This window comes from Streptomyces sp. NPDC034037 (genome assembly GCF_055575715.1).
In genome coordinates, this window is the sequence record NZ_JBVISC010000009.1 from 57,672 (window position 1) to 248,179 (window position 190,508).

At 72.3% G+C, this 190,508-nt stretch carries 129 protein-coding genes and 3 pseudogenes (1 of these 132 only partly in view); 66 read left to right on the forward strand and 66 right to left on the reverse strand.

Annotation, left to right across the window (positions count from 1 at the left end; genetic code table 11):
- Nucleotides 1–1,116, reverse strand: the 5' portion of a protein-coding gene (locus ACZ516_RS28350; RefSeq protein ID WP_469012247.1) for an ROK family protein. 93 nt of this gene lie to the left of the window's left edge; 1,116 of the gene's 1,209 nt are visible here — the first part of the coding sequence; it begins with the start codon at nucleotides 1,114–1,116; the stop codon falls past the left edge of the window.
- Nucleotides 1,117–1,221: 105 nt separating this feature from the next.
- On the opposite strand from ACZ516_RS28350, the gene ACZ516_RS28355 reads away from it, so the two are divergent.
- A complete protein-coding gene (locus ACZ516_RS28355; protein WP_469012249.1) occupies nucleotides 1,222–3,360 on the forward strand; it encodes an alpha-galactosidase in 2,139 nt (712 codons plus the stop codon).
- A 257-nt stretch (nucleotides 3,361–3,617) separates the two neighbouring features.
- Nucleotides 3,618–5,846, forward strand: a complete 2,229-nt coding sequence (yicI, locus tag ACZ516_RS28360; protein ID WP_469012252.1) for an alpha-xylosidase — start codon at nucleotides 3,618–3,620, stop codon at nucleotides 5,844–5,846.
- 71 nt (nucleotides 5,847–5,917) lie between these two features.
- Here yicI and ACZ516_RS28365 read toward each other — a convergent pair whose 3' ends face one another.
- The 3 genes from ACZ516_RS28365 to ACZ516_RS28375 are packed head-to-tail and all read right to left on the reverse strand — an operon-like array spanning nucleotide 5,918 to nucleotide 7,973.
- A complete protein-coding gene (locus ACZ516_RS28365) occupies nucleotides 5,918–6,232 on the reverse strand; it encodes a hypothetical protein (RefSeq protein ID WP_469012255.1) in 315 nt (104 codons plus the stop codon).
- Nucleotides 6,229–7,086 (reverse strand): phytanoyl-CoA dioxygenase family protein, encoded by an 858-nt coding sequence (locus ACZ516_RS28370; protein ID WP_469012257.1) that lies wholly within the window; start codon nucleotides 7,084–7,086, stop codon nucleotides 6,229–6,231. The genes ACZ516_RS28365 and ACZ516_RS28370 overlap by 4 nt, the downstream gene beginning before the upstream one ends.
- A 53-nt stretch (nucleotides 7,087–7,139) precedes the next feature.
- Nucleotides 7,140–7,973, reverse strand: a complete 834-nt coding sequence (locus ACZ516_RS28375; RefSeq protein ID WP_469012260.1) for a helix-turn-helix domain-containing protein — start codon at nucleotides 7,971–7,973, stop codon at nucleotides 7,140–7,142.
- A 364-nt stretch (nucleotides 7,974–8,337) separates the two neighbouring features.
- Between ACZ516_RS28375 and ACZ516_RS28380 the strand changes: the two genes are divergently transcribed.
- The 3 genes from ACZ516_RS28380 to ACZ516_RS28390 all read left to right on the forward strand — a co-directional run bounded on the left by ACZ516_RS28380 (nucleotide 8,338) and on the right by ACZ516_RS28390 (nucleotide 13,073).
- The gene (locus ACZ516_RS28380) at nucleotides 8,338–10,323 is read left to right on the forward strand and encodes a beta-galactosidase (RefSeq protein WP_469012262.1); all 1,986 of its coding nucleotides are present in this window, start codon (nucleotides 8,338–8,340) and stop codon (nucleotides 10,321–10,323) included.
- A gap of 158 nt (nucleotides 10,324–10,481) precedes the next feature.
- Nucleotides 10,482–11,996 (forward strand): glycoside hydrolase family 43 protein, encoded by a 1,515-nt coding sequence (locus ACZ516_RS28385; protein ID WP_469012265.1) that lies wholly within the window; start codon nucleotides 10,482–10,484, stop codon nucleotides 11,994–11,996.
- Nucleotides 11,997–12,086: 90 nt separating this feature from the next.
- A complete protein-coding gene (locus ACZ516_RS28390) occupies nucleotides 12,087–13,073 on the forward strand; it encodes an acetylxylan esterase (RefSeq protein WP_469012268.1) in 987 nt (328 codons plus the stop codon).
- A gap of 32 nt (nucleotides 13,074–13,105) precedes the next feature.
- On the opposite strand, the gene ACZ516_RS28395 is transcribed toward ACZ516_RS28390, so the two are convergent.
- Genes ACZ516_RS28395 through ACZ516_RS28405 form a run of 3 tightly spaced genes read right to left on the reverse strand, consistent with a single transcriptional unit; the run spans nucleotide 13,106 to nucleotide 16,817 of the window.
- Entirely contained in the window at nucleotides 13,106–14,032 is a 927-nt protein-coding gene (locus ACZ516_RS28395; protein ID WP_358581572.1) for a carbohydrate ABC transporter permease, read from the reverse strand.
- Complete coding sequence (locus ACZ516_RS28400) at nucleotides 14,029–15,141, reverse strand: ABC transporter permease (RefSeq protein WP_469012271.1); 1,113 nt, start codon at nucleotides 15,139–15,141, stop codon at nucleotides 14,029–14,031. The genes ACZ516_RS28395 and ACZ516_RS28400 overlap by 4 nt, the downstream gene beginning before the upstream one ends.
- Nucleotides 15,141–16,817: an extracellular solute-binding protein gene (locus ACZ516_RS28405; RefSeq protein WP_469012273.1), complete on the reverse strand. Its 1,677-nt coding sequence runs from the start codon at nucleotides 16,815–16,817 to the stop codon at nucleotides 15,141–15,143. Before ACZ516_RS28405 ends, ACZ516_RS28400 begins: the two co-directional genes overlap by 1 nt.
- A gap of 255 nt (nucleotides 16,818–17,072) precedes the next feature.
- Between ACZ516_RS28405 and ACZ516_RS28410 the strand changes: the two genes are divergently transcribed.
- Nucleotides 17,073–19,943, forward strand: coding sequence for a glycoside hydrolase family 3 C-terminal domain-containing protein (locus ACZ516_RS28410; protein WP_469012276.1), 2,871 nt, complete (start codon nucleotides 17,073–17,075; stop codon nucleotides 19,941–19,943).
- A gap of 28 nt (nucleotides 19,944–19,971) precedes the next feature.
- Here ACZ516_RS28410 and ACZ516_RS28415 read toward each other — a convergent pair whose 3' ends face one another.
- Nucleotides 19,972–20,985, reverse strand: a complete 1,014-nt coding sequence (locus ACZ516_RS28415) for a LacI family DNA-binding transcriptional regulator (RefSeq protein ID WP_361086214.1) — start codon at nucleotides 20,983–20,985, stop codon at nucleotides 19,972–19,974.
- Nucleotides 20,986–21,174: 189 nt separating this feature from the next.
- Entirely contained in the window at nucleotides 21,175–22,143 is a 969-nt protein-coding gene (locus ACZ516_RS28420; protein WP_358913743.1) for a phytanoyl-CoA dioxygenase family protein, read from the reverse strand.
- 678 nt (nucleotides 22,144–22,821) lie between these two features.
- On the opposite strand from ACZ516_RS28420, the gene ACZ516_RS28425 reads away from it, so the two are divergent.
- The 9 genes from ACZ516_RS28425 to ACZ516_RS28465 all read left to right on the forward strand — a co-directional run bounded on the left by ACZ516_RS28425 (nucleotide 22,822) and on the right by ACZ516_RS28465 (nucleotide 35,822).
- Nucleotides 22,822–24,066, forward strand: a complete 1,245-nt coding sequence (locus ACZ516_RS28425; protein ID WP_469012424.1) for an ABC transporter substrate-binding protein — start codon at nucleotides 22,822–22,824, stop codon at nucleotides 24,064–24,066.
- A 97-nt stretch (nucleotides 24,067–24,163) separates the two neighbouring features.
- Nucleotides 24,164–26,068, forward strand: coding sequence for a B12-binding domain-containing radical SAM protein (locus ACZ516_RS28430; protein WP_469012280.1), 1,905 nt, complete (start codon nucleotides 24,164–24,166; stop codon nucleotides 26,066–26,068).
- Nucleotides 26,061–27,152, forward strand: a complete 1,092-nt coding sequence (locus ACZ516_RS28435) for a ThiF family adenylyltransferase (protein WP_469012282.1) — start codon at nucleotides 26,061–26,063, stop codon at nucleotides 27,150–27,152. The genes ACZ516_RS28430 and ACZ516_RS28435 overlap by 8 nt, the downstream gene beginning before the upstream one ends.
- Nucleotides 27,149–28,906: a carbamoyltransferase family protein gene (locus tag ACZ516_RS28440; RefSeq protein WP_361086067.1), complete on the forward strand. Its 1,758-nt coding sequence runs from the start codon at nucleotides 27,149–27,151 to the stop codon at nucleotides 28,904–28,906. Before ACZ516_RS28435 ends, ACZ516_RS28440 begins: the two co-directional genes overlap by 4 nt.
- 19 nt (nucleotides 28,907–28,925) lie before the next feature.
- Nucleotides 28,926–30,953 (forward strand): hypothetical protein, encoded by a 2,028-nt coding sequence (locus ACZ516_RS28445; protein ID WP_469012285.1) that lies wholly within the window; start codon nucleotides 28,926–28,928, stop codon nucleotides 30,951–30,953.
- 66 nt (nucleotides 30,954–31,019) lie between these two features.
- Nucleotides 31,020–32,318 carry an MFS transporter gene (locus tag ACZ516_RS28450; RefSeq protein ID WP_467494037.1) on the forward strand — a complete coding sequence of 433 codons (1,299 nt, stop codon included), beginning with the start codon at nucleotides 31,020–31,022 and terminating at the stop codon, nucleotides 32,316–32,318.
- Between the two features lies 1 nt (nucleotide 32,319).
- On the forward strand, nucleotides 32,320–33,954 hold the full coding sequence (locus ACZ516_RS28455; protein WP_361086058.1) for an ABC-F family ATP-binding cassette domain-containing protein: 1,635 nt from the start codon (nucleotides 32,320–32,322) through the stop codon (nucleotides 33,952–33,954).
- 62 nt (nucleotides 33,955–34,016) lie between these two features.
- A complete protein-coding gene (locus ACZ516_RS28460) occupies nucleotides 34,017–34,742 on the forward strand; it encodes a 2OG-Fe(II) oxygenase (protein WP_469012289.1) in 726 nt (241 codons plus the stop codon).
- A 90-nt stretch (nucleotides 34,743–34,832) separates the two neighbouring features.
- Entirely contained in the window at nucleotides 34,833–35,822 is a 990-nt protein-coding gene (locus tag ACZ516_RS28465; protein ID WP_469012291.1) for an aldo/keto reductase, read from the forward strand.
- Between the two features lie 33 nt (nucleotides 35,823–35,855).
- On the opposite strand, the gene ACZ516_RS28470 is transcribed toward ACZ516_RS28465, so the two are convergent.
- The 3 genes from ACZ516_RS28470 to ACZ516_RS28480 all read right to left on the reverse strand — a co-directional run bounded on the left by ACZ516_RS28470 (nucleotide 35,856) and on the right by ACZ516_RS28480 (nucleotide 39,101).
- Nucleotides 35,856–38,111 (reverse strand): SpoIIE family protein phosphatase, encoded by a 2,256-nt coding sequence (locus ACZ516_RS28470; RefSeq protein ID WP_469012293.1) that lies wholly within the window; start codon nucleotides 38,109–38,111, stop codon nucleotides 35,856–35,858.
- Nucleotides 38,108–38,518 carry an STAS domain-containing protein gene (locus ACZ516_RS28475; RefSeq protein ID WP_469012295.1) on the reverse strand — a complete coding sequence of 137 codons (411 nt, stop codon included), beginning with the start codon at nucleotides 38,516–38,518 and terminating at the stop codon, nucleotides 38,108–38,110. Before ACZ516_RS28475 ends, ACZ516_RS28470 begins: the two co-directional genes overlap by 4 nt.
- Before the next feature lie 427 nt (nucleotides 38,519–38,945).
- Nucleotides 38,946–39,101 (reverse strand): hypothetical protein, encoded by a 156-nt coding sequence (locus ACZ516_RS28480; protein WP_358587022.1) that lies wholly within the window; start codon nucleotides 39,099–39,101, stop codon nucleotides 38,946–38,948.
- Between the two features lie 342 nt (nucleotides 39,102–39,443).
- On the opposite strand from ACZ516_RS28480, the gene ACZ516_RS28485 reads away from it, so the two are divergent.
- Complete coding sequence (locus ACZ516_RS28485; protein ID WP_361086042.1) at nucleotides 39,444–40,610, forward strand: serine hydrolase domain-containing protein; 1,167 nt, start codon at nucleotides 39,444–39,446, stop codon at nucleotides 40,608–40,610.
- 156 nt (nucleotides 40,611–40,766) lie between these two features.
- On the opposite strand, the gene ACZ516_RS28490 is transcribed toward ACZ516_RS28485, so the two are convergent.
- The gene (locus ACZ516_RS28490) at nucleotides 40,767–41,276 is read right to left on the reverse strand and encodes a hypothetical protein (RefSeq protein ID WP_469012299.1); all 510 of its coding nucleotides are present in this window, start codon (nucleotides 41,274–41,276) and stop codon (nucleotides 40,767–40,769) included.
- Between the two features lie 1,066 nt (nucleotides 41,277–42,342).
- Here ACZ516_RS28490 and ACZ516_RS28495 point away from each other — a divergent pair.
- Both ACZ516_RS28495 and ACZ516_RS28500 read left to right on the forward strand, forming a co-directional pair.
- Nucleotides 42,343–42,780 (forward strand): hypothetical protein, encoded by a 438-nt coding sequence (locus ACZ516_RS28495; protein ID WP_469012302.1) that lies wholly within the window; start codon nucleotides 42,343–42,345, stop codon nucleotides 42,778–42,780.
- A complete protein-coding gene (locus ACZ516_RS28500) occupies nucleotides 42,777–43,631 on the forward strand; it encodes a helix-turn-helix domain-containing protein (RefSeq protein WP_361086036.1) in 855 nt (284 codons plus the stop codon). The genes ACZ516_RS28495 and ACZ516_RS28500 overlap by 4 nt, the downstream gene beginning before the upstream one ends.
- Before the next feature lie 29 nt (nucleotides 43,632–43,660).
- On the opposite strand, the gene ACZ516_RS28505 is transcribed toward ACZ516_RS28500, so the two are convergent.
- On the reverse strand, nucleotides 43,661–44,224 hold the full coding sequence (locus ACZ516_RS28505; RefSeq protein WP_469012305.1) for an AAA family ATPase: 564 nt from the start codon (nucleotides 44,222–44,224) through the stop codon (nucleotides 43,661–43,663).
- 148 nt (nucleotides 44,225–44,372) lie between these two features.
- On the opposite strand from ACZ516_RS28505, the gene ACZ516_RS28510 reads away from it, so the two are divergent.
- The gene (locus tag ACZ516_RS28510; protein ID WP_469012308.1) at nucleotides 44,373–45,326 is read left to right on the forward strand and encodes an ornithine cyclodeaminase family protein; all 954 of its coding nucleotides are present in this window, start codon (nucleotides 44,373–44,375) and stop codon (nucleotides 45,324–45,326) included.
- A 45-nt stretch (nucleotides 45,327–45,371) separates the two neighbouring features.
- On the opposite strand, the gene ACZ516_RS28515 is transcribed toward ACZ516_RS28510, so the two are convergent.
- The 6 genes from ACZ516_RS28515 to ACZ516_RS28540 form a co-directional block, all read right to left on the reverse strand.
- A complete protein-coding gene (locus tag ACZ516_RS28515) occupies nucleotides 45,372–45,971 on the reverse strand; it encodes a sugar kinase (protein WP_358587008.1) in 600 nt (199 codons plus the stop codon).
- Nucleotides 45,972–47,129: an ROK family glucokinase gene (locus tag ACZ516_RS28520; RefSeq protein ID WP_358587006.1), complete on the reverse strand. Its 1,158-nt coding sequence runs from the start codon at nucleotides 47,127–47,129 to the stop codon at nucleotides 45,972–45,974.
- Between the two features lie 210 nt (nucleotides 47,130–47,339).
- On the reverse strand, nucleotides 47,340–48,158 hold the full coding sequence (locus ACZ516_RS28525; RefSeq protein WP_358587003.1) for an ATP-binding cassette domain-containing protein: 819 nt from the start codon (nucleotides 48,156–48,158) through the stop codon (nucleotides 47,340–47,342).
- The gene (locus ACZ516_RS28530) at nucleotides 48,155–49,210 is read right to left on the reverse strand and encodes an ABC transporter permease (RefSeq protein ID WP_358914172.1); all 1,056 of its coding nucleotides are present in this window, start codon (nucleotides 49,208–49,210) and stop codon (nucleotides 48,155–48,157) included. Before ACZ516_RS28530 ends, ACZ516_RS28525 begins: the two co-directional genes overlap by 4 nt.
- Nucleotides 49,207–50,220 (reverse strand): sugar ABC transporter substrate-binding protein, encoded by a 1,014-nt coding sequence (locus ACZ516_RS28535; protein WP_467466277.1) that lies wholly within the window; start codon nucleotides 50,218–50,220, stop codon nucleotides 49,207–49,209. The genes ACZ516_RS28530 and ACZ516_RS28535 overlap by 4 nt, the downstream gene beginning before the upstream one ends.
- A gap of 220 nt (nucleotides 50,221–50,440) precedes the next feature.
- Complete coding sequence (locus ACZ516_RS28540) at nucleotides 50,441–51,178, reverse strand: GntR family transcriptional regulator (protein ID WP_361086211.1); 738 nt, start codon at nucleotides 51,176–51,178, stop codon at nucleotides 50,441–50,443.
- Between the two features lie 171 nt (nucleotides 51,179–51,349).
- On the opposite strand from ACZ516_RS28540, the gene ACZ516_RS28545 reads away from it, so the two are divergent.
- Nucleotides 51,350–52,354: a Gfo/Idh/MocA family protein gene (locus ACZ516_RS28545; protein ID WP_361086023.1), complete on the forward strand. Its 1,005-nt coding sequence runs from the start codon at nucleotides 51,350–51,352 to the stop codon at nucleotides 52,352–52,354.
- 17 nt (nucleotides 52,355–52,371) lie between these two features.
- Here ACZ516_RS28545 and ACZ516_RS28550 read toward each other — a convergent pair whose 3' ends face one another.
- Together ACZ516_RS28550 and ACZ516_RS28555 are read right to left on the reverse strand one after the other, a co-directional pair.
- Nucleotides 52,372–53,064, reverse strand: coding sequence for a response regulator transcription factor (locus ACZ516_RS28550; protein ID WP_358586994.1), 693 nt, complete (start codon nucleotides 53,062–53,064; stop codon nucleotides 52,372–52,374).
- A complete protein-coding gene (locus tag ACZ516_RS28555; protein WP_469012313.1) occupies nucleotides 53,061–54,380 on the reverse strand; it encodes a sensor histidine kinase in 1,320 nt (439 codons plus the stop codon). Before ACZ516_RS28555 ends, ACZ516_RS28550 begins: the two co-directional genes overlap by 4 nt.
- Before the next feature lie 158 nt (nucleotides 54,381–54,538).
- Between ACZ516_RS28555 and ACZ516_RS28560 the strand changes: the two genes are divergently transcribed.
- Nucleotides 54,539–54,745 (forward strand): hypothetical protein, encoded by a 207-nt coding sequence (locus ACZ516_RS28560; protein WP_361086014.1) that lies wholly within the window; start codon nucleotides 54,539–54,541, stop codon nucleotides 54,743–54,745.
- A gap of 39 nt (nucleotides 54,746–54,784) precedes the next feature.
- On the opposite strand, the gene ACZ516_RS28565 is transcribed toward ACZ516_RS28560, so the two are convergent.
- Entirely contained in the window at nucleotides 54,785–55,393 is a 609-nt protein-coding gene (locus ACZ516_RS28565) for a dihydrofolate reductase family protein (protein WP_361086011.1), read from the reverse strand.
- A 242-nt stretch (nucleotides 55,394–55,635) separates the two neighbouring features.
- On the opposite strand from ACZ516_RS28565, the gene ACZ516_RS28570 reads away from it, so the two are divergent.
- Entirely contained in the window at nucleotides 55,636–56,412 is a 777-nt protein-coding gene (locus tag ACZ516_RS28570; RefSeq protein WP_469012316.1) for an SDR family oxidoreductase, read from the forward strand.
- Nucleotides 56,413–56,482: 70 nt separating this feature from the next.
- On the opposite strand, the gene alc is transcribed toward ACZ516_RS28570, so the two are convergent.
- Both alc and allB read right to left on the reverse strand, forming a co-directional pair.
- Nucleotides 56,483–57,598, reverse strand: coding sequence for an allantoicase (gene alc / locus ACZ516_RS28575; protein WP_469012318.1), 1,116 nt, complete (start codon nucleotides 57,596–57,598; stop codon nucleotides 56,483–56,485).
- A 4-nt stretch (nucleotides 57,599–57,602) separates the two neighbouring features.
- Nucleotides 57,603–58,976, reverse strand: a complete 1,374-nt coding sequence (allB, locus tag ACZ516_RS28580; protein WP_469012320.1) for an allantoinase AllB — start codon at nucleotides 58,974–58,976, stop codon at nucleotides 57,603–57,605.
- Nucleotides 58,977–59,325: 349 nt separating this feature from the next.
- Here allB and ACZ516_RS28585 point away from each other — a divergent pair, with 349 nt between their 5' ends.
- On the forward strand, nucleotides 59,326–60,141 hold the full coding sequence (locus ACZ516_RS28585; RefSeq protein ID WP_358586982.1) for an IclR family transcriptional regulator: 816 nt from the start codon (nucleotides 59,326–59,328) through the stop codon (nucleotides 60,139–60,141).
- A 157-nt stretch (nucleotides 60,142–60,298) separates the two neighbouring features.
- On the opposite strand, the pseudogene ACZ516_RS28590 reads toward ACZ516_RS28585, so the two are convergent.
- Nucleotides 60,299–60,961, reverse strand: a pseudogene (locus ACZ516_RS28590) (ABC transporter ATP-binding protein); the annotation flags it as partial.
- A gap of 2 nt (nucleotides 60,962–60,963) precedes the next feature.
- Nucleotides 60,964–62,058 carry an ABC transporter permease gene (locus ACZ516_RS28595; RefSeq protein WP_361085999.1) on the reverse strand — a complete coding sequence of 365 codons (1,095 nt, stop codon included), beginning with the start codon at nucleotides 62,056–62,058 and terminating at the stop codon, nucleotides 60,964–60,966.
- Between the two features lie 208 nt (nucleotides 62,059–62,266).
- On the opposite strand from ACZ516_RS28595, the gene ACZ516_RS28600 reads away from it, so the two are divergent.
- Both ACZ516_RS28600 and ACZ516_RS28605 read left to right on the forward strand, forming a co-directional pair.
- On the forward strand, nucleotides 62,267–63,511 hold the full coding sequence (locus ACZ516_RS28600) for a sensor histidine kinase (RefSeq protein ID WP_469012322.1): 1,245 nt from the start codon (nucleotides 62,267–62,269) through the stop codon (nucleotides 63,509–63,511).
- Nucleotides 63,508–64,167, forward strand: coding sequence for a response regulator (locus ACZ516_RS28605; protein ID WP_469012325.1), 660 nt, complete (start codon nucleotides 63,508–63,510; stop codon nucleotides 64,165–64,167). The genes ACZ516_RS28600 and ACZ516_RS28605 overlap by 4 nt, the downstream gene beginning before the upstream one ends.
- Nucleotides 64,168–64,190: 23 nt before the next feature.
- Here ACZ516_RS28605 and ACZ516_RS28610 read toward each other — a convergent pair whose 3' ends face one another.
- Nucleotides 64,191–64,709 carry a universal stress protein gene (locus ACZ516_RS28610; RefSeq protein ID WP_361085990.1) on the reverse strand — a complete coding sequence of 173 codons (519 nt, stop codon included), beginning with the start codon at nucleotides 64,707–64,709 and terminating at the stop codon, nucleotides 64,191–64,193.
- Nucleotides 64,710–64,809: 100 nt separating this feature from the next.
- Here ACZ516_RS28610 and yczR point away from each other — a divergent pair, with 100 nt between their 5' ends.
- Nucleotides 64,810–66,279 carry a MocR-like transcription factor YczR gene (gene yczR / locus ACZ516_RS28615; protein WP_361085987.1) on the forward strand — a complete coding sequence of 490 codons (1,470 nt, stop codon included), beginning with the start codon at nucleotides 64,810–64,812 and terminating at the stop codon, nucleotides 66,277–66,279.
- Between the two features lie 330 nt (nucleotides 66,280–66,609).
- On the opposite strand, the gene ACZ516_RS28620 is transcribed toward yczR, so the two are convergent.
- Nucleotides 66,610–66,924, reverse strand: a complete 315-nt coding sequence (locus tag ACZ516_RS28620) for a DUF5955 family protein (RefSeq protein WP_361085984.1) — start codon at nucleotides 66,922–66,924, stop codon at nucleotides 66,610–66,612.
- Between the two features lie 165 nt (nucleotides 66,925–67,089).
- Here ACZ516_RS28620 and ACZ516_RS28625 point away from each other — a divergent pair, with 165 nt between their 5' ends.
- The 6 genes from ACZ516_RS28625 (at nucleotide 67,090) to ACZ516_RS28650 (ending at nucleotide 73,532) form a co-directional block, all read left to right on the forward strand.
- Entirely contained in the window at nucleotides 67,090–67,713 is a 624-nt protein-coding gene (locus ACZ516_RS28625) for a nucleotidyltransferase family protein (RefSeq protein ID WP_361085981.1), read from the forward strand.
- A gap of 226 nt (nucleotides 67,714–67,939) precedes the next feature.
- Nucleotides 67,940–69,559 carry a malate synthase A gene (gene aceB, locus ACZ516_RS28630; protein ID WP_469012328.1) on the forward strand — a complete coding sequence of 540 codons (1,620 nt, stop codon included), beginning with the start codon at nucleotides 67,940–67,942 and terminating at the stop codon, nucleotides 69,557–69,559.
- 155 nt (nucleotides 69,560–69,714) lie between these two features.
- Nucleotides 69,715–70,299: a sigma-70 family RNA polymerase sigma factor gene (locus ACZ516_RS28635; protein WP_358584313.1), complete on the forward strand. Its 585-nt coding sequence runs from the start codon at nucleotides 69,715–69,717 to the stop codon at nucleotides 70,297–70,299.
- Nucleotides 70,296–71,114, forward strand: a complete 819-nt coding sequence (locus ACZ516_RS28640; protein WP_469012331.1) for an anti-sigma factor — start codon at nucleotides 70,296–70,298, stop codon at nucleotides 71,112–71,114. Before ACZ516_RS28635 ends, ACZ516_RS28640 begins: the two co-directional genes overlap by 4 nt.
- Before the next feature lie 66 nt (nucleotides 71,115–71,180).
- Nucleotides 71,181–72,785, forward strand: a complete 1,605-nt coding sequence (locus tag ACZ516_RS28645) for a molybdopterin-dependent oxidoreductase (RefSeq protein ID WP_469012332.1) — start codon at nucleotides 71,181–71,183, stop codon at nucleotides 72,783–72,785.
- An 87-nt stretch (nucleotides 72,786–72,872) separates the two neighbouring features.
- A complete protein-coding gene (locus ACZ516_RS28650; protein ID WP_469012333.1) occupies nucleotides 72,873–73,532 on the forward strand; it encodes a fasciclin domain-containing protein in 660 nt (219 codons plus the stop codon).
- Between the two features lie 64 nt (nucleotides 73,533–73,596).
- Here ACZ516_RS28650 and ACZ516_RS28655 read toward each other — a convergent pair whose 3' ends face one another.
- The gene (locus ACZ516_RS28655; RefSeq protein ID WP_469012427.1) at nucleotides 73,597–74,502 is read right to left on the reverse strand and encodes a HipA family kinase; all 906 of its coding nucleotides are present in this window, start codon (nucleotides 74,500–74,502) and stop codon (nucleotides 73,597–73,599) included.
- Nucleotides 74,503–74,736: 234 nt separating this feature from the next.
- Here ACZ516_RS28655 and ACZ516_RS28660 point away from each other — a divergent pair, with 234 nt between their 5' ends.
- A complete protein-coding gene (locus ACZ516_RS28660) occupies nucleotides 74,737–74,970 on the forward strand; it encodes a hypothetical protein (protein WP_358584317.1) in 234 nt (77 codons plus the stop codon).
- Between the two features lie 74 nt (nucleotides 74,971–75,044).
- Here the strand turns inward: ACZ516_RS28660 and ACZ516_RS28665 are convergent, their stop codons facing one another.
- The 5 genes from ACZ516_RS28665 to ACZ516_RS28685 all read right to left on the reverse strand — a co-directional run bounded on the left by ACZ516_RS28665 (nucleotide 75,045) and on the right by ACZ516_RS28685 (nucleotide 86,677).
- Entirely contained in the window at nucleotides 75,045–76,148 is a 1,104-nt protein-coding gene (locus ACZ516_RS28665) for an SIS domain-containing protein (RefSeq protein ID WP_469012336.1), read from the reverse strand.
- A 50-nt stretch (nucleotides 76,149–76,198) separates the two neighbouring features.
- Nucleotides 76,199–76,939 carry an SDR family NAD(P)-dependent oxidoreductase gene (locus tag ACZ516_RS28670; protein WP_361085959.1) on the reverse strand — a complete coding sequence of 247 codons (741 nt, stop codon included), beginning with the start codon at nucleotides 76,937–76,939 and terminating at the stop codon, nucleotides 76,199–76,201.
- Nucleotides 76,940–77,081: 142 nt separating this feature from the next.
- Nucleotides 77,082–78,275: an FAD-dependent monooxygenase gene (locus ACZ516_RS28675; RefSeq protein WP_358914092.1), complete on the reverse strand. Its 1,194-nt coding sequence runs from the start codon at nucleotides 78,273–78,275 to the stop codon at nucleotides 77,082–77,084.
- Complete coding sequence (locus tag ACZ516_RS28680; protein WP_469012337.1) at nucleotides 78,272–85,489, reverse strand: amino acid adenylation domain-containing protein; 7,218 nt, start codon at nucleotides 85,487–85,489, stop codon at nucleotides 78,272–78,274. Before ACZ516_RS28680 ends, ACZ516_RS28675 begins: the two co-directional genes overlap by 4 nt.
- Nucleotides 85,490–85,621: 132 nt before the next feature.
- Nucleotides 85,622–86,677 (reverse strand): methyltransferase, encoded by a 1,056-nt coding sequence (locus tag ACZ516_RS28685; RefSeq protein WP_361085953.1) that lies wholly within the window; start codon nucleotides 86,675–86,677, stop codon nucleotides 85,622–85,624.
- A 617-nt stretch (nucleotides 86,678–87,294) separates the two neighbouring features.
- Between ACZ516_RS28685 and ACZ516_RS28690 the strand changes: the two genes are divergently transcribed.
- Nucleotides 87,295–87,945 (forward strand): ATP-dependent Clp protease proteolytic subunit, encoded by a 651-nt coding sequence (locus ACZ516_RS28690; RefSeq protein ID WP_358698149.1) that lies wholly within the window; start codon nucleotides 87,295–87,297, stop codon nucleotides 87,943–87,945.
- Between the two features lie 31 nt (nucleotides 87,946–87,976).
- The gene (locus ACZ516_RS28695; protein ID WP_358584324.1) at nucleotides 87,977–88,654 is read left to right on the forward strand and encodes an ATP-dependent Clp protease proteolytic subunit; all 678 of its coding nucleotides are present in this window, start codon (nucleotides 87,977–87,979) and stop codon (nucleotides 88,652–88,654) included.
- Nucleotides 88,655–88,659: 5 nt separating this feature from the next.
- Here the strand turns inward: ACZ516_RS28695 and ACZ516_RS28700 are convergent, their stop codons facing one another.
- Nucleotides 88,660–90,153, reverse strand: coding sequence for a SpoIIE family protein phosphatase (locus tag ACZ516_RS28700; RefSeq protein ID WP_361086208.1), 1,494 nt, complete (start codon nucleotides 90,151–90,153; stop codon nucleotides 88,660–88,662).
- 399 nt (nucleotides 90,154–90,552) lie between these two features.
- On the opposite strand from ACZ516_RS28700, the gene ACZ516_RS28705 reads away from it, so the two are divergent.
- On the forward strand, nucleotides 90,553–90,888 hold the full coding sequence (locus tag ACZ516_RS28705) for a hypothetical protein (RefSeq protein ID WP_361085950.1): 336 nt from the start codon (nucleotides 90,553–90,555) through the stop codon (nucleotides 90,886–90,888).
- 64 nt (nucleotides 90,889–90,952) lie between these two features.
- Here the strand turns inward: ACZ516_RS28705 and ACZ516_RS28710 are convergent, their stop codons facing one another.
- On the reverse strand, nucleotides 90,953–91,585 hold the full coding sequence (locus tag ACZ516_RS28710; RefSeq protein ID WP_358914096.1) for a winged helix-turn-helix transcriptional regulator: 633 nt from the start codon (nucleotides 91,583–91,585) through the stop codon (nucleotides 90,953–90,955).
- Between the two features lie 84 nt (nucleotides 91,586–91,669).
- On the opposite strand from ACZ516_RS28710, the gene ACZ516_RS28715 reads away from it, so the two are divergent.
- From ACZ516_RS28715 to ACZ516_RS28745, 7 genes are all read left to right on the forward strand, one after another.
- Complete coding sequence (locus tag ACZ516_RS28715; protein WP_361085944.1) at nucleotides 91,670–92,881, forward strand: pyridoxal phosphate-dependent aminotransferase; 1,212 nt, start codon at nucleotides 91,670–91,672, stop codon at nucleotides 92,879–92,881.
- 427 nt (nucleotides 92,882–93,308) lie between these two features.
- Complete coding sequence (locus ACZ516_RS28720; protein ID WP_358914098.1) at nucleotides 93,309–94,610, forward strand: VWA domain-containing protein; 1,302 nt, start codon at nucleotides 93,309–93,311, stop codon at nucleotides 94,608–94,610.
- A complete protein-coding gene (locus tag ACZ516_RS28725) occupies nucleotides 94,610–95,392 on the forward strand; it encodes a hypothetical protein (RefSeq protein ID WP_469012343.1) in 783 nt (260 codons plus the stop codon). The genes ACZ516_RS28720 and ACZ516_RS28725 overlap by 1 nt, the downstream gene beginning before the upstream one ends.
- Nucleotides 95,393–95,503: 111 nt before the next feature.
- Nucleotides 95,504–96,097 (forward strand): histidine phosphatase family protein, encoded by a 594-nt coding sequence (locus ACZ516_RS28730; protein WP_358580186.1) that lies wholly within the window; start codon nucleotides 95,504–95,506, stop codon nucleotides 96,095–96,097.
- 96 nt (nucleotides 96,098–96,193) lie between these two features.
- Nucleotides 96,194–97,096 carry a TIGR03619 family F420-dependent LLM class oxidoreductase gene (locus ACZ516_RS28735; protein WP_469012345.1) on the forward strand — a complete coding sequence of 301 codons (903 nt, stop codon included), beginning with the start codon at nucleotides 96,194–96,196 and terminating at the stop codon, nucleotides 97,094–97,096.
- Between the two features lie 32 nt (nucleotides 97,097–97,128).
- On the forward strand, nucleotides 97,129–97,764 hold the full coding sequence (locus tag ACZ516_RS28740; RefSeq protein WP_469012348.1) for a hypothetical protein: 636 nt from the start codon (nucleotides 97,129–97,131) through the stop codon (nucleotides 97,762–97,764).
- A gap of 261 nt (nucleotides 97,765–98,025) precedes the next feature.
- Nucleotides 98,026–98,856, forward strand: coding sequence for an endonuclease I family protein (locus ACZ516_RS28745; RefSeq protein ID WP_469012350.1), 831 nt, complete (start codon nucleotides 98,026–98,028; stop codon nucleotides 98,854–98,856).
- A 23-nt stretch (nucleotides 98,857–98,879) separates the two neighbouring features.
- On the opposite strand, the gene ACZ516_RS28750 is transcribed toward ACZ516_RS28745, so the two are convergent.
- The gene (locus tag ACZ516_RS28750; protein WP_469012352.1) at nucleotides 98,880–99,848 is read right to left on the reverse strand and encodes an aldo/keto reductase; all 969 of its coding nucleotides are present in this window, start codon (nucleotides 99,846–99,848) and stop codon (nucleotides 98,880–98,882) included.
- 139 nt (nucleotides 99,849–99,987) lie between these two features.
- Between ACZ516_RS28750 and ACZ516_RS28755 the strand changes: the two genes are divergently transcribed.
- Nucleotides 99,988–100,800 carry an SAM-dependent methyltransferase gene (locus tag ACZ516_RS28755; RefSeq protein WP_361086971.1) on the forward strand — a complete coding sequence of 271 codons (813 nt, stop codon included), beginning with the start codon at nucleotides 99,988–99,990 and terminating at the stop codon, nucleotides 100,798–100,800.
- 301 nt (nucleotides 100,801–101,101) lie between these two features.
- Nucleotides 101,102–101,781, forward strand: a pseudogene (locus ACZ516_RS28760) (MFS transporter); the annotation flags it as partial.
- Here ACZ516_RS28760 and ACZ516_RS28765 read toward each other — a convergent pair.
- Complete coding sequence (locus ACZ516_RS28765) at nucleotides 101,682–102,191, reverse strand: ATP-binding protein (RefSeq protein ID WP_361086974.1); 510 nt, start codon at nucleotides 102,189–102,191, stop codon at nucleotides 101,682–101,684. The pseudogene ACZ516_RS28760 and the gene ACZ516_RS28765 sit on opposite strands and share 100 nt — an antisense overlap.
- Before the next feature lie 157 nt (nucleotides 102,192–102,348).
- On the opposite strand from ACZ516_RS28765, the gene ACZ516_RS28770 reads away from it, so the two are divergent.
- Nucleotides 102,349–103,170, forward strand: coding sequence for a helix-turn-helix domain-containing protein (locus tag ACZ516_RS28770; RefSeq protein WP_469012354.1), 822 nt, complete (start codon nucleotides 102,349–102,351; stop codon nucleotides 103,168–103,170).
- Nucleotides 103,167–103,415, forward strand: a complete 249-nt coding sequence (locus ACZ516_RS28775; protein WP_469012357.1) for a DUF397 domain-containing protein — start codon at nucleotides 103,167–103,169, stop codon at nucleotides 103,413–103,415. The genes ACZ516_RS28770 and ACZ516_RS28775 overlap by 4 nt, the downstream gene beginning before the upstream one ends.
- Here the strand turns inward: ACZ516_RS28775 and proP are convergent.
- A complete protein-coding gene (gene proP / locus ACZ516_RS28780; protein WP_469012359.1) occupies nucleotides 103,397–104,878 on the reverse strand; it encodes a glycine betaine/L-proline transporter ProP in 1,482 nt (493 codons plus the stop codon). The two genes, ACZ516_RS28775 and proP, sit on opposite strands and share 19 nt — an antisense overlap.
- 152 nt (nucleotides 104,879–105,030) lie before the next feature.
- On the opposite strand from proP, the gene ACZ516_RS28785 reads away from it, so the two are divergent.
- The 6 genes from ACZ516_RS28785 (at nucleotide 105,031) to ACZ516_RS28810 (ending at nucleotide 109,630) form a co-directional block, all read left to right on the forward strand.
- A complete protein-coding gene (locus ACZ516_RS28785; protein ID WP_361086986.1) occupies nucleotides 105,031–105,591 on the forward strand; it encodes a nitroreductase family protein in 561 nt (186 codons plus the stop codon).
- A 241-nt stretch (nucleotides 105,592–105,832) separates the two neighbouring features.
- Nucleotides 105,833–105,967, forward strand: a complete 135-nt coding sequence (locus ACZ516_RS28790; protein WP_469012363.1) for a hypothetical protein — start codon at nucleotides 105,833–105,835, stop codon at nucleotides 105,965–105,967.
- Nucleotides 105,968–106,194: 227 nt separating this feature from the next.
- The gene (locus ACZ516_RS28795) at nucleotides 106,195–107,028 is read left to right on the forward strand and encodes a hypothetical protein (RefSeq protein WP_469012364.1); all 834 of its coding nucleotides are present in this window, start codon (nucleotides 106,195–106,197) and stop codon (nucleotides 107,026–107,028) included.
- Nucleotides 107,029–107,081: 53 nt separating this feature from the next.
- Nucleotides 107,082–107,324 (forward strand): hypothetical protein, encoded by a 243-nt coding sequence (locus tag ACZ516_RS28800; RefSeq protein WP_469012367.1) that lies wholly within the window; start codon nucleotides 107,082–107,084, stop codon nucleotides 107,322–107,324.
- Nucleotides 107,325–107,542: 218 nt separating this feature from the next.
- Nucleotides 107,543–108,418, forward strand: coding sequence for a 3-hydroxyacyl-CoA dehydrogenase family protein (locus ACZ516_RS28805; protein WP_469012368.1), 876 nt, complete (start codon nucleotides 107,543–107,545; stop codon nucleotides 108,416–108,418).
- 579 nt (nucleotides 108,419–108,997) lie between these two features.
- Nucleotides 108,998–109,630, forward strand: coding sequence for a TetR/AcrR family transcriptional regulator (locus ACZ516_RS28810; RefSeq protein WP_469012369.1), 633 nt, complete (start codon nucleotides 108,998–109,000; stop codon nucleotides 109,628–109,630).
- On the opposite strand, the gene ACZ516_RS28815 is transcribed toward ACZ516_RS28810, so the two are convergent.
- Together ACZ516_RS28815 and ACZ516_RS28820 are read right to left on the reverse strand one after the other, a co-directional pair.
- The gene (locus tag ACZ516_RS28815; protein WP_469012372.1) at nucleotides 109,611–109,814 is read right to left on the reverse strand and encodes a hypothetical protein; all 204 of its coding nucleotides are present in this window, start codon (nucleotides 109,812–109,814) and stop codon (nucleotides 109,611–109,613) included. The genes ACZ516_RS28810 and ACZ516_RS28815 overlap by 20 nt on opposite strands.
- A gap of 97 nt (nucleotides 109,815–109,911) precedes the next feature.
- Nucleotides 109,912–110,754 (reverse strand): LysR family transcriptional regulator, encoded by an 843-nt coding sequence (locus ACZ516_RS28820; RefSeq protein WP_361086998.1) that lies wholly within the window; start codon nucleotides 110,752–110,754, stop codon nucleotides 109,912–109,914.
- 72 nt (nucleotides 110,755–110,826) lie between these two features.
- Here ACZ516_RS28820 and ACZ516_RS28825 point away from each other — a divergent pair, with 72 nt between their 5' ends.
- On the forward strand, nucleotides 110,827–112,044 hold the full coding sequence (locus ACZ516_RS28825; protein ID WP_469012375.1) for an MFS transporter: 1,218 nt from the start codon (nucleotides 110,827–110,829) through the stop codon (nucleotides 112,042–112,044).
- On the opposite strand, the gene ACZ516_RS28830 is transcribed toward ACZ516_RS28825, so the two are convergent.
- Nucleotides 112,022–113,764, reverse strand: coding sequence for an endo-1,4-beta-xylanase (locus ACZ516_RS28830; protein WP_469012377.1), 1,743 nt, complete (start codon nucleotides 113,762–113,764; stop codon nucleotides 112,022–112,024). The genes ACZ516_RS28825 and ACZ516_RS28830 overlap by 23 nt on opposite strands.
- A 437-nt stretch (nucleotides 113,765–114,201) precedes the next feature.
- On the opposite strand from ACZ516_RS28830, the gene ACZ516_RS28835 reads away from it, so the two are divergent.
- The 3 genes from ACZ516_RS28835 to ACZ516_RS28845 all read left to right on the forward strand — a co-directional run bounded on the left by ACZ516_RS28835 (nucleotide 114,202) and on the right by ACZ516_RS28845 (nucleotide 116,430).
- Entirely contained in the window at nucleotides 114,202–114,996 is a 795-nt protein-coding gene (locus ACZ516_RS28835; RefSeq protein WP_358697148.1) for a chitosanase, read from the forward strand.
- A 112-nt stretch (nucleotides 114,997–115,108) separates the two neighbouring features.
- Nucleotides 115,109–115,588, forward strand: coding sequence for a DUF2243 domain-containing protein (locus ACZ516_RS28840; protein WP_469012379.1), 480 nt, complete (start codon nucleotides 115,109–115,111; stop codon nucleotides 115,586–115,588).
- Complete coding sequence (locus ACZ516_RS28845; protein ID WP_469012381.1) at nucleotides 115,585–116,430, forward strand: cytochrome c oxidase assembly protein; 846 nt, start codon at nucleotides 115,585–115,587, stop codon at nucleotides 116,428–116,430. The genes ACZ516_RS28840 and ACZ516_RS28845 overlap by 4 nt, the downstream gene beginning before the upstream one ends.
- Here ACZ516_RS28845 and ACZ516_RS28850 read toward each other — a convergent pair.
- Complete coding sequence (locus ACZ516_RS28850; protein ID WP_469012383.1) at nucleotides 116,372–116,803, reverse strand: hypothetical protein; 432 nt, start codon at nucleotides 116,801–116,803, stop codon at nucleotides 116,372–116,374. The genes ACZ516_RS28845 and ACZ516_RS28850 overlap by 59 nt on opposite strands.
- 246 nt (nucleotides 116,804–117,049) lie before the next feature.
- Here ACZ516_RS28850 and ACZ516_RS28855 point away from each other — a divergent pair, with 246 nt between their 5' ends.
- Nucleotides 117,050–120,871: an nSTAND1 domain-containing NTPase gene (locus ACZ516_RS28855; RefSeq protein WP_469012386.1), complete on the forward strand. Its 3,822-nt coding sequence runs from the start codon at nucleotides 117,050–117,052 to the stop codon at nucleotides 120,869–120,871.
- Between the two features lie 155 nt (nucleotides 120,872–121,026).
- Complete coding sequence (locus ACZ516_RS28860) at nucleotides 121,027–122,073, forward strand: extracellular catalytic domain type 2 short-chain-length polyhydroxyalkanoate depolymerase (protein ID WP_469012387.1); 1,047 nt, start codon at nucleotides 121,027–121,029, stop codon at nucleotides 122,071–122,073.
- A gap of 44 nt (nucleotides 122,074–122,117) precedes the next feature.
- Here the strand turns inward: ACZ516_RS28860 and ACZ516_RS28865 are convergent, their stop codons facing one another.
- From ACZ516_RS28865 to ACZ516_RS28900, 8 genes are all read right to left on the reverse strand, one after another.
- Nucleotides 122,118–123,578, reverse strand: coding sequence for a nucleobase:cation symporter-2 family protein (locus tag ACZ516_RS28865; RefSeq protein WP_467466250.1), 1,461 nt, complete (start codon nucleotides 123,576–123,578; stop codon nucleotides 122,118–122,120).
- Between the two features lie 233 nt (nucleotides 123,579–123,811).
- Nucleotides 123,812–125,194: an 8-oxoguanine deaminase gene (locus tag ACZ516_RS28870; RefSeq protein WP_469012389.1), complete on the reverse strand. Its 1,383-nt coding sequence runs from the start codon at nucleotides 125,192–125,194 to the stop codon at nucleotides 123,812–123,814.
- Nucleotides 125,195–125,236: 42 nt separating this feature from the next.
- Nucleotides 125,237–126,655 (reverse strand): nucleobase:cation symporter-2 family protein, encoded by a 1,419-nt coding sequence (locus tag ACZ516_RS28875; RefSeq protein ID WP_469012391.1) that lies wholly within the window; start codon nucleotides 126,653–126,655, stop codon nucleotides 125,237–125,239.
- A 64-nt stretch (nucleotides 126,656–126,719) separates the two neighbouring features.
- Nucleotides 126,720–127,643, reverse strand: coding sequence for a factor-independent urate hydroxylase (gene pucL, locus ACZ516_RS28880; protein ID WP_358580249.1), 924 nt, complete (start codon nucleotides 127,641–127,643; stop codon nucleotides 126,720–126,722).
- A 5-nt stretch (nucleotides 127,644–127,648) separates the two neighbouring features.
- Nucleotides 127,649–128,068 carry a hydroxyisourate hydrolase gene (gene uraH / locus ACZ516_RS28885; protein ID WP_358580251.1) on the reverse strand — a complete coding sequence of 140 codons (420 nt, stop codon included), beginning with the start codon at nucleotides 128,066–128,068 and terminating at the stop codon, nucleotides 127,649–127,651.
- Nucleotides 128,065–128,577: a 2-oxo-4-hydroxy-4-carboxy-5-ureidoimidazoline decarboxylase gene (gene uraD, locus ACZ516_RS28890; protein ID WP_358696661.1), complete on the reverse strand. Its 513-nt coding sequence runs from the start codon at nucleotides 128,575–128,577 to the stop codon at nucleotides 128,065–128,067. Before uraD ends, uraH begins: the two co-directional genes overlap by 4 nt.
- A 179-nt stretch (nucleotides 128,578–128,756) precedes the next feature.
- Nucleotides 128,757–129,134: a helix-turn-helix domain-containing protein gene (locus ACZ516_RS28895; protein ID WP_358696662.1), complete on the reverse strand. Its 378-nt coding sequence runs from the start codon at nucleotides 129,132–129,134 to the stop codon at nucleotides 128,757–128,759.
- Complete coding sequence (locus ACZ516_RS28900) at nucleotides 129,131–129,427, reverse strand: YkoF family thiamine-binding protein (protein WP_361087030.1); 297 nt, start codon at nucleotides 129,425–129,427, stop codon at nucleotides 129,131–129,133. The genes ACZ516_RS28895 and ACZ516_RS28900 overlap by 4 nt, the downstream gene beginning before the upstream one ends.
- 125 nt (nucleotides 129,428–129,552) lie before the next feature.
- Between ACZ516_RS28900 and ACZ516_RS28905 the strand changes: the two genes are divergently transcribed.
- The 3 genes from ACZ516_RS28905 to ACZ516_RS28915 all read left to right on the forward strand — a co-directional run bounded on the left by ACZ516_RS28905 (nucleotide 129,553) and on the right by ACZ516_RS28915 (nucleotide 132,993).
- The gene (locus ACZ516_RS28905) at nucleotides 129,553–130,380 is read left to right on the forward strand and encodes a TIM barrel protein (RefSeq protein ID WP_358580259.1); all 828 of its coding nucleotides are present in this window, start codon (nucleotides 129,553–129,555) and stop codon (nucleotides 130,378–130,380) included.
- A gap of 90 nt (nucleotides 130,381–130,470) precedes the next feature.
- Nucleotides 130,471–131,361, forward strand: a complete 891-nt coding sequence (locus ACZ516_RS28910) for a 2-hydroxy-3-oxopropionate reductase (protein WP_361087033.1) — start codon at nucleotides 130,471–130,473, stop codon at nucleotides 131,359–131,361.
- 174 nt (nucleotides 131,362–131,535) lie between these two features.
- Nucleotides 131,536–132,993, forward strand: coding sequence for a catalase (locus ACZ516_RS28915; RefSeq protein WP_358580263.1), 1,458 nt, complete (start codon nucleotides 131,536–131,538; stop codon nucleotides 132,991–132,993).
- A 609-nt stretch (nucleotides 132,994–133,602) separates the two neighbouring features.
- Here ACZ516_RS28915 and gcl read toward each other — a convergent pair.
- Nucleotides 133,603–135,390, reverse strand: a complete 1,788-nt coding sequence (gene gcl / locus ACZ516_RS28920; protein WP_361087036.1) for a glyoxylate carboligase — start codon at nucleotides 135,388–135,390, stop codon at nucleotides 133,603–133,605.
- A gap of 273 nt (nucleotides 135,391–135,663) precedes the next feature.
- Between gcl and ACZ516_RS28925 the strand changes: the two genes are divergently transcribed.
- Together ACZ516_RS28925 and ACZ516_RS28930 are read left to right on the forward strand one after the other, a co-directional pair.
- The gene (locus ACZ516_RS28925) at nucleotides 135,664–136,293 is read left to right on the forward strand and encodes an alpha-ketoglutarate-dependent dioxygenase AlkB (RefSeq protein WP_469012395.1); all 630 of its coding nucleotides are present in this window, start codon (nucleotides 135,664–135,666) and stop codon (nucleotides 136,291–136,293) included.
- A gap of 106 nt (nucleotides 136,294–136,399) precedes the next feature.
- Nucleotides 136,400–136,945 (forward strand): GNAT family N-acetyltransferase, encoded by a 546-nt coding sequence (locus ACZ516_RS28930; protein ID WP_469012397.1) that lies wholly within the window; start codon nucleotides 136,400–136,402, stop codon nucleotides 136,943–136,945.
- Nucleotides 136,946–136,954: 9 nt separating this feature from the next.
- Here the strand turns inward: ACZ516_RS28930 and ACZ516_RS28935 are convergent, their stop codons facing one another.
- Entirely contained in the window at nucleotides 136,955–138,592 is a 1,638-nt protein-coding gene (locus ACZ516_RS28935) for an AMP-binding protein (protein WP_469012399.1), read from the reverse strand.
- 167 nt (nucleotides 138,593–138,759) lie between these two features.
- Here ACZ516_RS28935 and ACZ516_RS28940 point away from each other — a divergent pair, with 167 nt between their 5' ends.
- Nucleotides 138,760–139,779, forward strand: coding sequence for a DUF5954 family protein (locus ACZ516_RS28940; RefSeq protein WP_361087048.1), 1,020 nt, complete (start codon nucleotides 138,760–138,762; stop codon nucleotides 139,777–139,779).
- A 45-nt stretch (nucleotides 139,780–139,824) separates the two neighbouring features.
- On the opposite strand, the gene ACZ516_RS28945 is transcribed toward ACZ516_RS28940, so the two are convergent.
- The 6 genes from ACZ516_RS28945 to ACZ516_RS28970 form a co-directional block, all read right to left on the reverse strand.
- The gene (locus ACZ516_RS28945; RefSeq protein ID WP_469012401.1) at nucleotides 139,825–142,680 is read right to left on the reverse strand and encodes an NHLP bacteriocin export ABC transporter permease/ATPase subunit; all 2,856 of its coding nucleotides are present in this window, start codon (nucleotides 142,678–142,680) and stop codon (nucleotides 139,825–139,827) included.
- A gap of 1 nt (nucleotide 142,681) precedes the next feature.
- Nucleotides 142,682–144,967 (reverse strand): NHLP family bacteriocin export ABC transporter peptidase/permease/ATPase subunit, encoded by a 2,286-nt coding sequence (locus tag ACZ516_RS28950; RefSeq protein ID WP_469012403.1) that lies wholly within the window; start codon nucleotides 144,965–144,967, stop codon nucleotides 142,682–142,684.
- Nucleotides 144,964–145,770: a hypothetical protein gene (locus ACZ516_RS28955; RefSeq protein ID WP_469012405.1), complete on the reverse strand. Its 807-nt coding sequence runs from the start codon at nucleotides 145,768–145,770 to the stop codon at nucleotides 144,964–144,966. The genes ACZ516_RS28950 and ACZ516_RS28955 overlap by 4 nt, the downstream gene beginning before the upstream one ends.
- A gap of 92 nt (nucleotides 145,771–145,862) precedes the next feature.
- Nucleotides 145,863–146,090 (reverse strand): type A2 lantipeptide, encoded by a 228-nt coding sequence (locus ACZ516_RS28960; protein ID WP_358580284.1) that lies wholly within the window; start codon nucleotides 146,088–146,090, stop codon nucleotides 145,863–145,865.
- Nucleotides 146,091–146,492: 402 nt separating this feature from the next.
- Nucleotides 146,493–148,034 (reverse strand): AMP-binding protein, encoded by a 1,542-nt coding sequence (locus ACZ516_RS28965; RefSeq protein WP_358580286.1) that lies wholly within the window; start codon nucleotides 148,032–148,034, stop codon nucleotides 146,493–146,495.
- Nucleotides 148,035–148,243: 209 nt separating this feature from the next.
- The gene (locus ACZ516_RS28970; protein ID WP_361087060.1) at nucleotides 148,244–149,494 is read right to left on the reverse strand and encodes a winged helix DNA-binding domain-containing protein; all 1,251 of its coding nucleotides are present in this window, start codon (nucleotides 149,492–149,494) and stop codon (nucleotides 148,244–148,246) included.
- A 177-nt stretch (nucleotides 149,495–149,671) separates the two neighbouring features.
- Here ACZ516_RS28970 and ACZ516_RS28975 point away from each other — a divergent pair, with 177 nt between their 5' ends.
- The gene (locus ACZ516_RS28975) at nucleotides 149,672–150,832 is read left to right on the forward strand and encodes a magnesium and cobalt transport protein CorA (RefSeq protein ID WP_358580290.1); all 1,161 of its coding nucleotides are present in this window, start codon (nucleotides 149,672–149,674) and stop codon (nucleotides 150,830–150,832) included.
- 48 nt (nucleotides 150,833–150,880) lie between these two features.
- Here ACZ516_RS28975 and ACZ516_RS28980 read toward each other — a convergent pair whose 3' ends face one another.
- The 6 genes and pseudogenes from ACZ516_RS28980 to ACZ516_RS29005 form a co-directional block, all read right to left on the reverse strand.
- Nucleotides 150,881–152,089, reverse strand: a complete 1,209-nt coding sequence (locus ACZ516_RS28980; RefSeq protein ID WP_361087065.1) for a cytochrome P450 — start codon at nucleotides 152,087–152,089, stop codon at nucleotides 150,881–150,883.
- A 42-nt stretch (nucleotides 152,090–152,131) separates the two neighbouring features.
- On the reverse strand, nucleotides 152,132–153,355 hold the full coding sequence (locus tag ACZ516_RS28985; protein WP_361087068.1) for a cytochrome P450: 1,224 nt from the start codon (nucleotides 153,353–153,355) through the stop codon (nucleotides 152,132–152,134).
- 171 nt (nucleotides 153,356–153,526) lie between these two features.
- Entirely contained in the window at nucleotides 153,527–156,751 is a 3,225-nt protein-coding gene (gene fabD / locus ACZ516_RS28990; RefSeq protein WP_469012410.1) for an ACP S-malonyltransferase, read from the reverse strand.
- A pseudogene (locus tag ACZ516_RS28995) lies at nucleotides 156,748–178,560 on the reverse strand (amino acid adenylation domain-containing protein); the annotation flags it as partial. The gene fabD and the pseudogene ACZ516_RS28995, both read right to left, overlap by 4 nt.
- 33 nt (nucleotides 178,561–178,593) lie before the next feature.
- Complete coding sequence (locus tag ACZ516_RS29000) at nucleotides 178,594–186,909, reverse strand: type I polyketide synthase (RefSeq protein ID WP_469012413.1); 8,316 nt, start codon at nucleotides 186,907–186,909, stop codon at nucleotides 178,594–178,596.
- Nucleotides 186,910–186,959: 50 nt separating this feature from the next.
- Nucleotides 186,960–190,487, reverse strand: coding sequence for a condensation domain-containing protein (locus ACZ516_RS29005; protein ID WP_469012414.1), 3,528 nt, complete (start codon nucleotides 190,485–190,487; stop codon nucleotides 186,960–186,962).
- Nucleotides 190,488–190,508: the final 21 nt, after the last annotated feature.

The following is a 190,508-nucleotide window of genomic DNA, read 5'->3' on the forward strand; positions in this document are numbered from 1 at the left end:
GATGAGGACCGTGGCCTGAGCGGCGGCTCCGAAGGCGTGTGCCGCGAACGAGGCCCAGATGCGTTCCTCGAACAGGTCGTAGGTGTCCAGCCCTTCGCCGGACACCACGATCCGTTCGGGGCCGCAGACGTTGACCATCGCCGCGACCGCGAGGCCCATCGCCGTTCCGGCCCTGGCGAAGACCTCCTTCACCCGCTCGTCGCCCGCGCGCGCCCGCTCCACGGCGCGGGTGAAGTCCAGGTCTGGGTCGTCGGACGCGTCCCGGGCCGCCGCCAGAATCGCCCCGGTGGCGGCGACGGTCTCGACGCAGCCCCGGGCGCCGCAGCGGCAGCGCGCGCCGTTCGGGTCGATGCACAGGTGCCCGATCTCTCCGGCCACGCCGTGGGCGCCGGTGAGCAGGCGGCCGTCGACGACGATGCCGCAGCCGATGCCGGACCCCACGGTGACGAGGGCGAACGAGTCGGTTCCCGCGCCCTCGCCGAACCAGTGCTCCGCGACGGTGAGCGCCTTGACGTCGTTCTCGACGGTGACGTCGAGCCCGGTCGCGTCGGCCGCGAGCTGTGCGAGGGGGATGTTCCGCCAGCCGAGGCCGGCCGACCGCCGGACCAGCCCTCGGGATCTGTCGATGTCACCGGCGACGGCGATGCCGAGATGGTGGGTGCGGGCACGGAAGTCCGCCTCGGTGTCGAGGAGTTGATCGACGAGCGCGGCCAGTTCCAGGACGACGGCCTCGGGGCCGTGGTCCGGGAGGGGCCGCCGCAGGGAGGCGCGGACCTGGGCCCGCAGGTCGCAGAGGACGCCGACGATCTCGCCGTGGGGGCCGTCGGCCGCGCCGTCGGCGATGACCTTCACCCCGGCGAAGAACTCGCGTTGCGTGGTGACGGCCAGCGGGCTGACCGGGCGTCCGGCTCCCGGTGCGGTCCGCTGGGCGGCGAGTTCGTGCAGGTACCCGGCGTCGAGGAAGGGCCGCGCGGCCTTGGTGACGGCTGCCGACGACAGACCGAGACGGCGGGCCGTCTCCACCCGGCTCAGTGGGCCTTCGGTCAGCAGGAGGGCCAGGACGGCGGACGCCGCAGGTGTCGCCGCCAGTGTCTTGGCGCTCTGTTCAGGAAGCACGGGGGGAACCTAGAGGTCATTAAATAACTTCGTCAAGTATTGAATCCCAGGGCTTCGCGACCTACCGTCGGGCACCAACTGCCGCTGCCCATAAGGGGATTCACCTTGACCCACCCGCCCGTCTCCTTCGACCCGACGACCGGTCTCGGTCTGCTGCGGACCGCCCACAGCCTGTACGCGCTGCGCGTCGGCCAGGACGGAAGCCCTCGGCACGTCTACTGGGGCGCTCCCCTGACGGCCTCCGAGGTGGCCGCGCTGCCCGAGGCCCAGCCGCCCACGGGCAGCAGCTTCGACGCGGACGCCGCACCCGATGAGCTGGGCATCCAGACCGGTGCCCGGTTCGGCCCCGCCGGGCTCCAAGTGCGCTTCTCCGACGGGGTGCGAGGGGCCCAGTGGCGGTTCGACGGACACAGCGTCGAGGACGAGGGAACGCTACGGATCCACCTCGTGGACCGCGTCTACCCCCTCGCCGCGGCCCTCTGCTACCGCGTGCGCGGCGACACCGACGTCATCGAGCGCTGGACCGAAGTCACCCACACCGGGACCGACGCGGCGGACGACCACGAGGGCGGACCAGGCCGCGGGCCCCTCACCGTCGAGCGCTGCGACTCCGCCTCCTGGACGCTCCCCCACCGCGCCGACTACCGGCTCAGCCACCTGGTGGGCGGCTGGAGCAGCGAGTTCCAGCTGCGCCGCGACCGGCTCCCTGTAGCCGAGACCGTTCTGACGAGCCGCCGCGGCGTCACCAGCCACCAGGCGAACCCATGGCTGGCCCTGGACGACGGAACCGCCGACGAGGAACGGGGCGAGGTCTGGAGCACCGCCCTTGCCTGGAGCGGCAGTTGGCGCATCACCTTGTCCCGGGACCCGGTGGGCCGTACCACCTGGAGCGGCGGTTTCGGGCACGAAGGCGTCAGCTGGACACTGGAGCCGGGCCAGCGCCTGTGCACGCCGGTCTTCGCCGGGCTCTACAGCCCTTCGGGGTTCGGCGCGGCCAGCCGCTCCTGGCACCGTCACATCCGCTCCCACGTCCTGCCCCGACCCGACGAGGACCGGCCGGTCCTCTACAACTCCTGGGAGGCCACCGCCTTCGACGTCTCGGAGAGCGGGCAGCGGGAACTCGCCACGATCGCCGCCGACCTCGGCGCCGAACTCTTCGTACTGGACGACGGCTGGTTCGGCGCGCGCCGCAACGACCGGGCGGGACTCGGCGACTGGACGCCGAGCCCCGACGTCTTCCCCCGCGGTCTGCGCCCATTGGCCGACGAGGTGCGCCGGCTGGGCATGAGGTTCGGGCTGTGGGTCGAACCGGAGATGGTCAACGCGGACAGCGACCTGTACCGCGAGCACCCGGAGTGGGTCGTGCACGCCCCGACCCGGCAGGCCACCGAGCTGCGCAACCAGCTCATGCTGAACCTCGGGCGGCCGGACGCGGCGGAGTGGGTCCTGCGGACACTGGACGGCCTGGTCCGGGAGTACGGCGTCGACTACCTGAAGTGGGATGCCAACCGCGTCGTCACCGAGGCCGGCTGGAGCGGTCACCGGGACCCGGACCGGCTGTGGATCGACCACACCCGCGCGGTGTACGCGATCATGGACCGGTTGCGCGGCGACCACCCGGGCCTGCGCATCGAGGCGTGCGCGGGCGGTGGCGGGCGCGCCGACCTCGGTGTCCTGGCCCGTACCGACGAGATCTGGACCTCGGACAACACCGATCCCGTGGACCGGCTCGGCATCCAGCACGGGTTCAGCCAGCTCTTCCCGGCGCAGGCGATGTCGGCGTGGGTCACCGACAGCCCGAACGCGATCACCGGACGCGCGACACCGCTGCGTTTCCGGTTCCACGTGGCGATGGCGGGGGCGCTCGGCCTCGGCGGCGACCTGACCGCGCTGACCGCCCAGGAGAAGGCGGAGACCGCCGCGCTGGTGGCCGAGTACAAGGAGATCCGCGGCCTGGTCCAGCACGGGGACCAGTACCGGCTCACCGGGGAGGGCGGCGTCCGGGGCGTGCACTACGCGGCCCGGGACGGCTCGGAGCACGTCGTCATCGCGTGCCGTCCCACGTCCCGCTTCGGCCGGCCGCCCGTCCCGCTGGTCCTGCCCGGTCTGCGCGCCGACGCCCGGTACGAGGAGCCGGCCGGCGAGATGGTCCACGACGGTGCGCTCCTGACCACCCGGGGTCTGGACCTGGGTCTGCCGGGCGGGGATTACGCGAGCCGGGTGATCCGCCTGCGGCGCCTGTGACCCCAGCCCGGCGCCGGCCCCCGGGGGATCTCGGGCCGGGGCAGAGCCGCACCCGCACCGTCGAAGCGCTGGACCTCCTTTCCGGTACCACGCGGGCAAGAGCCCTCAACTCCCTCATAAAAGCACCGTCGAAGCGCTTCAACAAATTGCCCCTTCGACCCTTGCCCTTTCGATTTGCGTGCGCTCAAATGGCGGGGGCGGCAGCTCTGCCGAGCTGTTCTGCCGCCCCGTCCCGCCCCTGCTTCCCTGGGAAGAACATGAAGTTCACCGACGGCTTCTGGTTGATGCGCGACGGGGTTCAGGCCTCGTACGCCACCGAGGTCCGCGACATCCGTACGAGCACCGACCGGTTCACCGCGTACGCCGCCGTCAAGCGCGTACGGCACCGCGGTGACACCCTCAACACCCCCCTGCTGACCACCGACTGCTTCTCCCCCGCCGAGGGAGTCATCGGCGTACGCCTGACGCATCACACGGGCAAGCGGAACCCCGGCCCTGACTTCGCGCTGCCCGGCGCACAGGCTTCCGCGGGGCGGGTGCGGACGGAAGGCAACGTTGTCGCGCTGGAGAGCGGCGCCCTGTCCGTCCGGCTGGACGCCGCCGCCCCGTGGTCGCTGTCCTTCCGCGACGCGGACGGGCGCGAGGTGACCCGGGCGGGCCGCAAGGGCACGGCGTTCCTCACCACCGGCGACGGCTCCCACCACATGGCCGCGCAGCTCGCCCTCGGCGTCGGCGAGCAGGTCTACGGGCTCGGCGAGCGCTTCACCCCGTTCGTCAAGAACGGCCAGGTCGTGGACATGTGGCAGGCCGATGGCGGCACCAGCAGCGAACAGGCGTACAAGAACGTGCCGTTCAGCCTCCACCTGACCTCCGACGGCGCGTTCGGGGTGTTCGTCGACCATCCGGGGCGGGTGGGCTACGAGGTGGGGTCCGAGTCGGTCGGGCAGATGCAGTTCAGCGTCGAGGACCAGTCCCTGACGTACTACGTCGTCGCGGGGCCCACCCCCAAGGACGTGCTGCGCCGTTACACCGCGCTCACCGGACGGCCCGCGCTGCCGCCCGCCTGGTCGTTCGGGCTGTGGCTGACGACGTCGTTCACCACCGAGTACGACGAGGCGACGGTGGCCTCCTTCGTGGACGGGATGGCGGAGCGGGAGATTCCGCTGTCCGTCTTCCACTTCGACTGCTTCTGGATGCGCGAGTACCAGTGGTCGGACCTCACCTGGGACCCGGACGTCTTCCCGGACCCGGGGGGCATGCTGGCCCGGCTCAAGGACCGGGGCCTGCGGGTCTCCGTGTGGATCAACCCGTACATCGCCCAGAAGTCCGCCCTGTTCGAGGAGGCCGCGCGACTCGGGCACCTGGTGCGGCGGACGAACGGCGACATCTGGCAGTGGGACCTGTGGCAGGCCGGCATGGCCCTGGTCGACTTCACGGACCCGCGGGCCTGCGCCTGGTTCCAGGGGAAACTGAAGGTCCTCCTCGACCAGGGTGTCGACTGCTTCAAGACGGACTTCGGCGAACGCGTCCCCACCGATGTCCGCTGGCACGACGGCTCCGACCCGGAGCGCATGCACAACTACTACACGCACCTCTACAACCAGGTCGTCTTCGAGCTGCTGGAAAAGGAGCGCGGGGCCGGTGAGGCGGTGCTCTTCGCCCGGTCGGCCACGGCGGGCGGCCAGCAGTTCCCCGTGCACTGGGGCGGAGACTGCTGGGCGTCGTTCGGAGCCATGGCGGAGTCGCTGCGCGGCGGGCTGTCCCTGTCGCTGTCCGGCTTCGGCTTCTGGTCGCACGACATCGGCGGCTTCGAGGGCACGCCCGATCCGGCCGTCTTCAAGCGCTGGCTGGCCTTCGGCCTGCTGTCCTCGCACAGCCGGCTGCACGGTTCGGATTCGTACCGCGTGCCGTGGGAGTTCGGGGAGGAGGCGGTCGAGGTGACGCGGAGGTTCACCCTGCTCAAGCACCGTCTGATGCCGTATTTGTACGGTGCCGCCACCGAGGCGCACCGCGAGGGTGTGCCCCTGATGCGGCCCATGCTGCTGGAGTTCCCCGGGGACCCCACGTGCCGGGCGCTCGACCGGCAGTACATGCTGGGGCCGGACCTGCTGGTGGCCCCTGTGTTCACCGAGGACGGTGACGTCGAGTTCTACCTCCCGGAAGGCACCTGGACCCATCTGCTCACCGGTGAGCAGGTGCAGGGGCCGTGCTGGCGGCGGGAGCGGCACGGCTTCGACAGCCTGCCGCTGTACGTCCGGCCGGGCGCGGTGATCGCGTTCGGTGCCGACGACCAACGCCCGGACGGCGACTGGGCGGACGGCCTCACCCTGCTGGTGGCGCCCGGGACGGGGGAGACGACTGTCGTCCTGCCGGACCGCGAGGGGCGCACGGCGGCGACGTACCGGGTGAGGCGGGACGCCGGGAACGGGGCGGTGACGGTATCGACTCCGGAGGGGGGACCGCTGCCCCGGGTCACGGAGCTGTGAGGACCGCTCCGGCGGGGCGGGCGTGGGACGTGCGGGGGTGCGCCGCGGAATCGGTCCCGGGCGCGCGGCCGTCAGCCGCGCACGTCCACGATCTGCTCGAAGATGAACTCGTGCTTGAGGAAGGACACGTCGTACTCGCTGCCCCGCCCCGGCGGGATGAGCGGCGAGGCCTGGATCAGGCGCCAGCCGTCGCGCAGGGCCGCCACGCCCGTCTCGTACGGTGCTTCGTCGCTGTCGCCGGACGTCGGGGAGGTCTGCCCGGTGCCGTCGTAGCGGGACCAGCCGATGACCGGGGCGTCCAGCGCGGAGGTGGAGAGGTAGAGGACCAGCAGGCGCTGGCGCGGCAGCGGGGCGTCGGTGGTGTGCTGGGGTGTGGTGCTGGTCATGCGGAGGGCACCTCGGGGCGGTTGGTGACCCTGGTGACCCAGTGGTCGAGGTCGAACGTGGGGTCCGCGGTCAGCTCGCGCCACAGCAGGACGCGGTTGTAGCGCTCCAGGCGGCCGGTGGCCTGCTCGTACCAGGGGAAGTGCGCGTCGAGTTCGGCACGCACCCGCGGGTCGTGCAGGTCGGAGTGGTCCCACAGGAGGCGCTGGCGCTGCGTCGGGTTGAAGCGGATCTTGTACATGTAGCGCCGGATGTCGCTGTCGTTGCGCCGGCCCCCGTGCCAGAGTCCGTGGTGCAGGAACACCACCGTCCCGGCCGGGCAGACGAGCCGGTCCTGGCCGCGGAGGTTCTGGTAGCGGCCGGTGTCGGACTCGTTGGTGCGGCGCAGATGGCTGCCGGGCACGCTGAGGGTGCCGCCCATCTCCAGCGTCACCTGCTGCGGGTAGTACATCAGCTGGACGTCGAAGGCGTCCGGGCGTACGTCGATGATGGCGTCCGCGTGCAGGGGCTGGGCCTCGCCGTTGTGCGGCTCGCGGATGTGCACGGCGTGGTGGTCCACCGTCGGCTCGACGCCGACCAGGCTGTGCAACGCGCCTGCCACCTTCGGGAGTTCGAGCAGACGGCGGGGGAAAGAGCCTGGTGCGTACGCCTGAGGGAGCGGGGTTCCGTAGGCGACCGACGGGAGACCCGCCTCCAGCTCGCTCAGCGCTTCCGCGTTCATCTCGGCCGGGACCACCGCGTCCAGGCGCAGTGATCCGCTCGCCACGAAGCGCGCCATCTGCACGGAGGTCAGGAGCGTGCCGCCCCGGTCGGCCGACCCGTCGATGGGGGTGCGGTGCTCGGTCTGTGTCGTCATGGCGTTCACGCTAGGAGCGGTCGGCCACTGGGTGGGTGGGCCGTGTTCACCGTCTAGTGGTCGATTTTCACCCTGGGCTGCTCCGTGGGGACGCCGGTCCAGGAGGCCCGGACGGTGCGGGGGCAGGCGCCGAGTTCGCGGCGGCAGGCCTTGTTGAACGCCTGGAGGTCGGGGATGCCGACGGCGGCCGCGACCCGCGAGATGGACAGGGTGCTGGCCCGCAGGAGGTGCTGGGCGCGCTCCATCCGGCGGGTGCGGATGTAGCCGACGACGGTGTCGCCCAGGGCGGTGCCGAAGAGGCGGGTGAGGTGGTTGTGGGAGACGCCGGCCGCCTTGGCGATGTCGGGCACGGAGAGGGGTTCGGCGAGCCGTGCCTCGATCAGGGCCACCGCCGTGGCCACGGCGGGGTGCGGGACCTGCGGTTTCCCGTCCTGGGGCGGGGCCAGTTCGGCCGTGCCCCACAGGGCCGCCCACACCTCGGCGGCGGCCCGGCCGGGGGTGTGCGGCCAGGCGGCCAGCGCCTGGCGCAGTTGCCGGTCGAGTACGGGGACCTGCGCCCCGGCGTGCTGAACGGTCGGCACCTCGCGGGCCGTGCCCGTCGTGCCGAGGCGCAGGTGGACGTAGAGGTGTTCGGAGCGGCCCCGGTAGCGAAAGCGCACGGAAGTGCCGGGCGGCACCAGGCTGACGGTGCCGGGGCGCAGGCGGTGCTCGACGTCGTCCACGGTCAAGTCGGCTTCGTAGCCGTAGAGATGGAACTGCCACATGTCGGGCAGCTGGAACTCGTCCACGTGCCCGGCCGGACCGTGGACGCCGATGCCGATGGCCGCGGGCTCGGGCGGGGCGTCAAGGCGGACAAGGGTCGTCTGCGCGCGCGGGTGGTCGCTCATGGCACCTCGGGAGCGGGGGTGGGGTGGGGTGCGGGTGAGCGTACTGCGCCGGGCGGGGTCCACCGCGGTTGCCGGAGAGGACGATGATATCGATGCGCTTCCCTGGAGGCTGCGGGCCGGATGCCTCGCCCGCCGGGCCGGGCGACTTCGCCTGATGGGTGGGGCGCGACTTCGCCCGATGGGTGGTCACGGTGACGTCCATGCGGCAGTAACTCTTGTTTTGCGTGAGGCCGTTCCGTTACCTTGCATGCGCGGTTGAAGCGCTTCGACTCCTCCTCTGAGCCGCCCCCTCCCCCGTGACGTTCCCCTTGCCCCTGCCGGAAGTCACCCCCCGCAGGCTCCTCCCCCGACCCGAGGAACCCCCATGACCACTCGCAGCATCACCGACCGCCTGGGCGGCCTGGCCTTCGGCGGGGACTACAACCCCGAGCAGTGGGACGAGGCCGTGTGGAAAGAGGACGACGAGCTCATGCGGCGGGCCAGGGTCAACCTGGCCACCGTGGGCGTCTTCTCCTGGGCCCTGCTCGAACCGGAAGAGGGGCGTTACGAGTTCGGGTGGCTCGACGCCCACATCGAGCGCCTGCACGCCAACGGCGTGGCCCTCGACCTCGCCACCCCGACCGCCTCTCCCCCGCCGTGGTTCACCCTCGCCCACCCCGACGCGCTGCCCGTCACCCCCGAGGGCACCCGTCTGGTCCACGGCAGCCGCGACACCTACTGCCTGGCCGCGCCGGCCTACCGCCGCGCGGCCCGCCGGATCGCCGCCGCCCTGGCCGAGCGGTACGGGGACCACCCCGCGCTCGCGATGTGGCATGTCCACAACGAGTACGCCACGCTGTGCCACTGCGACCACACCGCCGCCGGTTTCCGGGTGTGGCTGCGGGCGCGGCACGGCTCACTGGACGCCCTCAACGAGGCCTGGGGAACGGCGTTCTGGAGCCAGCGCTACAGCTCCTGGGAGCAGGTGCTGCCGCCGCGCGCCACGCAGTGGCACAAGAACCCGGGCCAGGCGGTGGACTTCCGCCGCTACTGGTCGGACGAGGTGATCGCCTCCTGCTGCGAGCAGCGCGACGCGATCCGGGCGTACAGCGACCGCCCGGTGACGACCAACCTGATGCTCCCCGCGTACCAGCACGTGGACCTGTGGGCCCTCGCCCGCGAACTCGACGTCGTCAGCTCCGACCAGTACCCGACCTCCCCCGGCCTGGGCGCCGCCGCCGACGTGGCCGTGCACGCGGACCGCACGCGCTCGCTCGCGGGCGGGCGGCCGTGGCTCTTGATGGAGCAGGGCACCAACACCGTGTACGCCGGCGACCGCGTCCTGGGCAAGGAGCCCGGCGAGATGCTGCGCCACAGCCTCGGGCACATCGCCCGGGGTTCGGAGGGCGCGTTGTTCTTCCAGTGGCGGCAGTCCCGGGCGGGTGCGGAGACCTGGCACTCGGCGATGGTCCCGCATGCGGGCCCCGAGAGCAGGATCTTCCGCGAGGTGACGCAACTGGGCGATGCGGTGGGGCGGTTGGGTGAGCTGGCCGGGTCGACGGTCAGCGCCTCAGTGGCCGTACTGGATGACCCGGACGCCTGGTGGGCGCTGGGCGTGGACGGGTTGCCCTCCGCGCGGCTCGACTACCACGGGGCGCTCCTCAGGGCGCACCGCACGCTGTGGGAGGCGGGGGTGGGCGTCGACTTCGCCCATCCGGAGCAGGAGTTGGGGAGCTACTCGCTCGTCGTGGCGCCGGCCTTGTTCCTGCTGACGGACAAAGGGGCACAGAACCTGCGCCGGTACGTGGCGGGGGGCGGCACCCTTCTCGTCCAGCACGCGACCGGGCTGGTGGACGAGCGGCTGCAGGCCCGGCCGGGCGGCTGGCCGGCCAAGCCGCTGCGCGAGGCGCTGGGGGTTCGCGGGGAGGAGTACCGGCCCCTGGCACAGGGGGAGTTGGTCACGCTGTCGGATGGCTCACACGGTACGGACTGGAGCGAGCGCGTGCACACCGAGGGGGCGCAGGCGGTCGTGACGTACACCCACGGGATGCTCGCGGGGGGGCCCGCCCTCACCCGGCACCGGTCGGGCGACGGTCAGGGGTGGTACCTCTCGACCCGGCTGGACGATACGGCTTACGCGGCGCTGATGGCACGGCTGCTCGCGGAGGCCGGGGTGGAACCGGAGGTCCCGGGGCTTCCGGCGGGGGTGGAGGGCGTGGTACGGCGTGCGGCCGACGGGCGCCGCTGGACGTTTGTGCTGAACCACACGGACGGGGCCGTACCGCTGCCCGACCCCGGCCACGACCTGCTCACGGACGCCGTGGCGCACGAACTGCCGCCGGGCGGCTGCGTGGTGCTGCGCGGGCACTGAGCGGGGCGCCGGGCGCAACGGCCGCACGGGCGGGCCCCATCCCGGCTCACGCAAGCGCCCGGCACCCGCACCCCGCACCCCGCGCGAACAGGCCCCGGGCCCGCCCCCGTCCCGCGCCTTCCCGCGAACCCCGCCGCACGCCCGACGAAAGGACCCTCGTGTCGCCCCTTCCGGACCGGACCGACGCACGGCCCGCCAACCCGGTGCTGCCCGGCTTCCACCCCGATCCCAGCGTCTGCCGGGTCGGTGAGGACTACTACCTGGCGTGTTCCAGCTTCGAGTACTTCCCCGGGATCCCGCTCTTCCACAGCCGCGACCTGGTCCACTGGACGCAGATCGGCAACGTCCTCGACCGTCCCGGGCAGCTTCCGCTCGCCACCGCGGCGTCGTCCGGCGGCATCTACGCCCCCACCCTGCGCCACCACGGCGGGCGGTTTTGGCTGATGGTCACGAATTGCAGCAAGGACGGCGGCAATCTGATCGTCACGGCCACCGACCCCGCAGGCCCCTGGTCGGACCCGATCCGGGCGCCCGACGTGCCCGGCATCGACCCCGACCTGGCCTGGGAGGAGGACGGCACCTGCTGGTGCACGGTCGCCGGGGGGTGGCAGGTCCGCATCGACCCGGCCACCGGGAAGACGTACGGCGATCCGCACCGGGTCTGGGCGGGCGGGCCGGGCGCCAAGGCACCGGAAGCGCCGCACCTGTACCGGATCGGCGCGTACTGGTACCTCCTCATCGCCGAGGGCGGCACCGAGCGCGGCCACGGCGTGTCGATCGCCCGGGGCACGTCGCCCACCGGGCCCTTCGAGCCCTGCCCGGACAATCCGGTCCTCACCCACCGGGGCACCGACCGGCCCGTCCAGAACACCGGGCACGCCGACCTGGTCCAGGGCCCGGACGGCTCGTGGTGGATGGTGCTGCTCGGGGTCCGGCCGGGCGGCGGCACGCCGGGCTGGCACGTGCTCGGGCGGGAGACCTTTCTGACGCCGGTGACCTGGGTGGACGGCTGGCCGGTCGTCGGGGAGGTCGACCTGGAGCTGCCGGAGGTGCCGTGGCCGCTGCGCCCCGGGCCGGTCGAGGCCCTCCGGGACGACTTCGACGACGCCGCGCTGCGGCCGGGCTGGATCTCCGTACGGGAGCGGTCCGACGCGCACTGCTCCACCGAGGAGCGCCCCGGCTGGCTGACCCTGCGTGCGCGCGGTACGTCTCTCGACGCGCCGGACGTGATGTTCACCGGGCGCCGGCAGCAGCACGCGGCGTTCCGGGCCCGTGCCCTCATGGACCCCGGTCAGGGACGCGGCGGCCTCGGCGTACGCCTGGACGAACAGCACCATTACGCGATCGAGGCGTCCGCCGAAGAGATCCGCGTGGTGGCGCGCATCGGCTCGCTGCGTACGGTGGTGGCCACGCGGCCCGCGCCGCGGGGCCCCGTGACCCTCACCGTCTCCGCCGTCGACCCGCCGCTCCCGCACGGTCCGTGCACCGGGCCCGACGTCCTGTCGCTGGGCGTCGAGGAGGCCGACGGCACGGTCACCGAGCTGGCCGTTCTCGACGGCCGTCACCTCTCGACCGAGGTCGCGGGCGGTTTCACCGGGCGGGTCCTCGGCATGTACGCCGCCGACGGCACCGTCCACTTCGACTGGTTCGACTACGAACCCCTCGACGACTGAGCCGTCCCGGCCGCCCGCCTCCCCCGGGCCGCCGGGACGGCCAGTGCCCTTCCCTGTCATCCCTCACCTTTCCGGCCCCCAAGGATCGCCATGTCCGAGACCGTCTTCGCTTCCGACGCACTCCGCGACCACCGTCCGGAGCTGTCCCTCCCCTCCGACTTCGACGCCTTTTGGCAGAAGACCCTCGCCGAGGCCCGCTCCCACGGCGGGGCCGTGCGCACCGAACGCGTCACCGGGCAGCACCTGCTGCACACCGTCGAGGTGGACGACGTGCGCTTCCCCGGCTGGAACGGCGAGCCGGTGGCCGCCTGGCTGCTGCGCCCGCGCGGCGCCGCCGAGGGGCCGCTGCCGGTGGTCGTCAGCTACGCCGGGTACTCCGGGGGGCGCGGGCTGCCCACCGATCATCTGCTGTGGTCGGCGGCCGGTTACGCCCAGCTCGTCGTGGACAGCCGGGGGCAGGGGCACGACACCCCCGACCGCGGGGAGGGCGACGCTCCCCAGTGGGTCGGGGGTGTGATGACCCGGGGCATCGACTCCCCCCACCACCACTACTACCGGCGTCTCATGACGGACTGCGTGCGCGCCGTCGACGCCGTCGCCGAACTGCCGGGCCTGGACAGCAGCCGCATCGTCGCGGCCGGTGGCAGCCAGGGCGGCGGCCTGACCCTCGCGGTGGCCGCGCTGGCGTCGGAGAAGGTGGCGGCGGCGCTGGTGGACGTGCCGTTCCTGTGCCACTACCGGGAGGCGACGCGGACCAGCGAGGGCGGCCCCTACCTGGAGATCGTCGAGTACCTGCGCCGGCACAGCCCGCACCTCGTCGAGGAGACGTTCGCGACGCTCGACCACTTCGACGGCGTCCACTTCGCCACCCGGGCGACTGCTCCGGCCCTGTTCAGCGTCGCGCTCATGGACCCGATCTGCCCGCCCGCCACGGTGTACGCCGCGTTCAACCACTACGCCGGGCAGGACCGCACCATGTCCGTCTGGCCCTTCGGCGACCACGGCGGCGGGTACGGCCGCAACGCCGCGCGCCAAGTGCGGTGGCTGCACGAGCAGGGGCTCTCCCCGCAGCAGTAGCAGTCCCGCACTGACCGAGCGGCCGAGGGACCTCAGCCCTTGATCGCGCCGGTCAGCATGCCCTTCTTGAAGTGGCGCTGGACGAACGGCGAGGCGACCGCGACGGGGATCAGGGCCAGGACCATGACCGCCATCTGGAGGCCAAGGGCCGACAGTTGGCCGGTGCGCACGGCTTGCTGGAGGCCCGTGGGCATCTCCGTGTTCTTCTGGACCAGTTGGATCAGGATGTTCTGGAGCGGCAGCATCTCGTGGTCGTTGAGGTAGAGGGAGGCGTTGAACCAGGCGCTCCAGTAGCCGACCGCGTAGAACAGCGAAATGACGGCCACCACCGCTCGCGACAGCGGCAGGACGATGGTCAGCAGGATGCGCAGGTCTCCTGCCCCGTCGATGCGGGCCGACTCGCCCAGTTCGGGGGAGATGCCCATGAAGAAGGCGCGCAGGACGAGGATGTTGAAGACGCTGACCGCGCTCGGCAGGACCAGCGACAGGTAGTTGTCGGTGAGGCCGAGCGTCTGCACCAGCAGGTACGTGGGGATGAGGCCGGCCCCGAAGAACATCGTGGCCATGATGATCATCAGGAAGGAGCGGTGGCCCAGGCTCCCGGGCCGGGACAGGCCGTAGGCCGCCAGAACCGACACCGTCATCGAGAACAGGGTGCCGAAGAGGGTGACGCCCACCGAGACCGTGATGGCCCGGCTGACCTGTCCGCCGCTGAGCAGTTCGGTGTAGTTGACGAAGGTGATGCCCCGGGGGATCACCACCAGCCCGCCGACCTCGTCGATGACCCGCTTGGGCGAGAGACTGGTGACGATCACGATCCACAGGGGGGCCAGCACGCCCAGGCAGCAGAGCACGAGGAAACCGCTCTTGGCGGTGAGTCCCACCTTGCTCGGGGGCTCCTCCCACACGGGCCGGGGCGGTGCCTTGAGGCTGCGGATCAGTTGCGTGTTGAGGCTCACTTCTTGTACACCCCCTGCTCGCCCAGCAGGTGGGCGAACTTGTTCGCGCCCAGGACGAGGGCGACTCCGATGAGACCCTTGGCCAGGCCGACCGCCGCCGCGTAGCTGAAGTCGCCGTTCTGGATGCCGACGTTCCACACATACGTGTCCAGGACTTCGCTGGCTCCGGCACCGACCGCGTCCCGCTGGAGGAGGTACTGCTCGAAGCCGACGCTCAGTGCGTCGCCGACCCGCAGGACCAGCAGCAGGGCGATCACCGGGCGCAGCGCGGGCAGTGTCACGTGCCACATGCGCCGCCACCGGCCCGCGCCGTCCATGGCGGCGGCCTCGTAGAGGTCGGTGCTGACGGCGGACAGTGCGGCGAGGAAGACGATGATGCCCCAGCCCGCGTCCTTCCAGACGGCCTGTGCGGTGACCAGGTACTTGAAGAGGTCCGCGTCGGTCATCAGGTCGAAGCCGTCCCAGCCATGGGCCTGGAGGGTCTGGGCGACGATGCCCGCGCCGCCGAAGACCTGCTGGAAGACGGTGATGACCAGCACCCAGGAGAAGAAGTGCGGGAGGTACATGATCGCCTGCGCGACGGCTCGCACGCGGGGGCGGATCACGGAGTTGATGAGCAGCGCGAGGGCGATGGGGATCGGGAAGAACAGCACCAGTTGGAGCCCGAACAGCAGAAGCGTGTTCTGGGTGGCGTCCCAGAAGAGAGGGTCCTCGACCATCCGCGTGAACTGCTCGACGCCGACCCAGGGGCTCTCGAAGATCGCCGCGAGGCCGTTGCTGCCGACGTACGGGTCGTAGTCCTGGAAGGCGGTGACGTTGCCCAGCAGCGGGACGTAGTGGAAGACCAGGAGCAGGAGGATGACGGGCATGGTCATGAGGATGAGCGTGCGGTCGCGGCGCAGGCGCAGCCGCCAGGGCACCTTGCCCGGCACGCTCTTCCGCTTGCCGCCCTTGCCACCCTTGCCACCCTTGCCGTCCGCGCCCGGGGCGCGCGGGGCGCGCGCGGCCCCTTCGTGGGGTGTCGCGTCCGCGGGGGCGCCGGAGGGCGGCTCTCCGGCGGCCGCGGGAGCGGGGGCCCGGCCCGGTCTGCTTCTGGCGGTGAGTGCCATCAGTTGCCGCTGCCGTTCTTGTCGAAGAGCTCCTTGTACCAGTCGCGCAGCTTGTCGCCGCCGGAGGACCGCCAGGTGGAGATCGCGGACTGCACGTCGGCCAGGCTCTTGTTGCCGCGCACGAAGTCGAGCTGCAACTGCTCGTGCTGGGAGGCGATGTTGGCGTACCGGCTGGGCTCGATGATGTTCATGCCGTACGTCGACGTCTTCTTCATGAAGGCGCCCATCCGCTGCTGCCACTCGACCTGCTTGCGGGCGATCTCGGGGAGGTCCGGATGGGCGATGAAGGGGGCCGGGCCGCCGAGCATCGGCCAGGCGTTGATCAACTCGCTGTTGCCGCGGGCGGTCTTGACGGGGGTGCCGTCCTTGACCGTGTAGTGGGTGCCTTCGACGCCGTAGTCGACGAGCATCCGCTCCTTGGTGCCGTACGGCGCGGCGGCGAAGTTCGCGGCGGCCAGGGCGTTCTCCACGACCTCCTTGGGGGCGTCCTTGCGGATCATCGACCAGATGCTCGCGGGCGAGGACGCCCACAGCCTCGGGTTGCCGCCGTCGGCGCCGAAGATGTCCATGCCCTCGATCCTGAAGTCGGACTTGCCGGCGCCCTGTTCGGCGGACAGCGTGTACCAGTGGGAGGTGTCGCTGTTGAAGACCAGGATCTGTCCGGCGGTGAAGCGCTGGATGGGGTCACCGGAGCGCGCCTTGTCGTCGGGGTGGACCACGCCGGCGGCGAACAGCTTGCGGGTCCACTCCAGGGACTCCAGGTACTCGGGCCGCTCGATCTGGAACCGCACCTTGCCGTCGTCGTCGATGTTCCACCCCGGGCAGAGGCCGAAGATGCTCTGCGAGATCCAGCTCATGTCCCCGCAGGCCCACACCTTGGCCCTGCTGCTGGTGGCCTCTTTCGCCCAGCTGAGGAACTCGTCGGCCGACGTGGGGGCGGTCCAGCCCTTCTTGTCGAAGATGTCCTTGCGGTAGTACGGAACGATGCGGTTCGCGGGGGCCAGCGGCATCGGGATGCCGCGCAGCGCACCGCCGAAGATGCTCATGCGCCAGGCGTCGCTCGGGATCGCGGCCAGGTTCGGGTACTTCTTGACCTTGTCGCCCGCCAGGTAGGGGCCGAGATCCAGGAACTTCGAGGCGATGGCCTGCCGGATCTTGCCGCCCATGTGGTAGTCGGCCAGGACCATCACGTCGGGCAGGGAGCTGGAGGCGAGGACGGCGCCCACCTTGTCGGCGTAGGTCATGCCGTCCTGGTTCTGCCAGGTGACCTTGGTGCCCGCCGCCGCGTCGACCGCCTTGTAGTAGGCGCAGTCGGGCTTCGGCGGTGTGCCCCACAGCGGGGACATGATCTTGAAGGGGGCGCCGGTGCCGAGCTTGTGGGGGACGGAGACGACGAGGGCCGCGAGGTCGACCTTGTCGGTGTACCCGGCCGCCGAGCCGTTCTTCGCCGGGATGTCCGGCCGGGCGACCGTGCTGGGGACGTGGGCGGGGAGCAGCTTGGCGGCGTCCTTGCCCGAGGTGGCGCCCTCGCGCTTCTTGTCGCCCCCCGATCCGCCGCACGCGGCGAGCAGCGGCATTCCTCCGGTGACCGCAGCGGTGGCGATCGCCGTGGAGGCGAGGAAGCTTCTCCGGCTGGGTCCGGTGCTGGTCCCGGGGGAGGAGGAATTCGGCGTCATGGCGTCAACCCTTCGTGGCACACCGGGGCACCCGTCGGCGGAGCGGCGAATCGAAGCGCTTCAATGTTGCTGCGAGATTAAGTGAACACCCATAGGCGCACAAGAGTCGCTCCGAACTTTCCGCAACGGGACGGGGCCCTCATCTTTGGGCTCCCACGGACGCGTTGGCGGTTGTCCCTTGACAGTCACCTCGGTCTGTACGGAGCATCGAAGCGCTTCGCATCCGTTGCCTGCTCCAGCTCAAGGGGACCCCACGTGTCTACCCGAACGACGCTCGCTTCGCTGCCCTTCCGCGATCCGCGACTGCCCGTGGCGAAGCGCGTCGACGACCTTCTGTCGCGGCTCACCCGCGAGGAGAAGATCGGCTTCCTGCACCAGTTCGCGCCCGCCGTGGAGCGGCTCGGCGTCGCCGCGTTCCGCACCGGTCAGGAGGCGCTGCACGGCGTGGCCTGGATGGGTGCCGCGACCGTCTTCCCGCAGGCGGTGGGCCTGGGCGCGACGTGGAACACCGATCTCGTACGACGGGTGGGCGACGCGGTGTCCAAGGAGGTCCGCGCGATGGCCGCCCGCGACGACCGGGTGGGCCTCAACGTCTGGGCCCCGACCGTCAACCTGCTGCGCCACCCCCTGTGGGGCCGGAACGAGGAGGGCTACTCGGAGGACCCGAAACTCACCTCCGCCATCGCCACCGCCTACACCCGCGGCCTGCGCGGCGACGACCCCGCGCGCTGGCGCACCGCGCCCGTCCTCAAGCACTGGCTCGCCCACAACAACGAGACGGACCGCGCCGTCATGTCCGTCTCCGTCCGTCCGCGCGTGCTGCACGAGTACGACCTGCGCGCCTTCCGCGAGACGGTCGAGGCGGGGGCCGTCGCCGGTGTGATGCCGGCGTACAACCTGGTCAACGGCCGCCCCAACCACGTCTCGCCGTACCTGCGCGAGCACTTGCGCACCTGGACCGAGCAGGACCTGCTGGTCTGCTCGGACGCGGGCGCCCCCTCCAACCTGGTCGACGCCGAGCACTACTTCGACACCCACGAGGAGGCGACCGCCGCCGCCCTGCTGGCCGGCGTCGACAGCTTCACCGACCACGGCACCGACGGCTCGCGGATCGCCGCCCGCGTGCAAGGCGCCCTGGAACGCGGCCTGCTCACGGAGGCCGACCTCGACTCGGCGGTGCGCCGTCAGCTCTCGGTGCGGGTGCGCCTGGGTGAGTTCGACCCGGAGGGCGGCACGCACGCGGCGGCCTTCGACACCCCGGCCCACCGGGCGCTCGCCCAGGAGGCGGCCGAGCAGGCGATCGTCCTGCTCAGGAACAGCGACAACTTGCTGCCCCTGCCCCCCGGCGCGCGGGTCGCCGTGGCCGGTCCGCTCGCCGACGAGTGCAAGCTCGATTGGTACAGCGGCACCCTCCTGCACCGCAGCACCCCGCTGTCGGGGCTGCGCGAGCGGTTCGGCGCGGACCGGGTGGAGTACGCCGAGGGCGTGGACCGCGTCCTGCTGAAGACCTCCGACGGCCGTTTCGTGCACGTCCCCGAGGCGGCCGCCGACGGCGCGGTGCGCGGCGCGGAAGGCGCCCTCGACCCGGCACTGCTGACGGGACGGACGGACCTGCCCGCGCTGACCGTCTCCGCGCGGGGCACCGAACTGTCCCTCGTGGACTGGGGTGAGGGCGTGCTGACCCTGCGCGCTCCCGACGGACGCTACCTCTCCGTCGCCGAGGACCGCCGGGTCCGGGCCTCCGCCGACCAGCCGGGCGGCTGGGTCGTGCAGGAGACGTTCCGCCTGGAACCTCACGCGCGCGGACACCTCCTCCGGCACCTGGGAACGGGTCATCTCCTCCATGTGGCCGCCGACGGGCTGAAGGTTGCCGCCGACGGCGAGGAGATTTCCGGGACTTGTGGGGAGGACGCCGGGGAAGTCTTCGAGGTCGTGGTCGTGGAGCGCGGCGAGGACGCCGTGCGGCGCGCCGCCGCGCGGGCCGACGTGGTCGTGGTGGTCGCGGGCAACGACCCGCACATCAACGGACGCGAGACCGAGGACCGTACGACCCTCGCCCTGCCCGCCCACCAGGAACGCCTGCTGCGGGCCGCCCGCGCCGCCAACCCGGACACGGTCCTGGCGCTGGTCTCCTCGTACCCCTACGCGCTCGACCACGCGGAGATCCCCGCCCTGCTGTGGACGGCCCACGGCGGCCAGGCGGCGGGCACGGCTCTGGCCCGGGTACTGGCCGGTGACGTCTCCCCCGCCGGACGGCTCCCGCAGACCTGGTACGCCGGGGACTTCGACCTGCCCGCCCTCAGCGATTACGACATCATCGGCAGCCGGCAGACCTACCTCTACTTCGAGGGCACGCCGCTGTTCCCGTTCGGGCACGGCCTGTCGTACGCGTCCTTCTCCTACGACGGCCTCCGCACGCGCGTCGAGGACGGCACCGTGCACGTGTCCTGCACCGTCGCCAACACCGGCGGGGCCACCGCGGACGAGGTGGTCCAGCTCTACGGACGGGCCGTCGGGTCACCGCTGCCCCGACCGCGCCGGGAACTCCTGGCACACCGGCGGCTGTCCCTCGCGCCCGGCGAAGTGGCGCAGGTCGCCTTCGAGGTCCCGGTGCCGACGTTCGCGTTCTGGGACGTGGCGCTGGGCCGCGAGCGGGTGGCACCGGGGGCGTACGAGATCCTGCTCGGCGCGTCGAGCGAGGACGTCCGGCTCACCACGACCCTCCACCTCGACGGCGAACCGGCCGCGCCCCGGCCGGTGACGACCGGCGGCCTGGAGGCGGCGGACTACGACGCGCAGCGCGGTACGCGGCTGGTGGACCGCACGAAGACCTCGGGGGACGCCGTGACCCCGGTGGACGGCGGAACGGGCCACCTCACCTTCTGGGACTGCGACTTCGGGCCGGGGGCCACCGGCATCACGGTGGAGGCCGCGGGCGAGGGCAGGGTCGAATGCGCACTGGGCGACGGCCCGGTGCTGGCGGCGCTCGACCTGTCTCCGGGGACGGCGGGACCGTACGCCTACACGACCGTGAGCGCGCCGGTCGCCGTGCCCGCCGGAGTGCACGAGGTACGGCTCACGCTGCGCGGCGGGATACGGCTGGCGCGGGTCGGGTTCGCCGGCTGAGGGCCGCAGGAGGGTCGGGGTCCGGCGGTCAGGCCCCGGCGGGGGCCGGGCCACTGCTGGCGCGGACGACGAGTTCGGGGGCGAGGAGGAGGACCTCGTCCTCGGTGTCGCCCTCGATCTTGGCGACAAGGCGCTCCACGGCGTGGCGGGCCATCTCCCGGGCCGGGACGGTGACCGAGGACAGCCGGACCGAGGCCTGGAGGGCCACCTGTTCCGGGCAGACGGCGACGACGGAGATGTCCTCGGGGACGGCGCGCCTGTCCTGGCGCAGCAGACCGAGGAGGGGTTCCAGCGCCTGCTCGTTCTGTACGACGAAGCCCGTGACACCGGGGCGTTCGGTGAAGATCTGGCCGAGGGTGCCCGCCATCGTGGCGTACCCGCCCTCGCTGGGCCGGTACAGCACGCCGAGCCCCAGCTCGCGGGCGCGGGTGCGCAGGCCGTCGATGGTCCGCTCGGCGAAGCCGGTCTTGCGCTCGTACACGGCCGGCGCCTCGCCGATCACGGCGATCTGCCGGTGCCCCAGGTCCGCCAGGTGCTGCGCGCACTGGGCCCCGGCTTCGGCGAAGTCAAGGTCGACGCAGGTGAGGCCGGTCGTGTCGGCGGGGAGACCGATGAGCACGGCGGGCCGCCCGCTCTCGCGCAGCAGGGGCACGCGGGCGTCCTCCAGCTCGACGTCCATGAGGATGATGGCGTCGGCGAGACCGCTGCCGACCACCCGCTCCACGGCGGCGGGCCCTTCCTCGCCGGTGAGCATCAGGACGTCGAACCCGTGCTCCCGCGCGTGGGTGGCGACGGCGATGGCGATCTCCATCATCACGGGCACGTACATGTCGGTGCGCAGCGGCATCATCAACGCGAGGATGTTGGACCGGCTGCTCGCCAACGCCCTTGCCCCCGCGTTGGGGTGGTAGCCGAGTTCCTGGATACTGCGCTCCACTCGTTGCTTCGTCACCGCGGAGATGGTCCGCTTGCCGCTGAGGACGTAGCTCACGGTGCTGGCCGAGACTCCGGCATGCTGGGCTACTTCGGCGAGGGTGACCATCGGACTCCAGGTGAAGAAGCGCTTCGACAGCGCATCATGCGACGACAATTGTGGCTGAACCCGCACAATAGTCGGGCCGGATGACACCTGTCCAGAAAGTCATCGAAGCGCTTCGACCGCCGGCGTGAAGCGTGAAGCGGCGGGCCCGGGTGCCGCCCGGGCCGCTCGGGGCCCGGCGTGGGGCCCGTTTCACCCGGACCGGGTAGGTGACGTACCGAGGCCGACCCGAGCGACCGGGTCGCGCCTCTCGGGCGGTGTGCGCACGCCCTCGGCCCAGAGTTCGGGGTGGGCGACCGGGAAGAACCGCGACCGTGCCACGCTCCCGCCGTCGCGCACGTCGTCCGCCTGGAAGCGCAAGGTGGCGGGCACCGGCTCCCACCACGGCTGCGCGCCCAGGAGCCGGTGCATGGCTTCGCCGTCGCGCTCGGCCTTCGAACCGTAGATCATCCGCGCGGGGGCGGGTTGGTGCGCCGACTGCCAGCGGCAGTCCTGCGACAGGCGCAGCCGGTCGCTGCGGTTGGGCAACGCGGCGTGCGAGGTCAGGCAGTGGAACAGCAGCACGTCGCCGATCGAGAACTCGGTGCTCGCCCAGCCTTCGGCCTCGGCCCGCTCGATGTCCAGCACCTGGGCCGGCAGCGGGGCGCCGAGGTGGCTGCCGGGCAGCACGGCGAGTCCTCCGAGCTGCCACGGGATCGGCATCAGGGGGATCCAACTGGTCAGCATGTCCTCGACCACCAGGCCCATGTAGTCCTGGTGCACGTACCGGCCCTGCGGTACCCGGTCGCCCTCGGGGTGGACGGCGCGCAGCACCTTGACGGGATAGGAGAACGCGTCCTCCCCCAGCAGGCTCCGCACGAGCGAGCGCAGGGGCCTGAGGTACGGCAGCCGATTGAGCTCCGCCGAACCCGCGGCGCGCCGATAGGCCAGCTCCCCGACTGTCTCGCGTGCGTCGACCGCCCCCGGTGTGCCGCCGGCGGGGCCTGTCCCGGTGTCGGCCCAGCCGCGGGCCACCAGCACCGCGCGCGCCATGTCCGCGGCCGCGGCGACCGGGGCCGGGGGCAACAGACCGCGAAAGTACAGGTAGCCGTCCGCCGCCAGCCTCGCTCGAAGGGTGTCCGGATCTTCGACGTGAGCGACAGAATCCGCCAGAATCCTCATGCTCCCAAAATACGCCTCCGAGCGCATGGCACACCGGAAGTCATGCCAGGGCGTGGATAAACTTCCGGAATGGAAAAACTTTCGAAAACGATTCAGCCGGAGCTTGTTGCAATCATTGCAAAATCAGGGCATACCGAACAAAAAGGATATGGCGGTATGGCAGAAAGTTAATCCATTGACAGCCCTCGGACGAGGTGGAACGCTCTCGATGGGCAACGGGGTTGCGAGAGTATGCAAACATCTGCACCTTCTCATTACTTGGTGCCGGTGTTCCATGTCTTTTCCACTCCGTCCGCTCACGACCATTCCGCGCGAGAAACGGAGTTCGTAATGGCTGAGGACACCACCGTGGAAGAGACCACCGAGGTGCAGGACCTGTCGGAGGAGCTCGACTTCGATCTGGTCAACCTCAACGAGGAGCTTGTGACCGTCAACCGCTGTTAATCCTCGTGCCGCGACCCCGGTTCCGCCGCGACGGCGCCGGGGTCGCAGTGATGGGCAATGAAATCCATGGAGCAAACGATCACTACGGCCAGAATATCCCTCGACGCCATGCCGCTGCACCGAGATGTTCGTCTTCCTGTGGATTACAGCGGTCGCCTGATAGCGGAATCCGTACTGCGCCGCCTTTTCACCGAGGACGACGTGCCCGCTCAGGGGTGCGCGGTGGGTGCGGAAATGTTGGACGACGGACGCCGCTGGCGTATTGCCCTCGACTCGGACCTTCGATGGTCCGACGGAAATCCTTTACGGGCAGAGGATGTCGTCGAAGCCGCTGACCATGCGCTGACCAGCCGTTCCAACAGCGCGGCGCTTTTCCTCGGCGATACCGCCGCAGGTAATAAGGAGCCCGTGCGGGCTCTGCGCGCCGACACCGTGGAATTCCGCTTCGGCCGACCGGTCGCATTCGCTCCCGCGCTGCTCTCCCTTCCCGCTTTCGCCCCCTTGCGGCGCGGCCCTGACGGAGTAGGCGCCCCCGCTCTCGGCGACTACACCGTCGCCGACTGGGACACGGACGCGGTGGTGTTGGACCGCCGCCCGGAACTCCGGCACGCGGACGCGCTCGACTCGGTCCGGTTCGAGCATGTGCCGTTGGCCGCCGAGGCGGTGCGCCTCTTCCGTTCCGGGGAACTGGATGCCACCTCTCCCACGGGATTCGGCGTCGCCGAGGTGACGGAGCTGACCGCGCACCCCGGCGCGGTGCGACAGCCGGTGGACATCTTCGGCAGTCTCGACCTCGGCCGACGGGCTCCGCGTCCCTGGCTCAGGTCGGCCGCCGCCCGGCGGGGGGTCTCGGCCGTGCTGGACCGCGCCCGTCTGGAGACCGTGACGGCCGGCCTCGCGGAACCCTGGCGGTGGCCGAGCATCGAGGCCCTGGGGGAAGGTGCCCCGGACGCCATCCCCTCCGAAGAAGGCGCTCAACCCGAAGAAGGCGCTCAACGCCCCGCCGGGGAAGCCGGCCCGATCGAGATCGCCTACTCCGCCTTCGACCCGAACGCCGAGATCGCGGAGGAGGTCGCCGCCCAGCTCCGTGCGGCACTCGGGGCCGAGGTCGTCACGCGCCAACTGTCCTTCGACGCATACGTGAAGGCGTCGGCCACCCGGGATTTCTGCCTGTTGTACTCGCTGACCACTCCGGCCTTCTCGCACCCGGCCGGCTCGCTCTCCGACTGGCGGTCCACCGGCCGCGCGGCCCGGCGCTCGGGCCTGGCCGACCCGGTGCTGGATGCCGCCCTGGACGCCGCCGAGAGCTGCCCGGAGCCCGGGGAGGCGGCCCGGCTGTGGGCCCGCGCATCGGACCGCTGGTGCGCGCTCCTGCCGAAGATCCCCCTGGTCCGGGTGCGCGCCTGGTACCTGCGCGGTCGACGCCTCAGCGGACTCACCGTCTCCCGGGCGGGCCTGATGTGCCTGGGGGCCGGCTGATCGGCCGGAGCCCGGGCTGCGGTCCGCCGTATCGCGTGCAACGCAGCACAGCACACCAGTGGAGCTCGCCGTGCGAGCTGGAGTGAAGGGAACATGAGTGACTCCCGAGGACACAGACGTGTGGCTGCTCTTCCCTCCGTTGGTCGAGTCGAACTTCGGCAGCTTCTTCCCCTCGACGGCGGTTCTCGCCGCTTACCTGGAGCAGCAGGGGATCGGCACGGTCCAGACCGATCTGAACGAGGAGTTCGCCCTCTGGCTCCTGCACTCCCGGGAGTCCGATCGGAGCACCGTCGGTCCGCGCCCCGCCCCTGAGTCCTCCGCGGCGGCCGCGGGACGCTGGCTGGCCAGGTCGCGGGACCGGATGGTCGGACCTGACGGCCGTCATCGTTTCGGCCCCGACTCCCCCTATGGCCATGTCCTGCAGCTCATGGCCCAGCAGTACCTCGTCGACCCGGGCGAGGACGTGCTGGAGCGGAGGGAGCCGGCCCTGCGGGCCGCCGTGCCGTACCAGGACTTCTACGACCAGGCGGAGCTGGCCGAGCGGGTCCCGGACGGCGTGGCCCTGTTCGGGGTCTCGGTGCCGATGGGCCCCCAACTCCTGCCGGCCCTGGTGCTGGCCGAGTGCCTCAAACGCCTGCGTCCGGACACTCCCGTCGTCTTCGGCGGTCCGGCGCTGAGTCTGATGCACCCGAGCGAGCTGGAGAGGCTGCTCGCGGCCTGGCCCGCGGTGGACGCCGTCGTCCGCTTCGACGGCGAGTTCCCGCTCCACGAGCTGGCCCTGCAGGCCCGCGACGGCACATGGGACCCCGGCTCTGTCCGCGGCGTCTCCTGCCTGACCCCCGAGGGGGTACGGCACAACGAGCCCGGGGCCGGGCCGGCCGTCAACGCGCTGCCCGCGCCGATGTATCCGCCCGAGGCGCTGGCCAGGCTCGCTGACCCGGTCATCGGTATCACCCAGGCCCGCGGTTGCTACTGGGGCAAGTGCGACTACTGCGACTTCATCGAACTGTACGACGGCAGCCCGCCGTTTCGCGGGCGGCGGCCGGATCGGTTCGTGGCGGAGCTGCGGCATCTCTCCCGGTCCCACGGTGTCTCGCGGTTCAGCTTCATCACCGAGTCCATCCCGCCCGCCTTCGCCCGCCGGGTCTGCACTGCTCTCGTCGAGGAGGAAGTCGGCCTGCGCTGGACCTCCTTCGCCATGGTCGACCGCCGCTTCGACCAGGAGTTGCTGGCGCTGATGGTGGAGTCCGGATGCGAGTTCCTGGTCGTCGGTCTGGAGACCACCATCACCCGCGTCCTGAAACTGGTGCACAAATCCGCCGACCGGGAGGAGAACCTGCGCTTCCTTCGGGACGCCCGGGACGTGGGACTGCCGCTGGTCGTCAACCTCATCCCCGACCTTCCCACCACCACGTACGAGGAGGCGATGACCGCCTTGTCCGACCTGGAGGAATTCGCCGACGGGATGCGGTCCGTGTCGGTGTTCCCCTTCGAGCCCACCCGTTCCTCCAACGTCGGCCGGGCCCCGGAGCAGTTCGGGCTGGACGTCAGCATCCCCTCGACCACCACCGGGCAGGCGCAGTACGCCCTCAACCACCTGGTCAGCAACGACCCGGCCATGACACAGGAGCAGCGCGCCGAGGTACACGCCCGCTACCGCGCGTTCGCCGACCATGTGCACGCGTTGAACAGCCGGGGCCACACCCGTGACGCCGGCCGCGCCTACGCGCCCGACGAGGCGCTGCGGGTGCCGGTGGAGGACCTCGACCTGTTCGAGGCGGAGTCCGGCCTGGTGTGCACCAACATGCGCACGCGCGGACGGGCCGTCGTCCCGGCCCGGGCCGCCCGCCTCCTCCGGCCCTTCCTCGACGGCACCCCTTTCACTCCGCGTACGCTCACCGAGGCCCTCACCGAAGAGGTGGGTAACCGGCTGCTGGCCAACCTCGACCGAGCCGCCATGCTCACCGCCGTCCCCGCATCCGGGCAGGTCACCTGTGGCTGACCTGGTCCGATTGCTCGACACCGTCACCGTCGTCGCCCCGACGGCTCCGGACGAACCCACGCTCGTCGCCCGCGGCCCCCGCATGCTGCGCATCCGCGGCCGGGAGCAGGCTGTGGAGGACGCCCTCGCCCGGCTTCGCGAGGGCGCCGAAGAGCACGTCCTGCGGGGGGACGACGCCGAGCCCTCGGTGCGGCGCCTGCTGACGGCACTGGACGAACTGGGGTGGCTCACCCGCGAGTCGGCCCACGTCCCCTCCGAAGACATCTGGGACCGGCAGGTGGGCTGGTGGTCCACGGTGACCACGGAGCCCACGGCCGCTCAGCGACGACTGGCGGCTGCCGGGGTCGCCGTGCTCGGCGTCGGAGGAGTGGGCGCTCTGGTCGCCCAGCATCTCGTCGCCGGCGGGGTGCGACGGCTGGACCTCGTGGACCACGACACGGTCGCCCCGCACAACCTCAATCGCCAGTACCTGTTCCGCCGCTCCGACGTGGGGCGCCCCAAGGCCGCGGCCGCCGCCGCGTCCCTGTCCGGCTTCGCCGACGACCTCGATCTGCGGCCGGTGCGATGCCGTGTGGAGCGCCCTGCCGACCTCGACGTGCTGAGCCGGCCGCTGGACCTGCTCGTCGTCGCTGCCGACACCCCGCCGGACCTGATGGACACCGTCTGGACCTGGGCCCGCGAGCGCGAGGTGGCGGTGCTGGGCGCGGGCGTCGGCCTGGAGAGCGGCTACTGGGGACCGCTGCTCGACCCCCGCCGCGGGCACTGCTGGTTCTGCTTCGAGGAGGAGCGGCGCTCCCGGCTGACCGCCGACGAATGTCGCCTGGAGACGGAAACCGGCCCCACGCCTTACTCGTTCGGCCCCACCAACGCCCTCATCGCCGACTTGACCGCTCGCGACGCGATGCTCTGGCTGGCCGTGGGCCGATGCGCGAGTCTGGGCCGCCGACAGGTCCTCGAGGTGATCGGGATCCCCCCGGCGGCCGGCCCGACGCCAGGGTCGCGGCACGCCACGGACGGTCCGGCCGCCGAGGACCCGAGCACACCACCGGAAAGCTGTCCGCTACACGCAGGAGGACTCTCGTGATCGTTCTGGGCCTTTCTGCGCTGTACCACGACTCGGCGTGCGCACTGATGGTGGACGGTGAACTGGTCACCGCGGCGCAGGAGGAGCGGTTCACCCGGACCCGTTTCGACTCCGCGATGCCCGTCCGCGCGGTCCGGGCCTGCCTGCGCGAAGCGGGGGTGCGCATCCAGGACATCGACCACGTCGCCTACTACGAGGACCCGGTGCGCAAGCTCGGACGCCAGCTGTGGATGGGGCTTCCCGATCTGCCCACCGCGACCCCCCGGGCGCTGTACCGTCTCGACGCGGAGCGCCCGCTCCATCAGATCCGTGAACTTCTCGGCCACGAAGGTGAGATCACCTGCGTCTCGCACCATGAGGCCCACGCCGCGAGCGCCTTCTACCAGTCCGGGTTCCGCGAGGCGGCGCTGTTCACCGCGGACGCGGTCGGTGAGTGGACCACGACCAGTTACGGCCGCGGCGGAGAACACGGGATCGACCTGTTCGAGGAGGTCTCCTTCCCCCACTCGCTCGGCATCCTCTACAGCGCCCTCACGTCGTTCCTCGGCTTCGCGGTCAACAGTGACGAGTACAAGGTGATGGGGTTGGCGCCCTACGGCACCCCGCGCCGGCTCGACCTGCTGCGCCGACTCGTGACCGATCTGCCGGGCGGGCAGTTCCAGCTGGATCTCACCTACTTCGACGTCAGCGGCGCCTCCCCGATGTACACCCCGGCCCTCGCCGAACTCCTGGGCATGGAGCCGCGGGAGCCCGAGTCCGAGATCTCCGGCCACCACTGCGACCTGGCGGCCGGCGTCCAGGCGCTGCTGGAGGAGCTGCTGCTCGCCAAGCTGACCCACTTGCGGGAGGCCACCGGCAGCGACCAGCTGTGCTACGCCGGCGGGGTCGCCCTCAACTGTGTGGCCAACCGGCGCATCCGTGAGCTGGGCCCGTTCCGCGACATGTTCGTACAGCCCGCCGCGGGTGACGCCGGCGGCGCCATCGGGGCGGCCGCCCTGGTCGGGCACCGCCTCACCGGCACGTACACCCCCCGGCGGGTGCGGGACATGCGGATCGGCCCGCGCCCGCAGACCACCGACCCTCGTGGCTGGCTGGACTCCGCGGGCGTGCCGTACCACGACCACGGAGGGGACGAGGCGGGCCTGCTGGAGCAGGCTGCCGAGTGGCTCGACAGGGGCCTGGTTCTCGGCTGGTACCAGGGGCGCATGGAGTTCGGTCCGCGTGCCCTGGGCGCCCGGTCGATCCTCGCCGACCCGCGCCGCGCGGACATGCGCGACCACATCAACGCCCTGGTGAAGAAGCGGGAAGCGTTCCGCCCGTTCGCCCCCGCCGTCGTCGCCGAGCGGTGCGGCGACTTCTTCGACCTGCCGGTCGCCTCGCCGTTCATGCTCGACACCGCGACGGTCCGGGAACCCGCCGCCCTCCCTGCCATCACCCACGTCGACGGCAGCGCACGGGTGCAGACCGTCGACCGCGCCGACGACGCGCGCTTCCACGGCCTGCTCACCGCGTTCGGCCGGCGCACCGGCTACCCGATCCTGCTCAACACCTCGTTCAACATGCGAGGTGAGCCCATCGTGTGCGGTCCGGCGGACGCGCTCGCGTGCTTCGTCCGGTCGCGGCTCGACGTGCTCGTCCTGGACGACGTCACGGTCCGCTCCGCCGACCTGCCCGACCGCTTCTTCACCGAGGTCGACCGCCAGCAGCCGTTCCGCCGCCCCGCCATCAGCCGCGATGTCTACACCTTCCTCTGAGACAGGCGAGGAGCCGACCATGCCCAAGGACTCCCTGCGACACCGCGCCGACAACCTGGCTCGCCTGCTCGCGGACGGACGAGGCGCCGAAATCCTCGCCGAACTCCAGAAACTCGGCCTGGAGACCGCTGGTGTCAGGTCCACCGCCGCGACCACCTCGACACCCGAGGCCGCTGTGGCCGCATCACCCGACGGCGGGGTGCTGGGCGCCTGGCGGGTGGCGCCCACCCCGGACGGCCCGGCACTGCACCGCCGGGATCTCCCACCGGAAGAACTGCGGAGCTGGGCGGATGTCGAGCACGTCCCGGCCGCCGGCGACGCCACCCGGGTGGTGCTGCTCGGCGAGTCCAGCGCCCGGGGCTTCCTGCTCGATCCGCTCCTCACGCCCGCTGTCGCCCTCCAGCGGCAACTGGACGCCGCCGGCGCTCGCCACCAGGTCGTGGATCTCGCGCACACGGGCGCCGACCTGCGCGATCTGGCACAGACCCTGCACCAGCTCCCGCAGGCGGAACCAGAGGTCATCGTCGTCTACGCCGGGAACAACTGGGTCCGTTCCCGTCATACCCCGGCCCACTTGGACCTGCTGGCCGAAGCGCTGCGCGTCGGCGACTACCTCGCGATGCGCCGCGCCTACCTGGACCGGGTCGTCGCGCCCGGCATCGAACAGCTCCTCGACCGCCTGTCCCGAACGGCCCGGGCGTGTGGCAGTGAAGTGGTCGTCGTCATCCCCGAGTTCAATCTCCGGGACTGGGTCCACGATCCCGAGCTCGAACTGCCCCCGCTGCCGGCGAAGGACCTCCTCACCTGGTCCGAGCTGCGGTCCGAGGCAGAGGCGGCCTTCGACGCGGGGGACGACGAGCGGGTCCTGACCGTCACCGCGGCGATGGCCCGGCTCGACGCCGGCACCAGTCCCGTCACCGGATACCTGCGGGCCCGTGCCGCGGGCCGCGCCGACGACCCGCGAGGTGCGCGTGCCGCCCTGCTCGACGCCCGTGACGCCGTCTGCGGCCTCCTCGCCACCCACACCCCGCGGATCACCTCGGGCGTGCGTACCGCCCTCGTCGAGGGCGCCGCGCGACGCGGCTTTCGCACCGTGGACCTCGCCGAACTGCTGCGCGCGGACGACGGGTTGCCCGACACGGCCCAGTTCCTCGACTACTGCCACCTCAGCTCGACCGGCATCGAGACGACGGCGGCCGCGGTCGCCGACGTCATCGCCGGACACGCCCCGGGGCGCACCGCGCCGCAGGAGACCCTGTCGGCCCCCGACCGCGCGATCGGCGACCTCCTCGCGGCGATCCACAACAGCTACTACGCCCAGCGGTACGACCGAGTCGTGTCGCTGGTCGCCAGCGCCGTCACGGTGCCCGAGGGCCGGATCTTCGCCACGTCCCTGCTCCGACTGCTGGAGAGCACCGGGCCGGTGTGGGCCTCGGCGGCCGTGCCGGAGCTGACCGCCCGCCCGCACGCCGCCCGCTACCTCGCCCCGATGCTGTCCCGGTCCGCCGAGACACTCGGTATGTGGAGCCTTCAGCAGGCGTTGCGCGAGGTGGTCGGCCGCCAGGACACCCTCGTACCGCGGGGCCGCGCCGTCGGCGGCACCGTCGACGTGCTGCGCACAGCGGAGCAGGGCCTGATCGACGGCGCCTTCCAGTCCGTGGACCACCGTCCGGAGCGAGCCTTCTTCCAGGGGTTCGGCCCGGTCACGCACCTCGGATTCCGCGCGGCGGCCGGCACGGCGACCGTGCGCCTGACGTATCGGGTCCCCGCGGCGATCCGCCAAGGTGACCCGGTGGCGGTGGTCGTCAACGGACATCCCCTCGGTGATCTTCCGTCCGTCGCCTCCTGGACCTCCGCCGACCTGTCGGTGGGCCCGGGGGTGCTGCAGGACGGCGTCAACCGCTTCGAGCTGCGATGGCCCTGCGGCGGGGACGACTGGCCGGAACGGCGACTCGCGGACGCGAGCCGGCTGGCTCGCGGCGACTATCCTTTCGTGCGGGCTGTGCAGGGTGAACTCTTCGACCTGACAGTCGAGATGCACGACTGAGGACTACTGCTGGACGGTCGGGGCAGCGTCGGTGGCGTTGCGCACATGAACTCAAAGGAACTATTTATGCGCCGGTCCTCCCTAGCGGGTACGGGCTTCCACCGGATCTGGGCCGGTGAGTCGATTTCCCTGGTGGGAACTCAGATCACTTTCTTCGCTCTGCCCCTGGTGGCCGTGATCTCCCTGGACGCGGACGCCTTCGACATGGGGTTGCTCAACGCCTGTGGCTCGCTGGCCGTGCTCCTGCTCGGGCCGTCGATCGGCGTGTGGGCCGACCGCTGGGAACAACGCGGCACGATGATCGTCGCGAATCTCCTGCGCTGCCTCCTGCTGGCCGCGGTACCGCTCGCCTGGCTCCTGGGCGGACTGAACCTGCCGTTGCTGCTGGTGGTGGCCTTTGGCGCGGGTGCCCTCTCGCTGCTCTTCGACAGCGCGATGGCGTCCTACATTCCGGCGCTCGTCGGCAAGGACCGCCTGATTCCGGCCAACTCCTGGATGCAGAGCAGTGTTTCGGTGGCCGAGACCGCCGGTCCCGGCGTCGCCGGGCTGCTCATCCAGCTGCTCGGCGCGCCCCTGGCCGTGGCCGTGGACGCGCTCAGCTACCTCGCCAGCACCCTCGCGTTGACCGGCGCGCCCCGCAGCGTCAGCAAGACCCACGAGCACGAACATGAAGAGGACAACCACTGGCAGGCGATCCGGCACGGACTGCGGACCGTCCTGCGCGACCGGGTACAGCGTCCGCTGGTTCTCGCCGCGGCCCACTTCAACTTCTTCACGGCCATGTTCTTCGCCCTCTACATCCTGTTCCTGGTTCGCTCGCTCGGCTTCAGTCCCCTCCTGATCGGTCTGCTCAGCGTGGCCAGCGGGGTGGCCGGGCTGGCCGGCGCCGCCATCAGTGCGCGGCTCGCGCATCGCTTCGGCTACGGCCCTGTTCTCGCCGTCGCCTACGCTCTGCCCGGTGGCGCCGCGGTCCTGGTGCCGTTGGCCGGGCAAGTGGGTACGGTGCCCGGCGCCGTCCTCGTCGCCCTGTCCGGAGCCGTGTGGTCGGGGGCGGTGGTGGTCAACCTCATCCTCAGCGAGTCGGTCAAGCAGGCCCTCGTGCCGCACGCCTACCTGGGTCGCGCCACCTCCATCATCAAGTTCGTCAGTTTCGGCGTGGAGCCGATCGGCGCGCTGCTCGCCCCCGGGCTGGTCGCACTGGGTCTCGGCCTCGGCGGCACCATGCTCCTCGCCTCGGTCGGCGTGGGCACCAGCTGCCTGTGGCTCGTCTTCACCGGAGTGCACCGGCTGCGCCAAGTGGCCGCCCCCGCGGAGCCCGACCGGCCCGCCCCCGCCCCGATCACAACCGTCGGTGAGGAACTCTGACATGGCATTCATCGATGTACGCGATGTGAGCTGCACGCTGTCCGACGGCAGGGTGCTCTTCCACGACGTCTCTTTCCGCGTCGGCGAGGGCAGCAAAACCGCCCTCATCGGTGCGAACGGCACCGGTAAGACCACCTTGTTGCGCATGATTGCCGGCGACCTCAAGCCCGCCGAGGGCACCGTCACGAGCGCGGGCGGCCTCGGTGTCATGCGACAGTTCATCGGGTCGGTGCGGGACGAGACGGAGCTCCGCGACCTGCTGTTGGACCTCTCCGCTCCGGACGTCCGCACCGCGGGCCGGGCGGTCGCCCGAGCCGAACTGGCGATGATGGAGCGCGACGACGAACCCACGCAGATGGCGTACGCCCAGGCCCTGGCCGATTGGGGGGACGTCGGCGGCTACGAGGCCGAGACGCTGTGGGACGTGTGCACCACGCAAGCGCTCGGCATCCCTTTCGAACGCTGCCAGTACCGGAAGGTGGCCGAGCTGTCCGGCGGCGAACAGAAGCGCCTGGCACTGGAGGTGCTGCTGCGCGGCCCGCACGGTGTGCTGCTGCTCGACGAGCCGGACAACTACCTCGATGTGCCGGGCAAACGGTGGCTGGAGTCCGAACTGGCGAGCACGTCCAAGACGGTGCTGCTCATCAGTCACGACCGGGAGCTGATCGCCAACACGGCCACCCGTCTGATCACTCTCGAGGCACATGGCGCCTGGGTGCACGGCGGCCCGGACAGCGCCACCACCTGGTCGACGTACCCGGAGGCGCGCCGGGGCCGGCTGGAGCGCATCGCCGAGCTGCACCGACGTTGGGACGAGGAGCACGAACGCCTGCGGCAACTCGTCTTCACCCTGCGCGAGCAGACCAAGTCCAGCCCGGCCATGGCCTCGAAGCTCGCGGCGACCGAGACCCGGCTGGCCCGCTTCGAGAAAGGGCCGCGCCCCCCGGAACTGGTCGTCGAGCAGAAAGTCCGTATGCGGCTTCGTGGCGGCCGCACCGGAGTGCGCGCGCTGATCTGTGAGGGGCTGGAGCTGACCGGCTTGATGAAACCCTTCGACCTGGCCGTGGACTACGGCGAGCGAGTCGCCGTCCTCGGTTCGAACGGATCGGGCAAGTCGCACTTCCTGCGTCTGCTCGCAGGTCAGCAGGTGGACCACACCGGGGTCGTCCGGCTCGGCGCCCGCGTCGTGCCGGGCTGGTTCGCGCAGACGAATGAGCAGCCCGAACTCCTCGGACGTACCTTGGTCGAGTTCCTGCACCGGGGTGAGGGCGGTCGCCAGGGCATGGACCGCGGGTCCGCCATCGGGGCGCTGCGCCAGTACGAGCTGGACGGCGCCGCGGACCAGCGCTTCGAGTCGCTCTCCGGAGGCCAGCAGGCTCGCTTCCAGATTCTGCTGCTGGAGCTCTCGGGCTGCACCTTGCTGCTGCTGGACGAGCCGACCGACAACCTGGACCTGGTGTCCGCGGAGGCGCTGGAAGCGGGCCTGCGCGCATTCGACGGCACCGTTCTGGCCATCACCCACGACCGCTGGTTCGCGCGACAGTTCGACAAGTTCGTGGTGTTCGGGTCCGACGGTCGCCTCTACGAGTCCGCCGAGCCCATGTGGGACGAGGGGCGGGTCGTCAGGCCCCGATGAACCGCGCGTGACACCGCGTCCTCGCTCCCTCCCCCCCGACCTGCCTAGAGGAAGGACCCGAGATGTCCACCACCGTGCAGCACACCACCGACCCCCTGAAGGCGGAGGCCGTGGCGTATCGCCGGCGGGTCGTCGACCTGCTGACGGGCGACGCCATGCGTGGGGCCGTCGAGGAGCTGCGGCCCGGCGGCCCGGCCGTGCTCACCACCCTCCCGCTGCTGTCACCGGAAGAGGCCGCCTACTTCCATCGCGGCATGCAGCAGCAGGAAGCATGGACGCTGGAGAAGTGGCTGATCCTGCCCGACGAGTCGGTGCGCATGTGCAGCGACGAGGAGTTCGCGGCGGCACCGCCGGAGCAGCACTTCTCCCACAACGACTGCCTGCGCAGACTGCCGGCGGACGCCTACGCGGTGCGCGCGTTGATCTCGGCCATGGAGAGCCCCGAGGTGGCTTCCGCGCTGAGTGACGCCTACGGCGCCCCGCTCACCGTCAAGGGCGTCGACATGGCTCGCTACACCGAGGGCCACTACCTGCGACGGCACACGGACACTTTCGACGACCGCCACTTCGCCGTGATCTTCTTCCTGGCCGACGGCTGGACGCCGGGCGACGGCGGGGAACTCGTGGTGGAGTCACAGAGCGGCGCCGCCGAGGTCGCCTACCCGCTCCAGGGACACGTGGCGCTGCTGCGCATCAGCCCCGGCCATCACCACCAGGTATGCCGCAACAAGTCGGACACCTGGGTCCGTTGCGGACTGTCGGTGCACTTCGGTACCCCCACCGCCTGAACGTCGCGCGGCGCCGCGCCAGGAGTGCGGCGCCGCGAGGCCAAGGCCACGACGGAGCGCGATGACACGAATGTGCGGGGAAGGGGAGAGGTGCGATACAGCACGCTGGGCAGGTCGGGGCTGAAGGTGTCCCCCCTCACGCTGGGCACGATGAACTTCGGGGCGTCGGGCGGGACGATGATCTGCTCGCCGGACGAGGCGGACCGGATGGTCGGGGCCTTCCTCGACGCGGGCCACAACGTGATCGACACTGCGGACAAGTACAACGACGGCCAGGCCGAGGAGATCCTCGGCTCGGTGCTCAAGCGACGCCGTGATGCGGTGGTGCTGGCGACCAAGGCCGGCCAGCCCCAGGGAGCGGGCCCGAACGACCGCGGACTGTCCCGGGCCCACCTCACCCGGGCGCTGGAGGCGAGTCTGCGCCGGCTGGACACCGAATACGTGGACCTCTACCAGTGTCACCTGCCGGACCCGGACACTCCGCACGAGGAGATCATGGCGACGCTGGACATGTTCGTCCGCTCCGGGAAGGTTCGCTACATAGGCTGTTCCAACTACAGCGCCGCGCAGCTCGTCGAGGCGCAGTGGGCCGCCGAGCGAGTCGGCGGCACCCCCTTCATCAGCCACCAGCTCCAGTACTCACTTGCCGCCAGAGAGCCTGAATCGGAAGTCCTGCCCGTCGGCGCGCGCTACGGCACGGGCACACTGACCTGGAGCCCGCTGGGGGCAGGCGTCCTGGTGGGGCGATATCAGCGGGGCGTCGGGGCGACAGGGGCCGCGCAGGACAGCCGTCTGGGTCGAGTGACGGCGCGGTCCGAGCGGCTGGGGCGGTATTGGGCCACTACTCTCCTGACGGAACGCAAGTTCGACATCGCCCAGGTGGTCTCGGACGTCGCAGCCGACCTCGGGACGCCTCCGGCGGCGGTCGCCGTCGCCTGGCTGCTGCAACGCGAACACGTCACCTCCGTCGTCATCGGCCCTCGCACCCTGGGGCACCTGACCGACATCCTGGGCTCCGACGATCTCCGCCTGTCCCCCGAAGCGATGGCACGGCTGGAAAAAGTGTCCGCCCCGGCTTGACCACGCCATCCGTTCGACGAGAGCGCTGCCCCGCTAACTCCCGACGTTCGCGGGAGGCCGCTCGGGCCGGCCGGGTCCGATGGCGGTCAGGACCAGGATGGCCTGGTCGTCGTCGATGTCCTGGCCGCCGGTGAAGGCGTGCACGGTCCGGGTGACGGCATCGATCAGGTGCTGGGCCGCGGGCCGGGCCGGTGCGCCGGCCACCGCTTCGGTGAGGCGCTCCTCGCCGAACAGTTCGTCGCCGCGGCAGCGTGCCTCGGTGATGCCGTCGGTGTAGAGCACCAGGCTCTCGTGGGGGCGCAACCGCAGGTGATGGGGCGTGAGGTGGGTGTGGGGGCCGACGCCGAGCAAGAGGCCGGGCGCGTCGACGGGGTGGACGGCGCGGTCGGCGTCCACATGGAGGGGGAAGGTGTGGCCGGCGCGGACGAGTTCGACGTCCAGGCCCTCGGGGGTGGGGGTGAGCTGGCCGTAGACAAGGGTGACGAAGCCGGTGCCGTGCCCGGCGGGCCGGTTGACCAGGGCGCGGTTGACGGCCTCGACGACGGCCTTGGGCCCGGACAGCAGGGGCGCGACGGCGCGGGCGGTGTGGCGGACCAGCGCGGTGGTCGTGGCGGCGATGGCGCCGCGCCCGCAGACGTCGCCGAGCAGGAACGCCCAGCGGCCGTCGTCCAGGGGGAAGACGTCGTAGAAGTCGCCGCCGATGTCGAGACCCTCGCCTGCGGGGCGGTAGTAGGTGGCCACTTCGGCGCCGGGCACCTGGGGCAGGTCGGGCAGGAGGAGGCCGGCCTGCAGATCGCGGGCGAGGGTGGCCCGGTGGGTGTACTGGCGGGCGTTGCGTGCGGCCAGGGCGGCGCGGGAGGCTAGTTCCTCGGCCAGGGCGACGGTGTGCCCGTCGAAGGTGTGCTCGCCGGTGGACAGCAGGGTCACGGCGCCGAACGCGCTGCCCCGGTCCAGGAGGGGGACGCACAGATAGCCGGTGACACCCAGGTCGTGCCAGGGCCCGGGCCCGGTGGGCGTGCGGCGGGCGACTTCGCTGGCACCGGAGGCCAGGACGCGGGCGACGGCGTCGTCGGCGGCATCGTAGACGGGAATGTGCGAGGCCAGCAGGGCCTGCTCGTCCGGCGTGGGGGCGGCGGTGGCGACGCGGCGCACTCTCCCCGCCTCGATGACGTCCACGGCGCACACCGGGGCCAGGCGCGGCACGCAGGAGGCGGCCAGGCGCTGGAAGGTCTGGGCGGCGTCCAGGCCGTAGGACAGGGCGGTGCTGGCGTTCAGCAGGAAGGCGAGATCGCCGCGGGCGGCCTTCTCACGGGCCTCGGCCTGCATGCGTGCCTGTTCGGCCTGATGGCGTTCGACCGCCAGGGCGGCGGTTCCGGCGAAGACCCGGGCGAGTGCCAGGTCGGCCTCCTGCGGGGCGCGCGGGACGCGGTGGTACATCGCGAAGGTCCCCAGCAGCGAGCCGTCACGGGCCAGGATCGGGGTGGACCAGCAGGCGGCCACGTCGGCCTTGTCCGCCAGGTCGCGGAAGTCGTCCCAGAACGGGTCCGTGGCGATGTCGGCGACGATCACCGGTTTTCGGCGGTGGGCGGCGGTGCCGCACGAGCCCACTCCCTCGCCGGTGGCGATGCCGTCGATGGCCTCGTTGTAGAAGTCGGGCAGGCTCGGGGCGGCGCCGTGGCGGAGGTGGCGGCCGTCGGGGTCGGCGAGCAGGACCGAGACCAGCACTTCCTCGGGCGCCAGGTCCTCGATGGCACGCGCCATGCCCTCCAGCACCTCGGGCAGGGGTGCCTGGCGGGCGATCTGCTCCAGCAGCACCCGGTGCTCGGCCGTCAGCCGCTGTGCCTGCATGACCTGGGTGGTCTCCACCCCGATCACGCGTACGCCCAGGACGTTGCCGCCGACGTCCACGCGGGGCTCGTAGCTGAAGTCGAAGAACGCCTCGCGCGCCTTCGCGCCCACGCCCAGCACCACCCGGGCCTCCCGCCGGGTGCAGAGCGCGCCGGTGCGGTAGACCCGGTCCAGGAGCCCGATGAAGCCCTGCTCGACGAGTTCCGGCATCAGCTGTGCCAGCGGCACTCCGGTACGGGTGCGCTCGGGGCCGCCGATCGCCGCGAAGAAGGCCTCGTTCGCGCTCTCCAGCATGTGCGCGGGCCCGGCCAGGGAGGCGAACACGGCCGAGGAGTGCCCGAACAGCGCCCGCAGATCGTGGTCCGCGTCCGTGGGGGCCGCGGCGCGCGCTTCTGCCGTCGCGGCAGAGGGTGAGGCGTGCTGCCCCGGTACGCGCGTCATATGTTCTGCCTCTCCTTCGGCCGTGCCGGACCGTCCGGGCCGGCATCCGCGAGGTCACCTCGGGCGTTGTCCACGGCCAGGGCCTGCTCGACGTCGGCGTACACGCCGAAGACCTGGTCCAGCCCCGTCAAGGACAGCAGCCGGGCCACCGGGCCGGGCACGGCGGCCACGCGCAGCACCCGCTGCTGCGCCGCCAGGCCCTGGAAGAGCCGCAGCAGAGCGCCGATGCCGGAGGAGTCGCAGAACGTCAGATGGGTGCAGTCGGCCACCACCGGTCCCGTGTCCCGGCTCCCGGCCAGCTCCTGGGCACTGGCCTCCTGGAGCTGCACCACGCTTTCGAAGTCGAGCTCTCCGCGCAGCACGAACACCGCACCCCGCGCCTCATGCGTGACCTGCACCGAGAACACCCGCGACTTCCTCCGTATGGCGCTTTCAGGGTCCGCGTCGACGCATCAGTGGACCATGATCCTTGCTGCTGGGGGGTACCCCCCTCCTGACTCCTCACACCTGTGGACACCGGCGGCGGATCTCACGCGGTCACCGGGCGATCCGGCCGCAGTTCGTGCCGCTCCTGCCCGCCGACTCGGTAGCCGTCGACATCGGCATGGTCCCGGGTACCGTCCCGCTGGACCCAGGCGTACATGTGGACGGCCGCCCCAGGGCCCTGTGCACCTCGGCACTCCGCGTCCCGGGCACCGGTACGGAACAGGTCAGAGACAGGTGGGCACCCCGTGGACGGATCCACGGGGTGCCCACCTGTCTCTGACCGGGCTCTCATCCTCGTGCCAGAAGAAGCCCTCGCCCTAAGGCCCGCGCTCTAGCAGGGCCCTCGCTCTAGAAGAAATGCTTGCGTCCACCGACCGCGCGACCGGTCGCGCCCAGGATCCACAGAATGGCGCCCACCAGGATCAGGATGCTGCCGATGGTGGTCAGCAGCCCCATACCGACAAGCAGGCCGATGATCAGCAGAATAAGTCCAAGAATGATCATTTCGAGTTCCCATCGTCAAGTCCGACTCGGACGCGGTACAACGGCCTGAGTGTTGCTCCTCGGCCGGAAGGTCCCGGCCGACTCAGAAGTCCAGCAGGACCTCGGTGCGATAGCTCTTGTGCCCGGCGATACGGACTCCACGCATCCCATCGAAAATTCGTTCCCGAAGTGGCCGCTGGGGCGGAACCTGCCCGTCCGCCCGCGGTCTCGGGCCGGGTCCGACCCCGTCCGTCTCAACCCCTTTGGCCCCGCGCGTGGTCTTGGTACCCACACGGCCCTTTCGCGACGAGTTCTGCGGGCGGGCCGGACCCAGACGGCGTACAGGACCGCAAGGAGCACGCAATGGCTTTACGCAGGAGCACGAAGGTCTTCGGAGCGGGCATGGCGGCGGCCGCTCTGGCGGTGACCGCCTTCGCGGCGCCCGTCCAGGCGGCGGACCCGGGGCCCGCGGCGGGGACCGGGCATCGGGCCACGCAGCGTGCCATGGACGACGCCGTGGCGTCGGGCATCCCCGGCATCACGACGCAGGCACGTGACGGCCGCGGCGCGTGGAAGGCCGCGTCGGGCGTGGGCGACAGGACGACGGGCGCGCCGCGCGGCAAGAACGACAAGTTCCGCGTGGGCAGCATCACCAAGTCGTTCGTGGCGACGGTCCTGCTCCAGATGGAGGCGGAGGGCAGACTCGACCTCGACGACAAGGTGGAGCGGCATCTGCCCGGCGTGGTGCGGGGCAACGGCAACGACGGCCGCCGGATCCGCGTCCGGCAGCTGCTCAACCACACCAGCGGCCTGTTCGACTACCTCGCCGATGCGGAGTACCAGCGGACGTACCTGCTGGAGGGCTACCTGGAGCACCGCTACGACACCCTGCCGCCCAGGAAGCACGTACGGGTGGCGCTCGCCCACCAGCCCCTCTTCGAGCCGGGCGCCAAGCACTCGTACTCCAACACCAATTACGTCCTGGCCGGACTGATCATCGAGAAGGTGGGCGGGCGGACGTACGAGGAAGAGGTCCGCGACCGCATCATCGGGCCGCTGGGGCTGAAGAACACCTCGAACCCCGGCAACAGCATTCGCCTGCCCCGGCCCAGCAGCCGCGGCTACGCGAAGCTGTTCGCGTCGGCGCCCGACCGGATCGACGACATCACCGAGATGAACGGGTCGCAGGGCTGGGCCGACGGCGACATCATCTCCACGGCGGGCGACCTGAACCGCTTCTACCGCGCCCTGCTGGGTGGCGAGTTGCTGCCGCCGAAGCAGCTGAAGGCGATGAAGACCACCGTGTCCGCGCCGGAGTCCCCCGGCGTGTCCTACGGCCTCGGGCTCACCCGGCTCCAGACCAGCTGCGGTACGACGCTGTGGGGGCACGGCGGAGGCATGGTGGGGTGGCTCTCCATGGCGCTGTCCACCGAGGACGGCCGCCACCAGCTGGCCTTCAACTACAACTCGGGCTGGGACACGGGGTTCAGGCGCAAGATCGTCGACGCCGAGTTCTGCGGCACGCCGTAGCGACCGGCCCCTCCGGCCGACTCGACGGGCCGCCCCTCCGGCCGGCCTGGGCGCAGCAGGCCGGCCGGGTTCTGGGGCGGGGCGCGCCGTCACGCCCCTTACGCGCGCGGGTCAGCGTCCCCCCGCGTGCGGGTCAGTCGTCTCCCCGCATGCGGGTCAGTCGTCCAGCATGATGCGGTACCGGGTGACGCCGGGGTGAAGGGTGATCTCCGCCTGGCCCTCGGCCTCGCGGTACTTGCCCGTGCCGCCGGTGACCGCCGAGAGGCCGCTGTACGGCGTGGGGCCGGAGTGGTCGATGGTGTCGCTCAGGCTGATGCCGCCGTCGTCGGTCCGCAGCACCCGGTGGCAGAGGGAGACATAGCCGCGGTGGTCCGTGGCGACCACACTGCAGTGGGACGAGGCGTCGCCGATCTTCTTGCCGAGGTGCCCCTTGCGGTTGGTGTAGAGGTGGGAGTGGATGACCCAGTCGGTGCCGACGCGCAGGTGGTGAGGCCTGGTGTCCGACTGCTTGACGGACAGCCAGTCGAGCACCTTCACCTTCTCCTTGGGCTTGGCCACGGGGGCCGCCTGCGCGGTGGTGGTCAGCGCGGTGCCGGTGAGCATCGCGCAAGCGGCGGTGAGGACACCGGCGCGGAACAGCCGGGTGCGGGCAGGGGTGCGCGGCAAGGGAACCTCCAGGTGGCGAGGGAGCGGAACGAGCCCACATCAACGCCCCCGGGCCGCCCCGGGCAATGACCCGGCCGCACACCTCACCCGCGTGGCCGTGCGCCGTCACCCGTCGGCAGGCATCCGGCCGCGCCTTTCGAAGTCGACCGGCAGGGGTGGCTCCGTGGCCCATCGCCCACCGCGACGCGCTCGGCAACGCGCTCGGTATCGACAGAGCGTGGTTTCGCCTCAAAGACGACATACGGGCCCACAAGATCCCCTAAACCGGCGTTTCACCTGCTCATTCGATTACTGGCGAGTACGCGACGATCGCGTCGGGTGATGAAGGGCGCGGCATCTTACAGCCTGTAGCCGATTCCGCAATCTCGGAGCAGGGCCCCTTTTGGTCCGCTTCGTCCGTACATTCGATCCGCGTGAGGAGTCATGATCGAAAGTAGTCGGAAGATCCCGTTCCGGTGCACGGCGGGGGGCGGACCCGGGCGAGGGGGCACGGTTCTCCTGGCGGGCCCGCCCGGCATGAACTGGGAAAACACCGATGGCCCCGCCGTCGGCGGGGCCATCGGTGACGAGGAACATCGGGCACCCGAAGGGGGCCAACCCTCCGGGCAAATGCCCGATGATGCTGAGCGAAGGCCAGTCCAGGGCCCGTGTCCAGCACTGGATATGTAACCGAACTTGGTGGCTCCTTTTGCCGTATCCGGAGGGGTTCCGGGGGCGGACGCGCCCAAAGCCCTCCGCATACGGGTTTCCCGGCGGCGAACTAACCCTGCGAAAAGCCGACAATTGGCCGTTTGGCGGTTTCCGTCCCACTTCGGTGATTGATCTTCAAATCCCTCTCGGGGGGCCTTAGTTGGGCACGTTGTCGGACTTCGGTATCGTCAGCGATTAACCGGTCGATGGAGCCTGTCACGGGTGCCGAAGCCCGGCCACCGCATGTAGAGCGAAGAACAGTCCAGCGGCATCCGGCACCCGTGCCGGGCTCGTCCTCCCTCCGGCATCAGCCACCGGAGGGAAGCCGGGCAGCAGCCGCAGTCCCCGTCCGTCCCAGTACCCGGGAGAACTGCTCGTGTCCGCCACGGCTCCGTTGGTCGCCCTCCTGGCGATCTTCCTGATCGTCTTCGCGACGATCGCCTTCGTCGTCCACCGCTTCCAGTCCCGGCCCGTCCGGGTCGCCGCCCTCGTCACCGCGCTCGCCACCCTGGTCGGGGCGCTGGTCCCGGTTACTCGCATCCTGCTGGAGCCCCCGCCCGAGCCCGAGACCGACCTGGTCCGGCTCGTCGTCCTGGTGGCGATCTTCCTGATCGTGTTCGCCACGATCGCCTTCGCCGTCGACCGGCTCAAGTCGACGCCGGCCCGCGTCGTCGCCGTCATCGTCGGCATCGGCACCCTCGTCGGGTCGATGGTGCCCATCACCAGGCTCCTGACCGAGCCTGTCACGCCGCCCGTGGCCGTGCACGCCACGGCCGCCGCCGCGCGGACCGACCTCGGGGCGGGGCAGCCGTGAGCGACGCCCGCACCAGGAACGACGGGACCGGCGAGCGCACCACGGCCCGCTCGCCGCACCCCGCACCGGCCTCGCTCGCCCTGCCCCGCCCGGCCCCGGCGTTCGAGGCGCCCGGCGCCGGCACGGTCGAGCCCCGCACCGCGCGTGCCCAACGCGTCCTGCAGCACTACTACTTGCAGCAGGGCCTCCCCCACGACGTGGCCGACGAGGTCGCCCGCTTCAGCACGCTCTACCGGCACCAGCGATCCGCCGAGCCCGAGCCGCTGAACCCGCAGTACATCGAGTTCGTGCTGTTCGGCACGGTGCTCGTCAACGGGCGCATCTGGGGCGGCAATTACGTCCTCGGCAATCTCGACCTGTTCACCGACGTGCCGTCCGTCAGCAGGCTCGAACAGGTCCAGTTCCTGTCCGCCGCCCGCACGGTGCGCATCCCGCGCGGAGCGCTGCGCTCCATCGCGGTGCGCAATCTGCCGGTCGTCCGCATGATCCACCAGCGCCTGATGACCTACGTCCTGGAGGTGGAGGACATCTACGGCACGGACGCCTGCAAGCCGCTCCACCGCGTGGCCCGGCTCCTGTCCCACCTCGCCTACCAGCAGGACCTCGGTGCCGAGATCCTCTCGGGCGCCCTGGATCCCAACACCGTGACCGGCCCCACCCAGCGCGACTTCGCCAACGCCCTCGGCCTCGGCGTCTCCACCGTGGAGAAATCCCTCAAGGAGCTGCGCGAGCACAAGATCCTCGCCGACTCCTCGTCCGGGCGGACGAACCGCACCTACCGCATCCTCGACCCCGCCAAGCTCCGCGCGGTCGGCCTGGGCGCGAGCCTCCCGGGCATCGGGGGCGAGTAGGGGTCAACGGGCATGCGGCGGGTCGGAGTTCACCGACTCCGGCCCGTTGTGTGCTCCGGTCGGTCCTGGACCCGGCCCAGTACCTGGTCGGCCAGCTCACGCGGTGTCAGCCGGCCGTCCAGGAACACGGTGTCGCGGGGCAGGGTGGCGGTCGCGGCCGTGCACGCCCGGATCCTGTCCTTGCTCCAGCGCCGGACCTCTTCCTCCCGACCGGGGTCGTCGGGGAAGAAGACGCGCCCCTCGATCCGCTTCTCCAGCAGGTCCCGGGGGACGTCGAGGAAGAAGTGGTGGAGGTCGACGCCGGCGTCCTCCAGCGCGCCGAAGACCTCCTCGACGTAACGGGGGTCGACCAGCGTCATGGGGACCAGGAGCGGGCGGCGGTACTCCTCGACCAGCCCGACCGCCATGGCGGCCACCTGCCGCCGCCACAGCCGGAGGTCCTGGAAGTCGCCCGTCGGCACCTCCACGATCCTGCGCAGCACGAAGCCGATCATCTCCGGGTCGAAGACCAGCGTCTCGGGCCAGCGCGGCCGCAACTCCTCCACCAGGGTGGTCTTCCCGCTGCCGAATGCTCCGTTCACCCAGACGATCAACGCCGCTCTCCCCCCGCCGGTGCACACCGGTTCGCCTGCCGCAAGCGTCAGAGCGTAGCCCCCGGCCCCCTGGCCGGCGTACTCCGGGTGCGTGCGCGGCCGGGTGGAGCCGGCGGTGAGTGGGCAGATGGGGGGTGTGGAAGATCGTATGAATGACCGGACGCCCGCCGCGGACTTGCCCCGTTTCGACGCCTCGGACCTGGCGCGCCTCGTCCCGATGCCCGCCGCGATCGACGCCCTGGAGGCGGTCCTCCTCGCCGGGCTCGACCCGGAGGCGGAGCCCGCGCGCGGGGTCGTGGACGTGCCCGGCGGCCAGCTGCTCCTGATGCCGTCGTCCACCGCCTCGTACACCGGCGTGAAGCTGGCCACCGTCACGCCCGCCAACCCCGGCCGGGGCCTGCCCCGCGTCCAGGGGCTGTACGTCCTCCTGGACGGCGCGACCCACGCCCCCGCGGCGCTGCTGGACGGCATCGCGCTGACCTCGCTGCGCACGCCCGCCGTGTCCGGCCTTGCGGTCCGGCATCTGGCGGCCCCCGACAGCCGACGGCTCCTTGTCTTCGGTACGGGGCCGCAGGCGTGGGGCCATGTGACGGCGGTACGGGCGGTGCGGCCCTCGCTGGAGCACGTCGACGTGGTGGCCCGGAACCCCGAGCGGATGGCCGCCTTCGTGGCGCGCTGCCGGGCGGCGGGCCTCTCGGCGGCACCGGCGGACCCCGGGGCCGTGGCCCACGCGGACGTGGTCTGCTGCTGCACCACCGCGCGCGAACCCCTCTTCGACAGCGCCCTCCTGCCCGGCCACGCCACGGTCGTCGCGGTGGGCTCCCACGAGCCGGACGCCCGCGAGGTCGACGCCCGTCTGGTGGCCCGCGCCACGGTCGTCGCGGAATCCCACGAGGTGGCCCGCCGGGAGTGCGGCGACCTGGTGCTCGCGGCCGCGGAGGGCGCCTTCGACCTCGCGCACGTGCACACGCTGGCCGCCCTGGTGCGCGGCGAGGTACGGCCCGCCGACGGCCGGCCCCGGCTGTTCAAGTCGGCGGGGATGGCCTGGGAGGACCTGGCCGTGGCGGCGGCGGTGTACGAGGGGCGGGGCGGCCGGGGCTGAGAGGGCGGGGCCGGGACGACCGGCGGCTCGCACGCCCGAGCGGGGTCAGGGGGTCGTCATCGACACCACGTAGACCATCGGGTGCTCGGGGTTGGCGCGGTCCACCACCACGTCGTGCGACGGTGCCGGGTCCTTCTGCTCGTGGGTGAGGCCCGACCACGGGCCCGGGCCGGTGAACTCCCAGCCGACGACGTTGCGGTCGCGCTTGCCGATGGTGAAGTCCTTCGGCTTGAGCTTGGTCTCGCTCGTGCCGATCTCCTTGAGGAACGTGGCCAGGCCCTCGTTGCTCGTGAGGAACTGGACGTACAGCCGGCTGGTGCGCCAGTTGTTCGTCTCGTAGTAGGCGACCTCCGCCGAGTACGGCGGGACCGGCACGTCGTACAGGCGGCGCTGGACCTTGGAGGGCCAGCCCTCGGTGAGGCCGGTCGCGGAGTACTTGTCCTCCTTGTCGCGGCCGCTGTTGCGGCTCTGGTTCGCGGAGATCACCAGATACCCGGCGGGGATGCCGATCAGCAGCACGATGATCGTCGCCGTCAGCCAGCGGCGGCGGATCATGTGGCGGCGGTCCTCGGCCCTGCCCGCGTCGCGGCCCGGCTCGGGCGCGCCGGGGAGGTCCGGGGGCGAGGGCTGGCGGGGCACGGTCATCTACGGGGTTCCCTGCGAAGTGCGGTCGTCGGTGCGGCGGGCCTCGGCGTAGCGCTCATAGCGTTCGTAGCGCTCGACGCGGCGGCGGTTGGCGCGGCGGAAGCGGCGGGCGACCAGGCGGGCCAGGTCGGCGGCGCCCACCATGCCGGCCTCGGGGCCGAGCTGGGCGCGGGCGATGCGGGCCTCGGGGCGGTAGCCGCGGCCCGTCAGATGGCGGCGGAAGGCGTCGCGGGCCGGGCCGATCAGCAGGTCGTCGGCGGCGCTGACACCGCCGCCGATCACGAAGCAGGAGGGATCGAGGGCGGCGGCGAGGTTCGCGATGCCGACGCCGAGCCACTGGCCGATGTCCTGGAGCAGCTCGACGCACATCGCGTCGCCCTCGCGGGCCAGCTCGGTGATGAGGGGGCCCGTGATGTCCGGGACGTTGCCCTTGACGCGGTCGATGATGCCGTACGCCACCGGGGAGTCGGCGGCGGCCATCTCGCGGGCCTCGCGGACGAGCGCGTTGCCGGAGCTGTACTGCTCCCAGCAGCCGCGGTTGCCGCACGGGCAGCGGTGGCCGCCGGGGACGACCTGCATGTGCCCGAACTCGCCGGCGACACCGAACTTGCCGCGCTTGACCTGGCCGTCCTCCAGGATCGCGCCGCCGATGCCCGTACCGAGCGTGATCATGACGAGGTGGTCCTCGCCGCGGCCCGCGCCGAAGCGCCACTCCGCCCAGGCGGCGGTGTTGGCGTCGTTGTCGACCATCACGGGCACGGCGAGGCGGCCCGAGATCCGGTCGCGCAGCGGTTCGTTGCGCCAGGACAGGTGCGGGGCGAACAGGACGCGGTTGCGGTCCGCGTCGACCCAGCCGGCCGCGCCGATGCCGACCGCGTGCACGTCGTGCCGGTCGGAGAGGTCGAGGACCAGCTCGATGATGGTGTCCTCGACGACGCGGGGGCTCTTGGACTTGTCCGGGGTCTCCGTGCGGAGCGTCTCCAGGATGTTGCCGTCGGGGTCGACGACGCCCGCCATCACCTTCGTGCCGCCGATGTCGATGCCGACGGTGTTGACGCGGGGCGCCGTCAGATGGGATCGGCGCTCACGCGTGCCCACGGTCCGCAGGACGGTGGCTCGGGCGGAGCCGCGGTGCGCGAGGTCGCGGTAGGTGCTCATTGCGGCGATTCTGCCTCACGCCCGCGGGGGCGCGCACAACGGGCACCCCGGGTACGCCGGAGTGCCCGGCAGGGGCGCGGGGAACCGCGCGACCAGCCACGGCTGTGCCGCGGACGCGTCTGCGTGGTCACCCCGCGGGGCGACTGCGGCTTTTCGTGGGCTGAGCGCGCAGTTCCCCGCGCCCCTTGCGGGGCGCTTCCCCGGAGGGGCCTAGCCGCGTTCCAGTTCGTGGCGGAGGTCGTCCAGTTCGTTGCCGCCCGCCATCTGGCGGGTCAGTTCGTCCAGGGTGATCTCGTCGCGGGTGTAGGAGCCGGACATCGCGCCGCGCTTGAGGAGGACGAAGCGGTCGCCGACCAGGTAGGCGTGGTGCGGGTTGTGCGTGATCAGGACCACGCCGAGGCCCTGGTCCCGCGCCGCGGCCACGTATTTGAGGACGACGCCCGACTGCTTGACACCGAGCGCCGCCGTCGGCTCGTCCAGGACGAGGACCTTCGCGCCGAAGTGGACGGCGCGGGCGATCGCCACGCACTGGCGCTCGCCGCCCGACAGCGTGCCGATGGGCTGGTCGACGTCGCGCAGGTCGATGCCCATGCGCAGCAGCTCCGCGCGCGTCGTGCGGCGCATGAGGTCCACGTCCATGCGCCGGAAGGGGCCGACGCCCTTCGTCGGCTCGGAGCCGAGGAAGAAGTTGCGCCAGACCGGCATCAGCGGGACCACGGCGAGGTCCTGGTAGACCGTGGCGATGCCCCGGTCCAGGGCCTCGCGCGGCGAGCCGAGGCGGGTGTCCTCGCCCTCGACGCGGAAGTCGCCCGCGTCGTGCTGGTGCAGCCCCGCGATGATCTTGATGAGGGTGGACTTGCCGGCGCCGTTGTCGCCGAGCACGCAGGAGATCTCCCCCGCGTGGACTTCGAGGGAGACGCCTTCGAGGGCGCGGATGTTGCCGTAGTACTTGCTGACGTCGTCGAGCTCGACGAGCGGGGTCCGCTCCGCCGTCGGCGCCGCGTCCGCCGTGGTCGTGTCCGTGGTCACTTCGTCGCCTCCGCGCGCTTGCGGACCCAGTGGTTGAGCAGCGTGGCCAGGAGCAGCATCACGCCGAGGAAGAACTTGAACCAGTCGGGGTTCCACTCGGCGAAGACGATGCCCTTGCTGACCATGCCGAAGATCAGCGCGCCGACGGCGGCGCCGACCGCGGAGCCGTATCCGCCGGTGATCAGGCACCCGCCGATGACGGCCGCGATGATGTAGATCAGCTCGTTGCCGACGCCCTCGCCGGACTGGACCACGTCGTAGCTGAACAGCAGGTGCTGGCCGGAGATCCAGGCCCCGAAGGCGACGCCCATGTAGAGGCCGATCTTGGTGGCCGCGACCGGGACGCCGACCGCGCGGGCCGCGTCCTCGCCGCCGCCCACCGCGAAGATCCAGTTGCCGACGCGGGTCCGCAGCAGGATCCAGGTGGCGAGGCCGATCAGGGCGAGCCACCACACGATGGTGATCTTGAAGTCGACGCCGCCGACGGAGATCGTGGAGGCGAAGACCTTCTTGGCGGAGGAGAAGCCCTCCATGTCCGCGATCGACTTGGTGGAGACCGTGCCGCTGATCAGCTTGGTGAACCCGAGGTTCATGCCGGTCAGCATCAGGAACGTGCCGAGGGTGATGATGAAGCTCGGCGGGTCGGTGCGGGTCAGCATGACGCCGTTGAAGACCCCGACGGCGAGGGTGGCGACGAGCGAGACGAGGACGCCGACCCAGATGTTGGCCGTCATCTGGTAGCTGAACATCGAGGAGATCAGCGCGGAGGTCGTCACCAGGACGCCCGCCGACAGGTCGAACTCGCCGCCGATCATCAGCAGCGCCACCGGCACCGCCATGATGCCGAGGGTCGAGGCGGCGTACAGGACCGTGGCGAGGCTGTTGGTCTGCAGGAAGCTGTCCGCGACGATCGCGAAGAAGACGAAGACGGCGACGGCGCCGACGACCGAGCCGAGCTCGGGGCGGCCCAGCAGCTTCTTCAGCGGCGAGGTCTTCAGGAGGCGCTCGTCGCTCTTGGTGTCCGGGGCCGGTGCCGGGGCGGTGGCGGTCATCGGGTGCCCCGCTTCGCGTAGTCCTCGAGCTCGTCGGCCTGGTTCTTGGTGACGATCTGCGGGCCGGTCAGGACGGGCTTGCCGCCGCCGAGCACGTCGGCGTTGTACTTGTACAGCCACAGCAGGTCGACGGCCTGGTAGCCCTGGAGGTAGGGCTGCTGGTCGACGGCGAAGCCGAGGGAGCCGGACTTCAGGCCGGCGGCGACCTTCTCGTTCAGGTCGAAGGTGTCGACCTCGGCCTTGCTGCCCGCACCGTCCGCGGCCTGCACGGCGGCGTCCGCGAAGGGCGCGCCGAGCGTGACGACCGCGTCGATCGACTTGTCGGTCTGCAGGCGGGCCTCGATGGAGGACTGCACGTCGGGCATGTTGGTGCCGGTCACGTACAGGTTCTGCATCTTGCCCTCGAAGGTCTTCTTGGCACCCTCGCAGCGCTGCTCGTGGCCGACGTTGCCCTGCTCGTGCAGGATGCACAGCGCCTTCTTGCGGCCGCGCTTGTTCAGCTCCTCGCCGACGGCCTCGCCCGCGATCGTCTCGTCCTGGCCGATGTGGGTGAGCGCGCCGAACTTCTTGGACTCCGCGGAGCCGGAGTTCACGGTGATCACCGGGATGCCGGCCTTCTCCGCGCGGGCCAGGGCGCCCTTCATCGCGTCGGGCTTGGCCAGCGAGACGATGATCCCGTCGACCTTCTTGTCGATGTAGGAGTCCACCAGCTGGGCCTGCTGCTGGGCCTCGTCGTCATGGGCGTACAGGAACTTGATGTTGTCCTTGACGGCGGCCTGCTCGGCGCCGCTCTGGACGATGTCCCAGAACGTGTCGCCGTCACCCGAGTGGGTCACCATGCCGAAGGTCCAGCGCGGTGTGTCCACCGCGGCCCTCCCGCCCGCCGCCGCTGCCTTGCGGGCGTCCTCGGCGCGCTTGCCGCCGGTGCTGCTGCACCCCGCGAGGGACACTCCGAGCGCCGCCACCAGCACGGCGCCCACCGCGCGTACCCCTGTCCGAACCCTTGTCACGACGCCGTGCCCTTCTTGTTTCTGCTTCCTCGGTGCGGCCGGTGGGGATACCCGACCCCGGCCGCCCAAGTATCGACCACACGGCTCGCGCGTGCGTTCATCGGGTACCGCGGGCGGTGTGCTTGGGGGAGTTCTAGCGGCGGCCGCTCGGCAGCGTCAATGGCTTTGTCAGAACATTCTGTCGAACGTGGACGACAGGGGACGGGACGACGTGCGGACCCTACGGCCGTACGAGGAGCTGGAACTCGAAGGAGTACCGCGAGGCCCGGTAGACGTGCGCGCCGAACTCGACCGCGCGCCCCGTGTCGTCGTACGTCGTGCGCCGCATGGTGAGCAGCGGGGCGCCGACGGGCTCGGCGAGGCGCTCGGCCTCCTCGGCGGTGGCGGCGCGGGCGCCGACGGACTGGCGGGCGCTGTGCAGGGTCAGGCCGGCGGCGCGCATCAGGCGGTAGAGGCCGGTGGCCTCCAGGCGCTCGCTGCCGAGGTCGAGGAGACCGGACGGGAGGTGGTTGGTGAGATACGCCATGGGCTCGCCGTGGGCCAGGCGCAGCCGCTCGACGCGGTGCACCTCCTCGCCCTCGCCGACGCCGAGCGCGGCCGCGACCTCGGCGGAGGCGGGCTCGACGGTGTTGCGCAGGACGCGGGTCCCGGGGCGCTGGCCCGCCGCCTCCAGGTCGTCGTAGAGGCTGCTCAGCTCCAGGGGGCGCTTCACCTGGCTGTGCACGACCTGCGTGCCGACGCCCCGGCGCCGCACCAGCAGGCCCTTGTCCACGAGGGACTGGATGGCCTGGCGGACGGTGGGCCGGGACAGGCCGAGCCGCCCGGCCAGCTCGATCTCGTTGCCGAGCAGGCTGCCGGGGGTGAGGGCGCCGCGTTCGATCGCCGCCTCCAGCTGCTGGGCGAGCTGGAAGTAGAGCGGTACCGGGCTGCTGCGGTCGACGCCGAGCCTGAGGGTCAGGGCGGGGTCGGTGACCCGCTTGTCCTGAGCTGGTTTGGCGACTGGTTTGGACACGGGCCGAGCGTAGTCCCGGTGGATGATGACGGGAAGTTCGGACGTTCTGTTGTCCGGACGATGTATTTGTCAGGACAAGGGATTGACAGGGCGGGCGGCCGTGGCGAGGGTGTGGCCATGCGTATCGGACTGGTCGGAACGGGCCGCATCGGCACATTTCACTCCGCGGCCCTGAGCCGGCATCCCGAGGTGACCTCGCTCGTCGTCGCCGACGCGGACCCCGTGCGCGCGGCCGGCCTCGCGGCGCGGACCGGTGCGGTGGCCGCCCCCTCCGTGGCGGACGTCTTCGCCGTCGGCGTGGACGCCGTGGTGATCACGGCGGCGACATCGGCGCACGCCGAGCTGATCGGCAGGGCGGCGCGCGCCGGGCTCCCGGTGTTCTGCGAGAAGCCCATCGCGCTCGGCCTGCCGGGCACGCTGGCCGCGCTCGCCGAGGTCGAGGCGGCGGGCACGGTGTTGCAGCTCGGCTTCCAGCGGCGCTTCGACGCGGGGTACGCGGCGGCGCGCGAGGCCGTGCGCTCGGGCCGGCTCGGGCGGCTGCACACCGTGCGGGCCGTGACCTCGGACCCGGCGCCGCCCCCGGCCGCGTATCTGCCGCTGTCCGGCGGGCTCTTCCGCGACTGCCTGGTCCACGACTTCGACGTCCTGCGGTGGGTGACGGGGCGCGAGGTCACCGAGGTGTACGCGACCGGTTCCGACGCGGGGCCCGCGATGTTCCGGGCGGCGGGCGACGTCGGCACCGCGGCGGCGGTCCTCACCCTCGACGACGGCACCCTCGCCACGGCGACGGCGACCCGGCTGAACGGCGCGGGTTACGACGTACGCATGGAACTGGCCGGGGAGAGCGACCAGTTGGCGGTCGGCCTGGACGACCGCACGCCCCTGACCTCGGCGGAGCCGACGGGCCCGGCCGCGCCGCTCAAGCCCTGGCCCGGCTTCCTGGAGCGCTTCGCCCCCGCCTACGAGGCGGAACTGGCCGCCTTCATCGAGGTCGTGCGCGGTCAGCGGGCGAACCCTTGCGACGGCCGCGAGGCGTTGCAGGCGCTGCGGATCGCCGAGGCGTGCGAACTGTCGCGGCGGGAGCGGCGGTTGGTGGACCTGGCCGAGGTTTCCGGGGGCTGAGACGCCCTGCGGGCCCCTCAGCCGTCCTGGTCCGGCAGACCCGCGTCCTGGTCCAGCAGACCGGCGTCATGCGCCAACAGGGCTATCTGCACCCGGTTGTTGAGGTCCAGTTTCGTCAGGATGCGGGACACGTGGGCCTTCACGGTGGCCACGCTCAGGAACAGCTGTGCCGCGATGTCCGCGTTGGAGCCGCCCCGGCCGACGGCGACGGCGACCTCCCGCTCGCGTTCGCCGAGCGCGTCGAGCCGGGCCAGCGCGCGGCGCCCGCGGTCGAGCCGGGGGTCGGCGTCCGTCACCCGCGCGATCAGCTGCCGGGCCACCGCCGGGGACAGGACCGGCTCGCCCGCGGCGACCGCGCGCACCGCGCCGACGATCTCCGCGGGCGGTGTGTCCTTCAGGACGAAGCCGGCGGCGCCCGCCCGCAGGGCCCGCAGGACCTGTTCGTCGGCGTGGAAGGTGGTGAGGACGATGACCTCGGGGGCGTCGGGGCGTCCGCGCAGCGCCTCCGTGGCGGCGAGGCCGTCCATCGTGGGCATGCGGATGTCCATCAGGACGACGTCGGGCCGCACCTGGCCGACCAGCGGGGCGACTTCGGTGCCGTCGCCCGCCTCGCCGACGATCTCGATGTCGTCGGCGCCGCCGAGCATGAAGGAGAGTCCGGCGCGCACCAGCGGGTCGTCGTCGACGAGCAGCAGCCTGATCGGTTTCATGGCGCCCACGGTAGCCAGGCCTCCAGGTGGAATCCGCCGTCGGGCCCGGGTCCGTGGACGAGGCGGCCGCCCGCGAGCTGGGCCCGTTCGGTGAGCCCGATCAGGCCCTGTCCGGAGCCCGGCACCCCGGGCACGTCGCCGGGCGGCGCCGGGTTGCGCACGGTCAGCGTCAGGCCTTCGCCGGGCGCGCCCGCGACGGTGACGGTGACCTCGGCGCCGGGGGCGTGCTTGCGGGCGTTGGTCAGGGCCTCCTGCGCGATGCGGTACGCGGTGCGGCCGAGGGCGCCGGGCACGCCCGCGGGGTCCCCGACGCGGCTGTCGAGGACGACCTTCATGCCCGCCTCGCGGGATTCGGCGACCAGCGCGTCCAGGGCGGCGAGCGTGGGCTGCGGGCGGCCCGGGGCGTCCGTGCCGCCGCCGCGCAGGACGCCGATCACCTGGCGCAGGTCCTGCAGCGCCTCGTGGGCGCTCTCCCGGATGACGCCCGCCGCGCGCGCGATCTCGGGGCGGGGCGCGTCGGGGCGGAACTCCAGGGCGCCGGCGTGGACGCTGAGCAGGGTGAGGCGGTGGGCGAGGACGTCGTGCATCTCGCGGGCGATGGCCTCGCGGGCGTGCCGTTGGGCCTGTTCGGCGCGCAGGGCGGCCTCGTTCTCGGCGCGGACGGCGCGCTCGCGCAGGCTGAGCAGCAGTTCGCGGCGGGAGCGCACGAACATGCCCCAGCCGATGACCGTCAGGGTGACGAGCACCCCGAAGGCGACCGCCACGGCGTACGGCAGCTCGACGTCGGGCCGTATCCAGCACGCGACGGGGATCACCGCGATCGAGGCCCCGCCGATCCACACGACGTGGCGGAGGGGCCGGTGCACGGCGAGGGTGAAGAGGGCGACGGCCGTCGCGCCGCCCGCCGTCTCGGAGGCCATGCCGACCGGCACCATCACGAGGGCCAGGCCCACCGGCCAGCGCCTGCGCAGCCAGACCGCGGCGCAGGCGAGCGCCCCGAGGACCTGGTCGAGGTCCGCGACACCCTGGGAGACGTGGGGATTGGTGGTGATGGTGTCGGCGCCGAACATCCCGATGAGGACGGCCGCGCCGAAGCAGCCGAAGTCGGTGAACCAGTCGCGTACGGTCCGTCGCGGCCTGCGCGCCGACCGCCCCGCCCGTCCCGACCGCCCCGCCCGTCCCGGCCGCTCGGCCCGGTCCGGGTGGAGCTTCTGGGCGAGGGCGGAGGGCAGCGCCCAGGCGCTTGTGGCCAGGAGCCCGGGCACGGCACGGGGTTCGGCGGGCTCGGGGCGCGCTGTGGGTTCGGTACCGCTCATGGTCGGCAAATCTACGCACGGGCGAGGCCCCGGGGCGCGCTCCGTAAGCGGTCGTCGACCGAAGTAGCAGGGGTCGCAGACTTTCGGACCGTACGCGGGCCGGATCCTCGCCCGGTGGCGGATGTGCGCGGCCAAGGTGCGGGGCGAGGATCTCCGGCATGAAACGGCTACTGGAATTGTTCGGTTTCCTCCTGCTGGTCCAGGGCGTCGGCGGCGCGGTCCACGACCTCACCGACGAGCGGTACGGCTGGGGCCTGCTGCGGCGCCTCGGCTTCCTGGAGGGCTACGAGCTGTACGCGAGCATCGCGATGGTCGTGCTGGCGATCGCGCTGTTCGCCGCCGCGGAGAGCCAGAAGGAGGGCTGACCCCGCGCATACACGCTCGTATCCGCTCGCCGCCGCTTGCTAGTAGCTGCCGTACTCCGGCCGCCCCGCGCGCTCGTACGTGCTGATGACGACGCCCTTGGACGTCGTGCGCGAGCGGGTGAGCCGGAAGGCGGCGGGCGGGAAGCCCTCGGTGAAGAGCCGCTTGCCGGTGCCGAGGACGACGGGGAACGTCAGCAGGTGCAGGGTGTCGATGAGGTCGTGGGCCAGCAGGGAGCGGGCGAGGTCGCCGCTGCCGTGCATCTGGAGTTCGCGGCCCGGCTGCTCCTTGAGCGCGGTGACGTCCTTGGCGAGGTCGTCGCGGCCGATGATCCGGGTGTGGGGCCAGTCGGCGCCGGTCAGCGTGGTGCTCGCGACGTACTTGGGCAGGGTGTTGAGCTTGGTCGCCACCACGTTGCCGGGGTCGGTCACGGCGGGCCAGTACCCGGCGAAGATGTCGTACGTCCCGCGTCCGAGGAGGAACCCGTCGGCCTGGGCGAAGACCTCCTCCACGAACGCGCCGAAGTCCTCGTCGCCGTAGGGCACCGACCAGCCGCCGTGCTCGAAGCCGCCGCTGCGGTCCTCGTCCGGGCCGCCGGGGGCCTGGAAGACCCCGTCCAGGGTGAGGAACTGGGTGAAGGTGAGCTTCATGGCGGACGCCTCTCCTTGGATGTGCGGTGCTGTCCTCTACTCAGACCGTGCCACCGGCCCGAACTCATCGCCGCCCGACGAACGCCGCAAAGATCGGCGTCCGTTTCCCGCCAGCCCCGGCCCACCCCACCGCGTTTCATTGAACCCGCAAGCACTTACCGCCCTGATCGGCGGAAAACCCTGACGCACACGGTGGCTCCCCCGCGGACCACGTGGGGCGCATACGCGGAAGAGGTACGGACATGTCCACTCCCACCCGGTTCACCGACCCCACCGGCACCGCCGCTCTCACCGGCAGGACGGCGCTGGTCACCGGCGGCAGCCGCGGCATGGGCGCGGCGATCGCGCTGCGCCTGGCGCGGGAAGGCGCGGACGTGGCGCTCACCTACGTCCACGGCGAGGCGGCGGCACACGAGGTCGTAGCAAAGATCGAGGCCATGGGGCGCCGCGGCTTCGCCATCCGGGCCGACGCGGCCGAGGCCGGGGACGCCGCCGGCGCCGTGGAGCGCGCGGCCGACGACCTGGGCCACCTGGACATCCTGGTCAACAACGCCGGCATCGGTGTCCTCGGCCCCATCGGCGACCTGACGCTCGCCGACGTGGACCGGGTCCTCGCGATCAACGTCCGCGGGGTGTTCCTCGCCTCGCAGGCCGCGGCCGGACGGCTGCGCGACGGCGGCCGGATCATCACCATCGGCAGCTGCATCGCCCAGCGCGTGCCCGGCCCCGGCGCCACGCTGTACGCGACGAGCAAGGCGGCGCTGATCGGCCTCAACAAGGCGCTGGCACGGGAGCTCGGCGGGCGCCGGATCACGGCGAACCTGGTGCAGCCCGGCCCGATCGACACGGACATGAACCCGGCGGGCGGCCCCTTCGCCGAGGGCCAGAGCGCCATGACGGCGCTCGGCCGCTTCGGCTCCACCGACGAGGTGGCGTCCCTGGTCGCCTACCTCGCGGGGGACGACGCCGCGTACGTCACCGGCACCGAGCTGTCGGTCGACGGCGGGCACGCCGCCTGACGCACGCCGGACATGAGTACGGGGCACACCGGGGCTGTCCTCCCGGTGCGCCCCGCGTCGCGGGGCGGGGTCAGCCGCCCAGCTCCTGGTGGCGGGCGGCCAGCCGGGCCGCGCCGTCCTCGGTCAGCGAACCGAACAGGCGCAGGCGGGAGATGCCGCCGTCGGGGAAGATGTCGACGCGTACGTGCGTGCCGACGACCGGGGTGTCCAGGACGAAGCGGTGGTTGGTGTCGGGCTGCAGGCGGGTGCGGGGCAGCGCCTCGGCCCACTCGCCGTCCTCCCCGTCGCGCACGGAGAGGGAGGCCCAGCCGGCCGAGTTGCCCTTGAGGTAGGCGGTGTCGATCTCGACGGCGCGGATCTCGGACTGCTGCACGAGCCGGTAGCGGATCCAGTCGTTGCCGCGGTCGCGGCGGCGGCGGGTCTCCCAGCCGTCGTCCATCTTGCGGGAGCGGCCCGGCTGGATGGTGTTGGTGGCCGGGGAGTAGAAGCGGTCGGAGGCGTCCTCGACCTGGCCGCCGTTCTCCAGGGCGACGACGTCGAAGGTGCCGAGCGCGGTGAGCCACTTCGGGTCGGCGGCGACCTCGCCGTAGACGCGCAGGCGGGCGATGCCGCCGTCCGGGTGCTGGTTGACGCGCAGGTGCGTGAAGCGCTGCTCGACGTCGACGGCGAAGCCGTTGGCGGCGTGTCCGCCGACGGGCGTACGCGGGACGAGCGTCGTCCACTTCACGTCGTCGCCGCACAGCTCCTCGGGCGTCGGGGAGCCCTCGACGCTGGTGGCCTCGACGGACACGGCCTGCGGGTAGTTGCCGCGGAAGTGGGCGGTGTCGACGACGATGCCGCGGATGACGCCGGGGGCGCCGAGGCGTACGAGCGCCCAGTCGTGGTCCTCGTCGGTGGGCCAGGGGTGCTCGCCGGAGACCCCGCGCCGGCGGCGGGTCTCCCAGCCGTCCATGACCTTGCCCTTGTGTCCGAAGTGCTCGGGGTCGAACACGGCGGGGTGCGCGAGCAGCAGGTTCTCGCGCATCGCGAAGAACTCGTCGTTGGCGGCGATCACACCGGCGCCGAGCTGCCGGTCGGCGAGGTTGGCGTACTGGGTGAAGGGGAAGTCGGCCGTGCGGTAGTCGGCGTAGGGCTCGCCGCCGCCGTAGGGGCTCGCGTCGCCGGTGTAGGAGGGTATCGCCGTCACTGTTTCAGTTGTTCCTTTCCAGAAGTCGGCCCGCGGGTTCGCTGAACTCGCCGCCGTGCAGGATGCGTTCGCCGCGCAGCCAGGTGGACTTCACGACGCCGCTGAGGGTCTTGCCCGCGTACGCCGTGACCCGGTTCCTGTGGTGCAGCTCCGCGGGGTCCACGGTGAAGGTCTCGTCGGGCGCGAGGACCGCGAAGTCGGCGTCGCGGCCGGCCTCGATGGCGCCCTTCTGGCCGAGTCCGGCCAGCTGTGCGGTGCGCGTGGACATCCAGCGCACCACGTCGTCGAGGGTGTGCCCCCGCTCGCGCGCCTCGGTCCAGACCGCGGACAGGCTCAGCTGGAGTCCGGAGATGCCGCCCCACGCGGTGGCGAAGTCCTCGGTCTTCAGGTCGGCGGTGGAGGGCGAGTGGTCGGTGACGACGCAGTCGATGGTGCCGTCGGCCAGCGCCGCCCACAGCAGGTCCCGGTTGCCGGCCTCCCGGATGGGCGGGCAGCACTTGAACTCGCTGGCGCCGTCGGGGACTTCCTCGGCGGTCAGGGTCAGGTAGTGCGGGCAGGTCTCCACGGTCAGCCGGACGCCCTCGCGCTTGGCGGCGGCGATCAGCGGCAGCGCGTCCGAGGAGGACAGGTGCAGGACGTGCACGCGGGCGCCGATCCGCTGGGCGAGGGCGATGAGGCCCTCGATCGCGGTGTCCTCCGAGACCCGGGGCCGGGTCCGGAGGAAGTCGGCGTACTTGGGGCCGCTCGTGTGCGGGGCGGCGTCCAGCTCGTGCGGGTCCTCGGCGTGGACGATGAGGAGCCCGTCGAAGCCGGCGATCTCGGCCATGGAGGCGGCGAGCTGGTCCTGGTTCAGCTCGGGGAACTCCTCGACGCCCGAGGGCGACAGGAAGCACTTGAAGCCGTACACGCCGGCGTCGTGCAGGGGCTTGAGGTCCGCGACGTTGTCGGGCAGGGCGCCGCCCCAGAAGCCGACGTCGATGTGCGCCTTGGCCCGGGCGACGTCCTGCTTGGTCCGCAGGTTGTCGACCGTGGTGGTCGGCGGCAGGGAGTTGAGGGGCATGTCCACGAGGGTGGTGATGCCGCCCGCCGCCGCGGCGCGGGTGGCGGTCCAAAAGCCCTCCCACTCCGTGCGGCCGGGGTCGTTCACATGGACGTGGGTGTCGACCAGGCCGGGCAGCAGGACGTCGTCGCCGAAGTCTTCGAGCCGGGCCCCGCGCGGCACCGCGTCGTCGTACCGGCCGACGGACACGATCTTCCCGCCACGGACGGCGACCGAGGCGGCGCGCGTCCCTTCCGGGGTCACGACGCGGGTGGAGCGCAGCACCAGCTCCGCACCCGCATCGACGCCCGCGTCCACGTCCACGCCCTGTTCGGACACCCGTGTCCCCTCTCTTCTGTTCCGCTTCACAGACCTTTTGTTTCCGCTTAACGGAATTCAACGTTCTGTTGAAGGAGTTTTCACGCTCGACCGGGTGGCGTCAAGAGTGGACCCCGGGCAGCCGTCCGCCATGGGGCCGCGACTGGACGTTTCCACAAGGTGGAATTAGAATTCCACCTGCCAGAACGTAGCTCCACACAGCCGCAGGTCGAGGCGCCCTGGGACAACCCCGCGAAGAACCGGGCAAAGTCCCCCCTGACCGGCGACGACGCCGCCACGCGCGAGAACCCCCGCGAAGAACTGCCCGGTAGGCTGCTTCCTTGCCCGCCAGCACCGAAAGGAACGCGCCGTGCCGACGTCAAGCGCCAACGACGCCCCTGCTGAAGTCGCCGCCCCGAAGACCCCCGCCGCGAGCGGCGGCGTCCAGTCGCTCGAGCGCGCCTTCGATCTGCTCGAACGGATGGCGGACGCCGGGGGCGAGGTCGGTCTCAGCGAGCTCTCCGCCAGCAGCGGCCTGCCCCTTCCCACGATCCACCGCCTGATGCGCACGCTGGTCGCCTGCGGGTACGTACGCCAGCAGGCCAACCGCCGCTACTCCCTCGGCCCGCGCCTGATCCGCCTCGGCGAATCGGCCTCGCGGCTGCTCGGCACGTGGGCCCGGCCCTACCTCGCCCGGCTCGTCGAGGAGACCGGCGAGACGGCCAACATGGCCCTGCTCGACGGCGACGAGATCGTGTACGTCGCACAGGTGCCGTCCAAGCACTCCATGCGCATGTTCACCGAGGTCGGCCGGCGGGTCCTGCCGCACTCCACGGGCGTCGGCAAGGCGCTGCTCGCGCACACGCCGCCGGAGGAGGTCCGGGCGCTGCTCGCCCGCACCGGGATGCCCGCGGCCACCGAGAAGACGATCACCACGCCCGAGGGGTTCCTCGCCGCGCTCGAAGAGGTCCGCCGGGCCGGGTACGCCGTCGACGACAACGAACAGGAGATCGGCGTCCGGTGCCTGGCCGTGCCGGTGCCCAACTCGCCCACGGCGGCGGCGATCTCCATCTCCGGGCCCGCCGGGCGGGTCACGGAGGCGGCCACGGAGCGGATCGTGCCGGTGTTGCAGCAGGTGGCGGTGGAGCTTTCGTCGGCGTTGGTCAGTGCGGGGGCTGGCTCCTGAGCCTTGAGCTGGCTCCTGAGCCTGGGGCGGGGGCTGGGGGGCCTGCCTTGTCCGCTTCGCGGTGGGTGGGTTGCGGGTTTTCCCCGCCCTTGCGGTCGCAGTGAGCCGCCGCTTCGCGGCGGTCGTCTCCCACCCACCCACCCGTTGCTCCGTGGTGGAGGTGGCCGTCTCTCAGTTCCGTCACTCGGTCCGCGTGGGTCAGGCCCGCTCTGTCGTGGGTGACCAGGACCGTCGCCGTGCCGCGTTCCTTCGTCAGGGTCGCGAGGAGCGACAGCACCGCGGCCCCGCGCTTATGGTCCAGCGCGCTGGTCGGCTCGTCGACCAGCAGCACCGCGGGGCCGTTCATCAGCGCCCGCGCGATCCCCACCCGCTGGCGCTGGCCTCCCGAGAGCTGGTGCGGGCGGCGCCCTGCCTGGTCCGCGAGGCCGACCGCCGCCAGCAGTCCCCGCGCCCGCTCGCGGACCCGGCCACCGGGGCGCCGCCCGTCCACATGCGCCATCAGCTCCAGCTGCTCCAGCGCCGTCAGCGAGCCCAGCAGGTGCGGCTGCTGGAAGACGATGCCGAGGCGTCGCCGTCGTAGTTCCGCCTTCTCGGCCCGGCTCAGCGTCGCCGTGTCGACGCCGTCCACCACGACCCGCCCCCGCTCGGGCGTGACCAGCGTCGCCGCGACGGCGAGCAGGCTGGACTTGCCGGAACCGGAGGGGCCCACCACCGCGGTCATCGTGCCCGCCGGCACCTCCAGTCCCACGCCGTCCAGCGCGGTCAGCCGCCCCGACCCGTCGGGGTACGTGAGCGTGACGTCCTTCAGCAGCAAAGAGATGTTCATCGGGCACTCCCCAACGCGACCAACGGATCGACGGCGGTGATCCGCCGCACGGAGAGACCGGCCCCGACCGCACCGAGCGCGATCATGACCCCGGCGGGCCCCAGCACGGTCGCCGGTTCCAGCACGAACGGGACGTCGCCGCCGCTGATGACCCCGCCGGCCGCCGCCGCGATCCCGGACCCCACCGCCGTACCGACGACGAGCATCGCCACGGCCTGGCCCAGCGCGTCCCGCAGCAGATAGGGCGTGGAGGCGCCCAGCGCCTTCAGGACGGCGATGTCGGCGCCCCGCTGGATCGTCCACACGGTGAAGAACGCCCCTATGACCAGCGCGGAGATCACGAACAGAAAGCCCCGCATCAACTGGAGGGAGCCGTTCTCGGCCTGGTAGGAGCCGATGGCCGACAGCGCTCCGTCGCGCGACTTCGTCGCGGTCCCCGCGGCCTGGTCCCCGGCGGCCAGATCGACCCCGTCGCCGGTCCGCAGCGCGATCACCGTCGCCTGCTGCTCCCCGGACGGGCCCCGGCCGCCCCCGCGCCCGAGCCGCTGCCAGTCGTCGAGGGAGATCCACACCACGGGTGTATGGCTGTACGAGGCGTCGGACGCGACGCGCGCCACCCGCTCCCCCACCGCGCCGCCGCCGAGCCGGACGCGGTCGCCGACCCGGACCCCGAGGTCCTCGGCCGCCTGCTCGGAGAGCACCGCGTCGCCCGGCGCGACACCGTCCGGCGCGATGCCGGCGTCCGGCGGGACGCCGAAGGCGGAGACCGCCGCCGAACGCTTGCCCGCGGTGGCACCGAGGGTGCTGATGCCGATGGGCTGCGCGGAGAGCACGCCGGGCCGTGCGGCCCACTTCTCCCAGGCCCGCCGCTCCACCAGCGAGTTCGTGAAGGAGACCGACCGGCCGTCGGGCGGCGCGGCGAACGCCAGGTGGTCGGCCGGCAGCCCGGTGACGGCCGAGGTGTTCTCCCTGGCGAGCCCGGCGGTCAGCCCGGACAGCAGACCGACGAGCAGGGTGATCAGTACGACGACGGCCCCCATCAGGGCGAACCGCCCCTTGGCGAACCGCAGGTCTCTCCATGCGACGAACATGGCCCCACCCTGCGGCCGGCAGCACGGGCGGGGCATCGCGCCCCAGCACGGTTCACCCGGATCGAAGGGCGGCGCCGCACTTCAACCTTTCGGTTGACGGGGCCGGGGGGCTCCGCCCGTACGGTGGAAGGGGCACGCGTACGCCCCAGCCGGCCCCCAGCCCCCGTCCCCGCCCCGCACTCATCGAGCCCCGGACCTCCGAGACCCCATGTCCCGCACCCTCGTCCCCACGCCCACGCACCCGGCCGCCCGCACACCCGTGGCCCTCGCCCTGCGCCTGTGCCTGCACGCCCTCCTCGCGGGGCTGCTGGCGCTCGCCGCGGTGAAGGCGCTGGCACAAGACGGCTCGGCCCACTCGCCGGGAGCGGCGCGGCCCGCGGCCGTCGTCGCGGCGGTGCTCCTCGTGGCCGCCGTCTACGCGGCCGGCACGCTGAGCCCCGCCGTGGCCCGCTCGCGGCGCGCGGCGGCCTGGTGGCTGGCGGCGCTGGGCGCGGCCTGGCTGGTGCTGCTGGCACTGTCCCCGGACGGGCTGTGGGTCGCCTTCCCGCTGTACTTCCTCCAGCTGTGGCTGCTGCCGGTCCGCTGGGCGCTGCCCGCGGTCCTCGCCACGGCGGCCGCCGCCATCGGCGGCTTCCTGCTGCACGGCGCGCCGGTGACCCCCGGCGGCTTCATCGGGCCGCTGCTCGGCGCGGCCGTCGCCGTGGCCACGGTCCTCGGGTACGCGGCGCTGTACCGGGAGAGCGAGCACCGCCGCCGGCTCATCGACGAACTGGTGGCCACGCGGGCCGAACTCGCCGCCGCCGAGCGCACCGCGGGCACCCTGGCGGAGCGGGAGCGACTGGCCCGGGAGATCCACGACACCCTCGCGCAGGGCCTGTCCTCCATCCAGTTGCTGCTGCGGGCCGCCCAGCGCGCGCTGCCGGACGGCTCCCCGGCGGCCCCGCACATCGAGCGGGCGCGGGCGGCCGCCCAGGACAACCTGGCCGAGGCCCGCCGCTTCGTGCGCGCGCTCTCCCCGCCCGGTCTGGAGGCCGGCTCGCTCGCCGGGGCCCTGGAGCGGCTGTGCGCGTCGAGCGCGGGCCCCCGTGTGCGGTTCTCCGTCAGCGGTACGCCGGTGGAGCTGCCCACGCCGTACGAGGTGGCGCTGCTGCGCGTCGCGCAGTCCGCCCTCGCGAACGCGGTGCGGCACGCGGGGGCGGCCCGCGCCGAGATCACGCTGACGTTCATGGACGGGTCGGTCACGCTGGACGTAGTCGACGACGGCAGGGGTTTCGATCCGGCGGCCGGCGAGCCGCCGCAGGGGGCGGGGGACGGCGGTTTCGGGCTGCCCGCGATGCGCGCGCGGGCCCGGGCGCTGGGCGGCACCTTCACGGTCGAGTCCGCACCGGGCCAGGGCACCGCGGTGGCGATCGCGCTGCCGCTGCCCGCCCGTCCGGCGGGGGCGGCGGCGTGACGCGGGCGCCCGGGGCGACGGTGCGTCTGCTGCTCGCCGACGACCATCCCGTCGTACGCGCGGGTCTGCGCGCGGTGCTCGCCGCGGAGCCGGACTTCGAGATCGTCGCGGAGGCGGCGACGGCGGAGGCGGCGGTGGAACGGGCCGCGGCGGCGGGACCGGACGGTGTCGACGTGGTTCTGATGGACCTTCAGTTCGGAGCCGGGATGCACGGCGCGGCGGCGACGGCCGCGATCACCGCGCGCGAGGGTGCGCCCCGGGTCCTGGTCCTGACCACGTACGACACGGAGGCGGACATCCTCGCGGCGGTGGAGGCGGGCGCGGCGGGCTATCTCCTCAAGGACGCGCCGCCCGAGGAGCTGGCCGCGGCGGTCCGCACGGCGGCGTCGGGGCGCTCCGCCCTCGCGCCCGCCGTCGCGCACCGTTTGATGGACCGCATGCGGACCCCGGCGCAGGCCCTGAGCCGCCGGGAGCTCGAGGTGCTGCGCCTGGTGAAGGACGGCCTGTCCAACCAGCGGATCAGCAGGGAACTCTTCCTGAGCCAGGCCACGGTGAAGTCCCATCTGGTGCACATCTACGCCAAGCTCGGCGTGGACTCCCGCACCGCGGCGGTGGCGGCCGCGACGGCCCGCGGCCTGATCCGCAGCCGCCCCTGACACCCCCGCCCCGGAGGCCCGCCTCACTCCCCCACCAGGGCGAAGTCCGCCGCCCGCATGCCGCGCAGCGCCCTGCGCAGGCCCTTCGGCGGTCGCGGGGACGGGACGGTCAGGACCGGGCAGGCGGTGCGGGCGCGGGCCCGGCGGTGGACGCGGCTCGGGCGGCGCCTGCCGGGGCGGGTGCCGAGGACGAGGAGGTCGTCGGGGTGGGCGGCGAGCGCGCTCAGGGCGCGGGCCGGGCTGTCCCTGATCACCCGGCGTTCGACCGCGACGCCGGGCGGCGCGCCTCCGAAGACCTCGTCGAAGGCGCGGTTGAGGCGGGCGCGCGCCTCTGCCTCCCAGTGCCGGGCCCATCGCGGGTCCGGGCGGCGCAGATACAGGGCCTCGCCCTCCGGCGGCTCCCAGGCGATCACCGCGACGAGGACGCGGCGCCCGCGCCGGGCCTCCTTCGCGGCTACCCGCAGCGCCGCCAGGCTCGCGAGCGATCCGCTCACTCCCACGACGACGCGTCCCGCGTGCTCCATCCCTGTCCCCGGTGCCATCGATGTCCCTCCCTGGCCGAAACGAGCTGTTCGAAGCCGGCTGAAGGGGAGTCTGTACGCTGATTGGCCTGGAGAGCAGGGCCAATCAGCGGGAGTTGGCATGGCAGAGGCACGAGTGGTCCACCGCCTGGACAGGAGCCTGGGCAGCGGCCGGCTGGCCGGTCTGCTGACCGGGATCGCCGGTGAGCGCCCCGGTTACCGCGCGCTCGCCCAGGGGGTGCGCACCTTGCTGCTGGACGGCCGCGTCCCGCTGCACACCCGGCTGCCCGCCGAGCGTGAGCTGGCCTCGGCGCTCGCGGTGAGCCGGGCCACGGTCACGGCGGCGTACGACGTGCTGCGCGAGGGCGGTTATGCCCGCAGCCGCCGGGGCGCGGGCACCTGGACCGAGCTGCCGGCGGGGCGGCGGCCCTCCAGCGTGGCCGTGTTCCCGGCCGGCGACGACGTGCTGGACCTGGCGATCGCGGCGCCCGGCGCCCCGGAGGCGGAGCTGACCGAGGCGCTCGGCGCGGCGGCCGCGATGCTGGCCGAGCACGCGCCGACGCCCGGCTACCACCCGTACGGGATACCGGCGTTGCGGGCGGCCGTCGCCGAGCGTTTCACCCGGCGGGGCCTGCCGACACTCCCCGACCAGATCCTGATCACCACCGGCGCCCAGCACGCGCTGTCCCTGACGTTGGCGCTCCTCGGGCGGCCGGGCGACCGGGTGCTGGTGGAGAACCCCTCGTACCCCAACGCGCTGGACGCGATCCGCAGGGCAGGTCTGCGGGCGGTGCCCGTGCCGGTCACGGAGGACGGCTGGGACAGCGGGCTCATCGAGTCGTCGCTGCGGCAGGCGGCGCCCCGCCTCGCGTATCTCGTGCCGGACTTCCAGAATCCGACCGGCGCCCTGATGCCGCGTGAGCAGCGCGTACGCATCCTGGAGACGGCCCGCGCCACGGGCACCTGGCTGCTGATCGACGAGACCATCGCCGACATCGCGCTGGACGTGCCGCCGCCCGCGCCGTTCGCCTCGCTGGCGCCGCACGGCGCGGGCGAACAGGTCGTGACGGTCGGGTCGTTGAGCAAGTCGCACTGGGGCGGGCTGCGCATCGGCTGGGTGCGGGCGGGCTCGAAGCTGATCACGGAGCTGGCGATGGCCCGTGTTCCGGTCGACATGTCGACGCCGGTCATCGAGCAGCTGGTGGCGTTGCGTCTGCTGCGCGGCGTGGACGACGTGCTGCGCGCGCGGCTGCCGAGGCTGCGGGCGCAGCGGGACGCCCTCGCGGCGTCGCTGGCCCGCCATGTGCCCGAGTGGCGCTGGCGGGTGCCGCCGGGCGGGCTCTCGCTCTGGGTGGACCTGGGCCGGCCGATCGCGTCCTCGCTGGCCCGCGCGGCGCTCGCGCACGGCGTACGGATCGAGGGCGGCTCACGCTTCGGCGCGGATCCCGGAACGCACGAGCACCGCCTGCGCGTCCCGTACACGCTGCCGCCCGCCCAGGCGGAACAAGCGGCGATCCGCCTGGCGGCGACGCTGACCGAAGACCTGCGAACCCCTGACGCCACCCCGGACCGCCGCCCCTGGGTGGCGTGACATCCCGGACCGCAGCCGGGGCGCTGGGCGCACGGCGCCACCCCAGACCGCAGCCCGCCCCTGGGTGGCGTGGCACCCGGACCACAGCCCCCGCTGGGCGGCGAGACACCCCGGACTGCCACCCCAGCGCTGGGCGCGGCGACACCCCCGACCACAGGTCGCCCCTGAGCGACACGACACCCCCCCAATCCGCCACCCCCGAGCTGCGTGACGCGATCCGCCACCTCTGCCCCTGGGCGGGATGAGACCCCCGCTCCCCACCGCCGCCCACCGGGGTGGCAAACCCCGGCCCCCGCCACCACCGCCCCCGCGATGCCGCAACCCCCCGTATCAGCGCCCCCGCGGCGCGCCGAACGTCTCCACCGCGTCCCGTACCTCCGCGAGCGCCGTCGTGAGGGCGCTGACCGAGCCGAGCGCGCCCGCGACGAGCAGCAGGGAGCGCCGCAGGCGGCGCAGTTCGGGGGTGCCGGCGGCGGCCATCGCGGCGAGGGCGGCCAGCTCGTCCTCGGCTATGGCCCGGTCGGTGAACTCGACCGGGTGCGCCGCCAGCTCGCGGCGCAGCCGGGCCACGGCGGCGCACAGCTTCGCCACCCGCGGGTCCCCGTCGTCGCCCGTCGTCCGCCTCTGCTCCATGCCCCGCAACACAGCTCTCCCCCGCGCACGCCCACGTGCGCTGTTCTGTTCTCGTGCGTCGTTCCCGGCCTTCGGTGCTGGTCAGGCACCAGGGCCGCAGGTCAGTAAAGCGCCCCCGGGTCGGCACGCGCCACTTTCGGGCGGCGGCGCCCCCGCGGCGCGGGGTATGCAGGAGTCATGACGACAGAAGCGGTGCAGGGACCGCCCGCCGGGGCGGGCGAGGTCGCCGGGCTGCTGCTCGCCGCCGGCGGCGGCCGGCGTCTGGGCGGCCGCCCGAAGGCGCTCCTGGAGCATCGGGGCCGCCCGCTGGTGGAGCACGCGGCGCGGGTGCTGCGCGAGGCGGGCTGCGCGCCGGTGCACGTGGTGCTCGGCGCCTCCCGCGAGGCCGTACGCGCGCGTGCCTCGCTCCCGGGCTGCGTGCTGGTGGACAACCCGGACTGGGCGCACGGCATGGGCTCCTCCCTCCGGGCCGGTCTCGCCTCGCTCCGGGACTCGGGAGCGCGGGCCGTGCTGGTGTCGCTGGTCGACCAGCCGGGGATCGGCGCGGTGGCCGCGGCACGGGTGCGGGACGCCTACCGGTCGCCGGCGACGCTCGCGGCGGCCGCGTATCAGGGGCGGCGCGGGCACCCGGTGCTGTTCGGCCGCGACCACTGGGCGGGCATCGCGGAGACGGCGGCCGGCGACCGCGGGGCCCGGGATTATCTGCGGGCGCACGCCGGAGCGGTCACGCTGACCGAGTGCGGCGAGGTGGCCGACGCGTACGACATCGACACGGCGGAGGACCTGATCCACTTGGAGTGACCGGGGTGGCACTCAGCGACACGTTCTGTCGATGAAGAGAATCTCGACATCAACAAACGATTGAACTTCCACCATGAGGAAACTAGTATCCACTGACCAGAAGGCCCGTTCCCTCGGACGGGGCCCCGCAGCCGTACCTCGGCTCCTGTGGCACTCAGTGCCATCGCGTCTGCCCGGCGGCTCGCCCGGCACCGTCCGTGCAGCTCTCTGAAGGAAGTGACAGCTCATGTCCGCACTAGCGCCGTCGCCGCTGGCCATCGTCGACGCAGAGCCCCTGCCCCGGCAGGAAGAGGTGCTCACCGACGCGGCCCTCGCCTTTGTGGCCGAGCTGCACCGGCTGTTCACGCCCCGGCGTGACGAGCTCCTCGCCCGGCGCGCCGAGCGCCGTGCCGAGATCGCCACCACCTCCACCCTGGACTTCCTCCCGGAGACCGCCGCGATCCGCGAGGACGACTCCTGGCGGGTCGCCCCGGCCCCGGCCGCGCTGAACGACCGGCGCGTGGAGATCACGGGCCCCACCGACCGCAAGATGACCATCAACGCCCTGAACTCGGGCGCGAAGGTCTGGCTCGCCGACTTCGAGGACGCCTCCGCGCCCACTTGGGAGAACGTGGTCCTCGGCCAGCTCAACCTCACCGACGCCTACGAGCGCCGCATCGACTTCACCGACGAGCGCACCGGCAAGTCGTACGCCCTCAAGGACGCCGCCGAGCTGGCCACGGTCGTCATGCGCCCGCGCGGCTGGCACCTGGACGAGCGCCACCTCCAGGTCGACGGCCGCCCGGTCCCCGGCGCGCTCGTCGACTTCGGCCTGTACTTCTTCCACAACGCCAAGCGCCTCATCGAGCTGGGCAAGGGCCCCTACTTCTATCTGCCGAAGACGGAGTCGTACCTGGAGGCGCGCCTCTGGAACGACATCTTCGTCTTCGCGCAGGACTACGTCGGCATCCCGCAGGGCACGGTCCGCGCGACCGTCCTCATCGAGACGATCACCGCCGCGTACCAGATGGAGGAGATCCTCTACGAGCTGCGCGACCACGCCTCCGGGCTGAACGCGGGCCGCTGGGACTACCTCTTCTCCATCGTCAAGAACTTCCGTGACGGCGGCGAGAAGTTCGTCCTGCCGGACCGCAACCTCGTGACGATGACCGCCCCGTTCATGCGGGCCTACACCGAGCTGCTCGTGCGCACCTGCCACAAGCGCGGCGCGCACGCGATCGGCGGCATGGCGGCGTTCATCCCCTCCCGCAAGGACGCGGAGGTCAACAAGGTCGCGTTCGAGAAGGTCAAGAACGACAAGGACCGCGAGGCCGGCGACGGCTTCGACGGCTCGTGGGTGGCGCACCCGGACCTGGTCCCGATCGCCATGGAGTCCTTCGACGCGGTGCTCGGCGACAAGCCGAACCAGAAGGACCGGCTGCGCGAGGACGTGCGGGTCGCGGCCGCCGACCTGATCGCCATCGACTCCCTCGACGCGAAGCCCACGTACGAGGGTCTGGTCAACGCCGTCCAGGTCGGTATCCGCTACATCGAGGCCTGGCTGCGCGGCCTCGGCGCCGTCGCCATCTTCAACCTCATGGAGGACGCCGCCACCGCCGAGATCTCGCGCTCCCAGATCTGGCAGTGGATCAACGCGGGCGTCGTCTTCGAGAACGGCGAGCGGGCCACGGCGGACCTGGCCCGCGAGGTGGCGGCGAAGGAGCTGGACGCCATCCGCGACGAGATCGGCGACGAGGCCTTCGCCGCCGGCAAGTGGCAGCAGGCCCACGACCTCCTCCTCCAGGTCTCCCTGGACGAGGACTACGCGGACTTCCTCACGCTCCCGGCGTACGAGCAGCTCCGCTGACACCTCTCGCGGGTACGTCCCCCCGCGCGCGTTCCCGATCCGCCCCCGGCACCGCACAGAGCCGGGGGCGGATCGTGTGTTTGACCGGGCAATCCGCGGGGCCCTCGGCTACGTATCAGTCGTGTACGCCGACCCGCGTCCCGAAGGAACACCGCGTGAATGAAGTCGTCCGCATCGGCTCCCGGTCAGCGCCCGGACCCGACCTGCAAGAACTGGTCGCCCGCGTCGCCCGCGGCGACCAGGAGGCCTTCCCCGGTGTCTACGACGCCGTGGCGGGCCCCGTCCTCGGCGTCGTCCGCGGGGTGCTGCGCGACCACGCCCAGTCCGAGGAGGTCGCCCAGGAGGTCCTGGTCGAGGTGTGGCGCACCGCGCCCCGCTACCGGCCGGGCCTCGGCACCGCGATGAACTGGGTGCTGACCCTCGCCCACCGGCGCGCGGTGGACCGCGTCCGCTCCGTGGAGGCGGCCTCGGCCCGTGAGCACAAGGCCGCCCTGCTCTCCCGCACCCCGGAGTTCGACGAGGTCAGCGAGCAGGTCGAGACCCATCTGGAGCGCGAACAGGTACGCCGGTGCCTGCGCTCCCTGACCGAGGTGCAGCGTCAGTCCGTGACGCTCGCCTACTACCGCGGCCTGACCTACCGGCAGGTGGCCGAACTCCTCGCCCTGCCGCTCGGCACGGTGAAGACCCGCTTGCGCGACGGACTCATCCGGCTGCGCGACTGCCTGGGGGTGAACGCGTGAGCACCACGGCCGATCTGCACACCCTCACGGGGGCCTACGCCGCGAACGCCCTGGAGGACGCCGAACGCGACCGGTTCGAGGAACACCTCGCGCTGTGCCCGTCGTGCGCCCAGGAGGTGCGGGAGCTGACCGCGACCGTCGCGCGGCTCGCCATGGCCTCGGCCGTCGCCCCCCGGCGCGCCATGAAGGAGGAGGTCCTCGCGCGCATCGCCACGGTCCGCCAGGACGTCCCGCACGGCGAACCGGACCCGAGCCCGGCCGAGGACGCGGGCACGGGCACGGGGCGGGCCGCGGGCCGCAGCGCGGGCCCGCGCAGGGCACGTGTGGCCCGGGAGGCGCCCCGCTGGGCCCTCGCCGCGTGCCTCGCCGCCGCCGTCGCCTTCGGCGGCACGGCGATCTGGCAGCACCAGCGGGCGCAGGACGCGCGCGAGCAGGCCCAGCAGGTCCAGGAGCGGGCCGGGGAGCAGTCGAGGGAGCTCGCGGAGGTGCTGGCCGCCCCCGACGCCAAGTCCCGCACCGGCACGTTCGACGGCGGGGCCAGGGGCACGGTCGTCGTGTCCAAGAGCCGCGACAAGGCCGTGTTCGTGGCCGACGGGATGGCGCGGCCGCCGCTGGGCAAGGTCTACCAACTCTGGTTCGACGACGGCGGAACCATGCGTCCGGCCGGCCTCATGGACCCCGACCGTCCGACCGGGGCCGTGCTGATGCGGGGCGAGGTCGGTGACGCGCGGGGCATGGGCGTCACGGTGGAGCCCGCGGGCGGCTCGGACGAGCCGACCTCGGCGCCGGTGGCACTCGTGGCTTTCCCGGCCTGACGTCCGATCGTTCACTCGATCGGGTAATCGACCAATCCGCGCGGCCATCGGCACCGAATACCCCTCGTGAAGACAGAACGGAAGGTCCCGTGGCGGCGCCTCGACTGGTGGCGGCTCCTGGCCGGTGCCCTCAGCGGGGCACTCGCCGGGTTCGCGGCGCTCGCGGCGGCGGAGCTGATCTCCTCCGCGGTGCGCCCCGAGTCCGGCCCGGTGGTGGCGGTCGGCGGGGCGGCCATCGACCGCACGCCCGCGGCCGTCAAGGACTGGGCGATCCAACGGTTCGGGACGGACGACAAGCTCGTCCTCCAGTTGGGCATCCTCGCCGTCCTGGCCCTTCTCGCGCTCGTGCTCGGCCTGCTGGCCCTGCGCCGGCGCCGGACGGGCTCGGCGGGCGTCCTGCTCTTCGGTGTGGTGGGCGCCCTCGCGGCCGTCACCCGCCCGGACTCCACGAGCCCTCTCGACGCCATGCCCTCGCTCGTGGGCGCGGCCGTCGGAGCCGTGCTCCTCTACGTACTGATGGGCCGTCTCATCCCGCGCCCGGTCCCCGCGGCGGCCGGACTCGACCCCGCTCCCCGGGGCGAGTGGGACCGGCGGGGCTTCCTGCTCGCCGCGAGCGCGGCCGCCGCCGCGTCGACGGGCGCCGGTGTCCTCGGCAAGTCGCTGAACGCCGCGAGCGGCAAGGACGCCGTCGCCTCGCGCGCGGGCGTCGTGCTCCCCGCCCCGGCCTCGGCGGCCGCCGCCGTGCCGCGGGACGTACGGCCGAAGGTGCCCGGTCTCAGCTCCTTCGTCACGTCCAACAAGGACTTCTACCGGGTGGACACCGCGCTCGTCGTCCCGAAGGTGAACGCCGACACCTGGCGGCTGCGGATCCACGGCAAGGGCGTCGCGCGCGAGCGGACGATCTCGTACGCGGACCTGCTGCGGCGCGATCTGATCGAGCGGGACATCACCCTGACCTGCGTCTCGAACGAGGTCGGCGGCCCCTACGTGGGCAACGCCCGCTGGCTCGGGGTGCCGTTGGCGGAGCTGCTGGAGGAGTGCGGTGTGCGGCCCCCGTCCCGGGGCGGCCCCGCCGACCAGCTGGTGTCCCGCTCCGTGGACGGCATGACGATCGGCACTCCCGTGGACGACGTGATGGACGGCCGCGACGCGATGCTCGCCGTGGGCATGAACGGCGAACCGCTCCCCTTCACGCACGGTTTCCCGGTACGCATGCTGGTCCCCGCGCTGTACGGCTATGTGTCGGCCTGCAAGTGGATCAAGGACATCGAGCTGACCACGTTCGACTCCTACGACTCGTACTGGGTGAAGCGGGACTGGGCCCGCAAGGCACCGATCAAGACCCAGTCGCGGATCGACACCCCCAAGCCGTTCGCCCGGCCCCGCGCGGGCACGGTCATGGTGGCCGGGGTCGCCTGGGCGCAGCACCGGGGCATCGACAAGGTCGAGATGCGCGTGGACGACGGCCCCTGGCGGCCCGCCGACCTCGCCGCCGAGAACACCCGGGACACCTGGCGCCTGTGGTCCTTCCCCTGGCAGGCCACTTCCGGCGGTCACACCCTCAGCGTGCGGGCGACCGACCGCACGGGCACGGTCCAGACCGACGAGCGGACCCGCACGATCCCCGACGGGGCGAGCGGATGGCATTCGGTGGTGGTCACCGTCGACTGAACCCCACGGCACGGCGCTTGCCCGCGCCCCCACTCGCACCTCACACCCCGTCGTACCCAACACCTCATGTCTCAGGAGAAAATAATCATGAACACCACTTCCCGCCGTCTGCGCCGTACCGCTGTCGCCGTCGCCTCGGTGGCGTTCCTCCCGCTGGCCCTCACGGCCTGCTCGGACGACGGCGACAGCGGCTCGTCGTCCGACGCGTCCAAGTCGTCGGCCAAGGAGAAGAAGGCCGACGAGAGCCCCTCCGAGGACATGGCGAGCATGACGAAGCCCTTCGGCCCCGCTTGTTCGGCCGTGCCCGAGGGCGGCAAGGGCAGCTTCGACGGCATGGCCAAGGACCCGGTCGCCACCGCCGCCTCGAACAACCCCGAGCTGTCCACCCTGGTCACGGCGGTCAAGAAGGCCGGCCTCGTCGACACGCTGAACAGCGCCAAGGACATCACCGTGTTCGCCCCGACGAACGACGCGTTCGCGAAGATCCCGAAGGCGGACCTGGACAAGGTCCTCAGCGACAAGGCCCAGCTCACCAAGATCCTCACCTACCACGTGGTGGGTCAGAAGCTCACCCCCGGCGACCTGGCGAAGGGCTCCTACGAGACGCTGGAGAAGAGCAAGCTGACGACGGCCGGTTCGGGTGAGTCGTTCAAGGTGAACGACTCCGCCAAGGTGGTCTGCGGCAACGTCGAGACCTCCAACGCGACGGTCCACATCATCGACACCGTCCTGATGCCCAAGAGCTGACCCCCTCTCCGCCCTCGGGCGGCAGGCTGACGGCGCGCGCTCCCCTCCCGGTGGGCGCGCGCCGTCAGCCGAGGTGCGCCGACCAGTCCTGTTCCGCCGCGGGCTTGCCGTGCAGGTCCGGTACGCGCTTGAGCCAGTCGGGGCGGCCCTGCTCGGTGGCGGCGGCGCGGCGGGCGTCGGCGGCGGCCAGCTCGCCGCGGGTCGGGAAGTCGGTCGGCAGCCAGTCGGCGGAGGAGCGGGCGCGGGCCAGCAGATGAGTCACGTAGGCCTCGCGCACCGCGTCCGGCGAGGCGAACCCCGGCTCGTCGGCGAGCCACGCGTCGGGCACGAGCGCGACGACCTCGCGCAGCATGGACTCCGTGACGAGCGGCGCCAGTTCGGCGTCGGCCGTGGCCATGTCGGGCCCGTATCCGCCGAGGGCGTGGTGGCGGAAGTCGTACGCCTTGTCGGGCGCGGACGCCCCCCAGCGGTGGTGGAAGACGAGGGCCGCGCCGTGGTCGATGAGCCACAGCTGCGGCGGGCGCGTGCCGAAGGTGGGCCACACCATGAGGTTCGAACTGTGCACGGTGCGGTCGACGTTGGCGGTGAGCGCGTCGAGCCACACGACCTTGCCGGCCTCCAGCGGGTCCACGTCCAGGGCGTCCGGCGTGAAGTCCCGCGCGCCCGGCAGCAGGTCCATGCCGAGGTTGAGGCCGGCGCTGGCGCGCAGCAGGTCCCGCACCTCCTGGTGCGGCTCGTCGGCGGCGACCGCGGGGTCGAAGTGGACGAGGACCAGCTCGGGAAAGCGCAGCCCGAGCCGGCGCGCCAGCTCGCCGACGACGATCTCGGCGACGAGCGCCTTGCGGCCCTGGGCCGACCCGGTGAACTTGACGACGTACGTACCGAGGTCATCGGCCTCGACGACACCGGGCACGGAGCCGCCGGTGCGCAGGGGCTCGACGTAACGGGTCGCGGTGACCTCTCTCAACACTTTCCGGGCCACCCCTCTCCTCCACGGCCGACTCGGGAGAAGTGTAGTGGCGAGGACGACCCTCGCGGATTCCCGCGTGACCGGAGAAGCAATGCGGATGGGTGATGTCCTGATCGCGGTCTTCCTCGTTGAGCAGTCGCCGATCTTGTGCGGCCGATGGTCGCGGCACGACGGCGTGGCCGGCCGGAGCGTTCCGCTTCGGCGTGGGAAGAACGTGAGAAGAAGGAGAACCTCGTGCGTCGCATCAGCATCGCCCTGACCCTGGCCGTGGCCGCCGGCGGGCTCGGCCTGTCGGCGGTGACCGCCCAGGCCGCCCCCGCCGCCCCCGCCTCCCTCGTTCAGGGGCCCCCGTTCCCGTACGCGGACTGCCTCAAGGCGACCGCGCAGAAGGGGGAGAGCCGGGCGTACGGCAAGTGGCACTGTGACCAGCTGGTCAAGAAGGGGTGGGTCAAGCCGGCCCATCGCTGATCGCGCCCTCGGGGCCACCCTCGGCGGTGGCCCCGAGGTCCGTCCCGGCTCGTGTCGTGCCCCGTACCGCCCCGTCAGCCGGCGACTTCCTCGGCGCGGATGGTGTCCCCGTGGTACCAGGGGTTTCCCGCGGCCTCGGAGATCAGTTCGCGAGAACGCGTCTCGTGGGCCCGGCCGAGGTCCAGGGTGAGGTACTGGATGAATTCGAGCGCGGTGAAGTACTTGCGGGTGAAGGTGGGTTCGGCGAGGGGCACCACGGAGACCTCGATGTTCCGGTTCTCCGGGCGGTCGCTGGTGAGCAGCCCCACCAGGTTCTCCATCTTCGCCTTGGTGTAGTCGTCGTCGTCCTCGTCCCGGAAGACGATCAGGCTGTGCTTCCTGGTCGGGTCGGACAGCGTGGCGACCTCGCTGTGGCAGAACTCGTGGAAGTAGTTGCGGGCCGCCGGCACCATCGCGATCTCGTTGAGGTGCATCTTGCCGAGCTTCAGCAGGCTTTCGTGCCACTTCGGGGACGCCAGCATGATGACGTTGGCGTCACGGCTGCGCTCGGCCACCGTGCGGGCCAGCTCGCGGTGCGCCTCGGTGAAGTCGGCCTCCAGGTGCCCGGGGAGCCGGCGGACCTCCTGCCGGTGGTCCTGCTCGATCAGGCCCAGCTCCAGGAACATGTCCAGCAGGATGGCGAAGTACTGCCCGACGTGGAACAGCGGGTACTCGCGGTCCGGCTCGCTCAGCGTCCAGCGCGCGATCGACACCCCGGCCTCCTCGCCGAGGGCGCCGAGGCGTCCGCCCGAGGTGAGCAGCAGCATCCGGTCGTGGGCGTGCCGCAGCTGGTGGAAGACGTGCACCGGCTCGTTGGAGTGGCCGCTGTAGGAGCTGAGGATGATGAGCGTCCCCTCGTCGTCCATGACGGAGGACGGGAGCAGGTACCGGTGGTCGTAATCGTTGAGGACGTGGAACTCCAGTTCGCTGCCCGCCGATTGGAAGAAGGCCGCCACGACGTCGGAGACGATGGCCGAGCATCCCATTCCGGTGAACACGACCCGCTTGAACTGTCCGGACTTTATCTTGAGCCGCAGGTCGTCCGTCATGTCCGCGAGGGAGTACTCCTCGGGCTTGAGGAAGCCCTTGCGGTATTCGTTGGTGAGGAAGTTCTCGTAGCGTTCCATGCGTGACTGCATGTGACGTGCCTTTCGTTGAGGGGTCGGTGCCGGATCGGGCGGGTGGGCCCTCACCACATGAACTGGCCGCCGTCGACGATCATCTTCTGTCCGGTGATGTACGAGGCCTTGTCGCTGACGAGGAATTCGAGCGCGTCGGCCATGGCCTCGGGGCTGCCGATGCGCCCCTGCGGGATCTCGGCCAGCAGCCGGTCACGGAACTCCGGTTCGTCCGTCCTGAACCGGGTGTTCATCTCCTCGGTGTCGATCATCCCGGGGATCAGGGAATTGACCCGGATCGTGGGGGCGAGTTCCAGGGCGAGGCATTTGGTGAAGTGGAGCAGGCCCGCTTTGCTCGCGCAGTAGTTGGTGCCGTTCAGGCGCGGCCGGATACCGGTGGTGGCGGCGACATTGACGATGCTGCCGCCGCCGGCGTCGAGCATGGCGGGCGCCAGGGCCCGGGTGAGGTAGAAGGGGGCCGACAGATTGGCCTGGATGACCTGGTCCCAGTCCGAGGGCGTCATCTCCAGGAAGGGCCGGTCGATGTTGCGGCCCGCGTTGTTGACGAGCACCTGTGGAGTGCCGTGCTCCGCCAGTATCTGCTCGGCGGTGCGGAAGGCCTCCTGGCTCTCGGCGATGTCCGACCGGAGCGCCGTGAAACCGTCGCCCAGTTCCTTGCCGGCGGCCGCGGCGGCCTCCTGATCGCCGCGGTACAGGGCGACGACCCGGTACCCCATGGACAGCAGCCTGCGGCTGAGGCTCAGGCCGATGCCCTTCGTACCGCCGGTGACCACGGCGAGTGGCGTCTGCATGGACAACTCCTTGATCGGATCGGGGTCTTGCGCGCCCGCGTCCGCACGGGTCCGCGGGCGCGGCGCGAGGCGTCATCAGCGGCTCCCCGGAGACCACGGCTCGCTCCGGCACGGGCCGTGGTCAGCCCTGCGGGGACCGTGGTCAGCCCTGCGGGGGCCAGGTGAGGACCGCTTCGTTCTGGCTGGTGAACCTGGACATGGGCGCGAAGCGGAAGTAGAGGTCGCGGCCCAGGGCGGAGAACGGCCCTTCCAGCTGCTCCGTGAGGCTGAGCGCGCGGGCCGCGCCGACCAGGGCCTCGGTGCGCGGCCTGCGCTCGTCCTCGTAGCCGCGCAGCGCCGCGGGCAGGTCCGTCGCCCCCTTGAGGTGCTGGGCGAGGACGACGGCGTCCTCGATGGCGAGCGCCGCGCCCTGGCCGAGGCTGACGAGCATGGGGTGCGCCGCGTCCCCGAGGAGGGTCATGCGTCCGGTGCCCCAGCGCGCGAGGAAGGGGCGGTCCTGGGCGGTGATGCGGACGATCGTCTCCTCGGGGGTGACGCGGATCGCCTCCCGCACCTCGTCGGCCCAGCCGGCGAAGAGGCCGGCGAGGCCTTCCTTGCCGCGCCGCAGGTGTCCCGACGCGCCGGGCGGCACGTTCTTCGTCGCCCACCAGTAGGCCCGGCCGTGGCCGATGTCGGCGAGGCCGAAGCGCTGGCCGCGCCCCCAGTAGTGCGCGGCGTAGCCCTTGGTCAGCCGCGGGTGGTCGAAGGGCACCGTCGCCAGCCAGCACGCGTAGCCGCCGGACCGGGGCCCGTCGTCGGCGGGAGCCACCTGGCGGCGGATCGCGGAGTTGAACCCGTCGGCGCCGATCAGGATGTCGCCGGTGGCCGTGCGGCCGTCCTCGAAGGTGACCTCGACGCCGTCGTCGCCGGTGGTGAACCCGGTGGCGGAGGCGTTCAGTTCGATTTCCTGGTCGTCGCCGATGGCGTCGAGCAGTGTCTGCTGGAGGTCGGCGCGGTGCACGGCGTAGTTGGCCGCGCCGAGCCGGTCGGCGAGGTCGCGGAACGGCAGTGCCCTGATGGGCAGGCCGCGCCGGGTGCGGAACTTCAACTCGTCGAACACCTCGCCGCGTTTGGCGAGGCCGGGGGCGATGTCGATGTCCAGGGTGCGCAGCGCCAGGATCGCGTTGGACATCAAGGAGACGGCCGTGGTGCCGGGGCGCAGCTCGGGCGCCTTCTCGAAGATCTGTACCTCGATGCCGGCCCGGCGCAGGGTGGCCGCGGTGGCGAGCCCGCCGATCCCGGCTCCGATGATGAGCGCCTTGGGCGTGGCGCGCCCGGAGTTCTCCTGCTGGGTCATTTCCCGCTCCCGTCGGCCGGGTGACGGTCGAGCCGTCCGGCCATCGCTTCTCGGATCTTCTGGGCGACGACGTTCACGTGCGGTTCCTCCAGGAGGACCAGGTGGTCCCCGGGGACGTCCACGACCTGGAGGTGTCCGGTGGTCAGGTCTCCCCAGCCGTTGGTGGGGTCCTCGTGCAGGCTCTGTGCGGCTCCGTGCATCGGCTGGAGGATCGGGGGCAGTTCCGCGGTGGCGCGGAGCAGCGTGAGGTCCTCGTCGCCCTGTTCGGGACGGTAGGAGAGGATCGCGTGCCAGTGCGCCTTGAACATCGTGAACAGGCGCCGCACGGTGGCGCGGGAGCTGCCCGCCGGGAGCACGCCCGCCTCCGTGGCGTGTCCGACGATGAAGTCGAACGTCGCCTCCTCGTCCAGGCCGTCCGGCAGCGAGATCACCGGGGCGTTCCCGCCGCGCTCCATCCACAGCAGTTCCCAGAAGAACCATTCGAGGAGCGAGTGGTCCTCGACGTCGGGCCGCTCCCCCTGTTTGACGGCGATCGGGTCGATCAGCACGGCGCTGTGGAGGGCGCCGGGGTCGGTGCGCCGCAGCTGCCGCGCCATCTCGAAGGCGATGAAGCCGCCGAACGACCAGCCGCCGATGACGTACGGGCCGTGCGGGCAGGCCCGCCGCATCGCCTTCAGGTAGGTCTCGGCCAGTTCGGGGATGGAGGTGAGCGGTTCCGTGCCGGGCACGGTCCCGGCGGCCTGGAGCGCGTAGACGGGCTGGTCGTCGGGCAGGTGGCGGGCCAGGCGTACGTAGCACAGGACGTGGCCGCCGAGCGGGTGGACCAGGAACAGGGGCGGTTTGTCGCCCTGGGTGCGGATCGGCACGACGGGGTCGAACTCCGCCGCCGAGTCCCCGGCCCGCAGCCGCTGCGCGAGCCCGGCCACGGTGGGCGCCGCGACGAACGCGGAGAGCGGGACGCTGACGCCGTAGCGCTTCTCGATGGTCATCACCAGCCGCATCGCGGTCAGCGAGGTGCCGCCGATGTCGAAGAAGTTGTCCCGCACGCCGACCGAGGGCAGTTCGAGGAGTTCCGCCAGGATGCCCACCAGCGCCGTCTCGTGCTCGTCGGCCGGCAAGGCGGCGTCCGCGGCCGGCGCGGCCAGCGGCATCCGGCGCAGCAGCGCGTCGTCCCGCTTGCCGCTGGGCGTCAGGGGCAGGCGCGGCAGCCACTCCAGGTGCGAGGGCACCATGTAGTCCGGCAGGGCGCCGCGCAGGCGGGTGCGTACCTCGTCGAGGTCCACGGCCGCCGCGTCGCCGACGAGGAACGCCGCGAGGAACGCGTCGGCGCCCTCCCGGCGCCGGGCCACCACCGCGGCCTCCCGGATGCCGGGCTGCTCCTCGGCCAGTTTGGCGATGGCGATCTCCACCTCGGCCAGCTCGACGCGGTAACCGCGCACCTTGACCTGGGAGTCGGCGCGGCCGAGCCAGACGAGGTTGCCGTCGGGCATGACCCTGGCCAGGTCCCCCGTGCGGTAGAGGCGGGCGCCCGGCTCCCCGGAGGGGTGCGGCACGAAGCGCTCCTCGGTGAGGTCGGGCCGGTCGCGGTAGCCGTGGGCGAGGCAGACGCCGCCGATGTAGACCTCGCCCTTGGCGCCGGGCGGCACGGGCCGCATGAGGCCGTCGAGCAGGTGGACCCGGATCCCGGGGAGCGGGACGCCGATGGGCGGCAGGTCGGGGAAGCGCGCCGGGTCGCCGGTCATCGTGTGGTGGGTCAGCAGGTGTGTCTCGGTCGGCCCGTACTGGTTCTCCAGGACGGTGCCCGGCAGTGCGGCGCAGAACCGCCGGATCTCGTCGGTGATCCGCAGTTGTTCGCCGGAGGAGATCACGACCCGCAGCGCGCGGGGCCGGATGCCCAGCATCTGGGAGGTCTCGGCGAGCTGTTGGAGCGCGACGCACGGCATGAAGACCCGCTCGACCTCCTCGCGGTCCAGCAGCCGCAGCAGCGCCGGCATGTCCCGGCGCTCCTCCTCGGCGAGCAGGTGGAGGGTGCCGCCGCCGCACAGCGTGGAGTAGATCTCCTGGAACGCCACGTCGAAGCTGAGCGGCGCGAACTGGAGGGTCTTGCCGCCGGCGGCGCCGCTGGCGGAGGGGATCTGCCACTCCATGTAGTTGGCGAGCACCCGGTGCGGCAGTTCCACGCCCTTGGGTTCACCGGTGGACCCGGAGGTGAAGAGCAGGTAGGCGACGGTCTCGCCGGTGATCTCCGGCAGCGGGCCGGCGTCGGGCGCCGGTTCCGCGGCGAGCAGGTCGTCCACCGACAGGAGCCGGGAGGAGTCCTCGAAGAGGTGCGTGTGCCTCTCGTGGGTGATGATCCGCAGCGGGTCGGCGCGGGTGACCATCGCCGCGAGTCTGGCCGGCGGGTAGCTGACGTCGAGCGGGACGCAGGTGGCGGCGGCCTTGCCGACGCCGAGCACGGTGGCCAGCGTCTCGGGCGAGCGGTCCATGGCGATGCCGATGGTCGAGCCGGGCCGGGCGCCCGCGGCGATCAGGCCGCGGGCGATGCGGTCGGCGGCCCGGTCGAGCTGGGCGTACGTCCACTGCCGTGCTCCGCGGGAGACGGCCACCGCGTCCGGGGTCCGGGCGACGTGTTCGGCGATGCGGGCGATGACGTTCCGGGAGGTGTCCCCGCCGGCGTCGGCGCCGGGCCGCAGGGCCGCCGTCGCCCTCGGGTCGCACAGGAAGCCGAAGTCCACGCCCGTGTCGGGGTGTTCGGTCATCCGCCGCAGGACGGCGAGGTAGGTCCGGCCGATGCTCTCCACCTGCGAGCGGGAGAAGGTGTGGCCGTCGCAGTCCATCCGCAGCCACAGGCGCTCGTCGATCGGGTCGGTGATCGCGTTGAGCAGGAGCTTGAAGTTCGTCTCCTCCCAGGTCCGCAGCTCGGTCAGCTCCATGTCGGTGTCCTCGAACAGCGAGGTGAGGACATGCGGGTTGACGTAGTTGAAGGCCGTCTCGAAGATGACGTCGCCGCCGCGGTCCTCCTGGATCGCGCTGAGCGGGTAGCGCCGGTGGGGGTGGCTGTCGCGCTCCTGCCGGTAGACCTCGCGGGCCGCGTCGAGCCAGGTGCGCGGCCGGGGGTCGAGGCGCAGCGGCAGCGTCTCCAGGAAGAGTCCGGTGACGCGTTCGGCGCCGGCTTCCTCCGGCCGTCCGCCGGTGACCAGGCCGGTGGTGACGTCCGGGGTGTCGGAGAACAGCCGCAGGGTCAGGCAGTGGGCGGCCAGGAGCAGGGATTTGACGGGCAGCCCGTGGTCGCGGGCCAGGTCGCGGAGCCGGGCGTCGAGGCCGTCCGGCAGCTCCACCTCGTGGACGATGACGCCTTCGTCGCCCGCGGGTTCGTAGGGCCGCAGTCCGTCGATCTGGAGCAGTTCCGCGCCGTCGAGCAGGCGTTGCCAGTAGCGCTTGCTGAGGTCGGAGGCGAGGGCCCGGCGTTCCTCGCGTACGTAGAGGGCGGGTGAGGGCAGCTGTCCGGCGGGGACGGCGGGGACGGGCTGTCCGGCGTGGTGGGCGAAGTCCTGGAGGAGTTCGCGGACGACGGTGGCGACGCTCCAGCCGTCCAGGATCGCGTGGTGGAAGCTGAAGACCAGCTCCAGGGAGTCCTTCAGGACGTGCGCGCGGAACAGGTAGAGCGGCGGGCGGTCCAGGCGGTACGCGTGGTAGCGCCGCTCCTGGACGTGCCGGTCGACCTCGGCCCGCGCCCGTGCGTCGGGGAGGTCGCGCAGGTCCACGATCTCCAGGCCGCCGTCGACGTCGGGGTGGATCAGTTGCAGGGGCTCGGAGTACCCGCCGAGGTCGAACGCGGAGCGCAGCACGGGGTGGCGCCGCACCAGGTCGTCGAAGGCGCGGCGCAGCGCCGCCTCGTCCCAGACCGTCTTGAGGGAGTAGCAGAAGACGTCGTGGTAGACGGCGGAATTCTCGTGTTCGCGGCTGTGGTAGAGCAGGCCGAGGTGCAGCCGGGTCGCGGGGTAGGCGTCGTCCAGGCCGGCCAGGCGCGCGCGGTCGACGCCGGAGATGAGCGCGAACGGCTCCAGCGGGGCGTCCCGCTCGTCCTCGGACGCGGTGGTCGCGGTCGCGGCGAGCGCCGCCACGGTGGGGTTGCGGACCATGTCGGCCAGGGTGAAGTGCACGCCCGCACGGCGTGCCTCGGCCTGGATGCGGAGCATGAGGATCGAGTCGCCGCCCAGGGCGTAGTAGTCCTGGTCGACGCCGATCACGTCGGTCTCGAGGACGGCCGCCCAGGCCGCCGCGATCTTCGCCTCGGTCTCGTTGGCGGGCGCCGCGGCCTTGGTGTCGGCCTCCGCGGCGGGCGCGGGCAGCCTGCGGCGGTCGGCCTTGCCGTTCGCGGTGAGGGGGATCCGGTCGATCCGTACGAAGAACGCCGGGATCATGAACTCCGGGAGCGCGTCCAGGAGCCGGGCCCGCAGCTCCGCGGCCGGCAGGTCCTGCTCCGCGACGTAGTAGCCGACGAGGTGGAGGCCGCGGGCGGGTGTGCTGCGGTCCACCACGATGGCGTCCCGGACGCCCGGGAGGGCGGTCAGGCGGTTGCGGACCTCGCCGAGCTCCACCCGGTTGCCGCGGATCTTGACCTGGTCGTCCAGCCGGCCGAGGTATTCGAGGGTGCCGTCCGCGAGCCAGCGCGCGCGGTCGCCGGTGCGGTACATCCGCCCCTCGCCGGTGAACGGGTCGGCGACGAACGCCGCCGCGTCCAGTTCGGGCCGGTCCAGGTAGCCGCGGGCCACGCCCACGCCCGCGACGCACAGTTCGCCGGCCACACCGGCGGGCTGGAGGTCGCCGTGGGCCCCGACGACGTAGAGCCGGATGTTGTCGATGGGCCGCCCGATCGGTACGCGCCGCACTTCCTCGCCGGCGTCGCCCGGGCAGTCGTAGCAGGTGACGTCGACGGTGGCCTCGGTCGGGCCGTAGAGGTTGACCAGGCGCGGCGCCCTGGTGCCGGCCGCGGTGAACGCCCGGTTGAACCGGGTGACCTGGGCGGGTGTCAGGGCCTCGCCGCTGCAGAACACCAGGCGCAGCGAGGCGATGGCGTCGACCCGGGCCGGGTCCTCTTCGAGCAGGTCGAGGAAGGGGCCGAGCATCGAGGGCACGAAGTGGGCGACGCTCACCCGGTGGGCCTCGACCGTCCGGAGGATGGCTCCGGGGTCCCGCTCGCCCCTGGGCGGGAGCAGCGCGAGTCCGGCACCGGTGATCGCCCACCAGAACAGCTCCCACACCGAGACGTCGAAGGTCGTCGGGGTCTTCTGGAGCAGGACGTCGCCCTCGCCGACCGGGTAGGCGCGCTGCATCCACTCCAGGCGGTTCACCACGGAGCGGTGCTCGACCTGGACGCCCTTGGGCTGCCCGGTGGAGCCCGAGGTGTAGATGACGTAGGCGAGGTCGTGCGGGCCGCCGAGGGGCCCGGGCGGCGCGGGCGAGGTGCGCGGGGTGGCGTCCAGGCGGCGCACCGGGGCGGCGTCGCCCACCAGGGAGTCGGGCACCGTGCTGCCCAGCAGTACGGTCTTGGCCCCGCTGTCGGTGAGCAGGAACCGGACGCGTTCGGCGGGGTGGCTGGGGTCGACCGGCACGTACGCGCCGCCCGCCTTGAGGACGCCGAGGACGGCCGCGACCAGTTGCGGGCCGCGTTCGGCCAGTACGGCCACCCGGTCGCCGACGCCCACACCGTCGTCGCGCAGCCGCTGCGCGACGTGGTTCGCCCATCCGTCGAGGCGCGCGAAGGTGAGCGACTGGGCGGGGTCCTGGGCGAGGACGGCGGGCCGGTCGGGCGTGAGGGCCGCCTGCTGCTCGAAGAGCGCGTGGAGCGTGGTGTGCGCGGAGAAGTCGGTCACCGGGCCGCTGCCCTGGGCGAGCAGGGCGGCCCGTTCGGCGCCGCCGAGCATCGGGACCTCGGCCAGCGGGCGGTCCGCGCCGTCGAGGGTGCCCCGGAGGATCGCCTCCAGGTGGGTGGCCACCGACTCGATGGGGAAGTCCGCGTCGAAGACGTCGAGGGCGTAGTCCATGTCGACCAGGACATCGCTGACGTCGTCCAGTTCGTTGACGACGACCGCCAGTACGTCGTCGTCGTGGGCGCGGGCCTGTACGACGGTCTCGTACGTGACGCCGTGGACGGCGAGCGGGCGGGGCCAGCGCAGGTAGGCGATGGTGGTGTCGAACAGCCGCTTCGGGCCGCTGCCCTGGAGCGGTACGGAGCGCAGCAGGTCCCCGAGGGCGAACCGCTCGTGGGGTTTGAGCGCCCGGGTGGCGGCCTGCACGTCGGCGACCAGGTCGCTCATCGTGCGGTCGTCGCCGGGGGCGACCCGCAGCGGCAGGGTGTTGGCGAAGTGGCCGACGGTCTGCTTCTGCCCGGCGGTGGTCCGGTTCATGAGCGGTACGCCGAGGACGACCTCGTCGCTGCCGTGGATCCGGGAGAGGTAGACGGCGAAGGCACTGGCGACGAACGCGAAGACGGAGTGCCCGCGCTCCCGTATGCGGTCGATGAGGGCGCGCTCGATGAGGAAGCTGTGGCGGGCGCTGCGCCGGGAGCCCGCGGGCGCGGCGCGGCGGAAGAAGGCCGGGGCGACGTCCTTGAGCCGCTCCTGGAAGAAGGCGCGGTCCTGCTCGTGGTCGTCCGAGGCCTGGTAGCGGCGCTGCTCCTCGGCGAAGTCCAGGTAGGACGGCGCGGGCGGGTCGTCGAACTCCCCGGTGCGCCGCGCCCGGTCGTACTCGGCGCGGACCTGGGACATGAACAGGTTCAGGCCCCAGGCGTCGGCGACGATGTGATGCACCTTGACGTAGGTGCGGACGACGTCCTCGCGCTCCTTGAGGACGGCGATCGCGAACAGCCGGCGGCGCTCCACCTCGATCGGGACGTCGAACGCGTCCTTGATCCACGCCTCGCAGGCCGCACGGGGCTCGTCGGCCGCGGAGAAGTCGACCGTAGGGATGTCGAACGCCTCGTCCTCGGCCCACTGGCCCGGGGTGCCGTCCTGCGGGTCGATCCGCAGCCGGAACGCGTCGTTGCGGTCGACCGCACGGCGCAGGCACTCCTTGAGGAGGTCGACGTCGACCTCCCCGGTGAACCGGTCGGTGATGAAGCAGTTGAACTGCGGGAGGTCCGGGAAGAGGGAGTTCGCTGCCCAGATGTCCTGCTGATAGGCCGTGAGAGGGTTGCGCGGCCGGAGATTCACGATCGCTCCATTTTCCTCGGCTGGTGGCTTCGGTGCATGAGACGCGTGCCCGGCGCCGGACGCGCCGCGGGCGTGGGACGCGCGGGGGGGGGCGCCCGGGTCGTGCGCGGACGGCGGATCGCGAGGCGGGGCTCAGTCGGCCTTGGGCTTGCGGGCGCGCATGATGATGTCGAACCGGCCGGGGTACTGGCGGTCCACCGGCTCGAATCCGGCCTCGGTGAACCACTGCTCGAATTCGCGGGGCGTGTAGGTGCGGCCCTCGGGCGAGGCGATGGTGTGGACGTACGCCGACATGAACGCGGCGTGGGCGGGGCCGGTCTCGTCGTCGTCCTCGGCGCAGGCGACGATCACCATGTGGCCGCCCGGCTCCAGCGCGCGGTAGGTCTTGGCGAAGAGGTTCTGGACCTGCTCGGGGGACCAGATCTCCAGGAACCGGGAGTACACGACGCAGTCGTGGGACGACGTGGGGAACTCGTCCTGCATGATGTCGGTCCCGACCGCGCGGACGCGCTCGGACAGGTTGGCCTCGGCGATCCGCTCGTTGGCCATCTCCGCCACGTTGGGCAGCTCCAGGATGGTGGCCTCCAGGTGCGGCCAGCGCTGGGCGAAGCTGATGGCGTTGGTGCCGGTGCCGCCGCCGACGTCCAGGACGCGCCGGTAGGCGGAGAAGTCCACGGCGTTGACCAGGTCCTCGACCACCGAGCGGCTCTGGTGCTCCATCATGGCGGTGAACACCTGCTCCAGGTTCTTGTCCTGGCCGAGGAGTTCGTAGAGCGTGGTCGCCGACGAGCCGGCGAGCAGCTCGCGGTGCAGCCCCAGGTTGTCGTTGTCCACCAGCGATTCGTAGAGCCAGCCCATCGGCCGGTACAGCATCTCGTGGGTGTAGCGGACGATGACGGGCATGAAGCCGTCCGGGTCGCCCGCCAGGAGGTCGGTGGCCGCCGTGTTGTGGTAGCCGTCGCCCTCCTTGCGTATGAGGTCGAAGGCGCAGCAGCCCAACAGCAGGGTGTGTCCGGCGCGTTCTTCCAGGCCCAGCTCGGTGGTGATCTCGTCGAGGGTGGTGCCCGGCCGCTCCTTGAGCAGGGTGAACAGCTTCAGGCGGAGTGCGGCGTGCATGAACGGGAACCGGAAGCTGGTGTACACCAGCTTCCACAGCTCGTCCATGGCGGTCGTCGAAGGCTCGGTCATGGTGATCCCCTTCTGATGACGCGGGCCTCAGGTGCATACCTTCGGCCGCGTACTGGTGAAGTCAGGCGTCGTCCGGCTGCCCCGGCAGAGGCAACATCAAATGCAGGGGTCACACAAGGCCTTATTGATCACCGACCCCTTCGCGGGTGGCGTGAAATATGCGGTGTTCCGCTTCTCGCTCCCGCCACTTTCGGCCGTCGGATACGCAAAGGCGGCCGAAACCTGATCGACTACGAGACCGAAAACCCACCTGCGCAGGAACCGGTTGATAGACGGACCATTTTCCCCACACGCTCAAAAGGGACAGGTGACGGGGACCGCTCCGATCCGCGGGCGCTCGGATCGGAGCGGCACACCGCCGGATCTGGCCGAAATTCATCGCTGATCGTCCGAGACCGTGTGCTACGCGCCGACAGGCGCCGCCGGGGGCCAACTCGGTACCCCCGGGCGGGGTTTGAAGCGTGCCTCTGCTGTCAGCAGAAAGGCCCCCCGGACCCCGGTGCGTGGCAGGGGAACGTGTTAGCTTCAAGCGAGGCTGGGGAGGCGAATTCGCGCTCGCTCACCCGACGTAGCTCCCCCCGGGATGCCTGGGGCTCGGCCAAGAATCAGGGGAAGACATGAATAACCAGACGTTCAACCACCCGGCATCGTCGAACGCTCCGTACGCCTTGAGCCCGAACGGCGGCGCCGCATTCGGTGACCAGATCTACAACCGTCTCCTGAACGATCGCATCATTTTCCTGGGCAAGGAAGTCGATGACGAAATCGCGAACCAGATCACGGCGCAAATGCTGACGCTGGCCGCCGATCCGGGAGACATTTACCTGTACATCAACTCCCCCGGCGGCTCGATCATGGCCGGCCTCGCGATCTACGACACCATGCAGTACATCCAGAACGACGTCGTCACCATCGCGATGGGCTTCTGCGCGTCCATGGGGCAGTTCCTGCTCACCGCCGGCGCCCCGGGGAAGCGGTTCGCGCTGCCGCACACCAGGATCCTCATGCACCAGCCGTCGGCCGGACTGGCCGGTTCCGCGACCGACATCAGGATCTACGCGGAGCAACTGCGCCAGACGAAGCGGGAGATGGCCGAGCTGATCTCCCAGCACTCGGGGCAGACGCAGGAGCGCATCACCCAGGACTCCGACCGGGACCGCTGGTTCACCCCGACCGAGGCCAAGGAGTACGGCCTCATCGACGAGATCATGACCAATGCGACGGGGACGCCGGGCGGCGGCTCCTTCCCCGGCAAGACCGCCGAATGACGGGCCGTGGGACCATTGCCCCCCTTTTCGCATGGAGGTGTCGCGCTCAGTGAAGCGGTTTGAATTCTCGTCCCGTGCCCGGGATCTGGACATACAGAGTCGTTATGTCGTGCCGAGCTTCGTGGAGCGCACCTCGCAGGGCACCAGGGAGATGGACCCGTACGGCAAGCTCTTCGAGGAGCGGGTCATCTTCCTCGGCAGCCAGGTCGACGACACATCGGCCAACGACATCATGGCGCAACTGCTGTGCCTGGAGGCCCTGGACCCGGACCGGGACATCTCCCTCTACATCAACTCGCCCGGTGGCTCGTTCACGGCCCTCACGGCCATCTACGACACCATGCAGTTCGTCAAGCCCGACATCCAGACGGTCTGCCTGGGGCAGGCGAACAACGCCGCCGCGGTGATCCTGGCCGCGGGCACCCGCGGCAAGCGGATGGCGCTGCCGAGCGCCCGCGTGCTCATCCACCAGCCGACCAGCCAGGGCACCCAGGGGCAGGTGTCGGACCTGGAGATCCAGGCCGCGGAGATCGAGCGGCTGCGCACGCTCATGGAGCGGCTGCTGGCCGAGCACTCGCACCAGACGCCGGAGCGGGTCGCCGAGGACGTGGAGCGGGAGAAGATCTTCACCGCCCAGGCGGCGCAGGAGTACGGCCTGATCGACCAGGTCGTGGCGCCCCGGTCCATCGCCGGGGTGCAGTCCGCCTAAGGTGCTCACGCCCGGTGCGGCACCGGGCAGGACGTGGCCCGTGCGATGAGCAGGGCCACGTCGTCGTGGTCGCCCGCGTGGCGCAGGGTGTCCAGAAGCAGGTCGCAGGTCTCCTCGAGCGGGCGGTCGGCGTCGTCGAGGACGTCCAGGAGGACCTTGAGGCGGGTGTCGAGCGACTCGTCGCGGGTCTCGACCAGGCCGTCCGTGTAGAGGATGAGCTGGTCGCCCGGCTTGGTCTCCAGGCAGGTGGTGTGGAAGCTGACGCCGCACCCGCCGAGGGGCGCGCCGGTGGGCAGGTCGAGCAGTTCGCGGGTGCCGTCCGGGTGCAGGAGCGCCGGCGGCAGATGCCCGGCCAGGGCGATGTGGCACTGGCCGCGATACGGGTCGTAGATGGCGTAGACGCAGGTGGCCAGCGTCTCCAGGCCGTCGGTGACCCGGTCCAGGTGGTAGAGGACCTTGGCCGGGTCGAGATCCAGGTCGGCCAGCGTCCGGGTGGCGGTGCGCAGCTGGCCCATGGTGGCGGCCGCCGCCACTCCGCTGCCCATGACGTCACCGACCACGAGGGCGGTCTTGTCGCCGCCGAGCGGGATCACGTCGAACCAGTCGCCGCCGATCTCCATGGTCGCCTCGGCGGGGCAGTAGCGGGTGGCGACCTCCAGTCCGGGCCGCCACGGCAGGGGCCGGGGCAGCAGGCTGCGCTGGAGGGTCAGGGCGGCGTGCCGCTGCGATTCGGCGGTGCGGTGCCGCTCGGTGACGTCCACGCTGGAGGTGGCCACTCCGAGGACTTTCCCGTTGGGGGCCTCCAGGCGGTAGAAGGAGACCGACCAGGCGTGGTCGTTGTCCGGGTCGGCCGGGGTGCGGCCGATGGCGTACTGGTCGAGGATCGGGACGCCGGTGGCCAGGACGTCGCGCATGCAGCTCTCGATGGACCGGTCCAGGCCGGGCAGCACCTCCTGGACGTGCCGGCCGACGTGCTCCGCGGCCGGTACGCCGTTCATCCGCTCCTGCGCCGGGTTGACCGAGAGGTAGCGCAGGCCGGTGTCCAGCACCGCGAGGCCGATCGGCGACTGGGAGACGAGCCGGGCGGACAGCGCGAGGTCCTGTTCGACCTGCCGCAGTGTGCCCTGGTCGGTGGCCAGGCCCAGGGCGTACAGCGACTGCCTCTTGTCCTGGAGGCGCATGTTGCGGAACTCCACCCACCGCGTGCCGCCGTCCTTGTGCCGGACGGGGAAGACTCCGGCCCAGCTGCCGCCGCCCCGCATGACCTCGGCGAACAGTTCGAGCACCTGGTCCAGGTGGTCCGTGTGGACCAGCAGCGGGCCCGCGTACTCCCCGAGGGCCTCCGCGGCGCTGTAGCCGAACAGCTCCTCGGCCTGCGGGCTCCACAACCGGATCCGGCCCTCCTCGTCCAGGACGATGGCGGCCACGTTCAGGACGTCGAGCAGGCCACCGGAGCCGGGCGGCTCCGCCACGGCCGCCGGGGCGACTCGCGCGGCCATCGCGCCCTGGGCGACTCGCGCGGCTATCGCGCCCTGGGCCATCGCACCCTGGGCGCCTCGCGCGTCCCTCGCGCCCGGAGCGCCTCGTACGGGCTCGTCTGCACCCATCATCCGGTCTCTCCTTGCGCCCGTCGCGTGGCGGGCCGGACACCTGAGCCGTGAACGGGTCGGGGATGCACCCGCCATTTTACCCGCCGGGCGGGTAACCACCCCTTTCCCCCGGCGGCCCCGGCCCATTCCCCGGCGCCCCGGTGGCCCGATCCTGCGTTCCCGACCATGCGTTCCCGACCGTGCGTTCGACCACTCCGGAGCGTGATTCTGCCATTACCTCACGCGCTCGGCGCGGCGCTTCTAGCATGAGCGGCACCGCTTGGCCCTCCCCCACGGCCTGGAGCAGCGATGCGCATCACCCTGTCCGAAGCGTCCGGCGCCACCATCGGGCAGCTGCGGTTCCGCGTCTGCCACCGGTGCCGGACCGGGCGTGTCCAGAACATCTGGATCACCGAGGCGCACCAGCGGGAGGGCCGGGGCAGGGAGGCGCTGCACACGCTGCTGGCGGCGCTTCCCGGGTACCGGTGGAACACCACGATGCAGTCCCGGGCGGGCCGGGGCTTCTTCCGGGCCATGGGCGGCGAGACGGGGGTGTCGTTCCCGTCCGGCGGGCCGCTGTGCCCGCACCTGGAGGGGCGGCTGCGGCGCTGGGCACGGCGGGTGCGCGACCGGCCGGGCCGCTGAGCCCGGGGCGCCTCCGACTCCGGTCCGGGCGTACGGCGGCCCCCCGGCCCCGGGTGGCGCCCGTTCAGGAGGCGCGCAGGGCCTTGGCGAGGACTCCCTCGCCGGTGATCTCGATCCGTCCCTCGCGCGCGCCCTGCCCGACGGTGAGTTCGCCGCGGCCCACCGCCACGCAGGTGGCGGCGTCCAGGGCGAGGCCGGCGTCGGGTTCACCCGGGGCGGGCCCGTCGCCGTAGGCCGTGTCGCCACCGCCGAGGCGCACATGGAAGCGGCCCTCGTCGAGCCGTACCTCCACCACTCCCTCGGCGCCGGTCCGCGCGAGGTGGCGCAGCAGCGGGAGCGCGAACCAGTGCGCCCGGACGGCGTCGGTGGGCCTGCGCTCTTCGAGGCCGTGCGCGCCCCAGGCGGCGAGGGCCTCCAGGACGGGCAGCAACTCCCGTCCCTTGCCGGTGAGTTCGTACACGTACGCGGCGGCGGGTGGGGGCAGCCTGCGGCGCGTGGTCAGGCCCTGCTGCTCCATGTCCTTCAGGCGCGAGGCGAGGACGTCCGTGCTGACGCCCGGCAGGTCGGCGTGCAGGTCGGTGTAGCGGCGGGGGCCGACCAGCAGCTCCCTGACGACCAACAGGGTCCAGCGGTCGCCCACGGCGTCCAGGGCCCGGGCCGCCGCGCAGTACTGGTCGTAGCTTCGGCGAGGTGACATGGGACGCAGTCTAGACAGGTTGTTGGACTTTCCAAGGGAGGACTTGGTAAAACCAAGTAACTCACGTCACGGGAGGCGCAGCGCATGGAGTTCCGGCAGTCGAGCAAGCTCAGCGAGGTCTGTTACGAGATCCGGGGCCCCGTCATCGAGCACGCCAACGCCCTGGAGGAGGCGGGCCACAGCGTGCTGCGCCTCAACACCGGCAATCCCGCGCTCTTCGGCTTCGAGGCGCCCGAGGAGATCGTCCAGGACATGATCCGGATGCTCCCCAAGGCCCACGGCTACACGGACTCACGCGGCGTCCTGTCCGCCCGCCGCGCCGTCGCCCAGCGCTATCAGGCGCTCGGCCTCGACGAGGTCTCCGTGGACGACGTCTTCCTCGGCAACGGCGTGTCGGAGCTGGTCACGATGGCCGTCCAGGCGCTCCTGGAGGACGGCGACGAAGTCCTTGTCCCCGCGCCCGACTTCCCCCTGTGGACGGCCGTGACGACCCTCTCCGGGGGCAAGGCCGTGCACTACGTGTGCGACGAGTCCGCCGACTGGTACCCCGACCTGGACGACATGGCCGCGAAGATCACCGACCGCACCAAGGCGGTCGTGATCATCAACCCCAACAACCCGACGGGCGCGGTCTATCCGAAGGAGATCCTGGAGGGCATCCTCGACCTCGCCCGGCGACACGGCCTGATGGTCTTCGCCGATGAGATCTACGACCAGATCCTGTACGACGACGCCGTGCACCACAGTGTCGCCGCGCTCGCGCCCGACCTCGTGGTCCTGACCTTCTGCGGTCTGTCCAAGACCCACCGCGTGGCGGGCTTCCGCTCCGGCTGGCTGGTCGTCACCGGGCCGCGCCAGCACGCGAAGAACTACCTGGAGGGGCTCACCATGCTCGCCTCCATGCGGCTGTGCCCCAACGCCCCGGCGCAGTACGCCATCCAGGCGGCGCTCGGCGGCCGCCAGTCGATCCATGAACTGACCGCGCCCGGCGGGCGGTTGCACGAGCAGCGCGACCGTGCCTGGGAGAAGCTGAACGAGATCCCGGGTGTCTCCTGCGTCAAGCCGAAGGGCGCGCTGTACGCGTTCCCGCGCCTGGACCCGAAGGTGCATGCGATCCACGACGACGAGAAGTTCGTCCTCGACCTCCTGCTCCAGGAGAAGATCCAGGTGGTCCAGGGCACCGGCTTCAACTGGCCCCGCCCCGACCACTTCCGCATCCTCACCCTCCCCCACGCCGACGACCTCGACGCGGCGATCAGCCGCATCGGCCGCTTTCTGAGCGGCTACCGTCAGTGACACCGGCCGGGCCCCTCGCGTAGAACTCGCGCCGTTCCCCGCGCCCCTGGCCTCCCGGCCGGGGCCGGCCCCGGACCTGCGGGCGCGTCGTGGTTGTTTGCGCAGTTCCCCGCGCCCCTACCCTCCCGGCTGGGGCCGGCCTCGGACCTGCGGGTGCGTCGTGGTTGCTCGCGCCGTTCCCCGCGCCCCTACCCTCCCGGCTGGGGCCGGCCTCGGACCTGCGGGTGCGTCGTGGTTGCTCGCGCCGTTCCCCGCGCCCCTGGCCTCCCGGCTGGGGGCGGCCCCGGGCCTGCGGGTGTGTTGTGGTTGCTCGCGGCACGTCGGCGGCGTTCTGGGCCGGCCTGGGGGCAGTCTCCCCGGCGCTGCTCGCGGGTGCCGCGACGTCGGCGTTTTGGGGGATGTGGGGCAAGATCAATAGTATCCGGCGATGATCACAAGACAACGGCCGGCGGCCTGGGTCATCGCCCTGCTCGCCGCCCTGACCGCCGGGATCGTCACGGCAGGCCCCGCCGCCGCCGATGACGACGACGAACCGGCGCAGCCCTCCCCCAAGGTCGAGCTGGTGCTCGACGTCAGCGGCTCCATGCGGGCCCGCGACATCGACGGCAAGTCCCGCATGGCCGCGGCCAAGCAGGCGTTCGGCGAGGTCCTGGACGCCACCCCCGACGAGGTCGCGCTCGGCATCCGTACCCTCGGCGCCAACTACCGCGGCGACGACCGCAAGGCCGGCTGCAAGGACACCGAGCTGCTCTACCCCGTGGAGCGCCTCGACAAGGCGGGCCGCACCGACGCGAAGACCGCCGTGGCGACGCTCGCGCCGACCGGCTGGACCCCGATCGGCCCGACGCTGCTGAAGGCCGCCGACGACCTGACGGACGACACGGCCGAGCGCAGCCGCCGCATCGTGCTGATATCCGACGGCGAGGACACCTGCCAGCCGCTCGACCCGTGCGTCGTGGCCCGGGAGATCTCCGCCAAGGGCATCCACCTCACCATCGACACCCTCGGCCTGGTGCCGGACGCCAAGACCCGCGACCAGCTGAGCTGCATCGCGGAGGCCACCGGCGGCACCTACACCTCGATCCGGCACACCGATGAACTCGCGGGCCGCGTCAAGCAGTTGGTGGACCGCGCCGCCGACCCGGTGGTCACCCCCGTGGCGGCGAAGGGCGCCGCGCAATGCACGGACGCGCCCCGGCTGAAGTCGGGCCTGTACACCGACCGCGAGGAGTTCGGCGAGCACCGCTGGTACCGGGTGGACGTCCCCGCGGGCAAGGAGCTGCGGGCCTCCGTGAGCGTGGCGGCCGACCGTGCCGTCCATCAGGACTACGGCGTGCTGCTGCGCGCCGAGACCGAGGGCGGGCGCGAGATCGTACGCGGCCAGGAGTCCGGCGACGGCCGCACCGACGTCATCTCGACCGGCCTGCGCTACCCGAGGCCCGAGGCCGACGACATGGACGAGGAGGACAAGTACGGCGCCACCGAGACGGTCTGTCTGCGCGTCAGCAACTCCTTCTCCGCCCCCGCCTCGGTGAAGAAGACGCCGGGCCTGCCCGTCGAGCTGGCCGTCGACCTGGTGGACTCCCCCGACGAGGCCTCGGACGTCGCCGCCTTCGGGCTCGGCCACGGCTGGTGGCTGCTCGGTCTGCTCGTGCTGGTGGGCTTCCTCGCCGGTCTGGTCTGGGGCTGGCTCTCGCGCTGGCGCTTCGCGGTCTGGAGGACCAACTGATGCATGCGACCCGAGCGTGGGGACGGGCGGCCCTGCTGGCCGCTGCCGCCCTGCTGGCCTTCCCCGGAGCCGCCGCCGCAGACAGCGACGACAGCGACGATGCCGCCCCTGCCGAGGCGGGCACCTCCTTCCGTACCGCCACCGCGATCCGCCCCGACCAGGAGGCCACCGCGGAGGCGTCCACGGGCGACTACCTGTACTGGGCGTTCCCGGTGGACTCCGGGCAGCGCGCCACCGTGCACGCCACGGTGAAGCTGCCGGACGCCGCCGCCCGGCACGCCGCGTCCACCTGGCAGGTCGACGTGTACGACGGACTGCGGCGCCGCCAGGCCTGCCGGCTCGGCACGCCGAAGCGGACGGCCGGGCCCGACGCGGGGTCGGTCTCGCTGTCCTGCACGCTGCGGACCGTCCGGGCCTGGTCGGAGCAGTGGGCGAACGACCCGCTGCCGGGCACGTACTACCTGCGGCTCACGGTCACCGACCTGAAGGCCGACGACCTGGGGCTGCCGGTGCGGGCCGAGGCGAAGGTCACCACGACCGACGCGGGGGGCGCGCAGGCCGTCGACGGGTCGCTCGGCGAGCCGCTCGTGCCGGGCGCCGGTTCGGACCGGGACGAGCCCGCCGCCCTGAGCGAGCCGGAGGACGGCTGGTCCTCGGGCTGGTGGTCCTCGCGCTGGCTGTGGACGGCGGCCGGCGGCGTCCTCGCGGCCCTCGCCGGGGTCGGCGGATACGCGCTGACCCGCGGCTCGGGCCGCCCCGCGCGGGCGCCGCAGGGCCAGTAGCCGCGCCCTCGGCGGGCCCGCCCCGCGGATGATCCGCGGGGCGTGGCAGGCTCGTCGGTGGCCGGGCCGCACGGTCCGGCCACCGACGACAAGAACAGGAATGGCGCGACCATGGGCGATCTGCTCCTCGTCCGGCACGGCGAGACGTCGTGGGCCCTCACCGGGCAGCACACCAGCTGGACGGACATCCCCCTCACCGACAACGGCAGGAAGCAGGCCCGCTCGCTGGCCCCGCTCGTCGACCGGTTCCGGATCGGCGCGGCGTTCACCAGTCCGCGCCTGCGCTCGCGCGAGACGGCGGAGCTCGCCGGGTTCCCCGACGCGTCCGTCGACCCCGATCTGGCCGAGTGGGACTACGGCGCGTACGAGGGCGTGACGACCGTGGAGATCCACCGCACCCGGCCCGACTGGTACCTCTTCACCGACGGTGTCGCCCCCGGCCCGCCGGAGCACCCCGGGGAGAGCCCCGAGGAGGTGGGCGAGCGCGCCGACCGCATGCTGGCCAAGGTGGACGCGGCGCTCGCCAACAGCGAGGGCAGCGTGGTCCTGTTCGCCCACAGCCACTTCCTGCGCGTCCTCACCGCCCGCCGCCTCGGCCTGCCCGCGTCGGGCGGTTCGATGTTCCTCATGGCCACGGGCACGATCAGCCGCCTGAGCACGGAGCACGGCCGCCCGGTGGTGGCCAGCTGGAACCTGCGCCCCTGAAGTGCCGCGCGCCCCAACGGACGCCGTCGGCAAGCCCGTTCGGCGTCCGCGCGGCGGGATTCGACACCCGCGTCCTTGATCTCCAAGACTGGCGTCATGCGATATGGCGTGAACCTCCTGAACTTCGGCTCCGGCACCACCCCCGACTCCCTCGTGCGGCAGGCCGCCGACGCCCGTGAACTCGGCTTCGAGTTCGCGATGATCTCCGACCACATCGCGGTGACGCCTGATGTCCACGAGGTCTATCCGGCGCCGTTCTACGACCAGTTCGTGCTCGCCGCGCACCTCGCGGGGCGGGTGCCGGGGTTGCGGCTGGGGACCACGATCACCGTGATCCCCTACCGCCATCCGCTGCAGACCGCCCGCCTCGCCGCCAACCTCGACCGGCTCAACGCCGCCGGCTTCATCCTCGGCGCCGGGGTGGGCTGGTCCGCCGCCGAGTACGCGGCGCTCGGCGTCCCCTTCGGCGAGCGCGGTGCGATGACCGACGAGTACCTCACGGCGATCCGCGCCGCGTGGCGCGAGGACCCGACCTCCTTCCACGGCACCTACGTCTCGTACGAGGGTGTCCGCACCGCCCCCGCGCCCGCGTCCCGCCGGCTGCCGGTCTGGGTCGGCGGCAACTCCCGGGCCGCGCAGCGCCGCGCGGCCCGCCTCGGCGAGGCCTGGCATCCGTTCATGCCGACGGCGGCCGCGCTGCGTGAGGCGCTGCCCTTCGTCGCGGCCGAGGCGAAGGCCGCGGGCCGCCCCGTGCCGGATCTCGCGCCGCGCCTGCAGATCCGGCTCGGCGCCCGGCCGGACACCCCCGACCGCCCGCTCGGCCACGGCAGCGTGGACCAGGTGGCCGACGACCTGGCGACCCTCGCCGGGCTCGGCGCCACGGACGTGCTCCTGGACACCTACCCCGGGACGCCCGGCGAACGGGCGGGCGCCGACGACGACCGGCGCGTGCTGGAGCTGGTGATGTCAGTGGCACAGGGCACCATCGGTACCAGGTGACGCCGACCGACGCGGGAAGGGGTGCGGGCGCCATGAAGCCACCCACGGCCACGCAGCTGCGGATCATCGAGGCCGCGGATCCGGAGACGGGCCGCCTGTCCGGCAGCGACGCCCAGCTGGCGGGTTTGGTGCGGGCCCGCCTGGCCTTCCGCCATCCGCGGCCTCCGCACGCGTACTTCCTGACGCCCGCGGGCCACCGCCTGCGCGGGGCGGCGGAAGCGCCGGCCGCCGAGCCCTCGCCCGCCGAGCCCGTGGCGGCCCCGGGGGTCTTCGCCGCCCGCACCGGCACGGAGAGCGCGCCGAGCGGCAGTGAGGGGGCCGCGCGGGCGCGGGAGGTCCGCAGCGCGTGGGAGGGCCTGGTGGAGCTGCGCCGGATGACGAACACCGACGGCGCCCGGGACCGCCCCTGCGCGTGGGAGCGCACGCATCTCATGCAGGCCGCCGCCCTGGCCCTGGAGGCGGCCGGTCTGCCTCCCGCCCGCCCCGGCGGCGCGGGTTACGAGGTGACGGACACCCCGCAGCCCGAGGCGGTCGCCGTGCGCGAGCCGTCACCGGAGGGGCTGCGGGCCTGTGCGGCGGCGCTGGAACGGGCGGGTTGGCAGACCGGCGAGCACACGGCACCGCGCGGCGGGGGCCGCTACCTCCTGGCTTCCCCGAAGCGCACCTGACCGCCCCCGGCAGCACCCTGACCTCGCGCCTGTGACCAGCGGGTTCGGGCAGATCACCGCAGGGTGGCCGCTACCGGACACGGCTCACGCGCGCCGCGTGAACGCGTACATGACATCGTTACCCGACCGACCCAGGACGTTCACACGCCCGTCCGCACATCCATGTCACTCTCCCGATGGTTGATCGGTCAACTCGCGTAGAACGCGCGCTCATTGGACGGCGCACGGCACGTGAGACCTCCGGGAAAGGACCCACCCCCCATGCACGTCCCGCGCGTACGCCGCTGGAAACCCCTCGCCCTGAGCGCCGCCGCCGTGCTCGTCGGCCTCACCGTGCCCACCACGGCCACCGCCTCCCCCGCCCCGGCGGCCCCGTCGGCCCCGGCCTCCACGTATGCCGGCGCCTACGACGACACGTACTACCGTGACGCGCTCGGCAAGACGGGGCCCGCCCTGAAGTCCGCGCTGCACACGATCATCGCCAAGCAGACCAAGGTCTCGTACAGCCAGGTCTGGGACGCCCTGAAGACCACCGACCAGGACCCGGCCAACAGCGCGAACGTGATCCTGCTCTACACCGGCGCCTCGCGGAGCAAGAGCAGCAGCGGCGGCGACCAGGGCGACTGGAACCGCGAGCACGTGTGGGCCAAGTCCCACGGCGACTTCGGCACGGCGACCGGCCCCGGCACGGACCTCCACCACCTGCGCCCGGAGGATGTCACGGTCAACAGCATCCGGGGCAACAAGGACTTCGACAACGGCGGCGGCGCGGTCGCCGGGGCCCCGGGCAATCTCACGGACGGCGACTCCTTCGAGCCCCGGGACGCGGTCAAGGGCGACGTGGCCCGCATGATCCTCTACATGGCCGTGCGCTACGACGGCGAGGACGGCTTCCCCGACCTGGAGCCCAACGACCGCGTGGACAACGGCAGCGCGCCCGCCATCGGCCGCCTCTCCGTGCTGAAGCAGTGGAGCGACGAGGACCCGCCGGACGCCTTCGAGAAGAACCGCAACCAGGTCATATTCGACAAGTACCAGCACAACCGGAACCCGTTCATCGACCACCCGGAGTGGGTGGAAGAGGTCTGGTGACGCCCCGCCGCCGACGGCGTGGTTCAGCCGTCCTGACCGAGCGCGTCCAGGTCCGCGAGGTCCTCGGGGCTCAGGGTGAGGGCGGCGGCGGCCACGTTCTCGGCCAGGTGCGCCGGGGATGAGGTGCCCGGGATGGCCAGCATCGCCGGGGACACGGCGAGCAGCCAGGCCAGGGTGACCTGCGCGGGGGTCGCGCCGTGCCGGGCGGCGACGGCCTCGACGCGGCCGAGGTCGGGGGCGCCGGTCCCGCCGAAGGGGAAGTACGGCACGAACGCGATGCCGTCGCGTGCGCAGTGGTGCACCAGCTCGGCGTCGGGCCGCTCCAGCGGACTGAAGCGGTTCTGCACCGCCGCCACCGGGGCGATCGTCCGCGCCTCGGCGAGCTGCTGCGGGGAGGCGTTGCTGACGCCGAGGTGGCGGATCACGCCCTCCTCGCGCAGCGCCGCCAGGGTGGCGAAGCGGTCCTCGCCCGGCCCGTCGCTCCCCAGGAAGCGCAGGTAGACGAGGTCGAGGTGGTCGCGGCCCAGCTCGCGGAGGTTGCGGTGCACGGCCCTGCGCAGCTCCGCGGGGTCGGCCGGGTCCGTCCAGCTCCCGTCCGGCAGCCGGCCGGGGCCGACCTTGGTGGCGATGACCAGGTCCTCGGGGTAGGGGTGCAGGGCGGTGCGGATGAGGTCGTTGGCGGCGATGTCCTGGAAGAAGTAGAACGCCGCGGTGTCGATGTGGTTCACGCCGAGGTCGACGGCGCGCCGCAGCACCTCGACGCCCCGCGCGGGGTCGTGCGCGGGCCCCTCCCACGCGGGCGCGGGCAGGCGCATCGCGCCGAATCCCATGCGGTGCACGGGGAGTTCGCCTCCGATGAGGTACTGGCCCGCGGCGGCGGCCGGCCCGCCGACAACGCCGCCCCCGTCCCCGTCCCTGTCCCTGTCCCCGGGATGCCCTGTACCGGGCGAATCGTAGGTGCCGCCGTGCGTGCCGTGCTCCGTGGTCGTCATGGCCCACATTCTGCGACACGTGCATGACGGGATCCGGCCACGGGCAGGCACTTGACCGGTGCGCCCCACCGTCTGGATCGCCGTCTAGATTGGTGCTTGATCGTCGCACCACATGACGCAGGTTTCCAGGAGGCTCCTCGTGACAGAGAACGACCCCCAGCTCGGTTCCGCCGCCGACGTGCGCGCCCGCATCGACACCAGCAAGCCGCACTCGGCCCGCTTCTGGAACTACTTCGTGGGCGGCAAGGACCACTACGAGAAGGACCGTGAGCTGGGGGACCACATCAAGGAGATCTTCCCGGGCCTGGTCGACGTGGCCCGCACCAGCCGCCTCTTCCTCGGCCGCGCGGTGCGTCACCTGGCCACGGAGCGGGGCGTGCGGCAGTTCCTCGACATCGGCACGGGCCTGCCCACGGCGGACAACACGCACGAGGTGGCGCAGCGCGCGGCCCCGGACTCGCGCATCGTCTACGTGGACAACGACCCGCTGGTCCTCGCCCACGCGCGGGCCCTGCTGACCAGCACGCCCGAGGGCGAGACGGCGTACATCGACGCCAACCTCTACGACCCGGAGGCCATCTTGCGGGAGGCCGCGAAGACGCTGGACCTCTCGCGGCCGGTCGCCCTGATCATCCTGAACACGCTCGGCCACGTCGCCGACCACGCGCAGGCCCGCGACCTGGTCTCCCGCCTCATGTCGGGCCTGCCGTCCGGCAGTTACCTGGTGATAAGCGATTCCACCGCCACGAGCGAGGGCATGATCGCGGCGTCGGACGAGTACAACAAGAGCGGCGCGATCCCCTACTACGTACGCGGTGTGGAGGAGATCGGCGCCTTCTTCGACGGCCTCGAACTGGTGGAGCCGGGCGTCACGCAGGTGACGCGCTGGCGCCCGGAGTCCGAGGACCCGACGGAGGTCGACGCGTACGGGGCGGTGGCCCGCAAGCCGTAGCCCGGCCTCGGCGGGGGGGGCCACCACATCACCGGTGCCCGTGCGCTCGCTCGCCTGCGACGAGCGCACTCCGGTGGTGTACCCGCGGATCAGTTCTGCGCCGCCAGGATGGGGCCCGGGCCTGATCGACCGGCAAGATCCGCGGCCAACGCGGAACAGCGCCGTGCCCCCGCCGCGCCTGACGGCGGCTCGCATCATTTACGGGCCAACCCTTGTGCGTCCACCGGCTCCCGCTCCTTGTCGTACGCCGCCCGCGCCCGCGCGATCGTCACGCGGTGGCGTTCCGCCCAGCCGGTGCGCCCTCTGCCAGGCCCGCGCGGCCCGGCCCCTGCTGTGACTGCGCCTCTTCCGCTCCCGCGCCCTGACCGGCGCCAACGCCGTGCAGGTCCTGATGATCGCCGGGGTGTACGGCTTCCAGTACATCGGCGCCCTCTACCTCCAGCGGGTCCTCGGCTTCGGCGAGTTGCGGACCGGCGTCGCCTTCCTGCCCGCCCCCTCGCCATCGGCGTGCTGATGCTCGGCCTCTCCGCGCAGGTCATCGGCCGCTTCGGCGCCCACCGCACGCTGCTCGCGGGCCTCGCCCTGATCACGCTCGGCCTCGCGCTCCTCGGCCGCCTGTCCGCCGACGGCTCGTACGTCCTCGACGTCCTGCCCGCCATGCTGCTGCTCGGCGCGGGCTTCGCCGCCGCCATGCCTGCCGTGACCGGCCTGGCCATGGGCGGCGCCGCCGAGGAGGACGCGGGCCTCGCCTCAGGCCTGTTCAACACCACGCAGGTCGTGGGCGGTTCGCTCGGCCTCGCCTTCCTGACGACGCTCGCCGCGAGCCGCACACGGACCCTCACCGGCCGGGGCGCGGACGCCCTCGCCGCCACCGCCGACGGCTACCGGCTCGCCTTCTGGGTCGCCGCCGACATCTCCGCTGCCGGCCTCGCGCCGGTCGCGGCTCTCCTGCGTCCGGCCTCCTCCCCCAAGGGCAGGTGAGCCCAGACCGTCTTGCCGACCTGGCGCGGCACCACGCCCCACTCGGCGGCCAGCGCCGCCACGATCACGAGCCCCCGGCCCGACTCGTCGTCGGCCTCCGGGGGTTCCGGCGTCTGCGGAGGCATGAGTTCGGTCCGCGTGTCGGACACCTCGATACGGAGCGTGTCCATGACGAGTGTCAGGCGGACCTCGAAGTCGCGGCCCGGCACCCGGCCGTGCGTGGCCGCGTTCGCCGCCAGCTCCGCGACGATCGCCTCGGCGGCGTCGGACAGTTCGCTGTCGTACGCGATGCCCCAGCCGTCCAGGTAGTACCGGGACAGTCGCCGTGCGAGGCGGGCGCCCCGGGGCGTGGCGCTGAGACGTTGGGTGAATTCCCGCTGCGGGGTGGCGGGACGGGCTTCGGTTGGCATGGCGACCACCGTGGCCCCGCCGGAAGCCGTACGCCAGCCACCAAACCCGTACGCTCCGTCAGCGTACGAGTACTAAGGGTAGACAAATGCGGTAACGGAGTGTGACCATTGGGGGTGTTGGCGGGGATCGGTATACGAGCGTCGGGGGTTTCCCGTGATGTCGTCAAGCAGCAAAGAGCCGGAGTCGTCGGACGGTCTGAAGACCTTCGGCGCCGTTCTGAAGAGCTTCCGCAAGCGGGCGGGCTCGACCCAGGAGGCACTGGCCGACGAAGTGGGGTGCTCCTCCCACTTCCTGGCCTCGATCGAGCAGGGCAGGCGGTTCCCACCACCGGGCTTCGTCGACCGCTGCGAGGCGGCGCTGGACGCGTTCGGCACGTTGCGGCTCGCGGCGAACCAGCTTTCGCGCCAGCCGGGGCTCGCGCGTTGGTTCCGCCAGTGGGCCCGCCTGGAGCGAGAGGCGATCGCCCTCTATACGTACGAGTGTCGGCTGATCCCGGGTCTGTTGCAGACCCCGGCGTACGCGCGGACGCTCTTCGTCAATCAGCTTCCGCCGCTGAGCGACGAACAGATCGAGGAGCAGTTGGTGGCGCGGCTGGAGCGGCAACGGCTGCTCACGGAGCGGCCGAACACCGAGTACAGCTTCATCCTGGAGGAACACCTGTTCCTGCGCCGCACGGGTGGGCACGACGTCACCATGGAGCTGATCGACCACATTCTGGAGCTGGTTGAGCACAGGAACATCGAAGTGCAGATCATGCCGGTTGTGAGGGAGACCCATGCAGGACTTGACGGACCCATGCGCCTGCTGGAGAGCCCGGACAACAAGTGGTTCGCCTACGCCGAAGGGCAGGAGAGCGGCCAATTAATCTCCGACCCAAAAGTGGTCAGCATGCTCCAGATGCGGTATGCCAAGATGCGCTCACAGGCTCTCTCGTTCGAGGACTCCGTGAGCCTGTTGAAGCAGATGCGAGGAGCATGATGGGCACCCCCGAACTGGCGTGGTTCAAAAGCAGTTACAGCGGCGGCTCCGGCGACGACTGCGTGGAAGTCGCCCTGGCGTGGCGCAAGTCGAGCTACAGCAGCGGCGGCGACGGGGACTGCGTAGAGATCGCCCCCTGCGCCACCGCCATCCACGTACGCGACTCCAAAAACACCGAAGGGCCCCAGCTCGCGCTGAAGCCCCACGCGTGGGCGCGGTTCGTGGACTACGCGTCCCGCGGCTGACGCTGGGTCTGGACGAGTTCCCTGGCCTCCTCGTCCGTCGCCACGGACGGCGGGGAGCCCTCCAGGGGCTTCTGGGCCGTCTCCTTCATCGCGGCGACCGCGATGATGCCGACCAGGCCGGCCAGCATGGTGTAGAAGGCGGGCATCAGGTCGTTGCCGGTGGCGCCGATGAGCGCGGCGACGACCAGCGGGGTGGTGCCGCCGAAGAGGGAGACGGAGATGTTGAAGCCGATGGAGAGCGAGCTGTAGCGCACGTCCGTCGGGAAGAGGGCGGGCAGCGAGGAGGACATGGCGCCCAGGTAGCAGACCAGGGCGAGGCCGAGGATCAGCAGGCCCGCGAAGACCGCCGCCGTGCCGCCCTGCTTGATGAGCAGGAAGGCGGGGAGGGCGAGGACGAAGAAGCCGAGCGAGCCCGCCATGAGGACCGGCTTGCGGCCGACGCGGTCGGAGAGGCGGCCCACGGAGTTGATGAGGGCCATCAGGATGAGCATGACGACGACGATGGACATCAGGCCGCCGGTCTCGCCGAAGCCGAGCTGGGTGAGGTAGGTCGGCATGTACGACAGCAGCATGTAGTCGGTGATGTTGAACGCGGCGACCAGGGCGATGCAGAGCAGCATGGCGCGCCACTGGCCGAAGAAGGACTCCTTGAAGGACTTCTTCTGGCGCTCGGCGGCCGGGCCGTCGCCGTCCTCCATCTTCTGGAAGGCGGGCGACTCGTCGAGCTTGAGCCGCAGGTAGAGGCCGATGAGGCCGAGCGGGGCCGCGACGAGGAAGGGGATGCGCCAGCCCCAGGACTGCATGGCGTCGTCGCTGAGCAGCGCGGTGAGGGCGGTGACGAGGACGGCGGCGACCGTGTAGCCGATCAGGGTGCCGAACTCCAGGAACGAGCCCCAGAAACCGCGGCGCTTGTCGGGGGCGTACTCGGCGATGAAGGTCGCGGCGCCGCCGTACTCGCCGCCCGTGGAGAAGCCCTGCACCATGCGGCACAGGACCAGGAGGACGGGCGCCCACACGCCGATGGAGGCGTAGCTCGGGATCAGGCCGATGGCGAGGGTCGCCGCCGACATCATGATCATGGTGAGGGCGAGGATCTTCTTGCGTCCGACGCGGTCGCCGAGCGGCCCGAAGAACATGCCGCCGATGGGACGCACGAGGAAGGCGGCGGCGAAGGTGGCGAGCGAGGAGAGGGTCTGCGCGGTGTCGTTGCCGGAGGGGAAGAACTCCTTGCCGATGATGACGGCGAGGTAGGCGTAGACGCCGAAGTCGTACCACTCCATGGCGTTGCCCAGGGCGGTCGCCTTCACCGCCCGCTTGACCTGGGCTTCCTCGGTGACGGTGATGTCCGACTGACGCAGCCGGGGGTGTTTGCGGCGGTGGATAGCGCGGAAGAGCGCGCGGTGCCGGGCGATGGCCTCCGGAGCGGGCGGTGCGGGTATCTCTGGTGCTTCGGGGGCGCTCACGGTGTCTCGATCACTCTCTCATCGGCGTCGGTCGGTCATCGTTGATCACTCGTCTGCCCTGCCGAACCCGGATCAACACTGCCGATCCGATCAATACCGCAGCCGCGATCAAGGCCGGAATACGCACGCGGGGTGGCCGGTTGCAGCGGAACATGGCCCATCCTCAGGAGCCGCCCAGCGGCATACATCCGCTGCTCGCGGGACGTTTCAGCCCCTACCGGTTCGATCCGTCGGCGGTCGTCGATGACGAGGCCCTCGGGTTGCTGCTGGAGGCCGTGCGGTGGGCACCGTCGGCGGGGAACTCCCAGCCGTGGGGCTTCTTCGCCTGCAGGCCCGGTGAGCCGGGGCACGACCGTGTCCTCCCCCACCTCGCGCCGAGTTCGGCCCGCTGGGCGACGGACGCGAGTCTGCTCGTCGTCACTCTGGCGCGGCGGTACGTCGATGACACCGAGCTGCTCTACTCCGAGTTCGCGGACTACGACCTCGGCCAGGCGGTCGCGCACATGACGGTGCAGGCCCAGGCCATGGGGCTGGCCGCGCACCAGTTCCGGGCCTTCGACCTGGAAGGCCTCACCAAGGAACTGGCCCCGAACCCAGGCTGGGCAATCGTCTCCATGATCGCCCTGGGCAAAACGACCGACGCCCCACCCCAGAACCGCACCCGCCACAGCGTCGCCCACTTGCGCTCCGCCCCCTGGTCACCGGCGGAGTGAGCATGGACAAGGAACAGGCCCTTATGGGGGTTCTTCGTCGTGTTGTTAAGCGTGCTGTCGCTGGGCGGTTTCGCTGCGGCATGGGCCTCATTTCGCCTGCACTCACGAGGGCGATGGATCGAGGCGGACATCGTCCGGGTACGTGAGGCCACGTATTCCGATGGTGACTCCCGCTTCTATCCGGTGGTCGCGTTCACCCCGCCGGGCGGAGAACGCATCGTCGAGCAGGGACAAGATCGGAGTGCGGTACGACCCGGCCCGGCCGAAGCGGATCGAGATCGAGGGGTACGAGCGCGATGCAACCGCCATGGGCCTCCTCGTCGGGGTCGCGATGGCGGGCGGCGCGATACTCATGTTCCGCGAGGCATTCGCGTGAGCGCCTGTTGTCGTTCCGACTTCTGAGTGGAATTCACGTCTCGAAGGAAGCCGAAACGGCCCACAGCAGCAGCCCCTTGACCACCAAACGCCAGCAAGGCCCGTGAGGCCCGGGAGAAACCAGCGCGGAGCGGCTCACCGCGCCGGAGATCGCGGGCACTTGGGGTGGAAGCGAGCCCGTCGGCGGGTGAGGGGCCACCATCCGCACCCGGCCTTACGATCAGCCGCATGTCGATCACATCGCCTGTACCGGTCCTGCGCTCGTCCAATGGTGACCAGCTTCGCTTCGACGGTGACGCGCTGGTGTTGCACCGGAAAGCCGAGGAGGTCCGGATACCGCTCCTGGCGATAGATCACATCCACTGCCAGGGGCGTGCCTTGACCCTCGAACTCGCCGGCCCCTCCGGGACAGTGCCTGCCGTGCACCGCGTCGACGATGTGAGCGAGGCTGCCGCCGCCCTGTTCGCCGACGCCGTCACCCCGCTCCTTCCCGAGCGCCCCGAGGGTGCCGACGGCTCGAAGCTCGTCACCACCCGTGCCGTCACGGAGTCCCGACGAGAGGGGGACAAGCGAAGGCTCAGGGTGTGGGGGACCGCTGTCGTCCTCGTGTACGCCGGTCTCGGCGCGGCTGTCGCGGCCCATGGTGTGTGGACCTTCGCGTTCTTGATCCTGGTGCTCGGCCCCCTCGGCGTGGGGCTCACGGCAATCGGCGCCGACATGGTGCGGCTGCGGTACCGCTCCTGGTACCTGCGCCGCCACGGCGTCACGGTGGAGGCGAGGAGAGTCGGGGAGGCGCGCGTGCTGGGCGGCGCGTTCGGCGCGTTCGTGTACACCGACATGCACGGCGTGGACCGGAGCGTGGACGTCAAGAGCCGTGCCGCGACGGTCCAGGTCGCCTACCACCCGAGCAAGCCGGGCACCGTGACCGAATACGGCACGCGATCCAGCCGCGCGGGCGACTCCGTCGCCGCCCTGTGCTTCCTCGCCTTCGGCCTCCTGGTCGACGCGACGGTCATCGGCGTGGCGATCGGCTCCTTCCAGGGCGCGTACCCGGGCTACTGAGACGGCACGGCGGGGAGTCGAATGCCGGTTTCGTCGTGAGGAGTTGCTGCCCTATGTCCGCACACCCGCACGGAGGGCACCGCACGTTATGGCGGTGGGCCGTCGCGCTGTGGCTGGTCATCGTGGCCGTTGCGGGCGGCCTGACCCTGTGGTGGGACGAGTCGACAGAGCCACGGCGGTACGGCTGGGAGGAACCCGGCCCGACCCCGTCGCTCCCCCAGGAATGGCAGTCGCCCTGCGCGGGCGCCACGCCCGACGAGAGTGGCCGGGCGGCCTGCTTCAACCGGACTCGTTAGCCGGGCCCGGCGATGCGGGTGGGGGCCTCCTCGCGGACCCGGGCGGGGACGCTCTGCACGGCGTAGGCCGGTGCGGGCGCCTTTGACACCGCAGGGGGCTCGCTGGGCGGTCCATTTGCATACACGGTGTATCCGATACACCATGTATTAGATAGCGGGCGCCGCCTTGCCCCCCGGTAGGGCGTCCCGCCTCGCCCCGCTCTGAAAGAAGCACCGCCATGGCTTTCACTCTCCCCACCGCCATCGAATCCCGCCCGGTCGCGGTGATCGGCGGCGGTACCCTCGGCCGCCGCATCGCCCTGATGTTCGCCACCCGCGGGGGCGACGTGCGGATCTACGACCCCAGCCGGGCCGTCGGCGACCAGGCCGCCGCCTTCGTCGCCGAGCACGTGGCCGACGTGGCCGCCACGGTGGACGGTGGCCGCCCCGGCAAGGCCTCCGCCCACACCGAGGAGTCGGCGGCGCTCGCCGGCGCCTGGCTGGTGGTGGAGGCCGTGCCCGAGCGCCTCGACCTGAAGAAGCAGGTGTTCGCCCGGCTCGACCAGGACGCGGAGCCCGACGCGATCCTGGCCAGCAACTCGTCGTCGTACCCGACGAGCCAGTTCATCGACGGCGTGGCGCACCCCGAGCGGGTGCTGAACATGCACTTCTACATGCCGCCGCAGCAGGTCGCCGTCGACCTGATGTCCGACGGCAGGACCGACCGCGCGGTACTGGACTTCCTGCTGAGGGAGCTGCCCCGGTACGGCGTCCACCCCTTCGAGGCGCGCAAGGAGAGCACCGGCTTCATCTTCAACCGCATCTGGGCCGCCATCAAGCGCGAGTCGCTGGCCGTGGTCGCCGAAGGCGTCTCCACCCCGCGCGACGTGGACCGGATGTGGGAGATCAACATGGGCCTCAAGGCCGGACCGTTCCGGATGATGGACCAGGTCGGCCTCGACGTCGTGCTCGACATCGAGAACCACTACGCCGCCGAGAACCCCCACCTTCCCGAGGGCCCGCGCGAACTCCTGCGCCGCTACGTGGACGCCGGCCACCTGGGAGCGAAGACGGGACAGGGGTTCTATGACGACTACCGGTCCCCGGGCGCTTAGCGGGCGTACGTGCGGCCGGTCCTACGGGTGTGCGACGGCCCGGACCCTGTCGGCGGGGGTCGGCGGCCGTCGCACCACGCGCTGCCGGCCGGGACCGGGCCGCCCGACGGCAGAGGCCGAACCGAGGGTATGAGCCCCGGACCGCTCACACCGGGACGCCCAATCCTCGCAAGAGGGCGCCGGCCTGAGGTGCGATGCCGTTCACCGCACCCAGGACGATGCCGATCACGCTGTCGATCAGACCTCCGACGACAGGCAGACCCATGAGCACTCCTTCGTAGATACCTCTAATACGGACGATTCACGATATCCACAAAAGTCTGGTTTGTGCGGTCACTTGGCGGTTTACCTCAGTTCGTGTCAGCAGTCGTATGCCACAGGCTCGTCGGCGTATCCGGGACGGACGGCGTCAGCGGCCCGGCACCAGCCGGCTCCGACTGAGAGCGTGCCGAGGAGTCAGCGGAGACTGGGGTTGAAGCACAAGCTCAGGGCGTGCTCTGAAAGTCCCGCCTGCCTGGCGACGCTACTTTCACCACACGCCTTAGGCTGCTCGTTCCCGCCCCAGGAAAGGCCCCCCGCGTGCCCAAGACTCCGACCAAGCGCCGGCCCGTGACCCGAGCCGCGCTCCTCGACAGCGCCCAGACCCTGTTCACCGAGCGCGGCTTCCACGCCACCTCGATCAGCGACATCGTCGAGCGCGCGGGGCTGACCAGAGGGGCCTTCTACTCCAACTACCGCGACAAGGAAGAACTCTTCCTCGCCCTCTACGACGTGCACACCGACAGCCTGCTCGCCGCGCTGCGGGAGGCCTCGGTGGGGCCGGGCAGCCTCGACCAGCTGCTCGCCCGATTCGGTGAGCGGGCCCGCGAGCCGCAGTGGTTCCTGGCCTCCATGGAGTTCACCCTGCACGCCGCCCGCCACCCGGAGTTGGCCGCCGAGCTGGCCGAGCGCGAGGAGCGGCTGGTCGAGGGGTTGGCCGAGCTGCTGACAGCGGCACTGGCCCGGCTGGGCCTGCGTCCGACCATCGCCGTCACCGACCTGAGCCGCCTGATGATCTCGCTGTTCGAGGGGCTGGCCGCGCTCCGGGCCAGCCACGGCACCCATGACGACGCCCGACAGCTGCCGCAGCGGGTCACCCCCCGCATCCTCCAGGCCCTGACCGAACCCGTGGGAGAGCCCGGCGCCGACGGAATCATCCCCGCCGGTATCTGACCACGCCCATGCCGAGGCTGACGGCGACGAGCATGGGGAGCGGGCGGACCCAGGACTCCTGAACCCCCGCACCGGTCAGGGTTCCGACCACCCCGTACAAGAGGTAGAAGGTGCCGGCCACCAGGGCGAGCGTCGCCAGCCCTCGCGCGCGGGTGCCGCCCCGGACGGTTCCTCGGTCATGCATCGGTACTCCCCCTGTGTGCGCCATCGAGAACGAGCGGGCCAAGGAGTTACCCATGCCCCCGCAGCCGCGGGCGAAGCCGGGGTCGGGCCGAAGCCGGTCAGAGGGTGCGGCGCAGTGCCGTCTCCACGGCGTCGATCAGCGGATCGCCTGCCGTTCGCGGGTGGCGGGCCAGGCCCAGCTCGATGTCGGGCAGGGCGGGCAGGGCGGCCGTGTCGTGGCAGGCCATGGCCGGTTCCAGGTTGGCGGGCAGCAGCGCCGACACACCCAGCCCCGCCCGTACCGCCGCGAGCACACCGACGAGGCTGTTGCTCTCGAAGACCACGCGCGGACGCCGGCCGGCGCGTTCCAGCGAGTCGAGGACCGACCTGCGCCAGACGCACGGCTCCGAGAACAGCACCACCGGCAGCGGATCGGCCCGCACGTCCACGCCCGGGCCGACCGCCCACACCAGCGGGCGGCGCACCGTCCAGCGCGGCGGCCCCGGCACCCACCGCGCCTCGTCCAGGACGAGCTGGATGCGGCCCGCGTCGTACGCCACCCGCATCTCGGCGTTGGAACAGCTCAGCACCTCCAACGTCGCGCCCGGGTGCAGCCGGGCGAGATCGGCGAGGACCTGCGGGAGCTGCGACGCGGCGAGGTCTTCGAGGAGCCCGACGCCGCAGCGCCCGGTGAGCGCGTGCCCGGTCTCGGTGAGCGCCGTCGCGCACAGGGAGAGGATGCGTTCGGCGTACGGGAGCAGTTCCTCCCCTGCCCGCGTCGGCGAGACGCCGGACGGCGACCGGTGGAGCAGCGGCCGCCCGACGGCGCTCTCCAGCCTGCGCACGTGCTGGCTGAGCGCGGGCTGGGTGTGCCCCAGCTCGGTCGCGGCACGGCTGATGCTGCCCGCCCGTACGGCGGTGACGAACGACCGCAGCAAGGCGGTCTCCAAGTCCTTGGCCATAAAGATTCATTATGTCGGCTCAAGTGAATACGCCTCTACCTATGGGGCGTTGGACGATCTAGCGTCGGCTGGGTGACCGGATACCGACAGGTGCTCGCCGTGCCGGGCATGGCACCGCTGCTGGCCGTCTCGCTGCTCGCACGCGTCGCGATCACGGCCGACGTGATGGCGCTGACGATGTACGTCGTGCTGAGCCTGGACATGAGTTACGCGGCCGCCGGCGGGATCGCGGCGGCGCTGACGGTCGGGCTGGCACTGGGCGGGCCGCTGCTCGGCCGGGTGGTCGACCGGCGGGGCCTGCGGGTCGTGCTGGTCGCCACCTCCTTCACGCAGGCTCTGTTCTGGCTGACCGTGCCGCTCCAGCCGTACGGGGTGCTGCTGGGCACCTCGTTCGCCGCGGGCCTGCTGATGGTGCCGGCCCAGCCGGTGGCCAGGCAGGCGATCACCGCGATGACGACGGCGGGGCAGCGCCGGGCCGCGTTCGCGCTGGAGTCGGTGCAGGGCGAACTGTCGTACATGCTGGGCCCCGCGATCGTCGTCCTGTGCGCGGCGAAGACGTCCCCCGAGGCGGTGGCCTGGGGTGTCGGGGCGGCGATCGTGGCGGGCGGGGCCGGGATCGCCCTGCTCGACCCGCCGCTGCGCGCCCGGGGCGAGGTGGCGGCCGGCGCGGTGGCCCGGCCCCGGCGGCGCGCGTGGCTGGACGCGCGCATGGTCGCGGTGCTGACGATGGCGTTCGGCGTCACGACGCTGGTCAGCGCCGTGGATCTGGCCATCGTCGCCACCCTCGCGGAAGCGGGTCAGGTCTCGTGGGCCGCCGTGGTCATCACCGTGCTCGGCGGGGCCTCGGTCGCCGGGGGGCTGCTGTACGGCGCGCTGCCCCGGACGCTGCCCACGTGGCTGCTGCTCGGCCTGCTGGGGCTCGTGACGCTTCCCGCCGGGCTCGCGCACGAGTGGCCCTGGCTGTGCGTGGCCGTGATCGGCAGCGGGCTGCTCACCGCGCCGACCTTCGCCGCGGTGTCCGCCGGGGTGAGCGGGCTGGCGCCGGCCGGCGTACGGGGCGAGGCGACGGGCCTGCAGTCCTCGGCGCAGGCCGCGGGTCTCGCGCTCGGGTCACCGATGGCCGGGCTGGCGATCGACGCGTCCGTCCCGTCGGCGGGCTTCGCGGTGGCCGGCCTGGCGGCCCTCGCGACGGCGCTGACGGGGTACCTGCTCTCCGGCGGCTCCGCCTCGTCAAACGCCCCTGGCGGAACAAGACGCTCTTTGACCCTCACGCCTCGTCAAAGGCCTTGAGCAGACGCTCGTACGCCCGCTTCGGCCGCAGGGCCGCGTCCCACGGCAGGGAATCGGCCGTGCGCGGAGGATAGATCCGGGTGTCGGCGGTGGAACCGTACCGGTCGGTGAATCCCCAGGTGGAGAACGATGTGCAGTTCGGCTCCTCCAGGCAGACCCGCAGCTTGCCCGCCATCTCATCCGCCTGGGTCTGCCGCCCGTCCTCCTCGTCCTCACCTATGGGGACGTCCATCTCCGACACCCGCGCTTGCAGCCCGAGTTCCGCCAGATCCCGCACATGGCCGCGGAAGGTCTCCGGGTCGACGCGGTCGCCGGGCTCGTACTCATGGTTCTGGAAACCCACGCCGTCGATCGGTACGCCGCGTTCCTTGAGCCGCTCGACCAGAGCGTAGAGGGCGTCCCACCGCTCGCCCTCCTCCTCGACCCCGTACTCGTTGAGGAACAGCCGTGCCTTCGGATCGGCCCGGCGGGCGGCCCTGAACGCCTCGTCGATGTACTCCTCGCCCATGGCCTCGAACCACGGGCTCTGCTCGGAGCGCAGCCCGAGGTCCCCGTTGGTGTAGCTCTCCTCGTCGTCGGACATGGGCTCGTTGACCACATCCCATTCCGCGACCTTTCCCTTGAAGTGCCCGGCGACCGTGGCGATGTGCCGGAGCATGGTCCGGCGCACCTCCTCGGGGTCGTCGTTCTCCCGCATCCAGGCGGGCAGCGCCTCGTGCCAGACGAGGGTGTGCGCGTGCACCTTCATGTCGTTCGCGCGGGCGAAGCGTACGAGCAGGTCCGCGTCGCGGAAGTCGTGGGCGCCCCGGCGCGGGTGGAGGAACTGCGGCTTGAACGCGTTCTCCGGAGTGAGCATGGAGAACTGGCTCCCCGCGAGCGCCCGGTAGCGTGCGTCGGTGAGCAGCGGGTTCTCGGCCAGGGCGGTGCCGACGTCGAACGGCCGCCCCACGTCTGCGGCCCGCGTGCGCAGCGAGTCGTCGGACTGCTCCTGGCGCAGCCGCGGCGCCTTGATCACGCGGAGCGAGTCACCGCTCTCCGCCCGCGCGCTCAGCCGCGTCAGACGCCATCCCTCGCGGCGCTCGTCCTCGCCCGCGTCCGCCTCCAGACCGAACCAGACGGTGCCCTCGGCGAACACCCCCGGGTCCCGCACGGTTCCCAGCCGCCGTCCGTCGGCTTTCACGCGGAAGGTGTCACCGATGCTCGACACGGCGAGCGTCACCGTCCCGGAACAGCCGCAGTCGAAATCCTCGGAGATGGCCGGCTCATCGCCCTCGCCGTCCCATACCTGCACCTTCACCTGTCCGTCAGCGGTCACGCCGACGCGGAGTGAGGGCCGCTCCTGCCGCCACTCGTCGTAGATGACCGGTACACGTCCGTACAGCCGCAGCCATGAGTCGCCGCCGTCGTCACCCACGCCGGTCATGCGCGCGGTGACGGTGAAGTCGCCGTCGGACCTGAGATGCGGGCCGGCCACGTTCAGCGGCGGGTTGGGCTGTCCGCCGGAGGAGTCCTGCTCCACGATGCGCCGATCCAACGCGGCGACCTGCAGGACGTCGTTCCGCGCGGTGGTGCCCGGCATCCGCGTCCAGTCGTGGTTCCGCAGCAGATCCACGTCGTTTCCGCCGCCCGCGTCTTCGCCCCGCCCCGTACACCCGGCCACCACCGCCATGACGAGCGCCACGGCGGTCAGCCGCCGCCCCGTCCCCCCACCCAGGCCCACGGCCCCTCCCACTCTCTTGTTCGAGACGGGGTCAACGTCTCGAAACCGGGCCACAGTTCATCACAGGTGAGGCGCAGGTGAGGTACGGCGGCCGCGCGGGCACAGCACTCGGCGGCGTGGCCCTTCCGCCCGACAGTCAGCCGGTAGGTCAAGGTGACGCTGCGATTAGGCTGATGCTCTGCCGCCAGGTCGGCGACGTCGAACCTGGTCGCGCCGAGATGCCCGGCGGCACGCCCGGCCATCGGCTCCGCCACCGCAGCGCCCCGGACACTGACCCCGTCTTGACGGGTATACGTCACGCTCAATCTCTGGTAGGAAACCTTCCTAACAGTACGTGGAGCGATGAACTCCCCCTTCTGGAGGCCCTCGTGGAAACCCCCCACTCCCCGCACCACCGCTCGCGCCCCCTCACCTCCCGCCGCGGCCTGCTCGCCCTGATGGGCGCCGCGGCCGTGGCCGGGCCGCTCCTCGCCTCGCGGACGGCGACCGCCACCTCGGCCCTGACCCCGACCTCGGCCCGGGCCCTCGGGCTCGACGATCCGGCGAAGAAGGAGATCGCCATGAAGCTCGTCTGCAGCGCCGAGAACTCCAACCTCAACTGGAAGAACTACTACCGCTACATCGAGGACATCGACGACGGCCGCGGCTACACCGCGGGCATCATCGGCTTCTGTTCCGGCACCGGCGACATGCTGGACCTCGTCGAGCTGTACACGCGGCGCAAGCCGGGCAACGTCCTCGCCAAGTACCTGCCCGCCCTGCGCGAGGTCGACGGCACCGACTCGCACGAGGGCCTCGACCCCAACTTCACGCGCGACTGGCGCAAGGCCGCCGAGGACCCCGCCTTCCAGAAGGCGCAGAACGACGAGCGCGACCGCGTCTACTTCGACCCCGCCGTCAAGCAGGGCAAGGCCGACGGCATCGGCGTACTCGGTCAGTTCTGCTACTACGACGCCATCGTGATGCACGGCGACGGCAGCGACTCCACCAGCTTCCGCAACATCCGGGGGCGCGCGCTCCGTTCGGCCAAGCCGCCGGCCCAGGGCGGTGACGAGGTGGCGTACCTCAACGCCTTCCTGGACGCGCGCGTCTGGGCGATGAGGCAGGAGGAGGCGCACGAGGACACCAGCCGCGTCGACACCGCGCAGCGAGTGTTCCTCAAGAAGAAGAACCTCAGCCTCGACCCGCCGCTGGACTGGAAGGTGTACGGCGACCCGTACCACATCGGCTGACCCCCGCCCCCTGCGGGCGCGGCAGGCGCGCGGGACGCCCGACGGGCACCCCGCGCGCCTCGCGCACCCTGTGCCACCCTGGGTACCACCCCGTCCCCAGGAGTCAGCCGCAATGCCCAGCGAACCGGTCCGCCCCGCCCCTTCCTCCGGTCCCGTGCAGGCGGGACGGTCGCTGGCCGTGTGCGCGCTGATCGGCGTGGCCGTGATGGCCGCCGTCGACGAGATCGTCTTCCACCAGATCCTGCACTGGCACCACTTCTACGACCGCTCCACCTCCGGCATCGGCCTGCTCTCCGACGGCCTGCTGCACACCTTCGAGCTGCTCGCCCTGGTCGCCGGGTTCGTCCTCTACGCCGATCTGCGCCGGCGCCGCGCCCTCGCCCCCGCCCACGGCCGGGCCGGGCTCTTCCTCGGCCTCGGCGCCTTCCAGCTCTTCGACGGCATCGTGGACCACAAGCTGCTGCGCCTGCACCAGATCCGCTACGACGTCGACGTCACCGGCTACGACCTGGCCTGGAACGGCGCCGGCCTCGTCCTGCTCCTCGTCGGCGTCGCCCTGACCGCGCGCGCCAGGACCCGCACGGCGCCGTGATCCCGGCCCACGCCGCTGCCGGCAGCGGCACTCTCGGGCCGCTCGTCGCCACGGCCGCGGCAGTTGCCGCCGCCTGCTATCTGCTCGCCGCCGCCCGGCTGCGCCGCCGGGGTGATGCCTGGCCCCGCCACCGGGACGCCTCCTTCACCGCCGGCTGCGCGGCCCTGGCGTACGCGCTGACCGGACCGCTGCCCGGCGGCGCGTTCACCGCCCACATGGCCCAGCACCTCGTTTTCGCCATGGCCGCCCCGCTGCCGCTGGTCCTCGCCCGCCCCCTGACGCTCCTCCTGCGCGCCCTGCCCGGCGGGGCGCCGCCCCGTCGGGCGCTGCTGGCCGTCGCGCACTCGCGACCCGCCGCCTGGCTGCTGTTCCCTCCGGTGGCCGCCGCGCTGGACATCGGCGGCCTGTGGCTGCTGTACCGCACCGGCCTGATGGCCGCCGCCCACCACCGCCCGCTTCTCGGCGCCGCCGTCCAGCTCCATGTCCTGGCCGCCGGGCTGCTGTTCGCCTTCGCCGTCTGCCAGCTCGATCCCGTACGGCACCGCTGGAGCCCGGCCTGGCGCGGCGCCACGCTGTTGGCGGCCGGCTGGGCCCACGCCGTCCTCGCCAAGAGCCTGTACGCCGCGCCTCCGCCCGGCTCCCCCGTCGCCCCCGGCGATCTGCACACCGGGTCCCAACTGATGTACTACGGCGGGGACATCGCCGAACTCGCCCTCGCCACGGTCCTCGCCGTCGGCTGGTACGCCGACACGGGCCGCGCCCGGCGGCCCGCGCCGGCCGGTCTCAGGACCACTTCTCCGCGCGGACGAAGGAGCCCTGGTATCCGTCGAGGCGGACCTTGAGCGCGTGGCGGGTGCTGTTGACCGTGCCCTTGGCGATGACGCCCCCGTTCGGGTCGCACCGCTTCCAGCCGCTGTCCGCGACCTTCCGCAGGCGGCCGCCGCCCAGGTACTCGAAGATCCGCACCTTCATCGAGGCGTTCGTGTTGTAGCACCGCAGCACGGCCCGCGTCGCCTTGCTCGGCGACTTGTAGGCCCCGGACTTCCAGATGCCGCTGCTCTGTGCGGGAACCCAGGCGTTGCCCCAGATGGTGTGCCAGCCGGCCTGGGCCGGGACGCTCCTCTCGGGGGCGGCTGCCGCGGGATTCGCCACGGCCACGCCGGAACCGAGTACCAGGGCGGCGGTCGAGAACGTGAGGGTCTTTCGGAGATTCATGGTCGGGTTCCTCCCGTGGTGGTGAGAGACCGCGGGCACACGGCCGGCGGCGTCAGAACGGCGGCGCTGCGGGGCAGTGCCGCGTCGACCTGGCGGATCGGGCCGACGACCACCAGTCAGCCACCCCGCACCGTTGTTCAGCAGGCCCCTCCCCCACACTGAACAATCGAGTTCGGCGGCCGTCGAGTCGTCCGGGAGGGCACAGGGCTCATGCTGGGGGCGTGACGAGCCGCGGGGGAGGCTGTGATGGGGCGTCGTGAGAAGCCGGTGGACCCGGGTCAGGGGCCGGTGGAGGAGTTCGCGCACGCGTTGCGCACGTTGCGTCAGAAGGCGGGGACGCCGACCTACCGGGCGATGGCTCGGGAGGCCGGATATTCGGTCACGGCACTGTCGACGGCCGCCTCGGGGGAGAAACTGCCGTCCCTGGCCGTGGCGCTGGCCTACGCGCAGGCGTGTGGAGGAGACGGGGCGGAATGGGAGGAGCGGTGGCGAAAGGCGCAGCGGGAGACGGAGGCCCGGGCCGGCGTCCCGCAGGAGGACGCCGCCGTGGCGCCGTATCGCGGACTGGTGCGTTTCGAGGTCGGCGACCGCGAACTGTTCTTCGGCCGTGCCCGCCTGACCGACGACCTCGTCGGCCTGGCGCGTGCCCACCGGGTGACGGCCGTGTTCGGCCCCTCGGGCAGCGGCAAGTCCTCTTTGCTGCGCGCCGGCCTGATCCCGTGCCTGCGTGCGGCCGAGGACACCGCGTCGCGCCCGGCGGCCGTGCGCGTCCTGACCCCCGGGCCACGGCCGACGGATCTCGCGAAGCTGTTCACCCCGGCAGCGGCGTCCGGGGAGACCTGGCTGATCGTGGACCAGTTCGAGGAGACGTTCACTCTCTGCCACGACCCGGCGGAGCGGCGGGCGTTCATCGATCTGCTGCTGTCCGCCCGCGACGACGACAGCCGGCTGCGGGTGGTCCTCGGGGTGCGGGCCGATTTCTACGCCCGCTGTCTGGAGCACGAGGGGCTGGCCGCGGTCATCCGGGAGGCGAGCCTGCCCGTCGGCCCGATGACACCCTCCGAACTGCGCGAAGCGATCGTCGGGCCCGCCACGGCGTCGGGGCTGATCGTGGAGCGTGCCCTGACCGACCGCCTCATCGAAGAGGTGGGCGCGGAGCCGGGCGGGCTGCCGCTCCTGTCCCACGCCCTCCTCGAAACGTGGCGCCGCCGCCGGGGCCGCACCCTGACCCTCCAGGCGTACGAGGCGACCGGCGGCGTCCACGGCGCCATCGCCCAGACGGCCGAGGCGTTCTACACCGGGCTCACCGAACCCCGGGCCAAGGCCGCCCGCCGCGTCCTGCTGCGCCTGATCACCCCGGGCGACGGCACCCCTGACACGCGGCGCCCCGTCGACCGGACCGAGCTGGGCGGCACCGGCCCCGCGGGCGGTGAGGTGTCCGCGCTGCTCCACCTGCTGGCCCGCGCCCGGCTGATCACCCTGGACGAGACCACCGTCGACCTCGCCCATGAGGCCCTGATCACCGCGTGGCCCCGGCTGTACGGATGGATCGACGAGGCCCGGGAGCGGTTGCGCCGCCACCGGCGCCTCACCCAGGCCGCACGCCACTGGCAGGACCGCGGCCGCGACAGCGGGACCCTGCTGAGGGGCGCGGAGCTCACCGAAGCGGAAGACGCCTTCCGCACCGCTGAGCAGCGGGCCGACCTGACGGCTCTGGAACGGGACTTCCTGCGTGCCTGTGCCGCGGCCCGGAGCCGCGGGCGGCGGATCCGGCACGGGGTGACGGGTGCGGTGGCGCTGCTGGTGTCGCTCGCGCTGGTCGCGGGCGCCGTCGCCTGGCAGCAGAGCAGGACCAGTGAACAGCGGCGCCGGGAGGCGGTGGCACGGCGGGTGGCCGCGGTGGCCGACAGCATGCGCGCCTCCGCCCCTGTCACGGCGATGCGGCTGAGCGCGGCCGCCGCGGCGCTGAGCGGGACGACCGAGACCCGCTCGGCGCTGCTGGGCGCCCTGTCCCAGCAGGAGCAGGACGTCTACGGCCTCCCCGGTGTGGAGCCCATGGGCATGACCGAGTTGAGCGGGGACGGCCGCACCGTCGTCGTGGCCGGTGACCGCGCGGTACGGGCCTGGAGCACCACCGGGCACCGGCCCGCGGGCCCCTCCCTCCCCCTCCACGGCGAGGTGGCGATGGCCGTCGGCCTCGACGGACGCCGGTTGCTGACGACGTCGGACGACCAGGTCCGGCTGCGGGACCTGCGGACCGGGAAGCCGATGGGCCAGTCCTTCGGGCACGTCGGCTCCTTCTACTCCTTCGGTCCCGGCGACCGCATGGTGCTGGAGGAGCGGGAGTCGGGCGGCATCACCCTCTGGGACACGAAGCGTCGGCGCGTGAGCTTCGAGCAGCGCCGTACCGCCGTGTCCCAGTGGGCCATCAGCCCGGACGACCGGCTGCTGGCCCTGTGCTCCGGCCGCAGGGGGCCTTTGCTGATCCGGGAGCTGACCGGGCACCCGAAGCAGGTGGAGCGGTCCGCCCCGTGGCCCCGCGCGTTCGGGCGCGACGCGTGCGACGAGGAGTCCTCGCTCCGTTTCGCCCCGGACAGCGGTGCGTTGCTGGCCCTGACCGCGAACGAGGTGCGGGTGTGGGACCTGGACCGGCACCGGGAGCGAACCCGTATCCGGCACAAGGGGCTGGACGAGGCGGCCTTCAGCCCCGACGGCAGGTTCATCGTGGCCACCGACGGCGAGGAGATCCTGCTGTGGAGGACGGCGAACCCCACGACACCGGTCTTGCGCGTCCCGCTCACCAACGAGTCCGCCACGCAGCTGCGTTTCGACGTGAGCGCGGGAGTGATCCGCTACCTGAGCGAGCTGGGCAGCACCGAACTCGCGGTGCGCACCGTCTCCTACGGCGCGGCGATGGCCGACGGATGGAGCGGCCAGCCCGCCGCCCAGGCGGTGTACAGCGGGAACGGCCGGGTCCTGGCGCTCGAACGACGCGGCGAGGACACCTCGCGGTTCGAGGTGCGCCAGGTCGCGGGCGGCGGAAGGCGGATCTCCCGTACCCCCGCCGTGCGGTGCGAACGAGCGAAGTCCCCCTACAGCGAGGACACCTGTCGTATCTCGCTGGCAGTCGCCCCGGACGGCGCCACCCTCGCGTACACGAGGCTCATCATCGACTCCGACGGCAACCCCGGCGAACAGAGCCCTGTCACGCTGTGGGACGTACGCGGGAACTCCCGGTCCCGCTCGCTCGCCGGGCCCGGCTCCTCCCGCGAGGACGCCGCGGTGGTGGGCCTCGCCTTCACCCGGGACGGACGGTCCCTGCTGGTCCGCCACGGGGACGACACGCCCACGGAGACCTGGGACGTCTCGGCCGGCAGGCGGATGGGGCGGACCCCCGCCGAGCCGCCTGCCCACGAGACCGGTGCTCCGAGCGGCGCCGCCGTCCTGCGGTCCTTCGCGACGTCGCGGGACAGCCACCCGCTGGCGGTGCGCCCCGACGGTCGGCTGCTCGTCGCCCCTGGGCAGACGGTCGCCCTTCCTTCGGGCCGGACCGCCACCAACAGACTGGCCGACGGGGAGATCGGCGCACTCGCCTTCAGCCCCGACGGCGAGCAACTGGCGGCGGGCACGATCGGCGGACGGGTCGCGCTCTGGGACGGCGAGGTGAAGCAGAACCTCGGCTCACTCGCCGGGACGTACGGGGCCGCCCGACCGGGGTCCCGGGCGGAGGCGGTCACCGCGCTGGCCTACTCACCCGACGGGAGGACCCTGGCCGTGGCGGGTGACCTCGGCACGCTGCAACTCTGGGACGCCGCCTCCCGCCGGCCGCTGGGAGGCCCCCTGCCGACGCCGGGCGACGCCGTGCTCGCCCTCGCCTTCTCCCCGGACGGCCGCACGCTCCACACCGCGGGCGAGCACAGTGCCCCCCGCTCCCTCCCGGTGGACCCGAAGCGCCTGACCGCGTCCGTCTGCGCGCGCGCCGGCGGTGGCCTGTCCCGGGCCGACTGGCACAAGTACATCCCTGAAGTGCCGTACCGCGATGTCTGCCCGGCCACAGACGGGACCTGACAGAACGAAGCCGGCTGCCCGCGGCACTCCGGCACGCCGCGTCGCCCATGGTCCGGGGCCACACTCCGCCGAGGTGAGCTGTGGTCCCGGGCCACCTCGTGCGCCCCGCCGCGAGCGCCGCACAATGGCGGACCCCGCCCGAACCGGAGGTCCTCATGGGGTACAGAAAGACCCTCCTCGCCGTCGCCGCCGCCTTCGTCCTCGCCGTCGGCGGCGCCACCGGCGCCACGGCCGCCGTCCCCTCCCCGACACCCGGCGAGCTGCGCGCGTACGACATCGCGACGACGTACGTGTCCGGCGTCTCGTCCGGTGGCTACCTCGCCGACCAGTTGCACGTGGCCCACTCGGCCGTCTTCCAGGGCGCCGGGATCTTCAGCGCGGGCGCCTACGACTGCGCGCAGGGCAGCCTCAGCACCGCCCTGTACGCCTGTATGGACACGTTCATGCCGCGCGGGACCCCGGCCCAACTGGAGCAGCGGACCAGGGAGCGCGCGGCCGCCGGGCGGGTCGACCCCGTGTCCAACCTGTCGGGCGACCGGGTCTGGCTCTACCACGGCGGCTCCGACCGGACCATCGACCGACCGGTCAACGACGACCTGGCCACCTATCACCGGGACTTCGGCGCGAACGTCGCGTACGAGACGTCCGCCATGGCGGGCCATGCCTGGGTCTCGCCGCTCGGCCAGGTGCCCTGCACGAGCACCGCGTCGCCCTACGTCAACAACTGCGGGGACGATCCTCAGCTCCGCATGCTCACGCATCTCTTCGGCACCGCCCCGCACCCCGCCACCACCGCCGCGCTCGACGGCACCCTGATCCGTTTCGACCAGAACCTCTACGCCCCGGGTGGCGGCGCGGCCACCGCCGGCATGGGCAGGGACGGCTTCGCGTACATCCCCGGGGCGTGCGCGACCGGCACCGGGGAGCCGTGCCGCCTCATGGTCGCCCTGCACGGATGCCAGCAGACGTACGGCCAGATCGGGGACTCGTTCATGCGCCAGGCCCACCTGAACGAGTACGCCGACACCAACCGCATGATCGTCCTGTACCCGCAGGCCACCACCTCGCCCGACAACCCGCGCGGTTGCTGGAACTGGTGGGGCTACGGAGGTGACACCCGGTACGCGGAGAAGGGCGGCCGCCAGATCTCCGCGATCCTCGCCATGGTCAGGCGGCTGGGCGCCCCGGGTGCCCGGAGCTGATCCTCAACCCCGTCGGCCCGCGGGGCCGCGGAGTAATCGGGGACTCAGTGCGCCACCGCCTGTCCCGGCACCCGGGTCTGCGCGATCTCGCCGCCCGGCTCCATCGGCGCCGTGACGTCGTCGTCGTCACGGCCCTTGCCGAGGTGGTTGAAGACCAGGTTCAGGAGTACGGCGGCCACGCAGCCCGTCGAGATCCCCGAGTCGAGGATGATCTTCGCGGTCTCCGGGAACGCGTGGTAGAACTCCGGCGCCGCGATCGGGATCAGGCCGACGGCCAGCGAGACCGCCACGATCAGGACGTTGTTGTCCCGCTCCAGGTTCGCCTTGACCAGCGTCTGGATGCCGCTCGCGGCGACCGAGCCGAAGAGCACGACGCCGGCGCCGCCGAGCACCGGACGCGGCACGACCGCGATCAGCGAGGCGGCCACCGGGCACAGGCCCATCAGGACGAGGAAGCCGCCGCCCGCGGCCACCACGAAGCGGCTGCGGATCTTCGTCATCGCGACCAGGCCGATGTTCTGCGCGAAGGCGCTGCACATGAAGCCGTTGAAGAGGGGGCTGAGCGCCGAGCCGAGGCAGTCGGCGCGCAGGCCCGCCGCGATGGTCTTCTCGTCCGCGGGCCGGTCCACGATTTCGCCGAGGGCCAGCATGTCCGCTGTCGACTCCGTCATCGAGACGACCATGACCACGCAGAGCGAGACGATGGCGGCGGCCGCGAACTGCGGGGCGCCGAAGTGGAAGGGCGTCGGGAAGCCGACGATGTCCGCCTCGCCGATGGGACCGAAGTCGGTGGCGTCGAACGGGATGGCGATCAGCGTGCCGATGACCAGGCCGAGCAGGACCGCGATCTGCTTGACGAAACCGGTGGTGAAGCGGCGCAGCAGCAGCACCACGACGAGCGTGCCGCCCGCCAGGGCGAGGTTCTTGGTGGAGCCGTAGTCGTCGGCGCCCGGCACCGGTCCCTGGGCCCAGCCGAAGGCGACCGGCATCAGGGAGATGCCGATGAGGGTGATGACCGTACCCGTGACCACGGGCGGGAAGAACCGGACCATCTTGGAGAAGAACGGCGCCGCGAGGAAGCCGAGGACGCCGGCGACGATGACCGCGCCGAAGATGAGGGGGAGCGCGTCGTCCTTGTCCTTCGTCGAGTCGACGACGGCGAGCATGGGCGCGACCCCGGCGAAGGTGACGCCGTTGACGAAGGGGAGCCGGGCGCCGATCTTCCAGACGCCGAGGGTCTGGAGGAAGGTCGCGAGGCCTGCGGTGAACAGACACGCGCCGGTCAGGAAGGTGAGTTCCTTCGGGGACAGGCCGACGGCGGCGCCGACGATGAGGGGCGGGGCGACGACGCCCGCGTACATGGCGGCCACGTGCTGGAGGCCGGTCGTCGCCATCTTCAGGGGCGGGAGCTTCTCGTCGACCGGGTGGACCGCTCGTATGGAGCCCTCCCCGGGGTCAGGGTCGGGGGTACTGCCTCGCTTGGTGAACCTGGGCTGAGTGGCCACTGTGGCTCCTCCGGTTGTTTTCCCGTACCGGCTGGACACCGGCACATCGCTTCTGGGAGGTGGTGCGTGGGGCAAGGAATTGCTCGGTGTGCGGGTGGTGCGTGCGCCCAGGTAGTGCCGACCGCCCCGGGGACGTGAAGCTTTGGGCCACGTTCCCGGGGCGGCACTTGAGCAGCCCGCTCGGCTGCTCAAGTCCGGTCGGGGGCCGTCCCCCCCGACCGGGGTTCTTGGGTTCAGCCCCCGGCGGCGATCCGCGCCAGGCGCTGTGCCTCGTCCCGTGTGGAACGGGCGATGGCGTCCTCGTCGGCGTGCAGCAGGCGGCCGTGCTCGACGACCGGGCTGCCGTTGACGAGGGAGAGGGTGACCGGGGCCGGCGCGCCGAGGACGAGGGCGGCCACCGGGTCGGTTATCGAGGCGTGCCCTATGCCGTCCGTCTTCCACAGGACGAGGTCGGCGAGCTTACCGGGCTCCAGGGAGCCGATCTCCCGTTCCCGGCCGAGGACTTGGGCGCCGCCGTAGGTGCCGAGGCGCAGCGCCTGACGGGTGTTCAGGGCCGCTTCGCGGTGGGGGCCGAGGCGGTTGATCAGCAGGGCGTTGCGCAGCTCGGTGTGGAGTTCGCCGGACTCGTTGGAGGCGGTGCCGTCGACGCCGAGGCCGACCGGCACGCCCGCCCTGAGCATGTCGGGGACGCGGGCGATGCCGGCGGCGAGGCGGGCGTTGGAGGACGGGCAGTGGGCGACGCCGGTGCCGGTGCGGGCGAACGCGGCGATGTCGGAGTCGTTCATGTGGACGCAGTGCGCCATCCACACGTCCTCGCCGAGCCAGCCGGTCGACTCGAAGTAGTCGGTGGGGCCCATGCCGAACAGCTCGTGGCAGAACTGCTCCTCCTCGACCGTCTCACTGCCGTGGGTGTGCAGTCGTACACCCAGACGGCGGGCCAACTCGGCGCCCTGCCGCATGAGTTCGGTGGAAACGGAGAACGGCGAGCAGGGTGCGACGGCGACCTGGGTCATCGCGCCGAAGGACCGGTCGTGGTGCTTGCCGACGGTCTCCTCGGTCGCGGCGAGAGCGTCTTCCAGACACTCCACGGCGAAGTCGGGCGGCAGGCCGCCGTCCTTCTCGCCGCGGTCCATGGAGCCGCGGGCCAGGGTGAAGCGGACGCCCAGCTCCGAGGCGGCGCGGATGATCGACCCGGAGAGGTCACCGGCGCCGCGCGGGAAGACGTAGTGGTGGTCCATGGCGGTGGTGACGCCGCCGCGGGCCAGCATCGCGAGGGAGCCCCGCGCGGCCGCGTACGTCATCGGCTCGTCGATGCGCGCCCAGGTGGGGTAGAGCGCCGTGAGCCAGCCGAAGAGGTTGTGGTCGGTGGCCAGGCCCCGGGTGATCCACTGGTAGAAGTGGTGGTGGGTGTTGACCAGGCCGGGGGTGGCGAGGTGGCCGGTGCCGTCGACGCGGCGTACGACGTTCTCCAGGCCCGTCGGCGCCTTGCCCGCGCCGAGGGATTCGATGGTGTTGCCCGCGACGACGATGTGGCCGCAGGCGTACTCGGTGTCCTCGGCGTCCACCGTCGCGATGGCGACGTTCTCGATGACGAGGCGGTCCGCGGAAGGTGCCATGGTGCTTCCTTGGGGTGAGTGGCGAGGGGGCACGGCATGGCCCTAGGAGGATTTGAGTGCCGCGGCCGCGTTCCGCGCGCCGCCACGGGTGCCGAGGTGATGGAAGAACAGGTTGAGCGAGACCGCGACGAGCGCGCCCGCGCTGATCCCGGAGCCGAGGACGGTCTGCGCCCAGGCGGGGAAGTCGGCGTAGAATGTGGGCGCGGCGAGCGGGATGATGCCCGCCCCGAGCGCGACGGCCACCAGGATGATGTTGGAGCTGTCGTCCAGGCCCGCCTCGGAGAGCGTACGGATGCCGCTGACCGCGATGGAGCCGAAGAGGACGATGCCCGCGCCGCCGAGGACCGGCATGGGGACGACGTTGACGACGGCCCCGAGGACGGGGAAGGCGCCGAGCACGATGAGTGTGGCGCCCGCGACGGCCACGACGTAGCGGCTGCGGACCCGGGTCAGGGAGACGACGCCGACATTCTGCGCGAAGGCGGAGGTCGGGAAGCCGCCGAAGACGGGGCCGACGAGCGTGGCGATGCCGTCGGTGCGCAGGCCCCGGGTGATGGTCTTCCCGTCCGTCTCGCGCTCGCAGATCTCGCCGAGGGCGAGCATGCCGGCCGCCGACTCGGTCATCAGGACCAGCATGACGATGCAGAGCGAGAGGATGGCGGCGGGCTGGAAGAGGGGGGCGCCCGCGGCGAACGGCGTGGGCAGCGCGGCCAGCGGCGCGGTCCGCACGGAGGTGAAGTCGGCCATCCCGAAGGGGATCGCGGCGAGCGTGCCAATGAACAGGCCCGCGAGCAGGGCGACTTGCCTCAGGAAGCCGCGTCCGAAGCGCTGGAAGAGCAGGATGACGACGAGCGTGAAGGCGGCGAGCGCCAGGTACCTCATGTCGCCGAAGTCCGGGCTCGTCTCGTCGCCGCCCTGCGCCCACTTGACGGGTACGGGCATCAGGGTGACGCCGATGAGTGTGATGACGACACCGGTGACCAGCGGCGGGAAGAAGCGCAGCAGCCTGCCGAAGAAGGGGCCGATCAGGAGGCAGAAGACGCCCGCGACCATCACCGCGCCGTAGATCGCGGGGAGTTGGTCGCCCTTGGCGTTGGTCTCGGCGATGGCGAGGATCGGCGCGATGCCGGCCGAGGAGGCGGCGTTCACGAAGGGCAGGCGGTTGCCGACGAAGCCCTTGACGCCGAGGGTCTGCAGGATGGTGGCGAGACCGGCGATCAGCAGACCGGCGGCGATCAGCCGGGTCTGGGCCACGGTGTCCAGGCCGCACGCCTGTCCGATGATGAGCGGAGGGGTGACCACGCCCGCGTACATGGCGGCGATGTGCTGGAGTGCGGCGGGGACGAGCCGCGAGGGGTGGAGCTTCTCATCCACCGGGTGACAGTCGGGAGTTGATGCCTCGTCACCTGGCGGTGGGGTGGAACACGGGCCTTCTGCCGACCCTTTTGCAGGCTGTGCCATTGCTGTTCCCTCCGGTGTCGCGCGCCCCCGCCCACTGCGGGAGGGCGGGGGCGCGCGTCCCGCGTCAGAGGTTGGTCATGTCGACCGGGATCTTGGGCTCGACGCCGTCCCGCAGGACAGTGGCCTCGATGAGGCCGTAGGGGCGGTCGGCCGCGTAGTAGACCTCGTTGTCGTTCTTGAGCCCGAACGGTTCGAGGTCGACCAGGAAGTGGTGCTTGTTGGGCAGCGAGAAGCGGACCTCGTCGATCTCCGCGCGGTTGTTGATGATGCGCGAACCCATCTGGTACAGGGTCTGCTGGAGCGAGAGCGAGTACGTCTCCGCGAAGGCCTGGAGCATATGCTTCTTGACCTGCTCGTAGGACTTCTCCCAGTGCGGCATCCGCTGCTCGTCGTCGGTCCAGTTGAACCGCCAGCGGGAGGACACCTGGGTGGCGAGAATGCGGTCGTAGGCTTCCTTCAGCGTCGTGTACTTGTCCTTGATGTAGCCCCAGAACTCCGAGTTGGTGGAGTTCATCACGACCAGGTCCTTCAGGCCGGAGATGACCTCCCACTTCTCACCGTCGTAGGTGATCTGGGTGACCCGGGTCTCCTGGCCCTGGCGGACGAAGGAGTGCTTCACCTCGTCGGAGCCGATGAACTTCGAGTTGGCGTCGGAGGTCGCGATGCGCTCCCAGGCGTACTCCTCGATGCGGATGCGCGCCTGGTGGATCGGCTCCTGCGAGGTCACGAAGTGGCGCGCCAGGTGGATGCCGAACTGCTCGGCCGACTCGATGCCGTACTCCTTGGCGAACGCGTACACCGTGTTCTTGGTGGTGTCCGTCGGCAGGCAGTGGGCGTTGGAACCCGAGTAGTGCACGTCGTCCAGGTCGCCGGAGAGGGCGACGGAGACGTTCAGGTCCTTGATGTGGTGGGTGTCGCCGTCCCGCGTGATCTTTACGACCCGGTTCTCAGCCTTGCCGTACTGGTTCTGTCCCAGAATGGTGGGCATGTCTGCTAGCTCCCTCGGTAAACGGAGTAGCCGAACGGGTTGAGCAGCAGCGGTACGTGGTAGTGCTCGCCCGGCGTGACGGCGAACGTGATCGCCACCTCCGGGAAGAACGCTCCGCTCGTGCCGCTGTCCCGATTCGCGGGGGCGTCCTGCTGCGCCTCGGCTTGCTGGTTGTTCTGCTTGGTCAGGAAGTACGCCTCGGTCTCGAAGTCGAGGCGTACGTGCGTGGTCCCCGCCGGCAGCGCCGGCAGGTCCTTGCAGCGCCCGTCCGCGTCGGTCGCGCTCGCGCCGAGCGCCTCCCACCGCTCGCCCGGGCCGCGGCGGGCGGACAGGGAGATGGCGACGCCCTCGGCGGGGCGTCCGACGCTGGTGTCCAGGATGTGCGTGGACACCGACGCGGTGTTCTCGGCGGGTTGCGTGCTCATGCGGCTTCCTCTTCCAGGAGGCGGGTCAGGCGGATGCGGTTGATCTTGCCCAGTTCGGCGCGGACGATCTCCCGCTCCTGTTCGGGCGAGTTGCCGATCCGTTCCTTGACCGCGTCCCGCATCTGCTCACCGGTGCGGCCGGTGGCGCAGATCAAGAAGACGTGGCCGAACTTCTCCTGGTAGGCCAGGTTCAGTTCGAGCATCTCGGCCTTCAGTTCCTCGGAGGCTCCCGCCATGCCCCGCTGTTCGCGGGACGAGGTGGGGTCCCCGGGCTTCGGGCGGCCGATCGGCGGATGCCCCGCCATGGCCTCGGCCAGATCCTCCGCGCTCAGCTCGGCCATCACGGCGTCGCTCGCGGCGAAGAGGGCTTCGACGGTGGCGTAGGGGCGCCGGGAGAGCAGCTTGCTCCCCCAGGCCGAAGAGGCACAGGCCTCGTGGAGGGCGGCGGTGGCCGCGGCCTCCTCCAAGGCGTTGAACCGGGTGAGACCCGGCGTCGTACTCGAAGTCACGGGAGCCTCCGTGGCCTTGTGCTGGACGGGCTGCGGAACAGCTAAGACCTTCGACAACGCAGCGTCAACACTTTGTTGAAATAAGTTGAACAAAGAAGCCGTCACCCGGCGATTCGGGTGACGGCTCGGCTGCGCCGCGTGAGGATACGGCGGGTGTGACCCCGCCGGACCCGGGGGGACTATTCGCCCTTCGCGGCGTTTTCCCTGTTCAGGTAGTTGTATACGGTAAAACGGGACACCCCGAGGGCGCTCGCCACCGTCTCGACGCCGTGGCGGACGGCGAACGCGCCGCGCGCCTCCAGGATCCGTACGACCTCCTGCTTGGCCTTGCGGTCCAGCTCGGCGAGCGGCCTGCCCCGCTTGCGCTCCAGGGCGAGCAGGATGTGGTCCAGGGAGTCGGCGAGCTGGGGCAGCCGCACGGCCACCACGTCCTCGCCCTCCCAGGCCAGGACCACGTCGTCGGTCCCCGCCTGGTCCGGCGGCAGCATCTCGCCGCCCATGGCGTCCACCAGCGGCTTGACCGCGGCGGCGAAGGGGTCGTCCCCGAACGCGGTCACTTATCCGCCTCCCCCGACGCTCCCGGGCCCGCCGGCCGGCCGGGCTCCTCCGGTCCGCCGATCACGTTGACCTGGAGCGAGACCCGGGTGGCGCCCGCCCCGAGGGAGCGGCGCAGCATCGCGTCGACGGCGGTCAGGACCGCGTCGGCGTCGCCCTCGGCGGTGTTGCCGAACGGGCCTACGTCGACCGCGTCCAGCGGGGCCCCCTGGATGACCTCGCGGGCCACCAGCGCATGCGGCGGGGCCTCCTCGAGATCGAAGGGTTCGGTCGTGAACTCCACTCTCAATCGCACGCGGCCAACCTACTGCCGCCGGTCGATTTTTCGGCAGTCCCCTCTTGACAGCTTCCGCGGATCGGAGGCAGTCTTCCACCAGACAGAAATGAACTTCCGCAATACGGAAGGAGCGCGGAAGCCCCATGGGATACTCCGACCAGCGCTTCGATGTGAACCTGTCGATCCTCTTCACCGAGCTCCCGCTCCTGGAGCGCCCCGCGGCCGCCGCGAAGGCGGGCTTCGGCGCGGTCGAGCTGTGGTGGCCCTGGGTCGACGCCCCCACCCCCGAGCAGTCCGAGCTCGACGCCCTGAAAAAGGCGATCGAGGACGCGGGCGTGCAACTGGTGGGTCTGAACTTCTACGCCGGACAGCTGCCCGGCCCCGACCGCGGCGCCCTGTCGATCCCCGGCGAGGAGAGCGAGAAGTTCCGCGCGAACCTCGCGGTGGCCGCCGACTTCGCGCAGTCGCTCGGCTGCACGGCGCTCAACGCGCTCTACGGCAACCGCGTCGACGGCGTGGACCCGGCCGTCCAGGACGAACTCGCCCTGGAGAACCTGGTGCTCGCCGCCCGCGAGGCCGACCGCGTCGGCGCGATCCTGCTCATCGAGGCGCTCAACGCGCCCGAGTCGCCCAAGTGCCCCCTCGTGAGCGCCCCCGCGGCGGTCGACGTGGTGGACAAGGTGAACGCGGCGACCGGGCTCGGCAACGCGAAGTTCCTCATGGACCTGTACCACCTGTCCATGAACGGGGAGGACCTGCCGGCCGTCATCTCGCGGTACGCCGCGAAGACGGGCCATGTGCAGATCGCGGACAACCCCGGGCGGGGGGCGCCCGGTACGGGGTCGCTGCCGCTGGAGGCTCTGCTCGACCAGCTTCGTGCCGCGGGCTACGAGGGGTGGGTCGGCCTGGAGTACAAGGCCGGCGAGCGTCCCAGCGAGGAGTCCTTCGGCTGGCTGTCGGGGCGGGACTAGGCGCCGCTCCGCGGCGATGCTCTCCCACGCACCCACCCGTTGCCCCGCGTCACCTCCTCGTCGAAACACCGCAGTCAGAAAGGCACCCTCATGAGCAACCTTCCCAAGGTCGCGTGGATCGGGCTCGGCATCATGGGCTCCCCCATGTCCGAGAACCTGATCAAGGCGGGTTACTCCGTCACCGGCTACACGCTGGAGCAGGACAAGCTGGACCGGCTCTCGGCCGCCGGCGGCACCGCCGCGAAGTCCATCGCCGAGGCCGTCAAGGACGCCGACGTCATCGTCACGATGGTGCCCGCCTCCCCGCAGGTCGAGGCCATCGCGTACGGCCCGGACGGCATCCTGGAGAACGCGCGGTCCGGCGCGCTGATCGTCGACATGTCCTCGATCACGCCGCAGACCTCCGTGGACCTGGCCAAGGCCGGCAAGGAGAAGGGCCTGCGCGTCCTGGACGCCCCGGTCTCCGGTGGCGAGGCCGGCGCGATCGAGGCCGTCCTGTCCATCATGGTCGGCGGTGAGCAGGCGGACTTCGACGAGGCCAAGCCGCTCCTGGAGGCCCTCGGCAAGACCATCGTGCTGTGCGGCCCGCACGGCTCCGGTCAGACCGTGAAGGCCGCCAACCAGCTCATCGTCGCCGTCAACATCCAGGCGTGCGCCGAGGCCGTGGTCTTCCTGGAGAAGTCCGGCGTGGACCTGACGGCCGCGCTCGACGTCCTGAACGGCGGCCTCGCCGGCTCGACCGTGCTGACCCGCAAGAAGGACAACTTCCTGAACCGGGACTTCAAGCCCGGCTTCCGGATCGACCTGCACCACAAGGACATGGGCATCGTCACCGACGCCGCCCGCAACGTGGGCGCCGCCCTGCCCGTCGGCGCGGTCGTCGCCCAGCTCGTCGCCTCGCTGCGCGCGCAGGGCGACGGCGGCCTCGACCACTCCGCCCTGCTGCGCGCCGTCGAGCGCCTGTCGGGCGCCGAGCTCTAAGCCCCCGGGCTCCTTTGAGACTTCCGGGCCGCGGCGGCGCTGACACCTGTCCTGTCGCGCCCAGGCGCCGCCGCGGCCCGGAACCACGACCACAAATTCAACAAACTGTTGACGTAGCAGTTCAGGGCTCCTTACGCTCCGAGCACCTCAGCAGTCACAGCACGGAAGGTCACCATGTCGAAGCGCGTGCTTACGACCGAGTCCGGCGCCCCGGTCGCCGACAACCAGAACTCCGCCACCGCCGGCGTCGGTGGCCCCATCCTGCTCCAGGACCAGCACCTCCTGGAGAAGCTGGCCCGCTTCAACCGTGAGCGCATCCCGGAGCGCGTCGTGCACGCCCGGGGCTCCGGCGCGTACGGGTACTTCGAGGTGACCGACGACGTCACCGGCTTCACGCACGCCGACTTCCTGAGCGAGATCGGCAAGCGCACCGAGCTGTTCCTGCGCTTCTCCACCGTGGCGGACAACCTCGGCGGCGCGGACGCGGTCCGTGACCCGCGCGGCTTCGCGGTGAAGTTCTACACCGAAGAGGGCAACTACGACCTCGTCGGCAACAACACCCCGGTGTTCTTCATCAAGGACCCCATCAAGTTCCCCGACTTCATCCACTCCCAGAAGCGCGACCCCTTCACGGGCAAGCAGGAGCCGGACAACGTCTGGGACTTCTGGGCGCACTCCCCCGAGGCCACGCACCAGGTCACCTGGCTGATGGGCGACCGCGGCATCCCCGCCTCGTACCGCCACATGAACGGCTACGGCTCGCACACCTACCAGTGGACGAACGCCAAGGGCGAGGCCTTCTTCGTCAAGTACCACTTCAAGACGAACCAGGGCGTCCGCTCCCTGTCCAGCGAGCAGGCCGCCGAGCTGGTCGGCAAGGACGCCAACTCGCACCAGACCGACCTGCTCCAGGCCATCGAGCGGGGCGTGAACCCCTCCTGGACGCTGCACGTGCAGATCATGCCCGCGTCGGAGGCGGCGGACTACCGCTTCAACCCGTTCGACCTCACCAAGGTGTGGCCGCACAAGGATTACCCGCTCCAGCGCGTGGGCCGCCTGGTCCTCGACCGCAACCCGGACAACGTCTTCGCCGAGGTCGAGCAGGCCGCGTTCTCCCCGAACAACTTCGTGCCCGGCATCGGCCCCTCGCCCGACAAGATGCTCCAGGGCCGGCTGTTCGCCTACGCCGACGCGCACCGCTACCGCCTGGGCGTCAACCACACCCAGCTCGCGGTGAACGCCCCCAAGGCGGCCAAGGCCGACAACTACGGCCGCGACGGCCTGATGGCGTCCAACCCCTACGGCCGCGACCGCAAGAACTACGAGCCCAACTCCTACGACGGGCCCGCCGAGACCGGTCAGCCGCTGTCCGCGCCGATCGCCGTCGCCGGCTACACGGGCACGCACGCCGCCCCGACCCACGCCAAGGACGACGACTTCTTCCAGGCCGGTGAGCTGTACCGGCTGATGTCCGAGGACGAGAAGTCGCGCCTGGTGGCGAACATCGCCGGTGGCCTCTCGCAGGTCTCCCGCGACGACGTCATCGAGAAGAACCTCGCCCACTTCCACGCCGCCGACGCCGACTACGGCAAGCGCGTCGAGGAGGCCGTCCGCGCCCTGCGCGAGGACTGAGCGAGCCGGAATTTCCAGGCTGCGCCGGTGAGTTGACGGGAGGTCGACTCACCGGCGCTGAGCCCGCACCGCCGTCACGGACCCGGATGAGGGGTGGTACGTGACGCGGGCGGGCACGGTCCGCGGCGGCTCTGCGAGCCCGTGCGGGGGTCAAGGTCCGGCGGCTTCCCTCTCGACCTGAGAAGAGGGACACCCCGGTCCGTCGCATCCGCCGCGGCCCCGACTCCCCCGTGCGCCAGTCCCGCACGGGGACGCCTCGACGCGAGGCCCATGGACTCCGCCCGGCAGCACGTATGCATGTTTCGCCAGTCGCGTGCCGTCGGGCGGGCACAACCTCACATCCCACGGCCGGAGCGCCGAGTACGGACGGTCCCGTACTCGGCGCTCTTTCGCGTGCGCGCGCAGGCCCCCGGGACCGGCACGCCGATCACCGGAGCCACGCCCTCGCCACCGAGGACGCCGGAGTGAGGCGCCGGCCCGTTCAAGGCCGGGCTGTTGCCCCTGGCCGACACCTCCAGCATCTCCCGCCCCGGTTCTCGTGGCCGGGCGCGCCAAAGGGGCGGTCCACCCCCCTCGGGTGGACCGCCCCTGTCCGTGCTCCGCCGTGTGTCAGACCTTCAGCGGGCGGATCGCCGTCGGCGCGTGGCCCGGCTCGGTCGCGATCTCCTCGAACTCCTTGACCGCGCTGATGTCCGCGGTCGGGCTCATCGAGATGTTCGTGATGCGCTCCAGGATCGCCTCGACGACCACCGGCACGCGGTGTTCGGCCGCGAGCTTCTTGGCCTGCTCGAAGGCCGGCAGCAGCTCGTCGGGCTCGGTGACCCGGATCGCCTTGCAGCCGAGGCCCTCGGCGACCTTGACGTGGTCGACGCCGTAGACGCCCAGCTCCGGGGAGTTCTGGTTCTCGAACTCCAGGTTGACCTGGAAGTTGATGTCCAGGCCGATCTGGGCCTGGCGGATCAGGCCCAGGTAGGCGTTGTTGACCAGAACGTGGACGTAGGGGATGCGGTGCTGCGCGCCGACCGCCAGCTCCTCGATCATGAACTGGAAGTCGTAGTCGCCGGAGAGCGCGACGACCGGCGACTGGGGGTCGGCCTTGGCGACGCCGAGCGCGGCCGGGATGGTCCAGCCGAGCGGGCCCGCCTGGCCGCAGTTGATCCAGTGGCGCGGCCGGTAGACGTGCAGCATCTGGGCGCCGGCGATCTGCGAGAGGCCGATCGTCGTCACGTACCGCGTCTCGGGGCCGAAGGCCCTGTTCATCTCCTCGTACACGCGCTGCGGCTTCATCGGCACGTTGTCGAAGTGCGTGCGGCGCTGGAGCGTGGACTTGCGCTCCAGGTGGGAGGCGACCCACGCCGAGCGGTCGGGCAGCTTGCCCGCGGCCTTCAGCTCCTTGGCCACCTCCACGAACAGCTCCAGCGCGGCCCTGGCGTCCGACGCGATGCCGTAGTCGGGCGCGAAGATCTTGCCGATCTGGGTCGGCTCGATGTCGACGTGCACGAACTTGCGGCCCTGGGTGTAGACGTCCAGCTTGTAGCCGGTGTGGCGGTTGGCCCAGCGGTTGCCGATGCCGAGGACGAAGTCCGACTCCAGGAACGTCGCGTTGCCGTAGCGGTGGCCGGTCTGCTGGCCGACCATGCCGGCGTTCAGCTCGTGGTCGTCCGGGATGGTGCCCCAGCCCATCAGGGTGGGCACGACCGGCGTGTTGGTGATCTCGGCGAACTCGACGAGGAGGTCGGAGGCGTCGGCGTTGATGATGCCGCCGCCCGCGACGATCAGCGGCCGCTCGGACTCCAGGAGGAAGCCGATGGCCTTCTCGATCTGGGCGCGGGTCGCGGCCGGCTTGTAGACCGGCAGCGGCTCGTAGGTCTCCGGGTCGAACTCGATCTCGGTCTGCTGGACGTCGATGGGCAGGTCGATGAGGACCGGGCCGGGACGGCCGGAGCGCATCAGGTGGAAGGCCTGCTGGAAGATGCCGGGGACCTGCGCGGCCTCCAGGACGGTGACGGCCATCTTCGTGACCGGCTTGGCGATCGTCGCGATGTCGACCGCCTGGAAGTCCTCCTTGTGCAGGAGGTGCGTGGGCGCCTGGCCGGTGATGCACAGGATCGGGATGGAGTCGCCGATCGCGGAGTACAGGCCGGTGATCATGTCGGTGCCGGCCGGGCCCGAGGTGCCGATGCAGACGCCGATGTTGCCCGGGTTGGTCCGGGTGTAGCCCTCGGCCATGTGCGAGGCGCCCTCGACGTGCCGCGCGAGGGTGTGGTCGATGCCACCGCCCTCCTTGAGCGCCTTGTAGAAGGGGTTGATCGCGGCGCCCGGCACACCGAACGCGTTGACGACGCCCTCGCGCTTGAGGATCTCAACTGCCGCGCGGGCAGCGGTCATACGAGCCATGGGGTTCTCCTGCTTCGACAGCTACGACAGCTTTTCGGCTGCCGGATACGGCGGGCGGATCCGGCTCCCGTCGCGCCCCGCGGTGAGCACTTTTTCCGCATTGTGGAAAGAATGTTCTGCTATATGGAAGCAATGTAAGCGGGCGCGTCGGAGACCGTCAAGGGACATCCGCGATCCGGCCGGACGACGCGGCAGCGGGGCGGCACCCCGGACCGCGCCCCGACCCCGGCCCACCATTGGCACTGATGTTCGAATGGGCGGTACGCTGGGCCCATGGCACGGAACCAGCTCCAGGGGTCGCTCTTCGATCAGGGCGAGGACCCGCGCCTGCGCTCCCTCGCCGGAATCCGCAGGACGGTCCTCGGCGACGGCGCGTGGATCGACCTGCTGCCGGGCTGGCTCACCGGCGCCGACGCCCTGTTCGAACACCTGGCCAGGGCCGTCCCCTGGCAGGCCGAACGCCGGCAGATGTACGAGCGGGTCGTGGACGTACCGCGCCTGCTCGCCTTCTACCGCGCCGGCGAACCGCTGCCCCACCCCGTACTGGAGGAGGCGCGCCGGGCCCTGAACGCGTACTACGCCGACGAACTCGGCGAGGAGTTCACGACGGCCGGCCTGTGCCACTACCGCGACGGGCGCGACAGCGTGGCCTGGCACGGCGACCGCGTCGGCCGGGGCGCCCGCGAGAACACGATGGTCGCCATCCTCTCCGTGGGCGCGCCCCGCGACCTGCTGCTGCGCCCGCGCGGCGGCGGCCGGACGGTCCGCCACCCGCTCGGGCACGGCGACCTGATCGTGATGGGCGGCTCGTGCCAGCGGACCTGGGAACACGCCGTCCCCAAGTCGGCCCGGGCCACCGGAGGCCGCATCAGCGTCCAGTTCCGCCCGCACGGAGTGCGCTGACCGCCCCCGCCCGTCGCACGCTTTACGGAGACCTCTGGATGACCGGCATACGGTCCCCGGGGAACGGCGGCGGCACGACCGGTGGTGGCCGGGGCATACTCGCCCCATGCCGATCCGCCCCGCCACCGCCGCCGAACTCCCCGTGCTCCAGGACATCGAGCGGGCCGCCGGAGAGGCCTTCCGGGCCCTCGGCATGGACGCCGTCGCGGACGACGAGCCGCCCGCCGAGGAGCAGCTGGAGCGTTTTCGCCGGGCGGGGCGGGCGTGGGTCGCCGCCGACGAGGACGACGTGCCCCTCGCCTATCTGCTCAGCGAGCCCGTCGTGTACGCGCCCGGCCCGCCCGTCGCGTACGCCGAGCACATCGAGCAGGTCACCGTGCATCCCCGCGCCGCCCGCCGTGGGCTCGGCCGCGCCCTGATCGAGCACCTCGCGGACCGGGCGGGCGCGCGGGGCAGGAAGGCGCTCACCCTGACGACGTTCGCGGACGTCCCGTGGAACGCCCCGTACTACGCCCGCATCGGCTTTCGCCCGCTGCCGGACGCCGCGCTCCCCCCGGCCCTGGAGGAGATCCGCGCGCACGAGGCGCGGCTGGGCCTCGACCGGTGGCCCCGCCTGTGCATGTGCCGCCCCCTGGTGCCCCGCCCGGCGTGAGGGCCCGGCCTACCGCCCGTACCGCTCCCTGAGTTCGACCTTGCGCACCTTGCCCGAGACCGTCATGGGGAAGGACTCCAGGATCCGCAGCGCGGACGGCACCTTGTAGTGGGCCAGCCGCCCCTCGCAGTAGGCCCGCAGCTCATCGAGCGTCAGCGTCTCGTCGGGCCCGCGCAGGATCACGCAGGCGAGCGGCACCTCGCCGTACCGCTCGTCGGGCACGCCCACCACCTGTACGTCGGCGATCTTCGGGTGGCCGTACAGGAACTCCTCGATCTCCCGGGGGTAGATGTTCTCGCCGCCCCTGATGATCATGTCCTTGATGCGGCCGACGATCTGGACGTAGCCGTCCTCCCGCATGACGGCCAGGTCGCCGGTGTGCATCCAGCGCCCGGTGTCGAGGACCTCGGCGGTCCGCTCGGGTTCGTTCCAGTAGCCGAGCATCACGCTGTAGCCGCGGGTGCGCAGTTCCCCCGAGGTGCCGCGCGGCAGGGTCACGCCGGTGGCCGGGTCGACCACCTTCACCTCGATGTGCGGCAGGACCCGGCCGACCGTGCCGGTCCTGCGCTCCAGGTCGTCGTCGCGGCGCGTCTGGGTGGAGACGGGCGAGGTCTCCGTCATGCCGTAGCAGATGGAGACCTCCGCCATGTGCATCTCGGCGACCACCCGCTTCATCACCTCGACCGGGCAGGGCGAGCCCGCCATGATCCCGGTGCGCAGCGAGGAGAGGTCGTACGTAGCGAAGTCGGGGAGGTTCAGCTCCGCGATGAACATCGTCGGCACGCCGTACAGCGAGGTGCACCGCTCCCGCTCGACGGCGTGCAGGGTGGCGACGGGGTCGAAGGACGGCGCGGGGATGACGACGCAGGCGCCGTGCGAGGTGATGGCGAGGTTCCCCATGACCATGCCGAAGCAGTGGTAGAAGGGCACGGGCAGGCAGACGCGGTCCTGCTCGGTGTAGCCGACCGTGCGGCCCACCCAGTAGCCGTTGTTGAGGATGTTGTGGTGGGAGAGCGTGGCCCCCTTGGGGAAGCCGGTGGTGCCCGAGGTGTACTGGATGTTCACGGGGTCGTCGCAGCTCACCTCGCCCTCGAGCGCCCGCAGTTCGTCCACCGGGACGGACGACGCGGCGTCGAGCAGCGCGTCCCACGACGCGTGCCCGATGTAGTGCACGGCGCGCAACTGTGGGCAGCGGGGCCGCACCTCGTCGACGAGCGCGCGGTAGTCGCTGCTCTTGTGGGACAGGGAGGCGACCAGGACGGAGATCCCGGCCTGCCTCAGCACGAACTCCAGCTCGTGCGCCCGGTAGGCGGGGTTGATGTTCACCATGATCGCGCCGATGCGGGCGGTGGCGTACTGCACGAGCACCCACTCGGCGCAGTTCACCGCCCAGATCCCGACGCGGTCCCCCTTGGCCACCCCGGCCGCCATGAAGCCGCGGGCCAGCCGCTCGACGGCGGCGCCGAACTCGGCGTACGTCCATCGGGTGCCCGCCGGCACGTCGACCAGGGCGTCGCGTTCGGGCCAGGCGGCGACGGCCCGGTCGAGGTTGCGCCCGATGGTGTCACCGAGGAGCGGGGTCGTACTGGTGCCGTGGGCGTAGGACGGCTCGGCCCCCTGCGGTGATCCACCCGGTGTCTGCGACATGCCGTCAAGGATGCCCCGAAGATCCTTGGGCGCCTACCCCCGCGCAGGGCGAGGCCAGGACGGCGACCCCGCGCCCCTCTACCGCCCGCGAGCCGCCGGTGCCAGGTTTTTCCCCGACTTGGCCCGTTCCGCCCCGCCCCCTCACCACCAGCCACCACAATGTGCGCATGACTGATGACTGGAAGCGACAACTGGACCAGGTGCACGCCGGTCTGGTGCGGCGCGACGATCCCGCCGAGCTGGTGACCGAGGCCGATGCCGTCGACGCGTCGTATCGCTATCCGCAACTCGCCGTCCGCGGGCCCGTCTTCGGTCTGGCCGTGCAGGATCCCGCCGTCGGCCCGCAGTGGCGGGTGGTGGCGCCCGTCGTGGACGGGATGCCCCAGCAGGCCCGGGACGCGCTCAACTCGATGCTGTGGTTCAAGGCCAAGGACGACACCGACGACCCCGCCGTACGCCGTGATCTGCTGGCGGCGGTCGCGATCCTGGAACGCGAGCCGGTGAACGAGGTGGAGGTGCGCGGCGCCCGCTACCGCGTGGTGCGGGGCGACGAGTTCGCCCGCAGCGGCGCCGACGGCCTGGAGCCGCCCCGGCCGACGGACCCCGAACCGGTCGAGCGGAAGTGGAGCGGGCGGCACGATCCGCCCTCCGCGGACCTCGGCTTCGTCCTCGACCCCGCCGAGGACACCTCCGGCCTGATGACGAGCGCCCTCAAACTGGGGCTGCGGGAGTTCGCGTACACGGGCGCGCGGTTCCCCGTCGACGTGCGCGCGGACTCCGTGCGGGCCATCGCCAGCCACCCCGACATCCTCCTCATGCCGGTCGGCTTCGGCGTGTCCGAGCGCGGCACGAAGGGGTGGAAGCCGGTGTCGTCCCTCATGCCCACCCCGCACGACGCCCGTCGGCTGCTGTACGACTCGATGACCGACGCCTGGCCGATGCTCTTCCGGTTCAGCCCCGAGGAGACGGCGGAGCACGCGCGGGCCGCCGAGGAGTTCAAGGCGCTCGGGCGTGCCAACGAGGTGCGCGTGGCCGACAAGCTGTACCGGATCTGCCGCACCGAGCGGCTGGTCCGCGTCGGCCCCGACGGCCCGGAACCGCCCCGCCCCTCGGACCAGGACTCGTTCGGCCCCATGCAGATCCACCCCACCATGGACGAGGACGGAACGATCCACCCCGGCGACTGACCTCGGCGCAGACCCAAGAGGTGGCCGGCCCGCCGGGAGCGCCGGTCAGCTCAGCTGGCGCCGCACCAGCGCACGCAGCCGCCCGCCGGCGTCCGCCAACAGCTGTCCCGGCGGCCCCTGTTCCACGATCCGCCCCTCCTCCATGACGACGACGCGGTCGGCGTCCATGACGGTGGACAGGCGGTGGGCGATCACGACGCGCGTGGCGTTCAGGGCGCGGGTGCTGTCGATGACCGTGCGTTGCGTCTCGTTGTCCAGGGCGCTGGTCGCCTCGTCGAGGAAGAGGACGCGCGGCCGGCGGATCAGGGCCTGGGCGATCATCAGCCGTTGACGCTGGCCGCCGGAGACCGCGCCGCCGCCGGAGATCATTGTGTGCAGGCCCATCGGCATCCGCTTGATGTCCTCGGCGAGGCCCGCCATCGCGGCCGCCTCCCACGCCTCCTCCTGCGTGAACGTCTCGGCGCCGCAGATGCAGTCCAGGATCGAGCCGCTGAGCGGCTGGGCGTTCTGCAGGACCACGCCGCACTGACGGCGTACGGCCGAGGCGTCGAGGGCCGCCAGGTCCTGGCCGTCGTAGAGCACGCTGCCCGCGACCGGCTGGTCGAAGCCGATCAGCAGGCGCAGCAGGGTCGACTTGCCGCAGCCGCTCGGGCCGACGACGGCCACGAACTCGCCGGGGCGGATCGCGAGCGAGACGTCGTCCAGGACGAGTGGGCCGTCGTCGGTGTAGCGGAAGGACAGGGCACGGGCCTCGATCTCCCCCCGCAGCTCGCCCGGCCGGGTGCTCCCCGAGCGCACCTCCGGGGTCTCGTCGAGGACCGGCTTGATCTGTTCGAACATGGGGAGCACGGCGGCCGCCGAGATCAGCGCGCCGGTCAGCTGGGTGACGGACGTGAGCAGCATCGTCACGGCGGTGCTGAAGGTGAGGAACTGACCCGCCGTGAGGCTGCCGCGGGCCGGGCCCGCGAGGAGGACGAACATGCCGAGGGTGCACAGCGGGAGGTAGACGGCGTTGAGGACCGTCGTCACGTTCTTGACGCGGCCCGCCCGCCGCTGCAGCTCGCGGCTGCGGGCGAACTCCCCCGCCCATGCCGCGTACGCGAAGCTCTCGGCCCCGGCCACCCGCAGTTTGGGCAGGCCGCGCAGCGTCTGGAACGCCTGGTTGTTCAGTTTGTTGCCCAGTTCCACCAGCTGCCGCTGCCAGCGCAGCTCCCACAGGCCGAGGGCGAGGAAGACGGCGGCGACGACGGCCAGCATCACCAGCGCGGCCAGGGCGAGGGGAACGCTGTAGCAGAGCAGCAGGACGAGGTTCATCGCGCCGATCGTGCTCGACTGGAGCACGACGGGGCCGATGCCCGACAGGACGCGGCGGATGGCGCTGACCCCCATCGCCGCGCTAGCCAGCTCGCCGGTGGAACGGGAGGCGAAGAAGCGGGTGGGCAGTCTCAGCAGCCGGTCCCAGACTGCGGGTTGCAGCGTGCTCTCCATCCGGCCCTCCATCCGCAGGACGGTGAGGTTCTGGAGCAGCATGAACGCCGCGGAGACGATGCTGGTGACCATGACGGCCAGGGACACCTGGACGATGAGGCTCTTCTCGCCGTTCGGCACGAACACGCCGAGCACCTGTCCCGTCGCGATCGGCACCAGCGCGCCGATCGCGACCGTCACCAAGGTGGCGAGGGCGAGGTTGCGCAGATCACCGCCCGTGCCGCGCAGGCTGAAGCGGGCCAGCCGCCACGGCGTCAACCTGCCCTCGGGCAGCGGGCGGTAGAACATCACGCCCCGGGGTTCGAACTCGTCGGCGTTGCTCCGGTCGACGCGGGTGCGCCGTCCGGACGTCGGGTGCACCGCCTCGTAGCCGCCGCGCCGCCACAGGAGCGCGACCGGCGTCCCGCTCGCGGCCCGGCGTCCCACCAGCGGGCCCGCGTACGCGCGCCACCAGCGCCCGTCGAGCCGGACGGCTCGGGTGCGGACACCGGAGGCGACGGCGATCTGCTCCACCGGGTCGGTCCGGTCGCTCACCGGGCCGCCCCGCGCGGTTTCGGACAGTGTGACGCCGGCCGCCTCGGCGACCAGCCGGCAGGCGGCGTACGTGGTGTCGTCACCGCCCCGCGTGCCCGAGCGGCGCGAACCGCCCTTTCCCGGGCGGCCGATGGAGGCGAGCAGGGTGCGGTCGGCCTCCTCGCGGACGTGCTCGCCCGCCTTGATGCCCGCCGCCGTGCGGTCCTCGTGGGCGCGCTCCAGGCGTTCGATCCAGCGGTCCAGCGTCGACAGCAGCCGGTACTGCTGGTCGACCATGCGCTGCCACATGGCGGCGTCGACGAGCAGGTCCCCCGCGGCCTCCGCGCTGTAGGCGGAGCCGTACCGCACGCTGCCCGGCGCGACCGGCATCCAGAGGATGTCGTCGTCGGTGACCACGTCGTCGGCCAGGGTCCGGCCGTCCAGAGGCGCCTCGAAGAGGACCCGGTGGCCGCGTGCGACACCGAGCGCGAAGGCGTGTTCCAGGAGGCTCAGGGTCGCGTCCTGGGTGTCGTACCGCGTGGGGTACCGCTCGTCCTCATACGCCCAGGTGTCGTTGTACTCGGGGCGGTACAGCTCGCGCAGCGGGACGCGCCGCAGCTCGCAGCCCTGGAGGGGCCGTCCGACGAGGGTGTGCCGGGGGCCTTCGACCGGGCCGAGGAGCAGCGTGCCCGGCTCCAGGCGGCCGAGGAAGTGCCAGTGGCCCTGCTGCACGGCGTCGACGGCGAACAGGTCGAGGGCGCCGGCGACGACGAACCACAGCACCTGCGGGCCTTCGAGGTCCACGCTGCGCAGGCCCGCACAGTCGACGGGCGTGCCGAGCGCGCCGAAGGCGGCGGCGACGCCGTCGCCGGGGTGGACGTATTGTGGGGCCTGCGTCACCTCAGTGCTCCTTGACCAGGTCGGCGTAGGGGCCGCCGGCGGCGACGAGGTGTTCGTGCCGGCCGCGCTCCACGACCTGGCCGTGGTCGAGTACGACGATCTCGTCGCTGTCGCGCACGGTGCTCAGGCGGTGGGCGATGACCACGCAGGCGCAGCCGCGGCGGCGCAGGTTGTCGATGATGAGCTGCTCGGTCCCGGCGTCCAGGGCGCTGGTCACCTCGTCGAGCACGAGGACGCTGGGGCGGCGGACCAGGGCCCGCGCGATCTCCAGGCGCTGGCGCTGCCCGCCGGAGAAGTTGCGGCCGTCCTGCTCGACCCGGCCGTGGATGCCGCCGGGCCTGCGGGCCACGACCTCGTACAGGCAGGCGTCCTGCAGGGCGGCGACGACCTCGGCGTCCGGGAGGGAGGGGTCCCACAGGGCCACGTTGTCGCGGATCGTGCCTTCGAAGAGGAACACGTCCTGGTCGACGAAGGACACGGACGCGGTGAGCGCGCCGCGCGGGATGTCCTCCAGACGCTGTCCGTCGATGCGGATGGTGCCCTCCCACGGGGTGTAGAGCCCCGATATCAGCCGGGAGACGGTCGACTTGCCGCTGCCGGAGCCGCCGACGAGCGCGACCTGCTGCCCCGGCCCGACCGTGAGGGAGAAGCCGGTCAGGAGCGGTTTGTCGAGGGGGCTGTAGCCGAAGGTGATGTTCTCCAGGGTGACGTGGCCCTTGAGGCGGCGGGTGTCGGCCGCCGGTGCGGGGCGCGTGTAGAGGGGGTCGACGGGGAAGTTCTCGACGTCCTTGAGGCGGGCGACGTCGGCGGCGAAGTCCTGGACGCGGCCCGCGACGCCGTTGAGGCGGGTGATCGGCGCGGTGAAGCGGGTGACCAGGGCCTGGAAGGCGACGAGCAGTCCGATCGACAGATGCCCCTCGACGGCGCGCAGACCGCCGAGCCACAGGATCAGCGCGCTGTTGAGGGTCGCGAGCGTCGGCGCGACGACGCCGAGCCAGGCGCTCGGCACGCCGAGGCGCTGCTGCTCCTCCAGGGTGGTGGCGTGCTGTCCGGCCCAGCGGCGGAAGTAGCCGCTCTCGCCGCCGGTCGCCTTCAGCGTCTCGATCAACTGCAGGCCGGTGTAGGCGGTGTTGGTGAGTTTGGCGCTGTCGGCGCGCAGTTTCTGGGTGCCGGTGGCGCGCAGCCGGACGACGACGCGCATCGCCACGACGTTCAGCAGGGCGATACCGACGCCGACGAGGGTGAGCTGCGGATCGTAGGTCCACAGCAGGGCCGCGTAGAGCAGGACGACGACGCCGTCGACCCCGGCGGCCGTGAGGTCGCGGGCCAGGGTCTCGGCGACGGCGTCGTTGGAGGCGAGGCGCTGCACGAGGTCGGCGGGGCTGCGCTGGGCGTAGAAGGTGACGGGCAGGCGCAGCAGGTGGCGCAGGAAGCGGGCGCTGCCGAGGGTGGAGGAGATGATGCGGCCGCGCAGCAGGTTGGCCTGTTGCAGCCAGGTCAGCAGCGCGGTGAGCGCCACCATCGCCCCCATGGAGGCGAACAGCGCGCCCAGCACGGACGTTTGATGGCCGATCAGGAACAGGTCGATGTACGTGCGGCTGAGCGCGGGCAGCGCGGCGCCGACCGCGACGAGCAGCAGGCTGGCCAGGAGGGCCGCGAGCATGGTGCCCGTCGTGCCGCGCAGCCGGGCGGGGAGGGCCTTGAGGACGCCGGGCCTGCGGCCGCCGGGGCGGAAGTCCTCGCCCGGTTCCAGGACGAGGACGACGCCGGTGAAGCTGGTGTCGAAGTCCTCGGCGGGCACGAAGCGGCGGCCCTTGCCGGGGTCGTTGACGTACACGCCCCGGCGGCCGAGGCGGCGCCCCGTGCCGTCGTAGACGACGTAGTGGTTGAACTCCCAGAACAGGATCGCGGGGGCCTTCACCTCGGCGAGCGCGGCGGGCTCCATCTGCATGCCCTTGGCCGTGAGGCCGTAACCGCGCGCCGCCTTGAGGACGTTGCTGGCCCGTGAGCCGTCGCGGGAGACGCCGCACGCGATGCGCAGCTCTTCCAGGGGCACGTAACGCCCGTGGTGGGCGAGGACCATGGCGAGGGCGGCGGCGCCGCACTCCACGGCCTCCATCTGCAGGACGGTGGGCGTCCGCACGGTCTTGGGCCGCCCGCCCCGTCGCGCGGGGGGCCGCGCCGCGCGACGGCGGCCGCGCCGCGGGGGTTCGGGGCGGTGCCTGCGGCGGCCGCCGGGGGGCGGCAGCCGCCGCTGGGGGGTCGGGGCGGGGTGCGGTGCGGTCACGGAAGCAGCCAATCGATCGGGCGCTGCTCGGCGAGGTGGACGGCGCCGGTGGCCGGGGTCATGGAGTCGAGCGCGAAGGGCGGGCCCCCGGCGGTCGACCACGCGTGGCCGGACCGGGTGCCGGGAGAGGGTTCGAGCCGTACGAGGACGGCCACGGGCGGCCCGTCCTTCGTGAACCGCCCGGCGAGTTCCTTGTCGCCGAGGAAGCCGGCGATCTTCTGGCGGGTCTGGGCGGCGCGTCCGACGGCCCGCACGTGGCCGCGCAGCGTCCCGTAGGTGTCGGTGGGCACGGACTGGACCGTGAGGTCGACGTCGGCGCCGACGGGGATGGTGGCCGCGCTGTCGGCGGGTACGTAGAGCAGGGCGAGGAGCGGGTCGTCGGCGCCGGAGACGCGCTCGACGGTGGCGACGTCGGCGCCGGTGGTGACCACGGTGCCGATTCTGGCGACCAGGCCGGTCAGGCGTCCTGCGGCGATGGCGCGCACGGTCCTGTCGCCCCGCTCCGTGCGGACTTCGAGCACGGGGGCGCCGGCGGCCAGGCGTTCGCCCTCCTTGGCCAGGACGCGGGTCACCTGCCCGGTGACGGGGCTCTGCAGGACGTAGCTGCCCTGGCCGTGCGTGAGGATGCCGGGCGCGCGGAGTGTGGAGGCCACCGAGCCGGTCACGGCCCAGATGCTCGCGGCGGCCATGGCGACGAGGGTGACGGCGAGGACGAGCAGGCCCTGGGGGCGGGCGTAGCGCACCGGAAGGTCGAGTTCCTCGGGCGACTGCAGCTTGGACAGGGCCTGTTGACGGAACTGCACGGAGCGTTTCCCTTGCTTGCCCGGGGCGTCCCCGAGCCCCGGAACCAGTGGCTCCGGGGCTCGGGGATCACGGTGTCTCGGTGAGCGAAGGCTCAGAGACCGGCGGTCAGGCCGGAGGCCAGACCCGTGACGGCGCCGGTGTTCACGCCGGTGACGTTGTCGACGGTGCCAAGGACACCGGAGACGACGCCGGAGACCGGGGCGATGGAGTCGACGGTGCCGGTGACGTTGCCCACGACCTGGCCGACGAGGCCGCCGGAGACGTTGTCGAGGTCGGCGTCGGAAATTTCGAGGGTCTCGACCTGGGGGGTGTTGTTCATGGCGTGAGCTGCCCTTCTCATCAATGTCGCAAAGGTGTTTCCAGCACAGCGGAACCTGACCTGCCAATTCCGCGTGGGCCAGGATCAAAGCACGTTCGCAGCTCGCACATCCAATCGGTGAAGCGCCTCTCGGTGAGGGGCACGGCGTCGCATCACCGCTGCGTGCAGGGGGTTTCACCGTGTGGCGGCAGCTCCTTCACAAGATTCACAGAAGGAAATCGGGGACACCGGTGGACTCCCGTCAACAAATCGGACACTTTCATGGCGAGAGACACGCTCTATGGCCCCCGCACGGGAATTCTCTGGGAGTCACCCGGTGCCGGATGCCGAATTGCGTGACCGGACTGCGCATTCGATGTGCAGGTTTATTGAAGGCGCCGGTTCCGGCCGTGGCGCGGGGCGTCAGTTCACCTCGCGGTCCCGGCCCTCCCAGTACGGCTGCCGCAGCTTGAACTTCTGGACCTTGCCCGTGGCCGTGCGCGGGATGGCGTCGCGGAACTCGACGGAGGTGGGCGCCTTGTAGCCGGCCATCCGCTGCTTGCAGTGGGCGATGATGTCCGACTCGGTGGCCGTCGCCCCCTCCGCGAGGACCACCAGGGCCTTGATCGTCTCGCCCCACTTCTCGTGCGGCACCCCGATGACGGCGACCTCGGCGACCGCCGGGTGACGGAAGATCGTGTCCTCCACCTCGATCGACGAGACGTTCTCGCCGCCGGTGATGATGACGTCCTTCTTCCGGTCCGAGATCGTCAGATGGCCGTCGGTCTCGTCGAACGTCCCGCCGTCACCGGTGTGGAACCAGCCGTCCCTGAGCGCCGCCGCGGTCTCCCGCGGCTTGTCCCAGTAGCTTTCGAGCACGACGTTGGAGCGGGCGAGCACCTCTCCCTCCTCGGAGAGCCGGAGCTTGACGCCGAGCGCGGGCAGGCCGGCGCGGGAGAGCTTGCGGGCCCGCTCCTCGGCGGGCAGCGCCGCGTCCGCGGGCGAGGTGCGGTTGAAGGTGAGCAGCGGGGACGTCTCGGTGAGCCCGTAGATCTGGGTGAACTCCCAGCCCAGTTCCGCCTCCACGCGCTGGATGGTCCTGCTCGGCGGCGGGGCGCCGGCGCACACGATCCGCACCCGGTCGCGGCCGGGCACCGCGCCGCGCCAGGTCACCGCCGCGTCCAGGACCGCGTTCCACACGGCGGGCGCGCCGCACATGAGTGTGACCCCGTGCTCCTCCACCCGGCGCAGGATCTCCGCGCCGTCCACCTTGCGCAGCACCACCTGCTTCACGCCGAGCCCGGCCATCACGAACGGCATGCCCCAGCCGTTGCAGTGGAACATCGGCAGTGTGTGCATGTAGACGTCGCGCTCCCACACCCGGGTGTGCAGGCCGAAGGTGAGCCCGTTGACCCAGATGTTGCGGTGGGTGAGCTGCACGCCCTTGGGCCGGGCGGTGGTTCCCGAGGTGTAGTTGATCGTCGCGGTGGCGTCCTCGTCGGGGTTCGACCAGGGCCGCGGCTCCACGCCGAAGCGCATCAGCCCGGTCTCGGTCTCCTCGCCGAGCACGAAGCGGTGGCGCGCCTTGACGCCCGAGAGGGCGTCGTCCAGCTCCGGGTCGACGAGCAGGACGGAGGCGCCGCTCTGTTGGACCACGTACTCGACCTCCTCCGGCTTGAGCCGGAAGTTGACGGGCACGCAGATCCGTCCGCTCATCGGCACGGCGAACAGCAGTTCCAGGAGCCGCGCGGAGTTGTGGCTGACCACCGCGACCCGTTCGCCCTCCCCGACGCCCAGCGCGTCGAACCCCGCCTGCCAGGCCCGGACCCGTTCCCCCAGACGCCCGTACGTCGAGTCCGGCACCACCGGGGCGGGTTGATCCGGCTCGTCGATCACGCCGGGACTGGCGGCGAAGCCCAGCTCCGCCCGGTCGAGGAAGTCCGTGACGGTCATCGGTGTCCGCATTGCTCTCTCCTGATATCCGGGACCACTTCGGCTACGTAGCATCGTGTAGTCCGCGATGCGGGTCCCACTACCCCTGGGCGGTTCTGCGCAGACGGGTTCTGCGGGGGCGGCCGTCTACGGAGACGGCGTTCTACGAGGACGGGGTGCTACGAGGACGGCGTCCTACGAGGACGGGGTGCTACGGGGACGGGGTGCTACGGGGCGTCGGCTCAGGTGTCGATGACGGTGCCGAAGCGGATGTCGTAGGAGGAGGAGGTCTCGGCGATGCGGAGCAGCATCCGCTCGGCCTCCCGGGTCAGTTCCTCGCGCTCGGCGCGCCCCGGCTCCCCGAACGGCTCGATGGTCAGCACGGCCTCGCCGCCGCCCCTGGGGTCCTCCGCCAGCCGCCAGACCCCGGCGAGGAACCCGTCGAGGAGGAAGACGCAGTGGGCGGAGTTCCCCTTCCAGGTACGCCCCTTGTAGGCGGCGGGGACGACGCGGGTGCGGTCGGCGTGCGAGAGGAGGAGGTTGTCGTACTCGGGAAGGAAGCGCGGCGGAGCCGGGGTGTCCGCGTCGGGGCGCGGTGCGTCGGGCAGGTCGAACAGTTCGACGCCGTGCTCGTCACGGAACGTCCGCAGCTGGGGCCGCAGCCGCTCGAAGACTTCCCTCATCCGGGTGAGCCGCGCCCAGGTCTGCATGTCCTTGACGGAGGCGGGTCCGAAGGCGGCGAGATAGCGCAGGACGACGAGGGAGGCGGTTTCGGAGGGGGTGGCGGCGTTGGCGGGGGCGGCGGGCGGCGCCCCGACCGCGCCCCTGCCGTCACGCCCACTCCGCGCCCCACCGTCCCCGCCCGTGCTTGCCATGCCGCGATCCCCCTGCTCCTCCCCGAGCCAGTGCTCAAGCGTGGTGAGCGTCACCTGTCCGCTGCGGCGCCACAGTCCACGCGGGGTCACCTGGACGAGCGGCAGCGCACAGCGCGCGGCGATGGCGAGCGACTGCGGGTCGGCGTCGGGCCACCGGGCCGACAGTGCCTCGCGAAGCTGCTTCATCGTGCGGGGCTCCGTCTCGACGGCTTCGCGGGCGACGTCGGCGAGTTCCCGCAGATCGACGCCGGCGAGACCGGCGCGGAAGACGCTCAGCTCGCGTGCGAGCGCGTCCTGGACGAAGGGCCGCAGCACGCGGGCGTCGGCGGCGGTATGGAGATGGATGGTGGAGCGCATCGTGACCATGCGGACCAGTTCGCGCGCGTCGAGAAGCGCGGAGAGTTCGGCGGGGTCGAAGTCCGCCAGACGCGCGGCGAGGGCGTAGTAGGGCGGTTTGACGTTCTGCGCCTGGAGCCCGACGAGATGGGCGACGGCCTCCTCGACGGACAGGTCCCGGGAACGGCGCAGGAGGAGCTGCCGGTCGAGCGTGGCGCGATTGAGCGCGCGGGGCCCCAGCACGGGGGTGGTTCCCGAAGGAGCCCTGTTCGTCTTGGCCATGCGGTCACGCTAGTGGGGCTTGCGGACACGTGCGGTCCGCAATGCGCGGACCGACGGACGACGCGCTCCGGGCCAGCCGCCCGCCGCATCGGCCACGTATATCCTGCTCAGTGGCCATCTAGACGTACGTTCGACACCCGACGCCCACCCACGACAACCGACCTGGAGGCGGCCAGCATGGCGGAGCGCCGAGTCCGTCCGGCATCGCCCGCGCGCAAGCACACGTGGCGACGCGGAACGCGCCCCCCGGCGGCCCCGCCGGCCGAGGAGACCCGCCCGGCCCCGCCCGCGCGTCCCGCGGCGGCACGAGAGGCGACGGGCAGCGTCGTCCAGGCGGCGCTGTACCGGGACGGGGTCCGCGTGGCGACGCCGTCCTCCCTCGCGGACACCTTCCGGGAGCTGCGCGAGCAGCGGGACGGCATGGCGTGGATCGGCCTGGCCCGCCCGACGGAGGCAGAGCTCCTCTCCCTGGCAGCGGAGTTCGACCTCCATGAGCTGGCCGTCGAGGACGCGATGGAGGCGCACCAGCGCCCGAAGCTGGAACGGTACGGGGAGACACTCTTCGTCGTCCTGCGCGCCGCCCGCTACCTGGACGCCCCCGAGGAGGTCGACTTCGGCGAGCTGCACGTCTTCGTGGGCCCCGACTTCGTCATCACGGTCCGGCACGCCGCGGCCCCCGACCTGTCCGGGGTCCGCCGCCGCATGGAGGAGAGCCCGGACCTGCTCAAGCTGGGCCCAGAGGCGGTCCTGTACGCGATCCTCGACGCGGTGGTGGACGGCTACGCCCCGGTCGTCGCGGGCGTCCAGAACGACATCGACGAGATCGAGACGGAGGTCTTCAGCGGCGACCCCGAGGTCTCCCGCCGCATCTACGAACTCTCCCGCGAAATGGTGGAGTTCCAACGCGCCACCCGCCCCCTGGTGGGCATGCTGCACGCCTTGATGGCGGGCTTCGCGAAGTACGGCACGGACGAGGAACTCCAGCGCTACCTGCGCGACGTGGCCGACCACGTCACCCACACCAGCGAACGCGTCGACGGCTTCCGCCAGGCCCTGACGGACATCCTCACGGTCAACGCGACGCTGGTGACACAGCAACAGAACGCGGAGATGCGAGCACTGGCGGAGGCAGGCTTCGAACAGAACGAGGAGATCAAGAAGATCTCCTCGTGGGCGGCCATCCTCTTCGCCCCGACACTGGTCGGCACCATCTACGGCATGAACTTCGACCACATGCCGGAGCTCCACTGGGCCGCCGGCTACCCGTTCGCGGTGCTGCTGATGGCGGTGGTGTGCACGAGCCTGTACGTGATCTTCAAGCGGCGCGACTGGCTGTGACGAGCACACCCTCCGGGCACTGATCGACTTCGCCGCGCCAGGAACGGCTCAGGAGCCGCTGCCTGTCCCCGGGAAGTGCAGGTACAGCGACTCGAGGCCGATGTTCGCGCGCACCAGCCTGGCCCGGTGCTCGGTGCCCTCGGCGATCGCGTACTCCGGGATCCGGCAGTGCCACTCCTCGAAGAGGATCTGCATCTCCAGCCGCGCCAGATGCGCGCCCAGACAGCGGTGCACGCCGACGCCGAACGCGGTGTGCACGTTCTCCGGGCGGTGGAAGTCGAGGTCGTGGGGGTTCGGCCAGGTTGCCTCGTCCCGGTTGGCCGTCGTCAGGTGGGCGTTGACCAGGGTCCCGGCCGGCACCGGGCAGCCCGCCACCTCGACGTCCTCGGTGGTGACGCGGGGCAGGAACGGCGCGGGCGGGTCCAGGCGCAGCAGTTCCTCCACCGCCGCCGGCACGAGGGAGGGGTCGGCGACCAGTTCCTTGCGCCGCTCGGGAGCGGTGGCCAGGCGCTCCATGGCCATGCTCAGCGCGTCGGTGACGGTCTCCAGACCGGCCATGATGAGCATCACGCACAGACCCATGGCCTCCGCGTCGGACAGCCGGTCGTCGCCGTCAATGGCCAGGATCTCGCTGAGGATGTCGTCACCGGGCCGCGCGCGGCGGGTCTGGATCAGCTCCATCAGGTAACCGGCCGTGGCCACGGTCCGCTCCGTCGCCGTCACCCGCTCCTCGTCGGTGAGGGGGACCTCCCCCGCGGCGTCGGCGGTGAGCGCGAGGGCCGCCGTTTTGCAGGCGATGAACCGCTCGCGCTCCTCCAGGGGCAGACCCAGCAGGGTCAGCAGCGCCTGTGCCGGGAAGGGGTCGGCGACGTCCGCGACGAACTCGCAGCCACCGCGGGCCTTGACGCCCTCGATGAGGTCGACGGCCTGGGCCCGCAGCGACTCCTCCAGCGGCCGGATGCGGCGCGGGCTGAAGAACGGCTGCAGGATGCGGCGGTAGCGGGTCTGCTCGGGCGGGTCATAGCCCAGCGGGACGAGCGGGAAGCCGCTCTCCACGCCGTCGAACACCATCTTGGCCGAGAACCGGTTCGGCTCCCTGAGCATCTCCTTGACGCCGGCGAGGCCGGTCACCGCGAGGCCGTCCGCCATGGGCGCGACCTCTCCCTTCTCGGCGAGGATCCGCCAGGCGTCGTCACGCCGCTCGGCCACCGGGAGGTCCTTCACCCGGCATACGGTGCTGGGGTCGACGCTGGTCATGGTCACTGATTCCTTTCGGGTACGCACCTGTGGTCTGCTCGCTCACACACTGATCGGCATCCGGGCCGCCCCGCGCAGGCTGAGCAGGCCGTTCCACTCGACCTCGCCGTTCAGGGCCAGGCCGGGGAAGCGCTCCACCAGGCCGCCGATCGCCACCCGGCCCTCGATGCGGGCCAGCGCAGCGCCGAGGCAGTGGTGGATGCCGGCGCCGAGGGAGAGCTGTTTGCGGGCGTTCTCGCGGTCCAGGCGCAGCTCCTCCGCGTCTGCTCCGAAGAACTCCTCGTCGCGGTTGGCGCCGGCCAGGTTGGCGAGGATGAACGAGCCCGGCGGGATCTCGAACCCGCCGACGTGGTACGGCTCCAGGTTGATCCGGCGGCTGTTGTGCACCGGGGCGTCGTACCGCAGCATCTCCTCGACGGCGTTTTCGATCAGCTCCGGCTTGGCGCGCAGCAGTTCGAGCTGATCGGGGTTGCGCAGCAGGGCCAGCGTGCCGCCGGAGATGAGGTTCACGGTGGTCTCGTGGCCCGCGACGTAGAGCATGGTGACCTGGGCGACGAGTTCGTCGTGGCTGAGCACGTCACCGTCGTCCTCGACCGCGATGAGCTGGCTGAGCAGGTCGTCGCCGGGGTTGTCGCGCTTCCAGGCGACGGCCTCGCCGACCAGGTCGAACAGCTCGGCGTCGGCCGACTCGACGGCCCTCATGATCTCGGGGTCCGTGGTCGGTTCGACGGAGCGCATCAGTACGTTGGTGAGGTACCGCATGCGCTTCGTGTCGGTGGGCGGCATCCCGAGCATCCGGGATATCACGGTGAACGGCAGCGGGAACGCGAGCGCTTCGACCAGGTCACCGCCGCCGGCCGCGGCGATGCCGTCGAGCGCCTCGTCGACCAGGGCCTTGATCTGCGGCTCCATGGCGTAGATGGCGCGCGGCGTGAACGCCTTGGAGACCAGCTTGCGCAGCCTGGTGTGGTCCGGCGCGTCCCGGTCGAGCAGAGCGAGGCCCTTCAGGCGCGGCTCGTCCGTGACGCCCGCGTTCGTGTACGCGTCGCGGAAGGGGCCGGGGGCGACGTGGCGCTGCTCGACGGAGAGACCGGAGCGCAGCAGCGCGTCCACGTCCGCGTAGCGCGACAGCATCCAGAAGCCGCCGGGGTGTTCGTGCACCGGGACCTCTCGGCGCAGCTCCGCGTAGTGCGGGTAGGGGTCGGCCATGAATTCCGGCGTGAACGGGTTGAAGATCAGGGGCTCGCTGTGCGGCACCGTGCTCATGGTGAACTCCTCTGCCGAGCGCGCAGGCGTCAGCATGTGTGTAGCGGTGGAAAAAGGGTTGTGCTGGTCGAGAGGTCCAGCGCGCGGGGGGAGGTGGTCCCGTTCGGCGCGGTGACACCGGTGGTGCCCTCCGGGACGGTTGCTGATCGTAGCTTTCCTTCCTCCGTCTCTCTAGATCTTTTGTGCCGGTCGCAGGGCCCGCAGCCGGGCCGTGACGTGGGCGGCGGCGCCGTCCATGAGGTGGTCGGCGACGGCCTCGACGGTGCGGGCCCGCCACGGCTGCAGGCTGGTCCCCGCGACCGCCTGGTTGAAGGCGCCCATCGCCGGTCCGCAGTGCACCAGGTAGTCCACGGTGGCCTGCCGGTCGCCCGTCACCGCGAGGCGCAGGCCGCGCCGGAAGTAGGCGCGGAACACTTCGGCCAGTTCCGCCTTGGGGTCGGGGCCCGCCGCCGTCGCCCCCGGGTCCTCGCCTCCCAGGTAGCGGTCGAAGACCTGCTTCCTTGTGGGGGCGTCGAGTTCGGCGAGGGAGGCGTGGCGGCGCCACAGGTCGTGCAGCCTGGACGCCCTGGCCGGGAAGAACTGGCCGCGCTTCAAGTAGCGCGCCTGGACGCCGTGTTCGAACAGCTCGCTCCAGGGCGCGGTGTCCACGTCGTACTCCTGGGCCTCCTGCAGCAGGTCCTTGACGGCGGCGCTGGTGGCCGCCTCCACCGAGCACTGGTTGACGGAGCCGGTCAGCACGAAGTCGGCGCCCATCAGGAAGGCCGCGGCGGCCGCCTCCGGGGTGCCGATGCCGCCCGCGCATCCCACGTGCACCCGGTGGCCCGGCAGGGCCGCCTCGTCCCGGAGCCGCAGAACCGCCGGGAGCAGGGAGAGCGGGTTCGCCGTGCCGGCGAGCCAGCCGCCGTCCGCCTCGACGCACAGGTCGTCCGCCATGGGGCGCCGGGCCGCAGTGGCGGCCTCCTGCTGCGTCACCGATCCCTTGGCGAGCAGCGTCGCGACGTGCTGGTGCGGCGGCGGCGCGAGGAAGGCCGCGGCGAGGTCGGTCCTGGACACCTTCGCGAGGATCCGGCCGCCCTTGAGCCGGTAGCGGACCAGCTCCTCGGTGACGAAGGGGTAGCCGGACGCCTCGACCAGGCCGACCCCGTGCCGCAGCAGCGCGTCGACGAGCGGGGCCTCCCGCTCCGGTGCCCGGTGGGGGTAGAGCAGGTTCACGCCGTGGCCGTGCGGGCCGAGGTCCTCGGCCAGTCCGTGCAACTGCCGCTCCACCTCGTCGTCCTGGAGCCCGCCGATGCCGAGAAAGCCGAGCAGGCCCGCCTTCGACGCCGCGCGCACCAGCTCCCGCCCGGACACCCCGCCGTACATCGACCCCACGACGTAGGAGCGCCGCAGCCCGTACCGTTCGCGGAAGCCGTGGGCGCCGAGCGATCCGGCGTCGATCCCCGCCGGCTCGCCCTCGTCGGCGGGCGTCCGGGTCGCGGCCGGCATCTGCGCCGTCGGCCGGTCGTCCCGCGGGGTCAGCGGTTCCGCGGCGTCCCTGATGCGCGTCACCAGCTTCGTCAGGACCCTGCCCGGCCCCAGCTCCGTGAACTCGAAGTCCCCGTACGCCATCAAGGTGCGCACCGTGTCGGTCCACCTGACCGACGAGGCGATCTGCGACACCAGGCGCTCCCTGACCGTGTCGGCCGTGTACGGCCGGGCATCGACGTTGGCGAGGATGGGGATCTTCGGCGGGTGCAGGGTGACCCCGTCGAGGAACCGGCCGAACTCCTCCGCCGCCGGGCGCATGTACCGCGAGTGCAGCGGGGCGCTGACGTGCAGCCGGACCGTGCGGGCACCGACGGCCTCGAAGGCGGGGCAGGCCGTGTCGATCAGCTCGTCGGGCCCGGAGACGACGAACTGGTCCATGGCGTTGTAGTTGGCCAGGTCGAGGCCACCGAGGTCCGATTCCGCGAGGACGCGCGTGACGGTCGCCTCGTCGACGCCGACGACCGCGGCCATCGCCCCGCCTCCCGCGGCGGCCATGAGCTCACCGCGCCGCCGCACCAGGCGAAGTCCGGTCGCGAAGTCGAAGACCCCCGCGGCGAACAGCGCCACGTATTCGCCGAGGCTGTGCCCGATCACGTGGTCCGGCGGTACCGGGTCGTCGGCGAGCCGCTCCAGATAGGACAGTGCGCCGACGACATAGAGGGCGGGCTGGGTGAACTCGGTGCGGCCGAGCCGTCGGTGCGGGTCACTGACGCACAGTTCCTCGATCGAGTAGCCGAGCACGTCGTCGGCGATCGCTGTCTGTTCGGGGAAGCGAGCGAACAACTCCTTGCCCATGCCGCGGCGTTGGGATCCCTGGCCCGGGAATCCGTAGACCTTCATTCCCTGCACCTTCCGTGGTGTCGTCGGGGCGGCGTGCGTGCGGACCTCGGCCAGCAGGTCGGTGTCCTTGGCGAACTGGCTGAGCAGCGGCAGGGATCGGGCGCCCGTACCCGCCGGGAGCAGGGCGCGGACGAAGTTGTGGAGGCTGCCCGACGGACCGAGGTCCAGATAGAGGAAGTCCCCGCGGCTCCGCAGGCCGGCCATGGCGCGCTCGAAGTCGATCGTGCGCCGCGCGGCGTGCCAGAAGTGCTCCGGGGTGACGTCCTGCACAATTTCCCCGGTCGCGCAGGAGACCCAGGGGACGCGCGGCCGTGCGAGCACCACGCCCTCGAAGCTGTCGCGGCACGCCCCGATGACCGGGTCGAGGAGCCGGGAGTGGAAGGCGTACTCGACGGGCAGCCGCAGGTGCAGCACGTCGGCCGCTCGCAAGGCCGCCTCGGCGGCTGCCAGTTCCGCCTCCCCGCCCGCGACCACGAAGTTGCCCGGGTAGTTGCGGGCCGCGACCTCGCAGGCGCCCAGCTCGGGCACCGTCTCCATGACCTCGGGCCCGGCCAGCACGGCGAGCATGCCGCCGCGGGGGCTGCCGACCATGATGCCGGCCTGCCGGACGAGCACGCGCAGGCAGTCGTCCGCGGACAGGCTGCCCGCGACGACGGCCGCCGCGTACTCGCCGAGGCTGGAGCCGAGCACGTAGTCGGGCTCGATGCCCTCGGCGCGCAGGGCCTCCGTGAGGGCCAGCTCGATCATGACGATGGCGGGGTGGGTGATCCTGGTGTCGTCGAGCGGGTGGTTCCTGGGCTTGGCGGGGTCGAAGACGCGGTCGACGACCGACTCGCCCAGGTGCCCACGGACCACGGCGTCCAGGCGCAGCAGCGTGGTGCGGAAGACCTCGTTGGCGTCGAAGAGCTCCTTGCCCATGCCGTAGTACTGGGAGCCCTGGCCGGAGAACATGAACACCACGGGAAGCCGTGGCTCCGCGCTCTTGGGCGGCTCGCTCGCCAGTGGCTCGCTCGCCAGTCGCTCGTTCATCGGTAGCTCTCCCAGAACAGGCCGCCGGCCGGGGCCGCGGGCTCGGCGGTGCCTCTGATGACGGTCCTCCGGTTCAATTCGGGTTCGGGCAGCGGTCGCCTGGTCGGAAGCGGGGCCCCGGGCGCGGGGGCGAGCAGCAGGTGCGCGTTGGTCCCGCCGTCGGCGAAGCAGTTGAGCGCGGCGACGCCCGCGTCCCCGGGCCAGGGGCCAGACGCCCGGGGGAAGTACAGCGCGGAGGCGGCCACGTCGAAGTGGTCGAGCGGCTCCTGCCCGGAGCGGAACGGCACCTGCTCCCGGTGGTGCAGCATCAGCACCACCTTGATGAACGCCGCGATCCCCTCGGCCGTCAGCGGGTGGCCGATGTTCGGCTTGACCGAGCCGAGTGCCACGGGGCGCGTGGAACCGGCCCGGTAGACCGCCTGCACCGCCTTGAGTTCGAGCAGATCGGTGACGGTCGTGCCGGAGCCGTTGGCCTCCACCCAGCCGACGTCCTCGGTCCCCACGCCGCTCTGCGCGAGCGCCGTGGCCATGACCTCCTTCTGCGCCTGGAGGTTGGGGGTGGCCGGGCCCGCGGTCCTGCCGTCGTTGTTGATCGCGATGCCCTTGAGGACCGCGAGCACCCGGTCCCCGTCGGCCTGCGCCCGTGCCAGCGGCTTGAGCACGACGACGCCGACGCCCTCACCGAGGATCAGCCCGGCCGCCCTGCGGTCGAAGAGGTGGAACTCCTTGCCCGGGTTGAGCAGTCCGCGTCGGCCGAACAGGTCGTACGGCTTGTCGTCGGCGAGCAGGCTGACGCCGGCGACAACGGCCGACTCGATGTCGCCCGCGCGCAGCGCCCGCGCGGCCATGTCCATCGCCACCAGGGCCGATGAGCAGGCGGTGTCGACGACCAGGCTCGGGCCGCGGAAGTCGAAGAACTGCGAGATGTTCGCGGCCAGGTAGTTCTGGCCGGTGATCACCACGGGGTTCTGCGCCCGCGCCAGTCGCGCCTCGTCCGGCATGTGCGCCGCACGCCCTCCGACGTAGATGCCGACCCGGCGGCCCTTCAGCTCCGCCGGGCGGTAACCGGCGTGGTGCACCGCGCTGTTCACCTCTTCGAGGAGCAGCAGCGCCTGCGGATCCATCGCGGCGACGTCGCCCTCCGACAGCAGGAAGGCCTCCGGGTCGAAGCGGAGTACGTCGGGCAGCAGCCCCGCGTGGTGGTCCACCGGCTTGCCGAAGCGCTCCCGCGGTACGGGACGCAGCGCCGAACGCCCCTGGCGCAGCAGCTCCCAGTAGGCGTCGCCGGACGGGGCGTCGGGGAACCTGCAGGACAGGCCGACCACCGCTATGTCCGCCCCGGTGGACGTCGGTCGCGCGACGGCCGGGTCGGCCGCTTCGAGGACGACGGCTCGGGCGGCCGGTGCCTCGGTGGCCTGCGGTGCCGCGGGTGCCGGGGCGTCGGACGGGGCGGGGCCGAAGGCGGCGAGCAGGTCGTCCGGGTGCTCGTCGGCGAGGTAGGCGGCGAACTCGTCCGCGGTCGGGTGCTCGAACAGCGCGGACGGGTCGAGGGACACGTCGAGCTGCTTGCCGAGGGTCTGGACGAGCTGGGTGACCAGGATGGAGTCGATGCCGTAGTCGTGCACCGGCACGTTCCCGGCGAGCCGCGCCCGGTCGAAGCGCAGCTCCAGCGCGAGCCGGTCCAGGAGCCAGGAGGCCGCCGCGCCGGCCGCCTCCTTGAGCGCTGCGGGGGTCCCGGAGGGCGAGGCGTCGTCCGCCACCGCGGCGTGCCCGGAGGCTGCGGCCGCAGCGGTGACGGGCTCCGGAGTGACAGGTTCCGGAGTCAGGCGGCGATCGGTCAACCGCTCCGGGCGCCAGTCCGCGTCCGGCCGCACCACGGCGGGCACGACCACCCGCGCGCCGCTCGCCAACGCCCGGTCGAGCAGGCGCAGTCCCTGCTCGTCCTTGAGCGTCGCGAGACCGGACGACTGGTACGCGGCGCTGCGCGCCGGGCCCATGCCGGTGTCCTGCCAGCTCGGCCACGCCACGCTGACCAGCGGAAGCCCGTACGGGCGGGCCTCGGCGACCGTGTCCAGGTAGGCGTTGGCCATGGCGTAGTCGCTCTGCCCGACGGCGAGCGCGGGTACGGCCGCGGCGACGGAGGAGTACACGACGAACAGGCTCAGCGGTTCGCCGCGGAAGCACTCCACGAGCGTGTCGAGGCCGAAGACCTTGGGGCCGATCACGCGTTCGACGCCGCTCCATGGCTTGCGCACGAAGGCGGGGTTGTCGGTGTCCACCGCTCCGGCGCTGTGGATCACTCCGCCGATCGGGCCGAGCCGGCGCCGGACGTCCGCCACCGCCGCGGCAGTGGCCTCCTTGTCGTCCAGCGGCACGGCGAGGACCTCGATCTCCACGCCCCGGCCGGTCAGTTCGGCCAGCGGGCGCAGCTTGCGGCCCAGCGCGTCGTCCGCCGCGATGTGCGCGACCCAGCGCTCTGGGGACGGCAGCGCCTCGCGGCCCGTGAGGACCAGCTTGCGGACGCCGTACCGCTCGACGAAGTGCCGCGCGGTCAGCAGGCCGAGCCCGCGCGTGCCCCCGGTCACCCACAGCACATGCCCGTCGGGAAAGCGCGCCGCGTGCTCCGGTGCGCCGGGCAGCTCGCGCAGCACCGCGCGGTGCCGCACGCCGTCGCGGTAGGCGATCTCGCCGGGCTGCGCCTCACCGCCGATCTCGTCGGCGACTCGGCGGCACAGCGCGTCGTCCGTGCACACGCCCACGGCGACGTGACGTGAGGTCACGTGGCGGTACTCGCTCTGCAGCATGCGGTAGAGCCCGGTGCGGGCCGCGCCGCCGTGGACCGCCGCCCCCGTGTCGCGGGAGACCAGCAGGGCGACCAGTCCACCCCTGCTCCGGTCGACCGTGTGCTGCAGCCAGGCCAGCCAGGTGCGCAGCGCGGAACGGTCCATGGCCGCACCGGATCCGGCGGACCCGTCGGGCTCTGCGCAGCCCGCCAGATCGATCACCCCGTCGAATCGGTCCCAGCGGGTGCCGGGGTCGGCGAGGTCGGCGGCGAGGCGCTCGAGGGTGAGCACCTCCGCCGCGGGCAGGGTGGCGGCCAGGCGGCCGGCGAGCGCCTCGGTGCCCGGCGCGGCGAGGACGGCAATCGGCCCGACCCGGCCGGCGCGTGCCGGCAGTTGGGCAGGCACCCAATGGGTGGCCAGCAGCACCCCTTCCTCGGCAGAGGCGGGGAAGGCGGCGGAGGCAGGGGAGGCATCGGCGGGCGAGGCAGCAAAGGCACCGGAGGGCAGGGGTTCGGAAGCCAAGTCCTGCTCCAGCTTCGCCAGTTCGGCGTCCGCCGCCGCCAGCCAGACCCGCTCGCCCCCGAAGGGGTAACCGGGCAGCGGCACCCGCCGGGGCGGCACTCCCCCGTGCAGGACGGACCAGTCGACCGGCCGGCCCGACGTCCAGGCGACCGCGCAGACGGCGGGATCGGTCGACGGGGCGCCGGCCGGAGCGGGCCTGCGCGGGTCGACCACTCCGGTCCAGCTGCCGACGGGCACCTCGCCCACAGCGAACTCGTCGAGGCGCGCGGCCAGTTCGGCCAGGGTGTCGAAGCGGACGGCAAGGCGGTGTGCCATGGCCTCGCGCCCCGACTGGAGCGTCCACGCGACGTCCTGCGGGGTCGCTCCGGCACCCTCGGCGCGCAGATGCGCGGCGAGCCTGCGCGCCTGCTCCACGAGCCGGTCGCCCTCGCGGGCGGAGAGCACGGCGAGTTGGGTCTCCGCCGGGGTGGTCGACGTCCGCTGTGCCTCGGGGAACTCCTGCAGGATGACGTGCGCGTTGGTCCCGCCCGCCCCGAAGGAGCTCACGCCCGCGGTCCTCGGCCGCTCGGTCCCGTCGGCCAGCACGCGGCGCGGCCACGGCGCCAGTTCGCGCTGGACCTCGAACGGGGTCGCCGCGAAGTCGACGTTCGGGTTGAGGTCGTCCGCGTGCAGCGAGGGGGCCAGCTCGCCGTGGCGCATCTGCAGCAGCACCTTGGTGACGGCCGCGATGCCGGCCGCCGACTCGGCGTGTCCGATGCCGGACTTGACCGAGCCGATCGGCAGCCGCTCCGGCATGTCGTCCTGGAAGGCCCGGAGCATGCCGTTGATCTCCACCGGGTCACCGAGCGCGGTGCCGGTGCCGTGCGCCTCCACGTAGTCCAGGTCCGCGGGGCGCATCCCCGCCCGGTCGAGCGCGGCCCGCACCAGGTCGCCCTGTGCCTTGGGGTTGGGGACGTTGAAGCCGCGACCCGTTCCGCCGTGGTTGACGGCGGACGCCTTGACCACCGCGAGGATGCGGTCGCCGTCGGCCACCGCGGCGTCGAGGCGCTTGAGGAGCACCGCGCCCGAGCCCTCGGCGGGGACGTATCCCGTGCCGCCGGTGCCGAAACTGCGGCAGCGGCCATCCTCGGCGAGGAAGCCACGCCAGGCCAGCTGCAGGTACTTCGCCGGGTGGCTGGAGATGTTGACGCCGCCCGCGACCGCGACCTCGCAGTCACCGGAGCGGATGGCCTGGCAGGCCTGGTGGATGGTGACCAGGGCGGAGGAGCACATCGTGTCCACGGCGACGCTGGGCCCCGAGAAGTCGAAGAAGTACGACACCCGGTTGGCGACCGAGGCGAACGACGAGTGCGGGGGCAGCCCTTCGCCGCGCAGCGCGTCCTGGACCCCGTACAGCTGGTACTGGCCGTACATCATGCCGACGAACACACCGGTGCGGGAGGCCCGCAGCTGGTCGCGGGTGTAGCCGGCGTCCTCCATGAGGTGCCACACCGTCTCCAGGAACACCCGCTCCTGGGGGTCGGTGAGTTCGGCCTCGATCTGTGACATGCGGAAGAAGAGCGGATCGAAGCGGTCGGCGCCCCGGACGAAGCCGCCCCACTTGCCGTACGTCTTGCCGGGGACCGACTTGTCCGGGTCGTAGAACCGGTCGTGGTTCCAGCGGTCGGCCGGTATCTCCTCGATGCTGTCGCGTCCCGCGCGCAGGTTGCGCCAGAACTCGTCCACGTCGTCGGCCTGCGGGTAGCGCCCCGCGACACCGATGATCGCGATGTCGTCGCCCGAGTCGGCGGCCGGGACGGTTTCCGGGGCCGCCGCCGTGTCGCTCACGGTGGCGAGGGCGAGGTCCTGGAGCCGCGTGGGCCCGGAGGTCCGGGCGGCGGGCGCGGTGAACGCCTCGGGGTGCGAGGCGGCCAGATGGTCCGCCAGTTCGCCGACGGTCACGTACTCGAAGAGCAGGGTCTTCGAGAGCGGGCCGCAGTGCTCTTCCAGGCGCCGGGTCACGCTCAGCGTGATCAGGGAGTCCACACCGTAGTGGTCGAGGGGCTCCGTGACGGCGATCTCCGCCTCCGGTAGCTTCAGTTCCTCCGCCATGATCTGGAGCACCAGGCGCTCGGCGCGGGCGTACGTGTCCTCGCCCACCTGCTGCGACGCGGCGGCGTGGACCGGGGGTGCGGCCTTCACCGGGGCCTGGCCCGGTGTGCCGTTCAGCTCGGCCAGCACCCGCGCCGGGTCGCCGGGCGCCAGCAGCAGACGCGGCGCCGTGCCCGCCAGGGCGCGGTCGAGCGCGTCGAGGGCCGGTCCGGTGCGCAGCGGGCGCATGCCCAGCTCCCTGGCCATGTACTGGGTGCCGGCCGCGTCGGCCCGCATGCCGCCGTCGGCCCAGACAGGCCAGGCGGCGGCGAGGGTGCGGCCGCGCCGCGCGCCCTTATGACGCTGCCGCTCGCGCTGCTCGGCGAAGTGGTCGAGGAAGGCGTTGGCGTAGGCGTAGTCGGTCTGTCCGACATTCCCGAACGCGGCCGCCCCGGAGGAGAACGCCACGAAGTAGTCGAGGGGCTCGTGCCGCGTCGCCTCGTCGAGGAGCACCGTGCCATGCACCTTGGCGGCGAGGACGGCCTCCGTGTCCGCCCGGTCCCTGCCGAGCAGCAGGCCGTCCCTGAGGACCCCGGCCGCGTGCAGCACGCCGCTCACCGAGCCGTGCAGGCGGCGGGCCTCGTCGATCAGGCTCCGCACCCCCGCGGCGTCGGCGACGTCGGCCCGCACCACGTGCGCGCCGACGGCCGCGATCCTCGCCAGGGCCTCGGAGCCGGGAGCGGTCCGGGAGGCGAGGACGATCCCGCCCGCGGTCTGTCCGGCGGCGCGGCGCGCGGCGGCGATGTGTTCGGCCACGAGCAGCCCGAGCGCGCCGGTGCCGCCGGTGATCACATGCGCTCCCGGCCCGGTGAACAGCGGGGACCCGGCGGCCCCCAGGCCCACCTGGCGCCAGGCGCGCCGGTGCCGACCCGCCGCGTCGACGCGCACCTCCGCTTCGCCCGCGGCGCCGAGCTCGGCGAGGACCGCGTCGGCGAGGGAGCGGCCGTCCGCGACGGCCAGTACGCCGAAGTCGACCGCGGGCAGCTCCCTGCGCACCGAGCGCGCGAAGGCGCCCATCGCCGGGTGCGCCGGTGAGACGGCCGGGTCGCGGTGGACGTACAGGTAGCGCAGCGCGCCGCGGCGCTCCCGCTGCCATGCCTGGAGGAACGCCGTCGCCGCGTGGAAGCCGTGCTCCACCGCGCTGCCGGGCCCGGCGTCGGGCCCGGCCAGGTGCACCACGTGGACGGGGCCCGCGACCCGGGCGGCGGCGAGCGCCTCGTCGACGCCGAAGCCGGTGCCCAGGGCGACGCGCAGGGCGTCGGCGCCCGCGTCCGTCAGGGCGGTGAGCAACGCGTGTCCCTCGGTGCCCGCGTCCAGCAGCAGCACGGTGGCGTCCGTCTCGCGCGGGACCCGCGGATCGGGCTCCCAGGCCGGTTCGTACGCGGAAACCGTGTCGGTCACCGACGCCGCGGCCGGGGCCGTGGTGCGCGCCATGCCCTGCGCGGGGACCTCCCGCAGGGTGAACGTGTCGATCGTGGCGAGGACTTCGCCGCTCCCGTCCACAAGCGCGATGTCGAAGGCGAGTGTTCCGGGTGCGGCGGGGTGGGCCGAGGGGGTGGCGTGGGCGTGGACGCGCTCCGGCAGTGCGGCGTACAGCCGGACGGCGCCCAGCGAGAACGGCAGGTAAGGGAGCGGCCGTGCGGGGTCGTCCGCGCCGGGCGCGAGCCTGCTCGCCGTCTGCAGGGCGGCGTCGAACAGCGACGGGTGGAAGACGTAGTCGTCCGCGTCCGCGCGGCGCGGTTCGGGAAGCCGCAGCGACGCCAGCGCCTCGCGCTCGCCCAGGGCGATGTGCTCGATCACCTGGAAGCTCGGGCCGTAGTCGAAGCCGAACCGGGAGTACAGCGCGTAGCACTCGGCGCCGTCGAGGACGCGCGGGGAGCGCGAGCGCGCCGCCGCCAGGTCGACGGGGGCGGGGCGCTCGCCCGCGGTGCTGAGCAGCAGGGTGCCCTGGGCGTGCGCGGGGGATCCGTCGCCCGCGGTGCGTATCTCGAAGGACGGTCCTGTGCGGTCGCCGGTGACCTCGACCGTGAGGCGGTGCTCACCGCCGTCGGCGGGGAGGCGGACCGGGCTCGCCCAGACGAGGCCGTCGACCCCGCGGACCGGTGCCCCGAACGCCGACTCCCCCGCCAGGCGGGCCATTTCGAGGTAGGCGACACCCGCGAGGACGAGGTCACCGCCGACGACGTGGTCGCGCAGGAAGAACTCCCGGCCCGTGAGCGTCTTCTCGTACGCCGTGCCTCCGGACGCGGAGCCCGTGGCGTCGCGCGCGTCGAGCAGGGTCGGGTGCAGCCGGGCGGCGCGCTGTGGCCGTGCCGCCGCGGGGGCGGTTTCCGGGGTGGTGAACCAGTGCCTGGTGCGGGCGAACGGATACGTCGGCAGATGGACGCGGCGTCGCCGCGTTCCCTGGTGCAGGGCCGCCCAGTCGACCTCGGCTCCGGCGAGCCACGCGTCGGCGAGGGCGGTCAGGTCGCCGGTCGCGGTGGCCGGGGCCGGCCGCCGCTCGGCCTGTCCGCCGCGCACCGCGGACGGCCGCCCCGCGAGGTGCGCGGCCAGTTCGGCGCGGAGCGCGGCCGTTCCTCGCGCCACCACGGCGAGCCGGTGCGTCATCGCGTCGCGGCCCGTCTGCAGGGTGTACGCGAGGTCGCCCGCGGGCACGTCCTGGTCCGCCAGGTGGTCGGCGAGTCGCTCGGCGGTGTGCCGCAATGCCTCGGGGGTGCGGGCGGAGAGCACGTACAACTGCTCGACGGCCGCGGTGTCCTTGGCGCCGGTGTCCGGCATGTGGGGTTCCTCCAGGACGATGTGCGCGTTGGCCCCGCCGAAGCCGAAGGAGCTGACTCCGGCGCGGCGCGGCAGGCCGTTCCCCGCGCTGTCGCGGGGCTTCGGCCAGGGCCGTGCCGTGGTGGCGATCTCGAACGGGCCCCCGTCGAGTTCCAGATAGGGGTTCTGCTCCCGCAGGTGCAGTCCGGCGGGGATGGTGCCGTGCCGCAGCGCGAGGACGGCCTTGAACAGGCCCGCGATGCCGGCGGCGGCCTCCAGGTGACCGATGTTGGTCTTCACGGAGCCGATCACGCAGCCGGGCGCCGCGGTCGTGCCTCGCTCCGCGCGCAGCCTGCGGAAGGCGGTGCTCAGGCCCTGGGTCTCGATCGGGTCGCCGAGGGCGGTGCCGGTGCCGTGCGTCTCGATGTAGCCGACGGTCTCCGGCGCCACGTCGGCGGCGCGGTAGGCCTCGACGAGCAGATCGGCCTGGGCGTCCGGACTGGGGGCGGTGAGCGAGGTGGTGCGGCCGCCGTGGTTGGCGGCGACCGCCTTGATCACCGCGTGGACGGCGTCGCCGTCCAGGTCCGCGCGGTCGGCCGGCTTGAGCAGCACCACGCCGACGCCCTCGCCGCGCACGTAACCGTCGGCCCGGCTGTCGAAGGTCTTGCAGCGGCCGTCGGAGCTCAGCATCTCGCCCTGGTCGAGCACGTCGTACACCCGCGGTGAGAGGATCAGGTTGACCCCGCCCGCGATGGCCAGGTCGCAGGTGCCGGCACGGAGTGCGGTGACGGCCTGGTGGACGGCGGTCAGCGAGCCGGAGCAGGCCGTGTCCACGGCCATGCTGGGACCGCGCAGGTCGAGGAGGTACGACACCCGGTTCGGGATGACCGACAGGGCGCCGCCGGTCGCGGTGTGGGCCTGCGGGGCGACCCCGGCGTCGCGCTGCGCCTGGAGGTAGTCGGCGCCCGCGACGCCGATGAACACGCCGACCCGCTTGCCCGCGAGGTCGGAGGGACGGTAGCCGGCGTCCTCGACGGCCGACCACACCGCTTCGAGCAGCAGCCGCTGCTGGGGGTCCATCAGCTCCGCCTCGCGCGGGGAGATCCCGAAGAAGGCGGCGTCGAAGCGGTCCACGTCCGGCAGGAAGCCGCCCCAGCGTTTGCGGGCACCCGCCTCGCGCGGGCCCCAGCGGTCCTCGGGCACCTCGGTCACCAGGTCGTCCCCGGCGCTCAAGTGGTGCCAGAATTCCTCGAGGTCGGCCGAGCCCGGCAGCCGCCCCGCCATGCCGATGACCGCGACGTCACCGCCGCGCGGGCGCTCGACCGATGCCTCGGCCCCGGCCTCGGCCGGCCGCGCCTCGACGGCGGGAGCGACCGCGGCCACGGCGGACGTGAACCGCCCGGCCAGCTCGCCGGGATACTCCTGCCACAGGTGCTCGGCGAGCGCGGCCAGCGTGCCCCGGCGGTAGAACAGCGTCGGCTGGACCTCGATACCGTACGTCCTGCGCAGTTCGGCGCTGAGCGCGGTGAAGCTCACCGAGTTCATTCCCACCTCGCCGAGCGGGGTGTGCGGGCCGATCTCCTCGGGGCGCACCCCGGCCAGCCGGCCGACCGCCTCGGCCAGTTCGGCCGTCAGGGCATGGACGCGCCCTTCCGCGCCGCCGCCGGCCGCGGCGGGCTCCGGACGCCCGGCGCCGCGGACGCCGAAGCGGGTCCGCAGCTCGGCCAGGGGAAGGGCGGCCAGCGTGGTCCGGTCGACCTTTTCGTTGAGCGTGTGCGGGAAGCCGGTCACGCGGACCAGCACGTCCGGGACCATGTGGGCCGGCAGCCAGGCCGCCAGCTGCTCCCTGGTCGGCTCGGCGGTCCCGTCGGAAAGGACGTAGCAGGCGAGCAGCGAGCGGTCGCCGCCGCCCTGGCCGCGGGCCACCACGACCGCCTCGCGCACGCCGTCGACGCGCCGCAGGGTCGACTCGATCTCCTCCAGCTCCACCCGGAAGCCGCGCACCTTCACCTGGGAGTCGATCCGGCCCAGGTAGTCGATGCGCCCGTCGGCCCGCCGACGCACGAGGTCGCCCGTGCGGTACATCCGCGCCTCGGTCCCGGCCGCGAACGGATCGGGCAGGAAGCGCTCGGCGGTCAGTTCGGGGCGGCCCAGGTAGCCGTCGGCCACGCCGTCGCCGCCGATGTAGAGCTCGCCGGGCACGCCGGTCGGGACCGGCCTGCGGGAGCCGTCCAGGACGTACAGCGAGGTGTTGTCGATCGGGGCGCCGATGGTGACGCGCTCGCCGCTGCGGAGCCGGCTCACCGCCGACCAGATGGTGGTCTCGGTGGGGCCGTAGAGGTTCCACACCGCCCTGTTGCCTGCCAGCAGCGCCTCGGCGGTGTCGCCGGGCAGTGCCTCACCGCCGCACAGCACGGTGAGTTCGGGGTCGCCCTGCCAGCCGGCGGCCAACAGCATGCTCCAGGTCGCCGGGGTGGCCTGCATGACCGTGGCCGAGCCGCGCTCGACGGCCTGGCGCAGCCGCAGCCCGTCCTGGGCGACCTCGGTGGGCAGGACGTCCACCGTGCCGCCGGTGATCAGCGGCAGATAGAGCTCCAGGCCGGAGATGTCGAAGCACACGGTGGTCAGGGCCAACAGTGTGTCCGCCGGGCCGAATCCGGGCTCGCGCGCCATCGACCAGCAGAAGTTGGTCAGCGCGCGGTGCGGGACGCGGACACCCTTGGGGCGGCCGGTCGATCCCGAGGTGTAGATGACGTACGCGGCGTCCGAGGGTCCGGCCGGTCCCGGCGAGGGCAGCGCGGGCGGCTCCTGGCCCCCGTCGATCAGGAGCCGGGGCGCCGAACCGCCCCAGGCCGCCCCGACCGAGGAATGCGTGAGCATCAGGTGGAGTCCCGCGTCACCCGCCATGTAGGCGAGGCGCTCCTGCGGGTACGCCGGGTCGAACGGCACGTACGTACCGCCCGCGGCCTGCACGGCGAGCAGCGCCACCGGCAGGTCGGCGTCGCGCGGGAGCAGCACGCCCACGGTGCGGCCGCGGCCGACGCCCGCGGCGGTGAGGCGGGCGGCCAGGGCCGTCACGCGCTCCCCGAGAGCGCGGTAGGTCAGCTCCGTTCCGCCGTGGCGGACGGCGACCGCCTCCGGCCTCGCCTGGATCTGACGGCGTACCAGCTCCCAGACGAGGGTGTCGGACGGGTAGTCGACGGCGGCGGGCGGCGCGAGGTGCGCGCGCTCGTCGGCGGTCAGCATGTCGAGGTCGCCGACCGCGCGGCCGGGCGCGGCGACCGCGGCCGACAGGAGGGTGACGAAGTGGTCACCGAGCCGCTCCACCGTGGCGGCGTCGAACAGGTCCGGGTTGTACTTGAGCGTGTACCGGCAGCCTTCGGGCTGGTCGACCAGGTCGAGGGTGAGGTCGAACTCGCCCTCCTGGTGCACCCCTTCGACCCTGCCGCGCACCACGCCGTCCTCCGGCATGTCGCGCGCCCAGTTGTGGAAGTAGAAGGCCGCGTTGAACAGCGCGTCGGCGGCGGCGCCGGGGTTCTCTCCGCGCACCTCGTCGGCGAGCGTGATCAGCGGGTACGCGCTGTGTTCGAGTGCGCCGAGGACCATCTGGTGGATCCGGCGGACCAGATCGCGGAAGGCCTCCGTGCCGTCGACCTTCTCGGCCAGGACCACCATGTTCATGAAGTAGCCGAGCACGTCGTCATAGCCGTTGGCCGGGCGGCCGGCCGTCGGCGTGCCGACGGCAATGTCCTCCTGGTCGCTGTAGCGGTGGAGCAGCGCGAAGTAGGTCGCGAGCATGACACTGGACAGCGAGGTGCGGGCCGCCGCGGCGAGCGCGCGGGCCTGCTCGGTGACGTCGGCGGGGACGCGGCCGCCGACGCTCGCGCCGCGGAAGGTGGGCACGGGCGGGCGCGGCCGGTCCAGCGGCAGGGGCACGGCGGTGCGGCGGTCCCGCAGCCGGTCGAGCCAGTAGGAGCGCAGACGCTCCGCCCGTGGGCTCGCGAGGAGTTCGCGCTGCTGGGCGCAGAAGTCGGCGAAGGTGCGCGCGGGCCGCTCGGTGGGCAGGGGGCGTCCTTCGCGCAGCGCGCGGTAGCCGCGCTCGACCTCCGTGAGCAGCAGCGGGATGGACAGTCCGTCGAGCACCAGGTGGTGCACGGTGAGCAGCAGCGCCTGGCGGCCGTCGCCGAGGGTGTAGAGGGTGGCGCGCAGAAGCGGTCCTTCGGCCAGGTCGAACGGCTCCCGCAGCTCGGCGTGGATCCGGTCCCGTAGGTCACTGTCCGCGACGGAGGTCAAAAAGACCTGCCGGAAGGGCAGTTCCGGCTCGGTGGCGATCCGGGCGAACGGCCCGCTCTCGCCCTCGCGCACGCTCGCGCGCAGTTCCTCGTGCCGGTCGAGCAGGTCCTGCAGGACGACCCGCAGCGTCAGCACGTCGACGTGGTCGTCGAGCCAGAAGGCCAGTGGCAGGTTGTAGGCGCAGTTGCCGGGTGCGATCTGCTCGATCACCCACAGCGCTCGCTGGCCCTCCGACAGCGGATGGTCGGCGAGGTGGGTGTCGCGCCGGGGGCGCAGGACGGCTCGGGCCGCGGCGCGCACGGCGGGCGTCACGTCGACGGCACGCACCGGCTGGGCCGCGGGCGCCCGCTCGGACGTGCGGGTCACCTCGGATGCCTGGACCGGCTCGGACGTGTGCGCCGCCTCCGGCGTGCGGACCGTCACGGATACGGGCGCGGCGGGCTCGACCGTGTGCGTCGTGACGGGCTCGCTCACGCGTTCGGCCGCGGCCTGCGACGCCGCCTCGGCCGCCGCCTGCGAAACCGCGTCGGCCAGCCAGTGGGACCGCAGGTGCTCCGAGAGCTCGACCAGCGTCGGCCGCGCGAAGAACTCCTCGAGGGGCACGTTGACACCGAAGGCGTCCTCCACCACAGCCACGATCTTCATGCCGCTGAGCGAGTCGAAGCCGTAGTCGACCAGAGGCCGCTCCGGGTCGATGCGTTCGTCCAACTTCAATACGCTCTTCAGCAGCTCACCGAGGCGGGCGGTGACCGTGTCCCCGGCGTCCCGCACGTCCGGCCGCGCGAGGGCCGTCACGGCCGCCGGCGCGGTGGCCGCCGGTGCCGCGTCCTCGCGTACACCCGGATTCCGGGCGACCAGCACGTGCTGGCCCAGTTCGACGCCCTCGGCGCCCAGGGCCCTGACGTCCGTGTAGCCCTCCTCCTCGAGCAGCGTGATCCAGCTGTCCGGCGCGGCGAGGGGCGAGTTGGGGATACGGAGCTCACCGTCCTGGAAGGCCCACCAGCCCTCCATGACGCCGCCGCCCAGGGTCAGGTACGGGCGGATGGAGGTCAGTTCGTTGAGCACCAGGAGCCCGCCGGGCCTGAGCAGGTCCTTCATCATGCGCAGGGTGGTCCGCAGGTTCCTTGTGGCGTGGACCACGTTGGTGGCGAGGACCGCGTCGACCGAACCCGGCGGGAAGTCCTGTTCGGCGAGACCGCGTTCCAGGTTGAGCAGCTGGAAGCGTACGAACGGGTACTGCGCGGCGAACCGCTCGCGGCCGTAGTCCAGGAAACGCGGGGAGATGTCCGTGAAGGTGTAGCCCACGCGGTCCGGGTGGCCGGCCAGCGCCGGGATCACCCGCTCGCTGGTGGCACCCGTTCCCGCACCCAGCTCCACCACCTGGAAGGAGCCGCTGCCCGTCAACTGCGGCGGCCGGGAGTCCAGATGGGAGCGGACCGTGTCGGCGACGAGCACGTTGAAGAAGTCGGTGAGCGGGTTGCCCTTGTACAGGTCCTGCACCAGCTCCATCGAGGAGTCGGGGAACATGACCTCGGTCCCGACCACCTCGCCGCGCAGCAGCTTCGGGTAGGACCGCAGGAACTGCCGGTTGAGCCGTGCCGTCGGCGCGATGTCCGGGTAGCGGGTGGCGACGTCCTCGAAGTCGGCCTCCCAGCGGTCCGCGGCCGTGGCCCCGTCCGCCCCGTCGACCGCGCCGGTGGCGGTGAACCACTCGCCCTCGCGGGTCAGGAACCCCTTGGCGGCGAGGAGGTCGAGGATCGCCTCGTGCAGCCTGCTGAACTTGTCCCGGATGCCGAGGTCGGTGCGCAGGTCCTCGCTCCGGTGCCGGTCACCGGGGCGCAGGAAAGCACCCATGCGCTGGTAGACGCCGAGCAGTCCAAGGACCGAGGCCGAGTCCAACCGATCGTATCCGGTGCGGACTTGGGTGATGGCGGGGTCGATGTCGGCATTCCCTTCGGGCACGGGCAACGCGGGGGCGGTGGCCTGTGGTACGGACGTGGCGGCGTGCGGCACGGATACGCCGACCTGCGGCTGGGGGATCCACAGGCGCCTGCGGGCGAACGGGTAACCGGGCAGCTCGATCCTGCGTGCTGCCGGAGGCGTGATCTGCGACCAGTCGACGACCGCACCCGCCACCCAGCGCTCGGCGACGGCCGTCAGATCGCGGCGCGTCACGGCCTGTTGCAGCGCGACGGCCTCGTCGTCGGAGAGCCGCGTCGCCGAACGGGGGGCCCGTCCGGTGGTGACGGTGTCCGCGGCGCCCTCGCCCGCCGCGTACGCGGTGAGCAGCCCGGCCGCTTCGGCGACCGATGTCGCGGGCAGCGCGAGTCGGAACTCGTGCGCGGTGCGGCCCGTCTGGAGGGTGTGGGCGACATCGGCGAGCCGGAGGTCCGCCGCAACGGCATCCGCCGCCACGGTGTCCGCGGCGACCACCGCGCTCGGCACGAGATCGGCGACCGCGTCGGCGACCGCCCCGATCGTGTCCGCCGTCAGGGCAGCGTCGGGCAGCGGGTCGACGCCCAGCTCCCGCGCGAGCAGCGCGTGGTAGCGGGCGCGTTCGGTCACGCCGAAGCCGCAGTCCACGAGGTCGGTCGCAAGGTCGAACGTGTCCTCGGCCACCCCGGCGACCTCGGCGGCGAGGCGCAGGCCGATGCGGCCGGCGGCCGCCACCGCCTCCCGCGGCTCCAGCGCCCCGTCCGTCCTTGCCGGCAGGCGCGGAGCCCCGCCGGTCAGGAAGGCGGCGAGGTCCGCCGCGTACGTCCGCAGCCGCTCCTCGTCCTTCGCGGAGAGGACGAGCAGTTGTTCCTGTCCGTCGTCCGCCACGGGCTCCGGCGTGTCGGCCGCGCCGGCCGGCAGGTGCTCCTCCACGACCACGCAGGCGTTGGAGCCGCCCGCGCCGAAGGAGCTGATGACGGCGCGCAGCGGCAGCTCGCGGGGTGTCCCGTCCGCTTTGGGCCGCGCCTGCCGCTCCCAGGGCTCGCGGGTCTGCTGCACCTGGAACGGCGTGGTGTCGAAGTCGATCTCCGGGTTGCGCTCCGCGGAGTGCAGCGACGGCACCAGGGTGCGGTGGCGCAGCTGGAGCAGGACCTTCGTCAGCCCCGCGATGCCGGCCGCCGCCTCCAGGTGGCCGATGTTGGTCTTCACCGAACCGACCGCGACCGCGGGCCTGTCCGTGCCGTGCGCCGGGTCCCTCCGGCCGCCGAAGACGTCGACCAGCCCGGCGATCTCGATCGGGTCGCCGAGCAGCGTGCCGGTGCCGTGGGCCTCGACGTAGCCGACGGTGTCGGCGTCCACTCCCGCCCGGTCGAGCGCACCGCGGACCACGGCGGCCTGGGCGGTGGCGCTCGGTACGGTGTAACCGCCCGCGTCGCCGACCGCGTTGACGGCGGAGCCGCGGATCACGCCGAGGACGCGGTCCCCGTCGGCGAGCGCCGCGGCCAGCGGCTTGAGCAGGACGGCTCCCACGCCCTCGCCGTCGACGAAGCCGTCGGCGCCCGCCCCGAACGCCTTGAGCCGGTCGTCGTGGGAGAGCATCCCCGCCTGGGCGAGGCCGCGCAGGTGCTTGGGGTGCAGGATCAGGTTGACGCCGCCCGCGATGGCGGCGGAGCACTCCCCCGTGGCGATGGACCGGCAGGCCAGATGGAGCGCGGTCAGGGACGACGAGCACGCGGTGTCCACGGCCATGCTCGGGCCGGTGAAGTTGAAGGAGTGAGAGACCCGGTTGGCGATCGACCAGTGCCGGGAGTGCGCCTCGGTCGGCACGCCGAGCGCGTTGGCCGCGCCGCTCATCCACTCGTAGTCGCTGCCCATCACGCCGACGAACACGCCGACGGGGCCCCGTGCGGCGAGCGTGGCGGCCGGGCATCCGGCGTCGTCCAGGGTCGCGGCCGCGGTCTGCAGGAACAGGCGTTCCTGAGGGTCCATCGCCTCGGCGTCGGCGGGCGAGATCTGGAAGAACAGCGGGTCGAACGCGTCGACGTCGTCGATGAATCCGGCCCACTTGCTGTACGCGGCCGTCGCCCCCGTGGGATCGAAGTGGGCGCCCGCGTCCCAGCGTTCGGCGGGCACCTCGCGGATGCAGTGGCGGGCCGCGGCGAGGTTGTCCCACAGCTCGCCGACCGTCTCGGCCAGCGGGTAGCGCCCCGCGACGCCGACGACGGCGATGCGGTCGTCCGCGCGCTCCTCGGGCCCGGGCTCATCGGTGGTGGGAGCGGGCGCGGCCTGGCCGTCGGACAGCTTGCCGGTGAGGAACCTGGCGAGGGCGCGGGCCGTGCGGTGCTCGAAGACCATGGTCGCGGGCAGCCGCAGCTTGGTGCGGGCGCTGAGCTTGTTCCGCAGCTCCAGGGCGGTCAGCGAGGTGAAGCCCAGGCGCAGCAACTCGGCGTCGGGGTCGATCTCCTCGGCCGATCCGTACTTGAGCGCGGCGGCGACCTCGCGCCGCACCAGTTCGGCGACGACGTCCTCGCGCTCGGCCGCGGGGACCGCCCGCAGCCCGTCGCCCTCACCCGCGGCGCCGGTGTCGGCCGGTGCGCCGGCGGTGGGCCTGGGGCGGCGTGGCGCCGGGGCGCGCAGCAGCGGCGGCAGCGTGCCCTCGGCGGAGCGCGCCGCCGTGCGGTCGAGGCGGACGGGGACGAGGTGGGCCCGGTCGGCGCCGAGCGCGGCGTCGAGCAGGGCGAGGCCATCGTCGGTGGCCAGCGGCAGGACGCCGGCGTCCCCGAGCCGCGCCAGGTCGTCCTCGTCGAGGCGGCCGGTGAGGGCGCTGCGCTCCGCCCACAGGCCCCATCCGAGCGAGAGCGCGGGCAGGCCCTGGGCGCGGCGGTGCTGCGCCAGCGCGTCCAGGAAGGCGTTGGCGGCGGCGTAGTTGCCCTGTCCCGCGGTGCCCAGGGTGGCGGCGACCGAGGAGAACAGCACGAAGGAGGTGAGCTCCAGGTCGCGGGTCAGCTCGTGCAGGTGCCAGGCGCCGTCGGCCTTCGCCGCGAGGACGGAGTCCAGGCGCTCGGGTGACAGCGAGCCGATCACTCCGTCGTCGAGGGCGCCTGCGGCGTGCACGACGGCCCGCAGCGGGCGCTCGCGCGGGATGGCGGCGAGGAGTTCGGCGAGCGCGTCGCGGTCGCGGATGTCGCATGCCGCCGACGTCGCCCTCGCGCCGAGCGCGGTCAGTTCTCCGGCGAGCTCGGGGGCACCCCGACGGCTGACGAGCAGCAGGTCGCGTGAGCCGTGTTCGGCGACCAGGTGGCGCGCCACGAGGCCGCCCAGGGTGCCCGACGCGCCGGTGATCAGTACGGTGCCTTCGGCGGGCAGCGCCACAGCCGCGGTCCCGGCGCCCTGCTTCGCGCGCACCAGCCTCGGGGCGCGCATCTCGCTCCCGCGCAGGGCGAGTTGGGGCTCATCCGCGGCCAGCAGGGTCGGCAGAAGTCCAAGGAGGCCGCCGGTAGCCGCCGCACCGTCCGCACCGTCGGAGTCGAGGGCGAGGTCGGAGTCGATGTCGACCAGCACGATCCGGTCCGGGTTCTCGGTCTGCGCCGAGCGCACCAGGCCCCACACAGCGGCAGCGGCGGGGTCCGCCTCCTCGGCGGTTCCGGTACCGGTCACCACGGCGGAGCGGGTCACCACGACCAGGCGCCCCTCGTCGCCGTCCTCGTCGGCGAGCCGGGCCTGCAACCCGGCGAGGACCGCGGAGGTCATCTCCCGTACTCTGTCAGGCTGTTCGCCGTCGACGGCGGGGCAGAGCAGCACGGTGGCCCGAGCGGCGTCGCCGGCGCGGGAGACGTCCGGGCGCACGGGCACCCAGTCGACGCCGAACAGCGAGCCCCGGCCCGCGTCGAGGCTCATGCCGTCGAGCGGACGCAGCGTCAGGGAGTCCGCCGTCAGGACGCCGCGACCCGTCCCGTCGGAGATCCGCAGGGCCACGGCGTCCCCCTCCAGGGGCGTGAGCCGTGCCCGCAGGGCGGACAGGTCGGCCGCCGCTTCCGTGTCGAGCCAGCGGACTCCGGTGAAGGAGAACGGCATGGCGGGGGTGGTCCTGAGGTCCAGGGAGTGCAGGGCGGCGTCCAGCAGGGCGGGCCGCACCGGCTCGGGCAGGGACACCTCGGCGTACAGCTCTTCGCCGTGCCGCCACAGGGACCGCAGGCCCCGGAATCCGGGCCCGTACTCAAGACCCTGCTCGGCCAGATCCGCGTACCAGGTGGAGAGGTCCACGCGCTCGGCGCCGACGGGCGGCCACGGCACCGGGTCCTCCGCGGCGCCGTCCTGCGACTCGGCGTCGAGCAGCGCACCGGTGGCGTGCAACTGCCAGTCGTAATCGGCGGTGCGGGCGTGCAGGCGCAGCGGGCGGATGCCGTCACCGTCAGCCGGGCCCGCGACGACCTGGACCTCGACCTCACCCAGCTCGGGAATCAACAGGGGCGCCTGGAACGTCAGTTCGTCCACCGCTCCGCCGGCGTGCAGCGCCATCTCAAGGAGCGCGGTGCCGGGTACGACCATCTGGCCCCGCACGCGGTGGTCGGCCAGCCACGGGTGGGTGCGCAGGGAGAGGCGACCGGTCACAACCGTCTGGCCGCCCTCCGCCAGCTCCACGGGGGCGTCGAGGAGCGGCCGCGGCGGCCGCAGCCAGTAGGACGTGGACTCGAAGGCGTAGGTGGGCAGGTCCACGACGCGCGCGCCGGTGCCCTCGAAGGAGGGTCGCCAGTCCACGGGGACGCCGTGGGCGTGCAGACGGGCCATGGACAGGTGGATCTGCCGGGTGGAGTCCTCGTCGCGGCGCAGCGATCCGACCACCAGGGCCTGGCAGTCGGCGTCCTGCGCCGTCTCCTCGACGCCGAGCGCCAGGACCGGGTGCGGGCTGCACTCGACGAACGTGCGGTGCCCGTCGGCGAGGAGGCCGTCGACGACGGGGGCGAAGCGGACGGTGGTGCGCAGATTCTCGTACCAGTACGCGGCGTCGAGCCCCGAGGTGTCCAATACCTCCCCGGTGACGGTGGAGTGGAAGGGGATGTCGCCCCGCTGCGGGCTGAGACCCGCCAGGTCATCCAGGATCCGCTCGCGGAGCCGCTCGACGTGCGCGGAGTGCGAGGCGTAGTCGACCGGGACACGACGGGCCCGTATCTCCTCGGTCCCGCAGTGCGCGAGCAGCTCGTCCAGGGCTGCGACGTCGCCCGAAACCACTGTGGAGCGCGCTCCGTTGACGGCGGCGACGAAGACCCGTCCGTCCCAGGGCTCCAGCAGGGCGCGGGTGGCGTCCGGCGACAGGGCGAGGGACACCATGCCGCCCTCGCCCGTAATCTCCAGGAGGGCGCGGGAGCGCAGGGCGACCACGCGGGCGCCGTCTTCCAGCGAGAGGGCCCCGGCCGCGCAGGCGGCGGCGATCTCGCCCTGGGAGTGACCCACGACGGCGGACGGCACGAGTCCCGCCGCGCGCCACACCTCGGCCAGCGAGACCATGACGGCCCACAGCGCGGGCTGGACCACGTCGACGCGCTCCAGCGCCGCGGCGTCGTCCAGGACGTCCCGCAGCGACCAGTCGACCAGGCCGCTCAGGGCCTGCTCACACGCGTCCATCCGCGCGGCGAACACCGGGGACGACTCGCGCAGGCCGCGGGCCATCCCGGCCCACTGGGACCCCTGGCCGGGAAAGACCCACACCACGCCGGACTCGGGGGCAAGGGTGCCTTCCACGACTGCGGGCGCCGCATCGCCCGCGGCCAGGGCGCCGAGCCCGTCCAGGAGTTCGGCGCGGTCGGCGGCGACGACGACCCCGCGGTGGTCCAGCGCGGCACGGGTCGTCACGGTGGAGAACCCGACGTCGGCGGGGCTCAGCTCCGGGCGGGCCTGGAGCCACTCCCGCAGCCGGTCCGCCTGGCGGCGCAGCGCGGCTTCGGAGCCGCCCGACACGACCACCGGGACCACGGCCGGGACACGGGTCCCGGGCGCGGCGCCGGCCGCACCACCGCGCGCCGCCGTCTCTTCGGCGGGCGCCTGCTCGATGATCACGTGCGCGTTGGTGCCGCTGGCCCCGAACGCCGAGACACCGGCCCGGCGGGGGCGGCCGGTCTCCGGCCACGGCCGCTGCTCGGTCAGCAGCTCCACCGCGCCCGAGCGCCAGTCCACGTGCCGCGAGGGACGCTCCACGTGCAGCGTGCGCGGCAGCACGCCGTGCCGCAGCGCGAGCACCGTCTTGATCACGCCCGCCACGCCCGCGGCGGCCTGCGTGTGGCCGATGTTCGACTTCAACGAGGCGAGCCACAAGGGCTGATCGGCGTCGCGGCCCTGCCCGTACGTGGCCAGGAGCGCCTGCGCCTCGATGGGGTCACCGAGCGTGGTGCCCGTGCCGTGCGCCTCCACCGCGTCCACGTCGGAGGGGGTGAGCCGGGCGTCGGCCAGCGCCTGCCGGATGACCCGCTCCTGGGAGGGGCCGTTGGGCGCCGTGAGTCCGCTGGAGGCGCCGTCCTGGTTGACCGCCGAGCCGCGCAGCACGGCGAGGACCTGGTGGCCGTTGCGCCGCGCGTCCGACAGCCGCTCCAGGACGAGCACACCGACGCCCTCGGACCAGCCCGTGCCGTCGGCCGCGTCCGAGAACGCCTTGCACCGGCCGTCCGCCGAGAGGCCGCGCTGGCGCGAGAACTCCACGAAGGTGGTCGGGGTGGACATCACCGCGACACCGCCGGCCAGGGCCAGGGAGCTCTCGCCCGACCGCAGCGAGGCCGCCGCCAGGTGCAGCGACACCAGCGACGACGAGCACGCCGTGTCCACCGTCACCGCAGGCCCCTCAAAGCCGAACGTGTACGAGACGCGCCCGGACGCCACGCTCGGCAGGCTGCCGGTCAGCAACTGCCCCTCGAAGCCGCCCGTGTCCTGCCCGAGCCGCGAGGCGTAGTCGCTGTACATGACGCCCGCGAAGACGCCGGTACGGCTGCCGCGCAGCGAGGACGGGGCGATGCCCGCGCGCTCCAGCGCCTCCCAGGACGCCTGGAGCAGCAGCCGCTGCTGCGGGTCTGCCGCCATGGCCTCCCGGGGGGACATCCCGAAGAAACCGGCGTCGAACTCCGCGGCCTCGTAGAGGAATCCGCCCTGGCGCGTGTAGCTGGTGCCGGTCTGCTCCGGGTCCGGGTCGTACAGGCCCTCCAGGTCCCAGCCGCGGTTCGCGGGGAACTCCGACACGGCGTCCACGCCGTCGACGGCCAGCCGGAACAGCTCGTCGGGCGACGTGGCGCCGCCGGGGAACCGGCACGCCATGCCCACGATCGCGACCGGCTCGTGGCTCGAAGGGCCCGACTCCGCCTCGGCCAGCCTCCGGCGAGTGTCACGCAGCTCGGCGGTGACCCGCTTGAGGTAGTCGAGCAGCTTCCCGTCGGTCATGTTTCAGGGCCTTCCCAGCTCATCGTCGATCAGAGAAAAGAGTTCGGCGGCGTCGGCCGCGGCGATCTGCTCGTCATGCGGCACCTCCATCGGGCCGTCGGTTTCCGGTCCGACGGCCACCACCCCGAGCAGCTCGATGAGGCGGTCGGTGACGGCCGCCCGCAGTCCGTCGTCCCCGACGCCGCTCACGCTGTGCGCGAGCCGGTCCAGGTCGGCGAGGACCGCGGGCCCGTCAGGGGGTGACGCCGGTGCGGGCGGGCTCGCCGGCCGCTCCGGGGCCGCCTGCGGTGCGGCGGCGGCCGGTTTCGGGGTGAGCCGTTCCAGCAGGTGCCTGGCGAGCGCAGCCGGGCTCGGGTGGTCGAAGGTCACCGTGGCGCTGAGGGTGACGCCGGTGAGGGTGGAAAGGCGGTTGCGCAGCTCCAGGGCCGTCAGCGAGTCGAAGCCGAGGGTGGTGAAGCCGCGGTCGGCGGGCACCTCCTCCGCCCCGGCCCTGCCGAGGACGGCGACGATCTCCGCCTGCACGAGCCGTCGCACCGTCAGCTCCCGGTCGCGCTCAGGCAGGGTGAGCAGCCGCTCCCGCAATGGCGCGGCGCCGCCCCGCGCCTTGTTGTCCCGCACGGCCCTGGCCGGGGCGAGCCCCCGTAGCAGCGCCGGCGGCTCGGTGTCGCGGAGCGCGGCGGCGTCGAGCCAGGCGGGCACCAGGTGTGCCCGGTCCGACGCGGCGAGGACGAGGTCGAGCAGCGCAAGGCCGTCGTCCGTCGGCAGCGGCCGCATGCCCATCCGGAGCATCCGCTGCCTGTCGGCGTCGTCGAGCCGGTCGGTCATGCCGGTGCGCTGCTCCCACAGACCCCAGCCGAGGGAGAGGGCGGGCAGGCCCGCGCTGTGCCGGTGGTGGGCCAGCGCGTCCAGGAAGGCGTTGGCCGCGGCGTAGTTGGCCTGACCCGCGAGCCCCAGCGTGGCGGTCACGGAGGAGAAGAGGACGAACGCCGTCAGGTCGAGGCCCGCGGTGAGGTCGTGCAGATGCCAGGCGGCGTCGGCCTTCGGCGCCAGTACCGCGTGCAGCCGCTCGGGCTCCAGGGACAGCGTCGCGGCGTCGTCCATCCGCCCGGCCGCGTGCACCACGGCACGCAGCGGCGCCGACGCGGGTACGTCCGCCAGGAGTTCGGCGAGCGCGGCCCGGTCAGTGACGTCGCAGGCGGCGACGGAGACGGCCGCGCCCTGCGCGGCCAGTTCGGCCACCAGCTCCTCCACGCCGTCGGCGGCCCGGCCGCTCCTGCTGACGAGCAGCAGGTGGCGTACGCCGTGCCCGGCCACGAGGCGGCGTGCCACGAGGGCGCCGAGCCCGCCGGTGCCGCCCGTGATGAGCACGGTGCCCTCGGGGTCGATGACCGGACGGTCCTGGTCGGGCGCCGGGACAAAGCCGCGGGTGAGCCGGGGAACGTACGACGTGCCGTCCCGCAGCGCCACTTGGGGCTCGCCGAGCGCCAACGCGCGTGCCAGCACTTCAGTGGCCGGTCCGGCGGATTCGACGTCGGCGGTGTCGGCGTCCACGAGGACGATCCGGCCGGGGTGTTCGGTCTGGGTGGGACGCAGCAGCCCCCACACGGTCGCCGCCGCGAGGTCGACGTCGTCGCCGAGCTCCACGGCCACCGCGCGCCGGGTGACGACGACCAGGCGCGAGGCGCCCTCGCCGTTCTCCTCGAGCCACTTGCGCACGTGGCCCAGCACGCGCTCGGCGCTCTCGTGAACGGCCGTGGGCACGTCCGTGTCGGCCGGCGTGACGGGCAGCACCTCCGTCGCGGGATCCCAGGGCTTCACGGCGGCGGGCGCGGCGCTCTCGCGCCACTGGACCTGGAAGAGCTTGGGGTCGCTGCGCCGGGCGTCCAGGGGCCGCAGGGTGAGCGAGTCGACGAAGAGCACCTCGACGCCGCTGCCGTCGGCGACATGCAGGGATGCCCTGCCCTCGCCCAGCGGCGAGATCCGCACCCGCAGCCGGGACGCGCCCCTGCGCGCGAGGCGGACACCGGCCCAGGAGAACGGCACCATCGTGCCGGGCTGTTCCAGGACCAGCGGGTGCAGCACCGCGTCGAGGAGCGCCGGGTGCACGCCGAACGGCCCCGGCTCCTCGCCCAGCGCCACCTCGGCGAGCAGGTCGTCGCCGTGCCGCCAGACGCGCTCCAGGTTGCGGAACGCGGGGCCGTACTCCAGACCGCGCCCGGCGAGTTCGTCGTACCAGGCCTCGCGGTCCTTCGGCACAGCCCCCGGCGGCGGCCACTCCTCCGTCGCGACGGCGGCGTCCGCGGGCTCAGCGGCTCGGACCACACCGGTGGCGTGGAGCTGCCAGGTCTCGTCGGCGGCGCCGAGGACACGGCCGTGGACGCGGACCGACCGCCGGCCCGCGTCGTCCGGCGCGGCCGCCGTCAACTGCACCTGGACCGCGTCGCGCTCGGGCACCACCAGTGGTGTGTGCAACGTCAGTTCGTCGACGGTGTGGCCGACGCGCAGGGCCATGTCGAGCAGGGCGGTGCCGGGCACCACGGCCCTGCCCAGCACGCGGTGGTCGGTCAGCCAGGGCCGCGACCGCAGCGAGATGCGCTCCGTCCAGACGGTGCCCCCGCCGTCGGCGAGCTCCACGGCGTTCCCGAGGAGCGGCTGGTCGGCGGTGGCGTCGAGCCAGTGGCGCGTGCGCTGGAAGGCGTACGTGGGCAGGTCGGCCCGGGGCGCGCCGGCGAACAGCCGCTCCCAGGCGATGTCGAGGCCGCGCGTCCACACCTCGGCGACCGAGGCCAGGAATCGGGTGGGGCCGCCCTCGTCGCGGCGCAGCGACCCGCAGACCACCGCGGTATGCGCGGCCCCGACGTCCTCCAGGATCTCCTGGATGCTCATGGTGAGCACCGGGTGGGAGCTGACCTCGATGAACGTGTCGTGGCCCTGCTCGGCGAGCGCGGCCACCGCGGAGTGGAAGTGCACGGTCCGGCGCAGGTTGCGGTACCAGTAGCCGGCGTCCGCGAGGTCCTCGCCCAGCCAGTCGCTCCGCACGGTCGAGTAGAAGGGCACCTCGGCGGGCGCAGGGCTCAACTCGGCGAGCGCCGTGGCCAGTTCCCCCTCGATGCGCTCGACGTGGGAGGTGTGCGAGGCGTAGTCCACCGGGACCTTGCGCGCCCGTACGCCCTCCTCCTGGCAGACGGCGTGCAGTTCGTCGAGCGCCTCGGCGTCACCGGCCACCACGGTGGCGTTCGGGCCGTTCAGGGCGGCCACCGCGAGGCGGCCCTGCCAGCGCTCCAGGCGGGCCTCGGCCTCCGCGGCGGACAGCGCGAGGGACATCATTCCGCCGTGTCCCGCCAGGTCCCGGGCGATGGCCCGGGAGCGGAGCGCGACCACGCGGGCCGCGTCGCCCAGCGACAGGGCGCCGGCCACGCAGGCGGCCGCGATTTCGCCCTGCGAGTGGCCCACGACGGCTGAGGGTTCGACGCCGTACGCGCGCCAGAGCGCCGCGAGCGACACCATTACCGCCCAGGACGCGGGCTGGACCACGTCGACCCGCTCCAGGGTCGGGGCGTGTGCGGCCTGCCGCAGCACGTCCTCCAGGTCCCAGTCGACGAATTCCGCGAGCGCCGCGGCGCAGGAGCGCAGCCGCTCGGCGAACACCGGCTCCGCATCGAGGAGTTCCACGGCCATACCCGCCCACTGCGAGCCCTGGCCGGGGAAGACGAAGACCACGCGCCCGCCGGCTGCCCGTGCCGTTCCCGTGACCGAGCGCGGTGCCTTCGCGGCGCCTTGGACCAGCGCGTCGAGACCGGCGAGCAGGTCGTCACGGTCGGCGGCCATGACGGCGGCCCGGTGCTCGAACGGCGTGCGCGCCGTGGCCAGCGAACGGCCGACATCGAGCGGGCGCAGCTCTGCGTGGGACGCGAGGTGCTCCCGCAGCCGCGCGGCCTGGTCGGCCAGCGCGGCCTCGGTCTTGGCGGACACGAGAACCGGCACGGGAAGCGAGTCCAGGGCCAACACTCTGGTTGGCAGCTCGGGCTCGGTCACGGCGGGCGCCTGCTCGATGATCACGTGCGCGTTGGTGCCGCTGATCCCGAACGACGACACCGCGGCCCGGCGGGGGCGGCCGGTCTCCGGCCACGGCCGCTGCTCGGTCAGCAGCTCCACCGCACCCGAGCGCCAGTCCACGTGCCGCGAGGGACGCTCCACGTGCAGCGTCCGTGGCAGCACGCCGTGCCGCAGCGCGAGCACCGTCTTGATCACACCCGCCACACCGGCAGCCGCCTGCGTATGACCGATGTTCGACTTCAACGACCCAAGCCATAGAGGCCGTTGGGGGTCCCTGCCCTGCCCGTACGTGGCCAGGAGCGCCCGCGCCTCGATGGGGTCGCCCAGTGTCGTGCCGGTGCCGTGCGCCTCCACCGCGTCCACGTCCGTCGCCGACAGGCCGGCCTGTGCCAGCGCGTCGCGGATCACCCGCTCCTGCGAGGGGCCGTTCGGCGCGGAGAGTCCGTTGGACGCGCCGTCCTGGTTGGTGGCGGAGCCGCGCAGCACGGCGAGGACCTGGTGGCCGTTGCGCCGCGCGTCCGACAACCGCTCCAGAACGAGCACACCGACGCCCTCGGACCAGCCCGTGCCGTCGGCCGCGTCCGAGAACGCCTTGCACCGGCCGTCCGCCGAGAGGCCCTTCTGCCGGGAGAACTCCACGAACATGCCGGGCGTGCACATCACTTCGGCCCCGCCGGCCAGGGCCAGGGAGCTCTCGCCCGACCGCAGCGAGGCCGCCGCCAGATGCAGCGACACCAGCGACGACGAGCACGCCGTGTCCACCGTCACCGCGGGCCCCTCGAACCCGAAGGTGTAGGCGATGCGGCCGGACGCCACGCTCGGCAGACCGCCGGTCAGGGCGTAGCCGCCGAAGCTGTCGGACGTCTCGTGCAGCGGAGGGACGTACGACTGGTCGGAGACGCCCATGAAGACGGCCGTGCGGCTGTGCCGCAGGGACTCGGGGTCGATCCCGGAGCGCTCCAGGGCCTCCCACGAGGTTTCGAGGAGCAGCCGCTGCTGCGGGTCCATCGCGCGGGCCTCGCGCGGGCTGATCCGGAAGAAGTCGGCGTCGAAGTCCGGCGCGTCGTACAGGAACCCGCCGCTGCGGACCTGCCCGGTCGCCTCCGGCGCCACGTCCCAGCCGCGGTTCTCGGGGAACGCCGAGATGGCGTCCACCCCGTCGCGGACCAGGCGCCACAGGTCCTCGGGAGAGCTCACGCCGCCGGGCAGCCGACAGCCCATGCCCACGATCGCGACCAGGTCGTCGTCCGGTGCGAGGCCTTGTACGGGCCCCGCGGCGCCCGGGGCGTTGCCCGCGAGCTCCTCGGTGAGGTGGCGCAGGAGGGCGAGGGGGGTGGGGTGGTCGTAGACGAGCGTGGTGGCGAGCCGCAGTCCGGTGGCCTGGCTCAGGCGGGTGCTGAGCTCGACCGCGGTGACCGAGTCGAAGCCGGTCTCCTTGAACGTGCGGTCCGCGGCGACCGCCTCCGGGTCGGTGTGCCCGAGGACGGCCGCCGCCTGGGAGTGGATCAGCGCGCGCAGGTCCCGCTTCCCCCTTGCGGGTGCCCCGGCGTCGGACGCGTCCTGGGGCGATGCGGGCGCCGGTGCCGCCGTCGGCCGCACGGCACGTCCGGTTCCTTCGGCGGCGATCCAGTGGGTGCTGCGCTGGAAGGCGTAGGTGGGCAGCTCCACGGCGCGGGCGCCGGTGTCGTCGAAGACCGGCCGCCAGTCCACGTCGGCGCCCCGCACGTGCAGCGCGGCCAGGGAGAGGAGGAGGCGCCGCACGCCGTCCTCGGCGCGCCGCAGCGTGCCCTGCACCACCGTGTCGGCGGCGCCCTCCACGGTGTCGACGGTGGACTGGACGGCCATCGTCAGGACGGGGTGCGGGCTGGCCTCCACGAACACGCGGTGCCCGTCGGCGGCGAGAGCCCGTACGGCGTCCTCCAGGCGCACCGGTTCGCGCAGGTTCCGGTACCAGTACGCGGCGTCCAGGTCGGACGGGTCGAGGGGGCCGCCGGTGACGGTGGAGTAGAAGGCGACCTCGCGGTCCCGGGTCGTGACGTGCGCGGCCGCCCGCAGGACCTCCTCGCGTATCTCCTCGACGTGCCGCGAGTGCGAGGCGTAGTCGATGGGGACGCGCCGGGCGCGCACGTCTCGGGCGCGGCAGTCGGCCACCACCGCGTCCACGGCGTCGACCGGACCGGAGACGACGACCGCCCGCGGGCCGTTCACGGCGCCGATCGAGACCCGCTCCCACACGGCGTCCTCGATGGCCGCCTCGACGTCCGCCGCCGGCATCTCGACGAGCGCCATGCCGCCGCGGCCGGAGAGTCGGTCGGTGATGACCCGGCTGCGCTCGACCATGAGCCGCATGCCGTCCGCCACGGGCATGATCCCCGCCGCGCAGGCGGCCGTGATCTCGCCCTGGGAGTGGCCGACCACGGCGTCGGGGGTGATCCCGGCCGCGCGCCACACCTCGGCCAGGGACACCTGCACCGCGAAGAGCGCGGGCTGCATGACGTCCATGCGCAGCAGCGCGTCCTCGTCGGCGAGCGCCTCCCGCAGCCGCCAGTCCACCTGGTCGTCGAGCAGCCGCGCGCACGCGTCCATCCGGGCGGCGAAGACCGGTAGGGAGTCCCACAGGTCCAGGGCCATGCCGGGCCACTGCGGGCCCTGCCCGGGGAACGCCCAGACGACGCCGGACACGGATCCCGCGGTGCCCTCCACCACGTGGGGCGACGGCTCGCCCGCGGCCAGGGCGGCCAAGCCGTCCAGGAGTTCGGCGCGGTCCGCGGCGACGACGACGCCGCGGTGCGCGAACACCGACCGGGTGGTGGCCGCCGCGTATCCGACGTCCACGGGGCGCAGATCGGGGTCGGCCGCCACGCGCGCGTGCAGCTTTTCTGCCTGGGCCCGCAGCGCGGCCCCGCTGCGGGCCGACACCATGACGGGCACCGCGGCCGGCTCGGCCCGCACGGGCTCGTCCGTGGGCGCGGCGGGGGCCTGGCCCACCACCACGTGGCAGTTGGTGCCGCCCACGCCGAACGAGCTGACGCCCGCGAGGCGCGGCCCCTCGGGCCAGGGCCCGGTCGTGTCGTTGACCCGCAGCCGCAGCCGTTCCATGGGGATCGCCGGATTGGGCTCGGCGTAGTTGAGGCTGGACGGCAGGATCCCGTTCCGTACCGAGAGGGCGACCTTGATCAGGCCGATCACGCCGGCGGCACCGTCGAGGTGCCCGATGTTGGTCTTGACCGAGCCGACGAGGAGCGGCTCCGCGTCCGGCCTGTCCTGACCGAGCACGGCTCCCAGCGCCGCCGCCTCGATGGGGTCGCCCGCGCGCGTGCCGGTGCCGTGCAGTTCGACGTAGCGCACCCTGGCCGCGTCCGTGGCCGCCTGGGCGTAGGCGCTGTGCAGGAGTTCCCGCTGGGCCTCGCCGTCGGGGACGGTGAGGCCCTCGCCGCCGCCGTCGTTGTTGACGGCGCTGCCGAGCAGGACGCAGTGGACGGTGTCGCCGTCGGCGACGGCGTCCGACAGGCGCTTGAGGACGACCATCCCACCGCCCTCGCCGCGCACCGTGCCGTTGGCGCGCGCGTCGAAGGCGTAGCAGCGCCCGTCCGGGGACAGGGCGCCCGCCCGCGCGAAGGCGAGCGTGCCCTCCGGCGCCAGGTTCAGGTGAACGCCGCCTGCCAGAGCCAGCGTGGCGGCGCCCGACAGCAGGCTCTCGCAGGCGAGGTGGACGGCGACCAGGGACGAGGACTGCGCCGCGTCCACGGTGAGGCTGGGGCCGCGCAGGCCGAGCTGGTAGGAGACGCGGTTGGCGATCACTCCACGGCTCAGGCCCGCCATGGAGTGGTGGGACACGGCGTCCCCGCCGTGCCGGTGGACGAGCGCGGCGTAGTCGTCGCCGGTGGCGCCGAGGAACACGGCCGCCTTGGCGCCACGCAGGGTCTCCGGCACGACGGCGGCGTGTTCGAGCGCCGTCCAGCTCAGCTCAAGGGCCAGGCGCTGGCGCGGGTCCATCGCCTCGGCCTCGCGCGGCGAGATGCCGAAGAAGCCGCTGTCGAAGTCGGCGACGCGGTCCAGGAACCCGCCGCGGCGCACCCCTTCGAAGCCGTGCGCCCCGTCCGGGATCCCGTCGAGGTCCCACCGGCCGGCCGGCACGTCGGTGATGGCGTCCACGCCGTCGCGCAGCAACTGCCAGAACGCATCGAGGTCTTCGGCGCCCGGGACCCTGCAGGACATGCCGACGACGGCGACCGCCCGCTCGGCCGGATCACTCGTGGACATGCCTGCTTCCTCTTCCGGTCGTTCCTGTTCGAGGTGGGGAGGGTGCGTCGTCATGCGGTCGTGTCCGCCTCGGTGGCGGTCCGCGCCCGCGACCGCAGCCGGGCCAGGTCCGCCGCGGGGTCCGCCACGATCTCCCGCAGCAGCCGCTCGTACATCCGCGCCATGTGGTCGGCGGTGTCCCGCGTGAACAGGTCGAGGCTGTACTCCAGCTGGCCCCGCAGGCCGGTGTCCGTCTCCAGGGCGGTCAGGTTGAGGTCGTACTTCGCCGGTCCGGGGTCGGTGGCGACCGGGCTCACGGTCAGGTCCGCCGCTCCGGCCGCGTCGCCCGCCTCGGCCACCGGGTTCGGCACCAGGTTGAACATCACCTGGAACAGCGGGGAGTACGAGGGATCGGCCTCCGGCGCCAGCTCCCCGGCCAGTTCGGCGAAGGGCAGGTCCTTGTGCTCGTGGGCTTCCGCCGTGACCTGCCGGACCTGGGCCAGCAGGTCCGTGAAGACGCGGTCCGGGGCGATACCGAGGCGGATCACCACGGTGTTCACGAAGTATCCGACGACCTGTTCCAGTTCGGCCCGCGGCCGGTTGGTGACGGGCGAGCCGACAGCCAGCTCGCGGTCGTCCACGCGATCGCCCAGGAGCACGGCGAACGCCGACAGGAGAGTCATGTACAGCGTGCCGTCGTGCTCCTGTCCCAGCTGCCTGAGCCGCGCGAGCACGGACTGCGGGACGTCGAACGTGGCCTTGGCGCCCCGGTAGGACTTCACCGGGCGGCGCGGGTGGTCGGTGCGCAGCGAAAGACATGCGGGCAGGCCGTCCAACTGCCGTTTCCAGTAGTCGCGTTGACGATCGAGTACCGCGCCGTCCAGCACGTCGCGCTGCCAGCGGGCGAAGTCGACGTACTGGAGCGGCAGTTCTGGCAGACCCGGCTCCTCGCCGCGGCTCGACGCGCCGTACAGGGCCATGAGTTCGGTCAGCACGATGGTCAGCGACCAGCCGTCGAAGACACCCCAGGGACGGGTGAGCACGACGACGTGCTCGTTGTCCGCGACCGGCACCAGGTGGATCCGCACCGCGTACGGGCCCTCCGGCGCGAAGGGGCGGGTGCGTTCGTCCCTCAGCCAGGCGGCGAGAGCGTCGTCCCCGGCGATCGGTTCGGTGACGGTCACCTCGAAGCCGGCGGCGTCATGGACGCGCTGGAGGACGTTTCCGTCGCGGCGCGCATAGCCGGTGCGCAGTACCGCGTGCCGTGCGACGAGCGCCTGGACGGCGCGCGCGAAGGCGTCGCGGTCGAGGTGTCCCGTCAGCCGGTGGGCCAGCTGCGCGTTGTCGTACGAGGGGTCCAGGTGCTTCGGGTGGCCGAGGAACCACAGGTCGCCCTGCTGGAGCGAGAGCGGCACCTCCTCGCCCTCCGCGACGGGCACGGCAGGCACGAGCGGCACGGCCTCGACGGCAGGCGGCTCGTCGTCCATCGCCGCGGCCATCTCGGTCACGGTGGCGCCCGTGAGGATCAGCTGGAGCGGCAGTTCGCGGCCCGTCTCCCGGCGCACGCGCAGGTTGAGCCGGACGGCGAGCAGGGAGTGCCCGCCGAGCGCGAAGAAGCTGTCCTCGATGCCGACACGGCTGACCCCGAGCACCTCTTCGAGGACGCGGCAGAGGGTCCGCTGGGTCCTGGTGCGCGGCGCGACGTAGGCCTCCTTGGCCACGGCGCCCTCGTCCGGGGCGGGCAACGCCCGCTTGTCGACCTTTCCGTTGGGGGTGATGGGCAGCTCCTCGAGGAGCATGAACACGCTGGGCAGCATGTACTCCGGCAGCCGCGCGGACAGGTGCTCCTTGAGCGTACGGGCCACCGAGGGGCCCAGGTCACCGATCCGCGGGAAGTTCGCCAGGTGCGCCTCGCGGTAGGGCGCGCGGGCCCGGACCGGTGGCAGAGCGTCCCGGCCGAAGACCAGGTCGAGGCCATCGGGACGGTCCTGCGACCAGGTGGCCGCCACCTTGTAGCCGAGCTCCTCGGCACGCAGCAGTACGGCCTCCAACTCGTCCACGGCGGCTTGCTCCGTGCTCCGGACCCCACCGGGAAGCGGGCTCACCTCGTGGGAGGGCGACCAGCGGGTCAGTCCCTCACCGACGCGCACGTCGTCGGCGACCCGGGGGTTGCGCAGGCCGCTGACACCGAAGCGGTCGGGGGCGCCGTCCTCCAGGAGGGCGCGCAGCCGCTCGGTGGTGTCGGCGTCCAGCCACGTCAGGGGTTCGGCCGGGGTGTCCATGCCCTTGGTCAGGACGACGTCGTAGCGGTAGGCGGACATCTCGTTGTCCTCCACGCCGCGCTTGACCATGAGGTCGTACCCGCCGATTTCGGGGAAGCGCTCGGCGATGCGGGCGAAGTAGGTGGGACTCAGGAGCAGTTCGCTCTCCTGCCTGCGGCGGCGCCGCACCTGTTCGGCGAGCGCGCCCACCGTGGTACGGCCTGCGGCGCGGCTGCGTTCGACCGCGCTCAGGTGGGCCTGGAGCAGGTCGAGGTTGCGTACGTCGCCGATGAAGATGCGGCCGCCGTCCTCCAGAAGAGGCAGCATCCGGGCGATCGTCTCCTCCAGGTAGACCCGGTTCGGGAAGTACTGGGCCACGGAGTTGAGCACGATCGTGTCGTAGGTCTGCCCGGTGAGGCGGGCCATCGACAGGGCGTCCCCCTGCTCCAGGGTGACATGGCTCCAGCCTCGGCGCTCCACTCCCCGGCGGACGTCGGCGAGCGCCGACGCCGACAGGTCGAAGGCGTGCACCGCCTCGCAGGCCTCCGCGTAGCGGAACAGGAGCAGTCCGGTGCCGCAGCCGATCTCCAGCAGGCGCCGCGGCCGCAGCTCGGCGATGCGCCGGACGGTGCCGTCGATCCACTCGCGCATGCCGGCTTCGGGCACGGGCAGGCCGGTGTAACTGCTGTCCCAGCCGACCAGGTTGAGGTCGTCGGCGGCTTCGTCGCCGGTCCCCGCGTACTGGTCCTCGAAGACCCGCTGCCACTGGTCGAGGAGCGTGGCGTTCTGCTCGCGGGCGGCGTCGTCGAGCCACTGCGGCGTCGGGCTCACATAGGCGACCAGCGCACGGTTGTCGTCACAGCCGCGCGGGACGACGACGCCGTGGGAGACCGCTTCGTGTCCGGCGAGGGCGGCTTCGATCTCCCCGAGCTCGATGCGGAAGCCACGGATCTTGACCTGATCGTCATTGCGGCCCAGGTACTCCAGGGACCCGTCCGCGCACTGCCGCACCAGATCACCCGTCTTGTACATCCGCGCCCCGCCACGACCCCGGAAGGGATCCGACACGAACCGCTCGGCCGTCAGCTCGGGGCGGTTGAGGTAACCCCGCGCCACGCCCTCACCACCGACGTACAACTCACCCACGGCACCAACCGGAACCGGCCGACCACGCTCGTCCAGGACATAGATCCGCAGGTCCGGGATGCGGTGACCGATCGGACTCGCCGAACCCTCCGTGTCCGCCCGCGACAACTCCCGGTAGGTGACATGAACCGTCGTCTCAGTGATCCCGTACATGTTCACCAGACGCGTCCCACGATTGACCGCACGCCCCATCCACGGCTTCAACGCCGCGAC

Coding starts and splice junctions, on each gene's coding strand:
- ACZ516_RS28915 (WP_358580263.1), top strand. CDS start 131,536: ATGTCGAAGCGCGTGCTTACGACCGAGTCCGGCGCCCCGGTCGCCGAC.
- ACZ516_RS28745 (WP_469012350.1), top strand. CDS start 98,026: ATGCACGTCCCGCGCGTACGCCGCTGGAAACCCCTCGCCCTGAGCGCC.
- yczR (WP_361085987.1), top strand. CDS start 64,810: ATGGCAGAGGCACGAGTGGTCCACCGCCTGGACAGGAGCCTGGGCAGC.
- ACZ516_RS28460 (WP_469012289.1), top strand. CDS start 34,017: ATGTCCACCACCGTGCAGCACACCACCGACCCCCTGAAGGCGGAGGCC.
- ACZ516_RS28975 (WP_358580290.1), top strand. CDS start 149,672: ATGGCGGAGCGCCGAGTCCGTCCGGCATCGCCCGCGCGCAAGCACACG.
- ACZ516_RS28715 (WP_361085944.1), top strand. CDS start 91,670: ATGGAGTTCCGGCAGTCGAGCAAGCTCAGCGAGGTCTGTTACGAGATC.
- ACZ516_RS28870 (WP_469012389.1), bottom strand. CDS start 125,194: ATGGCACCTTCCGCGGACCGCCTCGTCATCGAGAACGTCGCCATCGCG.
- ACZ516_RS28855 (WP_469012386.1), top strand. CDS start 117,050: ATGGGGCGTCGTGAGAAGCCGGTGGACCCGGGTCAGGGGCCGGTGGAG.
- ACZ516_RS28485 (WP_361086042.1), top strand. CDS start 39,444: ATGGCTTTACGCAGGAGCACGAAGGTCTTCGGAGCGGGCATGGCGGCG.
- ACZ516_RS28835 (WP_358697148.1), top strand. CDS start 114,202: ATGGGCGCCGCGGCCGTGGCCGGGCCGCTCCTCGCCTCGCGGACGGCG.
- ACZ516_RS28610 (WP_361085990.1), bottom strand. CDS start 64,709: ATGGCACCGGGGACAGGGATGGAGCACGCGGGACGCGTCGTCGTGGGA.
- ACZ516_RS28375 (WP_469012260.1), bottom strand. CDS start 7,973: ATGAGCGACCACCCGCGCGCGCAGACGACCCTTGTCCGCCTTGACGCC.
- fabD (WP_469012410.1), bottom strand. CDS start 156,751: ATGAACGAGCGACTGGCGAGCGAGCCACTGGCGAGCGAGCCGCCCAAG.
- ACZ516_RS28770 (WP_469012354.1), top strand. CDS start 102,349: ATGTCGTCAAGCAGCAAAGAGCCGGAGTCGTCGGACGGTCTGAAGACC.
- ACZ516_RS28700 (WP_361086208.1), bottom strand. CDS start 90,153: ATGGCCGCGCGAGTCGCCCCGGCGGCCGTGGCGGAGCCGCCCGGCTCC.
- ACZ516_RS28545 (WP_361086023.1), top strand. CDS start 51,350: ATGCGTATCGGACTGGTCGGAACGGGCCGCATCGGCACATTTCACTCC.
- aceB (WP_469012328.1), top strand. CDS start 67,940: ATGTCCGCACTAGCGCCGTCGCCGCTGGCCATCGTCGACGCAGAGCCC.
- yicI (WP_469012252.1), top strand. CDS start 3,618: ATGAAGTTCACCGACGGCTTCTGGTTGATGCGCGACGGGGTTCAGGCC.
- ACZ516_RS28820 (WP_361086998.1), bottom strand. CDS start 110,754: ATGGCCAAGGACTTGGAGACCGCCTTGCTGCGGTCGTTCGTCACCGCC.
- ACZ516_RS28970 (WP_361087060.1), bottom strand. CDS start 149,494: ATGGCCAAGACGAACAGGGCTCCTTCGGGAACCACCCCCGTGCTGGGG.
- ACZ516_RS28805 (WP_469012368.1), top strand. CDS start 107,543: ATGGCTTTCACTCTCCCCACCGCCATCGAATCCCGCCCGGTCGCGGTG.
- ACZ516_RS28795 (WP_469012364.1), top strand. CDS start 106,195: ATGTCGATCACATCGCCTGTACCGGTCCTGCGCTCGTCCAATGGTGAC.
- ACZ516_RS28445 (WP_469012285.1), top strand. CDS start 28,926: ATGCCCAAGGACTCCCTGCGACACCGCGCCGACAACCTGGCTCGCCTG.
- ACZ516_RS28665 (WP_469012336.1), bottom strand. CDS start 76,148: ATGCAGTCACGCATGGAACGCTACGAGAACTTCCTCACCAACGAATAC.
- ACZ516_RS28910 (WP_361087033.1), top strand. CDS start 130,471: ATGAGCAACCTTCCCAAGGTCGCGTGGATCGGGCTCGGCATCATGGGC.
- ACZ516_RS28735 (WP_469012345.1), top strand. CDS start 96,194: ATGCGATATGGCGTGAACCTCCTGAACTTCGGCTCCGGCACCACCCCC.
- ACZ516_RS28670 (WP_361085959.1), bottom strand. CDS start 76,939: ATGCAGACGCCACTCGCCGTGGTCACCGGCGGTACGAAGGGCATCGGC.
- ACZ516_RS29000 (WP_469012413.1), bottom strand. CDS start 186,909: ATGTCCACGAGTGATCCGGCCGAGCGGGCGGTCGCCGTCGTCGGCATG.
- ACZ516_RS28775 (WP_469012357.1), top strand. CDS start 103,167: ATGATGGGCACCCCCGAACTGGCGTGGTTCAAAAGCAGTTACAGCGGC.
- ACZ516_RS28765 (WP_361086974.1), bottom strand. CDS start 102,191: ATGCCAACCGAAGCCCGTCCCGCCACCCCGCAGCGGGAATTCACCCAA.
- ACZ516_RS28400 (WP_469012271.1), bottom strand. CDS start 15,141: ATGGCACTCACCGCCAGAAGCAGACCGGGCCGGGCCCCCGCTCCCGCG.
- ACZ516_RS28695 (WP_358584324.1), top strand. CDS start 87,977: ATGGAGGTGTCGCGCTCAGTGAAGCGGTTTGAATTCTCGTCCCGTGCC.
- ACZ516_RS28705 (WP_361085950.1), top strand. CDS start 90,553: ATGCGCATCACCCTGTCCGAAGCGTCCGGCGCCACCATCGGGCAGCTG.
- ACZ516_RS28710 (WP_358914096.1), bottom strand. CDS start 91,585: ATGTCACCTCGCCGAAGCTACGACCAGTACTGCGCGGCGGCCCGGGCC.
- ACZ516_RS28940 (WP_361087048.1), top strand. CDS start 138,760: ATGACTGATGACTGGAAGCGACAACTGGACCAGGTGCACGCCGGTCTG.
- ACZ516_RS28600 (WP_469012322.1), top strand. CDS start 62,267: ATGTCCCGCACCCTCGTCCCCACGCCCACGCACCCGGCCGCCCGCACA.
- ACZ516_RS28420 (WP_358913743.1), bottom strand. CDS start 22,143: ATGAGGATTCTGGCGGATTCTGTCGCTCACGTCGAAGATCCGGACACC.
- ACZ516_RS28450 (WP_467494037.1), top strand. CDS start 31,020: ATGCGCCGGTCCTCCCTAGCGGGTACGGGCTTCCACCGGATCTGGGCC.
- pucL (WP_358580249.1), bottom strand. CDS start 127,643: ATGCCCACCATTCTGGGACAGAACCAGTACGGCAAGGCTGAGAACCGG.
- ACZ516_RS28985 (WP_361087068.1), bottom strand. CDS start 153,355: ATGAGCACGGTGCCGCACAGCGAGCCCCTGATCTTCAACCCGTTCACG.
- ACZ516_RS28415 (WP_361086214.1), bottom strand. CDS start 20,985: ATGGTCACCCTCGCCGAAGTAGCCCAGCATGCCGGAGTCTCGGCCAGC.
- ACZ516_RS28370 (WP_469012257.1), bottom strand. CDS start 7,086: ATGACGACACAGACCGAGCACCGCACCCCCATCGACGGGTCGGCCGAC.
- ACZ516_RS28470 (WP_469012293.1), bottom strand. CDS start 38,111: ATGACGCGCGTACCGGGGCAGCACGCCTCACCCTCTGCCGCGACGGCA.
- ACZ516_RS28625 (WP_361085981.1), top strand. CDS start 67,090: ATGACGACAGAAGCGGTGCAGGGACCGCCCGCCGGGGCGGGCGAGGTC.
- ACZ516_RS28520 (WP_358587006.1), bottom strand. CDS start 47,129: ATGAGCACCTACCGCGACCTCGCGCACCGCGGCTCCGCCCGAGCCACC.
- ACZ516_RS29005 (WP_469012414.1), bottom strand. CDS start 190,487: ATGGGGCGTGCGGTCAATCGTGGGACGCGTCTGGTGAACATGTACGGG.
- gcl (WP_361087036.1), bottom strand. CDS start 135,390: ATGGCTCGTATGACCGCTGCCCGCGCGGCAGTTGAGATCCTCAAGCGC.
- ACZ516_RS28730 (WP_358580186.1), top strand. CDS start 95,504: ATGGGCGATCTGCTCCTCGTCCGGCACGGCGAGACGTCGTGGGCCCTC.
- ACZ516_RS28960 (WP_358580284.1), bottom strand. CDS start 146,090: ATGAACAACACCCCCCAGGTCGAGACCCTCGAAATTTCCGACGCCGAC.
- ACZ516_RS28685 (WP_361085953.1), bottom strand. CDS start 86,677: ATGACCGAGCCTTCGACGACCGCCATGGACGAGCTGTGGAAGCTGGTG.
- ACZ516_RS28510 (WP_469012308.1), top strand. CDS start 44,373: ATGAATGACCGGACGCCCGCCGCGGACTTGCCCCGTTTCGACGCCTCG.
- ACZ516_RS28405 (WP_469012273.1), bottom strand. CDS start 16,817: ATGACGCCGAATTCCTCCTCCCCCGGGACCAGCACCGGACCCAGCCGG.
- ACZ516_RS28925 (WP_469012395.1), top strand. CDS start 135,664: ATGGCACGGAACCAGCTCCAGGGGTCGCTCTTCGATCAGGGCGAGGAC.
- ACZ516_RS28675 (WP_358914092.1), bottom strand. CDS start 78,275: ATGACCCAGCAGGAGAACTCCGGGCGCGCCACGCCCAAGGCGCTCATC.
- ACZ516_RS28860 (WP_469012387.1), top strand. CDS start 121,027: ATGGGGTACAGAAAGACCCTCCTCGCCGTCGCCGCCGCCTTCGTCCTC.
- ACZ516_RS28965 (WP_358580286.1), bottom strand. CDS start 148,034: ATGCGGACACCGATGACCGTCACGGACTTCCTCGACCGGGCGGAGCTG.
- ACZ516_RS28740 (WP_469012348.1), top strand. CDS start 97,129: ATGAAGCCACCCACGGCCACGCAGCTGCGGATCATCGAGGCCGCGGAT.
- uraH (WP_358580251.1), bottom strand. CDS start 128,068: ATGAGCACGCAACCCGCCGAGAACACCGCGTCGGTGTCCACGCACATC.
- ACZ516_RS28595 (WP_361085999.1), bottom strand. CDS start 62,058: ATGTTCGTCGCATGGAGAGACCTGCGGTTCGCCAAGGGGCGGTTCGCC.
- ACZ516_RS28750 (WP_469012352.1), bottom strand. CDS start 99,848: ATGACGACCACGGAGCACGGCACGCACGGCGGCACCTACGATTCGCCC.
- ACZ516_RS28515 (WP_358587008.1), bottom strand. CDS start 45,971: ATGACCGTGCCCCGCCAGCCCTCGCCCCCGGACCTCCCCGGCGCGCCC.
- ACZ516_RS28550 (WP_358586994.1), bottom strand. CDS start 53,064: ATGAAACCGATCAGGCTGCTGCTCGTCGACGACGACCCGCTGGTGCGC.
- ACZ516_RS28530 (WP_358914172.1), bottom strand. CDS start 49,210: ATGACCGCCACCGCCCCGGCACCGGCCCCGGACACCAAGAGCGACGAG.
- ACZ516_RS28905 (WP_358580259.1), top strand. CDS start 129,553: ATGGGATACTCCGACCAGCGCTTCGATGTGAACCTGTCGATCCTCTTC.
- ACZ516_RS28390 (WP_469012268.1), top strand. CDS start 12,087: ATGTCCGAGACCGTCTTCGCTTCCGACGCACTCCGCGACCACCGTCCG.
- ACZ516_RS28690 (WP_358698149.1), top strand. CDS start 87,295: ATGAATAACCAGACGTTCAACCACCCGGCATCGTCGAACGCTCCGTAC.
- ACZ516_RS28555 (WP_469012313.1), bottom strand. CDS start 54,380: ATGAGCGGTACCGAACCCACAGCGCGCCCCGAGCCCGCCGAACCCCGT.
- ACZ516_RS28930 (WP_469012397.1), top strand. CDS start 136,400: ATGCCGATCCGCCCCGCCACCGCCGCCGAACTCCCCGTGCTCCAGGAC.
- ACZ516_RS28570 (WP_469012316.1), top strand. CDS start 55,636: ATGTCCACTCCCACCCGGTTCACCGACCCCACCGGCACCGCCGCTCTC.
- ACZ516_RS28840 (WP_469012379.1), top strand. CDS start 115,109: ATGCCCAGCGAACCGGTCCGCCCCGCCCCTTCCTCCGGTCCCGTGCAG.
- ACZ516_RS28875 (WP_469012391.1), bottom strand. CDS start 126,655: ATGGCACAGCCTGCAAAAGGGTCGGCAGAAGGCCCGTGTTCCACCCCA.
- ACZ516_RS28480 (WP_358587022.1), bottom strand. CDS start 39,101: ATGATCATTCTTGGACTTATTCTGCTGATCATCGGCCTGCTTGTCGGT.
- ACZ516_RS28815 (WP_469012372.1), bottom strand. CDS start 109,814: ATGCATGACCGAGGAACCGTCCGGGGCGGCACCCGCGCGCGAGGGCTG.
- ACZ516_RS28365 (WP_469012255.1), bottom strand. CDS start 6,232: ATGACCAGCACCACACCCCAGCACACCACCGACGCCCCGCTGCCGCGC.
- ACZ516_RS28935 (WP_469012399.1), bottom strand. CDS start 138,592: ATGTCGCAGACACCGGGTGGATCACCGCAGGGGGCCGAGCCGTCCTAC.
- ACZ516_RS28720 (WP_358914098.1), top strand. CDS start 93,309: ATGATCACAAGACAACGGCCGGCGGCCTGGGTCATCGCCCTGCTCGCC.
- ACZ516_RS28380 (WP_469012262.1), top strand. CDS start 8,338: ATGACCACTCGCAGCATCACCGACCGCCTGGGCGGCCTGGCCTTCGGC.
- ACZ516_RS28425 (WP_469012424.1), top strand. CDS start 22,822: ATGTTGGACGACGGACGCCGCTGGCGTATTGCCCTCGACTCGGACCTT.
- ACZ516_RS28785 (WP_361086986.1), top strand. CDS start 105,031: ATGGCCCATCCTCAGGAGCCGCCCAGCGGCATACATCCGCTGCTCGCG.
- ACZ516_RS28980 (WP_361087065.1), bottom strand. CDS start 152,089: ATGACCAGCGTCGACCCCAGCACCGTATGCCGGGTGAAGGACCTCCCG.
- ACZ516_RS28560 (WP_361086014.1), top strand. CDS start 54,539: ATGAAACGGCTACTGGAATTGTTCGGTTTCCTCCTGCTGGTCCAGGGC.
- ACZ516_RS28565 (WP_361086011.1), bottom strand. CDS start 55,393: ATGAAGCTCACCTTCACCCAGTTCCTCACCCTGGACGGGGTCTTCCAG.
- ACZ516_RS28725 (WP_469012343.1), top strand. CDS start 94,610: ATGCATGCGACCCGAGCGTGGGGACGGGCGGCCCTGCTGGCCGCTGCC.
- ACZ516_RS28800 (WP_469012367.1), top strand. CDS start 107,082: ATGTCCGCACACCCGCACGGAGGGCACCGCACGTTATGGCGGTGGGCC.
- ACZ516_RS28850 (WP_469012383.1), bottom strand. CDS start 116,803: ATGAATCTCCGAAAGACCCTCACGTTCTCGACCGCCGCCCTGGTACTC.
- ACZ516_RS28455 (WP_361086058.1), top strand. CDS start 32,320: ATGGCATTCATCGATGTACGCGATGTGAGCTGCACGCTGTCCGACGGC.
- ACZ516_RS28650 (WP_469012333.1), top strand. CDS start 72,873: ATGAACACCACTTCCCGCCGTCTGCGCCGTACCGCTGTCGCCGTCGCC.